The following is a 229,376-nucleotide window of genomic DNA, read 5'->3' as shown; positions in this document are numbered from 1 at the left end:
CGGCCGACGAAGCTCGCGACGCGCGACCACACGCCGTGCCCCTCGATGCTCACGCTGTTCTCGTTCTCGGGCGACGCCTGGGCGACGGCGACCTCGTGGGCCGCGTGGTCGGCGTCGTACCGCGGCATGCGCGGCCAGAACAGCGCGCGGGACCGCTGCCCCGCGACGAGCAGGAGCGCCGGCAGGAGCGTGAGCGCGGCGACGAACGCCGCGGCGATGCCGATCGCCGCGACGGGGCCGAGGCTGCGGTTGGACGACAGGTCGGACAGGAGCAGGCAGAGCAGACCCGCGATGACGGTGCCGGCGCTCGCCGCGATCGGCTCGACCGAGGCCCGCACGGCACGGCGCAGCGCCGTCGCCGTCGACCGGACGAGGCGCAGCTCCTCGCGGTAGCGGGCCACCACGAGCAACGAGTAGTCGACCGCGGCCCCGACGACGAGGATCGAGAGGATGCCCTGGGACTGCCCGTTGAGCGTCAAGACGTCCGCCGCCGCGAGCTCGTAGACGACGAGACCGGCGAGCGTCAGGGCGAGCACGGCCGTGAGGATGACGATGAACGGCAGGATCGGCGAGCGGTAGACGACCGCGAGGATGACGAGCACCGCACCGAGCGCGACGAGCAGCAGCACGGTGTCGATCCCGCCGAAGGCCGTGACGAGGTCGGCGACGAACCCGGCGGGGCCGGTGACCCACACGTCGAGCGACGTGCCGGCGAGGCCGCCGTCGGCCGCGTCCGCGGCGGCGAGGTCGCGCAGCGCGCCGACGGCGAGCTCGCTCACGCTGCTCTCGTCCGCCCCGATGCGGTCGGACGCGACGGACGCGTCGAGCGAGACGACGACGAGCGCGGCCTCCCCGTCCTCGGACGGCACGAGGACCGGGTCGGCGATCGAGACGTCCCCCACGGTCGCGGGCTCGTCGCCCGAGGTCCCCTCGAGCGGTGCGGCCGGGACGGCCTGCGCGTAGGCGTCGAGCGCCGCGAGGTCGTCGGGCGTGAGCGCGCTCCCATCGCCAGTCGTCGCGACGACGAGCGCGGGCAGCGTCTCGGAGTCGGTGAACTCCTGCGCGACCTCGGCGGCGCGCGTCGACTCGGCGCTCGCCGGCAGGAACGCCGCGGCGTCGTTGGTCTGCACGCTGCTCAGACGACCCTGCGCCTGACCACCCAGTGCGCCGATGGCCATCCAGAGACCGATGACTGCGACAATGATCAGTCCGCGGAGGAACCCGCCCGTCCGATTGCTCAGCATGCTGAGGAATGGTGCCATGGTGGAGGGAGGAATGCACGTTGGAGCTTGCACCGAGGGACCGCACCGGGCCGCACGTCGACCCGGACGTCGGCGACCCCACCCCCGGCGACCCCCAGGAGTGGGCCACCGGCCGGCTGCTCTTCGCCGTCGCGCGCCGGATCGAACGGGAGTGGAACGCCCACCTCGGGCAGTGGGACCTCAACCACGCCGGCTTCCCCGTGCTCATGCACCTGCTGTCCGGGCCTCGGTCCCAGCGCGTCCTCGCGGACGAGTCGGGCGTCACCGAGCAGACCATGAGCCGGATCGTGGCGCGGCTCGAGCGGGCCGGCTACGTGACGCGCACCGACGACCCGGCCGACCGCCGCCGTCGGGCCGTGGCCATCACCGACGCCGGCCGCGTGGCCGGGCTCGCCGCGGCGCGCCGCCGCCCCGCGGAGGACCTCGCGACCCGCGGCCTCGACGACGACCAGATCGCCGCCCTGCGCGCGGCGCTCCTCACGCTCCTCGAGACCCTCCCCCGCACACCGGGCGACGAGCGTTAGCCTGGCCCGATGGACCTGCTCGCGCTGCCGGGGATCACGGACTACCACGAGGCCTGGGACCTGCAGCGCGCGGTGCACGACGACGTCGTCGCGGGCACCCGGCCGGACACCCTCATCCTCGTCGAGCACCCCGACGTCTACACGGCCGGGCGGCGCACGAACCGCTCCGACCGGCCCGACGACGGCACCCCCGTCGTGGACGTCGACCGCGGCGGGAAGATCACCTGGCACGGCCCCGGCCAGCAGGTCGTCTACCCGATCGTCCGGCTCGCCGAGCCCGTGGACGTCGTCGCGTACGTCCGGGCGCTCGAGGAGGCCGTCATGGCGGTCTGCAGCCGCCTCGGGCTCGCGACGATGCGCGTCGAGGGCCGCAGCGGGGTCTGGGTCGCGGCCGACGAGACCCGCCGCGAGCGCAAGGTCTGCGCGATCGGCGTGCGGGTCGCGCGCGGCGTGACGATGCACGGCCTCGCGCTGAACTGCGTGCCCGACCTGTCGAGGTTCGAGCGGATCGTCCCGTGCGGCATCGAGGACGCCGACGTGACGTCGCTCACGGCCGAGCTCGGCCGCGAGGTCACGCTCGCCGAGGTCTCGCCGCTCCTCGTCGACGCGCTCGGGACGGCGCTCGGCCCGCTGCTCGCGGCCGACGCTCCGGACGCCCCGCCGGCCGCGCTCGCGGGATAGGCTGGAGGCTCCAGGGAATCCTCGCGCGCCGGAGTACGGGTGGGTCGGCGCGCGGCTGGACGACCCCGAGGACCCGGACCGCATGACCACCACCCCCGCGCGCGCGACGTCGCGCCCCCGCACCCCCGCACCTCCCCCGCCCGGCGGCGCTCCCGTCCGCACGGGCTACGCCCGGCTCCCCCAGCTCGCGGGCCGCGCGTTCCTCCCCGTCGCGTTCCTCGCGCGCCTGCCGTTCTCCATGCTGACGATCGGGACGCTCCTGCTCGTGTCGTCGACGACGTCGTCGGTCGCGCTCGGCGGCCTCGCCTCCGCGGCGACGGCGCTCGGGACGGCGCTCGGCGGCCCGACCCAGGGTGCGCTCGCCGACCGCGTCGGCCAGCGCCGGGTCCTGCTCGTGTGCGTGCCGGTCGCGACGGTCGCCGTGCTGGCGCTCGTCCTCTCGGCGTCCGCACCGGGCGCCACGGCCGCGGTGCTCCTCGCCGCGGCGGCGACCGGCGCGAGCGCTCCCCAGGTCGGTCCGCTGGCCCGCGTGCGCTGGCTGCGCCTCGCGGCCGACGAGCCGCGCACCGTCGAGGCCGCGATGAGCTACGAGAGCACGGCCGACGAGGTGAGCTTCGTCCTGGGGCCCGCCCTCGTGGGCGTCCTCGCGTCCGCGGGCTCGCCCCAGGTCGCGGTGCTCGCCGCGGCCGGCGGCATCGCCGTGTTCGGCGCCGCGTTCGCGCTCCACCCGACGGCGCGCGCGACCGCGCCGCACGGCCCCGGCCCGCACGCCACGACGGCCGGTGCGGCGGACGGCGGGACGGCCGCGCTCGTGCGTCGCGAGGCGGTCGTCCTCGTCGGGATGCTCGCCATGGGTCTGCTGTTCGGCGGGACCCAGGCCGCGCTCACGGCGCTCACGCGCGACGCGGGCGTACCCGGCAGCGCGGGGCTCGTGTACGCCGTCATGGGCGTCGGCTCCGCGATCACCGCGCTCTCCGTGGTCGCCCTCCCCCGCCGCTGGGGGCTGCGCAGCCGCTGGATCACGTTCGCGGCCGGGCTCCTGGTCGGCACCGCCGGTCTGGTGCTGGCGGCCGCGGGCGGCTCGCTGACCGCCGTCGTCGTCGCCGTGGCGGCGACCGGCCTGTTCGTCGGGCCCGTCATGGTCACCGTGTTCACCGTCGCGGGCGAGCGCGCGCCGGCCGGGCGGACGGCGTCGGCCATGACGCTCGTGGCCAGCGCGAACGTCGTCGGGGTCGCGATCGGCGCGTCCGGGGGCGGCGCGCTCGCCGACACCGTCTCGACGACGAGCGCGTTCGCGCTGCCGGTCGTCGCGGCGGTCCTGCTCGTGGTGACCGGGGTGTCGCTGACGTCACGTCCACAGGGTGAGCGACGCGCGGGAGACGACGAGCGCGAGCGCGTAGTCTGACCGGAGTCCGGCGTCGTACCAGGGCGCGCACCCGAACGGTGCGCCGCCCGCCCGTTTGCTCGGCGCGACGTCGGCGCTCACTCGCCACGACGACCGGGAGACACCCGTGACGATCGCACCTGAAGGACGGCGCATGCTGCGGGTCGAGGCCCGCAACGCCGCGACGCCGATCGAGAAGAAGCCCGAGTGGATCAAGACCCGCGCGACCATGGGCCCGGAGTACTCCGAGCTCAAGGGGCTCGTGAAGCGCGAGGGTCTGCACACGGTCTGCGAGGAGGCGGGCTGTCCCAACATCTTCGAGTGCTGGGAGGACCGCGAGGCGACCTTCCTCATCGGCGGCGACCAGTGCACGCGCCGGTGCGACTTCTGCCAGATCGACACGGGCAAGCCGGCCGACTTCGACGCGGACGAGCCGCGCCGCGTCGCGGAGTCCGTCCAGGCGATGGGTCTGCGCTACTCGACCATCACGGGCGTCGCGCGCGACGACCTGCCCGACGGCGGCGCCTGGCTCTACGCGGAGACCGTCCGCCAGATCCACGCGCTCAACCCCGGCACGGGCGTCGAGCTGCTCATCCCGGACTTCAACGCGATCCCCGAGCTGCTCGACGAGGTGAACGACTCGCGACCGGAGGTGCTCGCCCACAACCTCGAGACGGTCCCGCGCATCTTCAAGCAGATCCGTCCCGGCTTCCGGTACGAGCGCTCGCTGTCCGTGCTCACGCGCGCGCGCGAGGCGGGGCTCGTCACCAAGTCGAACATCATCCTCGGCATGGGCGAGACGATCGACGAGGCGAAGGAGGCGCTGCAGGACCTGCACGACGCCGGCTGCGACCTCGTGACGATCACGCAGTACCTGCGCCCGTCGCTGCGGCACCACCCGGTGGACCGCTGGGTCAAGCCCGAGGAGTTCGTCGAGCTGTCGGACGCCGCGGAGGAGATCGGCTTCCTCGGCGTCATGTCCGGCCCGCTCGTGCGGTCGTCGTACCGCGCCGGGCGGCTCTGGGGCCAGGCCATGACGCGCCGCGGCATGGAGATCCCCGCCGCGCTCGCGCACCTCGCAGAGCCGACGACGTCCCGCCAGGAGGCCGCGAGCCTGCTGGCCCGCTCGCCCCACTAGACTGACCGGCATGGCCCGCAAGAACTCGGACAGCACCGGCGCGCCCGCCGCCGGCGAGCAGGTCGCGAAGCAGAAGAAGCCCAAGAAGCAGCGCTGGTACCACCAGGTGTGGGCCGCCTACCAGATGACCCGCAAGCAGGACCCGGCGGTCACGTGGGTCATGCTCGGCGTGTTCGTCGGCATCCTCGCCGTCGCGCTGGGCATCGGCCTGTGGTGGGGCCAGTGGGTCTACACGCTGATCGTCGGCATCCCGTTCGCGGCGCTGGGCGCGATGTTCGTGCTCACGCGTCGCGCCGAGCGCGCCGCCTACCAGCAGATCGAGGGCCAGCCCGGCGCCGCGCGCGCCGCGCTCGGCACGATCCGCCGCGGGTGGACGTTCGACGAGGAGCCTGTCGCCATCGACCCCCGCACGCAGGACCTCGTGTTCCGCGGCGTCGGGCGCGCGGGCGTCGTGCTCGTGAGCGAGGGCCCGCCGCACCGCGCCAAGCGCCTGCTCGACGCCGAGCGCAAGCGCGTCGCGCGCGTGCTGCCGAACGTGCCGGTCACCACGATCCAGGTCGGCGACGGCGAGGACCAGGTGGCGCTGCCCAAGCTCCCCCGCGCGGTCCAGAAGCTCAAGCCGACCCTCACGAAGCCCGAGACGGCGGAGGTCTCCAAGCGCCTGCGCGCGCTCGGCGTCTCGCGCCTGCCGATCCCCAAGGGGATCGACCCGACCCGGGCCCGCCCCGACCGCAAGGGCCTCAAGGGGCGCTGACGCGACACCCGCACACCACGACGACGCCCGGTCGGCGAGGATCCGTCCTCTGCCGGCCGGGCGTCGTCGTGCGTGGGGTGGGGATCCGGCCACCCGTGGTCAGGAGCGGAGATCCGCCCGTGGTCAGGAGCGGACGAGCACCGTGCCCGCGGCGCGGTCGTGCAGGCCACGGCCGTCGGCGTCCCACACGACGGCCGGGATCACGAGGCAGAGCAGGACCGTGCGCAGCACGCCGCGGCCGAGACCGACCATGCGCGCCGGCTCGGCGAGACGTCGGACCCGGATCCCCATGACGCGGTGGCCGACGGTGAACCCGAGCGTGCTCACGAGCAGCACGTTCTCGATCGCGAAGACCAGCGGTTGCGACCAGACCGGCAGGGCCGAGATGCCCTCGAAGAAGCCCGGCGCGGCGGGGCGGAAGAAGAGGAACGCGACCAGGGTCGCGAGGACCCAGTCGATGGCCAGCGCGACGACGCGCCGTCCGAGCGTCGCGAGGGAGCCCGGGCCCTCCGGCGGGAGGCCGAGCCGCGCGCCGCGACCGCTGTGCTGGTCGCCCGGGGCGCCCTCGAGCCACGAACCCATGTCCTCGCGTGAAACCACGGGACCAGCGTACGTGCGACGCGGTGGACGGGACGGTCTCCCGGCCGCCGGACGGCGGTATCGTGCCGAACGGCACACCGACCCACGTCGGCTGCCGCGCGCCCTCGTGTCGCACGATCGTCACACGGGGACGCGGGACGTAACACGACCGAAACAATGGGTACACCGCGGGGAAACCGCCCCGGCCTAGGTTCGTGGGCGCCACGTCAGCGGCTCGTCCGCCGCGCAGCCCGACGGCACCACCCGATCAAGGAGCAACGGATGTTCAACAACGCGGAGGAGGCAATCGCCTTCACGCGGAACGAAGGCGTCGAGTTCGTCGACGTCCGGTTCTGCGACCTGCCCGGCATCATGCAGCACTTCAACATCCCCGTCTCGCAGTTCGACGAGTCGGCGTTCGAGGACGGCCTGATGTTCGACGGGTCGTCGATCCGCGGCTTCCAGGCGATCCACGAGTCGGACATGAAGCTCGTGCCGGACGTCAAGACCGCGTTCGTGGACCCGTACCGCAAGCGCAAGACGCTCGTCGTGAACTTCTCGATCGTCGACCCGTTCACGGGCGAGCCGTACTCGCGCGACCCCCGCAACATCGCGGCCAAGGCCGAGGCGTACCTGCGCTCCACCGGCATCGCCGACACGGCGTTCTTCGCGCCCGAGGCCGAGTTCTACCTCTTCGACGAGGCGCGCTTCGCGACGAACCAGCACTCGAGCTTCTACTACCTCGACTCCATCGAGGCCGCGTGGAACACGGGCCGCGAGGAGGAGGGTGGCAACCTCGCGTACAAGACGCGCTACAAGGGCGGCTACTTCCCCGTCTCCCCGTCCGACCGCTTCGCGGACCTGCGCGACGAGATGTGCGCGACGCTGGAGAAGGTCGGCCTCGAGGTCGAGCGCGCGCACCACGAGGTGGGCACCGCCGGCCAGCAGGAGATCAACTACCGCTTCAACACGCTGCTGCACGCGGCCGACGACCTGATGAAGTTCAAGTACGTCATCCGCAACGAGGCGTTCGAGGCCGGCAAGTCCGTCACGTTCATGCCGAAGCCGATCTTCGGCGACAACGGCTCGGGCATGCACTCGCACCAGTCCCTGTGGAAGGACGGCAAGCCGCTGTTCTTCGACGAGAAGGGCTACGGCGGTCTCTCCGACCTCGCGCGCTGGTACATCGGCGGCCTGCTCAAGCACGCGCCGTCGCTGCTCGCGTTCACCAACCCGTCGGTGAACTCCTACCACCGCCTGGTCCCGGGCTACGAAGCCCCGGTCAACCTGGTCTACTCGGCCCGCAACCGCTCCGCGTGCATCCGCATCCCGGTGACCGGCTCGTCCGCCGCCGCGAAGCGCGTCGAGTTCCGCGTGCCGGACCCGTCGGCCAACCCGTACCTCGCGTTCGCCGCGCAGCTCCTCGCCGGCATCGACGGCATCAAGAACCGCATCGAGCCGCCGGAGCCGATCGACAAGGACCTGTACGAGCTGCCGCCCGAGGAGCACGCGCAGATCCAGCAGGTCCCCGGCTCGCTCGCCGAGGCGCTGGACAACCTCGAGGCCGACCACGAGTTCCTCACGCAGGGCGACGTGTTCACGCCGGACCTCATCCAGACGTGGATCGACTACAAGCGCACCCACGAGATCGACCCGATCCGCCTGCGCCCGCACCCGCACGAGTTCGAGCTCTACTACGACATCTGATCGGAGGGCCTCACGGCCCTGCCCAGGATGACAGCGAACGGCGTCCGTCCTGCACCTCTCCGGTGCAGGCCGGGCGCCGTTCCGCGTGGTGCGACGAGCATGCCCTTGTCGCCGGAGCACCCCTCGCGCTAGGTTTGCGAGCGGCGGTAACGATGCTGCCCGCAACAGCAGGGAGATTCATGAGCACTCGCTTCCGGCGCGCCCTCACCACCGTCGTCTCCGTCCTCACCTCGGCGGTCCTGGCCGTGTCCGTCACCGCCCCGGCGGGCGCGGGGACGGGCCCCTCCCCCACGAGCACCGACCAGGCCGCGAGCGTCGCCGCGTGCGCCGCGACGTGGTCACCGACGACCGCGTACTCGGGCGGGAAGACGGCGTCGCACCACGGGCGGAACTGGACGGCCCGGTGGTGGACCCAGCGCGAGACGCCGGGGTCGACGAGCGTCTGGGTGGACGCGGGCCGGTGCACGGGGGGCGGGGACGACTTCGTGGTGAGCCGCGCGGAGTTCGACGCGATCTTCCCGAAGCGGCACCCGTTCTACACGTACGACGGGTTCGTCGACGCGCTGGGCGCGTACCCGGCGTTCGCCAGCACGGGGACGCCGGAGACCCGGACGCGCGAGGCCGCGGCGTTCCTCACGCACGCGGACTTCGAGTCGGTCGGGCTGCGGTACGTGAAGGAGATCAACGAGGCGAACTACTGGATCAAGTGCGACTACTCCCAGCCGTTCGGCTGCCCGGCGGGCCAGACGGCCTACTACGGGCGCGGGCCGATCATGTTCAGCTGGAACTTCAACTACAAGGCTGCCGGCGACGCCCTGGGCATCGACCTGCTCAACGACCCGTGGCTCGTCGAGGAGGACCCGTCCGTCGCCTGGCAGACCGCGCTCTGGTACTGGAACACCCAGAACGGGCCCGGCGTGATGACGTCGCACCAGGCGATGGTGTCCGGCGCCGGCTTCGGCCAGACGATCAACTCGCTCAACGGGGCGCTCGAGTGCGGCGGGGGCAACCCGGCGTCGGTGCAGTCGCGCGTGGACCGCTACGTGCGGATCACCGAGGTGCTGGGCGTGGCCCCGGGCTCGGGCCTGACCTGCTGAGCAGCCCGGACCGCGGCGTGGGCGGCCGGTCGGCCGCGGCACGTCCGGCGGCGTGAGCGGCGGGTGCGGTGCACGCAGGGGGCGCACCGCACCCGCCGGTCAGCCGCCGAGCCCGCCGGTCAGCCGCCGACCCCGGCGGCCACCGGCGCCTCCTCGGTCCCGGACACCGAACCGGCGTCGGGCACAGCCTCCGGGTCAGCCTCAGACCGCACGACGTGGGACGACGGCAGCCCCGCGCCGGGGCGGAACCCGGCGTAGTGCTCGGCCGCGGCGCGGGCGCACTCGTCCTGGTAGACGTGCCCGCCACCGAGGTACACGGCGATCTCCTCGCGCTTGCCCGGCACGTTGCCGCCGACGAACCAGGCGCCCGCCTTCCTGCCCTCCTCGTACATGACGGTCGCGCGGGCCGCGCGGTCCGTCTCGGCGCGCCACCACTCCTCCGCCTCGGGCGTGGCCTCGAGCCGGTCGACGCCGTGCTCTCGCGCGTACGCGAGCGCGCGCTGGAGCCACTGCGCGCCGCGCTGGACGGGCACCGTGAGGTTGGACAGCGGCGTCTGCGGCCCGAGGGACATGAAGAAATTCGGGAAGCCGTGGACGGAGATGCCGAGGTAGGTGCGCAGACCGTCGCGCTCCCAGCGCTCGCGCAGGGTGACGCCGTCCCGCCCGACGACGTCGAACGCCGTGAGCGCCCCGGTCATGGCGTCGAAGCCGGTGGCGAGCACGAGCACGTCGAGCTCGTGCTCGACCTCCCCCACGACGACTCCGCGCGGTGTCACGCGCGTGATCGGCGTGGTCAGCACGTCGACGAGCTCGACGTTCTCGCGGTTGTATGCCGCGTAGTAGCCGTGGCCCGTCGGGGGTCGCTTGCCCATGAAGCGGTACGTCGTCGGGGTGAGCAGGCGGGCCGTCCGTGGGTCCTCGACGACCTCGCGGATCTTGCCGCGCAGGAACTCGGACGCGAGCTCGCTCGCCTCGGGGCTGGACACGAGGTCCGTGAAGCACTCGTTGGCGAACCGGAAGCCGCCCGCCTCCCAGCGGGACTCGAAGACGCGGCGGCGCTCCTCGGCGTCGACCTCGAGCGCGGACCGCGTGGGGATCTCCATGGGGACACCGAAGGGGTGGCGCGTGGCGCGCTCGAAGACGTCGTCGTAGCGGGCGCGCAGGGCGGCGAGCTCGTCGGCCGTCACGGCGGGGCTCGTCGTCTCCAGCACGTAGTTGGGGGTGCGCTGGAAGACGGTGACGTGCTCCGCCACGGCCGCGAGCTCCGGCAGCATCTGGATCCCCGAGGCACCGACCCCGAGCAGGCCCACGCGCTTGCCCGCCAGGTCGACGCCCTCGTGCGGCCAGCGGGCCGAGTGGTGGACCGGCCCCGCGAACGTGTCGAGCCCCGGCAGGTCCGGGTACAGGGGCCGGGAGAGCAGGCCGGTCGCGGAGACGACGTACGTCGCCTGCAGCCGGGAGCCGTCCGCGAGGGTGAGGGTCCAGAGGTTCGTCGCGTCGGAGTGCTCGGCCCGCTCGACGGCGACGCCGAGCCGGATGTCGCGGCGCAGGTCGAGCCGGTCGGCGACGAACTCGAGGTAGGCGCGGATCTCCTCACCGCGCGGGTAGCGCTCGGACCAGTCCCACTCGTCGCGCACCTCGCGCGAGAACGAGTACGCGTACGCGAGGTACTCGGAGTCGGTCCGCACGCCCGGGTAGCGGTTGGCCCACCAGGTGCCGCCGATCCCGTCCGCGGCGTCGACGACAAGCACGGACAGGCCGATCTCGCGCAGGTGGTGCAGCATCGCCAGGCCCGAGTAGCCCGCCCCGATGACGACCGCGTCGTAGAGCGTGCCGTTCGTGGTCTCCGCCATGGACGACTCCCCCGTGTCAGGTACGTCGGCGCAGGCCCGGTGCCCGTGCGACGCGGTATACCGTGCCACGACCTGCGACGTCGTGCCACGGCGACCGCAGGACGGTCACGGGGTCACGGCTCAGAACGGCCAGACGAGCGGCACGTAGAGGACCGCGGCCGCGAGGAAGACGAGGGCGAGCGGCAGGCCGAGGCGCCAGTAGTCGCCGAACCGGTACCCGCCGGGCTGCAGGACCATGAGGTTGACGGGGGTGGCGATCGGGGTGAGGAACGCGGCCGCGCCCACGACCGTGAGCGCCATCATGAACGGCAGCACGCTCACGTCGAGCGTCTGCGCGAACGACACCGCGACGGGGGCCATGACGAGCACCGTCGCGACGTTCGAGATGAACTGCCCGAGCACGAGCGTGAGCACGCACACCACGAGCAGCGCGAGGCGCGGCGACCCGTCGCCCGTGAGCCGGAGCACGAGCCCGGCGATCGCCTCCGCCGCCCCGGACGAGACGAACGCCGCGGACAGCGGGATGAGCGCCGCGATGAGCACGACGGTGTCCCACGAGATCGCGCGGAACGCCTGCGGCACGGTGACCACCCCGCCGACCACCAGGGCGCCCGCGGCGAGCAGACCGGCGATGACGGGCGGCACGACGCCCGTCGCGAGCAGCACGACGGTCACGACGAGCACGGCGAGGCAGCGGCGCCACCCGCGGCTCAGCGGGACGCCGCGCTGCAGGCTGCGCGCCGAGTCGACCGCGAGCACGTCGGGCGACTGCGTGTACCGGTGCAGCGCGTCCCACGGGCCGCGCACGAGCACGGCGTCGCCCGGCTGGAGGGTCAGCGTCCCGGAGGCCCGCTCGGCATCGGAGGCCGACGCGTGCGCCTCGCCCCGCCGGAGGGCGACCACGACGAGCCCTTCGTCGCGCGTCGTCATGCCCGGGCTGACGGTGCGCCCGACGAGGGTCGATCGGGGCGCGATGACCACCTCCACGACCCCGGTGCCGCCGGTGAACAGGCGGCCCGTGTCGAGGTCGGGCGTGTAGCTCTCGCGCCACGAGCGCACGCGCTCGCGCGGGTCGGTCGCGGTGTCGGCGAGGTGCTCGGGGACGCGCTCGGGCAGCAGCCGGTCGCCGAGGGTCACGACGAGCACCGCGGTGGCGAGGACGAGCGGGGCGCCGACGAGCGCGAACTCGAAGTAGCCGAACTCGCGACCGCCGGCCTCCGCCGCCGCCTCGGAGACGATGATGTTCACCGGCGTGCCCGTGAGGGTGAGCAGCGACCCCGCGCCGGCGGCGAACGCGAGCGGGATGAGCATGCGCGACGGCACGATCCCGGCGCGCGCCGCCGCGACCACCGCGACGGGGAGCAGCGCCGCGACGGCGCCGTTGATGCTGATGACCGCGGCGAGCAGCGCGGCGACGCCCACCATGAGCGTGAGCAGGCCCGCGCGCCCGAGCGACGCGCGCCGCTCGAGCCACTGCCCGATCCACGCCGTGACACCGGTCGAGTCCAGCGCCTCGCTGAGCACGAAGAGCGACGCGATGAAGAGCACGATCGGGTCGCTGAAGCCGCCCAGCGCCTCGTCGAGCGGGAGCACGCCCGTCGCCCACAGCGCGACGGGCACGAAGAGCGCGACGACGACGAGCGGCAGGCGGTTCGTCATGAAGCCCACGACGGCGAGGGCCAGGATCGCGAACGTGGCGACCAGCGGATCGATCATGGGGCCCCCTCTCGGACGTCAGGATGCCACAGCGGCCCGGACGACGAGCCGTGCGGAATAGTGACGCCGCGGGTGCGTTGTCGAGACCATGACGACTCTCGGGATCATCGGCGCAGGCAACATCGGCTCCCAGGTGGCGCGGGCCGCCGTCGGGCAGGGGTACGACGTGGTCATCGCGAACTCGCGCGACCCGCGCACGCTCGACGACCTCGTGGCGGAGCTCGGGCCGCGGGCGCGCGCGGCGACGGCGGACGAGGCGGCACGGGCCGCGGACGTCGCCGTCGTGGCGGTGCCGTTCCACGCGTACCGCGACGTCCCGGTCGAGCCGCTCGCGGGGAAGATCGTGCTCGACACGAACAACTACTACTGGGAGCGCGACGGCCACGTCGAGGCGCTCGACCGCGGCGAGACGACGTCGTCGGGCCTGCTCCAGGAGCACCTGCCGGCGTCGAAGGTGGCGAAGGCGTTCAACCACATCCAGGCGCCGCACATCACGACCGACGGCACGCCCGCCGGGACGCCGGGCCGCCGCGCGCTGGCGACGTCGAGCGACTTCCCCGAGGCCGCCGCGTGGGTCGAGCGGTTCTACGACGAGCTCGGCTTCGACACCGTCGACACGAGCCCGCTCGCGGAGTCGTGGCGCGTCGAGCGCGACCGCCCGGCGTACGTGGCGCGCCAGGACGCCGACGAGCTGCGGGCCAACCTCGCACGCGCCCCGCGCACGATCTGACGTCTCCCGCGCGGCCCCCGTTCAGTCCTCGCCGTAGAAGACGCGCTCCATGACGGTGCGGGCCCGGCGGGCCGTGCGGAGGTAGTGCTCCTCCAGCTCGGCTCCCGTGTCCACGCCCGGCAGGTCGAGCACGCGCGCGAGGCCGTTGAGCGCGAAGCGGTCGTGCGGCAGCACGTCCACCGTCGTGCCCGTCGTGCGCCCGGACCACAGCACGAGCGCGCTGCGCAGGCGCGACGCGAGGTGCCACGCCTCGCCGAGGGTCGCGGCGTCGTCGGGGTCGACGAGCCCGACGTCGACCGCGGCGTCGAGCGCGTCCACCGTGGACGTGGTCCGCAGCGCGGGGACCTCGTGGGCGTGCAGGAGCTGGAGGAGCTGGACGGTCCACTCGACGTCGGACACTCCCCCGCGCCCGAGCTTGAGGTGCCGCGACGCCTCGACCCCGCGCGGGAGCCGCTCCGCCTCGACCCGGGCCTTGATGCGCCGGACCTCGCGCACGTGCGCGAGGTCGAGGCCCCCGGCCGGGTAGCGCCGGGCGTCCACGACGCGCGTGAACGCCTCGCCGAGCCCGGCGACGTCGCCCGCGACGGGCCGCGCGCGCAGGAGCGCCTGCGCCTCCCACACGCTGGACCAGCGCTCGTAGTACTCGGTGTACGACGCGAGCGAGCGCACGAGCGGGCCGTTGCGCCCCTCGGGCCGCAGGTCGGCGTCCACGGGCAGCGCAGGCTCCGGCCCGACGGCGGACAGCAGCTGCCGCAGCCGCGTCGCCGCGGCGAGCGCGTACGCCTGGGCGGCGTCGCCGGCCGCACCGCGCGCCGGGTCGTGGACGAACATGACGTCGGCGTCCGAGCCGTAGCCCATCTCGCGGCCGCCCAGGCGCCCCATCGCGACGACGAGCAGGCGCGCCGGCGCGGACGACGGGTCCGGCGCGTCGTACCCGAGCTCGTCGCGCGCCACGAACTCCGCGACCCGGAGCGCGCCCGCGAGCACCACGTCCGCCGCGTCGGAGATGCTGCGCGCGGCGTCGACCGGGTCGACGACCCCGAGCAGCTCGGCGGCGCCCGTGCGGGCCAGCTCGCGCCGCCGCACGGCGCGCAGGCTCACCGTGGCCGGCTCGACCTCGTCGGCGCGCGTGAGGATCGCGTCGGTCTCCGATGCGAGGCGCTCGATGCCGCGCGGGACGAGGTCCGCGTCGCCCGCGAGCCAGCGCACGGACTCGGGCGACCGGCCCAGCGCGTCGGCCATGTAGCGCGAGTTGGACAGGAGGTGCGCGAGCCGCTGGGCCGCGGACCCGGAGTCGCGCAGGAGCTGGAGGTACCAGTGCGTCGTGCCGAGCGTCTCGGAGAGCGTGCGGAACGCGAGCAGCCCGGCGTCCGGGTCGGCGCCCTCGGCGAACCAGCCGAGCATCACGGGCAGGAGCTGGCGCTGGATGGCGGCGCGGCGGCTCACGCCCTCGATGAGCGCGGTGACGTGCCGCATGGCACCCGCCGGGTCGCGGTAGCCGATGGCGGCGAAGCGCGCCTTCGCGGCCTCCGGCGCCAGGCTCACCTCGTCCGGCGAGAGCTGCGCGACGACCGGCAGGAGCGGCCGATAGAAGATCTCCTCGTGCAGGCCGCGCACCTCGCGCCGCGTCGCGCGCCACCGCTCGGTGAGGCCCGCCGCGCCCTCGGTCCGCATGCCGAGCGACCGGGCGAGACGGCGCAGCTCGTCGTCGGCCGTCGGGAGCAGGTGCGTGCGCCGGAGCCGGAAGAGCTGGATGCGGTGCTCGAGCGAGCGCAGGAACCGGTAGCAGACGCCGAGCCGCGCCGCGTGCTCGCGCCCCACGTACCCGGCGGCGGCGAGCTCGGCGAGCGCGGTGAGGGTGCTGCGGCTGCGGATCGAGTCGTCGGACCGCCCGTGCACGAGCTGGAGCAGCTGCACGGTGAACTCGACGTCGCGCAGGCCGCCCTTGCCGAGCTTGAGCTGGCGGTCGGCCTCCGCCGCGGGCACGTGCGCCTCGACGCGGCGGCGCATCGCCTGCGAGTCCTCGACGAAGTTCTCGCGACCCGCGGCCGACCACACGAACGGGGCGATCGCCTCCTCGTACGCGCGCCCGAGCTCGCGGTCGCCCGCGACGGTGCGCGCCTTGAGCAGCGCCTGGAACTCCCACGTCTTGGCCCAGCGCTCGTAGTACGCGACGTGGCTCGCGAGCGTGCGCACGAGCGGCCCCTGCTTGCCCTCGGGGCGCAGCGCGGCGTCGACCTGCCACAGGGCGGGCTCGCCGGACGTGCCGGAGCACACGCGCGCGAGGCTCGTCGCGAGGCGCGCCCCCACGGTCGTGGCGTGCTCCTCGTCGTAGCCGTCGGCGGGCTCGACGACGTAGATCACGTCGACGTCGGAGACGTAGTTGAGCTCGCGCGCCCCGCACTTGCCCATGCCGATGACCGCGAGTCGCACCCCCGCACCGTGGTCGTCGAGCTCCGCGCGCGCGACGGCGAGCGCGCCCTCGAGCGCGGCGGCGGCGAGGTCGGCCAGAGCCGCACCGACCGCGGGCATGCGCGTCAGGGGGTCGGTGACGGTGAGGTCGGTCGCGGCGATGCGCAGGATCCGCTCGCGGTAGGCGCGGCGCAGCGCGTCGACCCGCTCAGGCCCCGGCTCGGCCGCGACCGGGACGGCGGCGTCCGGGTCGGCGCCCACGGCGCGCAGCAGCTCGGCCCGCACGTCGCCCGCGGCCACCCCGGTGCCCGGCGCCGGGTCCGCGACGACCTCGAGCAGCGCGGGGCGCCGCACGACGTCGTCGCCGAGCGCGACCGACGCCCCGAGCACCGCGAGGAGGCGGTCGCGGGCCGGGCCGGGCCGCAGGGTGCCGCGCGCGAGGTCCGCGAGCGCACCGCGCGCCTCGACGTCGGGGCGCAGCGCGCCCGCGAGCCGCACGACCTGCAGGAGCGCGAGGTCCGGGTCGGCGGCCTGGCCGAACGCGGCGAGCAGCTCGTCGTCGACGACGCCCGCCGGGTCGGCGGCGCCGGCCTCGGGACCGTCGACGGACCGGGCACCCGGGTCGAGCAGCAGCGCCAGGTCCGGGTCCGCGAGCAGGCCGGCCGAGCGCGTGATGTCGGCGAAGCCGAACCGCGCGAGCCGACCCGTGAGCGTGGGCCGGCGGGACCCGCCGGACCGACCGGACGTCGTCGTGGACCCGCTCACAGGACCTGGAGGAACCGCTTCAGCTCGAACGGCGTGACCTGCGCGCGGTACGCGTCCCACTCCTGGCGCTTGTTGCGCAGCACGAAGTCGAACACGTGCTCGCCCAGGGTCTCGGCGACGAGCTCGGAGCCCTCCATGATGCGGATCGCCTCGTCGAGCGACTGCGGGAGCGGCTTGATGCCGAGCGCACGACGCTCCGCGTCGGTGAGCTCCCAGACGTCGTCCTCGGTCTCCTCGGGGAGCTCGTAGCCCTCCTCGATGCCCTTGAGCCCGGCGGCCAGCATGACGGCGAACGCCAGGTACGGGTTGGTGGCCGAGTCGAGCGCGCGGTACTCCACGCGGCTCGAGTTGCCCTTGCCCGGCTTGTACATGGGCACGCGCACGAGCGCGGAGCGGTTGTTGTGGCCCCAGCACACGTAGCTGGGGGCCTCGGCCCCGCCCCACAGGCGCTTGTACGAGTTCACGTACTGGTTCGTGATCGCGGTGATCTCCGCCGCGTGGACGAGCAGGCCCGCGATGAACTGGCGCGCCGTCTTGGACAGCTCGAACTGGGCGCCCGGCTCGTGGAACGCGTTGCGGTCGCCCTCGAAGAGCGACAGGTGCGTGTGCATGCCCGAGCCGGGGTGGTCGGCCATCGGCTTGGGCATGAACGACGCGAACACGCCCTGCTCGAGCGCGACCTCCTTGACGACCGTGCGGAACGTCATGAGGTTGTCGGCCGTCGTCAGCGCGTCGGCGTAGCGCAGGTCGATCTCGTTCTGCCCCGGCCCCGCCTCGTGGTGGGAGAACTCGACCGAGATGCCCATGGACTCGAGCATCGTGATCGCGGCGCGCCGGAAGTCGTGCGTGCTCCCGCGCGCGAGGTGGTCGAAGTACCCGCCCTGGTCGACGGGGACGAGCGGCGACCCGGCGTCGGCCGGCTGGTTGAACAGGTAGAACTCGACCTCGGGGTGCGTGTAGAACGTGAACCCCTTGTCGCTCGCCCGGGCGAGCGCACGCTTGAGGACGTTGCGGCTGTCCGCGAGGGACGGCTCGCCGTCTGGCGTGAGGATGTCGCAGAACATGCGGGCGGTACCGTGCCGCTCGCCGCGCCACGGCAGCACCTGGAACGTGGTCGGGTCCGGCTTGGCGATCATGTCGGCCTCGTACACGCGCGTGAGGCCCTCGATCGAGCTGCCGTCGAACCCGATCCCCTCGGCGAACGCCGACTCGAGCTCCGCCGGCGCGATCGCCACCGACTTGAGCATGCCGAGCACGTCGGTGAACCAGAGCCGGATGAAGCGGATGTCGCGCTCCTCGACCGTGCGGAGCACGAACTCCTGCTGCCTGTCCATGCGGTACATCCTGCCTGATCCGTGTGACGAACGGGTGACACGGTCGTGTCCTGGACGTCGTGCCGCGCGGCGGCCCCCCGGACGAGCCGTCCGCCCTGCTCGTCTAGGGTGGACGCATGGCTGATCTGCGCGTCGCGCTGGCACAGGTCGACACGTGCGTGGGGGACCTCGACGGCAACGCCGCCCTGGTCCTCGAGCGCACCCGGGAGGCCGCGGCCGCGGGCGCGCAGCTCGTCGCCTTCCCGGAGATGACCCTCACCGGCTACCCGATCGAGGACCTCGCGCTGCGGGCGTCGTTCCGGCGCGCGGCGTGGGACGCCGCCGCGGACATCGCGGCGCGGCTCGACGCCGAGGGGCTGGGCGCGGTCACCGTCGTGCTCGGCACCGTGGGCACCTCGGGCGCGCCCCGCGGTGCGGGCGCTGCGGAGCGCGAGGCCTCGGGCTCCCCCGCCGACCTCCCGACCAACCGCGCCGTCGTGCTGCGCGACGGCGCCGTGCAGGCCGCGTACGACAAGCACCACCTGCCCAACTACGGCGTGTTCGACGAGTTCCGCATCTTCGCGCCCGGCGAGACGACGACGGTCGTCGAGGTCGAGGGGCGCCGCGTCGGCATCGCGATCTGCGAGGACATCTGGCAGGACGGCGGCCCCGTCGCGGAGATGGCGACGCTCGACGAGGCGGGGAACGGGCTCGACCTGCTGCTCGTGCTCAACGGCTCGCCGTACGAGGAGGGCAAGGGGCACGTCCGCACGGACCTCGCCGCGCGCCGCGCGCGCGAGGTGAGCTCCCCGGTCGCGTACGTGAACCTCGTGGGCGGCCAGGACGACCTCGTGTTCGACGGCGGCTCGTTCGTCACCGACGCCGCGGGCACGGTGGTCGCCTCGTCGCCGCAGTTCGTGGAGGACCTGCTCGTCTGGGAGCTCCCCGCCGACGGCGCCCCGCGCGGGCCGCGCGCCCCCGAGCTGCACCCGGACGAGGAGGTGTACCGGGCGTGCGTGACGGGCCTCGCGGGCTACGTGCGCAAGAACGGCTTCCGCTCGGTCGTCCTCGGCGTCTCGGGCGGCATCGACTCGGCGCTCACCGCCGCCGTCGCCGCGGACGCGATCGGGGGCGAGAACGTCGTCGGCGTCTCGATGCCGTCGCGGTACTCGTCGGACCACAGCAAGGACGACGCGGCCGACCTCGCGAAGCGGCTCGGCGCGGACTACCGCGTCCAGCCCATCGCGCCCATGGTCGAGGCGTTCCAGGGCGAGCTCGAGCTCGAGGGCGTCGCGGAGGAGAACCTCCAGGCGCGCGTGCGCGGCGTGATCCTCATGGCGATCTCCAACCGCGAGGGCCACCTCGTCATCGCGCCGGGCAACAAGTCCGAGCTCGCGACCGGGTACGCCACGATCTACGACGCGGGCAGCATCGGCGGGTTCGCCCCGCTCAAGGACGTCGACAAGTCGCGCGTGTGGCAGCTCGCGCGCTGGCGCAACAACGCCGCGCTCGACCGCGGCGAGATCCCGCCCATCCCGGAGTCGTCGATCACCAAGCCGCCGTCGGCGGAGCTGCGCCCCGGCCAGACCGACCAGGACTCGCTGCCGCCCTACGACCTGCTCGACGAGGTCCTCGACGCCTACATCGAGCACGCCGAGGGACGCGCCGAGCTCCTCGCCCGCGGGTTCGACCCCGAGGTCGTCGACAAGGTCGTCACGCTCGTCGACCGCGCCGAGTGGAAGCGCCGCCAGTACCCGCCGGGCCCGAAGGTCACGGCGCTCGCGTTCGGCCGCGACCGCCGTCTGCCGATCACGAACCGCTGGCGCGAGCCGCTCGCCTGACGACGCCGGCACCCCGCGCGCCGTCCGCCCCCTCCCGCACCCAGGAAAGGCCGTCATGTCTGCTCACACCGCCCCCGAGCCCGCCGCGACCGGCGGCACGGGACCGCGCCGCGTCCGCGTGCACCACCTCGCCGAGGCCAAGACGCGCGGCGAGAAGATCACCATGCTCACCGCCTACGACGCGGTGACCGCGCGCATCTTCGACGACGCGGGGATCGACATGCTGCTCGTCGGCGACTCGATCGGCAACACGATGCACGGGCACGCGTCGACCCTGCCCGTCACGGTCGACGACCTCATCCCCCCGGCCCGCGCCGTCGCGCGCGCCGCGCGCCGCGCGTTCACCGTCGTGGACCTGCCGTTCGGCTCGTACGAGGCGGGCCCGGAGCAGGCGCTCGCCACCGGCGTCCGGTTCCTCAAGGAGACGGGCGTGAGCGCGGTCAAGCTCGAGGGCGGGCGCCGCGTCGCGGCGCAGATCCAGGCGCTCACGGACGCGGGCATCCCCGTCGTCGGGCACCTCGGCTTCACGCCGCAGTCCGAGAACCTGCTCGGCGGCCCGCGCGTCCAGGGGCGGGGCGACGACGCCGCGGAGCGCCTCAGCGAGGACGCGCTCGCCGTGGCCGAGGCGGGCGCCGTCGCGGTCGTGCTCGAGATGGTGCCGGTCGAGGTGGCCGCGCGCGTCACCGAGATCCTGCGCATCCCCACGATCGGCATCGGCGCGGGCGCCGCGTGCGACGGCCAGGTGCTCGTCTGGACGGACATGGCCGGGATGACGGACTGGTCGCCCCGGTTCGCCAAGCGCTACGCCGAGATCGGCGCCGCGCTCGGCCAGGCGGCGGCCGACTACGCCGCCGACGTGCGCGGCGGGACCTTCCCCGACGACGCGCACAGCTTCGCCCGCTGAGCACCCGGTGCGGGCGCCGGGTCACCCCGCGCCCGCACCGCCGTCGGCGACCCACGCGGCGACGCCGCTCGCGACGGCGTCCGCGTAGCGCTGGCGCCCCTCCTCCGACTCCATGACCGCGGCCTCGTCGGGGTTGCGCATCTCCCCCAGCTCGAGCATCACGGCCGGGCGCTCGGCGTGGTTGAGCGTCGCCAGGTCGGCGCGCCGCTGGACGGGGCCGTCGCCGGCCGCGACCGACGACGACGGCGCGAACCCGGCCGCCGTCAGCGCGGCCACGAGCTCGTGCGCGAGCGCGACGCTCGGCTCCCCCTGGGCCTCGTCCACGGGCGGGTCGGACACGATCGCGAAGAACCCGTGCGCGCGGCGGTCCTCCGTGCCGTTGGCGTGGAGCGAGACGAGCACGTCCGCGTCGTTCTCCTGCGGGAACCGGCCGCGCGCGTCGACGCACGGGCCCACGCCCGCGTCGTCCGGGCGCGTGAGCACGACGACGGCGCCCAGCTCGGTCAGGCGTGCCGCGAGCCGCCCCGCCACGTCCCACGTGAACGCGTGCTCCGGGTAGCCGGAGTCCGTGGACGTCCCCACCGTGTTGCAGGCCTTCGTGTCGCCCCGGCCGTCGGGGACGGGCGCGTTCACGACGAGCGGGTTCGCCCCGTTCCCGCCGTTGTGCCCCGGGTCGACGGCGACCGTCACGCCCGCGAGCGGGGGCGCCGGCCCGGTCTCCGTGGCGGTCGGGTCGGGCGACGCCGTCGACGGCGCGGGCTCGGGCGCGGCGGGCACGGCCCCGCCCGAGGGGGTGACCGTCGTCGGGCCGGCCCCCGACACGGCGCGGACCTGCAGCGCGACGAGGAACGTCAGCGCGCCCACCGCCAGGCCCGCGAGGAGGAGGCCGAGACGACCCGACCACACCCGGCGCGGGCCGGGCGGCGGGGCGTGGGTCACTCCTCGCGCTCGCGGCGGTCTTCCTCGTCCCAGGCGTCGGTGCGCTCGCGCGCCGTCTCCAGGGCCTTCTCGGCGGCCTCGCGCGTCGGGTACGGGCCCATGCGGTGCGACCACGACGCGCTCGGGCCGCGGTGCACCTCGCCGGTGCGCGTGTCGTAGTAGTACCCGTCCGCGGCCGCGGGCTCGCCGTCGTCGCTGAAGCGTGATCCGGTGCTCATGCCTCGATCCTCCCCCATCCCGGCCCGGCCGGCCGCCCACGGCGCCCGCGCGTTCGTAGACTGGCGGCCATGAGCACCGCCCCCGTCCCGCCCGACGCCGCCGCTCTTCCACGCCCCGGGCGCCGTGGCCCCCTGACGCCGGGTGTCGTGGGACCCCAGCGGCAGGTCCCGACGACGATCGAGCGCCCCGAGTACGTGGGCCGGCCGGGACCGCGGCCCTTCGAGGGGAGCGAGGTCAACGACCCCGCGACCGTCGAGCGCATCCGGACGGCCTCGCGTGTCGCGGCGCAGGCGCTCGTCGAGGTCGGGCGCCACGTCGCCCCCGGCGTCACGACGGACGAGCTCGACCGCGTGGGCCACGAGTTCCTCCTCGACCACGGCGCCTACCCGTCGACGCTCGGCTACCGCGGGTTCCCCAAGTCGCTGTGCACCTCGCTCAACGAGGTCGTGTGTCACGGCATCCCGGACTCCACCGAGCTCGTCGAGGGCGACATCGTCAACGTCGACATCACCGCCTACGTGGGCGGCGTGCACGGCGACACGAACGCCACCTTCACCGTCGGGGAGGTGGACCCGGAGTCGGCGCTGCTCGTCGAGCGCACGCGCGAGGCGCTCGCCCGCGGCATCAAGGCCGTCGCGCCCGGCCGCCAGATCAACGTCGTCGGTCGCGTCATCGAGCGCTACGCCGCCCGCTTCGGGTACGGGGTCGTGCGCGAGTACACGGGCCACGGCGTGGGGCGTGCGTTCCACTCGGGGCTCGTCGTGCCGCACTACGACGCGGCGCCCGACCACGCGACCGTGATCGAGCCCGGGATGGTCTTCACCATCGAGCCCATGCTCACGCTCGGCACGTCCGAGTGGCGGATGTGGGACGACGGGTGGACGGTAGTCACCGCGGACGCCTCGCGGACCGCGCAGTTCGAGCACACGCTGCTGGTGACCGACGACGGAGCGGAGATCCTCACACTGCCATGAACGCCCACCAGGACTCGCACGCCGCACCCCCCGCGGACCGCCCGCGCCCCCGCACCGCCTTCGGCATCGACGTCGGCGGCAGCGGCATCAAGGGCGCCCCGGTCGACCTCGCCACCGGCGAGTTCGCGCAGGAGCGGCACCGCATCCCCACCCCCCAGCCGTCGACGCCGCAGGCCGTCGCGGAGGTCATTGCCGAGCTCGTAGGCGCCTACGACCTCCCGCAGGACGTGCCGATCGGGGTCGCGTTCCCCGCCCCGCTCCAGCACGGCGTCGTGCGGTTCATCGCGAACCTCGACAAGTCGTGGACGGGCGTCGACCTCCCGGCGCTCGTCGCGCGCGAGACGGGACGGCACGTCGTCGCCGTCAACGACGCCGACGCCGCGGGCGTGGGCGAGGTGCGCTACGGCGCCGCGCGCGACGCGGACGGCGTCGTGCTCGTCGCGACGCTCGGCACCGGCATCGGCAGCGCGATCCTCGTCGAGGGCCACCTGCTCCCCAACACGGAGCTCGGCCACCTGGAGATCGACGGGTACGACGCCGAGACGCGGGCCTCCGACGCCGCGCGCGACCGCGAGGACCTCGACTGGGCGCAGTGGGCCGAGCGGCTCCAGCGCTACTTCGGGGTCGTCGAGGACCTGTTCTCGCCCGACCTCATCGTCGTGGGCGGCGGCGTGAGCAAGAAGCACGAGCACTTCCTGCCGCTGCTGCACCTGCGGGCGCCGATCGTGCCCGCCCAGCTGCGCAACGCGGCCGGGATCGTGGGCGCCGCGTCGCTCGCGGCCGACGCCGTCTGACGATCGTGCCACGGTCCGAGCCCGGTCCTGAGGGGCCGGGCTCGCCGGGGCCGTCAGGCCGGGCTGACCTCGTGGTGCTCGGTACCGAAGATCTCGATGACGCCGAGCATCTCGAGGACGTCCGTGACGACCGTCGGCGGGTTGCGCAGCGTCACGGACAGCCCCTCCTCGGAGCCGATCGTGTAGAACTGCACGAGGAACGCGATGCCCGTCGAGTCCATGAACGTCACCTTGGACGTGTGGATGACCACGGGTACGTCGCGTTCGAGAGCGTTGGCGAGCGCGGCGCTCGCCTCGCTGCGCAGGGCGACGTCGATCTCGCCCCACATGTCCACGACGCTCGCGTCGCGTTCCTCGAGCAGCCGGATGCCGCCCGTCCCTGCCCCGGTGTCGCTGCGTTCGAGCTCCTGTACCAACACTGCCCCGCCCTTCGTCCCGCCTTGCCTCGCCCACCCCGACGAGTGCCGCGCCTCCTGCCCGACGCCCCGACCTGTCGGCCCCCTGCTCTCGTACGTCGTCGGGCGACAGCAGGACTTCGGCGTGGTCGGTCGTCGCCAGAGTACCCCACGGATAGCGTCGGCTGGTAGGCCTCTGGCGAAGACTTTACCCAGACCCCCGCGGGCGGCCGTTCACCGGGGCGATGGTTGAGGATTCATTCAACAACTGGACGGCTGTCCAGACGACGACGGCCGCCACGGACCCGGTCGCGGGTCGACGTGACGGCCGTCGTGGCGGGCGCCGGACCTCAGCCGGTGTTCTGCAGGCCGGCCGCGACCCCGTTGACGGTGAGCAGCAGCAGGTGCTGGAGCTCGTCCTTGACAGGGCCCTCCGCGCCGGAGCGCAGGCCGCGCAGCGCGCGGACCTGGAGCAGCGAGAGCGCGTCGACGTACGGGCTGCGGAGTTGGACCGCGCGGCCCAGCACGCGCCGGCCGGCGAGCGGCCACGCGTTCTCCGTCACCGCGAGGACCTGCTCGCGCGTGAGGCGCAGCTCGTCGAGGATCGCCTGGGCGAGGTCGTCGCGGTCCCCGAGCGCCAGGTACCGCTCGGCGATGCGCTCGTCCGTCTTGGCGAGCGACATCTCGACGTTGTCCAGCAGCGTCGCGAAGAGCGGCCACTCGCGGTGCGCCTCGCGCAGCAGCTCGAGGTCGCCGAACTCGCGCAGCGCCGTGCCGAGCCCGTACCAGCCCGCGAGGTTGATGCGCGCCTGCGACCAGGAGAACACCCACGGGATCGCGCGCAGGTCGTCGAGCGACGAGACCGACAGGCCGCGACGTGCCGGGCGGGAGCCGATCGGCAGGAGGCCGACCTCCTCGAGCGGGGTCACCTGCGAGAACCACTGCGGGAACCCGTCCGCGCGCACCAGCTCGTGGAACCGGCGGCGCGACGACTCGTCGAGCGCGGCCGCGAGGTCGCGGTAGCGCTCGGTCGCCTCGGCGTTGCGCTTCTCCGTCGACGGCGCCGACGCGAGCAGCGTCGCCGCGGCGACCTGCTCGATGTGGCGCGACGCGATCGTCGGGTCGCCGTAACGCGCGAGGATGACCTCGCCCTGCTCGGTGAGCTTGAAGCGGCCGTCGACCGAGCCCGGGGGCTGGGCGAGCACGGCACGGTTCGCCGGGCCGCCGCCGCGGCCGAGGGCGCCGCCGCGGCCGTGGAACAGCGTGAGCGTGATGTCGTGGCGCTCGGCCCACTGCGCGATGCGGCTCTGCGCGTCGTGCAGGGCGAGGGTCGCGGACACCGGGCCGACGTCCTTCGACGAGTCCGAGTAGCCGAGCATGACCTCGACGCGGCGCCCGTTCTCGGCGAGCCGGCGCTGCACCTGCGGCAGCGTGAGCATGGACTCGAGGATGTCGACGCTCGCCCGGAGGTCGGCGAAGGTCTCGAACAGCGGGATCGCGTCGACCACGGGCGCCTCGTCGGAGCCCTCGAACGCGAGCTCCGCGAGCTCGTACACCGCGGCCAGGTGCTCCGGCTTCTGCGTGAACGACACGATGTAGCGGCGTGCGGCACGGATCCCGTAGCGCTGCTGGACCGCGCCGAGCGCGCGGAAGGTGTCGAGCACCTCGCGCGTACGGTCGGAGAGGTCGCCGTGCAGGCCCTTCTCCGCGATCTCGGCGAGCGCCCCCTCGTGGACCTGGGAGTGCTGGCGCACCTCGAGCTCCGCGAGGTGGAACCCGAACGTCTCGACCTGCCACACGAGCTGCTGCAGGTCCCCGTACGCCGCGCGGGGCGCGCCCGCCGCAACGAGCGACTCCTGGACGACGCGCAGGTCGGACTCGAGCTGCTCGGCGTTCGGGTAGGCGAGGTCGGCGTTGCGGGCCCGCGTCGCGGCGATGCGGTCCGCGACGACGAGCAGGACCGCGCGGTGCGGCTCGCGCGGCGACGCCTCCGACGCGGCGACGGTGACCGCCTCCGAGAGCCGGCGCTGGCGCTCCCACAGGGCGCGCAGGCCGTCCGACGGCGGCGTGCCGTCCTGGTCGAGCGTGAGCTTGCGCCCGACGGCGCGCGCCTGCTGCTCGAGCGCCGCGAGCGCGTGGTCGGCCGCGATTGCCGCGGCCTGGCGCGTCACGTCGGCCGTGACGTTCGGGTTGCCGTCGCGGTCGCCGCCGATCCACGTGCCCAGGCTGACGAACGGCCGCACGAGCGGCTCCTCGCGCCCCGCCTCGTCGCCCAGCAGCCAGTCGTCCAGGCGGCGGTAGACGGTGGGGAACGTGTCGAACATCGTCGCGTCGAACACGCCGAGCGCCGTCTTCACCTCGTCGAGGACCGACGGCTTGTGCTCGCGGATGGGGGCGGTGCGCCACATCGTGTCGATCTCGGCGAGGAGGCGACGCTCGTTCTCCGCGAGCGACGTGCCGCCGAGGCGCTGCGCGTCCCGCTCGTCGAGGAGCGTCGCGATGCGCCGCACCGCGCCGGAGACCGCACGACGGCGCGCCTCCGTGGGGTGCGCGGTGAGCACGGGGCGGAACTCGAGGCGACGAAGCCGGCGCAGCGCCTCCTCGCGCCCGACCTCGCCGACGAGCTGCTCGAACGCCTCGGGCAGCGAGTCGTCGGGCGTCGTGGCGCGGGTCGCGAACTCCGCCTCGCGCTCGCGCAGGACGCGCACGCGGTGGTACTCCTCCGCGAGGTTCGCGAGGTGGAAGTAGCACGTGAAGGCCCGGGCGACCTGCTCGGCGCGCGCCATGGACAGGCCCTCGACGAGCGCCTCGGCCTCGGCGAGCACCGCGCCCGACCGGTCGTCGTACGCACGGATCGAGAGCTCGCGGAGCCGCTCGACGTCGTCGAGCAGGTCCTGGCCGCCCGTCTCGCGCAGCACGGTGCCCAGCAGGCCGCCGAGGAGGCGGACGTCGTCGCGCAGCGGGCCCGGGACGTCGTGGCGCGCGAGGCCGCGCCCGGCGTGCCCGGTGTCGTCGGGGAGGTCGGAGACGTCGGCGGAGACCCGGTCGGGGCCGTCGGCAGCACCCGGGGACGGGGACAGTTCCGAAGGGGAGAGGTCGTTCACGGTGACGAGAGTATTCCTTGACCGTCAGGGGACGTCGAGACGTCCGAGGGGTGATCGCTGGTCGAGCACGGGTCGGCCCGGGGTCGCGAGGCCGCGGCCCGGGCACGCCGCAGGAGGTCAGCGGCGCGCGCCGACCCGTACCGCGTCGAACGGCGCGTTCGACGCCACGCGGTCCTCGATGGAGGCGGTGACGACGTCCTTGGCGACGCGCGCGGCGTCGAGCACCGAGGCGCCCTTCGCAAGCTCCGCGGTGATCGCGGCGGCGAACGTGCAGCCGGCCCCGCTCACGCGCTCCTCGCCGATCTTCGGGGTGCGCAGCACGTGCACCTCGTCGCCGTCGACCAGGACGTCGACCGCGTCGGGGCCGGGCAGCTCGACGCCCCCCTTCGCGACGACGGCGCGCGGGCCGAGCGCCTGGACCTTGCGCGCCGCCTCGACGAGCTCCTCGACGGTCTCGATCGACTCGACGCCCGCGAGCGTGCGCGTCTCGAAGAGGTTGGGCGTGACGACGGTCGCGAGCGGGAGGACCTGCGCGCGCAGCGCCGTGTCGGTGTCGAGGGCGGCACCGGGCTCCTGGCCCTTGCAGATGAGGACCGGGTCGAGCACGACGTGCTCCCACGTGCGCGAGCGCAGCGACTCGGCGACGACGTCGATCGTCGCGGGCGTGCCGAGCATGCCGATCTTCACGACCGAGGGCTCGTGCGTGACCGTCGCCGCCTCGAACTGGTCGGCGATCACCTGCGGGTCCACGGGGACGAAGCGGTGGCCCCAGTCGTTCTTCGGGTCGAACGAGACGATGCACGTGAGCGTGCCGACGCCGTAGGCGCCGAGCTCCTGGAACGTCTTCAGGTCGGCCTGGATGCCGGCGCCGCCGGTGGCCTCGGAACCGGCGATGACGTAGGCGAGCGGAGGCGTGTGCGAGTCGTGGTGCGACATGGTGCTCCTCGGCACGAGTAGGACGGGGCCCGTCCTCCCGGTGGTGCCGGGAGAGGCGGGCGGACGCGCCGGCGGACCGGCGTCTCCGCGGCGGGTGCGGCACGACAGCCTAACGCCGTACCGCGGCGCTCACGCCGTCCCGCCGCCTCGCGGCCGCCGCGGCCCGAGCCCGCCCGGGCCGCGCGCGGCCCTCCCGTGCCCGCGCACGAGCAGCGTCCCGAGGCCGAGCATGAGGGCGGCGAGCGCAGCCAGGCCGGCGGTCGTGGCGAGGGCGTACGAGGGCCCCGCGGACGGCCCCGGGGCGGCCGGGTGCGAGCCCGGCACCGCACCGGCGGGCGCCTCCCCCGGGCCCGACGGCGGGAGGCCGGGACCGGGGCCGGGGCCGGGGCCGGGAGGAGGCGTCGCTCCGAGCAGCAGACGGACCGTCGCGGCCGCGACGTCGTTCTCCGGGACGGTGTCCGGGGCGTCGTGCGCGACCCGCGCCGTGACGACGAGGTCCGTGCCCGGCGCCCCGGTGGCGGTGCCCGTGAGGCGGTACGTCACCGCGGCGCCGGGCGGCAGGTCGCCGACGACGCACGTGAGGACCGTCGCCGCCACGACGGCGAGCGCGGCGGTGGCCGCCGGCGTGCAGCGCACCTCGGCGGTCGTGCCCGCCGGGCCGCCGTTGCGCACGACGGCGTCGAGCTGCACGCGCTCGCCCGGTCTCGCCTGGCCCGACGGCGGGGAGAGCATCACGGACACGTCCGTCGACGGCGGCGCGGTCGCGGTCCCGCACGCCCGGTCGTCGTTGTCGTCCGCGACCGGCAACCAGGGCACCATCTACCCTGCGTTTTCATGACCACCCGAACCGTCGAGCAGTTCGCCCTCCAGTCGGCCTCCGACGGCAACGACGTGCGCGTCACCACCGACGGAGCGCAGATCCACCGCTGGGACGACAGGCAGTACGCCCCGCCGATCGTCCTGGACGTCGACGACGAGGACCTGAACCGCTTCCTCGACGCGGTCGCCGACGACGTCGAGGTGCTCTGGCCCGGACGAGAGCCTCGTTGGGCGGGCTTCGCTATCCTGATGACTCACATCGACGAACTGCTCCGCATGCGCGAGACACCACCCGCCCGGCTGGGGTTCGACGAAGCAGGGCAGCTCAGAGCGCACTAGCCGTCCAGAGGCGGCTGACGACCCTCGACACGACGCGGTCGGGGACGCGTGTAGGTGCCCGGCTCGCGCCGTCTCTGATGCGAGGCGGCCGTAACTCTGTCGCAGAGCCCGGCGTGGACGGAGTGGAGGCGTCCGCGCTGGGCTCACCCCAGTCCGGGGACGGTCAGCGCCAGGGGGGGGGGCAGGGCACAACCCGACGCCGTTGAAGTCGTCATCGCCGTCGTCGATGTCAGCGTCGATCGTCACGGCACCAGAGGAGGCGCCGCTGTCTCAGGTCGGGCGGTGCGATGCGGACGAGCCGGTCTGTACGCCGGGTTCTGTTCCCGCGCGAGGTCACCCTCGCGCGGGCGACGGTCATCCATCTAGGCCCTGCGTCGCCGCAGGGCTCGAGCGGTCTACCCGACTGTGCTTCTCCGTGGAGAATCGGGCGGGCAGCCCTCAGACACAGTCTGTCTGACCTTGCTCCAGGTGGGGTTTACCGAGCCGGACCGGTCACCCGGTCCGCTGGTGGTCTCTTACACCACCGTTTCACCCTTACCGCACCGGTCGGGGCCGGAGCCCTTCCCGACGCGGCGGTCTGTTCTCTGTGGCACTGTCCCGCGGGTCACCCCGGGTGGGCGTTACCCACCACCTTGCCCTTCGGAGCCCGGACGTTCCTCGGCGGGAGGCACGAGGCCTCCCGACGCGACCGTCCGACCGACTCGTCCGCGCCAGCAAGGCTACCGCTCCCGGGCGGCTCGGCGGACCAGCGACCGGTCCGCCGGCGGGTCGTGCCCCGTAGTATGGCCCGCCCCCCTCGAAGCCTGCTCCCGGAGGTCTGTCGTGCCCGCCACCGCCGAACCGTCCGCCCCCGACGCCCCGAGCGCGGCACCCGCCACCGACACGTCGGCCGAGCTCGCCCGGGAGCAGGAGTTCCTCGCCGACGCCCGCAGGCAGCTCGCCCGCATGCGCGAGCGGGCGGGGTCGCTCGACGCGCTCGCGGGAGACCGGGTCAGCGCCGAGTACCTCGAGGCGGCGCTCGCCCGTCGGCTCGCCCAGCTCGCCGACGACCCCGAGGTCCCGCTCTTCTTCGGACGCATCGACCTCGACGGCACCGGCCACGAGCCCGCCGAGGTCTTCCACATCGGCCGCCGCCACGTCTCGGACCCCGAGGGCGACCCGCTCGTCGTCGACTGGCGCGCCCCGGTGAGCACGCCCTTCTACCGCGCCACGCGCACCGAGCCGATGGGGGTCGCCGTCCGCCGCCGCTACGGCTTCCAGCGCGGCGCCCTCACGGGCTTCGAGGACGAGACGCTCACCGCCCCGGGTCCCGGCGCGGAGTCCTCCGCGATCCTCGAGGCCGAGATCGAGCGGCCCCGCACCGGGCCGATGCGCGACATCGTCGCCACAATCCAGCCCGAGCAGGACGTCATCGTGCGCAGCGGGATCGACCGGACCGTCGTCGTGCAGGGTGCGCCCGGCACCGGCAAGACCGCCGTCGGGCTGCACCGCGCCGCGTACCTGCTGTACTCCCACCGGGAGCGGGTGAGCCGCGCAGGGATGACCGTCGTCGGGCCCAACGCGAGCTTCCTGCGGTACATCCGCGACGTGCTGCCCGCCCTCGGCGAGGTCGACGCGACCCAGACCACCGTCGAGCAGATCGTCACGGCGCACGGCCGCCTGCGCGGCACGGAGCCCGCGGACGTCGCGCGGCTCAAGGGCGACGTGCGTATGGCCGAGGTGCTCCGCCGCGCGGTGTGGTCGCACCTCGTCGAGCCGTCCGAGGCGCTCGTGCTGCCCCGCGGTGCGCGCCGCTGGCGCGTCGCCGCGCACGAGGCCCGCGAGTGCGTGGCGCAGGTGGTCGGCCGGGAGCCGCGCTTCGACGCCGGTCGCGACCACCTGCGGCACGCGCTCGCGCACCGGATCCTCGTGCAGATCGAGGAGTCGGGCGAGGCGCTCGACGAGCGGGCGTGGGACGCGCTCGCGCGCACCCGCCCGGTCCGGGACTACACCGCCGCGGTGTGGCCGAAGGTCACGCCGACGGCGCTGCTGCACCGGCTCCTCGTCGACCCCGCGTTCCTCGCCGCGAGCGCCGACGGCGTCCTCACCCCGGCCGAGCAGGAGCTGCTGCGCCCGGCCCGACCGTCCCGGACACCGGGCACGGCCCGCTGGACGCTGGCCGACCTCGTCCTGCTCGACGAGGTCGCGGACCTGCTGGCCCGCGGCGCGTCGGTCGCGCACGTCGTGGTGGACGAGGCGCAGGACCTGTCGCCGATGATGCTGCGCGCTCTCGGGCGCCGGGCGCGTACCGGCTCGCTGACGGTGCTGGGCGACCTGGCCCAGGCGACGACGCCGTGGGGGGTCTCCTCGTGGACCGACGCGCTGACGCACCTCGGCAAGCCCGACGGCCACGTGGAGCAGCTCACCGCCGGCTTCCGCGTCCCCGGCGACGTCATCGAGTACGCGGCCCGCCTGCTCCCCTCGATCGCGCCGGACCTCGACCCGCCGGTCGCCGTCCGCCGGGCGCGGGGCGAGCTCGTCCTCACCACCGGGCCGCTCGTGGACCTGGTCCGCACGGCGCTCGCCCGGGAGGGGTCGGTCGGGCTGATCGTGCCCGACGCCGGCACGGACGCCGCGCGCGCGGCGCTCGCCGCGGCGGGCCTCGCCTTCGCGGTCGTCGGCGAGGCGTCGGACGACGACGGCGCGGTCGAGTTCGACGCGCGCCTCGACCTCGTGCCCGCGTCGCTCGCGAAGGGGCTGGAGTTCGACCACGTCGTGCTGGACGACCCGGAGGGCGTCGTCCGGGGCGAGCCCGACCGGGTCACGGGGCTGCGACGGCTGTACGTCTGCCTGACCCGCGCGGTGACGTCGCTCGCCGTCCGCCACCGGGACGACCTGCCCGCGGAGCTCCGCCGCCCGTGACGGGCGCCCCGGCGGTGGGGCGGACGCGCCGGGACCGTCGTGTCGGAACTCCTCGGTAGGGTGCCCGGGTGGCCACAGCGACTGCGACCGACCCCGCGCTCGACGTGCTCCGGCGAGTCTTCGGGTACGACGCGTTCCGGGGTGAGCAGGCGGCCGTCATCGACACCGTCGTCAACGGCGGCGACGCCCTGGTGCTCATGCCGACCGGCGGGGGCAAGTCGCTGTGCTACCAGATCCCCGCCCTGGTCCGTCCAGGGACCGGCGTCGTGGTCTCCCCGCTCATCGCCCTCATGCAGGACCAGGTGGACGCCCTCGCGGCGCTCGGCGTCCGCGCCGCGTTCCTCAACTCCACGCTGTCCTCGGAGGACCGCCGCGCCGTGGAGCGCGCGCTCGTGGCGGGTGAGCTCGACCTGCTCTACGTGGCGCCGGAGGGGCTCCGCAGCCGCGCCACCCTCGACCTGCTCGACAGGACGCCGATCGCGCTGTTCGCGATCGACGAGGCGCACTGCGTCTCCCAGTGGGGCCACGACTTCCGGCCGGACTACCTCGAGCTGTCGGTGCTGCACCAGCGCTGGCCGTCCGTCCCGCGCATCGCGCTGACCGCGACGGCGACGGCTGCGACGCGCGCCGAGATCGCCCTGCGCCTCGACCTGGAGGGCGCGCGGCACTTCGTCTCCAGCTTCGACCGCCCCAACATCACCTACCGGATCGTGCCCAAGGACCGGCCCGAGAAGCAGCTGCTCGACCTGCTGCGGACCGAGCACGCCGGGGAGGCCGGGATCGTCTACTGCCTCTCGCGCGCGTCGGTCGAGAGGACCGCCGCGACGCTCGTCGAGAACGGGATCCAGGCGCTGCCCTACCACGCGGGGCTCCCCGCGTCGGTGCGCGCCGCGAACCAGTCCCGGTTCCTGCGCGAGGACGGCGTGGTCATGGTCGCGACGATCGCCTTCGGCATGGGCATCGACAAGCCCGACGTCCGGTTCGTCGCGCACCTCGACCTGCCCAAGTCCGTCGAGGGGTACTACCAGGAGACAGGACGCGCGGGGCGCGACGGCCTGCCGTCCACCGCCTGGCTGGCCTACGGCCTCGCCGACGTCGTGCAGCAGCGCAAGCTCATCGAGACGTCCGACGGCGACGCCGCGCACCGGCGCAACCTGGGCCGGCACCTGGACGCGATGCTCGCCCTCTGCGAGACCGTGGAGTGCCGCCGCGCCCAGCTCCTCGCCTACTTCGGCCAGGAGCACCCGGGGGCCTGCGGGTCGTGCGACACGTGCCTCGCCCCGCCCGAGGCCTGGGACGGGACGGTCGCCGCGCAGAAGGTGCTCTCGACGGTGTTCCGCCTGGACCGCGAGCGCGGGCAGCGCTTCGGCGTCGGGCAGGTCGTCGACATCCTCCTCGGCCGGGACACGGAGAAGGTCCGGCGGTTCCGGCACCAGGAGCTGTCGGTGTTCGGGGTCGGGGACGACCTGTCCGAGAACGAGTGGCGGGCCGTGGTGCGCCAGCTCCTCGCCCAGGGACTGCTCACCGTCGAGGGCGCGCACGGGACGCTCGTGCTCACCGCGGCGAGCGGGGAGGTCCTGGCCCGGCGCCGCGAGGTCCGGATGCGGCACGAGCCGGCGCGTCCGGTGCGCGCGGCGAAGGGACGGAAGGCGTCGGCCGCCGCCGAGCTGGCCGAGGCCGACGTCCCGCTCTTCGAGGCGCTGCGCGCCTGGCGGGCGGGCGAGGCGAAGACCCAGGGCGTGCCCGCGTACATCGTGTTCGGGGATGCGACGCTCCGCGGGATCGCGACCGCCCGGCCCGGCTCGCTCGAGCGGCTCGCGCTGGTGAGCGGCGTCGGCGAGAACAAGCTCGCCCGGTACGGCGACGCGGTGCTGGCCGTCGTCGCCGAGGCAGGCTGAGCGGCCCCGCACGGGGCTCGGACCGCCCCCCGCCGCCCGAGGCAGGGGACGCGCGAGTCAGACGTCGACGCGGTACGACAGCGCGAGCTCGTCGCCGCTGACCCCGCGGATGCCCCAGTTCTCGCGCGGGCTCTCGAGGATCACGAGCTCCACGTCGTCCACCGTCAGGCCGAGGGCTGGCACGACGTCGTCGTACAGCGCCGCGACCAGCGCGCGCTTGGCCTCGCGCGTGCGGCCCGTGAAGCAGACGACCTCGACGACCAGGTACGCGTCCGAGCGCGGGGCGACCAGGTCGTCGTCGTCCAGGAGCAGGAAGCGGTGGAACCGCTTGTCCGGCGGGAGCTGCCACGCGCGCACGAGCGCGTCGTGCAGCGCGTCGGACACCTCCGTCCGCCGCGCGCCCCACACGCTGCGCCGTCCGTAGATCTTCACCTGGGCCATCGGGCGAGCGTAGCCGTGACGCACCCCACGCCGTCGGCCCCGGTCACCCGCGGCGGCGACGTCGCGCGCGCTCGTAGAGTGACCCGGTGCTCGTGCTGCTCCCCCCGTCCGAGGGCAAGACCCCCGCGCCCGACGGCGCCCCGCCCGTCGACCTCGACACCCTGACCTCCCCCGCGCTCACCGCGCACCGCGTGACGGTCCTCGACGCGCTCGCCGCCGCGAGCGCCCGGCCGGACGCCCACGAGGTCCTGGGCACGACGCCGGGGCTCGCCGAGGAGGTGCGACGCAACACCGTGCTGCGCTCGGCCCCGGCCGGTCCGGCAGCCGACGTGTACACGGGCGTGCTGTACGGCGCCGCGGACCTCGCGGGGGCGCTCGCCGCGGGCGGGGAGCCCGCGCGTCGGGCCCGCGAGGACGTGCGCGTCGTGTCGGGGTTGTGGGGCGCGCTCTCCCCTGCCGACCGGGTCCCGGCGTACCGGCTCTCCATGGCGGTGGACCTGCCGGGCGTCGGGAAGCTCGCCACGGCGTGGCGGCCCCACCTCGCCCCCGTGCTCGACGAGCGGGCCGCGGGCGACGTCGTCGTGGACTGCCGGTCCGCGACGTACGTGGGCGCGTGGAAGCCGCGGACATCGGGCCCGCGGGCGGCCGAGTGGGTCGCGGTGCGGGTCGTGCGCGAGCACGCCGGGAAGCGGACCGTCGTCTCGCACAACGCCAAGCACACGCGCGGCGTGCTCGCCGGGCACCTCGTGCGCCGGGAGGCGGCGTCGCCGTCGTCCGCGGCCGGGCTGCTGGACGCCGCGCGCGAGCTCGTCGGCACGGTGATCGGGACCGAGGTCGGCTCGGGCCTCACCTACCGGCTGATCGAGGCGACCCTGCACGACGCCACGACGCGCAGCGGGCCGCGCACGCTCGAGCTCGTCATCTCCTGAGCGGTCCGCCCGAGCGGTCCGGGCGAGCGGTCCGGCGCGGTGGTCGGCCCGGGCCGGCGCCGCGTGCCACTGCGCCGGGACGGGCAGGGGTCCACAGTGGACCCATGGCCGTCAGCCAGGACCTCGCCGACCGCGTCCGCGCGGTGCTGGCGCCCCGCGCCCCGTTCGAGGAGCGGACGATGTTCGGCGGCCTCGCGTTCCTCGTCGACGGGCGCATGGCGGTCGCGATCTCCGGGGACGCCCTCATGGTGCGGGTCGGCACGGGCGGACGCACCGCCGCCCTGGAGCGCGGCGCCCGGCCGATGACGATGGGCACCCGCACGATGGCGGGGTGGGTCGTCGTCGACGGTCCGCGCCTGGCGGACACGCGCGAGCTCGACGCCTGGGTGGAGACCGGTCTCCAGGCCGCCCGCACCGCGCGTCCGAGGCCGCCGAGGTAGAGCCGCGGTCACGACCATGCCTCTACCTCGCGCTACCAGGCCTCTACCTCGGCCGGGTCAGAGGTCGCTCGGGACGCCCTGGGCCGTGAGCTCGCTCGTGCCGTCGGCCCACAACCGCAGGATGCTCACCGACGCCGGAGGGACGCGGATCCGCGACCACTGCTCGGGCGGCGCGCCCACGGACGTCCCGATCGCGGCCCGCACCTGGACGGCGTGACCCACGACGACGACGGTGCGGCCCGCGGGCCCGGCACCCGGCAGCATGGTGTCGACGAGGTCGCGCAGCCCCTGCCGGACGCGCACGCCGACGTCGGCGGCGGACTCGCCGCCCGGGGCCGGCGTCGTCCCGGTCGTGTACCAGGCGGGCAGGAGGCCGGGCCACCCGGCGTCCACCTCCGCGGCCGTGAGCCCCTCCCACGCGCCGAAGTCCACCTCGGCGAACCGGTCGTCCGTCGTCACGGGCACCCCGAGGCGGCGGCCGACGGCGCGCGCGCTCTCCTGGGCCCGGACCATGGGCGAGGAGACGACGGCCGACGGGCGCGGCAGGTCGGGCCACGCCTGGCGACCGATCCGGAACACCAGGTCCGCGGCCTGCGCGGCCTGCGTCCGGCCGCGCGCGGTGAGGGACGGTCCCGGCACCGACGAGCCGCTGAACGCGCCCGCGACGGTGAGCGGCGTCTGCCCGTGGCGCACGAGCACGACCGTGAGCGCGGGCGCGTCGTCGAACCGGACGGTGGCGCCCGACGGCCGGGCGGGCGTGTCGACCGCCGCGCCCTCGGGGACGGCGGGGAGGGTCGTCCCGTCCACGGGGACGGGTGCGGTCTCGGTCGCGGGGTCGGCCGCGGCGTCGGACGGCACCTCCGACGTGTCCGCGGGCTCGTGGTCGCGCACGACGGTCCCGCGGGTGTCCATCGCCTCGTTGGCCAGGGCGTCGGCTGCCGCGTTCTGCGCGCGCGGCACCCACTCGTAGGTGACCTGCGCGGCGGGGAGCACCGCCGCGGCCTCGGCCGCCAGGCGGCGCATGTCGTCGTGCTTGATCTGCCACCGCCCCGACATCTGCTCGACGACGAGCCGCGAGTCCATCCGGACGGTCACGCGCGCGTCCGGGTCGATCTCCGCGGCGGCGCGCAGCCCGGCGACGAGACCCGAGTACTCGGCGACGTTGTTCGTCGTCGTGCCGAGGTACGCGGCCCGCTCGGCGAGCACCTGGCCGGTCGCGGCGTCGCGCACGAGCGCCCCGAAGCCCGCGGGCCCCGGGTTGCCGCGCGAGCCGCCGTCGGCCTCGACGACGAGCTGCCGACCGCTCGCCCCGCTCACGCGCCGGCGCCCTCCGGCCGCACCACGATGTGGCCGTAGTCCTCGAGCCGCACCACCTGGTCGGGCGCGGCCGACGTGATCGCCGCGAGCTCGGCCGGGCTCAGCGAGACGTTGAGCCCGTCGACGTGCTGGCCGCGCAGCGCGACGACGCCACGCCCGCCGTTCTGGTCGCGCACGCGCTCGTAGAGCGCGAGCAGGCCCGCGTCGAGACCGGCGACGGCGTCCGTGCGCCGCCCCGCGACCTGCGCGGCCTCGGCGTCGAGCTCGGCATACCGGGCGTCGCGCGCGGCCACGACCTCGGCCTTGGCGGACTCGAGCTCGGCGTGCGCCGACTCGAGCTTCGCGAGGGCCTCCTCGTGCGCCTCGAGCCGCTCCATGACGTCGAGCTCGACCTCCTCGAGGACGCCCTGCCGGCGGGCGAGCGACTCGAGCTCCGCGACGAGCGCCTGCGCGTCCTTCGCCCCGACCTGCCCGGAGTCCAGGCGCGACTGGTCGCGGGCGGCGCGCGTGCGCACCTGCTCGACGTCGCCCTCGGCCTTGGTCAGCTCGCGCCGGAGGTCGCTCACCGCGGTCCGCGACTCCACGAGCTTGCCGCGCAGGTCCTCGAGCTGGGCGTCGAGCTCGGCGATGCGCGCGTGCTCCGGCAGGTTCTTGCGCTGGTGCGCGAGCTGCTGGGCACGCGTGTCGAGCTCCTGGACGTCGAGCAGGCGGAGCTGGTCGGCGGGCGGTGCAGTGGCCACGGGTGGTTCCTTTCGTGGGCCCGATGAGGGCCGGCGTGCGGGTCGGTGGGGACGGGTGGGGGTCGACGCGCGCCGGGGGTCAGCCCTGCGCGGTGTCGCGGGGCGGTCCGGCGTCGGCTGCGGGGTCGGCGGGTGCGGACGGGAACCGCGCCGTCCACGGGTCGGTGACGAGCGTGCTGACCCGCGTCTCCACGGCCGCGCCGGAGCGCGCGAGGACGCGCACGAGGTCCTCGGCAGCGTAGCGGAGCCACGGCCACTCGGAGGCGTAGTGCGGCACGTCGACGAGGAACGGCGTCCCGGCCTCGCCGCCGTCGAGCCGCGCGCGCTCGCGCAGCTCGGACACGGGGTGGTGGCGCAGGTCGGACGTGAGGTAGACGTCGGCCCCGCTCGCGCGCACGGCGTCGAACAGCGAGTCGCCGGACCCGCCCACCACCGCGACCGACTCCACGCGCGCATCGAGGTCGCCCGCCACGCGGACGCCCTGCACCGTCGGAGGCAGCACCTGCGCGACGCGCTGCGCGAACGCGCGCAACGTCGTCGGCTCCGCGAGCCGGCCCACGCGGCCGGTGCCGGTGCGCGCCGCCTCGTGCGGCGACGGCGCGGGGTGCGGCACGAGGGGGACGCGGTGCAGCAGGTCGAGCGCGTCGGCGAGGGCGTTTGCGACCCCGCGCTGCGCGGCGTCGGCGTTGGTGTGCGCGACGTAGAGCGCGCAGCCGCCCCGGATGAGGCGGTGCACGAGCGAGCCCTTGAAGGTCGTCGCGGCGACGGAGTGCACGGGCCGCAGGAACAGCGGGTGGTGCGTCACGAGGAGGTCGGCGCCCCAGGCCAGCGCCTCGTCCGCGACCTCCTCCACGGGGTCGACGGCGAGCAGCACCTTGCCCACGGGCGCGTCCGGGTCCCCGGCGACCAGGCCGACGGCGTCCCAGTCCTCCGCCGTCGACGGCGGGTACAGCTCGTCCAGCGTCCGCACGACGCGGCCGAGCGTCGGGTGCCCCGCGCCCTCGGCCGCCGGGTCCGCAGGAGACGTGTCGGTGCTCGGGTCGGGCGCGGCGGTCATGGCGGCAGGCTATCCCGGGCGGGCCGCCGGACGCCGCTCGCCATGGTTTGATGGATTGCGCAAGCCATCATCCCGTAGCCCGGAGGACCCGTGCCCCGCCCACCCCGACCCGACGACGGCGCCCCGGCCACCGACGAGACCGCCCCCCTCTACCGCATCAAGGCCGAGCTCTTCCGGTGCCTCGCGCACCCCACGCGGATCCAGGTGCTCGAGGTCCTCGCTGCCGACGCCGACCACACCGCGCCCGTCTCCGTGCTGCTCGACGTCACCGGGTGCGAGGCGTCCCAGCTCTCCCAGCACCTCGCGGTGCTGCGCCGGGCGGGCGTCGTCACCTCGACGCGCAGCGGGAACGCCGTCGAGTACCGCCTCGCCGAGCCGCTCGTCGCCGAGCTGCTCGTCGTCGCGCGGGCGTTCCTCCTGTCGAACCTCGCCGGCGCGTCCGACCAGCTCGAGGCCGCGCGGCGGCTCCCGGCCCTGCCCGGCGCGTCCGCGCGCGCGGTGCTCGACGCGACCACGGCGTCGTCCCCCTCGGCATGAACCGCCTCGCCGCCGTCCGCGACCTGCTGCCCCGGCGCTCCGACTACGACCTGCGCCCCCGGACCCTGCGCGCCGACCTCCTCGCCGGCGTCACCGTGGGCGTCGTCGCGCTCCCGCTCGCGCTCGCGTTCGGCGTCAGCTCCGGGGTCGGGGCGGCCGCCGGGCTCGTCACCGCCGTCGTCGCCGGCGTGGTCGCGGCGGTCCTCGGCGGGTCGAACCACCAGGTGTCCGGACCGACCGGGGCGATGGCGGTCGTGCTCGCGCCGGTCGTCGTCACGCACGGCCCGGGCTCCGTGGCGCTCGTCACCGTCCTCGCCGGGCTCGTGGTCCTCGTCGCCGGGCTCGCCCGGCTCGGGCGCGTCGTCACGTACATCCCGTGGCCGGTCGTCGAGGGGTTCACGCTCGGGATCGCGTGCATCATCTTCCTCCAGCAGGTCCCGGCCGCGGTCGGCGTCGAGGTCGCGCCCGGCCACAACACCCTCGTGTCCGCGGTGGAGGCCGTGCGCGCCGCCGTCACCGACGTGCCCGCCGCCCCGGCACTGTGGACGCTCGGCTGCGTCGCGCTCGTCGCCGCGACCATGGTGCTGCTCCCCCGGCTCCACGCGGGGATCCCCGCGTCGCTCGGCGCGGTCGTGCTCGCCACCGTCCTCGTCGAGGTGCTCGGTGCGCCCGTCCCACGCATCGGCGCGCTGCCGTCGTCGCTGCCCGCGCCCGTTCTGCCGTCGGTCACGCCCGGCGCGCTGCGCGACCTCGGCGGCGCCGCGCTCGCCATCGCCGCGCTCGCCGCGATCGAGTCCCTGCTGTCCGCGCGCGTCGCGGCGACCATGGTCCAGTCCGGGCCGGGCGGCGGTTCCGTCTACCAGCCCGACCGGGAGCTCGTCGGCCAGGGCGCCGCCTCCGTCGCCAGCGGCCTCTTCGGCGGCATGCCCGCCACGGGGGCCATCGCCCGCACCGCGGTGAACGTGCGCTCCGGCGCCCGCACGCGGCTCGCCGCCGTCGTGCACGCGGTCGTGATCCTCGCGGTCATGTACCTCGCCACCGGCCCGGTCTCGCGGATCCCGCTCGCCGCGCTCGCCGGCGTCCTCATGGTGACGAGCTTCCGGATGATCGGCGGGCGCACGATCCGCTCCGTCGTCGGCGCCGGGCGCTCCAGCGCGGCGACCTTCGCCGTGACCGCCGTCGTCACCGTCGCGTTCGACCTCGTGCAGGCCATCGAGATCGGCATCCTCGTCGCCGCGTTCTTCGCGCTGCGGACCGTCGCCCGCGCCTCCGGGGTCCACCGCGAGCCGCTGCCCGGCCCCGCCGAGCCGGGCGACGAGCACGTCGCGCTCTTCCGCCTCGAGGGGTCCATGTTCTTCGGCGCCGCCGACCGCGTGCTCGCCGAGGTGACCGACGCCTCGGCGCACGAGGACGTCGCGGTCGTCGTCCTGCGGCTCTCCCAGCTCCGCATGGTCGACGCGACCGGGGCGAAGGCGCTCGGCGGGCTCATCGAGGGCCTCGAGGCGCGCGGCGTCACCGTCCTCGTCAAGGGCGTCCAGGACCGGCACCGCGCGCTGCTCACGAACGTCGGCGCGCTCGCCGAGCTCCGGCACGAGAACCATCTGTTCGACACGCTCGACGCCGCCGTCGAGCACGCGCGCTCCCACGTGCGCCGCGCGGCCACCGGCACCGACGTCCCGCAGGTGCGCGGTCTGCGACCCGCGACGTGAGTGCCTAGCCTGGAGGCGTGCACGAGTACGTGCGGGCCCTGCCGCGAACGCTGCCGCCCGGCGTCGTGTCGATGGTCGGCTACCGCCTGCGGACCGCGACGGCGGACGGCACGCCGTCCGTCCACCGCGGCCTGCCGTCGCCGTGGCTCACGCTCGTCGTGAGCACGGCGGGCGCCGTGCCGACGGCGGTCGGGCCGGACGACGCCCCGGTGGGCTACGCCTCGCTCGTCGGCGGGCTGCACACGCGGCCCGCGTACATCCACCAGCCGCCCGAGCAGGCAGGCGTGCAGCTCGCCCTCGACCCCCTCGCGTGCCGGGAGCTGCTCGGCGTCCGGGCCGGCGAGCTCGGGCTCGTCGAGGACGCGGACGCGGTGCTCGGGCCCGTCGCCGAACGGTTGCGCGAGCATGTGGCCGAGGCGGGCTCGTGGCGCGCGGCGTTCGACGTCGTGCGGGCGGTGCTCACGCAGCCCGGGGGCGTCGCGCCGGGTGGCTCCGTCGCCCGGCGCGACGGCGTGCGCCCCGACGTCGCGGAGGCATGGCGGGTGCTCGTGCGCACGCACGGGCGCGCCCGGGTCCGGGACGTGGCCCGCCACGTCGCGCTGGGCGAACGCCGTCTGGAGACATTGTTCCGGGCGGAGCTCGGGGTCTCGCCGCGCGCGGCCCGCGGGCTCGCGCGGTTCGACGCCGCCCGTCGCGCGGTGCAGCGCCTCGCCCTCGGCCGCGGGCCCCGCACGCTCGCGGACGTCGCCGCGAGCGCCGGGTACGCCGACCACTCCCACCTCGTGCGCGACTTCCGGCGGTTCGCCGGCACGACCCCGACCGGATGGGTTCAGGAGGAGGTCGGGAACATCCAAGCCGGGGGCCACACCGACGGCCCAGCCTGGGACCATGAGCATCCACGAGAGCACCCGGGACACCGCTGACCACACCCCCGCCGTCGACGCGGCCGGGACGCCGACCGGGACGCCGAGCCCCCAGGTCTGGCCCACCCTCCAGGCGCGCGACGCCCGCGCGCTCGTCGCGTTCCTCACCGACGTCGTCGGGTTCGTCGCGACGGCCGTCATGGCGGGCGACGACCGCGACGTCGCGCACGCCCAGCTCGACTGGCCGCACGGCGGCGGGATCATGCTCGGCAGCCACTCCCCCGAGCGGGAGTGGTCGCGCGAGCCGGGGACGTGCGGCACGTACGCCGTCGTGCCCGACGACGCCGCGATCGAGGCGCTCGACGCCCGGCTGCGCGAGCGCGTGCCGGGTACCGGCGGTCGCGTCGTCGTGCCGCTGCGGGACACCGACTACGGGAGCCGCGAGCTCGTGCTCCGGGACCCCGAGGGGAACCTCTGGTCCTTCGGCACGTACCGCGGCGAACCGCGACGGTGACTGCACCGGGCGTCCTGCCCGCCGCGCCTCACTTCGCCTCGGCGTAGTGGTCGACGACCGCGACCGTGAGCGGGAAGTCGACCGGGAAGTCGCCGAACAGGAGGCGACCCGCCTCGGCCGCTGCGGCGCGGACCTCGTGCGCGACCGTCTCGGCGAGCTCGGCCGGCGCGTGCACGACGACCTCGTCGTGCAGGAAGAAGACGAGGTGCGCCCGGTCGGCGAACGGGGCGGGCGCCGCCCCGGGGGTCGCGGCGAGGGGCAGGTCCCACAGCCGCCGCCGGATCGACGCGAGCCAGCACAGCGCCCACTCGGCCGCCGTGCCCTGCACGACGAAGTTGCGCGTGAACCGGCCCCAGGCCCGCGTGTACGACCGGGCCCGCGCCTGCGCGTCGGCCCCGGACCCGGCGTCCTCCGTGGCACCGACCTCCTCGACCGCGTACGCCCCGTCCTGCGCGGCGTGCCACGACTCGCCGGGGCGCGGGGAGCTGCGGCCGAGGAGCGTCGAGACGATCTCCCCGCGCTCACCCGCCTGGGCGGCGCGCTCCACGAGGCCGATGGCGTCGGGGAACGCCTTCGCGAGCCGCGGGAGCACGAGCGCGCTGTCGCCGGTCGTGCCGCCGTACATCGCGCCGAGCATCCCCACCTTCGCGTGGTCGCGGGTCGCGACGGCGCCCGACGCGACGATCCCCGCGTACATGTCGCCCCCACGGCCCGCGGCGGCCATGCGCTCGTCGTGCGCGAGCCCGGCGAGCACGCGCGGCTCGAGCTGCGCGGCGTCGGCCACGACGAGCCGCCAGCCCGGGTCCGCGACGACGGCGCGCCGCACCTGCTTCGGGAGCTGCAGCGCTCCCCCGCCGCTCGACGCCCACCGGCCCGTGACGACCCCGCCCACGACGTACTCGGTACGGAACCGGCCGTCGTGCACCCAGGTGTCGAGCCACGCCCAGCCGTTCGCCGTGAGGAGCCGTGCGAGCTTCTTGTACTCCAGCAGCGGCTCGACGACGGGGTGATCCGTGCGCTCGAGCTCGCCCTTGCGCAGGGACCGCACGCCGACGCCCGCGTACTGCAGCGCCTTGAGCAGGTCGGGGTGGGAGTCGGGGTTGAGCGTGGGCGGCGCGTCGAGCGCCGTACGGATGCGCGCGACGAGCTCCTCCATGCGCGCGGGCCGCTCGCCCGGCCGGGGCCGTGGTCCGAGCTCGCCGCTGAGGATCGCGTCGTGCACGTCGGCGCGCCACGGCACGCCCGCGTGGTGCATCTCGGCGGCGACGAGCGCGCCCGCGGACTCGGCGGCGAGCAGGAGCCGCAGCCGCCCGGCGGCGTCCGGCCCGTCCGCGGCGACGACGGTCGCGAGCTGGTCGCGGAGCTCGGCGACGGGGTCGAGCCGCACGCTCGGGCCGTCCTGCGCACCGAGCTCGAAGAGCCCGACGGGCTGCCGCGGCGCGGACGGGTCGCGCCCGGCCGGCACCGCGACGAGCGCGTCCCAGGGCCCGGGGTCACGTCGTGCGAACGGCGTGCCCGCGACGAGCCGCGAGCGTCGTAGCAGCACGTGGGACAGACGCAGGTCGTGCGACCGCTCCACGCGCCGCCCGGCCGTGAGCAGGGGCGGGTACCACCGGTTCGTGTCGTCCCAGGTCTCGCGGACCGGGTCCGGCGGACCGTCCGCGACGTGCTCGACCCGGGCCCGTCCCGGCGAGCCGACGTGGACGGCGTAGGTGCTCACGCGCTCGCCTCCCGTGCTCGGGGCCCGGGGTCGGGCGCGGCGGCCACGGCGCGCGCGAGCGCCCGGCCCCGGGACGCGATGAAGCCGGCGCGCAGGAGCCGGGCGGAGTCGGGCTCGTGCGCGACGAGGCCGACCGTGGCGGCGAGCGTCGTCGCCCCGAGGTCGTCGGCGGTGCGCGCGGCGCGCGCGAGCGCGCTCGCCTGGTGCGGCGTGAGGTGTCGGCGCCCCGTGGCGGCGAGCGCCACGACCGTGTCGAGCAGCGTGTCGCACACCTCCTCGACGGGCGTGGGCACGACCACCTCCCGCGCGTGCGCGCCGGCACGCCCGCGCAGCGACCGGACCCGGGCGCGGAGCCGGGTCCACGGGGTCGACCACGCCCGGTGGTCGTACGCCGGCGTCAGCGTCGGGACGACGACGTCGAGGCCCTCGCCCGGGCGGTCGACGAACAGCCCGACGGCCTCGTCGCGCCGCGACGCGAGGTCGCGCTCGACGGCGACGGCGACCACGCGCCGGCTCCCCGCCGCGACCCCGAGCAGGGTGTCGCACGCCGCCTCGTCCGCGGCGTCGACGCGCACGACCGTCTCCGCGCCGTCCGCCGCGACCAGCGTCCAGGTGAGCTCCTGGGCGACCTCGTCGAGACCGATCGCCCCTGCCTCGCGCACCATGACGACCCGCACGGCGGCGGGTGTCCGGCCGAACCCGGCCTCGACCCGCGGCGGGGTCGTCGCGGTGCGGGCCGCGACGTCACGGAGCTCGTCGGCGTCGAGCGCCCCGAGCGGCTCGACGGCGGGCCCCTCGCCCGCGCGCAGCCCCGTGTCCGCCCGCTCAGTCGCGCCGCGGAGCGCGAACGGGCCGCGGCACAGCGCCTCGACCGAGCGGCCCCAGACGAGCGGGAGGTCCCACGAGCGCCGGAAGGTCGGGTCGGCGCCCGGCGGGCGGCCGGTGGTGACCGACCGCACGCGCCCGGCGTCCGCGTCCCACAGGTGCACGGTCACCCCGCGCGCGCCCGACGCCGCGACCCACCACCGCGCACCGAGCGGCACGACCCGCGCCAGGTCGGTCGGGCGCTCGTCGGGCGTGCCGGCGTCGGGCGGCGGCTCCGCCTGCACGTACGCCCACAGCTCGGCCAGGGCCAGGAGGCAGTCCGTCTCGTCGACCGCGTCGCGGCGGTCCGCGAGCGCCTCGAGCCGCCCGACCGCGGACGTCACGAGACGCTGGACCGCGGGCCGTCGGCCGAGCCGCGCCACCACGCCCGCACCGCGCAGCTCCTCCAGGTCGTCGCGGCCGACGTGCGAGAGCCCGACGTCGAGCAGCCGCTCGACCGCGCGCACGACCTCGTCGGCCACCGCCCGGGCGTCGGGGACGCCCGTGACACGCGGCGTCGCGGCGGCCCGCTCGGGCCAGGGCCACGGCCGGCCGTGCGCACGCCACACGTGCACGAGCGCCTCCAGCCGCCACCGGCGCTCGTCGGCGTCGCTCCACGCCGCCCCCTCGCGGGCCACGAGCATCCCCGGGAACCCCGCCCCCGCGACGTACGTGACGCGCGGCGCGCCGGGCCACGAGACCTCCGCGCGCGGGCCGTCGACCGCCACCTCCACGGGCGGCCCCCCGACCGCCCCCTCCACGGGCAGACCGTCGGCCGACGCCTGCGCGGGACGAGCGGGCACCGTCTCGGCGACCGCCCGCACGACGGCGGCGCCCGCGGCACGGTGCACGACGCGCGGGTCGAGCGCGAGGATCTCCGCCACCGGGTCCGGGGCGGGAGGGGACGGCGTCGCGCCGTCACCTGCCACGGCGGGAGGCGGCGCGGGTGCGGCACCCGTCCCCCGCGCCCACAGGCTCGCGGCCACGACGTGCTGGCACGTGCCCGGCGTCGGGCACGCGCACCGCGCCCCCGCGGGACCGCGCGCGTCGAGCTCGACCCGCACCCCGGCCACGGACACGACGACGCCGTCGGGGCGCGCCTCGACCGGCTCGACCCGCCCGGCGGCGACGTCCTTGCGGGCGCGCCGCACGAGGCCCGGGCTCGCGAGCGTGGCGAGGGCGTCGTCGTCGTACCCCGCGTACACCGCAGCCCACGCACCGGGCCCGGCGCCGACCCCGTTCACGGGAGCACCTCGCCCAGCCACTCGGCGAACCGCTCCGGCGTGAGCGCCGCGATCTCCATGCCCTGCTCCGCGAGCCGGCGCGCGACGCCGCGGTCGTACGCGGGGTTCGCCTGCCCGTCGAGGGCCGCGAGCCCGAGCAGCCGGACGCCCGACGCGTGCAGGCGCCCCACCGCGGACACCAGTTGCGACACCGAGCCACCCTCCTCGAAGTCGCTGACGAGCGCGACGACCGTGCGCCGCGGGTCGCGCACGTGCTGCTCCGCGTACCGCACGGCGCGCGCGATGTCGGTCCCGCCGCCGAGCTGCGCGGTGAGCAGCACCGTCACCGGGTCGTGCGCGAGGTGCGACATGTCGACGACCGCCGTGTCGAACAGGACGAGGCGGACCGTGATCCCCGGCAGCCCCGCGAGGATGCCCGCGCTCACCGCGCTGTAGAGCACCGAGGCCGCCATGGACCCCGACTGGTCGACGAGCAGCACGACGTCGTACGACAGCGCCCGGCGCCGCCGCGCCGAGAAGCGCAGGTCCGTGACGAGCAGGCGCCCGCGCTCCGTGTCCCACCGGCCGAGGTTCGCGCGGACCGTCGCGGCGGCGTCGAACGTGCGGCTGGATCGCACGAACGAGCGGCGGGACCGGTCCCGGCGCCCGTCGACGGCCGTCACGAAGCGGGGGCGCAGGCGGCGCACCACGTCCTCGACGACGCGCGCGACGAGCCGTCGCAGCCCGTCCTGGACCTGCGGCCCGAGCCTGCCTCGCACGCGCAGGAGCGCCGACGCCAGCTCGGTGCTCGGCTCGACGGCCTCGACCGCCTGCGGGTCCGCGAGCAGCTCCGTCATGCCGTACCGGCCGACCGCCTCGACCTGCATGCGCTCGAACGTCTCGCGCGGGAACAGCGCGCGCGCCGACCCCAGCCAGTCGAGCCCCTCGACGATCGACCCGCCGCGGCCGCCTCCGCGGCCCCTGCCCCGGTCGCCGTCGGGGTCTCCCCCGGTGCCGTGCCGGTGGCCCCGCGCGGTGTACTCGCGGTCATAGAGGTGCCCGAGCGTGCGGTCCAGCGACTGGTCCGGCGGCGCCACGGGCAGCGTGTCGCCCGCGTACCGGCCCAGCACGAGGCGCCAGCGCCGCGCGGCCTCCTGGTCGTCCGCCCGCCCGGCCACGCCCAGACCGCCGCCCGCCGTCACGAGGCGCTCCCGCGAGCCCACGCGCCCAGCCCGTCCCGCTCGAGGACGGCGACGAGCTCGCGCTCCACCACCAGCGCGGCCCGCAGGTCGTCCTCCGAGACGTGCACGCGCCGGTCCAGCGCGTCCGCGCGCGTCCCGGTGCGGGCGGCGACGCGCTCGGCGAGCCGGTGCGTCTCGGTCGGCCGCAACCACGTGAACGCGCGCCGCAGGTCCGGCAGGACCGCGCGGAACGCGTCCTCGTCGAGACCACGCAGGCCCTCGTCGACGGCGTCAAACATCTCCGGCGTGTGGAGCAGGAGGTCCGGGGCCGCGCGCAGGACCCCGCCGAGGAACGCCGTCGCCGCCACGGGGTCCGCGCCGGGTGCGAGCTGGGCCCGCACCCGCTCGACGAGCCCGCGGTCGCCGGGCTCGCCGCCGAGCTCGTCGTCGAGCTCGTCGTCGACGGCGGCGAACGCGGTGAGCGCGCCGCGCACCGCCGGGGACGCGTCGGCGTCCTCGCGCACGAGCGCGAGCGCCTGCCCCACCGTCGCGGCCGCCGAGCCCGGTCCGTCCCGGCCCGCGCCGCGCACGTCGCGCACGAGGGACCGCAGCGCGACGAGGCTCGCCAGGGCGTCGTCCTGCGTCGTCGCGTCGGCCGCCGCGAGGTCCGGGACCAGGTACGCGGCCGTGGCCAGCCCCTGCTCCGCGAGGTCGAGCAGGGCCTCCGCGTGGTCGCCCAGCTCCAGCTCGACGCGCGCCCGCCACAGCGCGACGAGCCGTCGCATGCCCGCGACGACGGACGCGAGCGACGGGTCCACGTCGAGCGTGGAGCGCACGAGCGCGACGAGCGGGGGCAGCCGCTCCGGCAGGCCGACGACGACGCACTGCGCGACGAGGCGCGCGACGGCGTCGCTCGAGCGCTCCTCGCGCGCCCGGTCGCGCGCGTCGTCGAGCAGCGCGACCGCGACCGCCTCGAGCGTCGCCCCGCGGTGGGAGAGCTCGACGAGGCGCGCCTCGACGAGCGGCGTCCACGCGTACGTCCACTCCTCCAGCACGAGACCCAGCCCGCGGCCCGCGACGTGGTCGGGGCCCGAGACCCGGCGGGCGAAGCCCAGCTCGAGGAACGCGCACAGCGCGAGGAACCGGCGCCGGTCGCGGTGCGCGGCACGACGGCGGGCGTCGAGCCGCACGGTGCGCGGCACGGCGTCGGACACGTCGAGACGCAGCGCCCGGGCGCGGGCCCGGGCCTCCTCGACGAGCGGCGGGGCCGCACCGCCCGGGGCGACGTCACCGAGCGCGCGCCCGGCGAAGACCTCGGCGACCGCGAGACCGAGCGGGCGGTCGCCCGCGGCGTCCAGGTCGTCCGGGTCCTTCACGTAGCACGAGGTGATCGCGTCGAGCAGGTCGGTGCGGCACGGCCAGGGCCGTTCCCGCAGGGCCGCGAGCCGGTGCGCGTGCTCGACGGCGGCCTGGGACTGGGCCACGCTCACGAGGGCCCCGCGCTCCGACGCCCCGCGCCCGACGTCGACCAGCACCCCGGCCGCGGCGGCAGCAGGCCCGGCCGGGTCGTGGTGCGCGGCCCAGAGCCGGTCGTAGTAGCCCGGCGCGGGCATGCCCGCGCCGTACCCCCGCAGGGCGTCGAGCCGCTCGTCGTCGTAGCGGACGAGCCACGCGGGAGCGTCGGCGAGGTCGCCGTACCCGTCCGCGGGGCGCCGCGCCACGACCGTCGCGCCGTGCTCGCTCCCGACGAGCGCCTCGACGAGGGCGAGCGTGTGGAACGCGCCCGTCACGACGACGACCGGCCCGTCCGCACGCGCGGCGTGCTCCGCGACGCGCGCGGACATGCGCGCCTCGCGGTCGAGCGAGCCGTCGGCGGCGAGCGCCTCGTCCTCGTAGTCGAGCCGCGCGAGCGCGGCCCACGCGAACACGTCGTCGACGAGCTCGCGCCAGTCGCGCAGGCGCGCCGTCTCGCGCGCCTCGAAGAGGTGGTCCCACAGCTCGTCGTGGTCGCGGCACCCGAGCCGCTCCGCGAGCCGGGCGACCGTGCGCGAGTGCGCGAGGTGGCGCTCCGCGAGGACGGTCCGCGCGGCGGCTCCCCGCTCGTCGTCCTCCTCTCCTGCCCGCTCCCCCCACGGGGAGTCGACGAACGCGAGCTCCGCGCCCGCCGCGTGCCCCGCGCGCACGGCGACCCACTCGGGCGAGTACCGCGCGAGCGGGTAGAAGCCCGCGGCGCGCACGCCGCCTCCCGCGGCGTCCGCGAGGTCGCCGGCGAGGCTGAGGACCGCGACGGGCGGGACCGTCCGCTCGTCGAGCAGCGCGGGCAGGAGACGCGTGTACTCCTCGGGCCCCTCGACGAGCACGACGGACGGCCGGACCTCCGCGACCAGCGCGGCCACCGCGACCGCGCAGGCGGGACTGTGGTGGCGCACCCCGACGAGGTGCACGCCGTCGCGCTCGCGCAGCAGCGCGAGGTCGTGGGCTGCCTGTCGCAGCCGCGGCGGCGCGGCGTCCCACGCGGCGCGCCGGGCTACCGCCACAGGTCGCCCGCCGCCGTGAGGAAGTCCTTCCAGCGTGCGTCGGACCGCGCGCGCTCCCGCACGACGTTGTCCACGTAGTGGCGCAGCCGCCGCGCGTCCTCCTCGTCGCCCTTGAGCGCGACGCCGCCCACCTGGCGCGCGACCTGCCCCGCCGTGACCGTGCCGTCACCGAGGTAGCGCGCCTCGAGCGACGCCGCGATCGCGACGTTCACCGCCTCCGCCGTCGACATCACGGTCTCGGGGCGCTTGACCGGTGCGCCGCTCGCCGTCGTGCCGGTGCGCAGGTCCTGGAACACGGTGACGAGCACCTCGAGCACGTCACGGTCGAGCACCGGTCGGTCCTCGACGGGCCCGAGCTCGGCGGTGAGGCGCGTCTCGACGAGCTCGATCTCGAACGCGCGGTCGCGGATCGGCGCGACCGTCTCGAAGTTGAAGCGCCGCTTGAGCGCGGCCGACATCTCGTGGACCCCGCGGTCGCGCAGGTTCGCCGTGGCGAGCACGTTGAACCCGGGCCGCGCCGCGACGCGGGCGTCGGCGCCGAGCTCGGGGACCATGAGCTGCTTCTCGGACAGCACGGAGACGAGCGTGTCCTGGATCTCCGGGGCACAGCGCGTGATCTCCTCGAACCGCGCGACGCGCCCGCTCTCCATCGCACGGTAGACGGGCGACGGGACGAGCGAGCGCTCGCTGGGACCCTCCGCGATGAGCAGCGCGTAGTTCCACGAGTACCGCACGTGGTCCTCGCTCGTGCCCGCGGTGCCCTGCACCGTGAGGGTCGACGTGCCGCTCGCGGCCGCCACGAGCAGCTCGGACAGCAGGGACTTGGCCGTACCGGGCTCACCGACGAGCATGAGGCCCTGCCGGCCGAGCAGCGACACGACCGCGCGGTCGACGAGCGGGTCGTCACCGAAGAACTTGCGGCTCACGCCCAGCTCCCGGTCGCCCACGACGAACGCCCGAACGGCGCGCGGGCTCAGGCGCCAGCCCGGCGGGACGTCGGCCCCGCGCCGGGCGTCGGCCTCGGCGAGCGCCGCGAGCTCGTCGGCGTACCGGACCTCCGCCGGCGGTCGCAGCTCGGCGAGCGCCGGGGGCGCCTGCTCGTCACCGGTCGTCGTGCTCGTCACCCGGGCTCCTCCTCGGTCCGGTCGCGGGCACCGTGCCCGTGGTCCTGCGGGTCAGCGTAGGAGCCGCGTCCCACACGGCCGGCGCCGGTGCCGCGGGAGCGGTCGTCGACGGGTTCGGCGGCCGTGCGCGTCACGGGGCGCTCTCCCCACCGGTCCAGGCTGCGCCCGTGGCGCGTCCCGCCGGGACCACGCGGTGCGGGTCGGCCTCCGCGTTCACGACGCCGCCCACGAGCACGACGATGCTCGTGAGCCAGCCCCAGAGGACCCCGGCGAGGACGAGGCCGAGCATCTGCCCGGCCGCCTGGACGACCGCCGTCGTCCCCGCCTCGGAGCCCGGCGCCGCCGGTCCCGCGAGCCGGACGTAGAGCCCGAACCCCCAGGACACGAGGAGGACGCCGCCGGTCCCGACGGCCGCGCCCGGCAGGCACCGCCGCCACGTCGTGTCGACGTTCGGTGCGTAGCGGTAGAGCAGCGTGAGGTACGCGCCGCAGACGAGCACGACGGTCGGCCAGCGCAGCACGTCCCACGTCTGCCGGAAGGCCGCGTCGAGACCGAGCCGCTCGGCCAGGTCGGCGCCGTCGCCCAGGAGCGGGCCGACGACGACGAGCGCGACGACGGACACCGCCGTGACGATCGCGCCGAGGGCGAGCGCGACCCCCAGGACGTACTGCGCCACGACCCCGCGGCGTCGCTCGACGCCGTACGCGTCGTCCAAGGCTCGGACCGCGGCGCGGAAGACGCGGCTCGCGAGCCAGAGCGCCACGAGGAACGACCCGACGGCGAACCCGGTGCGCTGCTCGTCGAGCAGGCTGTCGACGAGCGGCGCGACGACCGAGGTCGACACGTGCTCGGCGAACACCGTGGTGAGCCCGCCGACGATCGACGAGCGGATCGAGTCGACGGTGTCGTCGCCGAGGAGCGGGCGCAGGAAGCCGAGGCTCGACCCGATCGCGGTCGTCAGCGGGATGAGCGAGATGAGGCCGTAGTACGACATCTCGGCGGCGAGGCCCGTGACGCGGACCCCGGCGACGCGGAACGCCGAACGGGCGGCGACGTCGGCGACGCGCACGCCTCGCACGCGCGGCCCGGTGCGCGCCGCGGCGGCGAGCACGCGGTCCTGCCACGCGACCCGGCCCGCCGCGCGCTCGCGCCGCCGCGCCGTCCACGGGCGGACCACCGCTCGCGCGCACCACGTCCCGGCGGCGACCGCGCCGGCCGCGGCGGGCACGCTCGCGAGGGCGCCGAGCGCCCGGGTCCCGCCGTCGTCCGCGGCGACGGCCACCACGACGACGACCGCCCCGACGCCCGCGAGGGCGAGCAGCGTCGACGTCGCCGTGCTCACGGCGGACCGGACCGCCGTCGACCGGCGCGCGAGCACGGCGACGAGCAGCCAGGCGAGCGTCGCGACGACGATCACGGGGCGGCGCCGCCGCTCACGGGAGCGTCCGGCGGGTCACCACTGGCTCTTCCGCTCCCAGTCGGGGTCGAACGAACCCGCCTCGGCCACCGCCACATAGTCCCGGTAGGCCTCCGCGACGAGGACGGGCGGCAGGTCCGCGATCCGCGCGGTCCCCCGTCCGGAGCCGCGGCCCGTCCGCTCGAACGTCAGCGCCGTCACCGCGGCCGGGATGTTCTCCTCCGGGACGAACGACCCCGTGAACTCGATCTGCACGACGATCCCCGCGCTCGTGAACGCCTTGGTGTACGCGCTGAACCACCCGGCGTCCTCGGCCTGCGAGCGGGAGTATCCCCGCTTCGTGGCGCGCCCGCGGATCGAGAAGCTGTCGGAGAACCAGCCCTTGTGGTCGTCGATCGCGGTCGCGCCCGCGGGGACGTCGGGCGTCGCGACGTCGAGCTGCGCGAAGAGCGGGGTGACCTCGTAGTCCGCCAGGTGCGCCGTCCAGGCCGCCGTCGCCTCCGGGCCGAGCAGGACGGCGTGCGCGAGCCCGACCGTGGACCCCTCCCCGAGCTCCACGTCCTCGTCGTCGGCGTCGACGAGCGCGCCGCCGTCGGGCCGGAACGGGCGGGCACCCTCCGTCCCGGGGTTCTCGACCCAGACGAGCCGCTCGACGAGGCGCGACATCACGGGGTGACCGAGGAGGTACTCCTGCCACTCCGACGCCGTCCACGTGCGGCCCACGCACATCGCCTCGTAGAGCCGCTGGTTCTGCAGGGCGACCACGGCCTTGAGCTCCTTGCGGCTCGCGGTGAGCTGCTTCTTGGCGGCCGCGACGAGCTCGGGGTCGTCCTGCGCCCGGGGCGCCGGGAGCGCCTTGACCACCTTGCCGGCGTCGCTCGTGAGCTCGAGCGTGAACGCGGGGGTGATGCGCCCGACGTACTCCCGGGAGCCGAGGTCGAGGTGGAGCAGGCCATCGTCCTCGAAGCCCGCGGTCTGGACGGTGCGGTCGGCGAGCTGGTCCGCCGTCCAGCCGCGCCGCTCCGCGAGCTCGCCCGCGAGCCGCTGCGCGGTCTCCTGGACCGTCGCCTGGCGGAACCGCCGCGAGACGGCGAGGAGCTCCTGGATCGCGGCCGGCTGCCCGTTCGCCGCGAGCGCGTGCACGAGCGCCTCGGTCTGCGCGCGACGCCCGACGTGCGCCTTCGCGTAGCGCTGGAACGTCGCGGCGAGCTCGGCGCCCGGCATCGCGACGGTCAGCGCGAGCAGACCCTTGTCCTTGACCGCCGAGCCGACGTACGTGGCCTGGTGCTCGCGGTACAGGTCGCGGTGGTGGTCCTCGAGCGTCTTGGACGCCTCGACCGAGTAGTGCTCGGGCGAACGCTTGGCCCATGCCTGGTACTGGTCGTACCGCAGCTGGGCACCGGCCGTCGCGTACGCGTCGCTCTCCTGCGGCGAGGGGTTGCGCGTGTCCTGCGCGACCCAGGCCGCGAGCACGTGGCTGCCGAGCCGGGCGCGGTCCTCCTCCTGGAGCAGCGACAGGTACCGCTCCAGCAGCCCGGCACCGCTCGGGTCCTTGAGCTTGACCGCGAGCACGACCCACCAGCGCAGGACCGTCGGGTCCACCGGCGAGCCGTCCGCCGCCCAGCGGGCCGCGGGCAGCGCGTCGAGGTCGAACCACGCCATGCTGACCGGCTTCTTCGCGCGCAGGCCCCTGGTCGCCTCCGCGAGCAGCGCCTCGGGCGCGAGGTCGGCCGAGATGTCCTCGCCCAGCGCCTCGAGCGCCGTGAGGAGCGCGGCGCGCACGACCTCGCTGCGCTCCTTGCCCAGCGCGGCGCGCAGCGCAGGCACCGCCTCGACGTCGCCGAGCCGGGCGAGCCACTCCGCCGCGCTGCGGCGCACCTCGGACCGGCCGTTGCCCAGGCCCTGCTCGGCCAGCCCGCGCACCCCGGGGTGCGTGCTCAGGGCCGCCTGCGCCGTCGCGCGATAGGTGCGGCCCTCGCCCAGCGCGAGCTCGGTGAGGCGCGGCAGGAACCGGCGCGGGACCTGCGGCAGCTGTGCGAGCACCGCGAGCGCCCGGGCCGGCTTGGCGCTGCCGTACGTGCGCTCGCGGTCGTCGAGCGCGGCGGCGAGCCGGTCGAGGTGCCCCGCGTAGTACGGCCACGCGTGCTCGGGCGTCACCGTGTCGGTCGCCCACCAGGTCGAGAAGTACAGCTCGTCGACCAGTTCCCCGGCGTCGTCGCGTCCGACGCGCCGCAGCGCCTCGTCGAGAACGCGCAGGTCGACGTCGAGCAGGTCGCCCTCGTGGAGCCGGTACCAGCCGAACCGCTCGCTGCGCCCGCGTCCCTCGTTCCCCTGCAGCCGCAGCCGGTGCAGGAGCGTGATGCCGGGGAGGCGCGAGAAGACGCCCGGCGCGGACAGCCGGCGCATGACGACGCCGCCGGGGCGCCGGGCGCTCGTCCCGGACAGGAACGCCGCGAAGACCCGGAGGTCGTCGTCGGTGATGCCGGGCAGCTCCTTGAGGTCCTGCTCGACGGTCAGACGGCGCCACCGCGGCCACCCGTCGTCGTCCTTCTTCCCTGCGTGCGCCGCCTGGTCGGCGCGGGCGCGCTCGAGGGCGGTGTCGATCGCGGCCCGCGCGGCGCGCACGAACTCGTCGCCGAGCACCGTCTCCGGCAGCGGCGCGAAGGGCGGCACGTCGATCTCGGGCTCGTCCTCCTGCGCGGCGTCGAGCACACGCGCTCGCTCGACGGTGTCGCGCAGCAGCGTCGCCCGGGCGCCCGTCGACCGCTCGGCCGCCTCCTCCAGGGCGGCCAGACCGCCGTCGACCTGGGCGAGCCGCGTCACCACGGCGCCGACGCGCGAGGCCGGGAGCAACGTGAGCAGAGGGGCGAGGAGCTCGCGCTGCCGCGCCGCGGGGAGCGGGACGAGCGCGGCGACCGCCGCCTCGCGCACCGCCTTGCTCGTGTCCGCGGCGAGCACGGCGAGCAGCGGGGCGAGCGTCTCGGTCGCCGCCGGGTCCGCCGCGACGAGCGCCACGAGCTCACCACGCCCCGCGGCGCTCACCCCCGGCAGCACCCGCGTCGCGACGTCCAGGTGCGCGACGACGAACTCCCGCGCCGGGTCGCCCAGCAGCGCCGGGCCCAGGTGCCGCGACGCCCAGCCTGCCGACGCCGGCCGCTCGAACAACTCGCGCAGCACCACCGCCGGCGCGTCCGCCTCCGGCACGCCGCCCTCGACCGCGAGGGCCACGAGCAGGTCCGGCGTCCAGCGGTCGGGCGCGCCCTTGCCCTTCTGGCCGTGCCGGCGTTCGTTCGCGCGCCGCGACATGTCGTTGACGAGCGTGGTGAGCCAGCGCGGGTCCGACGCCCGCTCGCGGTCCACCTCGGACGAGACCGCGCTGAGGACGCGGCCGAGGCGCACGAGCTCCGGGACGGTGACGGAGTCCGAGAGCGTGTAGAGGTTGGAGCGCGCGGTGACCGCCTTCGCCGACGTCCACCCCGGCACGGCGGCCTTCAGCCGGTCGTCCTGGGCGGGGGTCGTCCACGAGTAGACCCCGGACTGGCCGGGACGGCCGAGGAGGGCTTCGACGTCGCCGCCCCGCAGCGCCTCCAGCTCGAGCAGCACCTCCGGTCCCTCACCCCGGTGCACGTACGCGACCGCGCGGTCCGCGAGCTCCGGCGAGGCGACGGCGAGCACCTTCAGGGCGTCGACGAGCCGAGCGCTCGGGCGGTCGCCTCCCGTCTGCCCCTCGTCACGCCGGAACAGACCCTTGACCTTCTCGAGCACCCTCTACCTCACCGTCACGTCGTCGCTGCTGGTGGGCCCGATGCTAGGGGCGGCCGCCGACACGGCGCGCTGCGCTCGCACGGGCGACGGGTGCCATGTCGCAGCACGGCACGACCATGACCGGCGGGGAGGGAGGTGTGGGTGGGCCCGGAGGGACTCGAACCCCCGACATCCACGGTGTAAGCGTGGCGCTCTAACCAGCTGAGCTACAGGCCCTGGAACGGCGGAGCACAGCCTACCGGGTCGGCACCCCGCCACCGGCCACGACCGCCGGGCACTCGGGGCTCAGAGCTGTTCCAGCGCCCGTCGGTAACCGTCGAGGTCACGACGCTGCCCGCGCGGGTTGACGACCGACCACCGGACGATCCCGTCGGCGTCGAGCAGGAACGAGCCACGCAGCCCGAGGCCGTTGTCCTCGTCGAGGACGCCGTAGGCCCGTGCGACGTCCCCGTGCGGCCAGAAGTCGGAGAGCAGGTCGAACTCGAAGCCCTCCTGCGCCGTCCACGCCTTCTGCGCGAACACCGAGTCGCACGAGATGCCGAGCAGGGTGACGCCGGCCGCCTCGAACTCCTCGAGGTTGTCGCGCAGCTCGCACAGCTCGCCCGTGCAGATCCCCGAGAACGCGAAGGGGTAGAACACGAGGAGCACCGGCCCACCCCGCAGGTCCGCGAGGTGGACGGGCGTGCCGTGGGTGTCCGGCAGCGTGAAGTCGGGCGCCGGGTCGCCCGGACCGGGCGGCGTCGTGCGCCCGGTCGTCGCGGCGTCGTCAGCGACCGCGGCCACGGGTCCCGAGCTTCGTCGCGGACCAGTCGGGCGCGATGGCGAACGTGCTCGTCGCGTGCAGCCCGGCCGTGGTCGCGGCCTCCTGGATGTCGTTGTGGCCCACGTGGCCGGGCCGGCCGGGCTTCGGGGTGAGCACCCAGATGAGACCGCCGTCGTCGAGCACGGTCTGGACGTCCACGAGCAGGTCGGTGAGGTCGCCGTCGTCCTGGCGGAACCACACGACCACGCCGTCCGTGACGTCGTCGTAGTCCTCGTCGACGAGCTCGCCGCCGACGAGCTCCTCGAGCTCACCGCGCAGGTCGTCGTCGACGTCGTCCGCCCAGCCGAACTCCTGGACCACGTTGCCGGGCGCGAACCCCAGTCGGTCCGCCCCGCTGGGCCCTACGGTGTCGGTCACTGTCGTGTCGTTCCTTTCCTCGTCCTGTCCGTGCGGTGGGCCGTCGCGCGCGCCCGGGCGGGCGCCCGCGCGCACGACGACCTGCCGTGTCTGGCAAAGGTAGCCCACCGCAGGGTGCGGTGCTTGGCAAGGCACCGCCCACGGACGGCCGTCGCGCGGGTCGTCGGCCGTGGCCGGGCACGGCCGGGCGGCCGCACGACGGCGGCGCGCACGCCGTCCGCCCCGTGTCGCCGAAATCACGCCCTCTTGACCACCCGATGGTGTGACTTACGCGCGCGTTGTGAACACAATGGGTAGACCACCCTGGTCTCGTGAAGAGGCGCGGTCGCCACCAGCGGCCGCGGCCGCGTGCCCGGAGTGGGCCCGAGACGGGTGTCGGCCGTGTACCGCGCGGCCGAGCGCCCGGCATCCGACGAGATATGAGGTTGCTGGTGGCTTCGTACGACGAGACCGGACCGCTGATCAACGGTCTGCTCAGCCAGGTTCCGGACTTCGACCCCGCCGAGACCGGCGAGTGGGTCGAGGCCCTCGACGGCCTGATCGACGACCGCGGGGGCCCGCGCGCCCGCTACGTCCTGCTGAACCTGCTCAAGAGGGCCCGGGAGCGCAACGTCGCCGTCCCGACCTCCCTGACCACCCCCTACGTGAACACCATCGGTGTGCACGAGGAGCCCTACTTCCCCGGCGACGAGGCGCTGGAGCGCCGCTACCGCTCGTGGATCCGCTGGAACGCCGCCGTCATGGTGACGCGGGCGCAGCGGCCCGGCATCGGCGTCGGCGGCCACATCTCCTCCTACGCCTCGGTGGCGACGCTGTACGAGGTGGGCCTGAACCACTTCTTCCGCGGCAAGGACCACCCCGGCGGCGGCGACCAGGTCTACTTCCAGGGCCACGCTTCCCCCGGCGTGTACGCGCGCGCCTTCCTCGAGGGCCGCCTCTCCGCGGACCAGCTCGACGGGTTCCGCCAGGAGAAGTCGCACCCGGGCGGCGGCCTGCCGTCGTACCCGCACCCGCGGCTCATGCCCGACTTCTGGGAGTACCCGACCGTCTCCATGGGTCTCGGCCCGGCGAGCGCGATCTACCAGGCGTGGACGGACAAGTACCTGCACAACCGCGGGATCCGTGACACGGAGCAGCAGGACGTGTGGGCGTTCCTCGGCGACGGCGAGATGGACGAGCCCGAGTCGCGCGGCATGCTCCAGCTCGCGGCGCAGCAGCAGCTCGACAACCTGACCTTCGTCGTGAACTGCAACCTGCAGCGCCTCGACGGCCCGGTGCGCGGCAACGGCAAGATCATCCAGGAGCTCGAGGCGCAGTTCCGCGGCGCGGGCTGGAACGTCATCAAGGTCATCTGGGGCCGCGAGTGGGACGTCCTGCTCAACGCGGACAAGGACCGCGCCCTGGTCAACCTCATGAACGTCACGCCCGACGGCGACTACCAGACGTACCGTGCGGAGTCCGGCGCGTTCATCCGCGAGCACTTCTTCGGCCGCGACCCGCGGACGAAGGCGCTCGTCGAGAACATGACCGACGACGACATCTGGAACCTCAAGCGCGGCGGCCACGACTACCGCAAGATCTACGCGGCCTACGCGGCGGCGCGCGCCCACACGGGCCAGCCGACCGTGATCCTCGCGCACACGGTCAAGGGCTACGCGCTCGGGCCGTCGTTCGCGGGCCGCAACGCGACGCACCAGATGAAGAAGGTCGGCCTGGCCGACCTCAAGGCGCTGCGCGACTCCCTGCGGATCCCGATCACGGACGAGGAGCTCGACGCCAACCCGTACGAGCCCCCGTACTTCCACCCGGGCCCCGACGCGCCGGAGATCCAGTACCTGCTGAACCGGCGCCAGCAGCTGGGCGGGTTCGTGCCCGAGCGCCGCTCGTCGCCGAAGCCGATCACGCTGCCCGGCGACAAGTCCTACGAGATCCTCAAGAAGGGCTCGGGCCAGCAGGAGATCGCCACGACGATGGCGTTCGTCCGCCTGCTCAAGGACCTCATCAAGGACAAGGAGTTCGGCAAGCGCGTCGTGCCGATCATCCCCGACGAGGCCCGCACGTTCGGCCTGGACTCGATCTTCCCGTCGGCGAAGATCTTCAACACCCAGGGCCAGCACTACCTCGCCGTGGACCGTGAGCTCATGCTGAGCTACAAGGAGTCCGAGGCCGGGCAGATCATGCACACCGGCATCAACGAGGCGGGCTCCGCGGCCGCCTTCCAGTCGGTCGGCACGTCCTACGCCACGCAGGGCGAGATCATGGTGCCGTTCTACATCTTCTACTCGATGTTCGGCTTCCAGCGCACCGGCGACCAGTTCTGGGCGGCGGGCGACCAGCTCACGCGCGGCTTCATCATCGGCGCGACCGCGGGCCGCACCACGCTCACGGGCGAGGGCTTGCAGCACGCCGACGGCCACTCGCCGCTCCTCGCGGGCACGAACACCGCGATCGTCCAGTACGACCCGGCGTTCGGCTACGAGATCCGGCACATCGTGCGCGACGGCATCGAGCGCATGTTCGGCCCCGGCGAGCACGGCGTGGGCGCGGACGGCCGCGACCAGAACGTCATGTACTACCTCACGGTGTACAACGAGCCGATGGTCCAGCCGGCCGAGCCGGAGGACGTGGACGTCGAGGGCATCCTCAAGGGCATCCACCGCATCTCCGTGGGCGAGGGCGACGGGCCGCGCGCCCAGATCCTCGCGTCGGGCGTCGGCGTGCCGTGGGCGCTCGAGGCGCAGCAGCTCCTGCGGGAGGACTGGGGCGTCGCGGCGGACGTGTGGAGCGTGACGAGCTGGAACGAGCTGCGACGCGACGCGCTCGCCGCCGACCAGGCCGCGTTCCTCGACCCGGCCGCGCCCGCGCGCGTCCCGTTCGTCACGGAGAAGCTCTCCGGTGCCGAGGGGCCGTTCGTCGCGACGAGCGACTACGACCACCTGGTCCCCGACCAGATCCGCAAGTGGGTCCCGGGCGACTACGAGGTGCTCGGCGCCGACGGCTTCGGGTTCTCGGACACGCGCGCGGCGGCCCGCCGGCACTTCAAGATCGACGGCCCGTCCGTCGTCGTGCGCACGCTCCAGGCGCTCGCCAAGCAGGGCAAGGTCCCCGCGGACGCGTCGGCCCGGGCGATCGAGAAGTACCGCCTGATGGACGTCACCGCCGGCACGTCCGGCAACGCGGGCGGCGAGGCCTGACGGCCACCGCCTGAGACGACGACGGCCGGTCACCCCGCGGGGTGACCGGCCGTCGTCGTCTCCGGAAGGTGCCGGACGCCGTAGGTCAGGTCCCGGCGCGGTGCTGCTCGGCCTGGGCGACGGCGCGCTCGAGGTCCGCGCGCAGCGGCGCGACGCCCCGGGGGTCGCCGTACTCGACGAGCGACTCGAGGTGATGGCGGGCGTCGAGGGGCCGGTCGGCCTCGATGGCCGCGAGGACGAGCTGGCGCCCGACCTCGGCCTCGTGCTCGCGGGCGCGCCAGTGGCCGACGCCGAGGCCCAGCGCCTCGACCGGCAGGCCCGCCGTGCGCAGCACCTCCATGGACTGCGCGAGCGCGTGCCCCGAGGGGTCGCGCTCCGCGGCCGTCGCGAAGCGGCGCAGGGCCGCCTCCGGGTCGTCGTCGAGGGAGAGGCGGCCGAGCTCCACGAGCGGGTACCACCCACGGGGGTGCCCGGCGAGCTCTTCGGCGAGCGCCCAGACCGCGAGGTCGGCGGCGCGCTGCTTCTCCGTCTCGTCCGCCGGGGCGGCGAGCGGGTCGTCCGTGGTCGGTCCCTCCGCGGCGCGACGGCGGACCAGCTCCGCGAGCGCGCGGAAGGCCCGCTCGTCGTTGGGGTCGTCGACGAGCATCGCCCGCAGCGCGTCCTCGTGGACCGTGTCGCCACGCTTCTCCCCGGACCGTGGGCGGCGCGTGCCGACGGTCGACGCGGACGTCGGCCGACGCATGAGCTGTCGAAGTCGGGGCATGAGTGCCATTCCCCGACCCTAGCGGGTCGTCCGGGTGCTCACCCAGCGACCCGGTCCCCCGGCGACCCGGCGGCCGCCACGGCGCACGCTTTGTGGACTGTCCACAACCCCGGCCGTATGCTCGGCGCGTGACGGCCACCCCCAGGACCCCGGCGACCGCGCCGACCCCGACGAGCCCGGCCGGCAACGCGGACAACCTCCAGCGCCTGCGCGACGGCAGCGGCCTGCTCATGTCCGCCGCGCTGCGCCGGCTCGACGACGAGATCCGCTGGTACCGCGAGCTCCCGGCCGAGGACCGCTCCTACGTGGGTCTCGTCGCGCAGTCCGGCATCACGGCGTTCGTCACGTGGTACGCGGACCCGCAGGCCCCGCCGCACGGCGTGAGCGACATCTTCGCCGCGGCCCCGCCCGAGCTCACGCGCTCGATCTCGCTCCAGAACACGCTCCAGCTCGTCCGCATCGTCGTCGAGGTCGTCGAGGCGTACTCGGACCAGCTCGCGGCGCCGGGCGGCGAGCGCGACCTGCGCGAGGCCGTGCTGCGCTACTCCCGGGAGGTGGCGTTCTCCGCGGCCGAGGTCTACGCCCGCGCCGCGGAGGTCCGCGGCGCGTGGGACGCGCGCCTGGAGGCCCTCGTCGTGGACGCGCTCATCCGCGGCGACGGCGACGACTCGCTGCGGTCGCGCGTCTCGGCGCTCGGCTGGGGCGGCCACGGCTCGACGCTCGTCATGGCGGGCACGATCGCCGCGACGCTCGACGAGGTCCGGACGGCGGAGCTGCGCCGGGCGACGCGCCGCGCGGCGGGCGACGCGCTCGTGGGCATCCACGGCGACCGGCTCGTCCTCGTGCTCGGCGGCGAGGGCGACCTCCAGGCCGCCGCGGCGTCGCTCCTGCCCCGCTTCGGCCCCGGCCCGGTCGTCATCGGGCCGACGGTCCCCGGGCTGGAGGAGGCCGCGCGCTCGGCGCAGGCCGCGCTCGCGGGGCTGCGGGCCGCGCCCGCCTGGCCGCAGGCCCCGCGCCCGGTGCTCGCCGACGACCTGCTCCCGGAGCGCGTCCTCACCGGTGACACCACGGCGCGACGCACGCTCGTCGCCCAGGCGTACCGCCCGCTCGCCGAGGCGACGGGCTCGGTGCTCGAGACGCTGTCCGCCTACCTCGGCACGGGCCGGTCGCTCGAGGCGGCGGCCCGGTCCCTGTACGTGCACCCCAACACCGTGCGCTACCGCCTGCGCAAGGTCTCGGAGATCACCGGCTGGGACCCGCTGGACGCCCGCGAGTCGTTCGTGCTGCAGGTCGCGCTCGCGCTCGGGCAGCTCTCGACGGTCCGCTGAGGAGCCGGGCGCCCCCCCACGTCCCGCGAGCTCCCCGCCTGCGACGCCTTGTAGGTTCGGCACAACCACCCTCCGCAAGGTTGGTGCGCGTCGTGACGTGGCGCACGGCCCTCGCGTTGGCACAGTTGACGGGTGCTCGCCGTCTTGTGCCCTGGACAGGGCTCCCAGTCCCCCGGAATGCTCGCCCCCTGGCTCGAGCTGACCGGCGTCGCCGACCAGGTCTCCGCGTTCGGCGAGGCCGCGGGCCTCGACCTGCGCGCGCACGGGACGGAGTCGGACGCCGACACGATCCGTGACACGGCCGTCGCGCAGCCGCTCATCGTCGCGTCGTCGCTCGTCGCGCTCCGCGTGATCCTCGACGGGCGCGACACCGCCGACGTCGTCGACGTGACCGCCGGGCACTCGGTCGGCGAGCTCGCCGCCGCGGCCGTCGCGGGGGCGCTGACGGACACCGGCGCCGTCGGGCTCGTCGCGCACCGCGCGCGCGCCATGGCCGCGGCCGCCGCCGCGACGCCCACCGGCATGAGCGCCGTCGTCGGGGGCGACCCGGAGGAGGTCCTCGCCGCGATCGAGGCGGCCCACCTGTGGCCCGCGAACGTCAACGGCGGCGGGCAGGTCGTCGCCGCCGGCGCCCTCGACCACCTCGCCGCCCTCGCGGAGAACCCGCCCGCGAAGGCGCGCGTCATCCCGCTCCAGGTCGCGGGCGCCTTCCACACGCCCTTCATGCAGCCGGCGCTCGAGGAGTTCGAGCCGGTCGCCGCGTCGTGGGACGTCGCCGACCCGCGCCTGCCGCTCCTGTCCAACGCCGACGGCGAGTCCTACGGGACCATCGACATCGAGGGCAGCACGTACGGCAAGGCGCGCGACGTCGTCCGCCGCCTCACCGCGCAGATCGCGGCGCCCGTGCGCTGGGACCTGTGCCAGGAGACCCTCGCGGAACTCGGCGTCACCGCGCTGCTCGAGCTCGCGCCCGGAGGCGTCCTCACGGGTCTCGCCCGCCGCTCGCTCAAGGGTGTCGAGGCCGTGGCCGTGAAGTCGCCCGACGACGTCGAGGCCGCTCGCGACCTCGTCGCCCGGCACTCGGTGGCGGCCGGCGCGGCCACGGGCGTCGACGCGTGAGCGGCGCGACCCTGCGCCAGGCCACCGGGCCGGCGCACTCGCGCATCCTCGCGATCGGCGGGGTGCGCGGCGAGAACGTCGTCACGAACGACGACATCGCCGGCCCGATCGACTCCTCCGACGAGTGGATCCGCCAGCGCACCGGGATCGTCACGCGGCGTCGTGCGGGCGCCGACGTCGACGTCCTCGACCTGTCCGAGGCCGCGGCGCGCGACGCGCTCGCCCGGGCGGGCCTCCAGGGCGCCGACGTCGACGCGGTGATCGTCTCCACGGTCACGTACTTCCACCAGACCCCCGCAGCCGCGGCGGTGCTCGCGGAGCGCCTCGGCGCGACGCCCGCCGCCGCGTTCGACGTCTCCGCCGCGTGCGCGGGCTACGCCTACGCCATCGCGCAGGCCGACGCCCTCGTGCGTGCCGGCATCGCGACGCACGTGCTCGTGGTCGGCGCGGAGAAGATGAGCGACTTCATCGACCCGACCGACCGCTCGATCTCGTTCCTCCTGGGCGACGGCGCCGGCGCCGCCATCGTCGGGCCGTCCGACACCCCGGGCATCGGCCCGACGGTGTGGGGCTCCGACGGCGGCAAGGCGCAGGCGATCCGCCAGACGCACGCGTGGTCGGACCTGCGCGAGGACCCCTCGCTCGGGTGGCCCACGCTGCGCCAGGACGGTCAGAGCGTGTTCAAGTGGGCCGCGTTCCAGATGGCCCCCGTCGCCGCCAAGGCGATGGCCGAGGCCGGGGTCGCCCCGGCCGACATCGGCGCGTTCGTGCCGCACCAGGCGAACATGCGGATCATCGACCAGATGATCAAGCAGCTCGAGCTCCCCGCGTCCGTCGCGGTCGCCCGGGACATCGCGGAGACCGGCAACACGTCGGCCGCCTCGATCCCCCTCGCGACCCGGCGCCTGCTCGACGAGGGGCAGGTCCGCTCCGGCGACCTCGCCCTCCAGATCGGGTTCGGCGCCGGGCTCGTCTACGCGGCGCAGGTGGTCGTGCTGCCGTAGGGGAGAATCACCCTGGACGGACGGCCGCCCTCCCCGCGGGGAGGACCCACGCCGTCGGCGGACCCGTCCGTCGCGCGCACCGTCTGACGAAGTACCGCCCGGCACACCCACCGGGCACCGCCACCGGGACCGGTCGCCGCCGGCCCCACGACAAGGAGAAACCATGGCCTACACCGAGCAGGAAGTCCTCGCCGGCCTCGCGGAGATCGTCGCCGAGGAGACGGGTCTGCCGACCGACGCCGTCGCGCTCGAGAAGTCCTTCACCGACGACCTCGACATCGACTCGCTGTCGATGATGACGATCGTCACCCACGCCGAGGACAAGTTCGGGGTCCGCATCCCGGACGACGAGGTCAAGAACCTCACGACGGTCGGCGACGCCGTGTCCTTCATCACGGGCGCCCAGGCCTGAGCACGCCCCGCCTGCCTCGCAGGCCTGCGGGCGGGCCGGCGTCACCCACGCCGGCCCGCTCGTCCTCCCGCCCCCGCCGCAACCCCCGAGGAGCACCATGTCTGCCGCTACTGAAGTCGTCGTCACCGGCCTCGGCGCCACCACGCCGCTCGGCGGCGACGTGCCCTCCACCTGGGCCGCGGCACTGGCCGGCGAGTCCGGCGCGCGCACGCTCGAGAACGACTGGGCGGAGCGCTACGAGATCCCGGTGACGTTCGCCGCGACGATCAAGGTCGACCCGGCCGAGGTCCTCGCGCGCCCCGAGATCAAGCGCATGGACCCCTCCACGCAGTACGCGATCATCGCCGCGCGCGAGGCGTGGGCGGACGCGGGCAGCCCCGAGGTCGACGGCGACCGGCTCGGCACGGTCGTGTCGTCGGGCATCGGCGGCATCTGGACCACGCTCGACGGCTGGGACACGCTGCGGGAGCGCGGCGCGCGCCGCATGCTGCCCATGACCGTGCCCATGCTCATGCCGAACTCGCCCACCGCGTACGTCTCGCTCGAGCTCGGTGCCCGGGCGGGCGCCCACGCTCTCGTCTCCGCGTGCGCGTCCGGCGCCGAGGCGATCGGCTACGGCGTCGACATGATCCGCGCGGGCCGCGCGGACGTCGTCGTCGCCGGCGGCACCGAGGCCACGATCCACCCCATGCCGATGGCGGCCTTCGCCGCCTCGCGCACGCTCTCGCTGCGCAACGACGACCCCCAGGGCGCGTCGCGCCCGTACGACGTCGACCGCGACGGCTTCGTCATCGGCGAGGGCTCGGGCGTCGTCGTCCTCGAGAGCGCCGAGCACGCCGCGGCCCGCGGCGCCCGCGTCTACGCGCGCCTCGCGGGCGTCGGGCTGTCCTCCGACGCCTACCACATCACCTCTCCCGACCCGGAGGGCCGGGGCCAGGTCGCGGCGATGCGCCGTGCGCTCGAGGAGGCCGGTGTCACCGGGCGGGACGTCGTGCACGTCAACGCGCACGCGACCTCGACCAAGGTGGGCGACCTCACCGAGACCCGCTCCATCCGCTCGCTCCTGGGCGACGACGCCGACCACGTGCTGCTCTCGGCCACCAAGTCGATGACCGGGCACCTCCTCGGCGGCGCCGGCGCGCTCGAGTCGATCTTCACGATCAAGGCCGTCGCGGAGCGCCTCGCTCCCCCGACGATCAACGTGACGAACCCCGACCCGGAGCTCCAGGTGCCGCTCGTGCGCGACACGCCCGCGCCGCTGCCGAGCGGCAACGTCGTCGCGATCAACAACTCGTTCGGCTTCGGGGGCCACAACGTCGCCCTCGCCGTGGCCAGCGTCTGACCACGCACCACGACGACGCGAAGGGCGCCTCCCCGACCTCGGGGAGGCGCCCTTCGTCGTCCCTGCGGACGGGCGTTCGTGGGCAGTCGCTGCCGACAGGCGCGCGCGAGCGTCAGCCGACGCGGTGCAGCCAGCGCACCGGCGCGCCCGCGCCGGCGTAGCGGAACGGCTCGAGCTCGTCGTCCCAGGCCTTGCCGAGCGCGAGGTGGAGGGCGTCGCGCATGGCCCAGGGCTCGCTCACCTGCTCGAGCGCGGCCCGGATCCGGTCCTCGGGCACGACGATGTTCCCGTGCACGTCCGTCTGGGCGTAGAAGATGCCGAGGTCGGGCGTGTGGGACCAGCGGCCGCCGTCGACCCCGTGGCTGGGCTCCTCGGTCACCTCGTACCGCAGGTGGGACCACCCGCGCAGCGCGGAGGCCAGCCTGGCGCCCGTCCCCTGCGGCCCCTGCCACGAGTACTCGGCCCGGTAGAGGCCGCGCGCGGCGGGCTGCTCGGTCCAGTCGAGCGACACGCGCACGCCGAGGACGTTGCCCGCGGCCCACTCCATGTGCGGGCACAGAGCACGCGGTGCTGAGTGCACGTAAAGAACACCGCGGGTGATGGCACCGGCCATGTCTGCCTCCCTAGGTCGAGGTTTCGTCTTCCCCAACGTCCTCACCCAGGGCGGGTCCACAGCGCTCGCACAGGTGTCGCGGCGTGTCTCGTGCTCATCTTGCACGACATCGCGCGTGCGCGCGAGAGATCGGGCGGGCGTGCCCGGGACCGACCGGGCACAACCCCGTCAGAGGTGCTCGCGCAGCTCGCGCATCGCCTTCTTGCGCACGGAGCGGTCGAGCCGGTCCAGGTAGAGCATGCCGTCGAGGTGGTCGCACTCGTGCTGGAGGCACCGGGCCATGAGCTCGGTCCCCTCGACCACGACCTCGTTGCCGTCGAGGTCGGTGCCGACCACGCGCGCGTACCAGGCGCGACGCGTCGGGTACCAGAGGTCGGGGACCGAGAGGCAGCCCTCGTCGCCGTCCTGGTAGTCGTCGGACAGCTCGACGATGCGCGGGTTGAGCACGTACCCGATCTCGTCGTCGATGTTCCACGAGAACGCCCGGAGGTTGACGCCGATCTGGTTGGCGGCGAGCCCCGCGCGTCCCTCGTGGTCGACCGTCTCGACGAGGTCGGCGACGAGAGAGCGCACCCGGTCGTCGATGGTGGTGATCTCGTCGCAGGGGGTGCGGAGCACGGGGTCCGGGATGGTCCGGATCTCTCTCATCGCCATGGTCACCATTCTTCCATGCGCACGACGACGTCCGGCCGTCGTCCCCGGCCTCGCACCGGGGCGCGCGTCACATCCGCGCGTACCGCGCCCGCGCGAACGAGTAGAGCCCGTAGGCCGCGAAGCCCAGACCGACGGCGACGAGGAGCGCGACCCCGAACGGCTGCGCCGCGAGCGTGGCGAACGCGCTGTCGAGGCCGCCCGCCTGCTGCGGGTCGTGCTGGACCGCGGCCACGACGAACAGCACGCCCAGCACGCCGAGCGCGATGCCCTTGGCGATGTACCCGACGCGCCCGAGCGTCACCACGGCACGGCCCAGGTGCCCGCTGGTCCCGCCCTGGAGGTCCTCGAGGAACTTCTTCCGCCACCCCTTGACGACGTGGTAGACGCCACCGGCGATGATGCCCACCCCGACCGCGCCGACGAGCAGCACGCCGCCGGGCTTCTCCATGAGGGTCGCGGTCATGCTCTCCTCCTGGCCGGAGCCGCCGGCGGACCCGGTCACGACCTGGAGGGCGATCACCCCGAGCGCCAGGTAGAGGACGGCCTTGCCCGCGGCCTTGAGCCGGTCGGACGTCTCGGCCGCGCCGCTCAGCGCGACCGTGACCTGCCACAGGGCGAGCGCCGCGAACGCCACGACGGCGAACCAGAGCAGCGCGGTGCCGCCCGGCGTCTGCGCGATCGCGGTGAGCGCACCGGTCTGGTCGGCCTGCTCGCTCGAGGCCGAGCCCGTCGCCACCTGCACGGCGAGGACGCCGACGACGAGGTGGAGCAAGCCGCTCACCGCGTAGCCCCCGCGGGCCAGGAGCTCCAGGGTCTTGCTGCCGCGTGCGCCGCGTGCTGCCGCCTTGCCGGTCGAGCTCATGCTCGGTGCCACAGGACCTCCTCGGTCGTCGGGACGCCGCCCCCACCGCGCCGCCGGGTTCTCCGGCCCGCACACGGTGCCAGAACTGCGCACTCCGCGCACGCCGGACGCCGTTCCCAGGCGGCGTTGATCACGATTCGGTAACGTGCCGCGGATGCCCACGCAGAACCCCCGCCTCGCCGTGCTCGACGGACTCCGGTTCGCGGCAGCAGCTGCGGTGCTCGTCTACCACTTCGTCGCCGTCAACCACCACGCGTGGGGCGCGCGCACGAGCGCCTCCCTCCCCGACGCCCAGGCGGTCACGGCCTACGGGTCCCTCGGGGTTCAGCTCTTCTTCGTCGTCAGCGGCTTCGTCATCCTCATGACGGCGTGGGGCCGCGACGTGCGCGGCTTCGTCGCGTCGCGCGCCGGGCGGCTCTTCCCCGCATACTGGGCCTCCGTGCTGCTCACGGTGGTCCTGCTGGTGCTCGTGGTCCCCGGCCGGCGCGACGTCGACCTGCCGCAGGCGGCGGCCAACCTCACCATGGTCCAGCGCGCGTTCGGGATCCCCGACCTCGAGGCCGTCTACTGGACGCTCTGGTCCGAGCTGCGGTTCTACGTCCTCGTCGGCGTGCTCGTCGCCGTCGGCCTCACCCGGGCGCGGGTCCTCGCGTTCGTCGTGCTGTGGCCCGTCGCCGGCGCGGTCGCGACCCAGACCGGCTCCGAGCTGGCAGCGACGGTGCTCGTCGCCCCCGACGCCCCGCTCTTCGCGGGCGGCATGGTGCTCTACCTGCTGACCCGCGAGCGCCGCTCCCCCGTCCTCTGGCTCGCGCTCGCGCTGAACGTGCTCCTCGGTGCGGCGCTCTCCGGCCGGATCCAGTCCGGCCGCATCGAGAACAGCACCGACGTCGTCGTCTCCCCCACCGCGTGGTGGGTCGCGATCGTCGTGTGCTTCGCGCTCGTCGCCGTGGCGACGCTCACCCCGCTCGCCCGCGTCTCCTGGGGCTGGCTCACCGCCCTCGGCGCCCTCACGTACCCGCTCTACCTCGTGCACTCGTCCTGGGGGCGATGGGTCATCGAGTCCGTGCACCCGTACCTCTCGCGCGCCGCGACCCTCGCGGTGGCGGTCGCGGTGTGCCTCGCCCTCGCCTGGGTGATCCACCGCGCCGTCGAACGCCCGCTCGGGCCCCGGCTGCGCCACGCCCTCGACCGTGACCTGCGCCGCGACCTCGACCGCCCGGACCAGGTTCCCGCGTCCCGGGGCGCTCAGGACGAGGCGCTCGCCGCGAGGTAGTCGCGCAGCACCACGGCCTGGTTGTGCTGCTCGTCCCTCGCCCCGTACACCAGCGTCACCACGGGGTGCTGCCCGACGACGTCCCGCAGCTCCGCGACCGCGTCGCCGTGGGCGTCGAGCTCGGCGCGGTACCGCTCGGCGAACTCGTCGAACAACCGCTCCTCGTGGTGGAACCAGCGCCGCAGGTCCGTCGACGGCGCCACGTCCCGGAGCCACAGATCGACGTGCGCCGCCTCCTTGCTCACGCCGCGCGGCCACAGGCGGTCGACGAGCACACGGAACCCGTCCTGCTCCTCGGCCGGCTCGTACACGCGCTTGGTCCGCACCGTCATGAGGCCATGACACCGCGCGGACGCTCGCGCCGCACGCGCGACGCGGAAGGGTGCCCCGTGCAGGACTTGAACCCGCGACCGAGAGATTATGAGTCTCCTGCTCTGACCAGCTGAGCTAACGGGGCGCGCGGGCGAGCATACCGCCCGTGCGGCAGGCGGTCGGAGAGCCGCTACGGTGGGGACGTGTCCTGGTTCCGCCGTCCCGCGCTGCCCGACCCTGTCCGCCGTGCGCTCGACCTCCCGGCCACCGATCGTGTCCTCGCGTCGGCGGAGCTCGCCGACGGGTCGTGGGCCGTCGCGACGCGGGCCGGGCTCCTCACGAGCGACGCCGGCGGGACGACCGTCGTCCGGCGCCTCTGGTCGAACGTCGACCGGGCGGGGTACGACCCGGAGAGCGCGACGATCACGGTCTCGTGGGTCGACGGCGCCCCTCCCCTGGCCCTGCGCCTCGCCGACCCGCGCCGCACGTCGCTCGCGCAGACGCTGCGTGAGCGCGTGCAGTCGTCGGTCGTGCTCTCGGAGACCGTGACGTTCGCCGCAGGCCTCACCGCGCGCGTCGCCGTGCGGCGGGACGCGGACGGCGAGCTCTTCTCGCAGGTCGTCGCCGACCCCGGGCTGGACCTGACGGACCCGGAGGTCGAGGCACGGGTCGACGCGGCCGAGGGTCGGGTCCGGTCGGCGTCCGGACTACCCCTCTGAGCCTGCTAGAGTTTTCCCCGGTCGCTGCGGTGCAAACCCCGACGGCCATGGTCGATCCCGCGTAGCTCAGCTGGCAGAGCATCCGACTGTTAATCGGACGGTCGTAGGTTCAAGTCCTACCGCGGGAGCCATCGCCCCCATCCGGATCCCCGGGTGGGGGTTTTCTTTTCCTCGAGCGACCCAGACGCACTCATCGCACCCGTCCGCTTGCTCGTGTCCGTGTCTCCGGAGGTCGGGTCGCTGTCCGGTCGGCGGACCGGGGGCGGCGAACCTTCGCGGTGGTGGCCGGTTGAGGATCGTTACGCTCACGTCCATGCATCTGCCGTCAGCGCTCGACTCGCTCCGCGCCGGGCTCGAGTCCAAGGCCGTGGAAGCGCGTGGTGCCGCGAGGAGCCGCTGGCGGCGCCTGCAAGGGCGCCACGGTGCGTTCGCGCACGGAGAGGTCAGTGCGCGGGCGACGCGCCTCACCGAGCTCTGGGAGCGCAGGTGGCCCGGTGTCGAGCCGCTCGCGCACGTGCTGCGAGTCGAGCACCCCGACAGGTGGGTCCGGTTCCACAGTCTCCCCGAGTCGAAGCGATGCGCCGAGAACGCGACCGACGACGAGGAGATCGTGCGGCGGCACCGCACGATCCTGCACGAGCTGCTCGGCTCTTCCGACTCCCGCGCCTTCCACGGCGTGTACGTCGTCGGTGTCGACTGGGACTGGCGGGACCTGGCTGCGGGCTGGACGAAGCGCCGTCTGCCCGGAGCGTGGCCCTGGCGGAGCAGCACCCCGGACGGCGACGACGCCCCTCAGTACTTCTGGGCGGTGTCGGATCGGTCCCCGCAGGAGATCGACGCGCTCCTGCTCGGGGCAGCGGACGACCAGTGCCACCTCGTCATCGGCGCGCACGACCTCTCGTGGCTCTACTGCCCGTACGACGGGGGCGCCGACGTCCTGCTCCCGACCGAGGCCGAACGCGACACCCTGCGGGAGCGCCATACCGACTGGCTCTCGCCGCACCCGGGCGGGCTCTGAGCCGCACCCGGTATCGGCTGCGCCGCGGCCCTCGCCGGTCGAGCGGTGGGGGTCAGGCGATCTCGCCCTCGCGCAGCGTGCGGCGCTCGGCCTCGACGGCGAGGAGCGCGGCGAACGCCTCCTGGTACGCGGCGAGGTCGACCGACGGGTCGAGCCGCTGGAGCCGGCTCTTCGCGTCGGCGACGCGGCGCGTGAGGCCCAGGTCGACGAGGCCGCGCACGACGCCCGCGACGTAGCCGCCGACGACGTTCTCCCGGTCCTCGGGCAGGGGCGCGACGGCGAGCTCGGTCACGAGGCCGCGCACGGGCTCGGCGGCCTGCTCGACGACCGCCTCGACCCAGTGCCCGGCGCCGAGCGACCTGCCCTCGCGCACGCCGCCCGCGGCGCGGATCGCGGCGTGCACGGCACGCCAGGCCGGGACGGCGAACGCGTCCTCGCCGAGGTCGTCGAACATCGGCGGCACGTGCTGGGGGTACTGGAGGACGGCGGCGAGCGCGAGACGCTCCCGGCGCGCGACGGGGTCGCGCGGGTCGGGCGAGGGCAGCGCGGGGACCTCGGGCTCGGGCGGCCGGGCCTCGGCGCCGGGGCGGGCGTCGTCGGGCCGGGCGGTCCGCACGGGCCCGGGCGCGCTGCCGCGCTTGGCGGCCGCGGCGACCTCGCGCCGGACGCGCTCCGCGTCGGTGCCGATCCAGCCGGCGAGCATGCGCGCGTACTCGGGCCGCAGCGCGGTGTCGCGGATGCCGGCGACGACGGGAGCGGCCGCGCGCAGGGCGCCGACGCGCCCCTCGGCCGTGTCGAGGTCGAACGAGGCGAGCGTCGTGCGGATGACGAACTCGAAGAGCGGCTGGCGGCCGTCGACGAGCGCGCGCACCGCGTCCGGCCCGCGCGCCATGCGCAGCTCGCAGGGGTCCATGCCGCTCGGCTCGACCGCCACGAACGTCTGGGCGTAGAAGCGCTGGTCCTCGCCGAACGCCCGCACGGCGGCCTTCTGGCCCGCGGCGTCGCCGTCGAACGTGAAGACGACCTCTCCCCCGACGGACGCGCCCGACGCGAGCTGCATGCCGCCGCCCGCGGTCGTGTCGCCGAGGAGGCGCCGCACGATGCGCGCGTGGTCCGAGCCGAACGCGGTGCCGCACGTCGCGACGGCGGTCGTCACGCCGGACAGGTGCGCGGCCATGACGTCCGTGTACCCCTCGACGACGACGACGCGCTTCTGCTTCGCGATCTCGCGCTTGGCGAGGTCGATGCCGTAGAGCACGTGCGACTTCTTGTAGAGCGTGGTCTCGGGCGTGTTGAGGTACTTGGGGCCCTGGTCCTCGTCGTAGAGGCGGCGCGCGCCGAACCCGATGATCTCGCCCGTCACGTCGCGGATCGGCCACATGAGCCGGCCGCGGAACCGGTCGTAGATGCCGCGCTGCCCCTGGCTCATGAGGCCGGAGGCGACCAGCTCCGCCTGCGTGAAGCCCCGGCCCTGGAGGTGGCGCTGGAGGTTGTCCCAGCCGGTCGGCGCGTACCCGACGCCGAAGTGCTCGGCGTCGGCCCGCTCGAAGCTGCGCTCGGCGAGGAACGCGCGCGCGGCCTGGGCGCCCGGGGCGAAGAGCTGCTCGGAGAAGTACTGGGCCGCGACGCGGTGCGCCTCGAGCAGGCGCTGGCGGCGGCCGGGCTCCTCGCGCGGGCGCTGCGGGCCGCCGGAGTCCTCGTAGCGGAGCTGGATGCCGATGCGGTCCGCGAGGTACTCGACGGCCTCGACGAACGTCAGACCGTCGATCTTCTGCACGAACGAGATGACGTCGCCGCCCTCGCCGCAGCCGAAGCAGTGCCAGCGCCCGACGCCGGGACGCACGTGGAACGACGGCGAGCGCTCGTCGTGGAACGGGCACAGGCCCTTGAGCGAGCCGACGCCTGCGGTCTTGAGCGTGACGTGCGCGGAGACGATCTCGTCGATCCGCGCGCGGTCGCGGACGGCTTCCACGTCCTCGCGTCGAATCAGACCTGCCACGAGGCGAGTCTATGCGCCCCGGGCCGGCCCGGCGGGTGCCCCGGCGGCGGCGTCCGTCACCCCGGCGCCGGTCCCCGCCGCCGCCCCCACGAGGGCCGCGCGCGACGCCGCGCAGCGGCGCGCGTACGCGCCCGGGGTGACGCCCGTCGCGCGCGCGAAGTCCGCCCCGAGGTGGGCCTGGTCGTAGTAGCCGACGGCGGTCGCGAGCGCCGCGAGGTCCTGGCCCGGGTCCGCCGCCAGGAGGTCCGCGGCGAGGTGCACGCGGTGCCGCTGGAGCACCCACTTGGGGCTCACGCCGACGGACGCGGCGAACAGCCGCTGCAGCGAGCGCGCGGACGTGCCGACGACGTCCGCGAGGTCGCCCACGCCCGCCCCCGGCCCGAGCTCGCCGCCGACGAGCGCCGCGAACGCCCGCGCGACCCGGTCGAGGTCACGCGTCACGCGCGCGGTGCGGACCCGCTCGGCCCGGGCGCGCAGCAGGGGCTCGACCGTCCGCGCGGCCTCCTCGTCGCGGCCGGTGACCGCCAGGGCGAGCGCGGCGGCGCCGGTGCGCTCCGCCGTCGGGCCGAGCAGCGCCGCGGCCGGGACCTGCACGCCCGGACGCACGGCGTCCGGGTGGCCGAGCAGCACCCGGAAGGCGCCCGGCCGGAGCTTGGTGCCGACGACGGCGCCCGACCCGGTCAGGGTGCGCTCGAACAGCCCGGGCGGGATCCCGTGCGCGACGTACCCCGACTCCTCGGCCACGACGTTCGCGACGGGGTGCGGCACGAGGACCTGGGTGAACTCCGTGCCGGGCGGCAGGTCCCACCGCACGACCCAGTGCCGCTCCACGAGGTCGGCGAGGTCGGGGGCGGGCTCGACGCGCACGAGCTCGAAGCCGCGCCGCGCGGCCGCGGGGTCGACGAGGCCGCGGACGGACGTCGTCGGGCGCCGGGGACCCGCGGGGGCGCCGGCACCGGCGGGTTCGAACACCTGTCGCATTCCTCCAAGACTGGCACGGCCCGCCGACACGAGCATGGGGGGACGGCCCGCCCCGGGTCGGTGGGGAACCACGAGGAGGAGGACACCATGGAGATGTCGGCACTGCACCCCAACGTCACGGTGAGCGGCGCGCGCGAGGCCATCGCGTTCTACGAGGCCGCGCTCGGCGCCGAGGTGGTCGACACGATCACGGCGGGCGACGCCGTCATCCACTCCGACCTGCGGCTCGTCTCCCCGGCGGGGACCAGCACGTTCACCGTCGCGGAGGCGTTCCCGCCGGACTCGGTCGCGCCCGAGCCCGGCGCCCCGACGCACGCGTCGTTCACCGTCCCGGTCGAGGACGCCGACGCCGCGTACGCGCGGGCGCTCGCGGCCGGCGCGTCGAGCCTCGCGGAGCCGTCGGACTGGTTCGAGGGGTTCCGCCAGGCGGCGGTGCGCGACCCGTTCGGGCACCGCTGGTACTTCGCGACCGTCGCGGAGTCGGTGACGGCCGAGGACGTGCAGCGCGCGAGCGACGCGTGGGTCGCCGAGCGCGGCTGACCCGGCCCGTGCGCCCGCCGGTCAGGCGGGCGGGCGCACGAGGCGCGCGTGGAGCTGCATCGCGGAGACGTCGGTGAGCGACGCGACCTGGTCGATCACCACGCGCAGGCGGGCGGCGTCGTCGGGCGCCGCCTCCCAGTCCGCCGCGAACGACGGCTCGAGCGCGACGGGCGCGCGGTCGCCAAGCACGTGCACCAGGTCGGCGATCACCTCGCGCTGGCGCTGGTAGAGCGGCTCCTGCTCGCGCGGCGCCATGACGTACGCGACCGCGACGCCCTTGAGCACGAGGATCTCGGCGACCGTCTCGTCGGGCACGACGAGACGCGCCGCGTACCGCGTGAGCGGGCCGTCCCCGAACAGCGCCCGCGTCGCGTCCTGGGCCGCACCGGTGAACCGGCCGATGAGCTGGCTCGTGGCGTCCTTGAGCGCGGCGAGCGCGCGGCGCGACCCGTCGAAGCCGGTGACCAGGTGCCCGGTGCCCTGGAGCCGGGTGATCGCGGCGTCGAGCGCCGCCTCGTCGTACGCGGTGCCGTACCACGAGTGGACGGCGCGCACGACGCGCGCGCGCTCGTCGGGGTCGTCGAGCACGGCGAGCTCGATGCGCCCGCCGACGACGGCGTCCTCGACGTCGTGCACGGAGTACGACACGTCGTCCGCCAGGTCCATGACCTGCGCCTCGAGGCACTTCACCTGCGCGGGTGCCCCGGCGCGCAGCCAGTCGAACACCGGGCGGTCGTCCTCGTAGACGCCGAACTTGTGCGTGGGCCGACCGTCCGCGCGCAGCGGGGCCTCCCCCGCGCCCCACGGGTACTTGACGCTCGCGTCGAGGCTCGCGCGCGTGAGGTTGAGCCCGTACGACCGGCCGTCCTCCACGACCTTGGGCTCGAGCCGCGTGAGGAGGCGCAGCGTCTGCGCGTTGCCCTCGAACCCGCCGACGTCGACCGCGAGGTCCGCGAGCGCCCGCTCGCCGTTGTGCCCGAACGGCGGGTGCCCGAGGTCGTGCGCGAGGCACGCGGTGTCGACGATGTCCGGGTCGCAGCCGAGCGCCTTGCCGATCTCGCGGCCCACCTGCGCGACCTCGAGCGTGTGCGTGAGCCGGGTGCGGACGAAGTCGTCGCTGCCCGGCCCGAGCACCTGCGTCTTGGCGCCGAGACGGCGCAGCGCCGACGAGTGCACGATGCGCGCGCGGTCACGCTCGAACGGCGTGCGGGCCCGGGACTTCGCGGACTCGACGAACCACCGCTCGGTGTCGGCGTCGGAGTACGACGCCGTGCCCTCCTCGCCGCGCGCCGGGCGCGGGCCGGTCCCCACGACCGCGGGGTCGAACGCCTGCTGCTCGAACGTCTGCACGGGCCCCAGCGTAACGACGCCGGTCGGCACCCGGCGGACGGCGGGCGGGCCGCCGTGGGCGTACCCTCCGGCGTATGGGTGCAGCGCGTGCGCTCGAGCTACGGGCCGTCACCGTCGACGGCCTGGTCGAGGTCGTCCCGTACGTGGACGGCCGGTCGCTCGTGGACGTCGTCGGACGGTTCGAGTCGGCGCGCGGGTACTCCCCCGCGGGCGCGTACGGCGGGCTGGTCCCCGCGTTCTTCCGCTACGGCGACGCCGCGCACCAGTGGTACGGGCGGGGTCGCGTGCCCGCGGGCGGGCGGGCGTGGGTGCTCGCGTGCGACTGCCACGAGGCGGGGTGCTGGCCGTTCGAGGTGGCGGTCGACGCCGACGCGACGACCGTCACGTGGCGCGACCTCACGCAGCCGTTCCGTCCCGAGTGGGACTACTCCGCGCTCGGGGCGTTCACGTTCGACCGTGCGCAGTACGACGACGCGGTGCGCGCGGTCGCGCACCTGTTCGGCTAGGGCAGGCGCCACACCCCGACGGCCGGGCCGTCGCCCGCGAGCCGGGCGCCGCCGTCGTGCGGGGCGAGGGTCAGCGCGCCGTGCAGCCGCTCGGGCTCCCCGCGCCCCACGAGCGCGGGGTGCAACGTGACGCCGCCCCACGGCGCGCGCGCGAGCGCGACGAGGACACGCTCCTCGGGCGTCTCCCGGAGGTAGACGAGCGCGTCGTCGGCGACGTGCACCCAGCGCAGGCCGCCGTGGCGCAGCGCGTCCGAGCCGCGGCGCACCGCGATGAGCGCCCGGTACAGGTCGAACGTCGCGCCGTCCCAGCGCCCGTGGCCCGAGCCCGCGTCGTCCCACGGCATGGTCGCGCGCGCGTGCTCGCCGTTGAGGCCCGTGAGCCCGACCTCGTCGCCCGCGAAGACGACGGGCGTGCCCGGGTAGGTGAGCAGGAGCGTCGCCGCGACCTCGACCATCTCGCGCGAGCCGACGATCGAGCGCAGCCGCGGGGTGTCGTGCGAGCCGAGCATGTTCCACTGCGACGCGGTCACGCGCCACGGCAGCACGGCGTCGAACTCGCGCATCGTCTCGACGACCGCCGGCCCGGCCCGGCGCGGCGTGCGCACCGGCAGCCCGAGGTAGGGCACGGGCGAGTGCGCGGGAGACAGCCAGGTCCACGCCGGGCGCGTGAACGCCGAGTAGTTCATGTTCGCGTGCCAGCCGTCGCCCGCGAGGTCACCCGAGGCGTCGTGGAAGTGCTCGGCGACGAGGGCGGCCTCCGGGCTCACGCCCCGCATCGTCGTGCGCAGGCGCCGCGCGACGTCGAGCGTGCGGTCCTCGGCGCCGAAGCGGCCCGTCATGTTGGCGACGTCGATGCGCCACCCGTCGAGACCGAACGGTTCGCGCAGGTAGCGCCCGACGACGGACCCGGGCCCGTCGATCATGCGCGCCCCGAGCTCGGCCGAGCCGTACGACAGCTTCGGCAGCGACGCGTGCTCGAGCCAGCCCACGTACCCGGGCTCGCCGTCGGTCCAGTAGTAGAAGTCGCGCTCCGGCGCGCCGGGGTCCGCGAGCGCCCGCGCGAACCACTCGTGCCCGGCGCCCGTGTGGTTCGTCGTGAGGTCGCCCATGACGCGCAGCCCGCGCGCGTGCGCGGCGCGGATCAGCGACGCGTACGCCGCGTCGCCGCCGAGCAGCGGGTCGACGTGGTCGAACGTGCTCGCGTCGTAGCGGTGGTTCGAGCGCCCCGGGAAGACGGGCGTCGTGTAGAGCGTCGTGACGCCGAGCGCCACGAGGTGGTCGAGCCGCTCCTCGACCCCGGCGAGGTCGCCCCCGTAGTACTGCGTGCCGACGTCGGGCCCCGCGCCGTGCGGCTCGTCGTCCCAGGCGGCGGGGACGGCCCACTCCGGGAGCGGACGCCCGTCGGCCCCGGCCGAGCGCGCGAACCGGTCGGGGAAGACCTGGTACACGACGCCGTCGCGCATCCACGCGGGCGCGCCCTCGTGGACGGTGAGGCGGAAGTCCGCGGCGTCGGGCACGTCGCGGTCCCACACCCCCCGGCCGTTGAGCCAGCGGTAGCCGCGCTCGCCCTCGTCGAGGAAGAACCGGTAGCCGGTCACCGGGTTGTGCACGAGGACCTCGGCGACGTACCAGTCCTCGTGCTCGTCCGAGCGGTCGAGGCGCGCCGGGGCGAGGCGCGGCTCGCCGTCGCGCACGGTGCGCAGCCACACGTCGCGCACGCCGGCCGACCGGGGCACGCGCACGCGGACGGGGACCGTGTCCCCGAGGGCGGGGACGCCCTCGGGGACGTACAGCGCCGAGCCGTCGTGGTGCGGGACGGGGGTGGCGACGTCGTGCACGCGGTCAGCCCTTCACGGAGCCGGCCGTGAGGCCGCCCACGATGTACTTCTGCAGGTAGAGGAACAGGGCGAGCACGGGCAGCGCCGAGATGACGGCACCGGCCGTGAAGAGGCCCCAGTTGGCCTCCTTGAGCGACGACACCCACCCGTACAGCCCGACGGCGAGGGTCCAGTTGCTCTCGGACGACAGGACGATGCGCGCGATGATGAACTCGCCGAACGTGCTGATGAACGACAGCAGCGCGACCACGGCGAGGATCGGCGCGACGAGGCGCAGGATGATCGTCCAGTAGATCTGCGTGTGGGTCGCGCCGTCGATCTTCGCGGCCTCGTCGAGCTCGCGCGGCACGGTGTTGAAGAACCCGTACATGAGGAACGTGTTCACGCCCAGGGCTCCGCCGAGGTACACCGCGACGAGCGCGATCTTGCTGTTGAGGCCGAGGACCGGCACGACATTCCCGAGCCCGATGAGCAGCAGGAAGATCGCGACGAATGCGAGCATCTGCGGGAACATCTGGATGATCAGCAGGGACGTGAGGCCGGCGCGCCGGCCGCTGAAGCGGAACCGCGAGAACGCGTACGCCGCCGCCGCGCCCATGAGCACGGTGCCGACCGACGTCGCGACCGCGATGACGAGCGTGTTGCCCATCCACGTCCAGAACATCGTGGTGCCGAGCTGGGCGTAGTTCGCGGTGCTCACGTCGGAGAACAGCGAGTTGGAGCCGGTGAGCGTCCCGTTCTCCGACAGCGACGCCGACAGGACGTACACGAGCGGGAACGCGGCGTAGACGACGGCGATCACGCCGACGACGTGCCGCCAGCCCAGCTCGGAGAACCAGCGCCCCGGGCGCATGCGGTTCCGGGACGCCGGGACGGCGGTGCCGCCGACGACGGGGGGTGCCTGGGTGGTCGCCATGTCAGCTGATCTCCTCGAACTTGCGCGTGCTGCGGAAGGCGATGGCCGAGATCGTCCCCACGATGACGAAGATGACGATCGACAGGGCGCTCGCGAGCCCGAAGTCCTTCTGCGCCGAGCCGTCGACGCCGGAGATCGAGTACACCATCGAGATGAGGATGTCCGTGTGGCCGAGCGGCACGGACGCGTCGGCGAAGCGTGGCCCGCCCCCGGTGAGCATGTAGATCAGGGTGAAGTTGTTGAAGTTGAAGGCGAACGACGAGATGAGCAGCGGGGCGGTCGAGATGAGCAGCAGCGGCAGCGTGATCGCGCGCCACGTGGTCCAGCGGCCCGCGCCGTCGATCTTCGCGGCCTCCATGACGTCGGACGGCAGGGACTGCAGCGCGCCCGTGCAGATGAGGAACATGTAGGGGAAGCCCAGCCACAGGTTCACGCCCAGGACGGACAGCTTCGCCAGCCAGGGGTCGGTGAGCCACGGGATGTGCGCGCCGCCCAGGATCACCTCGTTGATGAACCCGAACCGCGTGTTGAGCAGCCCGGACCACAGCAGCGCCGCGAGGAAGCCCGGGATCGCGTACGGCAGGATCATGAGCGTCCGGTAGACCTTGCGCCCGCGCATCCGGGTGTCGTTGAAGACGATCGCGAGGAACAGGCCGAGCAGGAACGTCGTGGCGACCGAGCCGATCGCGAACACGAACGTCCACAGCAGGATCTTGACGAACGGCTGGGCGTAGCGGGCGTCCGAGAACGCGGTGACGAAGTTGTCGAACCCGACCGGGACGCGCCACCCGACCGCGAGGGTCGAGCCGTCGGGCGCCTGGAACTGGCCCTCGTCGTTCGGCGTGTAGACCGTGCCCGTCGTCGTGTCGGTCATCGTGTCGGCCGCCGCGTCCCACTCGAGGGCGGACGTGTACACGTAGCCGGTGCGGGCGTCGGTGGTGCGGATCGAGCCGTCCTCGGGGTCGTCCGAGACGGGGACGCGCAGCTCGGTCACCTCGGCCTGGCGCTGCAGCACCTGGTCGCGCGGCAGGACCGTGTACCCGGGGACCTCGGTCGCGCGGCCGTCCTCGACGGTCGCGCCGTCGACGACCGACAGCGGCCGCTCGGCCGTGCCGGCCTCGACCTCGCCGTCGTCGGTGACGACCGCGAACCCGAGCGCGTCGCCGTCCTCGACGACGGTCAGCGCGGAGGACGCCGAGCCCTCGACCCGGCGCTCGTTCTGGATGAGCAGCGCGGAGACCGCCTGCTCCTTCGTCGAGTTGTGGCCCGTGCCGTAGTTGGTGAACGCCACGTAGCCCGTGTACCCGACGACGAAGATCTGGTAGACGAGCAGGAAGATCAGGCCGGGCAGGATGTACTTCAGCGGCAGGGACCGCTTGGAGAAGTACACCCAGTTCGCCGCGACGAGCATCGCGAGCGTCGCGGCGAGGATGCCGTACGAGCCCGCCGTCCACGCGGACCAGACCACGTACACGCCGAGCGCGTCCACGACCGCCATGAGGGCGAGCTTGACGAAGAACCCGGGCCCGTAGTCGCGCGCGTGCGAGGCGTCGCGCGGCCGCAGGCGGCGCTCGCCGCGCGGCGGCGGGCCGTCGGCTCCGGAGGTGCCGACGCGCTCGTCGCCGGCCGTGGTCTGAGGGGCGGACATCGTGGTGCCTCCGAGGTCGTCGGACGCGCGGGGTGCTGCGTCTTCTGGAGTGTCGTCGTGCTGCGTCGCGGCCCGTTCCGGGCCGGAGGTCGGGACGCGCCGTCGCGGTGCGCAGGAGCCCTGCGCACCGCGACGGCGGGCTGCACCCGGATCAGGAGTCGATCGCGCCCTGGATGTCGGCGATCATCTTGTCCCAGCTCGAGACCGGGTCGGCACCGGCGACGATCGCCGCCTCGGTGACGCCCCAGAAGCTCCACACGGCAGCCATCTCGGGGATCGACGGCATCGGCACGGCCTCGGCACCCACGGCGCGGAAGCCCGCGACGATCGGGTCGTCCGCGGCGGCGGTGTCGGCGGCGGCGGTCAGCGCCGGCGGACGGTTGCCCGCCTCGTACAGCGCGAGCTGCGCCTCCTCGGTGGACAGGAAGTTCACGAGGAAGTCGTTCGCGACGATCGCGTTGTCGCTCTCCGCGCTCAGGTAGAAGCCCTGGACGCCGACGAACGGCTGCGCGGGCTGGCCGCCCGCGGTGGGGATCGGGTCGATCGACAGGTCGAGGCCCTCGAACGAGTCGATCATCCACGGACCGCCGACGATGAACGGCGACTGGCCGTTCTTGAACGCCTCGACGGCGATGTCGTAGGTCGTGTCCTGGCTGAGCACGCCGGCCGCACCCTGGGCGCCGAGCCACTGCGCGAACGCCTGGCCCTCGGGGCCGCCCATCGCGAGCTCGGACGAGTAGCTGCCGTCCTCGTTCTGCGCGAAGACAGGGGCGCCGAACGACGTCTGGAACGGGTAGTGGGTGTACGGGTCACCCTTGTCGCCGTCCGACTGGACCAGGATCGGGAACTGCGTCCCGGCGGCCTGGCCCGCGGCCACGGCCTCGTCCCACGTGGCGGGGGCGGTCGGCGCGAGCGCGGTGTTGCGGATGAGGGCGATGTTCTCGATCGCGTAGGGCAGGCCGTAGACCTGGCCGTCCTGCGTGAACGCCTCGATGGAGACGTCCTCGAACTCGGCTGCCTTGTCGCCCAGCTCGAGCGGCGCCACGACGCCGTTCGTGGTGAGCTCGCCCAGCCAGTCGTGGGCGCCGACGGTGATGTCGGGGCCCTCGCCCGTCGGGACCTGGGCGAGGAAGTCCGCCCGGATGTCCTCGAAGTTCTTGAGCACGACGTCGACCGTCGTGCCCGTCTCGGTCTCGAACGACTCGGCCGCCGCGGTCACGGCGTCCTGACGGGTCTCGTCGACCCAGACGGTCAGCGAGCCACCGGCGGACGAACCCTCGGCGCTCGGCTCGTCGGTGGTCTCGTCGCCCGAGCCGCCGGACGAGCAGGCGGTCAGCGCCAGCGTCGTGGTCAGCGCGGCGGCAAGAAGGATGCTCCGTCGCATCAGTGGTCACTCCAAGCGTGTCGTGATGGGCGGCCCGCTCCGGCGTTGGCACCGGCGCCGGACCCTGATGAGCACGACGGTAGAGCGGGAGGTGGCACAGGTGCAAGTCGTTGCGGTAACTTTCATGCAACGCTTTGCAGGGCGTCGACCGGCGCCCACCCGCCTCCTCCGGTCGACGGGTCCGCGCGCCTCCGCACAGGGGATCGCGGCTCGCCGACCGGACGACCAGGACGAGGAGGTCCGGTGTCCCCTACGCTGCCCCATGTGCGTACCCGTCTCAGTGATCTCGCCGCCCAGGCAGGCGTCTCCACGGCGACGGTCTCGCGCGTCCTCAACGGGAAGCCCGGCGTCGCGAGCGAGACCCGCCAGGCGGTGCTCGCCGCGCTCGACGTGCTGGGCTACGAGCGACCGTCGACGCTGCGCACCCGCTCCGCCGGCCTCGTCGGCCTCGTCGTCCCGGAGCTGACGAACCCCGTCTTCCCCGCGTTCGCCCAGACGATCGAGTCGCTCCTGTCCGAGCACGGGTACACGCCGCTGCTGTGCACGCAGTCGCCGGGCGGGACCACGGAGGACGACTACGTCGACATGCTCATGGACCACGCGGTCGACGGCATCGTCTTCGTCTCGGGCCTGCACGCGGACACCCAGGCGAGCCACGAGCGCTACGAGCGGCTGCGCAGCCGGGGCATCCCGATCGTCCTGGTCAACGGCTTCGCCGAGGGCATCGACGCCCCGTTCGTCTCGCCCGACGACGTCGCGAGCGTCGAGCTCTCGGTGCGCCACCTCGTCTCGCTCGGGCACCGCAGCGTCGGCCTCGCGATCGGCCCCGACCGCTTCGTCCCCGCGCAGCGCAAGCTCGCGAGCTTCGCCGAGTCGCTCGTGCGGCACGGCCTCGTCAGCGACGAGACGGAAGCGGCCCAGCACGTCGTCGTGACGCTCTACACCGTCGAGGGCGGCCAGGCCGCAGGCGGCGAGCTCATCGACTCGGGCCACACCGCGATCGTCTGCGGCTCCGACCTCATGGCGCTCGGCGCCATCCGTGCGGCGCGCTCGCGCGGGCTGCGCGTGCCGCAGGACGTCTCGGTGCTCGGCTACGACGACTCGCCCCTCATCGCCTTCACCGACCCGCCGCTCACCACCGTGCGCCAGCCCGTGAGCGCCATGGCGCACGCCGCCGTGAGCGCGCTGCTCACGGAGATCGCGGGCGAGCGGGCACCGCGGACCGAGCTCCTCTTCCAGCCGGAGCTCATCGTCCGCGACTCGACCGGGGCAGCCCCGGCCCGCGCGGCGTCCGCGACGGACGCGAGCACGGTCGCCGCGGCGGGCTCGCCGACCGCCTGAGACCGGCGCCCGGAAGTCCACGCACCTCGCTGCGGGCGTCCGCCGACCCCTCGTCGGCACCGCACCGCAAGCGCTTACACTCGACGGAGGGTCGGCGACACCCCGCTCCGCCAGCCGAGTGACCACCACCGGAAGATCCCCTGAAAACCCCAGCACCACGTACGTGAGGACCGACAGCTCGATGACTCGTATCGATTCGACGCCGACCGCCGCCGCGACCAGCACCGGGCTGGCCACCGCCCCGGCGCCCTTCAGCACGGGCGCGCTCGTGCACACCGGGCCGGGCGAGGCCCCCGAGTGGTGGCGCGACGCCGTCATCTACCAGGTGTACCCGCGCTCCTTCGCGGACGGCGACGGCGACGGTGTCGGCGACCTGCCCGGCATCACCTCGAAGCTCGACCACCTCGCCGAGCTCGGGGTCGACGCCGTCTGGCTGAGCCCGTTCTACCGCTCGCCCCAGAAGGACGCGGGCTACGACGTCGCGGACTACCGCGACGTGGACCCGCTGTTCGGCACGCTCGCGGACTTCGACGAGCTCCTCGCCCAGGCGCACGCGCGCGGCATCCGGATCATCGTCGACCTCGTCCCGAACCACACGTCGGACCAGCACGCCTGGTTCCAGGCGGCGCTCGCGTCGCCCGAGGGCTCGCCGGAGCGCGCGCGGTACATCTTCCGCGAGGGCGAGGGCGAGCACGGCGAGCTGCCCCCGAACAACTGGCAGTCCATCTTCGGCGGCCCCGCGTGGACCCGCGTCACGGCCGGTGCGAACGCCCGCCCCGTGACCGGCGCCGAGGGCGAGACGCCCGGGCAGTGGTACCTGCACCTCTTCGACTCGACCCAGCCCGACCTCGCGTGGGACAACCCGGAGGTCCGCGAGGAGTTCGAGCAGGTCCTGCGCTTCTGGCTCGACAAGGGCGTGGACGGGTTCCGCGTCGACGTCGCGCACGGCATGATCAAGGCCGACGGCCTGCCCGACTGGGACGGCACCGTCTCGATGGTCGAGGGCACCGAGGCCGCCGACGGCGAGGAGGGCACCGACCCGGGCGCCCCCGAGGACGGCTCGACGGGCGCCGGGAACTCCGGCCCGATGTTCGACCAGGACGGCGTCCACGAGATCTACCGCGCGTGGCACCGCGTCCTCGCCGAGTACGACGGCGACCGTGCGCTCGTCGCCGAGGCGTGGGTCGAGCCGCTCTCGCGCCTCGCGCGCTACGTGCGCCCGGACGAGATGCACCAGGCGTTCAACTTCTCGTTCCTCACCACCGGCTGGGACGCCGCGCCGCTGCGCACCGTGATCGCGGCGTCGCTGCACGCGAACGACGAGGTCGGCGCGCCCACGACGTGGGTCCTGTCGAACCACGACGTCGTGCGCCACGCGTCGCGCCTCGGCCTGGCCGACCCGGGCCTGCGCCCCAACGGCATCTTCGCCCACGACCCGCAGCCCGACGAGGAGCTCGGCCTGCGCCGTGCGCGCGCCGCGTCGCTGCTCATGCTCGGCCTGCCCGGGTCGTCGTACCTCTACCAGGGCGAGGAGCTCGGTCTCCCCGAGCACACCGCCCTGCCCGACGACGTCCGCGAGGACCCCGCGTTCTTCCGCACCCAGGGCGCCGAGGCGGGCCGCGACGGCTGCCGCATCCCCCTCCCTTGGCGCGCCGACGCCGAGGGCTTCGGGTTCGGGCCGTCCGGCAAGACCTGGCTCCCCCAGCCGCAGTCGTACGGCCGCTACGCCGCGGACGTCCAGCGCGGCGTCGAGGGCTCGACCTACGAGACGTACCGCACGGCCCTCGCCACGCGTCGCGCGGAGCGTCTGGGCGCGGGCACGCTCGCGTGGGTCGAGGAGTTCGCCGGCTCGGCGGACGTCGTCGCCTTCCGCAACCGCGACGTCGTCGTGCTCGCGAACCTGGGCGCCGAGCCCGTGGTCCTGCCGCACGGCGCGGAGGTCCTCGTGGCCTCCGGCCCGGTCCTGACCGACCGCTCCGCGGACCCGCAGGTCCGCGTCCCGTCCGACACGACCGTCTGGCTGCGCGCGCACTGACCGACGCCGCCGCGTCGTGCTTCTCGTCCCGTCGGCGCAGGGCAGCGCGGAGCGGTCGGCGAGGAGGCGGCGCTCAGCCGCCGGAGACGCTCAGCTCGGCCTCGCGCAGGCGCTCCTCGTGCTCGGCGTCGAGCTCGCGCGAGTCGAGCCAGCCGTACGGCAGGTGCGGCGTCTTGGGCGACCCGGCCCGGCCGCGCTGACCCTCCGCGGCCTCGCCGGGGTAGGGCGCGACCTGGTCGAGGTCGCCGAGCAGCGCGCGCAGCTCGGCGAGCGTCGAGACCATCGCGAGCGCGCGGCGCGCGTCGCCGCCCACCGCGTAGCCCTTGAGGTACCAGGCCATGTGCTTGCGCAGGTCGCGCATGCCCTTGCCCTCGTCGCCGTCGAAGTACTCGATCATGAGCTCGCCGTGGCGGTAGATCGTGCCCGCCACCTCGCGCAGCCCGGGGCGCACGCGCTCCGGGCGGCCCGCGAACGCCGCGGCGAGGTCGGCGAACAGCCACGGCCGGCCCTGGCAGCCGCGCCCGACGACGACGCCGTCGCACCCGGTCTCGCGCACCATGCGCACGGCGTCCTCGGCCGACCAGATGTCGCCGTTGCCGAGCACCGGCACGCTCGTCACGGCCTCCTTGAGCCGCGCGATCGCGGACCAGTCGGCCGTGCCGGAGTAGTGCTCGGCGGCGGTGCGCGCGTGCAGCGCGACGGCGGCGACGCCCAGGCCTTCCGCGATCCGACCCGCCTCGAGGTACGTGAGGTGGTCGTCGTCGATGCCCTTGCGCATCTTCACGGTCACGGGGACCCCGTACGGGCGGGCGGCCTCGACCGCGCCCTGCACGATCGCCGTGAACAGGTCGCGCTTCCAGGGCAGCGCCGCTCCCCCGCCCTTGCGCGTGACCTTGGGCACCGGGCAGCCGAAGTTCAGGTCGACGTGGTCGGCGCGGTCCTCGGCGACGATGATGCGCACGGCCTCGCGGACGGTCGCGGGGTCCACGCCGTACACCTGCGCGGACCGCGGCGTCTCGTCGGCGCCGAACGTCACGATGCGCAGCGCCTCGGGGTTGCGCTCGACGAGCGCGCGGCTCGTGACCATCTCGGCGACGTAGAGGCCGGGGTCGTCGCCGCCGGACGCGCCGGCCTCGCGGCACAGCGTGCGGAACGCGCGGTTCGTGACGCCGGCCATCGGGGCGAGGACCACCGGCGTCCGGACGACGATCGGGCCGATCCGCAGCGGCGCCACGAGCGGACCGGTCCCCGGGTCGGGGCGGTCGGTCGTCGTGCTGAGGGCAGGAGCGGGTGCAGTCACGCGCTCCATTGTCCCACCCGGCTCCCGCTGCACGACGAGCCCCGTTTCGACGAGCGAGCAGCGCACGGTCGTGGCAGTGTTGAGGAGGTCCGGCAATCCAGGCCGGACACGGACGAAAGGGACGACATGCCTCTCTGGCTCATCCTGGTCATCGTCGGCGCCGTGCTCCTCATCCTCGGCGTCGCCATCGAGGCCGCGAAGATCCTCATCTGGATCGGCATCATCGTGCTCGTCGTGAGCCTGGTGATCGGCCTGCTCAACAGGGCTAAGGGGGCGGCCCGCTAGCGCGAGGCCGCTGGGGGCGACGCGTCCCGACGAGACGCGACAGGAGGGGCGGGACCGTACGGTCCCGCCCCTCCTGCGTGCCCGGCGCCGGTGCGCCGGGCCGCTGACGCGTCAGGCGCCGAGCAGGTGCCCGGCGAGGTACTCGGTGACCTTGTCGAGCGCGACGCGCTCCTGGCTCATCGAGTCGCGGTGGCGGATCGTCACGGCCTGGTCGTCGAGCGTGTCGAAGTCGACCGTGATGCAGAACGGCGTGCCGATCTCGTCCTGGCGGCGGTACCGGCGGCCGATGGCGCCGGCGTCGTCGAAGTCGACGTTCCAGTACTTGCGGAGCTCCGTCGCGAGGTCCTTCGCCTTGGGCGAGAGCTGCTCGTTGCGGCTCAGCGGGAGCACGGCGGCCTTGACCGGCGCGAGGCGGTGGTCGAGGCGCAGGACCGTGCGCGTGTCCACGCCGCCCTTCGCGTTCGGCGCCTCGTCCTCGGTGTACGCCTCGACGAGGAACGCCATGAGCGAGCGCGTGAGACCCGCGGCCGGCTCGATGACGTAGGGCACCCAGCGCTCGTTCTTCGTCTGGTCGAAGTACGACAGGTCCTTGCCGGAGTGCTCGGCGTGCGTCTTGAGGTCGAAGTCGGTGCGGTTCGCGATGCCCTCGAGCTCGCCCCACTCCGAGCCGGAGAAGCCGAAGCGGTACTCGATGTCGACCGTGCGGGTCGAGTAGTGCGAGAGCTTCTCCTGCGGGTGCTCGTACAGGCGCAGGTTGTCGCGCTGGATGCCGAGGTCCACGTACCAGTCGGTGCGCGTGTCGATCCAGTACTGGTGCCACTCGGCGTCCGTGCCGGGCTCGACGAAGAACTCCATCTCCATCTGCTCGAACTCGCGCGTGCGGAAGATGAAGTTGCCGGGCGTGATCTCGTTGCGGAACGACTTGCCGATCTGGCCGATGCCGAACGGCGGCTTCTTGCGGCTCGCGCCCATGACGTTGGCGAAGTTCACGAAGATGCCCTGCGCCGTCTCGGGGCGCAGGTAGTGCAGGCCCGACTCGTCCTCGACGGGGCCGAGGTGCGTCTTGAGCATCATGTTGAAGTCGCGCGGCTCGGTCCACTGCCCGCGCGTGCCGCAGTTCGGGCAGACGATCTCGGCGAGGCCGCCCTCGGGCGCACGGCCCTTCTTCTCCTCGAACTCCTCGATCATCTGGTCCTCGCGGAACCGCTTGTGGCAGTGCAGGCACTCCGTCAGCGGGTCGGTGAAGACGCCCACGTGGCCCGACGCGACCCACACCTGGCGCGGCAGGATCACGGACGAGTCGAGGCCCACGACGTCGTCGCGGCTCGTGACCATCGCGCGCCACCACTGCTTCTTGATGTTCTCCTTGAGCTCGGTGCCCAGGGGCCCGTAGTCCCACGCGGAGCGGGTGCCGCCGTAGATCTCGCCCGAGGGGAAGACGAACCCGCGCCGCTTGGCGAGGGAGACGACGGCGTCGAGACGGGCGGTGGGTGAGGGCGCTGCGGCCACGGACATCACTCCTGGTGCTCACGGCCCCGCACGTGGCTCGTGGGGGCTGGACGGGTGGGCGACGCCCGCACGGGCGCCGACCGACCAGCGTACCCGGCCGTGACCCGGCTCACCGGGAACGGTTTTGACATTCATTCTCAAGAAGGCGGAGACTGGTGGTCATGCACCGCTCCCCCGCCCGGCGCCGTCGCGCCCTCGCCACCACCGCCGCCCTCGCCACGGCCGCGCTCGTCGCGGCGTGCTCCCTCGGCGACTCCCCCGGAGACGGCGGCTCGGGAGGAGGAGGCGGCGACGACGGCCGGCTCCAGGTGCTCGCGTCGTTCTACCCGCTCCAGTACGTCGTCGAGCAGGTCGGCGGGGAGCACGTCGACGTCGCGAACCTCACGCCGCCCGCGGCCGAGCCGCACGACCTCGAGCTCGCACCCGCGCAGGTCCGCTCGATCGGCGACGCCGACCTCGTCGTCTACCTCTCGGGGTTCCAGCCCGCGGTCGACGAGGGCATCGAGCAGCGCGCCCCCGAGCACGTGGTCGACGCCGCGGCGTCGGCCGGGCTCGAGGAGCACCCCGGCGGCGAGGGCGACCACGCGGACGAGACCGCGGAGGAGCACGCCGAGCACGCGGACGAGTCCGGCGACGGTCACGACCACGGCCCCACGGACCCGCACTTCTGGCTCGACCCGACCCGTCTGGCCTCGGTGGGCGACGCCGTCGCCGACGAGCTCTCCGCGCTCGACCCCGACCACGCCGACGACTACGCGGCCGGTGCCGCCGCCCTCACCGCGGACCTCGACGACCTGGACGCCGAGTTCGCCGAGGCGCTCGCCCCGTGCGCGGGTGCGACGCTCGTCACCTCCCACGAGGCCTTCGGCTACCTCGCCGAACGTTACGACCTGCACCAGGTCGGGATCTCCGGGATCGACCCCGAGGCGGAGCCCTCCCCCGCGCGCCTGCGCGAGGTGGGCGAGGTCGTCCGGGAGAACGGCGTGACCACGCTCTTCTTCGAGACGCTCGTCAGCCCCAAGGTGACCCAGACGCTCGCCGACGACCTCGGCGTCCGGACCGCGCTGCTCGACCCGCTCGAGAGCCTCGCGGAGGGCGCGACGGACTACCGTGAGGTCATGGAGTCCAACCTCGAGGCGCTCACGTCCGGCCTCGCGTGCGCATGACGGACGCACCGGAGCTGATCGCCGCGCGCGACGTCCACGTGACCCTCGGCGGGAGCGAGATCCTGCGCGGCATCGACCTCTCGGTCCGCGCGGGCGAGGTCGTCTCGCTCCTCGGCGCGAACGGCTCGGGCAAGTCGACGCTGGTCCGCGCGCTCGTCGGGATCGTGCCGCTCTCCCGCGGCTCCGTCGACCTGTTCGGCGCGCCGCTCGGCCCGCGGCTGCCGTGGCGGCGGCTCGGGTACGTGCCGCAACGCGTGAGCGCACCCTCGGGCATGCCGTCCACCGCGTCGGAGGTCGTCGCGTCCGGGCTCCTCGGCGGGGGCCGCCTCCGGCTCCCGCGCGGGTGGCGCGACCGCACGGTCGAGGCGCTCGAGCTCGTGGGCCTCGCGGACCGCGCCGACGACTCGACGGCCGAGCTCTCGGGCGGGCAGCAGCAGCGCGTGCTCATCGCGCGCGCCCTCGTGCGCCGGCCCGACCTGCTCGTGCTCGACGAGCCCGTCGCGGGCGTCGACAAGCCGAGCCAGGAGGCGTTCGCCGCGACGATGACGCGGCTCGTGGGCGACGGCCTCACGGTCCTCGTGGTGCTGCACGAGCTCGGGGCGCTCGCCCCGCTCGTCGAGCGCGCGGTCGTCCTGCGCCACGGGCGCGTCGTGCACGACGGTGCCCCGCCCCGCGCGTCGTCCACGCACGCGGGCGCGACGCACCAGCACCTGCACCCGCACGAGCCCGTGGACGGCGACACCCGTCCCGCGGGCCCGGAGACGGGCCTCACCGACACCCTGAACCCCGACCTCTCCGCAGGCCACGCACCCAGGACGGCCTCATGACCACCCTGTTCTCCGAGATCTCCCTGCTGCTCACCGACCCGCTCATGCAGCGCGCCCTCCTCGCGGCGCTGCTCGTCGGCGTCAGCGCCCCCGTCGTCGGCACGTACCTCGTGCAGCGCAAGCTCTCGCTGCTCGGCGACGGCATCGGGCACGTCGCGCTCACCGGCGTCGCGCTCGGGTGGCTCGTCGGCGCGGCGATGGGCGTCGTGCCGAACGACGCGCTCGCGATCCCCGGCGCGGTCGTCGCGGCGGTGCTCGGCGCGGTCGCGATCGAGGTCGTGCGCGAGCGGGGCCGCACGAGCGGTGACCTCGCGCTCGCGCTCCTCTTCTACGGCGGCATCGCGGGCGGCGTCCTGCTCATCGGCCTCGCGGGCGGCTCCTCCGGCAGCCTCATGCAGTACCTGTTCGGCTCGATCTCGACGGTGACGTCGTCGGACCTCGTCCTCACGGTCGTCCTCAGCGCGGTGATCCTGCTCGTCGGCGTCGGCCTGCGGGCCGCGCTGTTCTCGGTGAGCCACGACGAGGAGTTCGCGCGCGCGTCCGGCCTGCCCGTGCGCACGCTGAACATCGCCGTCGCCGTCGTCGCCGCGCTCACCGTGACCGTGTCGATGCGGGTCGTCGGGCTGCTGCTCGTCAGCGCCCTCATGATCGTGCCCGTCGCGGTCGCCCAGCTCGTCACGCGCTCGTTCCGCCGCACGATGCTCGTCGCGTCGGTCGTCGGGGTGGTCGTGTGCGTCGTCGGGCTGTCCTTCACGTACTGGAACAACGTCTCGCCGGGTGCGACGATCGTGGTCCTCGCGATCGCGACGTACCTCGTCGTCGCCGCCCTGCGGCCCCTGTGGGTCCGTCGGCGGCCGCGCGTCGCGCGGGACCCGCACCCGGACATCCCCGACGACGTCGAGCTCGACCTCGTACCCTCGGGGTCGACCCACCGCACCACCGGAGGTGACCCGTGCAGCGCATGACCCGCCAGCGCGCCGCCGTCTCGGACGCGCTGGAGGACCTGGAGGACTTCCGCAGCGCCCAGCAGCTCCACGAGATCCTGCGCACGCGCGGCGACAACGTGGGGCTCGCGACCGTCTACCGTACGCTGCAGAGCCTCGCGGACGGCGGCGACGTGGACGTGCTGCGCACCGAGGAGGGCGAGAACCTCTACCGCCGGTGCGAGCGCCGCGAGCACCACCACCACCTCGTGTGCCGGGCGTGCGGCCGGACCGTCGAGATCGACGGCCCGACGGTCGAGGCCTGGGCCAACCAGGTCGGCACCTCGCACGGGTTCGTCGACATCCAGCACACCATCGAGCTGTTCGGCACGTGCGCGGGCTGCGCGCGGGCCACCGCCGTCCAGGACTGAGCGGTGCCCGACGCGCTGGACGGCGCCCCGTTCGCCGCGCTCTTCGCCTTCTTCTTCGCGATCGCGTTCGTGCGGACGCAGGCCACCTACTGGATCGCGCGCCTCGTCACGACGTGGACGCTCGACCGCACGCGCCCCGTCAAGCCGTGGGTCGCGCGCGTCCACGCCTGGCTGTCCGGGCGGTCGGCCGCACGCGGGATCGAGACCGTGCGGCGGTGGGGCGTGCTCGCGGTGCCCGCGTCGTTCCTCGCGACCGGGACGAAGACCGTGATCAACGCCGCCGCGGGCGTCGTGCGCATGCCGTTCGGGCGCTACCTCGCGGCCATGATCCTCGGGTGCGCGGTGCACGCGACGATCTACGCGACCGTCGGGTGGGCGGTGTGGACCGCCGCGTTCGCCGCCGCGACGGGCTCGCCGACGGGCGTCGCGGTGCTCGTCGCGATCGTCGTCGGGGTCGTCGTGGCGGTGGTCCTCATGGCCCGCCGTCGGGCCGCCCGGGCGGGCGCCGACACCGCGGTCGCGCCGACCGGCGAGCCCGCCGAGGACGTCCCCGCTCTGGACGGGCAGGCGACGCTCCCCCGTGACCAGGACGCGCCGCGCACCGACCGATGAGATGAGCGGTCCCGGACCGTCCGAACCCCCATGACGACGTTCCTCCTGCTGCCCGGCGCCGGCGGCGACCCCGCGTACTGGGACCTGCTCGTCCCGGAGCTCGACCGGCTCGGCCACCGGCCGGTCGCCGTCGACCTCCCCCAGCACGACGAGGGCCACGGCTGGGCGGACCTCACCGACGTCGCGGTCACGACGCTGCACCGGGCGACGGCGCCCGCCGAGACGGACGACCTCGTCGTCGTCGCCCAGTCCATGGGCGCGTACGTCGGGCCGCTCGTGTGCGAGCGCGAGGCGGTCCGCCTGCTCGTGCTGCTCAACCCGATGATCCCGCGACCGGGCGAGAGCGGGGGCGACTGGTGGCGGGCGACGGACCACGCCGCGCGTCGTGCCGCCACGGGCCTGGGCCCGTTCGACCCCGTGGACGACTTCTTCCACGACGTGCCGGAGCCGGTCGCGGCCGTCGTGCAGCGCAGCGACCGGCAGCCGTCCGAGCGGTCCTTCGCCGAGCCGTGGCCGGCCCGCGCGTGGCCCGCCGTGCCCACGGTCGTGCTGCAGGGCGACGACGACCGGCTCTTCCCGCCGCCCTTCCAGCGCGCCGTCGCGCGCGAGCGGCTCGGCGCGGAGGTCGAGACGATGCCGGGCGGCCACCTCGTGGCGCTCAGCCGCCCGGCCGAGCTCGCCGCCCGGCTCGACGCGCTGGCCCGCTGACGGGCTGCCCTGACGGGACGACCCCGCCTCAGCCGACGCTCGTCGGCTCCTCGGGCGCGCCCACGCAGAACTGGTTGCCCTGCGGGTCGGCCAGCACCGCCCAGCGGTACCCGGGGATGGTGTGCTCGCTGACGAGCGTCGCGCCGTCCGCCACGAGCGCCGCGACGTCCGCCTCGCGGTCGGACGTGCCGAGGTCCAGGTGCAGCCGGTTCTTGCCGGGCGTCGGGTCCTCGACGCGCTGGAACCCGAGGACCGGAGCCGTCACCCCCTCGGCAGGCACGACCTCGAGGAACCACCCGTCCGCCTCGTCGACGAGCCGCCCGCCGAGGCGGCGCGCCCACCACTGGGCGAGCGGCCGCGGGTCGGTGGAGTCGACGGTCACCATGCCGATGCTCAGAGTCATGCCGCGCACGCTACCGGCCGCCTCCCACGGCGTCCCGGCGACAGGGCGCGCGCCGCCCCGCGCACGACGTCAGGCCGTGCCGTCCGCCGTCCCGCCCACCGCGTCGACCGCGCCGCCGTAGCGGCGGTCGCGGCGCGCGTACTCCTCGACGGCGCGCCACAGCGAGCGGCGGTCCACGTCGGGCCAGGGCTCCGGGAGGAACACGAGCTCCGCGTACGCGGCCTGCCACAGCATGAAGTTCGACGTGCGCTGCTCGCCCGAGCTGCGCAGGAACAGGTCGACGTCCGGCAGGTCGGGCTCGTCGAGGTGCTGCTGGACGGTCCGCTCCGTGACCTTGCGCGGGTCGAGCCGCCCGGCGGCGACCTCGCGCGCGATGGCGGCCGCGGCGTCGGCGATCTCGGCGCGACCCCCGTAGTTGACGCACATCGTCAGCGTGCAGACGTCGTTCTGCTTCGTCTGCTCCTCCGCGACCTCGAGCTCCTTGATCACGGACGCCCAGAGCCGCGGACGACGCCCCGCCCACCGCACGCGCACGCCCCACGAGTCCATCTCGTCGCGGCGACGCCGGATCACGTCGCGGTTGAAGCCCATGAGGAAGCGGACCTCGTCGGGCGAGCGCTTCCAGTTCTCGGTCGAGAACGCGTACGCCGACACGTGCTTGACGCCGATCTCGATGGCGCCCGCGACGACGTCGAGCAGCGCCGCCTCGCCGGCCTCGTGGCCCGCGGTGCGCGGCAGCCCGCGCGCGTTGGCCCAGCGGCCGTTGCCGTCCATGACGACGGCCACGTGGTTCGGCACGAACTGCGCCGGGATCGCCGGGGGCCGCGCACCGCTGGGGTGCGGGAACGGCGGCTGGTACGTGCGCCGCGCCATCAGGCGTCCGCCCCGGCGCCGGCGCGCGGGTCCGCGGAGGCGGCGGCCTCGTCGGCGTGCGGGACGGCGGGGACGTGCGGGGCGGGGGCGTCCCGCTCCACCATGCGCAGTGATCGCAACGTTCTCTCCAGGTGGTATTGGCTGTACGCGGCCACGAGGCCGCTCGCTTCCTTGCGGTGCCGGGCGTCCGACGCGTCGGCCGCGTCCCACTCCCCCGCGAGCAGCGCGGCGAGCAGGGCGAAGGTCTGGGGGGCGGGCGCCGTCGAGCCCGGCGGGCGGCAGCGCGAGCACACGGCCCCGCCCTGCGCGACGGCGAACGCGTGGTGCGGGCCCGGCTCGCCGCACCGCGCGCAGTCGACGAACGACGGCGCCCAGCCCGCGACGGCGAGCGCGCGCAGGAGGTAGGAGTCGAGCACGAGCCCCGGCGCGTGCGCGTGCTCCGAGAGCGCCCGCAGCGCGCCCGCGAGCAGCCAGTACTGCTGCACGGCGGGCTCGCGCTCGTCGGCGACGAGGCGCTCCGCGGTCTCGAGCATCGCGGCGCCCGCCGTGTACAGGCCGTAGTCCTCGCAGATCCGGCGCGCGTACGGGCCGATCGTCTCCGCCTGCGTCACCGTGTCCAGCGACCGGCCCGCGTAGAGCTGGACGTCCACGAGCATGAACGGCTCGAGCCGCGCGCCGAACCGGGACGACGTGCGGCGCACGCCCTTGCCGACGGCGCGCACCTTCCCGTGCTCGCGCGTCAGGAGGGTGACGATGCGGTCCGCCTCGCCCAGCTTCTGGGCGCGCAGCACGATCGCGTCGTCTCGGTACAGCACCACGCCCCTATTGTCCGTCACGCCGCCGACACGGCGCGCACCACCCGCCGACGGCGGTCACGCGGGCGCGAGGCAGCCGAGGACCGCGCGGACCCGGGCCAGCGTCGTGCGCGCGTCCTCGCCGGCCTCGACCTGGCGGGCCGCGGCGAGGACCACGGCGTTGACGAGCTCCGCGGAGCGCGCGGCGTCCGGGACGCCGAGCTGCTCCAGGGCCTCGACGAGCGGCACGAGGATCGTCGCGTGCATCGCGGCGCTCTGCTGGGCGAGCACCTCGCGGCCCGCCTCGGCGCGCAGCGCGGCGACGACGGCGTGCTCGCCCTCGGCCACGAGGAGCAGGTTCTCGCGCGCGTAGGCGACGATCGCGTCCTCCGGCGACGCCGCGGTGGCCACCGCGGCGGTGATGCGCGCGGACCACCGCGGCACGACGTCGGCGACGACCGCGTCGAGCAGCTCCTCCCGCGACCGGAAGTACTGGTAGACGCTCGACCGGGCGAGCCCGGCCCGCGCCGCGACCGCCGCGAGCGTGAGCCCGCTGCCGTCCTCGCGGATGAGGTCGCGGGCGGCGTCGAGCAGGGTCCGGAGCTGTGCCGCGCGGTGCTCGGCCACCGTCGGGGCGGCGATCTTGGGCACGAGGGTCCTCCTTCCCGGAGCGCTCTGCGGAGCGCTCCCCCGGGAGCGCGACGGCCCCCGGCCGGACCATCATGCCCGACCGGGGGCGGTGGAGCGGCCCTCCGGGGCCGCCCGCCGGCGTCAGCCGGCCACCGCGGGCAGCCCGAGCCGCCCGTCGACCATCTCGACGACCCGGTGGCAGTGCTCGAGCACGTCGTGGTCGTGCGTGACCATGAGCGCCGCAGCGCCGTAGGCCTCGACCTCGCGGGCCAGCAGGCTCACGACCTCGTGGCTGCGCGCCCGGTCGAGCGCCGCCGTCGGCTCGTCGACGAGGAGCAGCGCGGGGCTCGCGACGAGCGCGCGGGCGATCCCCACGCGCTGCCGCTCGCCGCCCGAGAGCTGGTCCGGACGGCGGTCGGCGCGGTGGCTCATGGACACCGAGCCCAGCAGCTCGCGGGGGTCGCGGGCGCGGGGGTCGCGCTCGTCGATCCCGGCGATCCGCAGCGCGAGCCGGAGCTGGTCGACGCTCGTGAGCGCCGGGAGGAGGTTGCCGGACTGGAAGACGAAGCCGATGCGCTCGCGCCGCAGCCGGGCCCGCTCGCGGTCGTTCGTCGCGCCGAGGTCGACCCCTTCGAGGCGGACGGTCCCGGACTCCGGCGCCGTGAGCGCGCCGGCGACGGCGAGCAGGCTCGACTTGCCGGAGCCCGAGGGCCCGACGACACCGACGAGCTCGCCCGCGGCGACGCTCAGGCTCACCGCGTCGAGCGCGACGACCGTGGTGTCGCCGTCGCCGTGGCGGACGGTGACCCGGTCGATCTCGAGCACGGGCGTGGCGGGGGTGGTGGTGCTCATCGCTGCCCTCCCAGGGCGGTCAGGGGGTCGACGGAGGTGATGCGCGCGACGGCGACGGCCGCTCCGGCCATGCCGAGGACGAAGAGCAGGACGCCGGCCAGCACGAGGTCGGGCGCCTGGAGCGCGAACGGCATCGGCGACGCGCCGAGGCCCGCGCCCGCCGCGACGCCGAGGGCGAAGCCCACGCCGATCGAGGCGAGCAGGAGCACGGCGGCCTGGCCGAGGGAGTCGGCGAGCAGGAAGCGGCGTCGCGCCCCCATGGCGCGCAGGACGGCGATCTCGTGCCGGCGCTGGATGACCCACACGGTGAAGAACGCCCCGACGACGAGCGCCGAGATGGCGTAGAGGAACACCTGGATGAGCAGGAGGGTCGCGGTCTCGGCCGTGTACCCGGGCGAGGCGTCGAAGGACTCGGTGAGCGTGCGCGTCACCGTGCCCGACGCCGCGTCGGCGGCCTCGCGGTCGAACGACCCGGGGTCGGTGCGCAGCGCGACGGCGGTCGCGACGTCCGGCACGTCGGCTCCCGGCTGCTCGGCCCCGGCGAGGAGCTCCTGCCACGTGCCGAGCGGGAGGTAGGCGATGTCGACGTGGCCGAACGTGTGCTGGTCCTCGAGGACGCCCACGACGGTGAGCGTGCGCTCCGGGCGGGCGAGGGCCACGGTGTCGCCGACGGCGAGGCCGTCCTCGGCGGCGGTCGCCGAGACGACGATGCCGTCCGCCGCCCCGACGGCGTCGCCCTCCGCGATCGCGGCCGGGGCCACGAACGAGCCGGGCTCGACGCCCACGAGGGTGAGGTCGACGGGCGAGCCGTCCTCCTGGTGCGCGTTCGCCAGCAGCAGGCCGTACGGGGCGGCCTCGAGCACGCCGGGCTGCTCGGCCATGGTGCCGACCTGGTCCGTCTCGATGACGGAGCGCGTGAACGCGGCGTCCGTCCCGGTGCCCTCGGCGAAGGCGAAGTCGGTGACGGGCGTGCGCTCGAGGCCGGAGACGCCGTCGTTGACGAGGCCGGCGGACAGCCCGGAGAGGAGGACGACGAGGACCGCGACCAGCGCGACGACACCGCCCATGAGCAGGAAGCGGGTGCGCGCGAAGACGAGCTCGCGCAACGCGAGGAACATGAGGAGCCTTCCAATGTTGTCGACAGTGCGTCGGTATCTTACCAACATGGTGTCGACAAAACGCCGACGGCCCGGACGACGAGGTCGTCCGGGCCGTCGGTGAGATCGGCGGGAGGGCGGTCAGCCCTGGGCACGCTCCGCGCGGTTCACGGCGGACACGATGGCCTTGAGCGAGGCGGTCGTGATCGACGGGTCGATCCCCACGCCCCACAGGACGTCGTCGCCCACCTGGCACTCCACGTACGCGGCGGCCGTGGCGTCCCCGCCCTCCGAGAGCGCGTGCTCCGCGTAGTCCAGGACGCGGACGTCGACCCCCACCTGCGCGATCGCGTCGACGAACGCCGCGACCGGGCCGTTGCCCGTGCCCTCGAGCGTCAGCTCCTCGCCACGGTCGAGGACGTCGACGCTCAGGGTGTCGGGCCCGTCCTCGCTCGACGACGCGCGCGTGGAGCGCAGCTTGAGCCGGCCCCAGGGCTCCAGGCCGGAGCCGGGCTCGACGGGCAGGTACTCGTCCGAGAAGAGGCGCCAGATGTCCTCGCCCGTGACCTCCGTGCCGTGCGCGTCGGTGTGCTGCTGCACGGACTGCGAGAACTCGATCTGCAGACGGCGCGGCAGGTCGAGGTGGCGCTCCGACTTCAGCAGGTAGGAGATGCCGCCCTTGCCGGACTGCGAGTTGACGCGGATCACGGCCTCGTACGAGCGGCCGACGTCCTTGGGGTCGATCGGCAGGTACGGGACCGCCCACGTGATGTCGTCCACCGTGGCGCCCTCCGCCTCCGCACGGACGGCCATCGCGTCGAAGCCCTTCTTGATGGCGTCCTGGTGCGAGCCGGAGAACGCCGTGAAGACCAGGTCGCCGGCGTAGGGGTGCCGCTCGGGGACGCCGAGCTGGTTGCAGTACTCCACCGTGCGGCGCACGTGGTCGATGTCGGAGAAGTCGATCTGCGGGTCCACGCCCTGGCTGAACAGGTTCATGCCCAGGGTGACGAGGCAGACGTTGCCGGTGCGCTCGCCGTTGCCGAACAGGCAGCCCTCGATGCGGTCCGCGCCCGCCTGGTAGCCGAGCTCGGCGGCCGCGACCGCCGTGCCGCGGTCGTTGTGCGGGTGCAGCGACAGCACGACGTTCTCGCGGTGGTGCAGGTGCCGGTTCATCCACTCGATCGAGTCGGCGTAGACGTTCGGCGTGGCCATCTCGACCGTGGCGGGCAGGTTGATGATGACCTTGCGGTCGGGGCGGGGCTCGAAGACCTCCAGCACCTCGTTGCAGATGCGGGCTGCGAACTCGAGCTCCGTGCCGGTGTACGACTCGGGCGAGTACTCGTAGTAGACCGTCGTCTCCGGGACGGTCTCCTCGAACTTCTTGCACAGCCGCGCGCCGTCGACGGCGATCGCGATGATGCCGTCCTCGTCCGAGCGGAACACGACCTCGCGCTGCAGGACGGACGTCGAGTTGTAGAGGTGCACGATCGCCTGCTTCGCGCCCTTGATCGCCTCGTACGTGCGGGCGATGAGGTGCTCGCGGGACTGCGTGAGGACCTGGATGACGACGTCGTCCGGGATGCGGTCCTCCTCGATGAGCATCCGCACGAAGTCGAAGTCGGTCTGCGAGGCCGAGGGGAAGCCGACCTCGATCTCCTTGTAGCCCATCGCGACGAGCAGCTCGAACATGCGCAGCTTGCGCTCCGCGTTCATGGGCTCGATGAGGGCCTGGTTCCCGTCGCGCAGGTCGACGGCGCACCAGCGGGGCGCGGTCTCGATGCGCTTGTCCGGCCACGTGCGGTCGGGCAGGGAGACGTCGATCTGCCGGTGGAACGGCAGGTACTTGTGGATCGGCATGCCCGACGGCTGCTGCGGGTTCGGGTCCGCGGCGGTGGGCGTCGAGGTGGGGGCGGAGGCGTTCATCGTCGGTCCTTCGGGGTCGTCCTGATCGGTGTCAGCCGGCACACCAACCACCGCGACGAGGAACCGGCTACAGGGCCTCGCCGCGGCAACGAAGGAGGAGATGCCGCATCAGGTGCACGACGCCACTGTACTCCTCCGCCGTCCGCGCGCCCGGGACGTCCGCTCCTCGGGCACGGCGTGGGTGCGCCCGGCCGGCCCTCGCGCGGAGGGCCGGCCGGGCGCCGGGGTGCGTCAGCCGCGCCGCGAGCGCAGCGCCGCGTCGACCGCGGGGTCGCCGAGGTTGCCGAGCCACTCGAGCAGCGCGGGGTACGTCGACGGGTTCGCCGCGACCTGGGGCCGCAGGTGCGGGGCGTCCTGGACGATCTGCGCCAGGACCTCGAGCGGCGTGCCCGGGTCGAGCGCCTGGGCCGCGGTGAAGCCCGCCGGCTGGGCCGGCGGGGCGTACGACGGCTGCTGCGCCGCGGGCTGCTGGGCGTACCCCTGCTGGCCGTAGCCCTGCTGGTCGTACCCCTGCGGCGCGTAGCCCTGCTGCCCCGGCCCGGAGGACGCGTAGCCCTGCTGCTGGCCGTAGCCCTGCTGGGGGTACCCCTGGCCGGGCTGCTGGGCGGTCGGCTGCGGGCCGGTGCCCGGCTGCTCCTCCTGGTAGGCGGGCAGGACCGCCGTCGACGGGCCCTCGTCGGGCGTGAGGCCGGGACGCGCGGCGTACCCGCTGCGCTCCGGCTCCGCCGGCTGGACCGGGAGCACCTCGGTCGCGTCGGACCCGGCGGCGAACCGCCGGTCCGGCGCCTGCTGCGTCGGGACGGGCCCCGTGTGCCCGGCCGGCGGGTAGGTGCCCGTCGGTCCGGTGGCCGGGTAGGCACCCGAGCCCGGGTAGGCACCCGTGTGCCCGGCCGTCGGGTGCGCGCCGGCCGGCGGGCCCGCCGGGGCGGGCGCGGGCCGGGCCGGCTTGGGCTGCTTCGGCGCGGGCGGCTGCCACACGTACGCGCGTGCCGCCTCCGCCCCGGTGGCCGCGGGCACGGGGCGGTGCTCGGCGAAGTAGGCGCGCACCTCGCGCGGCACGGTGAGCGCCCCGACGACGAGCAGCGGGAGGCCGAAGGCGAGCAGCACGTGCTCCACGCCGCCGCCGAGCACGACGCGGTTCGAGGTCACGACGAGCAGCACGATGCCGAGCAGCGCCACGACGCCGGCGCCGCCGAGCGCGAGCGGGCGCCCGGTCGCGGCGTCGCGAGCGAGCGAGCGGCGCGCGACGAACGCGACGGCGGCCGCGAGGACGCCGACGACCACCGCGAGGACGACCGGGACGCCGCGTGCGCCGTCGGCCAGGGTGAGCACGGCGCTCACGGCGACGTAGCCCGCGACGACGAGCACGAGGTCGAGGGCGTTGACGGCCACGCGCACCCAGGTGGTCACCGGGTCCGCGGCGGCCATCGCGCGGTGCACCGCGGGCGCCGCGGCGACGGCCGCGAGCGCCGGGACGAGCACGAGCCCGAACCGGCCGCCGTGCGTGCTCTCGATCGTCACGAGCCCGTTGTTGCCCGAGCCGAGGACGAACCCGACGGCGAGCATGACGCCCAGCCCGACGAGCGTGAGGCGCGCGGCCTCGGACCGGCGCCACGTGCCGTACGTCGGCAGCCCGGCGAGCGCGAGGACGAACACCGCGGCCACGATCACCAGCAGCACGAACAGGGCGCCGCCGAGGCGCGTGCCGGTGGCGGTGAGGATCACCGTGAGCAGGACGGTGAGGGCGAGGAGCGCCGCGAGCGCGAGGAGCGCCTGGAGCCACCGGTCGGTGACCGCGCGGTCCTGGTCCTGCGGCCCGAGCTCGCTCTCGCGCGGCTGCGCCGCGAGGAGCGCGCCCGCGAGGCCGAGCGCGGCGGCGGAGCCGACCCCGCCCCACCCGTCGGCGAGGTCGCCGCCGCCCACGACGTCGACCACGAGGTAGACGAGCACGAGCAGCACGTACGGCGCGTTGGCCAGCAGACGGACCTTGCGCGTGGTGTGCACGGTCCAGGTCGTCGGGAGCACGCCCGTGCGCGCGAGGTACGGCAGCGCGAGCGTCAGCAGCGAGAGGATCGTCAGCAGGACGACCTCGATCTTGTCCGACGCGCGGCTCGACACGTCCCACGGCAGCGCGAGGGAGACGAGGAGCAGCAGCGCGGCGACGCCGTCGCGCACGTAGTCGCTCACCGGGATCCCGGCGAAGGGCGACGCGGTGGCGGTCGTCGTCGCGGTCCCGCCGGCCTCGCGGGCGGAGCCCGTGTCCTTCTCCGTGCCCGTGTCCGCGGCTCCCGCCGCGTCCGGGTCCGACCCTGCCGAGCCCGTCGCACCGTCCGGTGCGCGCTCGGCCGTGGAGTCCCCGTCACCCGCCGTGACGCCCTGGGGCGCCGGGGTCGGCCCGGTGCCCGCAGCACCGGGCTGCGGGTCCTCGGCCGGCTCTGTCTGGTTGGTCATCGTGCACTCCCTACGCTGTCGCGCGGTGCCGGTCGCACGCACGCCGGGCCGAGGGGCCCCGACCGTTTCTACCGGTTCATCACGTGCGGCTCAAGCGCCCACGCGGCCCGGGGCCACCATCCGGACGGTGCCGGCGGCGACACCGGAGGGCGTCGCGCGCGCCCCGGCACCTCACGAGACCGCCGTCAGCCCGCCGGTCCCGAGGAGGAAGAGCCGGCCCTCGACCGCGAGCACGTCGTAGGTGCCCTCCGGCAGCGTCCAGTGCCACTCGACCGCCCCGTCGTCGAGCGCGATCGACACGAGCCCCGGCTGGCGGCGCTGCCGCTCGGTGACGAACAGCGACCGGCCGTCGGTGAGCACCGGCCCGGGGCCGCCGTCCTCGAGCGTGACGGCCCACGCCTCCTCGCCCGTGCGGGCGTCGACGCTGCGATAGGCGGAGTCCGTCTGGACGACGACGCGGCCGTCGACCCGCGCGACGGCGCGCATGCCCGTGCCCGGCAACGACCACAGCTCAGAGCCGGTCGCGGCGTCCACGCCCACGATGCTGCCGAAGGTGTTCGTGACGATGACGCCCGGCGCGGACCCGTCCGACAGGGGCGCCTCGAGCACGCGGCCGGAGATCCGGAACGCGGGCTCGCCCGCGGCGGTGAACACCGTGGCGGTGCCGCGGCCGTACTCGTTGCCGACGTAGCGCCCGTCCTGGAGCCGGACGATGGTCCACACGTCGTCCTCGACGAGCGACAGGCCGTCCTCCGTGAGCGCCGCCGCGACGCCCGGCGCGAGGACGTCGACGACGCCGCGGCGCACGTCGAGCACGACGTCGCCACCGCTCCCGAGGCCGTCGTGCGCGAGCGTGCGCTCCCACCGCACCTCGCCGGTCGCAGCGTCCTCGCGCACCACCGCGACCTCGTCGCCGCGCCACCACGCCCGCACGACGTCCGTCGCGCCGACCGGCACGACGGACAGCCGCCCCGCCGTCGCGGCCGTGCGCTCCCCCACGACCTCGCCGGTCGTCGCGCGCACGGTGGTGAGCCGGGCCGCCTGCTCGCGCCACCCCGTCGGCACCGCGCACACCACCACCTCGCGCGCGGGCTCGCCCGAGGCCGGCAGGCACGTGGCGCGGTCGCCGAGACGCTCGGACCGCCAGAGGACCGAGCCGTCCGCGACGGCGTACGCCGTGAGCGACCCGTCGACGGTCACGACGGCGCCGACCGCGGGGACGACCTCGGTGCCGGGCTCGACGGGGACCGACCAGCGCGGCTCGGGCGGGTCCTCGAGCGGCCGCAGCCCGCCGGCGAGCGCGGTGACGTCGACGGGCCGCGCGTCCTCCATCGACGCGGTGAAGGCGACGGAGCCGGCGAACGCGACGGCGACCGCGAGCGCCACCCACGGGACGGGGTGCAGGAACCAGCGGCGCCCGGGCGCACGCACCTGCGGGGACTCGCCGCCCCCGGCGGACCGGGACGGCCGGGGCGCGCCGGACCGCGCGGGGCCGGGCATGTCGGGGGCCGTGGGCGGGCGCTCGTCCTGCGGGCGCGACAGGGGCAGCACGTCGCGGGCCGCCCGGTCGTGGTGCCCGCTCCGCGTGGCGGGCGGACCGTCCCCGTCCCGGGGTCGCGGCCCGTCGGGCGGACGGCGGACGGGCGCCTCGGCAGGACCCGCGAGCGCGGCGTCGAGGGCGGCGTCGAACCGGTCGTCGGACCGCAGCTCGGGCGGCAGGAGCTCGAGGCCGCCGGCCGCCGTCCCGGCACCGTCCGTCGTCGGCTCGTGGGTGACGTGCCCGGCACGAGCCGCCCGGTCCTGCGCGAGCCGACGGCGCCTCACCCGTCCACGATACGCACGCCCGTCGGGCCGCGCCGGGCGAGCGGCGGGACCGCCACGCCCGGACGACGGCGCACGAGCAGGGTCAGATGCCGAGCTGGTAGACGCCCCAGTACGCGAGGATGACGAGCAGGACCGTCGACCCCGCGATCACGCACCACAGCATGACGCGGGGGGTCACGCCCCGCGCGACCTGCAGCACGCTCCCGCCCTCGTCCGCGGCGACCGCCTCGTCGGTGCCCCGGCGCTCGTCGTGCGCACGGCGCGCGGAGCGGACCTCGGCGGCCCGGTTGACCAGCAGGGCGCCCGCGACGAGCGTCGCGAGCCCGACGAGCCGCACCCCGATCCAGCCGCCCTGCACGACCCACGCGTCCTTCTCGTAGTCGAGCGCGAGCCGCGCGGTGGCCACGAGGTAGACGACGAGCGCGACCGTCGTCGCGAACGCGCCGACCCCGAGCCCCACCAGCGGCACGCGGAAGCCGGGCGCGAGACCGGCGGGCGCTCCGGGCCGGCCCGCGACCCGTCGCAGCCGACGCACGAGGCCCCCGACGAGGCCGACGAGCGGGCCGAGCACGAGCAGCCCGACGGCGGCGAGGACGAGGGCGACGAACAGGTCGCCGTTGCCCAGCCAGCGCGGCGACGGGACCGGCCCGGCGAGGTACTGCTGAGTGGGCTCGGCGCCCGCGACCTGCGGCAGCGCGGTCGCGCTCGCGGGCAGGGACGTCACCCACGCGCTCACGTCGCGCGGGAAGTCGGGCACGAGCACGTCGTCGATCTTGATCCCGTGGTTCGCGTCCGCGTAGTACCGCACGGTGACGTCGGCCCCGCCCGGCACCTGCGACGACGGCCCCGTGGCGTCGAGGATCTGCCGCGCGCCCTGCTCGACGGGCATCGACGGGTCCGCGGTGCCGTACACGACCAGCACCGGCTGGGTGAGCCGCTCGAGGAACGGCTCCACGTCGAAGTCGGCGTACTCGAAGCCGCCGCCGGGGATCGCCATCCCGACGGCGCGCGGGATGGCCCGGAACACCCCGTGGGGCACATCGGTGTTGCGCAGGTAGCTGTCGACCGCGAACGCGGCCTGCTGGCGCGGCGGCACGACGGGCGCGGACACGAGGACGGTGAATGCGATGGCCGGGTCGTCCGCCGCCATCACGGGCACGATCCACGTGCCCTCGGACTCCCCGTACAGCCCCACGCGCTCCGGGTCGACGCCGGGACGCGCCCGCAGGAGGTCCACGGAGTGCGCGTAGTCGCGCGCCATCGCCTCGTAGTCACGGTGGCGCGTGGTGTAGGTGTCGAGGCGCTTGTCCGGGACGAGGGTCACGACGCCCGCGCTCGCGAGGTCGGTCGCGACGTCCACGAACGCCTCGGACGCCAGGCCGGTCCCCGCACCGTGCACGAACACCGTGCCCGGGAGGTCGTCGCCCGCGTCGACGGGCTCGCGCAGCACGCCTCCGACGGTCGCGCCGTCGAGCCGGACGGTCACGTCGGTCTCGCGCACGTCGTAGGTGCCGACCGGGGCGGCCCCGCCGGGCGGCTGCCCGCCGACGGTCGTGTCGGGCGTCTCGGGGACGAGGTGCTCGGTCACGGGCACCGGGTCCCACTGCGGCCCGGTGACCGCACCGACGATCGCGAGGACGATCGCGAGGGCTGCCGTCGTCGCGGCGGTCCGGAAGATCACCGAGGAATCGTACGCCGCGGGCCGCCGGCCGGTCCCTGGTGCCCTCCCGACGGCGGCACGGGGGACGTCCCCCCGGGTCAGAACCCGAGCCGGTGGAGCTGCTTGGGGTCGCGCTGCCAGTCCTTGGCGACCTTCACGTGGAGGTCGAGGTAGACGCGCGCGCCGAGCAGCGCCTCGATGCCGTGCCGCGCGCGCGTCCCGACCTCGCGCAGGCGCGAGCCGCCGCGGCCGATGACGATCGCCTTCTGCGAGTCGCGCTCGACGAAGAGGTTGACGCGCACGTCGAGCAGCGGCGGCCGGCCCGTGGCCTCGTCGCCGCTGCCCTCGCGGGGCACGATCTCCTCGACCTGGACCGCGAGCGAGTGCGGGAGCTCGTCGCGCACGCCCTCGAGCGCCGCCTCGCGCACGAGCTCGGCGACCATGACGGCCTCCGGCTCGTCCGTGAGCTCGCCGCCCGGGTACAGCTCGGGGCCCTCGGGCAGGTGGGAGACGAGGACGTCGGTGAGCACGTCGACCTGGTAGCCGTCCTGGGCCGAGACGGGCACGATGTCGGCCCAGCCGCCCGCCGTCTCCCCCAGCCGGTCGACCGCCAGCAGGTGCGCGGCGAGGGTGCCGCGGTCCACGAGGTCGGCCTTCGTGACGACCGCGACCACGGGCGTGCCGCGGCGCCCGCGCATGAGCTCCGCGAGCTCGTTCGCGATGAAGCGGTCTCCCGGGCCGATCTTCTGGTCGGCGGGCAGGCAGAACGCGATAACGTCGACCTCGGTGAGGGTCTCGCGCACGAGGTCGTTGAGGCGCTCGCCGAGCAGCGTGCGGGGGCGGTGCAGCCCCGGGGTGTCGACGAGGACGAGCTGCGCGTCGGGGCGGTGCACGATCCCGCGGATCGTGTGGCGCGTCGTCTGGGGGCGCCCGGAGGTGATCGCCACCTTCTGGCCGACCAGCGCGTTCGTCAGGGTCGACTTGCCCGCGTTGGGCCGCCCGACGAGGCAGGCGAAGCCGGAGCGGTGCTCGGGGGTGGTCGTGCTCACGGGGTGTCCTTCACGGTGGGGAGGGGCTGACGGGTGTCGGCCGCGGGGTCGGGCTCGTCCGGCGCGGGGACCGGAGCGTCGGGCGAGGTCGCCGTCGAGACGAGGACGGTCGCGAGCTGCTTGCGGCGGCCCTGGACGCGGTCGGCCTCGAGGCGCAGCCCGTGGACCTCGGCCACGGAGCCGGGCAGCGGGACCTTGCCGAGCGCCTTGGCGAGCAGGCCGCCCACGGTGTCCACGTCGTCGTCGTCCAGGCCGAGGCCGAAGAGCTCGCCGAGCTCGTCGACGCCGAGGCGGGCGGGCACGCGCAGGACGCCGTCGCCCAGGTCCTCGACCTCGGGCTCCGGCCGGTCGTGCTCGTCCGTGAGCTCGCCCACGATCTCCTCGAGCGCGTCCTCGATCGTCACCAGTCCCGCGACGCCGCCGTACTCGTCGACGACCATGGCGATGTGCGAGGACGACGCCTGCATCTCGCGCAGCAGGTCGTCCACGGGCTTGGACTCGGGTACGAAGATCGCGGGGCGCGCGACCTCGCCCACGGGCCGCGCGTCGGTCCCGGGACCGCCCTGCAGGACGCGCACGACGTCCTTGAAGTAGGCGACGCCCACGAGGTCGTCCGCGGACGTGCCCGTGACCGGGATGCGGGAGAAGCCGGAGCGCAGGAAGAGCGAGAGGGTCTTGCGCAGGGGCGTGTCGCGCGCCGTCGTCACCATGTCGGTGCGGGGCACCATGACCTCGCGCGTGAGGGTGCTGCCGAGCTCGAAGACGGAGCGGATGAGCTCGCGCTCCTCCTCCTCGATGACCTCGGACTCGTTGACGCGGTCCACCATGTCCTGGAGCTCGCGCTGGTGGGCTCCCTCGTCGGGCGCCGGGGCGAGCCGCGTGAGCCAGCGTGTGGCCCCGACGACAACCGTGAGCAGGCGCGACAGGCTCAGCAGGACGCGCACCGCGTGGCGGCGGCCGAGGGACCGCGGGCTCACGCGCACGACGAGGAGCCCGACGACGACACTCACCGCGAGCGCGACGAGCAGGACCTGCCACCACGGTTCCAGCCACGCCGCGACGAGCAGCGTGAGGCACGTGACCGCCGCGACCTCGGCGACGACGCGCACGAAGCCGACGGAGCGCACGGTCGCCGCCGGGTCCGCGAGCAGCGCCAGCGCCCGGCGCCCCTCCGGGCGGGCGGGCACGGCCGGGTCGTCGCCCAGGGCGGCCTCCGTGACGGCCGCCCGCGTCACGCGCAGCACCGCCGCCTCGCCCGCGCTCAGCGCGGCCGCGAGCACGACCGTCAGGACGGTCAGGGCCGCCAGGAGCGCGACGGGTTCGCCGCTCACCGGCCCGCGAGGAAGGTCAGGAGCAGCTTGCGCTGCAGCGCGAACATCTCCTTCTCCTCCTCCGGCTCGGCGTGGTCGTAGCCGAGCAGGTGCAGGATGCCGTGCGTCGTGAGCAGCAGCATCTCCTCCGCCGTCGAGTGGCCCGCCGTCACCGCCTGCTGGGCGGCGACCTCCGGGCACAGCACGACGTCGCCGAGCTGGCCGGGGCCGGCGACCTCGCCGTCGCGCCCGGGCCGCAGCTCGTCCATGGGGAACGACAGCACGTCCGTCGGGCCGGGCTCGTCCATCCAGCGCACGTGCAGCTCGCTCATCACGTCCGTGTCGACGAAGAGGATCGACAGCTCGCTCTGCGGGTGCACGCGCATCGCGTCGAGCACGTACCGTGCCAGCGCCGCGAACTCGGCCTCGTCGACCTCGGCCTCGGTCTCGTTGTTGACCTCGATGCTCACGCGTCGTCCCTCGTCCGTCGTTCTCGTGCCGCGGGGCGTCCGCGGCGGTCGTCGTCGCGGCGGCGCGACCCGGAGCTCCCCGAGCCCCCGCCGCTCGCCAGGTCCCACCGCGCGTACGCGTCGATGATGTCGCTCACCAGCCGGTGCCGCACCACGTCGGACGACGTGAGCCGGCAGAACTCGACGTCGTCCACGCCGGTGAGGACGTCCTCGATGACGCGCAGGCCGGACTGGGTGCCGCCCGGCAGGTCGACCTGCGTCGCGTCGCCCGTGATGACCATGCGCGACCCGAAGCCGAGGCGCGTGAGGAACATCTTCATCTGCTCGGTGGTCGTGTTCTGCGCCTCGTCGAGGATGATGAACGAGTCGTTGAGGCTGCGCCCGCGCATGAACGCGAGCGGCGCGACCTCGATCGTGCCGGCCTCGATGAGCTTGGGGATCGAGTCCGGGTCGATCATGTCGTGCAGCGCGTCGTACAGCGGGCGCAGGTACGGGTCGATCTTCTCCGTCAGCGAGCCGGGCAGGAACCCGAGCCGCTCCCCCGCCTCGACGGCCGGGCGCGTGAGGATGATGCGGTTGACCTGCTTCGACTGCAGCGCCTGCACGGCCTTCGCCATCGCGAGGTACGTCTTGCCGGTGCCGGCGGGACCGATCCCGAACGTGATGGTGTTCGCGTCGATCGCCTCGACGTAGCGCTTCTGGCCCACGGTCTTGGGCCGGATCGTGCGGCCGCGGCTCGACAGGATGTTGAGCGTCAGCACCTCGGCCGGGCGCGACGCCGTCGCGGCGGTGAGCATCGCGATGGACCGCGTCACGACGTCGGCCGTGAGCTGGGTGCCGGCCTCGACGACCTCGACGAGCTCGTCGAGCAGGCGCGCGGCGAGCGCGACCTCCCCCGGAGGGCCGGCGACCGCGATCTCGTTGCCCCGCACGTGCACGTCGACGGCGGGGAACCCCTCCTCGACGGCCCGGAGCACGGAGTCGCGGCTACCGAGGAGCGCCACCATCGGCACGTGGTTCGGGATGACGATGCGGTGCTCGACCCGGTGCGACGAGGGGTCGGGTTCTCGGGACAGAGAGGTCATGAGCCGGCTTGCGCCGCTGCGCTCCTTCGGTCGGGCAGTGGGTCCGGGACGGCCACCGCCCCGCAGATCGCTTCCATCGTACCGAGCGCGGCCGGGCGTCACACGCGCTTTCGCGCAGGGCTCAGGCGGGCGACCAGCCGAGCTCGGCGCCCGCGATGACGTGGCCGTGCACGTGGAACACGCTCTGGCCGGCGCGCGGCCCCGAGTTGAAGATGAGCCGGAACTGGCCGTCGGCCAGGTCGCCCGCCACCTCGTCCGCCAGCGCGACGACGTCGCCGAGCAGCTCCGGGTCCGCCGCCGCGAGCTGGGCGATGTCGCCGTGGTGGTCACGCGGGACCACGAGCACGTGCACGGGCGCCTGCGGGTCGATGTCGCGGAACGCGATCGAGCGCTCGCTGGTCGCCACGACGTCGGCCGGCACCTCCCCCGCGACGATGCGGCAGAAGAGGCAGTCCGGGTCGGTGCGCAGGTCGGTGCTCGTCATGCCCCCGAGGCTAGACCACGCGTCCCGGCCACGCCCCAGCGGCCGAGCCGCTCCGCGAGCAGCGCCACGGCCACCGGGCCGGCGGTCGACGTGCGCAGCACGTGGGGCCCGAGCCGCGCCGCGACCGCGCCGGCCGCCGTGAGGTCGGCGAGCTCGCGGTCGGAGATCCCGCCCTCCGGGCCGACGACGACGAGCACCTCGGGCGCGGGCGCGCCGTCCGTGGCCGGACCGGCGGGCAGCCCGACGTCGGCGAGCGGCGTCGTCGCCTCCTCGTGCAGGACGATCGCCCGACCGCCCGCCGCGACGACGTCGACGACCCGCGCCGCGAGGCCGCGCGAGTCGAGCGCGACCTCGACGCGGGGCAGGCGCGCGCGCCGGGCCTGCTTGGTCGCCGTGCGGACGGTCGCGAGCCACCGCGCGCGGGACTTCGCCGCGCGCTCGCCGCGCCACACGACGACGGACCGCTCCGCCTGCCACGGCACGACCGCGTCGACGCCGATCTCCGTCGCCGCCTCGATCGCCATCTCGTCGCGGTCGCCCTTGGCGAGCGCCTGGACGAGCGTCACGACGACGTCCGGCGCCGGCTCGCGGTCCACCTCCTGCACGAGGAGCGTCACGCGGCCCGACTCGGCGTGCTCGACGACGCAGCGCAGCCGGAGCCCGTCGCCGTCGACGACGTCGACGCGCTCCCCCGCGCCGCGCCGCTGCACGACGCCCGCGTGCCGGCCCTCCGCGCCGTCGAGCACGTACCGGTCGCCGGGCGCGACGCCGTCGATCCCCGTCTCGGCGAGGAACACCGGAGCACTCATGCGCGCGCCCCGCTCAGCGGCCGGAGAGCTTGTCGCGCAGGCGCGAGAACACGCCCGGGTGCGCGGCGGCGAGCCGGGGCTCGGGCCGCTCCTCGCCGCGCAGCGCGGCGAGCGAGCGCAGGAGCTGCTCCTGCTCGGGGTCGAGGGCCGTCGGCACCTGGACCTCGATGTGCACGTTGAGGTCGCCGCGCCCGCTGCCGTGCAGGTGCCCGACGCCGAGGTTCTTCAGCGTGACGATCTGGTTCGGCTGCGTGCCGGGGCGCAGGTCGATCTCCTGGAGCCCGTCGAGCGTCTCCAGCTCGAGCACGGTGCCGAGGGCGGCCGCCGTCATGGGCACCTGGAGGGTGCAGTGCAGGTCGTCGCCGCGGCGCACGAACGTGTCGTGGTTGCGCTCGCGGATCTCGACGTACAGGTCGCCCGCGGGGCCGCCGGCCGGGCCGACCTCGCCCTGCGCGGTGAGCTTGATGCGCGTGCCCGTGTCGACGCCCGCCGGGACGTTGACCGTGATGCTGCGGCGGCTGCGCACGCGGCCCTCGCCCGAGCACTCCGCGCACGGCTCGGGGATGACCGTGCCGAAGCCCTGGCACGCGGCGCACGGCGCGCTCGTCATGACCTGGCCGAGGAACGAGCGCGCGACGCGCTGGACCGTGCCGCGGCCGTGGCACACCTCGCACGTGCGGGGCGAGGTGCCCGGACGGCAGCAGGTGCCGCCGCACGTGCCGCACACGACCGCCGTGTCGACCTGGAGCTCGCGCTGCGCGCCGAACGTCGCCTCGGAGAGGTCGATGTCGAGCCGCACGAGCGCGTCCTGGCCGCGGCGGGCGCGCGGGATCGGGCCCTGCTGCGCCTGGGCGCCGCCGAAGAACGTCTCGAAGATGTCCTGGAAGCCGAAGCCGCCGCCCATGGGGCCGCCGCCCCCGCCGCCGGGGGCGCTGGGGTCGACGCCGAGGTCGTACTGCTGGCGCTTCTCCGGGTTGGACAGCACCTCGTAGGCGCGCGCGACGTCCTTGAAGCGGTCGCCCGCCTCCTCGCCCGCGACGTCCGGGTGCAGCTCGCGCGCGAGCTTGCGGTACGCCTTCTTGATCTGGTCCTGGCTGGCGTCACGGGCCACGCCGAGGATCTCGTAGTAGTCGCTCACACGTCACTCTCTGCTGGTGCGGGTCGTGAGGCCGGCGCGGGGCCGGTCGGGAGGGGTCGGGGGTGGTCGTCGAGCGGGCCCGCCGCGGGCGGGGAGACCGCGGGGCTCACGTGCCGAGCACCCGTGACAGGTAGCGCGCGACCGCGCGCACCGCCGCGATGGTGCCGGGGTAGTCCATGCGGGTCGGCCCGATCGAGCCGACGAGCGCGACCGTGTCACCGTCGTTACCGTAACCGGTCGTCACGACGGAGGTCTCCGCGAGGCCCTCGAGCTGGGTCTCGCGACCGATCCGGACGCTCACGCCCGACTCGGCGGCCATCTCGGTGAGCAGCCCGAGCAGGACGACCTGCTCCTCGAGCGCCTCGAGGACGGGGCGCAGCGCGTGCTCGAACCGCATGCCCGCGCGCGCGAGGTTCGCCGTGCCCGCGAGGACGAGGCGCTCCTCGCTCTCCTCCGCGAGCGTCTGGGCGACGAGGTCGCCCACCGCGCGGACGAGCGGGGCGTCGTCGGGGTGGAAGCTCTCGGTCACGGCGGCGAGGCCGGGCGCGAGGTCCGTGAGGCGCTTGCCCGCGGCCGCGGCGTTGAGCCGCGCGCGCACCTCGACGAGCGTGCCCTCGTCCGGCAGGCTCGCGACCTCGAGCGTGCGCTGCTCGACGCGACCCGTGTCCGTGATGATGACGACGAGGAGCCGCGACTCGCCGACGGGCACGAGCTCGAGGTGGCGCAGGCCCGACCGGCTCAGCGACGGGTACTGCACGACGGCGACCTGGCCGGTGAGCTGGGCGAGCAGGCGCCCGGCGCGCGCGATGACGTCGTCGAGGTCCACGCCCTCGGACAGGAAGGTCTCGATGGCGCGCTTCTCCGGCGCGGACAGCGGCTTGACGCCCGAGAGGCGGTCCACGAAGAGCCGGTATCCCTTGTCCGTCGGGATCCGGCCCGCGGACGTGTGCGGCTGGGCGATGTACCCCGCGTCCTCGAGAGCCGCCATGTCGTTGCGGATCGTGGCGGGCGAGACGCCGAGGCTGTGGCGCTCGGTGAGCACGCGCGAACCCACGGGCTCGCGCGTGAGGACGTAGTCCTCGACGATGGCCCGCAGCACCTCGAGCCGGCGCTCCTCGCTCACGTCCACCTCCCGCGTGCCGCACCGTCGCCGCCCGGGCGGGCGTGCGGGAGTCGGCACTCTCGACCTCCGAGTGCCAATCCTACGCGTCCGCGCGGCCCGTCCGGCGGTCCTCCGCTCGTCGCGAACGCAGGTCGAGGAGGCCGACGACGAGCGCGACCGCGACGAGGCCGATCGTCACCAGGAGCGCGCGCCCGGTCGCGTCCGCCGCCGAGTCGCCGCTCGCGAGCCCGCCGTAGTAGACGGACAGGACCACGGAGATCCCGACGGCCGACCCGATGCGCTGGCCGAGCTGCAGCATGCTGCCCGCCACCCCGGCCCGGCTCACCGGCACCTCGGACAGCGTGAGCGTCTGGTTCGGCGCGATGACCGTCCCGCTGCCCGCGCCCGCGACGAGCAGCGCGACCGCGAGCGCCGGGCCGACGGCGCCCGGGTCGTCCCCGAGCGTGCGCACGACGACCTCCGCCGCGACCACCCCCACGAGCACGAGCACGACGCCGCCGACGACGAGCTCGCGGCCCCAGCGCGCGACCCAGCGGCCCGAGAACCACGCCGACACGCCCGACGCGACCGCGAACGGCGTGCCGACGAGCCCCGCCTGGAGCGGCGTGTACCCCAGCTCGTCCTGGAGGTAGAGCGTGACGACGAGGAAGATGCCCGTGAACCCGGCGAAGTACGCGAGGCCGAGCAGCGCGCCGTTGCGGAAGGACCCGAGCCCCACGACCTGCGGGTCGAGCACGGCCTCGCCCGTGCGCCGCTGGTAGCGCCGCTCCCACCCGACGGCGGCCACCACGGCGGCCGCGGCCGGCACGAGCCACCACCAGCGCGACGCGTCGTCGCCGCGGCCCGTCGTCGTGACGAACGGCATCATCACGCCGAGGGTCGCGGCGCCGAGCAGGCCCAGCCCGACGAGGTCCAGCCGGCGCGGCCCGCGCGCCGCGCCCGACCCGGTGCGCGGCGGCCCGGGCACGAGGCGCCACGCGAAGGGCAGGAGCACGGCGACGACGGGGATGTTCACGAGGAACACCCACCGCCACCCCGTCTCCGGGCCCGCCGCGGCGATGATGAGCCCGCCCAGCAGGGGCCCGAGCGCCGTCGAGACGCCGATGGTCGCGCCGAACATGCCGAACGCGCGCCCGCGCTCGTACCCGCGGAACTGCTGCTGGATGAGACCGACGACCTGCGGGTTGAGGACGCCCGCGCTCACGCCCTGGAGCAGGCGCGCGACGCCGAGCCACGTGTCGGTCGGCGCGAGCCCGGACGCGAGGCTCATGAGCGCGAAGCCCAGGAGGCCCGCGATGAAGAGCGGTCGTCGTGCGCCCGCGTCGCCCAGGCGCCCGGCGGGCACCAGCGCGAGCCCGAACGCGAGCGTGTAGCCGGCGACGACGAGCTGGAGCTGGGTCGGGCCCGCGTCGAGCGACGACTCGATCGACGGCAGGGCCACGTTGACGATCGACACGTCGAGCGTCGTGATGAAGCCCACCGCGAGGCAGACCGGCAGCACGCGCCAGCGGTTCGGGTCCGGCTCCGCGCGCTGCTGGCTCATCGGTCCGTGGTACCACCCCGCGCCGGGGGCGCGCGCGCCGGGAGCCGCCGTGCGCGGCCGGGCCGGGCGCCCGGGACCTCCCCGCGGGAGGCCGATCCCGCGACGCACGGGGCGATCTCGGTGGTGAGCGGCAGACGCTGGCCTAGGGTGACGCCGTGTCCTTCGACCGCTACGGCTCCGACGTCCTCGGCGGCACGCCCGCCCCCACCCACCACCGCGCGCGGCCCGTGTCGCGCCCGCAGCCCGCGGAGCGCGGCCTCGTCGTCGAGGAGGTGCAGACCGGGTGGGTCGGGGCCGTGGTCCGGGTCGAGAAGTCGGGCGGGATGCACGTCGTCGTGCTCGAGGACCGCGCGGGCCGGACCCGCACGTTCCCGCTCGGGCCGGGCTTCTGGGTCGACGGCGCACCCGTCGAGCTCACCCCGCCCGTCACCTCCCGCGCCCCCGCCGCGCCGACGCGCACGGCCTCGGGCTCGCGGGCCGTCGTCGGGCAGCGGGCGCGCGTCGCGCGCGGGAGCCGCATCTGGGTCGAGGGCAAGCACGACGCCGAGCTCGTCGAGAAGGTGTGGGGCGACGACCTGCGCGTGGAGGGGGTCGTCGTCGAGCCGCTGCACGGCGTCGACGACCTCGCGGCGGCGCTCGCGGACTTCGGCCCGACGCCGCAGCGTCGCGTGGGCGTGCTCGTGGACCACCTCGTGCCCGGCAGCAAGGAGCGGCGGATCGCCGACGAGGCGCTGCGGCGGTCGCCCGCGGGCACGGTGCTCGTGCTCGGGCACCCGTACGTCGACGTCTGGCAGGCGGTGAAGCCGGCCCGGATCGGCCTCGAGCGGTGGCCCGTGATCGAGCGCGGCACGGAGTGGAAGCGCGGGATCCTGCGCGAGCTCGGCTGGCCGGCGCAGACCGCGGAGGACGTCGGCCGCGCGTGGCAGCGCATCCTCGGCACGGTGCGCACCTACGCCGACCTGGAGCCGTCGCTGCTCGGGCGGGTCGAGGAGCTCATCGACTTCGTCACCGCGCCCTGACCGGTCGCGGGCGCCCGGGACCCACCGCGCTCGAGACGCACCGCGCCCCGGTACCGACAGGCGGCACCGGGGCGCGGCGAGGGTTGCAGCCGGATGTCAGGCGGCGGGCACGCCGCCCGTGAGACGGCGGTAGGCGTAGCCGACGGCGACGTAGCTCAGCGGGAGCGTCACGAAGAGCCCGAGACCGCACGGGATCGCGCCGAGGATGTTGATCCCGACGAGGGCGAGCAGGAGCAGGAACACCTGCCCGAAGTTCTTCGCGACGAGCGAGAAGCTCGTGCGGATCGCCGTGATCGCGTCGACGCCCTGGTCGAGCGCGACGTGGTACACGAACGCCGAGAACAGCAGCATCGCGAGCCCGGGCAGGACGCACAGGAAGAACCCGATGCCGGACAGGATGCCGACGATGAGCGCCGCGAGCAGCACGTTGAGCACGTTGCCGATGCGGAAGAACGCGGCGACGTCGGGTCGACGCCCGTCCACCTCGTCGAGCGCGCCGCGCGTGAAGAACGCGGTGATGAGGTAGCCGATGGCGGTGCCGACGATCGCGAGCAGCGCCCTCGTGAAGGTGAGGCCGCCGAGGGCCGCGAAGTTCGTGTCGGAGTAGTCGAACTGGTCCTGGAGCTGGTCGAACCCGCCCGTGATCCAGCTCCACGCGATGTTGACGGCGAGGAAGATCAGCGCGACGAGGATCCACGGCCCCAGGTTCGACGTGACGCGGCGCCACCCGTAGGAGATCGCGTCGCCGACGCCGAACGCCGGGCCCGCGTAGCCGGGCTGGCCCCCGTACCCTCCGGCGGCGCCCGGGTACGACCCGGGCGGCGGCGGGTACCCCCCGGCGGGAGGCGGGTATCCGCCGGCGGGCGGCGGGTACGCACCGGACGGGGGCGGGTACGCGCCCGACGGGGGCGTCGCCGGTCCCCCGGCCGCGCCGTCCGGCGCACCGGCCGGGGCGCCGTAGGCACCCGGCGCCCCGTACGCGGGCGTGCCCGACGGCGGTGCGGCCGGGTCGTGCGGCGCTCCCCCGCCCGGGCCGTACGGCGAGGCGGGCGGGACGTCGCCCCCGGACGGGGCGGCGTCGGGCCGGTCGGGTCCGGGACCGGACGGTGGCGTGGCGTCCGGTCGCGGACCGCCCGCGCCGTCGGCGGGGGTGTGCTCGTCGTCGCGGGGCGGCTCGCCGCCCGGGTTCGTGGGGTCCGTCATCGTGCACCTCGTTCCTCGTCGTCACGTGCTGCGGGCTGCACGCTCCGTCGACGTGCTGGGTCCACCTTGGCGGTTCCCGGCGCGGACCGCGCGGCGAGCACCGCGGCCGTCGCACGGCGGCGAGCAGGGTGGTGCCGCCAAGGGGCCTCGTCACCGCGGGGCGCGCCCGGGTCGCGGTGGACCCGGGCCGACGTCACTCGTCCGTGATCGTCCGGACGACCGTGTCCGCGAGCAGCCGCCCCCGCAGGGTGAGCACCGCACGACCGGCGACCGCTGCGCGGCCGTCGAGCAGCCCGTTCGCGACGAGCCCGGCGACGGCGTGGCGTCCCGCCGGGGAGAGGACCGCGAGGTCGAGTCCCTCGCGCAGCCGCACGCCGAGCATCGCCTGCTCGAGCCGGCCCTCCGTGCGCGTGAGGAGCTCGCGCCCCGCCGCGGGGCTCGTGCCCGCCTCGAGCAGCGCCGCGTACCGACGGGGGTGCTTGACGTTCCACCACCGCACGCCGACGCGGGCGTCCTCGGGCGACGCCCCCGCGGGCTCGGTACCGGCCGCCGCGACGTAGGAGTGCGCGCCGGGCCCGATCCCCCACCAGTCGTCGCCGCGCCAGTACGCGAGGTTGTGGCGGCAGCGGTCCGCGTCGGTACGGGCCCAGTTGCTCACCTCGTACCAGGTGAGGCCCGCCGCCGTGAGCAGCTCGTCGGCGAGCTCGTACTTCGTGGCCTGGTCGTCCTCGCTCGGCAGCGCGACCTCCCCGCGCCGCACCTGGGCGGCCATCTTCGTCCCCGCCTCCACGACGAGCGCGTACGCGGACACGTGGTCGACGCCGGTCGCGAGCGCGGCCTCGAGGCTCGCCCGCCAGTCGCCGAGGCTCTCCCCCGGCGTGCCGTAGATGAGGTCGAGCGAGACCTGGAGGCCGGCGTCGCGCGCCCAGCGCACGACGTCCGGGATGCGGCGCGGGTCGTGCGTGCGCTCGAGCGTCGCGAGCACGTGCGGCACGGCGGACTGCATGCCGAACGACACGCGCGTGAACCCGGCGGCCGCGAGCTCGGCGAGCGACGCGGGCGTCACGGAGTCCGGGTTCGCCTCCGTCGTCACCTCGGCGTCCGGGGCGAGCCCCCACGCGTCGCGCACGCCGCCGAGCAGGCGGACGAGGTCCCCGGCCGGCAGGAGCGTGGGCGTGCCGCCGCCGACGAAGACGGTCGAGACGGGCCGCTCGGGCAGCCCGGCGTCGTGCAGCACGCGCGCGGCGAGGTCGATCTCGCGCAGCGCCGTGCTCGCGTACGACGCCTGGCTCGCGCCCCCGCCCAGCTCGGACGCCGTGTAGGTGTTGAAGTCGCAGTACCCGCACCGCACCGAGCAGAACGGGACGTGCAGGTAGACGCCGAACCCGCGGGTCGCGGGCACGGTGCCGCCCGCGCCTCCCGCGACCCAGGAGGGCAGCGAGCCGTCGGGCGGGACCGGCTCGCCCTCGGGCAGCGCCGGGCTCACTTCTTCGACTTGTCCTTGGCGTCCTTGCCGCCCGCGGCGTCGGAGGAGAGCGCGGCGATGAAGGCGTCCTTCGGGACCTCGACGGACCCGATGTTCTTCATGCGCTTCTTGCCCTCCTTCTGCTTCTCGAGCAGCTTGCGCTTGCGGCTGATGTCACCGCCGTAGCACTTCGCGAGGACGTCCTTGCGCATGGCGCGCACCGTCTCGCGGGCGATGACGCGCGCGCCGACGGCCGCCTGGATCGGCACCTCGAACTGCTGGCGCGGGATGATCTCCTTGAGCTTCGCCGTCATCATGACGCCGTAGTCGTACGCCTTGTCCTTGTGCACGATCGCGCTGAACGCGTCCACCTGCTCGCCCTGGAGCAGGATGTCGACCTTGACGAGGTCGGCGACCTGGTCGCCCGACGGCTCGTAGTCGAGCGAGGCGTAGCCGCGCGTGCGGGACTTGAGCTGGTCGAAGAAGTCGAACACGATCTCGGCGAGCGGGAGCGTGAAGCGCAGCTCGACCCGGTCCTCGGACAGGTAGTCCATGCCGAGCATCTGGCCGCGACGGTCGTTGCACAGCCCCATCACGGTGCCCACGAACTCGCTCGGCGCGAGGATCGTCGCGCGCACGACCGGCTCGCTGACCTGCTTGATCTTGCCGCCGGGGAACTCCGACGGGTTCGTCACGTTGACGAGCGTCCCGTCCTCGAGCGTCACGTCGTAGACGACGTTCGGCGCGGTCGAGATGAGGTCGAGGTCGAACTCGCGCTCGAGGCGCTCGCGCACGATCTCCAGGTGCAGCAGGCCGAGGAACCCGACGCGGAAGCCGAAGCCGAGCGCGACCGACGTCTCCGGCTCGTAGTTGAGCGCGGCGTCGTTGAGCTTGAGCTTGTCGAGCGCGTCGCGCAGGACCGGGTAGTCGGTCCCGTCGATCGGGTACAGGCCCGAGAAGACCATGGGCTTCGGGTCGGAGTAGCCGCCGAGCGCGTCGGCGGCGGGCTTCGCCGCGTTCGTCACGGTGTCGCCGACCTTCGACTGGCGCACGTCCTTGACGCCCGTGATGAGGTAGCCGACCTCCCCGACGCCGAGGCCCTTCGTGACGATCGGCTCCGGCGAGATGACGCCGATCTCGAGCAGCTCGTGCGTCGCTCGGGTCGACATCATGACGATGCGCTCGCGCGGGTTGAGGTTGCCGTCGACGACGCGCACGTACGTCACGACGCCGCGGTAGGTGTCGTAGACCGAGTCGAAGATCATGGCGCGCGCCGGGGCGTCGGCGTCGCCGACCGGCGCGGGCACGCGCTCGACGATGCGGTCGAGCAGCGCCTCGACGCCGGCGCCCGTCTTGCCGGAGACCTTGAGCACGTCGTCCGGGTCGCCGCCCACGAGGTTCGCGAGCTCCTCCGCGTACTTCTCGGGCTGGGCCGCCGGGAGGTCGATCTTGTTGAGCACGGGGATGATCTCGAGCTCGTTCTCCATCGCGAGGTACAGGTTCGCGAGGGTCTGCGCCTCGATGCCCTGCGCCGCGTCGACGAGCAGCACCGCGCCCTCGCACGCCGCGAGCGACCGCGAGACCTCGTACGTGAAGTCGACGTGCCCCGGGGTGTCGATCATGTTGAGCGCGTGCGGCGTCTCCACGCCGTCCGCCACGACGGCCCACGGCATGCGGACCGCCTGCGACTTGATCGTGATGCCGCGCTCGCGCTCGATGTCCATGCGGTCGAGATACTGCGCGCGCATGGCGCGCGGCTCGACGACACCGGTGAGCTGCAGCATGCGGTCGGCCAGGGTCGACTTGCCGTGGTCGATGTGCGCGATGATGCAGAAGTTCCGGATCAGCTCGGGCGGCGTGGCCGCGGGCTGGATGCGGGTGCTCAGCTGGGCGCTGGGGATCGGGGACAACGCGGGTGCGCTCCTGGGAGTGGCGTGCGGGTCGGGGCCGCGCGCTCGGGGGCGGCGCGCCGACGGTCGCTCTCGGGCGGGCGGGAACGACCATTGTCCCACGTCCGGCGTCGGGCACCCGCCCGCCCTGCGGGGCACCGCGAGCCGACCTAGCGTGGAGGACCGGCCGGCCGCACCGGGCCGACCGGCGACGAGAGGAGCGCTCATGGCCCAGGACACCGAGCACCGCACCTCCGGCGGCCCCGAGGGGCGCCGCGTGCTGGCGATCGTGACCAACTACGGCGTCGAGCAGGACGAGCTCGTGGTCCCGCTCGAGCACCTGCGCGGCGAGGGGGTGCAGGTCGACGTCGCGGCCACGTCCGCCGACGACGTGCAGACCCTCGTGGGCGACAAGGACCCCGGCCGCACCGTCACCCCGAACCTCACGCACTCCGACGCCGACCCTGCCGAGTACGACCTGCTGCTCGTGCCGGGCGGGACGATCAACGCCGACGCGCTGCGCCTCCAGGACGACGCCGTAAGCCTCGTGCGCGCGTTCACGGCCGCCGGCAAGCCGGTCGCGGCGATCTGCCACGGCCCGTGGGCGCTCGTCGAGGCGGCCGCCGTCGAGGGCAAGACCCTCACGAGCTACGCCTCGCTCGAGACGGACGTGCTCAACGCGGGCGGCGCCTGGGTCGACCGGTCCGTCGTGCGCGACGACGAGGGGTACACGCTCGTCACGTCGCGCGACCCCGGCGACCTCGACGACTTCCTGCGCGAGGTGGACGCCGTCCTGGCCGGGTGACGTGCACCGTCCGGGCGGACACACGTCCGCCCGGTAGGGTGCGCGCGTGGCACGCAACCGATGGCTGGGACTTCTGACCGACGCGGCGCGCGCCGTGGTCTCCGGGCTTACGCGCTCGCAGGGCGCGGGGCAGGGCGGCGCGCGCCAGGGCACCGCGGCGACGCGGGCCCCGGGGCGGGAGCGGACGCCGTCGGGCCGCGGCCCCGCCGACCGCACGCCGTCGCCGCGGCCCGGCCCACGCCCCGGTGCTGCAGGTCCTCGACCCCGCCCCGCGGCGGGCGGGCGACCGGGCCCGGCCGGGACGACCGGCGGTCGAGGTGCTGCCACGGGCGCGTACCCGGGCGACTTCGAGGGCGCGGTGCGTGCGCGGTACGCGCCGCGGCCGGACGGCGACCCGGACCCCGGCGAGATCGTGTGGACGTGGGTCCCGTTCGAGGAGGACCACTCGCAGGGCAAGGACCGGCCCGTGCTGCTCGTCGGGTCGGACGGCGCGTGGCTCCTCGGCGTGATGCTCACGAGCAAGGACCACTCGCGCGACGTCCGGGACGAGGCGCGCTGGGGCCGGTACTGGCTCGACATCGGGTCGGGCCCGTGGGACGCGAAGGGGCGCGACAGCGAGGTCCGGCTGGACCGCGTGGTGCGCGTCGACCCGGCCGCTGTGCGCCGCGAGGGTGCCGTCGTCGGGCGCGACGTCTTCGACCGCGTGGTCGAGGGGATCTCGCGGCACCGCTGAGGCGGTGGTCCCGGCTCTCGCGCGAGCCTCGGGGCCGCGCGAGGCGCCGCTCCGGCGTCCGCACGAGCGATTAGGGTCACGGCCGGACCGCTGGTAGTCTTGATGGCTGCGTGTCCGCCCAGGTCGGCGGGCACAGCTCCAGCACCTCTCCACGGGTTCCCCACCCCAGTCCCGGAGCTGGAGTCGCCCTCTACGACCTATCCGCTCGCTCCGGCGAACAGAACCAGAAAGTCCACACGTGGCCAACATCAAGTCCCAGATCAAGCGCATCCGCACGAACGAGAAGGCTCGTCTGCGCAACAAGGCAGTCAAGTCCGAGCTCAAGACGTACGTGCGCCGCGTGCGCGAGGCCGTCGCCGCGGGCGACAAGGACGCGGCGACCACCGCGCTCCAGGCGGCGTCCCGCAAGCTCGACAAGGCCGTCTCGAAGGGCGTCATCCACGCGAACCAGGCCGCGAACCGCAAGTCGGCCATCGCGAAGTCCGTCAACGCTCTCTGAGCGCACGGTTCGCCCGCGGTGTCGTGACACGCTGATCGTCGCGACGCTCGCACAGGTTTCCCACGAGGGGCGCCGACCCGCACGGGTCGGCGCCCCTCGTGCGTCCGGTGTCGCGCGCCTCGTCCTGGCCGTCGACACCGCGCGGGACCGGGTCCCGGTCGGAGCCCGCCACCGACGCCGCCGTGCCGAGCCGGGACCCCGAGCCCGGGACCTGAGCGGGCGGCTGCCTGGTCAGCGGCCGTGGGCCCGCGCGATCGTCAGCACGGCCCGCTCGACGGCGAACACCGGGTCACGCCCCGCGCCCTTGACCTCGGCGTCGGCCTGCGCGACGGCGCTGATCGCGGTCGCGAGCCCTTCCGGGGTCCAGCCCGCGAGCTCGCGGCGCGCGCGGTCGACCTGCCAGGGCGCGAGCCCCAGGTCCTTGGCCGCCACCCCGCCACGGCCACGCATCGCGCCGACCTTCGCGAGGGCGCGGAGCTTCATCGCCAGGGCCGCGACGAGCGGCACCGGGTCCGCGCCCGTCGCGAGCGCGTGCCGCAGGAGCGCCACGGCCTCCCCCGCGTTCCCCGCGATCGCGGCGTCCGCGACCCGGAACCCGGTCGCCTCGACCCGGCCGCCGTAGTACCGGTCCACCACGGCCTCGCTCACGGTGCCGTCGGTGTCCGTGACGAGCTGGCTGCAGGCGGCCGCCAGCTCCCGCAGGTCGTTGCCGAGGGCCTCGACGAGAGCCCGCACGCCCGACGCGTCGATGCGTCGACGGGCCCTGCGGAACTCGGCGTTGACGAACGCCACCTTGTCGGAGTCCTTCTTGATCGCCTCCACCGCGACGACGGGCGCGCCGCTCCCCTTGATCGCGTCGAGCATGCGCTTGCCCCGCACGCCGCCCCCGTGCACGACGACGACCGTCGTCGCCGGGTCGGCGACCGGCACGTAGTCCACGACGTCCGCGACGAGCGCGTCCGTCGCCGACTCGGCGCCCTCGACGACGACCACCTTCGCCTCGCCGAACAGCGACGGGCTCGCCGCCACCGCGAGCATCCCGGCCTGGTACGTCGCGGCCTCGATCGTCACCTTCTCGACCTCGGGGTCGCGCTCTCGCGCCAGGTCGACGATCGCGTCGACGGCACGCTCCGCGAGGAGCGACTCGGGCCCCTGGACGAGCACCACGGGCGCGAGCCGGACGTCGTCCCACGCGAGGGACGGGCCGGCGGACGGACGGGCGGTGCGGGTCGGCGCGGGCATGGCCCAAGCCTGCCACGAGCCGCCCACCGGCAGTGCCGGTCGACGCACCCCGAGGCTGCGGTCCGCGACCCTCGCAGGAGTTCCGGCGACGCCGCACCGATGACGCCCTGGCGTCAGGGGCGCCCTGCCACCGGGCACCGGGGCACCGGGGCACCGGATGCTCGGCCGCTCGGGTGCCCGTGCGGGGGCGCGCTCGGGCGCGGTCATCCGCATCCCGCGGCGGAGAGGACGTCGTCGCGCACGACGAGCGCCACGGTGCCGCACGCGTCGGTCCGCAGCACGGTAGCCCCGACCCCGCGGTAGAGGTCGAGCGCCCGGTCGGTGGGGTGGCCGTAGGTGTTCTCGCCCGAGCTGACGAGCGCGACGGTCGGTGCCAGGACACGCGCGAGCCGGTCGGACTGGGTGGCCGAGCCGTGGTGCGCGACCTTGACGACGTCGACCGGGCCCGTGCCCCGCTCGCCCAGGGTCCGCGCGAGCGCCGCCTGCCCCGCGTCCTCCAGGTCGCCCAGCGCGACGACGTCCAGTCCCGCCACCCGGACGAGGAGCGCCACGCTCGCGTCGTTCGCGTCGCCCGGTCCGGCCTGCAGCACCTCCCACGAGGCGCCGTCGTCGACGCGCTCGCCGGATCCGCCGGCACCCGCAGCGCCGACTGAGTCCGCCGTGCCCGTCGCGCCCGTCTCCCCGGGCCGCGCGACCTGTGCCGGGACGCCCGCGTCCGCGAGGTCCCCGAGCACGCGCTCGGCCTGCCCCGCGGGCTCCGCCGTGGGGCTCACGAGCGCGCGCTCGACCTCCCGGCCGCGGAGCACCGCCTCCAGGCCGCCGACGTGGTCCGCGTGGAAGTGGCTGAGGACGAGCAGGTCGACCCGCTCGACCCCGAGGTCGTCCAGGCACGACCCCGCTGCGGCGCCCGCGGGCCCGACGTCCACGACCACCGCGGCGCGCGGGCCCGAGCGCACGACGAGCGCGTCGCCCTGCCCGACGTCGCACGCCACGACCGCCCAGTCCGCGGGGACCGGCCCCGCGGTCACACCGAGCGGCCGGAGCACCACGACGAGCAGGACGGGCACCGCCAGGACCACGACGACCACGGCCGCGAGGCGCGCACGGGGCCGGGCTCTCGCCCGCGGAGCGAGGGCGGGGTGCGCGCCGTCGGCCCGTCCGAACGGCCCGGCGTCGGGGCGTGACGACCGGGTGACGCGACGCCACTCCCCGGCGAGGCGCGCCCGCAGGGACGGCGACGTCGCGCGACGCAGCGTGCGGCGCTCCCCCGCGTCCTGCAGGGCGCGCGAGCGGAGGACCACGGCGAGCCCGACGGCAGTCAGCGCGGCGAGCAGCGCGGCTCCTCCGAGACCTCCCGGCCAGGGCGCCCGTGCGCCGGGCGTGGCAGCGAAGACCTGGGCGACGCCCGCGATCCAGCCCGTGAAGAGCCCCGCCGTCCAGGCGAGCGCGGTCGCGGCACCAGGCCACCACGGCGCGACGAGCGTCGCGAGGACGCCGAGCACCGTCGCCGGACCCAGCGCCGGTGCGGCCAGGAGGTTCGCCGGGACGGACCACGTGCTCACGCTCGGGTCGAGCAGGACGACGATCGGGGCGCACGCCGCCTGCGCTGCCACCGGGACGGCGAGGACGTGCGCGGCGGTCCGTCCGCACCATGGTGCCAGCCGGCGGGCGATCGGCGCCGTGAGCAGGGCCAGCCCGGCGGTCGCGGCGACGGAGAGGACGAAGCCGTACGACCGCGCCAGCCACGGGTCGACGACCAGGAGCACGACCACGGCGGCCCCGAGCGCCGCCACCGCGCGCGACGGGCGCCCGAGCGCGATGCCGAGGACGCCGACCACCCCCATCGCCGCCGCTCTCAGCACGCTCGGTTCCGGGTGGACCAGCGCGACGAACCCGACCATCGCCGCACCCGTGACGACGACGCGGACGGCTCGCGTCGCCCGCAGCAGGACGCACAGTGCCGCGACGCACGCGACGACGATGACGAAGTGGCCGCCGGACACGGCCGTGACGTGCGTGAGCGACGTGGTGCGCATCGCCTCGTCGAGCTCCGGGTCCAGCCGCGAGGTGTCCCCCACGGCCACCCCCGGCACGAGCCCGCGCGCCTGCGGGCTGAGCCCGTCCGTCGCGTCGAGCAGGCTCTGCCGCATGGCGTGCACACCCTGCAGGAACCGCCCGGGGTCGTCGACGACGCGTGGCGCGCCGTCCGTGCGCAGGAACGTCCGGTCCCCCTGCACGTCGAGCCGGCCGGTGACCACGACGGCCGCCCCGTACGCAAGGTCGGTCCACCCGTCCCCTGTCCCGGACACGACGACGGGCCCCGCCGCCGGGACGGTCGCGCCGCGTGCGGTGACCTGGTCGACCGCCACCCGCACCTCGTGCCGGTCGGCCGACCCCGACCACGGGTCGGTCCGCGGCTCGACGGCGGAGCGCACCGTCCCGGCGAGGGTCGCCGTCGCGCGCTCGTCGGCCAGCGAGGCGAGCGGAGCCCGCGCGGCGAGCTGGGCCCCGCCCGAGAGGAGGACGGCGGCCACGCACGCGAGGACGAGCGCCACCTGCCCGAGCACGCGCACGCCGACCGATGACCCGGTCCTCGGCCCGACCGGCCGACCGTCCTGCGGCTGGGCGGGTACACCGAGCCGCGGGCCGTCCGACCGGCGGGGGCCCGCACCGGTCGCCGGGCCAGAGGGCACGGTGACGACGCCCCCGCCGAGACCCGCGTCGGACACCCCGGGGAAGGTCGCCCCGCGACGCAGCGCGACGAGGCCGGCGACGAGCACGCAGCACAGCACGACGGCCGTGGCACGCGCCGCGTGCAGCGCGTCCGCCGCCGACGCACCTACGGCGACGAACGCGGTGGCCCACGCCGCGAGCGCCGCCGGGACGAGCCGGAGGTCGGTCACACGCGCACGAGGTCGCGCACGTCCTCGAGCACGGCGGGGCCGATACCGCTGACCTCCCCCAGCTCGTCGACGGCGGTGAACGGCCCGTTCTCGTCGCGCCACGCGACGATGCGCTCGGCGAGCACAGGACCGATGCCTGGCAGCGTGTCGAGGGCGGCGGCGTCGGCGGCGTTGAGGTCGACGATCGCGCCACCCGCACCCCCGCCACCGGTGGCGGCCGCCCCCGGGGAGGCGGGTGGCGGTGCGGCGACCGCCTCGCCGGGGCGGGGGACGTGGATCTGCTCGCCGTCGGTCACGGCGCGCGCGAGGTTGAGAGCGGCGAGGTCGGCGTCGGGGGTCGCTCCCCCGGCCGCGTCGAGCGCGTCGGCGACTCGGGCGTCCGTCGCGACGGTGACGAGGCCCGGCGCTGCCACCTGCCCGACGACGTGCACGACGACCCCGCCCGACGTCCCCGCCGCTGCTGCGTCCGGATCGGGAGCGGACTCCCCCGCGCCGTCGACGGCGGCACCACCCGCCGCGGCGGGCGACGCGTCCGAACCGGCCGGGGCGCCGTCACCGGCCGCAGCGGCCGCGGCGGGGGCGTCCACGCGCGCCACAGGCTCGACGCCTCCGGCCGGCGCCCGCAGCACGGCGACGCCGACCGCGACGAGCAGCACCACGACGAGCGCGGTGACCGCGGTCCGCGGCCGCAGCGCCCACCGCCTGCCGCCCTCCTCGGCGAGGTCGCCGAACCCGGAGTGCGCCGTCGGGTGCCCGTGCGCGGCCGTGTACGCGCTCGCGGCCGTCTGCGCCGCGCGCCGCCGCAGGCGAGCCACCTCTCCGTCCGCCTCGACGTCCTCGTCTCCGTCCACGGTGGCGGCGGGCACCTCGTCGTCGGACCGCGCCGTCCCCCCGAGGGTGGCGGGACCGACGGCCTCGTCAGCCTCCGGCACCTCGGACGGCGGGGACGGCAGAGACGGCACGGACGGCGCACGCTCCTCCGGCTCCGGCCGCGACGGCAGCCACCCGTCGGCGCCGGACGACCCGGGGTCGCCCGGCGCTCCAGGACGCCGGTGCCAGGACGGGACGGCGTCCGACGCAGGGACGTCCGACGCAGGGACGTCCACCGCCTCGCGCGGCTCCCACGACCACCGCTCGCCTCGCACCGGGCTCGTCTCCGGCGGGTCGACCCGGGGCAGCGCGGCGGTCGCCGGGTGCCACGCGAGGGCAGGCCGCCCGGACCCGGCGACCGCCCGCAGGCGTTGCCGGACGACGGCGCCGTCCCTCCCGGGGTCGCGGCCGGGGCGGGCGTGCTGGCGGGGCTCGTGCCGAGGTGTGCTCACGCCGTGGACGCTAGGGCGGGGGTGCCACGCCCTGCCGGCGCCTCGAGCCGGGCTGTGGAGGGGACGACGAGGCGCCCGGCTTGTGCACGGCCACGCGCTTAGGGGCCGCGCGGTCGGCACCTCAGGTCGTCGTCGAGAGGTCCCCTGCCCCGGAGCCGCGGTCGGCGAGGTCCGCGACCACGACGGCGAGCACGCCCGGGCCGACGTGCGCCCCGAGCACCGCGCTCACCGGCGTCACGACGACGTCCAGGCCGGTGCGCTCGGTGAGCGTCACCGCGAGCCGGTCGGCGCCGTCGTCGTCCCCGACGTGGTGGACCGCGAGCGCGGGCCGCACGCGTCGGTCCGCCGACTCCACGGCGACCGTCGTGAGCCGCTCGACGGCGGCCGACCGGGTCCGGACCTTCTGCACGACGTCGATCCTGCCGTCACGCACCGCCAGCAGCGGGCGGACACCGAGCACCGTCCCGAGCGCGGCCGAGGCCGCGCTGAGACGGCCACCGCGGCGCAGGTGGTCGAGCGAGTCGACGAGGAAGACGGCACGGCTCGCGTCGGCGACCTCGATCGCCCGCCGCGCGACGACGTCCGACCCCGCCCCGGCTGCCGCGGCCGCCGCCGCCTCGCGCGCGGCGAAGCCGAGCCCCATCGCGACGGTCCGCGAGTCCACCACCCGCACGGGGACCGGGGCGTCGGCGGCCGCGAGCGCCGCCGCGTGCACCGTCCCCGACAGCTGCCCCGAGAGGTGCACGGAGACGATCTCGCGCGCGCCGACCGCGGCCGCCGCGGCGTACGCCTCGCCGAACGCACGCGGCGTCGGCTGCGAGGTGGTCACCCGGTGGCCGGCCTGGAGGTGCGCCGCGACGTCCTCGGCGGTGAGGCCGACGCCCTCCAGGTGCGACTCGTCGTCGACGATCACGTGCAGGGGGACGGCGCGCAGCCGCTCGTCGGGCCCGTCGGGCAGGGAGGCTGTGGAGTCGGTGACGACGTGGACGCGGTGGTCGGTCATGGCCGCGCCACCTTACGGCGACCACGCGTCGTCGCGCACCCCGGCCGCGCAGGGACGCGACCGGCCCGCGACACCGGAGCGGCGCCGGGGGCCGGTGGCCGGTGCGTCAGGCCGAGGTGGCCGCGACTCCCGCGGGCACGGCCTGCTCCGCAGGGCGCGCCGCGGGCCGCTCCGCGGCGAGCCGGCGGTAGGACGCGTGGTCGGCGTACAGCTCGTCGCGCAGCGGGTTGCGACGCCGCGAGACGATCACGTACGCCTGGTAGACCGCGACGGCGACGTTCGCGAGGAGCGAGACGAGGCTCACCACGAAGAGCGCCGTCGGGTCGTGGGAGGACTGCACCGCGAACGGCGAGTCGGAGACAAACGCCGGGACGGCCATGGTGAACATCATCCAGAACGCGAGGGTGTGGGCACGGTGCTGGAGCCAAGCCCCCTTGCGCAGGAAGAAGGCGGGGATGGTGCACGAGATCAGCAGGGCGGCACCGGCATAGAACGCGTGGTCACCGACGCAGTTGTAGACGTAGGCGAAGTTCCAGAGGTCGTAGGCGATGATCCAGAACCACATCATGTCGGGCCAGATCATGTCCTGGAACCGGTCACGGGTCACGAAGATCCCGACCCACCCGCAGATGGTGACGAGGTTGAGGATGCCGGCGACCCCGTTCATGACGTTCCACGGGCCGCCCACCATGACGACGCCGTCGACCACGCCGTCCATCCCCGTGACCTGGAAGTCCCGGATGACGGCCTCGAGGATGTTGAGCCCGAGGATCGCGGGCGGGAACAGCAGGGCGTACCGCATGGCGCGCAGCCGAGGGCTGTAGCGCAGGAGCATGAAGCCGATGCAGCCCGCGAGGGCCGAGTAGACCTTGACCCAGTGGAACCACGTCCCGGTCGAGGAGCCGGCGCCCGCCGTCTGCGGCCAGACGAAGATCGTCAGCGCCACGGGCAGGACCACGAAGATGCCGACGGCGGCGGTCTTCGACCAGCGCACGAGCTCGTTGAGCGCGATGAGCGCGGCCAGCACGACGAACCACATGACTGCTGCCTGCCACGGGATCGAGTCGAACAAGAACATGTCGTCTTCTCCTGGGGGACGACCGGGCGGCCCACGCCGCCCGGGACGGTGCGCGCTCGGAGGGCTTCCGGGTCCCGGCGCGCCGGAGGACCCGGGATCACCCGTCCGAGGAGCTCTCCTCGTCCAGGTGCAGCGTCTGGCGCACGATCGTCGCGAGGGCCGCGTCGTCCACGTCCGGGGAGTTCCGGACGAGTCCGACCAGCCCGTAGACGAGCACGTAGAACGTCTCCGCGACGTGCGCGATCCGGACGCGGTGCCGTGCCGCGTAGGCCTCGACCGTGGTTGCCTCGAGGCACGCGACGACCGCGCGGACGGCGCGGTCGAGGAACCGGTCGTAGAGCCCGCCGTTCTCGGGGCGCCGGAGGTCGTCGCGCAGCGGGTCGATCGCGCGCAGGTAGGTGCGGAACATCGCCACGCAGTCGACGAGCGCGGTGTCGATGTCGCCCGTCTCGCGAGCGGCGTCCCAGGCGCGGACGGCCGCGGTGAACTCCTCCACGTACTCGTCGAGCACGGCGTCGACGAGCGCGTCCTTGTCCGCGAAGTAGTAGTAGACGAGCCCGCGCGCCACGCCGGCGCGCTCCGCCACGTCCGTGGTGGACGTCTTCGCGATGCCTCGCTCGACGAAGAGCTCACGGGCGGCGCGGACGATCTCCTCGGCCCGCACCTCGGGTGCGGACCGGCGTCGCCGCGTCGGTGTCGTCGCGCTCATGGACGCTCCTTCATCAGGGGGACGTCTTCACGCTAGGGTCGCTATTGACAGACCGTCAATAAAGCCGAGCGCCGCGGGGACGAAAGTCCCCGAAGGTCGTGACGACCGTCCGGGCGCGGCCGGGCGGCCGCCCGCGCCGCGCCCTAGGATCCGAGGCATGGGCGACGACGCACCGACCGACCCGGAGATCCTGGCGCTGCGCGCGGCGACGCCCCCGAGCCGGACGCCCCCGCTCCCCCGGCCTCCGCTCCCTCGACCGACGCGACCCCTGCCGACGCGCCGCCCGGGGACGCTCCCGCGGCCGAGCCGTCCCCGACGGACGCACCACCGGAGCCGGCGCCGACCGGCCCCGCCCGGGACGCACCGTCGCCCCCCGGCGACGGGTACGCCGCGCAGGTGGCGGCGGGCTACGCGTACGCCGGCGGCACGCTCCCGCTCGGTGCGCTGCTGGAGGGTACGGAGGGCGGCGACCCGTCCCCCCGCGCCGACGTCCAGGTCGGGTTCGCGCTCTCGATGCTCAACCGGCACGGGCTCGTGGCGGGCGCGACGGGCACCGGCAAGACGAAGACGCTCCAGGGCATGGCGGAGGGCCTGTCGGCGGCGGGCGTCCCCGTGTTCCTCGCCGACGTCAAGGGCGACCTGTCGGGGCTCGCCGTGCCGGGCACGTCGTCCGCGAAGATCGTCGAGCGCGCGGCGTCGATCGGCCAGGACTGGAGCCCGACGGCGTACCCCGTCGAGGTGTACTCGCTCGGCGGCCTCGGCACCGGGGTGCCGATCCGGACGACGGTCGCGGACTTCGGCCCGCTCCTGCTCGCCAAGGTGCTCGGCCTCAACGAGACGCAGGAGTCGAGCCTCGGGCTCATCTTCCACTGGGCCGACGCGCAGGGCCTCGCGCTGCTGGACCTCAAGGACCTCCAGGCCACCATCGCGTACCTGACGTCCGACGAGGGCAAGGCCGAGCTCCGGGGCATCGGCGGCGTGTCGGGCGCGACGGCCGGCGTGATCCTGCGCGAGATCGTAGCGCTCCAGGCGCAGGGTGCGGACGTGTTCTTCGGCGAGCCGGCGTTCGCGACGTCGGAGCTGCTGCACACGACGCCCGACGGGCGGGGCGTCGTCTCCGCGCTCGAGCTCCCCGCGGTGCAGGACCGTCCGGCACTGTTCTCCACCTTCCTCATGTGGCTGCTCGCCGACCTGTTCCAGGAGCTGCCCGAGGTGGGCGACGTCGAGAAGCCGCGGCTCGTGTTCTTCTTCGACGAGGCGCACCTGCTGTTCACGGGCGCGTCGAAGGAGTTCCTCCAGCAGGTGGTGCAGACGGTGCGCCTCGTGCGGTCCAAGGGCGTCGGCGTGTTCTTCGTGACGCAGAGCCCGAAGGACGTCCCCGCCGACGTGCTCGCGCAGCTCGGGAACCGCGTCCAGCACGCGCTGCGCGCCTTCACGCCCGACGACGCCGCGGCCCTGCGGGCCGCGGTGCGCACCTACCCCACGTCGCCGTACGACCTCGAGCGGCTGCTCCAGTCGCTGGGGACGGGCGAGGCCGTCGTCACGGTGCTCACCGAGAAGGGCGCGCCCGCCCCGGTGGCGTGGACACGGGTCCGTGCGCCGCAGTCGTCGATGGATCCCGCGCCGGCGTCCGTGCTCGACGGCATCGTGGCGGCGTCGCCCGCGACGGCCCGGTACGGCACCGCCGTCGACGCCGAGTCCGCGTTCGAGCTCCTCCAGGTGCGCGTCCAGGAGCAGGCGGCGGCGCGCGCCGCCGCCGACGCGGCCGAGGCCGAGGCGGCCGCGCAGGAGAAGGCGGCGAAAAAAGCCGCCCAGGAGGCCGAGCGCGAGGCGAAGAAGGAGCAGGCCGAGCTGGAGAAGATGCGGGCGAAGCTCGAGCGCGAGGCCGCGACGGGGCGCTCGCCCTCGTCCGGGTCCTCCCGGTCGCGGTCGTCGAGCCCGCTCGACTCGTTCCTCCGCTCGGCGGGCACCCAGCTCGGCCGCGAGCTCACCCGCACCATCTTCGGCACTCGCCGCCGCTGATCCGCCACCCGGTGGGTGCGGGAGACCGTCGCGCCGGGACCGGTCCAGCGCGGCTGTCTCGACCCGTGAGTGCCGGAGATCGTCGCGTCCGGCTGCCTGGGACGCGACGATCTCCTGCACTCAGCGAACGAGGTCAGACGACGATGTTGACCAGCTTCGGGGCGCGGACGATCACCTTGCGGACCTCGGCGCCGTCGATCGCGCGCACGACGTTCGGCTCGGCGAGCGCGGCCGCCGTGAGGTCCTCCTCCGAGATCGACGGCGGCACCTCGATCCGCCCGCGGACCTTGCCCTTGACCTGCACGATGCACGTCACGGTGTCCTCGACGAGGTAGCGCTCGTCCGCCGTCGGGAAGGGCTCGTGCGCGAGCGAGCGCTCGTGTCCCAGGCGCTCCCACAGCTCCTCCGCGATGTGCGGCGCGACGGGCGCGGTCATGAGCACGAGCGGCTCGACGGCCTCGCGCGGCACGCGGTCGAGCGACGTGAGGTGGTTGTTCAGCGTGATGAGCTTCGCGATGGCCGTGTTGGGGCGCATGTGCTCCATCTCGACGCGGACGTCCGCGATCGCCCGGTGCACGGCGCGCAGCGTCTCGGGCGACGCCGGCTCGTCGACGACCGTCACCTCGCCCGTCTCCTCGGAGACGACGTTGCGCCACAGACGCTGCAGGAACCGCTGCGACCCGACGACGGCGCGCGTCTCCCACGGGCGCGACAGGTCCAGCGGGCCCATCGACATCTCGTACACGCGGAACGTGTCGGCGCCGTACTCGGCGTACATCTCGTCGGGCGTGACGACGTTCTTGAGCGACTTGCCCATCTTCCCGTACTCGCGCTGCACGACCTCGCCGTTCCAGCGGTACACGACCTCGCCCGAGCCGTCGGGCGCGGGCTCCTCCGTGACCTCGGTGGCGGGCACGTACTGGCCGCGCGCGTCGGTGAAGGCGTACGCCTGGACGTAGCCCTGGTTGAAGAGCTTGTGGAACGGCTCGACGCTCGACACGTGGCCCAGGTCGTAGAGGACCTTGTGCCAGAACCGCGCGTAGAGCAGGTGCAGCACGGCGTGCTCGACACCGCCGACATACAGGTCCACGCCCCCGGCGCGGCCCGCGCTCGGGTTGTGCTCCGGGCCCATCCAGTAGCGCTCGAGCTCGGGGTCGACGACCGTGTCCTGGTCGCCGCCGTCCCACTGCGGGTCGAGGTAGCGCAGGTAGTACCAGCACGACCCGGCCCAGTTGGGCATCGTGTTCGTGTCGCGGCGGTACTGCTTCGGCCCGTCGCCGAGGTCGAGCGTGACGTTGACCCACTCGTCGTTGCGGCCCAGCGGCGCCTCGGGCGACGAGTCGGCGTCGTCCGCGTCGAACGTGCGGGGCGCGTAGTCGGGGACGTCCGGCAGGTCGACGGGCAGCAGCGCGTCCGGGATCGCGACGGGCTGGTCGTTCTCGTCCCACACGATGGGGAACGGCTCGCCCCAGTAGCGCTGGCGGCTGAACAGCCAGTCGCGCAGGCGGTACGTCGTCGTGCCCTCGCCGATGCCCTTGCCCACGAGCCACTCGGTGATGCGGCGCTTCGCCTCCGGCACGTCGAGCCCGTCGAGCGAGATCTCGTCGTTGGCCGAGCCGACGACCACGCCGTCGCCCGTGTACGGGCCCGTGAAGTCCTCCGGCAGCCCGTCCGCGGGCTCGACCGTGCGCACGACCGGCAGCCCGAACGCCTCGGCGAACGCGAAGTCGCGCTCGTCGCCGCCGGGGACGGCCATGATCGCGCCCGTGCCGTAGCCCATGAGCACGTAGTCGGCGGTGAAGACCGGGATCGCCTGGCCATTCACGGGGTTCACGGCGAGGTGCCCCGTGAACACGCCGGTCTTCTTGCCGGCGTCGGCCTGGCGCTCGACGGCGGTCTTCGCGGCGGCCTCGCGGCGGTACGCCGCGACGGCCTCGACCGGCGAGCGGTGCCCGCCCGTCCACGCGCTCGACGTGCCGTCCGGCCAGTGCGCCGGGACCTCGTCGAGCAGCGTGTGCTCGGGCGAGACGACCATGAACGTCGCGCCGAACAGCGTGTCGGGGCGCGTCGTGAAGACCTCGACCTCCGCGCCGGACTCCGCCGCGGCGTCGTTCGCCCCGTCAGGCGTGCCGAGCACGGCGAACCGCACGAGCGCGCCCTCGCTGCGACCGATCCAGTTGCGCTGCATCGCCGTGACCTTCTCGGGCCAGTCGATGAGGTCCAGGTCGTCCGCGAGGCGGTCGGCGTACGCGGTGATGCGCATCTTCCACTGGCGCAGGCTGCGCTGGAACACGGGGAAGTTCCCGCGCTCCGAGCGGCCGTCGGCGGTGACCTCCTCGTTCGCCAGGACCGTGCCCAGGCCGGGGGCCCAGTTCACGGGAGACTCGTCCACGTACGCGAGGCGCTGCGAGTCGACGACGGCGCGGCGCTGCTGGGGCGTGAGGCTCGCCCAGCCGGCCCCCGCCTCGACGCCCTCGACGCCGCCCGGCACCGGGCGCGCGCCCGACGCGAGCTCGGCCTCGAGCTCGGCGATGCGGCGCGCGCGGCCACGACCGCCGTCGGGACGCAGCGCCTCGGGGTCGTACCAGGAGTCGAAGATCTGCAGGAAGATCCACTGCGTCCAGCGCACGTACTCGGGGTCGATCGTCGCGAACGTGCGGCGCGAGTCGTGCGCGAGCCCGAGGCGGCGCAGCTGCCGGCGCATGTTGGCGATGTTCGCCTCGGTGGTCACGCGCGGGTGCTGCCCCGTCTGCACCGCGTACTGTTCGGCGGGCAGGCCGAACGCGTCGTAGCCGAGGGCGTGCAGCACGTTCTCGCCGCGCATGCGCCGGAACCGGCCCACGACGTCCGTCGCGATGTACCCGAGGGGGTGCCCCACGTGCAGGCCCGCGCCCGACGGGTACGGGAACATGTCCATGATGAAGTACGGGCTCGCGCCCTCGGGGCCGTCGCCCTCGCCGTCCGTCAGGTCGCCCGTGGGGTTCGCGGCCCAGAACGTGCCGCGCTGCTCCCAGAGCTCCTGCCACTTGAGCTCGATCTGCTCCGCGAGCGCCGGCGTGTAGCGGTGGGCGGGGCCGCCCGCGGCGGGGGCGTCCGGGGCGTGCGGGATCGAGGTCGTGTCAGGCGTGGTCACCCGGCCGAGTTTACCGGCCGTCGCACGGCCCGACGGCGGCCGTCCGCCCCGTGCGAGGATGTGCGGCGTGATCATCGTGACGACCAACGACGTGCCCGGCTACCGCATCGACGCGGTGCTCGGCGAGGTCATGGGCATGACCGTGCGCAGCGCCAACCTCGGGGCGAACTTCGTCGCGTCCTTCCGCTCGATCGGGGGCGGGGAGGTCAAGGAGTACACGCAGCTCGTCTACGAGTCGCGCCAGGAGGTCATGCACCGCATGGTGCAGGAGGCGCAGCGCCGCGGGGCCAACGCCGTCGTCGGGATGCGCTTCGACACCGGCGAGATCGCGGCGTCGTTCTCGGAGGTGTGCGCGTACGGCACGGCCGTCGTCGTCAGCCCGCTCGCCGCGGGCCAGCCCGGCGCGACGGCGCAGTCCGCCCACCAGGCCCAGGGCGGGCCGTCCGCTCCCCCGCAGCCGGGCGGCCACGGCTACCCGCAGGACGCCGCGCCGGACCAGCCGGCCTGGCGCTGACGCGACACGGCACCACCGGCGCGGCGGCGCCGGTCAGAACAGCGAGACGATGATCGGGCCCTTGACCAGCACGATCCACGCGACGAGCGCGACGTAGGCGATCGCCAGGAACAGGTTCCGGTTGCGGACGAGGGTGCGGCGCACGCCCTCGCCCGCGGGCAGGTAGCCCTCCTGCACGGCGTGGACCACCTGGTACCAGAACAGCGGGATCATGGCGAACCACACGACCATGCAGTAGGGGCACATCGCGGAGATCGCGTACATCGTCGTCCACATGAGGAAGACGATCAGGCCCATGCCGAGCGTCGTCCCGCCGAGGAGTGCGAGCCAGTACCAGCGCGGCAGGCGGGCGCCCGCCAGCAGGACCACGCCCGTGGTGATCACCACGGGGAACGCCGCGATCCCGAGCAATGGGTTGGGGAAGCCCAGGAGCGCGCCCTGCCACGAGTCCATCGCGTCGCCGCAGTCGAGCAGGGCGTTGACGCTGCACGAGGCGACGTGACCCGGGTCGGCGAGCTTGAGGTACTTCTCGATCGCGAGCGCCGCCGAGCCGGCGAGGCCGATCGCGCCCAGCACGACGAGCAGCCAGCCCATCGTGCGCGGCCTGATCGGGCGGGGGCCGGACGCGGGCAGCAGCTCGTCGTCGGGCCCGGCGGACACGTTCGCACCGGCGGTGGCGCTCTTGCTCACGGGGACGCTCCTCGTGGGTCACCGGCTCCCGCCGGACGTGACGGCGCGCACGGCGGTGCGCGCACGGCACAACCTACCGCGCCCCGCTGGGACCTGGCTGGGAGACACCGGACCACCGCACGGGCGCCACCTCGGTCGGTCGGCGGGCTACCGCGGCGGCGCGACGGCCGCCGACGGCGCGTGCGCGTCGTCGGGCAGCGGGGCGACCACGACGCCCGCGGGGCGGCGACCGGCGACGAGGATGATGGTGAGGCCGGCCACGGTGAGCACGACGCCCGTCCAGGCGGGCGCGAGGTAGCCCCAGCCGGCGGCGATGACGAGCCCGCCGAGGAACGCCCCGTTGGCGTTGCCGACGTTGAGCGCGGAGTGGCACAGCGCCGCACCGAGCGACGGCGCCGACGGCGACAGGTCCATGAGCCGCGTCTGGAGCGACAGGCCGAGGATCTGCGACGTGACGCCGAGGAGGAACAGCGACAGCACGGCCGGGACGGGGTGCTGCCCGGTGAGCGCGAAGAGGGCGAGCATCGCCCCGGTCGACACGAACCCGAGGTACACGGTGCGCATCACCGAGCGGTCGGCGAGCCGGCCGCCGAGCACCGTCCCGACGGTCATGCCGACGCCGAAGATCGCGAGCACGAGCGGCACCGCGCCGGACGCGAGCCCGGTGACGCGCGTGACGGTCGGCTCGACGTAGGAGTACACGGCGAACATGCCGCCGAACCCGATCGCGGCGCCGACGAAACCCGTCCACAGCGGGCCGTTGCGCAGGGCGCCGAGCTCGCGCCGCACGCTCGTGTCCTCGTTGCCCGCCCCGGCGGGGATCAGCCGCCACAGCGCCAGGAGCGTCACGAGCCCGAGCGCCCCGACCACGACGAACGCGGCCCGCCAGCCGAGCTGCTGCCCGGCGAACGTGGAGAGGGGGACGCCCACGACGTTGGCGATCGTCAGGCCCGCCATCATCGTCGCGACGGCGCGGCCCCGGCGGCCAGGACCCGCGACGGCCGCGCCCACCGCCGCCCCGACGCCGAAGAACGCGCCGTGCGGCAGCCCGGCGAGGAAGCGCCCGGCGACGAGGGTCTCGATGCTCCCTGCCGTGGCGGAGAAGAGGTTCCCGAGCGTGTAGAACGCCATGAGCGCGAGGAGGAGCGTCTTGCGCGGCACGCGTGCCGCGGCGACGGTGAGCAGCGGCGCACCGACGACGACCCCGACGGCGTAGGCCGTGATCGCGTGGCCGGCGGTCGGGATGGACGTGCCGAGGTCGGTCGCGATGTCGGACAGGAGCCCCATGGTCGCGAACTCGGTCGTCCCGATGGTGAAGCCGCCCATCGCGAGCGCGAGCAGCGCGGGCCCGGCGCCGCGCAGGCGACCGGCGTCGCGCAAGCGGCCGGCGTCGCGCGGCTCAGGGGCGTCCGACGGCGGTGCGGACGGGGTGGCGTCGGTCATGGGTGTCCTCGTGCGTCGGTCGGGATGGTCGGGCGAGCGGCTCGGAGCGGAGTTGTCGAATCGATTCGAGCCCGGTCGGCGACATCGGCGACGAGAAGAAGGGCAGGCGACCAGTCTAGGCGGAGACGGGCTCGGCGCGCACGACCCACACGTGGTCCGCCGCGCGCAGACCGAGCTGGGCGGGCGCCGCCGGGCGGCCTTCCGGCACCGGCTCGACGCCCTCCGCCGGCGGCGACCAGACGACCGAGAGGATGCCCGCGTACTCGCGGCGCTCGCGGACCTCGACGCCCGTGTCGAGGCCGACGCCGATCTCGGCGAGGTAGCGCAGCACGTCGGGGTCGGCGTCGGAGATCCGCACCACCGTGCCGCGGTCGCCGACGACGAGCTCCGCGAGCGGGACCGCGGGCGGGCGGACGACGGTCCCGTCGGCGCCGGGGATCGGGTCGCCGTGCGGGTCGCGCGTGGGGTGCCCGAGGCGCGCGTCGATGCGCTCGATGAGCAGGTCGGAGACCGCGTGCTCGAGCACCTCCGCCTCGTCGTGGACCTCGTCCCACCCGTAGCCGAGCTCGGACACGAGGTACGTCTCGAGGAGCCGGTGGCGGCGCACCATCGCGAGCGCGAGGCTGCGGCCGCGCTCGGTGAGCGTGATCGCGCCGTACGGCGCGTGCTCGAGCAGACCCTGGGCGCTGAGCCGCCGGACCGTCTCGGAGACGGTCGAGGCCCCGACGCCGATGCGCTCGGCGAGGAGCTTCGTCGTCACGCGCTCGTCCGCCCACTCCTGGGCGGCCCAGACGACCTTGAGGTAGTCCTGGGCGACGGGCGTCAGGTCGGTCGGGTGGTCCACCCGACCACCCTAGGTCACGGCGTCCGGCGGGGGCTCAGGGGGTCGCGGACCGGACGAGCTCGAGCCGCACCTCGACCGTCCCCTCGTCGCGCACCTGCACGGGCGCGTCGGGCGGCACCGCGATGCCGAAGTCGGAGAAGCGCACGCCGATCGCCCCGGTCGCGAGCACCCCCTGGCCCGACCGCTGCACGTCGAGCGCGACCGTCACGGCCTGGGTCTCGTCGCGGATCGTCAGCGCCCCCGCGGCCTGGAGCCGGACCGTCTCCTCGGTGGCCGCGAGCTCGCTCACGTCGATCGGCGAGGTGAGCGAGAAGAGCGTGGTCGGGTACAGGTCCGTCTCGAGCGCCTGCTGGAGCTGGCGGTCCGCCACGGACGACCCGGTCCGGAGCGCGGTCGTCGCGACGGTCACCGTCGCGGTCTGCAGCTCCCCGTCCGCGACGCGCAGCGTGCCGGTGACGTCCGGCGTGGTGCCGAGGAGCACCGCCTCGTCCGCCGGGACGTCGAGGACGTCCGCGCGGAAGCCCGCCTCGGAGCCCGGCGCGACGACCCACTCGCCGTCCACGTCGAAGGGCCCGGGCGCGGCCGGGGCCGCGGACGCCGTCTCCTCCCCCGGCGACTGCAGACCCAGCGGGGGCGGGGTGCGGCCCTCCTGCACCTCCGAGTACACGAACGGGGCGAGGAGCACCACGACGAGCGCGAGGACCACCGACACGACGATCCAGCGCGTCGACCTGCTCATACGCCCCATCCTGCCGTGCCGCGCAGCGCGCGGCGAGCACCGACGCGCAGCGGCTCAGCCCTCGCCCGCGGGTTCACCCCCGGCCGGGGCGTCGACGGGCGCGTCGCCGTCGGGCACGTCGCTCTCGGTGCCGACCTCGGTGCCGTCCTCGTCGGGCTCCCCGACGACCGGCTCGCCCGACGGCGTGGGCCACGCGATCCGCGGCCAGACCTTCGCGGACTCGTCCGTCCCGATCTGCACGAGCTGCCAGTCGACGATGCGCCGCCGCTCGGGGTCGAAGCGCAGCACCGTCATCTCCGCGGTGCCCTTGAGCGGGCCGATGCGGAGCTGGTCCTTGACCGCGCCCGCGGTGCTCCCGCTCACGTACCGGACGCCCCCGCCCGTCCGCTCCGGACCGGACCGGGTGTGCATGTGCCCGGAGACCTGGTTCGGGACGCAGCCGGAGTCGAGCGCCTCGTTCCCCATGCGGGGTGTGTGGATGAGGAGGAGGTCGATCGGGTCGCCGTCCTCCTGCTCGGCGCACGCGACCTCGGTCAGCCGGGCCGCGTACTCCTCCGGCGTCTCCTCGCGGGGCGGCTGGCTGCCGAGCCCGAGCCGCGTCTCGAGCGGGTCGCGGTCGCCGAGGATGCGGATCCCCTCGACCTCGACGACCTTGCCGTCCAGGACGGTCTGGCCGTTCGCGCGCTCCTGCGCCGAGGTCTCGACGCTGTCGTGGTTGCCGTCGGCGACGACCATCGTCACGCCCTTCGGCACCGCGGAGGCGAACGAGTCGACGCAGAACGACTCGACGGCCGTGCCGTTCATCGTGGTGTCGCCGGCGTTGAGGACGACCGACGCCCCCGACCGCTCCACCGCGGTCCGGATGAGCGGGGCCATGCCGGTGTTGCAGTGCAGGTCGCTCACCACGAGGAGCGTGACGAGGTCCTCCTCCGCCGCCGGGGCGGGCCGCGGCGTCGGCTCGTCGCCCGCCTCGGTGTCGGTCTCGCCGTCGGTCTCGGTGTCGGAGCCGTCGTCGGGCGCGCCGGGCTCGTCGGCTCCCGCGTCGGCCCCGTCGTCCGTGCCCGACGTCGTCCCCTCCGTCGCGTCCGGGGCGTCGCCCGTCGCGTCGGGGGCGTCGGAGGACGCGCCGTCGGACGGCTCGTCGGAGGCCCGGTCGTCGGACGGGCCCGCCGCGGCGGGCGCGGTGAGGCGCTGGATCCGGTCGCGCCGGTCCCAGGCCGCGACGAGGTGGGCGTCCGCGCGCGCGTAGAAGTCCTCGTTCTCGCGGTAGAGGTCGATGAGCATCGCGCCGTAGGTGTCGACGACGCCCGCGAGCCGGCCCGTGATGCGCGCGCCCTCGAGCGGGGTCCCGTCGAACACCGCCGACGCGCGCTGGGACGGCCCGGCCGTCGTGCCCGGGTCGCTCGCGACGAGCGACGCCCCGACGAGCGAGACGAGCACGACGCCCGCGGTGATCTCGTACGTGCGCGGCGCGACCCGCTCGCTGAGCTCGCGCCGGCGCGGCGGGCCGAGCAGGAGGGAGAGACCCGCACCGACGGCCGCGACGACGAGGATCGCGAACCCCGTGCGGCGCAGCGCGTCGACGACGAGGGCGCGCGCGACGGAGCCGATCGTCTCCTGCGGGCCGCCGAAGAAGCGGAGGTAGTCCTCGAGGTCCTGGGACAGACCCTCCAGCGTGTCCGCCTGCCCGACGGCCGTGAGGTCGGCGGGGATCTCCTCGACCGTGACGTCGGCGCCGAGGCCGAGCGGCAGCGGCGAGTCGATCTGGATCGTCCCGAGCGGGCCGAGGTCGACGGTGACGAGGCCGTTCGTCGTGACCTCGTACAGCGCCTCGTGCGGGCCGAGGCTGCGCTCGGCCGTCGCCGTCGTGACCCCCCACACGACGCACGGCACGAGGGCGAGCAGGATGCCGAGGGTCCAGCGGACCCAGCGGGGCGGGGTGCGATGCGGACGGCTCATCACCGCCCAGCCTCCCGGATCGCGGCTCTCGTCGCCAACCGCGAGCGCCGCGCGCCCCGCCGCGAGGGTGCGGCGGGGCGCGCGCGGCGGCGCGTCGTCAGGGCTTCGCGCCCCGCAGCGTGACGAGCGCCACGCCGGCGGCGACGAGCATGAGCACCACGCCGATCAGCGACGTCGTGCCGACGCCGCTGCCGAACGCGGCGTGCGCGGAGTCGAGCAGCGCCTGCGCCTGCCCGGCGGGCAGGGTCGAGGCGACCTGGGTCGCGCCGCCGAGCGTCTCGGCCGCGGCGACGGCGTCGGCCGCGGGGACGCCCTGCGGGACGACGACGTTCGCGTGGTACGACGCCGTGAGGATGCTCCCCAGGACCGCCGTGCCGAGCACGGCGCCCACCTCGTACGCGGTCTCGGAGATCGCGGACGCGGCACCCGCCTTCGCGGCGGGGACGGACGACACGATGAGGTCGTTCGACACGGTCTCGGCTGCGCCCACGCCGAGCGAGAGCACGACGAACGCGACCATGAGCAGCGCGAGCGTGCTCTGCCCGGCGCCCGCGGCGACGATCGCGTAGCCCGTCGCGGAGAACAGCAGCGCGACGGCGACGACCTGCGCCGGGCGCACGCGCCGCACCACCCGGACGACGCCGAGCCCGGCGACGATCATGACGACCAGCCCCGGCAGGAGCGCGACGCCCGCCTGCATCGGGCCGAGCCCGAGCACGAGCTGGACGTCCTGCGACACGAAGAACAGGAAGCCGACGAGCGAGAACACGGACAGCAGGTTGACGAGCACCGCGCCGCTGAAGGCGCCGCGCGTGAAGAGGCGCACGTCGATCATGGGGTTGGACCGGTGGAGCTGACGGCGCACGAACAGCACGCCCGCGGCGAGCCCGACGGCGACGCTCGCGAGCGCGATCACGCTCGGGCCGGACTTCGCGAAGGTCTTGATGCCGTAGACAACCGGGGTCATGGTCGCCATGACGAGCACGATCGACAGGACGTCGATCCGGCCCGGCGCGGGGTCGCGCGACTCGGGCACGAAGAACGGCGCGAGCGCGAGCAGCAGCACGAGCACCGGGACGGCGAGGAGGAAGACCGAGCCCCACCAGAAGTGCTCGAGGAGGAAGCCGCCGACGATCGGCCCGAGCGCGGACCCGGCCGCGAACCCGGCGGCCCAGACGGCGATGGCGAGCCGGCGCTCCTCGCGGTCGGTGAAGACGTTGCGCAGGATCGAGAGCGTCGACGGCATGAGCATGGCGCCGAAGAAGCCGAGCGCGGCGCGCGACGCGACGAGCGCTCCGGCGCTGGGCGCGTAGGCCGCAACCACGGAGACGGCGGCGAAGCCCACCGCGCCGGTGAGGAGCAGCCGACGGCGGCCGACACGGTCGGCGAACGAGCCCATCGGCACGAGCAGGCCGGCGAGCACGAGCGGGTAGATGTCGATGATCCACAGCAGCTGCGTCCCGGTGGGGCGCAGCGACTCGGAGATCTGGGGCAGCGCGAAGCTGAGCACGGTGTTGTCGACCGACACGAGCAGCACCGGGAGCATGAGCACGGCGAGCGCGAACCAGCGGCCGGCGGCGCCGCGCGCGGGTCCGCGCGTCGCGGGCTCGTGCTGGGCGGCGGTCCCGGTCGGGGTCGTCGTCACGGGGGTCGTCACGGCGAGGGGTCCTTCCACGTCTTCCGGGCGGCCGGGGCGACGCGGTGGCGCCGAACTTCCAGACCGTCCAGACGGTATAGTAACGACGAGACAGCCCACTGTCATCCCGCCCGCGACTGTGACGCTCCGCACCGCACCGTCTCCCCCGACCGGCGCCCCCGCGCCGGCCGCGGGCTCACCGCCCACCGGCCTGCGGGTCCGCACGGGCCGACTACCCTCGGTGCCATGCCGCCGCCCCCCGCTGCTCGCGCCAAGGTCCTGCGGGCGTTCGCGTCCCTGCTCGTCGAGCAGGGCGAGCGCGCCGCCACGCTCGAGGCGGTCGCCGAGCGCGCCGGGGTGTCCAAGGGCGGGCTGCTCTACCACTTCGGCTCCAAGGACGCGCTCGCCGACGGCCTCACCGAGCACCTCCGGGAGCTCACCGCCGCCGACGTGGAGGCCATGCGCGCCGCCCCCGCGGGGGCCGTCGACTACCTCATCCGCACCTCGACGCTCGTCGACACGGAGTTCGAGCTCGTCTACCTCGCCGTGTCCCGGCTCGCGCAGGGGTCGTACCCGCGCGCCCGTGCCGCGCTCGACGGCGCGCACGACGCGTGGACCCGCGCCGTGCTCGACGAGGTCGGCGACCCCGTCGTCGCCCACGCGATCGTCCTGCTCAGCGACGGCCTCTACGCGCACGCCGCGCTGAGCAGCGACGTGCTCAGCCGCGTCACGGGCGGCGACGAGGGGGACGACGGCGACGGCACGCCGGGCGAGGACCTCGCCTTCCGCGGCCCCCGCCCCGGCGACGACGTGGACGACCTCCTCGGCCTCATCGGCGAGCTCGTCGCGCTCCGCCGGACGGCCACCGCCTGAGGCGCCGCCCGGAGGCACGAGAGAGGCCCGGCGGGGCGCCGCAGGGCGCCCCGCCGGGCCTCTCCTCGTAGACCGTCGCGAGTCGGGACTGCTAGCCCCCGAACGAGAACGGCACGGACCGCTCGCGCGTCACCGGCCCGCCGTCGACGTCGGCCGTGAACGAGACGTCCACCTGGCCGTCGACCGGTTCCGACGTCCGCACCGCGAACGCCTGGTACGCGCTCGCCCCGGCCGCGACGCGCGGGAAGTGCTTGCGCCCGAACGGCGTCACGACGCTCACGTCCGCGGCACCGTCGCCCTCGTTCAGGACGCGCACGCCGAGGTAGAGCTTGCCGGCGAGCCAGCGCGGGGTCACGTCGACCGAGAAGTGCGGCCCGGGGTCGTCGGCGCACGGGTCGGCCGTCGGCGCGTCCTCCACCGTGGCGCTGTGGAACACGGTGTACGCGCCGCCGTCCGCCGCGACGGTCGCGGAGAGCCGGAGGTCGACGTCGTCCAGCCGCCACGTGGGGTCGTACGTCGGCGACACGGTCCCGTCGTCGTGGGTGACGAACCCCGGCCACGGCTGGCGCGTCGTCCACGGGTGCCCGAACCCGGCGTCGCCGTAGACGACCTCGTACGGCCCTCCCGGGCCCTCCCACTCGATGAAGAAGGTCGAGTTGTCGTCGGTCGCACCGGCCGGCGGGGTCACGGAGATGTCGACGAGAGGCACGCCGGCGTCGCACGTCGGCACGACCGACAGGACCTCGAGCTCGCAGCGCGGTCGGACGGCCGATCCCCAGTGCAGGATGACCTGGCTCTCGCCGTAGAAGCTCCACTGGTCGCTGGCCAGGCTGTCGAACCGGTAGCCGGGCGCCGCCGTCGCGACGATCCCCTCCGCGGTCCGCTCGTACGTGATCTCGGCCGTGTCGTCCGGCAGGACGACGTCGTCCGGCGTCGCGTCGCAGTCCGTCGGCACCACGGGCATGACCGGTTCGACGACCGTCGGCTCGACCCAGCAGGGCTCGGTGCTCCCGGTCTCGGTCCGGTCCAGCGCGTCGTCCGCGGCGTCGAGGGCGACCTCCCACTCCTGGGTGCGCGAGCCGTCGATGGTCCACTCGCCCGAGAAGAACCCGCTCTCGTCGACGACCCCGTCGCCGAGGACCTCCCCGTCGAGCCGGACGGCGACGGCCGTGCCCGCCGGGTAGCCCGCGACGTCCACCCACAGCACCTCGCAGTAGGCGCTGACGTCGACGCGCAGGCTCGGGTCGAAGCGGCACGGCTCCGTCGTCCCGGACCAGCTCCGATCGAGCGCGTCCCCGGGCGCGTCGAGCGTGACCGACCAGTCGTGCGGGGTCCGCCAGTCCAGCGGCCAGCCGGTCCAGAAGGAACCGGTGAAGGTCTCGTCGCCGACCACGGCACCGTCGACGCTCACGACGACGCGCGAGCCCTCCGGGTACCCGCCCACGTTGGTCGACAGCTCACCGCACGAGGCCCAGGCGTCGGCCCAGACGTTCGGGTCGGAGTCGCACGGGACGGTGCTGCCGCTGTCGGAGAAGTCCCCGTCCGCGCCGTCCGGTGCGTCCACGACGACGCTCCAGTCGTGCGGGACGGAGAAGTCGAGATCGCGCCAGAAGGAGTAGGACGTGTCGAACGTCGTGCTCTCGACGGTCTCGCCGTCGAGGGTCACGACGACGGACGTGCCCTGCGGGTAGTCGTCGAGGCTGACGTAGAGGGAGTTGCAGGAGGGCTGGACGGAGGGGGTGGCGGCGGCTGCGGGGGTCGCGGTGGCGACGCCCAGCCCGCCGAGGGCCAGCACCGTCCCCACGGTGCCGGCAAGGAGCTTCTTCACTCGGTTCGTGATCCTTCACGAGAGGACGGCGCGCGCCGTCGCGGATGTCGAGCGCATTCAACCAGACCTGGGGACTGCCTGGACATCCCCGACGAGCCGCGCGTCCTCCGGGCTCACGTGCGGCGGCGTCCGCCTCAGCCCTCGTAGGCGGCGCGCAACGGCACCAGGTCGAGCTTGGACTGCGTCATCATCACGTCCACGACGCGCTGCACGCGGGCCGGGTCGGGATCCTGCAGCATGGCGAGGAACTCGAGCGGCACGACCTGCCACGACAGCCCGAACCGGTCCTTGAGCCAGCCGCACTGCGACTCCTGGCCACCGTCGGTGAGCGCCGCCCAGTACTCGTCGACCTCGTCCTGGGACTCGCACTCGACGACGAACGACACCGCCTCGGTGAAGGGGAACTGCGGACCGCCGTTGATGGCGTCGAACCGCTGGCCGGCGAGCTCGAAGTCCGCCGACACGGCGGTGCCGTCGGGCTGGCGGAACACGTCGCCGACCTTCGCGTCGGGGAAGACGCTCGAGTAGAACGTGATGGCCTCCTCGAGGTTGCCGTCGAACCACAGGCTCGGCACGATCGCACGCATCGTCGTCTCCTTCGCAGGGCCTCGCGGGCGGCCGGTCGACCGCCCACCCGTTCCGACGGGCGCCGGGCGCGGAACTCATCGCACCCGCCCCGAGGTCGCGCGGTGCGCGCCCGCCCGCCACCCGGTGCTAGGCGGACGCCTTCTTCCGGGTCGTCTTCGAGGTGGTCGACTTCTCCTTCGTGGAGGCGGCGCGGCTCGTGCTCTTCTTCGCGGCCGGCTTCGTCGCCGCCTTCTCCTTCGTGCCCGAGCTCTTGCTCGCGCTCGTCGACCGGGAACCGCTCGACCCCTTGCCCGACGACGAGCTCGCGCGGCCGGAGCCCGACTTCGCGGTCGATCCGGAGCCGGACTTTGAACCTGAGCCTGAACCTGAGGCCTTCCCCCCGCTCGCGCGCGAGCTCTTCGACGACGCGACCGACTTGCGCAGCGCCTCCATGAGGTCGATGACCTCCGCGCCCTCGCCCTCCTCCGCCTGCTCGCCGAAGGTCTCGGCGGTGTCCAGCGCGTCGCCCTGCTCGAGCTTGGCCTCGATGAGCTGACGGAGCTGCGCCTGGTAGTCGTCCTCGTACTCCTCGGGCGTGAAGTCCGCCTCGAAGCTCGCGACGAGCTGCGCCGACATGGCGAGCTCCTTGTCGGTCACCTTCGCCTCGTCGTCGAGCGAGGGGAACGCGGCCTCGCGCACCTCGTCGGCCCACAGCAGCGTCTGGAGCACGAGCACGTCGTCCCGCACGCGCAGCGCCGCGAGCCGCGTGCGCTGCCGGAGCGCGAACTTGACGATCGCCGTCCGGTCGGTCTCCTCGAGCGTGCGCCGCATGAGCACGTACGCCTTGTTGGACTTCGAGTCGGGCTCCAGGTAGTAGCTGCGGTCGAGCAGGAGCGGGTCGATCTGCTCGCTCGGCACGAACTCCACGACCTCGATCTCGCGGCTGCGCTCGGCGGGGAGCGCGGCGAAGTCCTCGCTCGTCAGCACGACCGTGCGCTCGCCGTCGTCGTACGCCTTGTCGATGTGCTCGTACGGCACGACCTCGCCGTCGATCTCGCACACGCGCCGGTAGCGGATGCGGCCGCCGTCCTTGTCGTGGACCTGGTGCAGCGGCACGTCGTGGTCCTCCGTCGCGGAGTACACCTTGACCGGCACGTTGACGAGGCCGAACGTGATGGCGCCCTTCCAGATGGCCCTCATCCGTCCATGGTGGCGTCACCGGCGCCCGCCCGCGAGGGATACGGCGCGACGTCGGCACCCGCGTGTGGGTAGCCCGCGGCACCATGGACGGGTGGCGGGGACGAGGTTCGAGTTCGAGGCCGAGCTGTGGCGGTGGGAGGCGCGCACCGACAGCTGGGTGTTCGCCGCGCTCCCGGAGGACGTGAGCGACGAGATCGCGGAGCTGCCGCTGCCGCCCGCGGGGTTCGGCTCGGTCAAGGTCGAGGTGACGCTCGGGGCGCAGCGCTGGTCCACGTCGGTGTTCCCCGACGCGCAGCGCAAGACGTTCGTCGTGCCGATCAAGGCCGCGGTCCGCCGCGCCGAGGGCGTCGACGTCGGCGACCGGGTGCGGATCGGCGTCGAGACGCTGGTCTGAGCGGTCCGACGTCGTCGCGCGGCCCGCGCGGGAGCGTCGCCTCAGCCGTCGTGGCGGCGTTCGTGGAACGCCTCGTCGGCGACCTGCGCCGTCCGCATGAAGCTCTCCATCACCTCGCGCGGCGTGGCGAGCTCGTCGGTGTTCTCGACCGGCTCCGGCACGCCGTCGAGGCTGCGGACCTCGTCGTGGATGCGCTCCATCGTCGTGTCGAGGGTCGCGGCGACGTCCGCCGCGAGCTTGAGCGCGTCCGTCAGGTGCTGAGGCACGTCCCGCTGGTACTTGTAGTAGATCTTGTGCTCCAGGCTCGCCCAGAAGTCCATGGCGATCGTGCGGAGCTGGATCTCGACGACGACGTCCTCGACCCGGTCGGAGAGGAACACCGGCACCTGGACGATGAGGTGCAGGCTCTTGTAGCCGTTGCCCTTCGGGTGCGCGATGTAGTCGCGCTCCTCCAGGACCGTGAGGTCGCGCTGGCCCACGAGCAGGTCGCGCACGCGGTAGATGTCGGAGACGAACGCGCACGTGACGCGGACGCCCGCGACGTCGAACATGTTCTCCCGCACGCCCTCCGGGGTGAGCGGGATCCCCTTGCGGCGCGCCTTCGCGACGATCGACTCGAGCGACTTCAGGCGCGAGCCCAGGTGCTCGATCGGGTTGTCGTCGTGCACGTGCCGGAACTCGTCGCGGAGCACGGTGATCTTCGTCATCACCTCGTCGATGCCGAACTTGTAGTTCATCATCAGGCGACGGAACTCGCGGACGCGGGGACCGATCTCCGCGGGGAGCGGTACGTCGTCGGTCGTCAGGTGCGTCACGGTGATCCTCTCGGTCCGGCATCGACCCCGGGCGGGCTCCCCGGCCGGTCGGACAGCCCCACCCAGTGTCCACGGTCGAGGACGCCGAGAAGTTCCCGCCACCGCGGGCGACGCCGTCGGGCCCGCGCCACGATGGGCCCATGGCCACCACATCCAGCCGGGCGGGCGAGACGGTGAACGTCGGTGGTCACCGCCTGCGGCTCACCAACCTGGACAAGGTCCTCTACCCCGCCACCGGCACGACGAAGGCCGACGTCCTCGCGTACCTCGCGGCCGTCGCCGACGTCATGCTCCCTCACTGCGCCAACCGGCCCGCGACGCGCAAGCGATGGCCCGACGGCGTCGACGGCCAGGTGTTCTTCCAGAAGAACGCGGGCCAGGGCGTCCCGTCCTGGGTGCGCACGCGGCGCATCCAGCACAAGAGCAGCGCCAACGACTACGTGCTGGTCAACGACCTCGCGACCCTCACGTGGCTCGGCCAGACGGCGTCTCTCGAGCTCCACGTGCCGCAGTGGCAGTTCGGTCGCACCGGGGCGCACCTCGACCCCGACCGCCTCGTCCTCGACCTCGACCCCGGCCCGGGGGCCGGGCTGGCCGAGTGCGCCGAGGTCGCACGCCAGGCGCGGCAGATCCTCCAGGGCATGGGCCTCGAACCCCTGCCCGTGACGAGCGGGTCCAAGGGCATCCACCTGTACGCCGCGCTCGACGGCAAGCAGGACGCGGCGGCCGTCTCCGCCGTCGCGCACGAGCTCGCCCGCTACCTCGAGGCCGAGCACCCCGACCTCGTCGTGAGCGACATGAAGAAGTCGCTGCGCGGCGGCAAGGTCCTCGTGGACTGGAGCCAGAACAACGGCAACAAGACGACGATCGCGCCCTACTCGCTGCGCGGGCGCGAGCACCCCACCGTCGCCGCGCCCCGCACCTGGGAGGAGCTCGACGACCCGGACCTGCGCCACCTCGACCTCGACGAGGTCGTCGAGCGCGTGCGCACCCTGGGCGACCCGCTCGCCGCGCTCACGCAGGGGCACCTCTCCGCGCTCGAGCCCACGCCTGCGCGCATGGCGACGTTCGAGCGCAAGGGGGGTGCGGCGTCGGGCAGCGGGACCACGGACGGCGGGACGGACGACGAGCGGCCCGACCGCCTGCACCGGTACCGCTCCATGCGCGACGCCGGGCGCACGCCCGAGCCCGTCCCGGACGAGGCGCCGCCGCCGAGCGCGGGCAACAGCTTCGTCATCCAGGAGCACCACGCCCGCCGCCTGCACTGGGACTTCCGGCTGGAGCACGACGGCGTGCTCGTGAGCTGGGCGCTCCCGCGCGGCGAGCCGACCGACCCGAAGAAGAACCACCTCGCCGTCCAGACCGAGGACCACCCGCTCGCCTACGGCTCGTTCGAGGGCACGATCCCGAAGGGCGAGTACGGCGCCGGCGAGGTGACCATCTGGGACGCCGGCACGTACGAGCTCGAGAAGTGGCGCGACGGCGAGGAGGTCATCGTCACGCTCCACGGCGAGCAGCACGGCACCCGCCGCCTCGCGCTCATCCACACGGGCGGCCGCGACGGCCGCGACGAGGACAACTGGCTGATCCACCTCATGGCGCCGAGGCCGAGCCGTCCGGGCGAGAGCGCGCGGGGTCGGGGCGCCGGGGGTGGGGAGGAGGCGCCGGGTCTACCATCCGCGGCTCGTCCCTCGCCGCTCCCGCCAGACCCGCCACGACCCGGCACCTCCTCCCCACCCCCGGCTTCGCCGTCGGCTCGCGGCGCGTCGTCGCCCGACGACCACGGTGCTCCAGAGCCACGGCCCGCGCGGACGGACTGGCGGCCGATGCTCGCGTCGCCCGCGTCGGCGGGCGACCTGCACGACGGCGACGCGTGGGCGTTCGAGATGAAGTGGGACGGGTTCCGGACGCTCGCGCACGTGGCCGAGGGGCGCGTGCGGCTCGTGAGCCGCTCGGGCAAGGACATGTCGGTGACGTACCCGGAGCTGCAGGCGCTCGCGGAGCAGGTCCCGGCCGAGGCGCTGCCGGTGGTGCTGGACGGGGAGATCGTCGCGCTCGACGCGCGGGGGCGGCCGAGCTTCCGGCGCCTCCAGCAGCGCGCGAACATCGCCAAACCGGGGGACGTCGCCGCGGCGCGACGGCGGGTCACGGTCGACCTCATGGTGTTCGACGTCCTGGAGACCGGCGGGCGGTCGCTCGCGAAGCGCCCGTACGACGAGCGGCGCGAGGTGCTGGAGGACGTGCTGCGCGACGCCGTCGCCCCGGTGCACGTGCCGCCGGTCTTCGACGGGGACCTGGAGGCAGCGATGGAGACGTCGAGGCGGCTGGGGCTCGAGGGCGTGGTCGCGAAGCGGCGCGACGGGACGTACTCGTCGGGCCGCCGCTCGGCGCTGTGGCTGAAGCTCAAGCACGCGCAGTCGCAGGAGGTCGTCGTGGTCGGGTGGCGGCCGGGCCACGGCGAGCGGACGCACCTCGTCGGGTCCCTGCTGCTCGCCGTGCCCGACGACGGCCGCCTCGTCTACGTGGGCCGGGTCGGGTCGGGCTTCACGGACGCCGAGCGACGCGACCTGGTCGCCGAGCTCGACCGGATCGGGCGCACGACGCCGCCCGCGGTGGGCGTGCCGCGCGAGGACGCGCGCGACGCGCACTGGGTGTCGCCGCGGCGGGTCGCGGAGGTCGTCTACGCCGAGTGGACGGGCGCCGGGGAGGGCGACGGCGACGACGTCCCGTTCGGCAAGCTGCGCCATCCCGTCTGGAAGGGGTGGCGCCGGGACAAGTCGCCGGACGATGTCGTGCTGGAGGCGCCCGCGACGCTCGACGGCTGACCGGCTCCCTCGCGCGCTGGGGAGAGCAGCGCCCGGGACACGGCGAGCGATTGGTATACCATTTGGACATGGTCGCCCTTCCCTTCCTCCGCGGTGCCGGCCGGCCCCGTATCCGTCGGCCGCGACGTGCGGCGGCATGGGTCACCGCGCTCGGCGTCGCCGTCCTCGCCGCGTGCACGCCCAGCGGAACGGGCGCGGACGCCACGCTCTCCGCACCCCGGAGCCCGGCCGCCTCCGCGCGGGCACCGGAGACGACGCCCGGGGACGAGCCGACGACACCCGTGCCCGACGCCCCTGCCGGCACCACCCCCGCCGCCGAGACCTCGCGGTTCCTGCTCGCGACCGAGGCGGAGTCCGACGGGCTCGCGGTCGTCGACCCGACGATCCGGGAGGGCAGCGCCGTCGTCGACCGCATCGAGGTGGGCGCCGCGCCGTGGGGCGTCGCCGTGCACGCCCCGACGATGCGCGCCTACGTCTCGACGGCCCAGGGCGTCGCCGTCGTGGACCTCGCGACGCGCGAGCGGGTCGACCTCCTCCCCTACCGGGACGCGCCCGCGCGCGTCGCGTTCGGCGAGTACCGCCGCGGCGGCATGGGCATCGCCGTCTCGCCCGACGGCGCCCGCGTCCACGTCGCCGTCCACCGCGGCGACTCGTCGACGCTCGAGACGATCGACGTCGCGTCGCGCGAGGTCGTCGCGAGCACGCCCGTGGGGCTGCGACCGTTCGACGTGCTCGTCGCCGCCGACGGCAGCAAGGTCTACACCGTCGACCACGACGCGTTCTCCGTGCACGTCGTCGACACCACGACGTTCGAGGCCCGGCGGATCGAGGTCGCGCCGTTCGGCACGGACGGCGGGCTCGCGTCGTTCGAGAAGCCGCACTACGCGGTGCTCGACGACGACGGCTCGCTCCTGCTGCCCTACCAGGGCCGCGTGCTGGTCCGCCTCGACCCGGCCACCGGCACGACGACGACCGTCGCCTCGGTGGCGGACAGCCACCAGCACGGCGTCGCCCGCGCGCCCGACGGCCGCGTCGTCGTCGTGGGCAACGGCCCGTTCGGCAACGCCACGGGCGGGCCGAACGTGACGGTGCTCGACCCGGCGACCGGCGCAGAGCAGGTCGCCCCGCTCACGCGCCGCCACGAGACCGTGACGACGTGGACCGACCCCGCGACGGGCCGCCCGAGCGCCGTGCTCGCCGGCGGGTACACGCAGGCCGAGGCGTGGGACGGCGCGACCGTCGTCGACCTCGGCACGCTCGACACGTACGAGATCCAGATCCCCGGACGGCCCCAGGTCGTCGTCCCGCTGCCGGAAGGACCCGCCGCATGACCACCGCCCGCACCCCCGAGACCGTCACCGTCCTGCGCGACGTCCGCCCCTGGGGCGGCGAGCCGGTCGACCTGCACGTCGCGGACGGCCGCATCGCCGCGGTGACGCCGCACGACCCGGCGGCCGGCACGGTGCCGGAGGCCGGCGTGGTGGACGGCCGCGGCCTGCTCGCGCTCCCGGGCCTCGTCAACGCCCACGCGCACGTCGACAAGAGCTGGTGGGGCCGGCCCTGGGTGAGCTACGGCGGCGAGGCGACGACGCAGGGCCGCATCGCGCACGAGCGCGCGCACCGCGACGAGCTCGGCATCCCGGGCGTCGACGTGACGCTCACGGTGCTGCGCGAGTTCGTGCGGCACGGCACGACGGCGATCCGCACCCACGTCGACGTCGACCTCGGCCTGGGGCTGCGCGGCATCGAGGTCGTGCGCGAGGCGCTCGCCGCGCTGGACGGCGCCGTGCACGCCGAGATCGTCGCGTTCCCGCAGGACGGCGTGCTGCGCCGGCCCGGGGTGCTCGACCTGCTCGACGCGGCCGCCGCCGCGGGCGCCGAGCACGTCGGCGGCCTCGACCCGGCGTCGATCGACCGCGACCCCGTCGGCCAGCTCGACGGGCTGTTCGCGATCGCCGAGCGGCGTGGCGTCGGGGTCGACGTGCACCTCCACGACGGCGGGGACCTCGGCGCGTTCCAGGTCGAGCTCATGATCGACCGCACCCTGCGCGCCGGCCTCCAGGGGAAGGTCAACGTGGCGCACGGCTTCGCGGTCGGCGACGTCCCGGCGTCGCGCCAGGCGGACCTCGTCGCCGCGATGGGCGAGGCCGGCATCACCATGACCACGGTCGCGCCGATCGGTGCCGCTCCCCTGCCCGTGCACGCGCTGCGCGCGGCGGGCGTCGCCGTCGGGCTCGGCACGGACGGCATCCGCGACCTGTGGTCCCCCTACGGGACCGGCGACCTCCTCGCGCTGACGACCCAGCTCGCCCGCCTCTCGCGCTTCCGGTACGACGAGGAGCTCATCACCGCCGCGCGCGTCGCGACGTCCGACGCCGCGCGCTTCGTCGGCCGCGACGTCCACGACCTCGTCGTCGGCGCACCCGCGGACGTGGTGCTCGTCGACGCGGAGAACGTGCCCGACGCCGTCGTGCGCGCCCCGCGCCGCGCGCTCGTCGTCGCCGGCGGCCGGGTCGTGGCCCGCGACGGCGACGTGCTCGTCTGACGTCGCGCCGAGGCAGGGCGGCGCCCGGTCGCGCCACCGCGCGGCCGGGCGATGAGTTCCCGGGCGGGCCGTCGTCTACCCCGACGACACCCGCACCGGGCGACCCGCCCGCCACACCGGAGGACCGCATGAGCACCCAGATCTTCGTCAACCTGCCCGTCCAGGACCTCGACGCCGCCAAGGCGTTCTACACCGCGCTGGGGTACACCGTGAACGAGCAGTTCACGGACGAGAACGCGTCCTCGATCGTCCTCAGCGACACGATCTACGTGATGCTCCTCACCGCGGAGTTCGCGCAGCGGTTCACGAACAAGGCGATCGCCGACGCGACCGCCACGACCGAGGTGATCAACGCCCTGAGCGTCGGCTCCCGCGCCGAGGTCGACCGGCTCGTCGACGCCGCGTTCGCCGCCGGCGCGACCGCGGTCAAGGACCCCCAGGAGGAGGGCGGTTTCATGTACTCGCGGAGCTTCGCCGACCTCGACGGGCACCAGTGGGAGGTCCTCCACATGGACCCCACCGCGTTCGAGGGCTGACCGCGCCGCGGGAATCCGTCGGGCGTCCGCGGGGTTGCCGCCCGTATGCGAGCCATCACCTACTCCCGCTACGGCGGCCCCGACGTCCTCGAGACGACCGACCTCCCGACCCCCAAGGTCGGCCCCGACTCCGTCCTCGTGCGCGTGCGCGCCGCGAGCGTGAACCCGGTGGACTGGAAGGTCCGGGAGGGGTACCTCGACCAGGTCATGGACGCCATCTTCCCCGTCGTGCCCGGCTGGGACGTGGCGGGCGTCGTCGAGCGCGTGGGCCTGGACACCCCCGAGCTCCAGGTCGGCGACGAGGTGTACGGGTACGTGCGCAAGGACGTCGTGGGCGGCGAGGTCTCGGGCGGCACGTTCGCCGAGCTCGTCGCGGCGCCCGTCCGGACGCTCGCGCGCAAGCCGGCGGCGTGGTCGTTCGAGGAGGCGGCGGCCGTGCCCCTCGCCGGGCTGACGGCGTACCAGACCATCCGGCGCACCGGCCTCGCCGCGGGCCAGACGGTGCTCGTGCACGCCGCCGCCGGCGGCGTCGGGTCGTTCGCCGTCCAGATCGCGAAGGCGCTCGGGGCGCGCGTCCTCGGGACGGCGTCGGAGCGCAACCACGACTTCCTGCGGTCGCTCGGCGCGGAGCCGGTGACGTACGGCGACGGGCTCGCGGAGCGGGTCCGGGCGCTCGCGCCCGAGGGCGTGGACGTGGTCCTCGACTACGTGGGCGGCGACGCGCTCGACTCGGTCCCGCAGGTGCTGCGCGACGGCGGTACGGTCGCCTCGATCACGGACGCACGGGCCCGCGACGAGCTGGGCGGGCACTACGTGTGGGTGCGCCCCGACGCAGCCGACCTCACCGAGCTCGCGCGGCTCGGCGACGAGGGCCTGCTGCGCCCGGAGGTCGACGAGGTCTTCGACCTCGCCGACGCCGCCGACGCGCACCGCGCGAGCCAGTCCGGGCACGTGCGCGGCAAGGTCGTCGTGCGGGTCTGACCCTCCGAGACCGGCCCGGGCGGCGCCCGATCGACCCGCGGCCGGCCGGTCCGGCACGTCCGGGCCGGTCGGGCTCCGACCGTCAGGCGGTCGGCGGCTCGCCCGGCAGCTCCCGCAGCGGCGACGTCAGGTCGCCGCCCGCGTCGCCCGTGTTGACCGTCCCCTGCCGCTCGACGAGCACCGCGGAGGTCTCGACGGCGGCACGCGGCCGGTGCTCGACGCCCCGCGGCACCACGAACAGGTCGTGCGGGCCCAGCACGACCGCGCGCTCGGCGCCGCCGTCGCGCAGGTCGATCGTCAGCTCGCCGTCGAGCACGAGGAACAGCTCGTCGGTCTCGGGGTGGGTGTGCCAGACGAACTCGCCCCGCACCTTCACCACCTTGACGTCGGCGTCGTTGAGGCTCGCCACGCGGTGCGGCTGCCAGTGCCCGTCGAACGTGTCGAGGGCGGCGAGGAGGTTGCGCACGTCGGTCATGCGAGCAGCCTGCCACTCCAGGACCCGAGCCGGACCGCCCAAGCCGCGACGACCGGGACGGACCCGGCCGCCCGAGCGGACCTGCGGAGGGCCGTCGCCGGGCCGCTCGGGTCGATCTCGGCGGCGAGCGGTGCCACGCTGGGCTCATGTCGAGCACCGATGCCGCACGTCCGGGGGCCGCGTTCGGTCCCGAGGTCTACGCCGCGCGTCGCGAGCGCGCCGCCGCGCACGCGCGCGAGGCCGGTCTCACGGGGCTGCTCGTCTCGCCCGGCCCCGACCTCGCGTACTTCACCGGGTACGCGCCGCCGGAGACGGAGCGGCTGACGCTGCTCACGATCCCCGCCGAGGGGACCGGGACGACCAGTGGGGCGTCCGTCGTCGTGCCGCTGCTGGAGCGGGGCGACCTGGCCTCCGCCCCCGGCGCGGAGGGCCTCGACGCCGTGACGTGGCGCGACGGCGACGACGAGCACGACGCCGCGGCGCGACTCCTCGCCGCGGACGGCACCTACGCCGTCTCGGACGCCACGTGGGCGCTGCACGTGCTCGGGCTCCAGCGCGCGCTGCCCGGCGCCCGCCTGACCGCGTTCTCCGACGCCGTCCCGACGCTGCGGGCCGTCAAGGACGCTGCGGAGGTGGAGCGCCTCGCCGCGGCGGGCGCGGCCGCCGACGCCGCGTTCGCGGACGTCCTGGGCGTCGCGTTCGCGGGCCGGCACGAGCGGGACGTCGCGGCCGACCTCGACCGGTTCCTGCGCGAGCACGGGCACGAGCAGGTCGACTTCACGCTCGTGTGCTCCGGCCCGAACGGCGCCGACCCCCACCACGACGCGGGCGACCGCGTCATCGAGCCCGGCGACCTCGTCGTGCTCGACTTCGGCGGGCTGCGCGACGGGTACGGGTCGGACACCTCGCGGACGGTGCTCGTCGCGGGCGGCACGGACGACGCCCTCGCCGACCAGCAGCGCGAGGTCTACGACGTCGTCCGGCGCGCGCAGCAGGCCGGGGTCGACGCGGTGCGCCCAGGCGCGACGTGCCAGGACGTCGACCGCGCCGCGCGCGCCGTCATCGTCGACGCGGGCTACGGCGAGCAGTTCGTGCACCGCACCGGCCACGGCATCGGCACGACGACGCACGAGCCGCCGTACATGGTGGAGGGCGAGGACCGCCCGATCGAGCCCGGCATGTGCTTCTCCGTCGAGCCGGGGGTCTACCTGCCCGGCCGCTTCGGCGTCCGGATCGAGGACATCGTCGTCGCGTTCCCGCCGGACGTGCCCGACGGCGCACGCCGCCTCAACACCTCGACCCACGACCTGCAGACGGTGCGCTAGCCGTCGGCACGGCGGGCGCGGGACCTCGAGCCGGCACTCCGCCTCAGCCGCTCTGGGCCTCTCCGGCGTCGGCGGCGCGCACACGGTCGTTGCGGATGCCGACCCAGCTGAGCACGCCGCCGAGGACGAGCAGGGCCGCCGTGACGAGGAGCGAGCGGTGGAAGCCGTCGAGGTCGAGCACGCCGCCGACGATCACCCCCGCGAACGCGATGACGACCAGCCCCGCGACGCGCGACACCGCGTTGTTCACCGCGGAGCCGATGCCGGCGTCGGCCGCGGGGATCGAGCCGAGGATCGCCGACGTCAGCGGCGCGACCGTCATCGCGAGGCCCAGGCCGAAGAGCACGAGACCCGGCAGGACCTGGGTGACGTAGACGGCGTCGTCGGTCGTCGTGAGCAGGAGCAGGTAGCCGGCCCCGCCGACGATCGGGCCGAGCGTCATGAACAGGCGCGGGCCGTAGCGGCCCGCGAGCGCCCCGAACCGCGTCGACAGGGCGAGGAGCACGAGCGTGACGGGGAGCTGGGCGAGACCGGCGGCGGTCGCGCTGTACCCGCCGACCTGCTGGAGGAAGAGCGTGACGACGAACCCGCCGAAGTACAGCGCGCCGTAGATCGCCGCGGTCGCGAGGTTGCCCCACGCGAAGTTGCGCACCCGGAACAGGCGCGGCGGCAGCATCGGGTCCGGGGCGCGGCGCTCCCACCCCACGAACGCGGCGAGGCACACGACCCCCACGGCGAACGGCCCCCACACCACGGGGCTCGCCCACCCGAAGCGGCCCTGCTCGATGAGCGCGAACACCGTGCCCGCGAGCCCGACGGCGGCGAGCGTCGCCCCGAGCGTGTCGATGCGCCGTCGTCCGCCCGGGCCCGCCGCGGCGTCCGGCTCCTCCGCCGCGGACCGGGGGACGCCGCGCAGCAGCCACAGCGTGACGGCGACGGGGAGCACGTTGATCCAGAAGACCCAGCGCCACGAGATCGCGTCGATGAGGACGCCGCCGAGCAGCGGCCCGACGAGCGACGCGGTGCTGGTCCACGCGGTCCAGGAGCCGATCGCGCGGGCCTGCCGCTCGCCGTCGAACGTGGAGATGATCATGGCGAGCGAGCTGGGCACGAGCAGGGCGCCCGCGACGCCCTGGAGGCCGCGCGCGACGACGAGGACGAGGCCGTCGGGCGCGAGCGCGCACGCGACCGACGTCACGGCGAACCCGACGAGCCCGATCGCCATGATGCGGCGGCGCCCGTGGACGTCCGACAGCGACCCCGCCAGGAGGATGAGCGCGCCGAGCGTGATCATGTAGGCGTCGACGACCCACTGCTGCAGCGCGAGACCCGTGACGGGCCCGGTGGTGAGCTCGGCGGAGATCGCGGGCAGCGCGACGTTGACCACCGAGCCGTCCAGGAACGACACGAACGACGCGAGGACCGCGACCACCAGCACCCGCTGCTGCACCCTCACGCCCTCACGCTACGACGGTCGCGGCGATCAGGCGTTGGGAGCGACGTCCGTCCCCGCCCCGCGGCGGCGCGGAACGACGCGCGACGACGCCGTCCGCCCGGCGGGTCCGGGCACCTCCTCGACCTCGAGGCCGGCATCGGCGATCATCGCGAGGTCCGCGGCGGCGTCCTGCCCCTCCGCCGTGAGGTAGTCGCCGAGGAAGAGCGAGCTGGCCACGTGCAGGGCGAGCGGCTGAAGTGCTCGCAGATGGAGCTCCCGCCCGGCGCCCAGGCGCAGCTCGGCCCGGGGCAGCGCGAACCGCGCGGCGGCGAGGATCCGCAGGCACCGTTGCGGCGTGAGCTCGTGCCGGCCCGCGAGCGGGGTCCCCTCGAAGGGCACGAGGAAGTTGACCGGGACGGAGTCCGGGTCGAGCGCCCGCAGCTCCAGGAGCACGTCGACGAGCTGCTCGGGGGTCTCCCCCGCCCCCGCGATGAGCCCCGAGCAGGCCGACAGCCCGGCGCCCTGGACGCGCCGGACGGTCGCGACGCGGTCCGCGTGGTCGTGGGTCGTGCAGATCTCGGGGTAGGCGTCCTGCGACGCGTTGAGGTTGTGGTTGTAGGCGTGGGCGCCCGCGTCGCGCAGGCGCTCGGCCTGGCCGTCGGACAGCAGCCCGAGGCACGCGCAGACCTCGACGCCAGGGTGCTCCTCGACGATCCGGGAGACGACCCCGCAGACGCGGGTCACGTCGCGCTCCGTGGGGCCGCGCCCGCTCGCCACGAGGCACACGCGCGACGCCCCGGCGTCGATGCCCGCGCGCGCCGCACCGAGCGCCTCGGGCGCCCGGAGCCACGTGTACCGCAGGATCTCCGCCGCGGACCCGAGCCGCTGGGAGCAGTAGGTGCAGTCCTCGGGGCACAGCCCGGACTTGAGGTTGACGAGGTAGGCGAGCTTCACGCGCCGGCCGAACCACCGGCGTCGGACCCGGGCCGCCGCGGCGACGACGTCCAGGAGGTCGTCGTCGTCGGTCGCGAGGACGGCGAGGAGGCTGTCCGCGGAGGGCGCCTCCTCGCGCGTCGTGGCGGAGACGAGGTCGTCGAGCAACGCGGCGAGGTCGTGGTCCATGGGTCGATCGTGGCGACGCGCGCCGCGCGCGCGCGTGCACGGTCTCTCCAGCGTCGCGTTCCGCCGACCGGGGAGCCCGACGACGCGTTGGTGACGGTCCACAAGACCGGTGGGGCGAGACCGTCGCTCTCCCCCAGGCGCAGGTCGCACCCCGTCGGCCCGGAGACTCGTCCGCGACATACCTAGCGGTAGGTATGGTCGCCCGCTAGGCTCGGACCATGCCGTCCGACACGCCACGCGCGGAGGCGCCCGGCTCGAACCGGGACCGCCTCGTCGCCGCCGCGCAGGAGCTCTTCTGGGCCCAGGGCGTCGGCGCGACGAGCCCGCGCCAGGTCCTCGCCGCGAGCGGCGTCGGGCAGGGCAGCCTCTACCACCACTTCCCCACGAAGCACGACCTCGCCGCCGCGGCCGTGCACGCCACGACGACCGCGGGCCTCGACGCCGCGCGCCGCGACCTCGGCGCGCAGGGCTCCGCCGTCGAGCGCCTCGTCCGCTATCTCGAACGCCCGCGGCCCGCGCTCGCCGGCTGCAAGGTCGGGCGCCTCGTGAGCGACCAGGCCGTCATGGACGACGCCGCGCTCGCCGCTGAGGTGCGCGCCTACTTCCGCGGGCTCGTCGACCTGGCCGCCGCCGTCCTCGTCGAGGGCGGGCTGCCCGACGACGCGGCGCGCGACCGCGCGCACGCCGCCGTCGCCGTCGTGCAGGGCGGGTACGTCCTCGCGCGCGCCCTCGACGACCCGGACGCGATGTCCGCCGCCGCGCGGGGCTTCGTCGCCCTGCTCGACCCGCTCCCGACCACCTCGGAGGACGCATGACCGACGCCGACCGCCCGTCCCTGCGCGAGCGCCTGCGCGCCCTGCCCGTCTTCGGCCCCGACCTCCCCGGTCTCGACGTCGACGCCGCACCCGACGACCCGGGCACGCTCTTCGTCCGCTGGCTCGACGACGCGATCGACGCCGGGCTGCCCGCACCGCACGCCGCCACCCTCTCGACCGCCGACGCGAGCGGCCGCGTGGACGCGCGGACGCTCATCCTCAAGGACGTCGACGGCGACGGGTGGGTCTTCGCGACGCGCGCCGACTCCCCCAAGGGCGTCGCGCTCGCGCAGAACCCGAACGCCGCCCTGACGTTCTTCTGGCGCGAGCACGGTCGGCAGGTCCGCGTGCGGGGGCCCGTCGTGCCGCTGGACGCCGAGACGTCCGCCGCCGACTTCCTGGACCGGTCCGACTTCTCCCGCGCGACCGCCCTCGCCGGGTCGCAGAGCGCCCCGCTCGCGTCCCGCGCCGCCTACCGCGAGGCGTGGGACGCCGCCCTCGACCGCGTGCGGGCGGAGTCCGGGCTCGTCCTCGACGCCTGGACCGCGTACGCGCTCGAGCCGACGAGCGTGGAGTTCTGGGCGTCGTCGGGCGCGGGCCAGACCCGCCTGCGCTACACCGCGGCGTCCGGCGCGCCGACCACCTGGACGAAGGAGCTGCTGTGGCCCTGACCGACGCCCCTGCCCTCACCCCGCCCGACGTCGAGGAGGTCCGGCGCGACGCGCGCGCCGCCCTCGACGCGGTGACCGACGCGGCGCGCGGGCTCGACGCCGCCGGGCTCGACGCGCCGTCGGCACTGCCCGGGTGGTCGCGCAGCCACGTGCTCGCGCACGTCACCGCCATCGGCGAGGCCATGGCACGGCAGGCCGAGCGCGCCGCGCGCGGCGAGCTCGTCGAGGTGTACGACGGCGGCGCGGCCGGGCGCGAGGACGGCATCCGGACGGGCGCGCTGCGCTCGGTCGCGCAGCACGTCGCGGCGCTCGACGCGCTGGCCGACCGCCTCGACGCCGCGTGGCCCGCCGCCGGGTCCGCCGGGTGGTCCGCGCCGGTGACGTACCGCGACGGCACGGTCACGGACGCGCTCGTGGCCTGGTGGCGCGAGGTGCGGATCCACGCGGTCGACCTCGACGCCGGCGTCGGCCTCGACTCCTGGCCTCCCGCGCTCGGGCTGCACCTCCTCGACTTCCTCGGGGTCCGGCTCGCGGACGACGTCGTGGTCGAGCTCGACGGGGCACCAGGAGGCCTCGTCGTGGGCGCCGGCGGCGTCCACGTGGGACCGGGCGCTCTTCGCGTCGGACCGGGCGGCCTCCGCATGGCTGCCGGACCTGAGCCCGCGTCCGAAGCAGAGCCCACGCCCGTGGCCGCAGCCGCGCCCACGTCCGCGCGCGGCCGCTGCGCCGTCGTCGTCCACGGCGGCCTCACCGACGTCGCCGCCTGGCTCGCGGGCCGCGCCCCCGGCACCGAGCCCACCGCCCGCCTCGCGGGCGAGCCCGTGAGCCTCCCCGAGATCGGCCCCTGGCCGTCCCCGTACTCCCCGCCGCCGGAGAACCCCACCCCCGCGAGGTAGAGCCCCGGTCGGCCGAGGTAGAGCCCTGGGCCGCCCAGGTAGAGGCGTGGTCGGCTCGTGCACGCGGACCACGGCTCCACCTCGCGAGACCACGGCTCTACCTCGCGGGAGGACGGCTCGGGACCCGTGCTCTCCCTCGCGAGATCGCGGTGCGACCCGGGCGAACGCGGACGGATCGCGCGGTACGCGACGTCCGACCTGCCCGGCTCAGGACCGAGGTCCCGCGAAAGTGTGACGCACGCCCGTGACGCACCGCACAGTTAGTGCACTCTTTCACAAGCGTAGGATCGACATGTGTCGAGTCGAGCGAGCAACCCCGCAAGCAGCGCAGACCAGATCGACGTAGCCCTCATCGGCGGTGGCATCATGAGCGCCACGCTCGGGGCACTCCTGAAGGTCTTGGAGCCCACCTGGACGGTGCGCATCTACGAGCGCCTGGACGCCGTGGCGCAGGAGTCGTCGAACCCGTGGAACAACGCCGGGACGGGTCACGCCGCCCTGTGCGAGCTGAACTACACGCCGGAGAAGCCGGACGGCTCGATCGACATCACCAAGGCGGTGAAGATCAACGAGCAGTTCGAGGTGTCGCGCGAGTTCTGGCACCACCTGCTCACGACGGGCGCGCTGCCGCAGCCCGCGAGCTTCATCTCCCGCACCCCCCACATGACGTTCGTGCGCGGCGCGGAGAACGTCGACTACCTGCGTCGCCGCTTCGAGACGCTGCGCCGCCACCCGCTGTTCAGCGAGCTCGAGTTCACGGACGACCCGGCGGTCATCGCCGAGTGGGCTCCGCTCCTGGTCGCCGAGCGCGACGGCGACGAGCCGGTCGCGGCGACGCGCGCGACGAGCGGGACGGACGTCGACTTCGGCGCCCTCACCGAGCAGCTCGTCGACTACCTCGTCTCGGAGGGCACGCAGCTCTACCTCGAGCACGAGGTGAAGAACCTCAGGAAGACGAAGGACGGCCGCTGGCGCCTGACGGTCAAGGACCGCTCGTGGAACGCCCCGAAGCGCCGCTCGACCGTCGAGGCCCGGTTCGTGTTCGTCGGCGCCGGCGGCGGCGCGCTGCCGCTGCTCCAGGCGGCCGGCATCCCGGAGGCGAAGGGCTACGGCGGCTTCCCGATCAGCGGCGAGTTCCTCCGCACGGACGACCCGGAGCTCGTCGCCCAGCACCAGGCGAAGGTCTACGGCAAGGCCGACGTCGGCTCGCCGCCCATGTCGGTCCCGCACCTGGACACGCGCGTCGTCGACGGCAAGACGTACCTGATGTTCGGCCCCTACGCCGGGTTCAGCCCCAAGTACCTCAAGAAGGGCAAGTACCTCGGGCTGTTCACCTCGCTGCGCCTGCACAACCTCGGCTCGATGGTGGGCGCGGGCCTGAAGAACCTCGACCTCACCCAGTACCTGGTGGGCCAGCTCCTCGCGAGCCCGGAGACCAAGTTCACCGCGCTCCAGGGCTTCATGCCCACCGCGCACCCCAAGCACTGGGAGACCATCACCGCGGGCCAGCGCGTCCAGGTGATCAAGAAGGACAAGGACGGCAAGGGCGTCCTCGAGTTCGGCACCGAGGTCATCGCGGCGGCCGACGGCTCGATCGCCGGCCTGCTCGGCGCCTCGCCGGGCGCCTCGACGGCCGTCCCGGCGATGATCGACCTGCTCGAGCGCTGCTTCCCCGCCCGCTTCACCAAGTGGCGCCCGGAGCTCGCGACGATGATCCCGAGCCTCGGCCACGCGCCGTGGGAGGCGCACGAGCTCGAGGGCCTCGACCAGCTCACGGGCGACGCGGACGTCGACGCGGTCGGCTCGCGCGCCTGACCCGAGCGCGACACCGCTCCCCCGCGAACGGCCCGGACCTCCACGAGGTCCGGGCCGTTCGTGCGTCCGAGGACGCTGCGCGCGTCGAGCAGCACGCGACGGCTCGGCACGAGGGAGGCTCAGGACGCGGCAGCTCGGCGTGCGGGGGCTCAGCGTGCGGGGGCTCAGCGCGCGAGCGGCGTGCCCCGGGTCCCCGGCCGCCGCGGCGCGACGGGCACGTTCGCCCCGGGGCGCCCGCCCGGCACGGCAGGAGCGGCGCGCACGCCGTCGCGCACGGCCGGGTTCGGCACGACGCGCCGCAGCACGAGCTCGGCCGCGACCTCGTGCGGGTCGACGACGGCGGCCGGCTCAGCCGGTCGCGACGCCGCGGCGCGCAGGTCGGCGTCCAGCCGCTGCGCGTCGCGGTCCCAGCGCTCGCCGTGCACCGACCGGTCCCCGCGCGCGTCCCACGCGGCGCCGTCGGGCCACGCGCCGTCGGACCCGGCGGGGAACCACGGACGGGCCGGGTCCTCGCGGCGGACCGCGAGGGCCGCGACCGTCGGGCCGACGACGAGGAGAAGAGCCACCACACCCCAGAAGATGTCCATCGCTCCACCCTCGCGGCGCACGACCCGCGCCACGAGTGGCAGCACTGACACCTCTCGACAAGATCCTGCCAGCGGCGTAGCGTGCCGAGCATGGTGCGATCCGTCGCGGCCGTCGTGTGCGACGGCCTGGCCCCGTTCGAGTTCGGCGTCGTGTGCGAGGTCTTCGGCCTCGACCGCAGCGACGACGGCGTCCCGTCGTTCGACTTCCGCGTGTGCGGCCCGGTCGCGGGCCGTGCCGTCCGGACGTCGGTGGGCGCGCACGTCGTGCCCGACCACGACCTCTCCGCGACGGACGACGCGGACCTGGTCGTCGTGCCGGCGATCCGCATCGGGACCGACTACCCGCCCGAGGTGCTCGACGCCGTCCGCCGCGCGTCCGACCGCGGCGCCCTGCTGCTCAGCGTGTGCTCGGGCGTGTTCGTGCTCGCGGCCGCGGGCGTCATCGAGGGACGGCGGGTGACGACGCACTGGATGCACGCCGACGAGCTGCGCCGTCGCTACCCGAGCCTCGACATCGACCCCGACGTGCTCTTCGTCGACGACGGCAACCTCATCACGAGCGCCGGCACGGCCGCGGGCATCGACGCGTGCCTGCACCTCGTGCGCCGCGAGCTCGGGGCGCGGGTGGCGAACACGATCGCCCGGCGCATGGTCGTGCCGCCCCAGCGCGACGGCGGGCAGCGCCAGTTCATCGAGCGCCCGGTGCCCGAGTGCGAGGAGGACTCGTTCGGGGAGCTGCTGGAGTGGATGACCGACCACCTCGACGAGCCGCTCACCGTGCGCGACCTCGCCCGCCGGGCCCACACCTCCGAGCGCACGTTCGCGCGCGCTTTCGTCGCGCAGACCGGCACGACCCCGCTCGCGTGGCTGACGTCGCAACGCGTCGCGCACGCGCAGGCGCTGCTCGAGGAGTCCTCGCTGGACCTGGAGGAGGTCGCGCGCCGCAGCGGTTTCGGGTCGGCCGCGCTCCTGCGCCACCACTTCCGGCGGGCGGTCGGGATCACGCCGACGGAGTACCGCCAGACCTTCCGGTTCGCCGCCTGACCCCTCCGGGTGAGGTGTCGCTCCTTCGCGACTCCTTCACCCGGCCCCCTCGCGCGCGCAACCTACGGTCCCGTAGGGTGGGGCCATCTGCACGACGAGCACCTGCTCACCTCCGCGGCTGGGAAGTCGACACCGACACCCCTGCGAGGACACATGACCTCTGCCGCAGTGCGCCCGGGCTTCCGGGCCACCCGCCCTCGGACCGACGAGCCCGGCGCCGTCACCAGCACCTACAGCGCACTGTCGCGCACGGTGCGCGACGCGGGCCTGCTCCACCGCACGCACGCCTACTACCTGTGGACCCTCGGGGTCCTCACGCTCGCGCTCGGCGGCGCGGTCGCCGGGTTCGTGCTCCTGGGCGACTCGTGGTTCCAGCTCCTCATCGCCGGGGCGCTCGGCCTGATCCTCACCCAGTTCGCGTTCGTCGCGCACGAGGCCTCGCACCGGCAGGTGTTCGCGTCCGGCCCGGCGAACGACCGCCTCGGGAAGGTGCTGGCCAACGGCGTCGTCGGCATCAGCCACTCGTGGTGGATGAACAAGCACACGCGCCACCACGCGAACCCGAACCGCCGCGGCAAGGACCCGGACATCGCTCCCGACGTCGTCGTGTTCCTCGAGGAGGACGCGGAGGTCGCGAAGGGCTTCCGGGCGGTCATCAACCGCTACCAGGGCTGGCTGTTCTTCCCGCTCCTCACGCTCGAGGGCGTGAACCTGCACGTGCAGGCGTTCCGCTCGCTCCTCGCCGGCGGCCGCGCGCGCGGCGACGTCCGCACGCGCGTCATCGAGATCGTCACCATCACGCTGCGCCTGTCGCTCTACGTCGGCGCGGTCGTCTGGTTCCTGCCGCTCGGCCTCGCGGCCGCCTTCCTGGGCGTCCAGCTCGCCGTCTTCGGCGTCTACATGGGGGCGTCGTTCGCCCCCAACCACAAGGGCATGGCGATCATCCCCGCCGACAGCAAGATCGACTTCCTGTCCAAGCAGGTCCTCACCTCGCGGAACATCCGCGGCGGCTGGTGGATGAACATCCTCATGGGCGGGCTCAACTTCCAGATCGAGCACCACCTGTTCCCGAGCATGCCGCGCCCGCACCTCGCGCGGGCCCGCGAGATCGTGCGCGAGCACTGCGCGCACCTCGGCCTGCCGTACACGGAGACGAGCCTCGTGCAGTCCTACGCGATCGTCGTCCGGTACCTCAACCGCGTGGGGCTCTCGGCGCGCGACCCGTTCGACTGCCCGATGTTCCGCCAGCTCCGCCGGGTCTGACCGACCCGCCCCTGCTGCACGACGCTCCGCTGCACGACGCCCCGCGCCCGACGGCGCGCGCGGGGCAGTTCAGGCGGACGCCGCGTGCCCGTGGCGCCAGTACCCGACGAAGTCGACGTGCGCCTTCGGCACGCCCCGGTCGTTGACGAGGTGGCGGCGCACGCCCGTCGCGAGCGCCGACTCCCCGACCGCGTACGCGTAGACGGGGCCGGCGGGCAGGTCGGCCGACCGTACGGCGTCGAGCGCGAGGTGGCCCGGCAGCAGGTCGTGGTCGCCGCCCGTGGGCCGCGCCTCGTCGCGCGCCAGCCAGCGCAGCTCGACACCCGCGGGCACGCGGAACTCCTGGGCGTCCGCCGCCTCGGGGACCTCGACCACCGCGAGGCCGCGCGCGTCGTCGGGCAGGGACGCGCAGATCCCCGCGACGGCGGGCAGCCCGGTCTCGTCGGCGACGAGGAGCGTCCAGTCGTGCGGGACGCGCGGGTGGTAGCCGATCCCCTGGTCGAGCAGGCCCACGCGGTCCCCCGGCTCGGCGGACAGCGCGAACGAGGACGCGGGCCCCGCGTCGCCGTGCACGACGAAGTCCACGTCGAGCTCGCGCAGGCCCGGGCGCACGGCCCGCACGGTGTAGTTCCGCACCCACGGCCGGCGCGCCTTGGGCGTGGCGAGGTACTGGACGTACCAGAGGCCCGACGCGCGGGTCGGCAGCCGCAGCGCGTCCTGGTCCTCGCGCGGGAGGAAGAGCCGGAACCACTGGTCGAACCCCAGCGGGGTGAAGAGGTCCAGCTCGTCTCCCCCGAGCGTGACCCGCACGACGTTGGGACTGACCCGCTCGCGCCCGACGACGCTCAGCGTGACGACGTGCGCGTCCTGGGGCTTGACGGTCTTGACGGACACCGGCGGCTCCTCGTGCGGCGCCCGGCTCCCCGGGCGGAACGGCGGCCCCGCGAGCGCGTCGACCACGAGAGAGGTTAGCCTCACCTCACGCCCGCGTCGATGTGCTGGATCCCACACCCTGCCCGCGGTCGTCCCGCCCGAGGCGCCCGACGCCTCCTGGCATGCTCGGGACGTGGAGATCCCCGTCGTCTGGTCCGTGGTCCTGCTCGTCACGGCCGCCTGGAACCTGCTCATCTGGCCGCGCTTCCTCCAGCGCATCGCCAAGGACCCCCGCTCGCGCGACGCCGACGGCCGCGCGACGCGCTTCCTCACCGTGCACGTCGTGCTCATCGCCGTCTCGCTCGTGCTCGCCCTCGCCGTCGGGGTGCTGGGCGTCCTCACGCTCGTCTGAGCCGGGCCGTCACGCGTCCGTCCCGACGCCCCACCTGGCGGCCAAGGGACGGCTGGGTCTAGCGCCGCCGCACGAGGTTCGCGAGTGGCGAGTGCCGCGGCACCCACCGCGCGAGCGCGGCCGCCGAGCCGGCGCCGAGCGCCGCCGTCGCCCAGACGCCCGCGGCGAGCGACCCCAGCGCCGCACCGGCCGACAGCACGAGCGGGCCGAGCGCGTCGCCGGTGTCCTGGAACAGGCGCCACACGCTGAGGAAGGTCGGGCGCACGTCCGCGGGCGCGACGTCGGCGCCGAGCGTCATGACGATGCCCGAGCCCATGCCGTTCCCGATCCCGAGCACCGCCGCGACGACCGCGAGCGCGGGGGCGGTGTGCGCGAGCGGCAGCACCGCGAGGCCGACGGCCATCGTGAGCATGGACGGCACGGCGACCCACAGGCGCCCGAACCGGTCCATGACCTTGCCCGCCGGGTAGAAGAGCAGCATGTCGAGCGCGCCGGAGACGCCGAAGATCAGCGACGTCACCTCGGCGTCCAGCCCCAGGTGCTCGCCCCACAGGGGGATGACGGTCTGCCGGGCCCCGCGGACCGCGCTCACCAGGAGGATCGCCACGCCGAGCGTCGCGAACAGGTGGCGGTGGTCGCGCGCCACGCGGGCGATGCCGACCCGCGGCACGGACCGGGCGCCGCGCAGCCGCGCACGTCCGGCCTCCGCGGGGTCCGGCCGCACGACGGCGAGCACCACCACCGCGGTGAGGGCGGCGCCCGTCCCGAGCCAGTAGGCGCCGCGCACGTCGGTCGCGGCGATGACCGCCGCGCCCGCGAACGGGCCGAGGAACAGCCCGATCCGGTGCACGCCCGCGAGCGTCGACAGGACGCGCGCCCGGCGCAGCGGGGGCGTGATCTCGGTGAGGTACGCCTGGCGGGCGAGGTTGAAGACGGCGGTCGACGCACCGAGCGCGAGGACCCCCGCCGCGAGGCCCCACAGGGTGGGGGTGAGCGCGATCGTCGCGAAGGCGACCGCCGCGACGCCTCCGGCGAGCAGCATGGCCGCACGGTCGCCGAGGCGCTGGGCGAGCGCTCCGGCGGGCAGGTCGAAGAGGATCTTGCCGATCGGCACGAGCGCGGCCACGAGCCCCGCGACCGTGAGGCTCGCGCCCCGGCCCGTGGCCGTGACCGCGACGACCGGCAGCATGGCCCCCACGCCGATCTCGAGGACGAGCGTGGGGAGGAACGCGCCGAGGACGACGCTGCGCAGCGGGAAGAGCGGTGCGTCGGTGCCCGCGCGGGCGGTCACCGGGCCTCCGCCACGGCCTCGACGGCAGGGCTCGGCACCTCGACGGCAGGGCTCGGCGCCTCGACGCCCGCGCGCAGCGCGGCCGCGTCGGGCCGGGAGACGTCGACGCCGCGGCACGCGGGGGCGTCCGCGAGGAGCTCCAGGAGCTGCGGCGCGGCCGAGGCGCCGCGGTCCCAGCGCCCCGTGACGACGGAGACGACCCAGCTCGGCGCACCGCCCTCCGGCAGCGCGAGCGTCACGAGGCGCTCGGCCTCCGGCTTGCCTGCGACGTGGCGCGGCACGAGCGCGATGCCGAGCCCGCGGTCGACGAGCTCGAGGAGCGTGTGCACGTCGTTGACGGAGCACCGCACGCGCCGGTGGACGCCGTGCGCGGCGCACGTCGCGTCGTTGACCGGCCGCGCGCCCCACGAGGGGTCGAAGTCGACGAACTCCTGGCCCGAGAGGTCGGACCACTCGACCCGACCCCTCCCGGCGAGCGGGTGCTCCGGCGCGCACACGAGCACGAGCGGCTCGCTGCCCAGGACCGTCTGGGACAGCGGCCCCAGATGCTCGGTGGTCGCGACGAACGCGACGTCGAGGTCGCCCTCACGGACGCGCGCGAGGAGGTCGTGCGAGCCCGCCTGTGCGAAGTGGATCTCCACCTGCGGGTAGCGCCGGTGGAAGCGCTCGAGCAGGGCGGTCACGTCGAGGACGCCCAGGCACTGCTCCGAGCCGACGCGCAGCGAGCCGGACAGCGCGTGCGTCGCCCGCACGACCGCGTCGCGAGCGGCCGCCGCCTGCGCGAGCATGGAGCGTGCGTGCGGGAGCAGCGCGAGACCGGCCTCGGTGGGCTCGACGCGCCGCGTCGTCCGCGTGAACAGGCTCGCGCCGAGCTCCTCCTCCAGGCTGCGGACCGCGGCGGAGAGCCCCGACTGCGAGACGCCGACGAGCTGGGCGGCCCGGGTGAACTGGCGTTCGTCCGCGAGCGCGACGAGGTACTCCATCTGACGAAGGTCCATTGACCACTCACAGTTCTCTATCTGACAAATACTAGTTGTTGGACTTCTAGGTTATCGCTTCCTAGGCTCGACCCGTCGCGGCCGACCGGGCTCGACTCGGGTCGTCCGGCACCCCGCCCCCGGCGGACGACGTCCCTTCCTACCCCCGACCCGGGACCCCCCTGGGGCAGTGCACTCTCGGATCCCGGACACCGACGTCGCGCACCCGACCCGCCCACCCCACGAAGGAGCTCCACCGATGAAGACCTTCACCCTGACCGGCACCGACATCGTCGTCCCGGACGTCGTGCTCGGCCTCATGCGCATCCAGGACAAGACCGACGACGAGGTCCGCACCCTCGTGCGCACCGCACGGGACGCCGGCATCACGTTCCTCGACCACGCCGACGTGTACGGCTCCGAGCTCCACGGCTGCGAGCGCCGCTTCGCCGAGGCGCTCGACCTCTCCCCCGCCGAGCGCACGGAGTGGGTCATCCAGTCCAAGGCCGGCATCGTCCCCGAGGGCCCGTACTTCGACTTCTCGTACGAGCACCTCGTCGCGTCCGTCGAGGGCTCGCTCGAGGCCCTGCGCACCGACTACCTCGACATCCTGCTGCTGCACCGCCCCGACGCCCTCGTCGAACCCGAGGAGGTCGCGCGCGCGTTCTCCGACCTGCACGCCGCGGGCAAGGTGCGGGCGTTCGGGGTCTCGAACCACACGCCGGGCCAGATCGAGCTGCTGCGCCGGTACGTCGAGCAGCCGATCGTCGCGAACCAGCTCCAGCTCTCCGTCACGCACGCCCCGCTCGTCGCGCAGGGCGTCGCCGCGAACATGCAGGCCCTCGACCAGTCGATCAGTCGCGACGAGGGCATCCTCGACTACTGCCGTCTCCACGACATCACGATCCAGGCCTGGTCCCCGTTCCAGGCAGGGTTCTTCACGGGCGTGTTCCTGGGGTCCGAGAAGTACCCCGAGCTCAACGCCGTGATCGACCGCCTCGCCGCCCGGTACGACGTGCCGCCCATCGCGATCGCGACCGCGTGGATCACGCGCCACCCGGCGCGGACGCAGGTCGTGCTCGGCACGACGAGCCCCGACCGGGTCGCCGGCGCCGCGCTCGGTTCGGAGGTCCCGCTCACCCGTGCCGAGTGGTACGAGATGTTCCGCGCCGCGGGGTACACCGTCCCCTGATCCACGGGCGTCCAGGGCCCGGCACGAGCGCGTGCGGAAGGTCACGCGCTCGTCGTCCGAGGGGTCCCGCGGGGCGGTCTAGGCTCGTGCCGTGGCAACCTTCTCGGCAGTGACCCGGCAGCACATCCTCCAGGCCCTCGCGGACTGGGACGACCGGGGCCGGGACGCGTTCCTCGGGGTCTACGGGTTCACCGCGTCCCCCGGCACCCCGCTCGTCCACGAGGACCGCGTCTACGACGCGCAGGCGATCCTCGGCGTCGCGCACCGGTACGCGACCGGCCGCGTCGCGACCGCCGAGGAGTTCCGCAGCAGCCCCGTCGGCGTCGCGGACCTGCTGCGCAAGCGCGGGTTCGACGTGCCCGGTGCCGCCCCCGCGGCGCCCGCACCCGCACGTCGGGCCACGGCGAAGGCCGCGCCCGCGACGCGCACACCGCGCCGCACGACGGCCCGCTCCGCGGAGCCGGAGAAGCCGCCGGCCGTGTGCCCCACGTGCTTCACGGTCCTGCCCGCCACGGGCATCTGCGACGAGTGCGGCTGAGCCGACCTCCCACCTGCGCACGACGAGGGGCGCCGTCCGACCGGACGGCGCCCCTCGTCGTGCGTGCTGCCTCGCGGGAGGCCGCGGGCGACCGGGTCAGTTGACCTCGGACGGGTGGGCGCTCACGCGACCCGAGCCGTCACCCGTGTCGAGGGCGTCGATCGCGGCGACCTCGTCGGCGGTGAGCTCGAACCCGAAGAGGTCGAAGTTCTCCACCATGCGCTCCTTGCGGGACGACTTCGGGAAGACGATGAAGCCGCGCTGCAGGTGCCAGCGCAGCACCGCCTGGGCGGGCGTCACGCCGTGGGCGGCCGCGGCGTCGACGACGGCCTGCTTCTCGAAGAGCGGGTACTTGCCCTGGCCGAGCGGACCCCAGGCCTCGATCTTCGTGCCGTTCGCGTCGGCCCAGGCGAGCACGTCGCGCTGCTGGTAGGCCGGGTGCAGCTCGATCTGGTCGACGGCGGGCACGACGCCCGTGTCGGCGACGATCCGGTCGAGGTGCTCGGGCAGGTGGTTGGAGACGCCGATCGAGCGCGCGAGGCCCGCGTCGCGGATCTCGATGAGCTTCGCCCACGCGTTCGTGTACTGGTCCTGCTCGGGCGCGGGCCAGTGCGTGAGGTACAGGTCGACGTGGCCGAGGCCGAGCTTGTCGAGGCTCTCACGAATCGCGTCGTGCGGCTGCTCGCCCGACTGGCGGTCGTTCCAGAGCTTCGTCGTGACGAAGAGCTCGTCGCGGGGGATGCCGCTCTTCGCGATGGCGGCGCCGACACCCTCCTCGTTGCGGTAGATCGCCGCGGTGTCGATGTGGCGGTAGCCGACCTCGAGGGCCTCGCTGACGGCCTTCTCGGCCTCGTCCGGCGGCACGAGGAAGACGCCGAAGCCGAGCTGCGGGATGGTGTGACCGGAGTTGAGCGTCACGGTCGGTACAGGGGGAACGGTCATGCTTCCAGCGTAGGAACCCGCCTCCCGCCCGTCCAACGACTGCGGCGCATACGACTCAGCGCTGCCGCTCATGAGTCGAACGGGAGCGCTGCACGGAATGTCCGACTGGACTTCTCAGATCACGGTTTGGTTACATTGGCGCGTCCTACCCACGAAGAACCGGAGCGCACCATGTCCCGAGGCCGCCACAGCGCAGCCCCCGCCACCGCGCGCTCCTTCCGGCTCCCGGCCCTGCCGACGCTGCCGGTCCGGTCGCTCAAGCTCCCCGCGCTGGCGCTCGTCACGCTGCTCGGCGCGGGTGCCGTGGGCGCGGGCCCCCAGCCTGCGGAGGGCAACCCCGACCTCGCTCCGCTGAGCGTCGAGCCCACCGCCGGCGCGAGCGTGGAGCGCGGCACGGGAGCCGCCAGCCGCTCGTCCGAGCGCGTCGCGCCGCCCACGGCGCCGCAGGAGCCCCCGGTCGTCGAGACCGCGGCGGAGATCGCCGTCGTGCCGGCCGCCCAGGCCGCCCCGACGCCCCCGCCCCTGCCGCCCGTGACCGGCCAGCTCTGGACCACCGAGGCCGTCAACGTGCGCTCCGCGCCGTCCCCGGACGCCGAGCGCGTCGCGACCACCGAGTTCGGCGCCGCCGTCGACGTCACGGGCGTCACCGAGGGCGACTGGAGCCAGATCGTCTGGGACGGCGCGGCCGCGTGGATCAAGTCGAGCTTCCTCGCGCAGTCGCAGCCCGAGGCGCCCCAGGTCGCCGCCGCCGCGGCCGGGGGGTCGAGCGCCGGCGGCGTCTCGGACGCCGCGTGCTCCGTGAGCACCGGGATCGAGTCGTCGCTGCGCGCCAACGCGCGCGCCGTCTACCGCTCCGTGTGCGCGAACTTCCCCCAGGTCACCACGTTCGGCGGCATCCGCCCCGGCGACGACGGCGACCACGGCACGGGCCGCGCCGTCGACATCATGATCAGCGGCGAGACCGGCTGGGACATCGCGCGCTACCTGCAGGCCAACGCGGGCTCGCTCGGCATCACCTACCTCATCTACCAGCAGAAGATCTGGATGGCCGGCGACCCGGCGAGCGCGTGGTCCGGCATGGAGGACCGCGGCGGCGCGACCGCCAACCACTTCGACCACGTGCACGTCAGCACGTCGTAGTCCCGCTCCCCCTCGCACGCACGCCCGGCCGGCACCTGTCGCGCCGGGCGTCGTCCCGGCTCACGGCACGGCCGTCACGGGCCGGTACCGCACCGCGACGGCGCCCGAGCGCAGCTCCTGCCGGTCCACCAGCTCGAGCGTGATGCGCTCGCGCAACCCCGACAGCAGCGTCGGCCCGTGCCCCGCCAGGACCGGCTGCACGAGGAACGCGTACTCGTCGATCAGCCCGAGGTCCGCGAGCGCGAGCGGCAGCGTCACGCCACCGACGAACAGGGGCCCGCCCGGCTCCTCCTTGAGCCGCCGCACCGCGCCCCCCAGGTCGCTCTCGACGAGCTCCGCGTTCCAGTCGACCTCGCGCAGCGTGCTCGACACCACGTGCTTCCTCGCCCCGTCGATGGCCTCGGCGAACGGGACGTCCCGCTCCCCCATCCAGTCCGGCCACGCACCCGACGCCGGACGGCGCCACGCCGCCTCCATCATCTGGTAGGTGACCCGCCCGAACAGCAGCGCGTCCGCGCGCTCCGTCTCCTCGGTCCAGAACCGCATCGACTCCTCGTCGGGCGGCAGTCCCGCCTCGTGGTGGCAGCAGCCGTCGAGCGTGACGTTGATCGCGTAGCGCAGTGGCCTCATCGCGTGCCCTCCCCCGGGTACCCGCGCGACGGGCGGAGCGCCGTCGCACCGCACCAGCGTGGCAGGCCGCGCCAAGACCCGCGGCCTCCACCGGCGAGCACCGGGCGGCGCGCAGGACGCAGAAAAGCCGGACGGGAGCCCGCCCATCGCTCGATGATGCGTGCTCCCGTCCGGCTCTACGGGTGGAGCTGAGGGGACTCGAACCCCTGACCCCCTGCATGCCATGCAGGTGCGCTACCAGCTGCGCCACAGCCCCGTGGATCCGTGAAGATCCAGGTCATGCACTCCTCCGGCCGGTTTCCCGTCCTGCGGAGCGTCGCTAGTCTACGCAGAAACTGGCTCCAGATTCCAATCCGGTCCCGCGTTCCACTCGTCGAGCGGGAACCCGGCCCCGACGTTGTGCGCCACGAGGCGCCACGCGGGCGTCGCGGCGGGCGCCGAGCGGTGCAGGTGGGACCAGTGGACGTTGTGCAGCCCGGAGATCCCGCGCCAGCCCTCCGGGTCCAGGCCGAGCAGCGCGGTGACCGCGAGCGTGATCGCGGCGCCGTGCGAGACGACGACGAGCGTGTCGTCCCGCTCCAGGGACTCCACGTGCTCGGTCAAGGACGCGACGAGGCGCGCCGCGACGTCGGCCTTGGACTCCGCGCCCGCGCGCACGGGCTCCTCGCCCTGGCGCCACGCCGCGTACTCCTCGGGCCAGCGCTCGGCGATCTCCGGGCCCGTGAGGCCCTCCCACTCCCCGAAGCCGCGCTCGCGCAGCCGGGGGTCGTACGCGACGTCCGCGCCGATCGCCGCCGCGTACGCGCGCGCGGTGTCGGCGGCGCGCACGAGGTCGGACGCGACGACGCGCGTCGCGCGGTGCGCGCTCGCGAGGGCCTTCGCGCCCTGCTCCGCCTGCCACCGCCCGACGGCGTCGAGCGGGATGTCGACCTGCCCCTGCAGGCGCATCGACGCGTTGTACGCGGTGCGACCGTGGCGCAGGAGGACGAGCGTGCCGGCGGTCACGCCAGGGGCTCCCCCGAGAGGCGGATGGCGCCGTCGCCGCGCGTGGTGTCGTCGGTGTCGTCGGCCGTGCCGTCGCCGCCGCGCGCGTCCTCCGGCAGCTCGACGACCGGGCAGTCCTTCCACAGCCGCTCGAGCGCGTAGTACACGCGGTCCTCGGCGTGCTGCACGTGCACGACGACGTCCCCGAAGTCGAGCAGGACCCAGCGGGCCTCCTGCTTGCCCTCGCGGCGGATCGGCTTGGACCCGGCCTTGTGCATGGCCTCCTCGACGGCGTCGACGATCGCCGAGACCTGGCGCTCGCTCGACCCCGAGGCGATGAGGAACACGTCGGTCAGAACGAGCTGCTCGCTCACGTCGAGCGCGATGATCTCCTCGGCCTTGCGGTCGGACGCCGCCCGGGCGGCGATGACGGCGAGCTCGAGGGCTCGGTCGGTGGCGGTCACGTGTCTCCGTTCGTGGTGCGGCCGCTCAGCGGCCGGTGTCGAGGGTGCCGGGGTCGTCCCACGTCCGCACGGCGGCGGCCGAGGCGCTCGCGTCCTCCACAGCCAGGCCCGGGTCGTCGCGGGACACGAGCGTCCAGACGAGCAGGCCGAGGACGAAGGCGACGGCGACGAGGATCAGGTAGTGCAGCCACGTGTACGACGGGCCGCGCCGCTCGTCCTCGAGGTCGTCGTCGTCCGACTCCTCGGGCTTGGCGGCACGACCGCGCACGCGGGGGAAGAGCGCGTCCGAACCGCCGGCGGGAGCAGGTGCGGACTCCCGCACGCCGCCGAAGGGCGAGGACTGCTCGCGGTCCGCGCTCGCGGGCTCGGGCGCGGAGCCTGCCGTGATCGCGGACCACGGCAGGGCCGCGCCGCCTGCCTCGGCGGGCGGTGCCGGGGCGGGCGCGCGCTCGGGAGCGGGCGCGCGCGTCCCCGCCCAGGGGGAGGTCGCCGGTGCCGGCGCGGGCGTGCCGGGCGGGGCAGTGCTGGTGGGCGGGGCCGCGAACGCCGAGAGGCGCGGCGGCTGCGTCGTCTCGGGACGCGCGGGGCCCGAGCCCGCGGCGAGACCGCCGACCGGAGCCGACGGCGTCGCGGGGCGCACGGGGCCGGACGCACCCGGCACCGGGGGCCGCGGAGTCGCGGCGGGCGGACGCGAGGACGTGCGCGTGGGCACGACGGGCGTCGGGGCCGGGGGGCGGATCGCGACGCGCTCGGCCGTCTCCTGGACCGGCGTGAGGCGGCCGGTCTCGTCCAGGCCGCGCATGCCGCCCGATGCGGCCGGGGGTCGAACGACCGAGGGCTGTGCCGGGTGCTCGGCCGGGCCGGTCGTCTCGCGCAGGGTGCGGCGCGACGGCGGCGGGCCGGACGGCGCGGCCGGGCGCGCCGGCTGCTGCCAGCCGCCCGCACCCGGTGCCGGGGCAGGCGGGGGCGCGGCGCTCTGCGCGGACCGCTCGGCGGCGGCCGCCTGCTCGCGCTCGCGCATCTCGCGCCGGGTGAGCGGGCGGACGGGCTGCATGTTGCTGCCGTTGTCACTCATCGTGCTGACCTCGATACAAACCGTGCTTGGCGATGTACTGGACCACGCCGTCCGGAACCAGGTACCACACCGGCTGCCCGGCCTCCGCGCGCCGACGGCAGTCCGTCGACGAGATCGCGAGGGCGGGGACCTCGAGCGTCGTGACCACGCCCGGAGGCAGGCCCTCGACGCTCAGCTGGTGACCCGGGCGGGAGACAGCCACGAAGTGTGCCATCTTCCAGAGCTCGTCGGCATCCTTCCAGGTGAGGATCTGCTCGACGGCGTCCGCACCCGTGATGAAGAACAGCTCGGCGTCCGGTCGCGCGGCCCGCAGGTCGCGCAGCGTGTCGACCGTGTAGGTCAGCCCGGGCCGGTCCACGTCCACACGGCTCACCGTGAACCGCGGGTTCGACGCGGTCGCGATGACGGTCATGAGGTAGCGGTGCTCGGCCGGGCTGACGGTCTGGTGCTGCTTGAACGACGGCTTGCCCGTGGGGACGAAGACGACCTCGTCGAGGTCGAACCGCGCCGCAGCCTCGCTCGCGGCGACCAGGTGGCCGTGGTGGATGGGGTCGAACGTGCCACCCATCACCCCCAGGCGGGGCCGGCGCGGGCTCATCGACGCGTCATCGGTCGCGGGCGCTTCCGTCGTCCGGGGCGGGTCAGTGCCGCGTGCCGACGCTGCGGAACGCGTAGGTCACGAGCAGCAGGGCCACGAGCCCGCCGAACCCGAGCAGCCCGTACGCGAGCGGCGGGATGGGCAGGTGCGACGCGGCCTCGGCGCCTTCCTCGGCGGCCAGCACGACGGCAGAGATCACGACGTCCTCCTCGAAGGTCGTCCCCGGGCCGGACGGGCACGTGCCGCGGGCCGGGGTGGTGCGATGGAACGGTACGCCCGCCGGGACCGGCCCGACGGCGGACCGGACGGGCGCCGGTCGCCGACCAGTCTCTCACGACCGTCCGGGGACCTCGTCCGGCGGGTATCAGGTACCCGCCGGGGGCCGTGCGTCAGGGGCGGACGTGGCCGTCCCCGTGCACGACCCACTTCGTCGTCGTGAGCTCCGCGAGGCCCATGGGGCCGCGCGCGTGGAGCTTCTGGGTCGAGATGCCGATCTCCGCCCCGAGGCCGAACTGGCCGCCGTCGGTGAAGCGGGTCGAGGCGTTGACCATGATGGCGGCGGAGTCGAGCTCGGCGACGAAGCGCTCGGACGCCGCGAGGTCGCGCGTGACGATGGCCTCGGTGTGGCCCGACGTCCAGGTCCGCACGTGCTCGATGGCGGCGTCGAGGTCGTCGACGACGCGCACGGCGATCTCGGGCGCGAGGTACTCGGTCGCCCAGTCCTCGTCGGTCGCGGGGAGCACCTCGGTGCCCGCGGGCGCGAGGCGGGCCGTGCGGTCGTCGCCGTGCACGACGACGTCCGCCTCGGTGAGCGCGGCGAGCGCGGCCGGGAGGAACTCGGGTGCGGCGTCCGCGTGGACGAGGAGCGTCTCCGCGGCGTTGCAGACGCCCACGCGCTGCGTCTTGGCGTTGAGGAGGATCTCGAGCGCCATGGCCCGGTCCGCGCTCGCGTCGACGTACACGTGGACGTTGCCGACCCCGGTCTCGATGACGGGGACGGTCGACTCGCGCACGACGGTGCGGATGAGGTCCGCCCCGCCGCGCGGGACGAGGACGTCGACGAGACCCCGCGCGTGCATGAGCGCGACGGCGCCCGGGCGCCCGTACCGGTCGATCGACTGCACGAGGTCGCCGGGCAGCCCCTGCGCCTCGAGCGCACGGGCCAGCACGCCGACGATCACCTCGTTGGAGCTCGCCGCCGCGGACCCGCCGCGCAGGATCACCGCGTTGCCGCTCTTGAGCGCGAGGCCTGCGGCGTCGACCGTCACGTTGGGGCGCGCCTCGTAGATCATGCCGACGACGCCCATGGGCACGCGCAGCTGGCGCAGGCGCAGGCCGTTCGGCAGGGTCGAGCCGCGCACGACCTCCCCCACCGGGTCCGGCAGGCCCGCGAGCGCGCGCAGCGCGTCGGCGATCGCGGCGACGCGCGGCGCGTCGAGCGCGAGCCGGTCGAGCAGCCCCTCGCTCATGCCGTTCGCGCGCTCACGCTCCAGGTCGACGGCGTTCGCGGCCACGATCTCGTCGGTCGCCGCGACGAGCGCGTCGGCGAGCGCGAGGAGCGCGGCGTCCTTCGTCGCGCGGGTCGCCGTCGCGAGCGTGCGCGACGCGACCTTGGCGCGGCGCGCGACGTCCTCGACGGCCGCCGCGACGTCGGTCGGAGTGTCGGTCGCGGCTGCGGCAGGACCGGCGGTCCCGGGCTCGGCGGCGCCCGCGACGACGGGCGCGTCCTCGGTGGTGGTCATGGTCCGAGCCTACGTCGGCGGCCGTCGCGCCGGGAGCGTCGTCCGGCCCGCGGTCAGCGCGCGCGCCGCCGCACGAGGACGAGGTCGTCGCGGTGCACGACCTCGCGGTCGTAGCCCTGGCCGAGCTCGGCCCGCAGCTCCGTGGTCGACCGGCCGAGGAGGTCCGGGATGTCGCGCGACTCGAACGCGACCAGGCCGCGGGCGACCACGCGCCCGTCGGACGTGACGAGCTCGACCGGGTCGCCGGCGTCGAACTCGCCCTCGACCGCGGTGATCCCCGCGGGCAGCAGCGAGGCGCGCCCGCCCTGCACGGCCCGCACCGCGCCGTCGTCGAGCACGAGGCGGCCGCGCGTGCGCGCCGCGTGCGCGAGCCAGAGCCGACGGCGCGTCGTCCGCCTGCCCGTCGCGGCGAACCAGGTCCCGACCGGCTCGCCGGCGAGCGCCGCGGCGGCGTGCTGCGCCTTGGTGAGCACCACGGGGATGCCCGTGCCGGTCGCGATGGAGACCGACTCGAGCTTGGTGAGCATGCCGCCCGTGCCGACCGCGCTCCCCCGTCCCGTCACCTCGACGCCCTCGATGTCGGCCGGCGAGCGCACCTCGGCGATCCTGCGCGCGCCCGGGCGCGACGGCGGGCCGTCGTACAGGCCGTCGACGTCCGTGAGCAGGACCATGGCGTCGGCCCGCACGAGGTGGGAGACGAGCGCGGCGAGCCGGTCGTTGTCGCCGAAGCGGATCTCGTCGGTCGCGACGGCGTCGTTCTCGTTGACGACGGGCACGACGCCGAGGTCGAGCAGGCGCTCGAGCGAGCGCTGGGCGTTGCGGTAGTGCCCGCGACGCACCGTGTCCTCCGCGGTGAGCAGCACCTGCCCGACGCGCAGCCCGTGCGCCGCGAACGCCTCGGCGTACCGGGCGACGAGCATGCCCTGCCCGACCGACGCCGCGGCCTGCGCCGTCGCGAGGTCGCGCGGTCGGGTCGCGAGACCGAGAGGGCCGATCCCGGCGGCGATGGCGCCCGACGTGACCAGCACGACCTGGCCGCCGTCCGCGCGTCGGGCCGCGAGGACGTCGACGAGCGCCCGCAGGGCCGCGAGGTCGAGGTGGCCGTCGGCGCCCGTGAGCGACGACGAGCCGATCTTCACGACCACGCGGCGGGCGGAGGCGATCTCGGAGCGGGAGGACAGCGCGTTCACGCGCCCATCATCGCCGCCGGAGGGCCGCCGCCGCGCACGATTTCACGGACCAGGACGCCTGCGCCCGCTCCCGGGCCGCGCCGAGGACGACCCGGGCACGGCCGAGGGCCCGGTCCCCCACGGGGAACCGGGCCCTCGGCGGCGCGGACGACTCCGGGTCGGTCGGCCTCCAGGTCAGTCGGACTCGGGGTCCGTCCAGGTGCCGGCCTGGCGCTCGGTCCACAGCTCGCGCCGCGCCTCCGCCTTGGCGTCCATGCGCTCGTGGTGCTCGCGCCGCTTCTCCGAGCGGGTCGGGCGCAGGCTCTCGTCGAGGCGGTTGTCGGAGCCGCGCGGGCCGCCGAGCAGCTCGGAGCCCGACATGAGCGTCGGCTCCCAGTCGAAGACGACCGCGTTGACGTCGCTGCCGATGCGCACCTCGTCGCCCGCGACGGCGCCCGCCTCGAACAGCTTGTCCTCGACGCCCAGACGCGCGAGGCGGTCCGCGAGGTAGCCCACGGCCTCGTCGTTGGAGAAGTCCGTCTGGCGGACCCAGCGCTCCGGCTTGGCGCCGCGCACCTCGAACCAGTAGTCGGTCGCCCCGCCCTTGCGCTTGACCGTGAACCCGGCCTCGTCGACCGCGCGCGGCCGCAGCACGACGCGCGTCGGCTCGGGCGCGGGCGCCTCGGCGCGCGCCTTCTCCACGAGCTCGGCGAGCGCGTACGTCAGCGGGCGCAGGCCCTCGTGGCTCGCGGTCGAGATCTCGAACACCCGCAGGCCGCGCGCCTCGAGGTCAGGCTTGACGAGCTCGGCCAGGTCGCGCGCCTCGGGGACGTCGATCTTGTTGAGGACGACGAGGCGCGGACGCTCGGTGAGCGGCACCCGCCCGCCCTCGATCTCGAGGTCCTGCGCGTAGGCGGCGAGCTCGGCCTCGATGACGTCGAGGTCGCTGATCGGGTCCCGGCCGGGCTCGAGCGTCGCGCAGTCGAGCACGTGCACGATCACCGCGGTGCGCTCGATGTGGCGCAGGAACTCCAGACCGAGGCCCTTGCCCTCGCTCGCGCCCGGGATGAGGCCCGGGACGTCCGCGACGGTGAAGCGCGCCGAGCCGGCCTGCACGACGCCCAGGTTGGGCACGAGCGTCGTGAACGGGTAGTCGGCGATCTTGGGCCGCGCCGCGGAGATGGCGGCGACGAGCGACGACTTGCCCGCGCTCGGGTACCCGACGAGCGCGACGTCCGCGATGGTCTTCAGCTCGAGGACGACGTCCCGCTCCTCGCCCGGCTCGCCGAGCAGGGCGAAGCCCGGCGCCTTGCGGCGCGGGGACGAGAGCGCCGCGTTGCCGAGACCGCCCCGGCCGCCCTCGGCCACGACGTACTCGGCGCCCTCGCCGACGAGGTCGGCGAGCACCGTGCCGTCGGGCGACTTGACGACCGTGCCGTCCGGGACGCGCAGGACGAGGTCCTCGCCGTTGGCGCCGTCGCGGTCGTCGCCCATGCCCTGGGTGCCCGACGTCGCGTGGCGGTGCGGCGAGTGGTGGTACTCGAGGAGCGTCGTGGTCTGGGAGTCGACGACGAGGCGGACGGTGCCGCCGTCACCGCCGTTGCCGCCGTCGGGGCCGGCGAGCGGCTTGAACTTCTCGCGCCGGACCGAGGCGCACCCGTTCCCCCCGTCGCCGCCGGAGACGTGCAGGACGACACGGTCGACGAAGCTGGCCATGGAGGGATCCTCTCAGAGGTGGGTCGTGCGGTGCCGCGGTCGCGGCGGGTGGTGCGGCCCGCGGGGACGGGCGCCGGAAACGGCAGGAGGGGCGCACCGCGTCGGTGCGCCCCTCCTGCTCGAAGCCTCTGTGGCTGTCGCTCAGCCCTCGGCGGAGACGATGTCGACGACCTTGCGGCCGCGACGGGTGCCGAACTGGACCGCGCCGGCGGCCAGGGCGAACAGCGTGTCGTCCTTGCCGCGGCCGACGTTCTCACCGGGGTGGAAGTGGGTGCCGCGTTGACGGACGATGATCTCGCCCGACTTGACGACCTGCCCACCGAAGCGCTTCACGCCGAGGCGCTGGGCGTTCGAGTCGCGACCGTTGCGCGAGGAGCTCGCGCCCTTCTTGTGTGCCATGACGAACCTGCTTTCGTGCTGGTCTGCTGAGGGAGGGTGCCGTCGGCGCGGCGCGGCGCGGGGCCGCTAGCTCGCGCCGGGCGAGATCACTTGATGCCGGTGACCTTGAGGCGGGTCAGCTGCTGACGGTGACCCTGGCGACGGCGGTAACCGGTCTTGTTCTTGTACCGCAGGATCGTGATCTTCGGACCCTTCTCGTCCCGCACGACCTCGGCGGTGACCTTGACCTTCGCGAGCTTCGCCGCGTCGGTGGTCACCTTCTCCCCGTCCACCAGCAGGAGAGCGGGCAGCTCGAGGGACTCACCGGCCTTGGCGGACACCCGGTCCACCACGAGGATGTCGCCGACGGAAACCTTCTCCTGACGGCCACCGGCCTTGACGATCGCGTACACCACGTTGCTGCTCATCTCTCCTAGTCTTGGCGTGCTCGTCACGGCGAGTTCGTCTTGGAGACTCCGACCACGCCGCGGCGTGCGAGTGCGAGTCGTCCGTGGGCACACGGGACCGGCGCGCCTGGGCGCGCCGACGTCCAAGATTACGGACCGCAGGGCGTCCTGGTCAAATGGCGCGCACCGACCCCGGCGCGGGCGACCGCTCCGGGGCTCCTACCAGGCGTCGCACCCAGGACCGCGGACGGCGGCGCCTCCGCACGACGAGGCCGCCGGCCGACCCTACTCGAGGACGAACGTGACCTCCAGCACGACCTGCCAGGCCGTGATGCGGCCGTCGGCCACGTCGACCTTCTGCTCCTTGACCCACGCGCCCGAGACGTTGCGCAGCGTGCTCGCGGCGCGCTCGACGCCGATCCGCACGGCGTCCTCGAAGCTCGTGTCCGACCGCGCGCTGATGTGCGTGATCCGTGCCACCGTTCCGCTCATGCCGGCTCCCCGGTCCAGGGCGGGCGCACCGATGCGCCCGCGCACCCGTCGAGCATCCCGCCGTCCCCGCGGCCGCGCCACCGGGCGCCTCCCGCTCGGGGCTCCCGGCTCGGCTCACCCGGGCGCGCGGGTAGGCCGTCGTGCCTACGCTGGCCGTGGAGGTGGTCGCATGCGCCCCGCGGTCCCGCCCGACGCCGAGCGCCGGGACGACGCCGTCGCCGCGGCGATGCGCACGGTCGACCGCCGCGGCTTCCTCCCCCGCGCGCAGCGGCGCTGGGCCGCGCAGGACCGACCGCTCGCCATCGGCCACGGCCAGACCAGCTCGCAGCCGTCGACGGTCGCCGCGATGCTGCGCCTGCTCGACGTCGTCCCGGGCGCCCGGGTGCTCGACGTCGGCGCCGGGTCGGGCTGGACGACGGCGCTGCTCGCACGGCTCGTCGGCCCGACGGGACGCGTGCTGGGCGTCGAGCGCCACGCCGACCTCGCCGCGTGGGGCGCGGCGAACCTCGCCGCGGTGCGCGCGCCGTGGGCGCGCCTCGTCCTCGCGACGCCCGGCGTCCTCGGCACGCCGGGCGAGCAGTACGACCGGGTGCTCGTGTCCGCCGCCGCCGAGGCCCTCCCCCGCGCCCTCGTCGACCAGCTCGTGCCCGGCGGGCGCCTGGTCGTCCCCGTGCGGCACACGATGCTCGTCGTCGTGCGCGACCCCGACGCCCCGGACGGGGTGCGGGTGAGCGAGCACGGCTCCTACTCGTTCGTCCCGCTCGTCGAGGACCCGGCGGGACCGGCCTCGCCACAGTCCTGACGGCGCCACGGGGCTCCTGGCAGGTGCGCCCGGCAGCGCGCCTCGTAGCTCTCGGCGCCGCCCACGTGCGCGGCGACCGGCGCGAGCGGGTCGCCGGCCCCGCGGCCGTCGGGCTCCGGCTCCCGGACGACGCGCACGTGGAACGCGGCGTCCTCGCCGCACACGGCGCACACCGCCGTGAGCTTGTCGACCCGCTCGGCGAGCGCGGCGAGCGCGGGCAGGGGTTCGAAGGGCCGCGCGTCGAACGTGACGTCGAGCCCGGCGACGACCACGACGAGCCCGTCGTCGGCGAGCCGCTGGACGACGTCGACGAGCTCCGGCCCGAAGAAGTGCGCCTCGTCGACGGCGACCAGGTCGAGCGGCCCGGCGCCGCGGACGATCCGCTCGAGGTCGTGCGCGTCGCGGGCGGTGCGCGAGGGGATCGCGAGACCCGAGTGCGAGCTCACCGTGCCAGTGCCGCGCCGGGTGTCGAGGACGTGCCCGACCACCTCGACGCGGCGCCCCGCGACCTCCGCGCGCCGGACCCGGCGCAGGAGCTCCTCCGTCTTGCCGGCGAACATCGGGCCGCACACGACCTCGACGCGCCCGCCGGGGCGGGGCGTCCGGAGCGCTGCGTCAGCGCCCCCGGGAACGGTCCCGGGGACGCCCGGGCGTGCCGCGTCGCTCATGCGAGCAGTGAACCACCGGCTCAGTGGTGGCGCGCGCCGCCGTTCGACGACGGCCGGACGGGCAGCGGCTTCGGCTCCCCGGCGGGGCCGAGGACGGAGACGCGGTCGGGGGCGCCGGGCCGCGCGTCCCGGCGGCTGAGGAGCGTCGTGCCGGACGGGGCGGGGGTACCCGCGTCGGTCGGTGCGTCGACCTGCTCGTCGCCGGGCGCCGCCGGGGACGCGGCGTCGGCCCGGGGGTCGGGAGCGGGTGCCGTCTTCTCCCCCTCGGGCGCGGGCGTCGGCTCGGCCGTCGGCACCCCCGCCGCGATCCCGGCGAGCCCGGGCCCGCCGATCCCCGGGACGGACCGGACGAGCGGGAGCTCGCGCGTCCCGGTGCCTGACGCACGGCCGCCCTCCGCGGTGCGTTCGCCCGCCGGGTCGAGCGTCGGCCGCTCCCCCGCCGGGTCGTGGGCCGGCCGCTCGTCGTCCGCGTCGCGCTCCGCCGACGCGCCGGGCGCGGGCGGGGTGGCCGCCTCGCGGCGACCGGGCGCGGGCGGCGCGACGTCGGCCGCGCGCGTCGGCCGCGGGTCGAGGGCCGGGTCGGCCGGCAGGACGCCGCGGTTCAGCTCGCCGTACGGCACGTGGACCGACGGCGCGACCCGGCGCGCCGCCTCGACCACGGCGCGCTGGTCGTCGAAGAAGATGTGCGGCCGCAGCACCTCGAGCACGCCACCCTTGTCCACGCCCCCGAGGAAGAACGCGTCGTCGACCGTCACGCCCCACGAGGAGAGCGTCGCGACCGCGCGCTCGTGCGCCGGGGCCGAGCGGGCCGTGACGAGCGAGACGTGCACGCGCGGCCGGTAGGACGGGTCGGTCGCGTGCCGCTCGCGCTCGACGACCTGCACGCGGTGGATGCCGACGAGGAGCTCGCGCAGCGGCCCCCGGCCGAGCGGCACGTCGGCGTTGAGCACCTCGTGCTCGCGGAACGACGCGAGCCCGCCGTCCTGGTAGCGGCGCTCCGAGGAGTCGTCGGCGAGGACGCCGTCGAAGTCGAACGCGATGCGCAGCTCGTCGCCCTCCTCGTCGGCGAACGTCGGGTCGAGCACGTACCCCGCGGGCAGGCCCAGGTCGACGGCGTCGCGCACGGAGCGCTCGTCGGCCGAGAGGAAGAGGTCCACGTGCAGGGGACGGATGAACTCGTGCGGGCTGCGCCCCTGGCGGAAGACGGCGCGCGTGATGTCGAGGTCGTGGTGCCGCACGGAGCGCATGACGCGCAGGCCGGTCTCCGGGGAGTTGCGGGACATGACGATGACCTCGACGAGCGGGTCGTCGGCGGAGGGAGCGAGGTCGTTGAGCGCGAGCAGGCGGCGCACGAACCCGAAGGCGACGCCGGGGGCCAGCGCGTCGTCGCGGTGGCGCTCCTGGAAGTCGCGGTACGCCGCCTCCCCCTGCGTGCGGAACACGCGGTCGGACTCGGTGAGGTCGAACAGTGCGGACGAGGCGACGCCGACGACGAGGCGGCCCGAGAGGTCGTAACCCATGCGCGCATGATGCCAGGTGCGGGTGACGTGCACGAAGACGGCCCGGGGACGCGGCAGGGGCGAGGGTCCGCAGACCCCCGCCCCTGCCGCACCGCTCAGCTCTCGGTGGGCTCCGACCCGCTGTCGTCGCCCGCCGTGGGCGCCGAGCCGTCCGCCGGTGCTTCGGCGCCGTCGTGCTCGTGGGCGTGCGCCGCGGCCGCCGCGATCGTCGCGAGCGTGGCCTTGACCGCGGCCCGCGCCTCCGACGTGACCTCCGGCAGGACCGGGACGGCGGGCTGCGGGAGGGTGATCCCGGTGTCCTTCGGCGCCGAGGCGCCCGAGCCGGAACCGCGCTTGCGGCGCGACCGCGAGCGGCCGCCCTCGGCGGGCTCGTCGGCGGCGGCGCCGCCCCCGTTGCCCCCGGCGTTCCCGTTGCCGTTGCCGTGGTTGCCGTGGTCGTGGCCGCCGCGGTTGCCGCCCGACTTCTCGATCGGGTCGGTGTGCACGATGAACCCGCGCCCGTGGCAGTGCTCGCACGTCTCGCTGAACGCCTCGACGAGGCCCTGGCCCACACGCTTGCGCGTCATCTGGACGAGGCCCAGCGACGTGACCTCCGCGACCTGGTGCTTGGTCCGGTCCCGGCCCAGGCACTCGACGAGGCGGCGCAGCACGAGGTCGCGGTTCGACTCGAGCACCATGTCGATGAAGTCGATGACGATGATGCCGCCGATGTCGCGCAGCCGGAGCTGGCGGACGATCTCCTCGGCCGCCTCCAGGTTGTTGCGTGTCACCGTCTCCTCGAGCGTGCCGCCCGAGCCGGTGAACTTGCCGGTGTTGACGTCGACGACGGTCATCGCCTCGGTGCGGTCGATGACCAGCGACCCGCCCGAGGGCAGCCAGACCTTGCGGTCCATGCCCTTGGCGAGCTGCTCGTCGACGCGGTGCACCGTGAAGACGTCCTGCGTGCCCGTCCACTTCGAGACGCGCTCGCGCAGGTCGGGCGCGAGCTCCTCGACGTACGTCGAGATCTCCGACCACGCCCCGTCGCCCTCGACGACGAGCGAGCTGAAGTCGTCGTTGAAGATGTCGCGGACGACGCGGATCGCGAGGTCCGGCTCGCCCTGGAGCAGGGCGGGTGCCGACGCGCTCTTCGACTTCTTCTCGATGGCCTCCCACTGGCCGCGCAGGCGCTCGACGTCGGCGCGCAGCTCCTCCTCGCTCGCACCCTCGGCGGCGGTGCGCACGATGACGCCCGCGCCGTCGGGCACGACCTCCTTGAGGATCTTCTTCAGGCGGTTGCGCTCGGTGTCGGGGAGCTTGCGGCTGATGCCGGTCATGCCGCCGCCGGGGACGAACACGAGGTAGCGGCCCGCGAGCGTGATCTGCGACGTGAGGCGTGCGCCCTTGTGCCCGATCGGGTCCTTGGTGACCTGCACGAGGACGGAGTCGCCCGACTTGAGCGCCTGCTCGATGCGGCGCGGCTGGCCCTCGAGCCCGGCCGCGTCCCAGTTCACCTCGCCCGCGTACAGGACGGCGTTGCGTCCCTTGCCGACGTCGATGAACGCGGCCTCCATGCTGGGCAGCACGTTCTGGACACGGCCCAGGTACACGTTGCCCGCCATCGACGCCTGCGACTGCTGCGAGACGTAGTGCTCGACGAGCACGCCGTCCTCGAGCACGGCGATCTGCGTGCGGCCGCCGCGCTCGCGCACGACCATCGACCGCTCGACCGACTCGCGGCGCGCGAGGAACTCTGCCTCGGTGATGATCTGGCGACGACGACCCGCGTCGCGGCCCTCGCGGCGGCGCTGGCGCTTCGCCTCGAGCCGCGTGGAGCCCTTGAGGGCGGTGACCTCGTCGGCCAGGCTGCGCTCGCGCGGGCGGGAGCGCGTCGTGGTCGTCTCGCCCTCGCCCCGGCTCCCGCGGCGGCGGCGGCGACGGCGGCGGCTGCCGCCCGCCTCGTCCTCGCCCTGCTCGTCCCCGGCCTCGTGGTCGGTCTGCTCGGCGTCGGCCGGCGCGGCCGCGTCGGCCGGCTCGTCGTCCTGCGCCGACGGCGTGGCGTCGTCCTCGTCCTCGTCGCGGTCCTGCTCGCGGTCCTGGTCACGTCCCCCGTCCGGGCGACCACGACGCCCGCGGCCACCACGACGGCGGCGGCGGCGCGGGCCGGCGTCGGAGTCGGAGTCGGCGTCGTCGGCCGCAGGCTGCTCGTCGGGCTCCTCCGCCTCGTCGAGCTCGACGAAGTCCTCCGGCCCGAACGCGTCCTCGGGCACCTCGACGCCCTCGGCGACGAGCTCGGACTCGATGGCCTCGATCTCCTCGACCGCGGCCGCGTCCTCGCCCGTGAGGACGAGCTCGGCGGCGGCGGGCTCCTCGACGGGGGTCGACGGCTCAGCCGTCTGCGACTCGGGCGTGCGCGGCTCGGCCGTGCGGGACGCGGGCCCCGACGCCCTCCGGCCGCGACGGCCGCGGGTCCCGGTGGTGGGCTCGGGCGTCGCCGTCGGCTCCGTCGTGGCGACCGGCTCCGTCGTGGCGACCGGCTCCGTCGTGGCGGCTGCCGGGGCTGCGGGCTCGACGTGGCGCGGCGGCCCGGCCGGGCTCTGCGCGCGACGCGGACGGCGCGGCGCCGCGGCCGGGTCGGGCGCCTGGAAGAGCAGGGCGGTCGTCGCCAGGCGCGGGGTGCTGGTCCCCGCTCCCGTCGCGGCGGGCGACGCCGGGCCGCCGGCCGGGGCCGACGACGCGGCAGCGGCCGGGGCCTCGGGCGCGGCCGTGCTGTCGGCCGCGGCGGTCGCCTCCGGTGCCGCCTCGGCGGGCTTCGAGGTGGCGCGGCGCGAGCGGCGCGCCGGCTTCTTCGCGGGCTCCGCGGACGCCGGCGTCTCTGCCTCGGCGGGCGTCGGCTCGGCGGCGGACGGCGCGTCGGCCACCGCCGGGGCAGCAACCTCGGCGGCCGGGGCCGCGGTCTCGGCGGTCGGGGCCGCGGTCTCGGCGGCCGGGGCCGCTGCCGCGGAGGTCGCGCGGCGCGACCGGCGCGCGGGCTTCTTCGCGGCGGGTGCCTCGACGGGCTCGGCCGTCGTCGGCGCGCCGGACGGCGCGGTGTCTGCGGCCGGGGCGTCCGGCTCGGCGACCGGCGCGGCCTCGACGGCCGGAGCCTGCGCGGTCGTGCGCGTCGCCCGGGTGCGCTTCGCGCGGCGCGGGGCGTCGGCGGCTCCCAGCAGGGCGTCGGCGTCGGGCGCCACCGTGGCGGCCGGGGCCTGCTCGGCGGCGGGCGGTGCGCTGAGGCCGAACTCGGAGAGGACGTCGAGCGGCGCGTCGCCGGCCGGGGCCTTCGCCTTCTTGCCGCCACCCTGGGCGCGGCGCGGCGCGCGGGCGCGCGGGGCGGGCTCTGCCGCCGGCGGCTCCGCCGCGGCGTCGGCGGCCGCGGGGCTCGCGTCCGCCGGGACGTCGGCCGGGGCGGACGCAGCGGGAGCCGCGTCTGCCGCCGGAGCGGCGACGGACGGCGTGGTGCGCGTCGCGCGACGCGAGCGGCGCGCGGGCGGGGTCGTGGCCTCGGCCACGGGTGCGGTCACGGGCGCCTCGGGCGCCGGGGTCGCGTCCGCGATGGCCGCCGCGGACGCGGCGACGTCGGAAGCAGCGGTCACCGCGGGGGGCGTCTGCGGCGGTGCCGCGCTGCGCGTCGCGCGGCGGCGGGCGGGCTTGCGCGCCGGGGTCGTCGGGCTCTCGGCCCGGTCCGCGGCGGCGTCCGCCGTCGACTCTGAGGGGATGCTGTCGGAGGTGCTGTCGAGCGTCACGCGTCGTGCTCCTGCTGCCACAGGGACCGCCCCGCACCGTGCGGCCCGTCGGGCGGTCGGTCGTCGCTCGGGACGAGCGCACCGGAGCGCGTCGTCCGGCGACGGAAGTCGTCGGTCACGGCCGCGGTCCGCGTGCGCGGCGCGGGCGCCTGCCACCGGGCCCTTCGCCCCGGTCGGCGCGCCGACTGCCGCGGTCCGCTGGTGCCGCGATCTCGTGCTCGCCGGGTGAGCGATGCGGAGCCCGCCCGGCTCCGCCCAGTATCGCACAGGGGTGCGGACGAACCCGGGCGACACGCACCGCGCCCCGGGCCGCCCGTCCCGCCCGTCCGGGACCAACGTCCCGGGACCTTGTGAACATAGTCACAAGCGGCGTGTTTTCAGTACTCCTCGTCATTTCCGGCCCTGCTGATACGGCAGATTGGAACTACCGTCGGAGGAGGCGACCGGTCGCCCGGCCGTCTGCTCCGGCAACACTCCCCTACGCCGTTGTCCCTTCCCCGACCCGGTCGGGCCCCCCGAGGAGCGCACGTGGATGCCCTAGCCCTGGCGCGGTGGCAGTTCGCCATCACGACCGTCTACCACTTCATCTTCGTCCCGCTGACGATCGGCCTGTCGCCCCTCGTCGCGATCATGCAGACGGCGTGGGTCCGCACCGGCAACGAGCGCTGGCTGCGCCTGACGAAGTTCTTCGGCAAGCTGCTGCTCATCAACTTCGCGCTCGGCGTCGTGACCGGCATCGTGCAGGAGTTCCAGTTCGGCATGAACTGGAGCGAGTACTCGCGCTTCGTCGGCGACGTGTTCGGCGCGCCGCTCGCCATGGAGGCGCTCGCCGCGTTCTTCATCGAGTCGACGTTCCTCGGCCTGTGGATCTTCGGGTGGGACCGCCTCAACAAGAAGGTGCACCTCGCGTGCATCTGGGCCGTCGCGATCGCGACCAACCTCTCCGCGTTCTTCATCCTCGCCGCGAACTCGTGGATGCAGCACCCGGTCGGCGCGATCTTCAACCCGGAGACCGGGCGCGCCGAGATGAACGACATCGGCGCCGTCCTCACGAACAACACCCTCTGGGCCGCGTTCCCGCACCAGATCACGGCGACCTTCCTCACCGCGGGCACGTTCGTCACGGGCATCGCGGCCTGGTGGATGGTCCGTCTCGTGCGCACCCGCAAGGCGGAGAACGTCGAGCTCGCGCGCGACGTCTACCGCCCGGCCGTCACGCTCGGCGTCATCGCCATGCTCGTCGGCGGGCTCGGCGTCGCCGTCTCCGGCGACATCCAGGGCAAGATCATGTACGAGCAGCAGCCCGGCAAGATGTCGTCGGCCGAGGCGCTCTGCCAGGGCTCGGAGGGCGCCGCGTTCTCCATCCTCACGATCGGCGACCTGTCGAACTCGTGCGAGAACGTCAGGCACCTCATCGAGATCCCCGGTCTCGCGTCCTACCTCGGCACGGGCCACTTCTCCGGGCCGGAGAGCTACCTGCCCGGCGTCGAGGACGTCCAGGAGCAGATGACCGAGCGCTACGGGGACGTCACCGCCTCCGGCGACCCCGTCACGTACACGCCGAACCTCGCGATGACCTACTGGTCCTTCCGGCTCATGATCGGCATGGCCGCCGGCTCCGTGCTCCTCGCGCTCATGGCGCTGTGGCTCACCCGCAAGGGCCGGGTCACGGACAACAAGTGGTTCGCGCGCGTCGGCCTCATCGCCATCCCCATGCCGTTCCTCGCGAACTCGTTCGGCTGGATCTTCACGGAGATGGGCCGCCAGCCCTGGGTCGTCGCGCCGAACCCGACGGGCATCGACCAGATCCGGCTGCTCACCGAGCGCGGCGTGTCCACCGTGGTGAGCCCCGGCGTGGTGCTGACCTCGATGATCGTCTTCACGCTCGTCTACGGGGCGCTGGCCGCGGTCTGGTTCACGCTCATGCGGCGCTACGCGATCGAGGGCGTCCCGCTCACGGTCCGCGACGAGTCCCCGGAGGCCCAGGAGCCGCCGGACGAGGACTCCGAGTCCGCCGACCGTCCGTTGTCCTTCGCGTACTGACACGACGCGCCTGAACCCGCCCAGAAAACTCAGGAGACACCGTGGATCTCGCCGTCGTCTGGTTCGTGCTCATCGCGGTCCTGTGGACCGGCTACCTCGTGCTCGAGGGCTTCGACTTCGGGGTCGGCATGCTGCTGTCGATCCTCCCGCGCGGTGACAAGGAGCACCGCGAGAAGGAGCGCCGCGTCCTCATCAACACCATCGGCCCCGTCTGGGACGGGAACGAGGTGTGGCTGCTCACCGCGGGCGGCGCGACGTTCGCCGCCTTCCCCGAGTGGTACGCGACGCTCTTCTCCGGCTTCTACCTGCCGCTCCTGCTCATCCTCGTCGCGCTCATCGTGCGCGGCGTCGCGTTCGAGTACCGCGGCAAGATCCGCGACGAGGGCTGGGCGCGCCGCTGCGACGTCGCGATCCAGGTCGGGTCGTGGGTCCCCGCCGTGCTGTGGGGCGTCGCGTTCGCCAACCTCGTGCGCGGCGTGCAGCTCGACGCCGACCACCAGTTCGTCGGCGGCTTCTTCTCGCTCCTGTCGCCGTTCGCGCTCCTCGGCGGTCTCGTCACGCTGAGCCTGTTCCTGCTGCACGGCTCGGTCTTCGTCGCGCTCAAGACCGACGGCGAGATCCGCGCCCGCGCCCGTCAGCACGCCTCGGTCTTCGGCGTGGCCGCGCTCGTGCTCGCCGGCGGCTGGGCCGTCTGGGCCCAGGTCGCGTACTCGGTGCCCTGGACGTGGGCCGCCGTCGTGCTCGCCGCGGCCGGGCTCGTGACGACGCTCCTCGCGAACCGCAAGGGCTCCGAGGGGCGCGCGTTCACGGCGTCGGCCCTGACGATCGTCGCCGCCGTCGTGCTGATCTTCGGCTCGATGTACCCCGACGTGATGCCCGCCGTCGACCCGGCGAACTCGCTGACGGTGCACAACGCGTCGTCGACCGACTACACGCTCACCGTGATGACGTGGGTCGCCGTGATCCTCACGCCGCTCGTCATCGCCTACCAGTCGTGGACGTACTGGGTGTTCCGCCGCCGCCTGTCGACGAAGGACATCCCCGCGCCCGCCGGCCTGTCGCTCAAGAAGGTCCGCGAGGCGGCGTTCGGCGGGGCGTCCTCGGGCGGCTCGACCGGCCGCGGCCTGACCGACGGCGGGGGCTCCGGCTCGTGAAGCCGCTCGACCCGCGGCTCCTGCGCCACGCGCGGGCCGCGCGAGGGTACGTCGTCCTGACGGCGGTGCTCGGGTTCGCCACGGCGGCCCTGGTCGTCGCCCAGGCCCTCGTCCTCGCGTCGGTCCTCGCGCCGGCCGTCCAGGGGACGGCCGACCTGGCCGACCTGGGACCGCGGGTCGGGCTGCTCGCCGCCGTCGTCGCCGCGCGCGCCGGCACGTCGTGGGCGCAGGAGCGCTTCGCGCTGCGTGCCGCGACGCGGACCGTCGCCGAGCTGCGCGAGCAGGTCGTCACGCACGCCGTGGCGCTCGGCCCGCGGTGGCTGGCCTCGGGGCGCGGCCCCGAGGTCGCGACGCTCGCGACGCGCGGGCTCGACCAGCTCGAGCCCTACATGGTGCGGTACCTGCCCCAGCTCCTGCTCGCCGCCACCGTCACGCCCGCGACGCTCGCCGTCGTGCTGGGCCTGGACTGGGTCTCGGCCGTGATCATCGCCGTGACCATCCCCCTCGTCCCGATCTTCATGACGCTCGTCGGGCGCCTCACCGCGGGGACGTCGGAGCGGCGCCTCGTCGTCATGCAGCGGCTCGGCGCGCAGGTGCTCGACCTGCTCGCCGGTCTGCCGACGCTCCTCGCGTTCGGTCGCGCGCGCGGCCCCGAGCGGCGCGTGCGCGCGCTGGGCGAGGCCAACCGCCGCGCGACCATGGGCACGCTGCGCGTCGCGTTCCTCTCCGGCATGGTGCTCGAGCTCCTCACGACCCTGTCCGTGGCCGTCGTGGCCGTGGGCGTGGGCCTGCGCCTCGTGCACGGCGGCATGGAGCTCGAGCCGGCGCTCGCCGTCCTCGTGCTCGCCCCCGAGGTCTACCTCCCGCTGCGCCAGGTCGGCCTGCACTTCCACGCCTCGACCGACGGCATCGCCGCGGCCGAGCAGGCGTTCGCCGTCCTCGACGAGGACGCGCCCGCGCCGGGCACCGCGCCCGCACCCGCGCTCGCCGGGACGACGCTCGCCCTGCGCGGCGTGAGCGTGCGGGCCGGGGAGCGCGACGTGCTCGCGCCCGCCGACCTCGACCTCGAGCTCCGGCTCGGGACGTCGAGCGGCCGCGTCGTGGCCCTCACCGGGCCGAGCGGCGCGGGCAAGACGACGACGGCGATGGTCCTGCTCGGCCTCGTACGGCCCGACCGCGGCACCGCGACACTCACCGGGCCCGACGGCGACCGTCTCGACCTGGCCGACGTCGACCCCCAGACGTACTGGCCCCAGGTCGCGTGGCTCCCCCAGCGCCCCGTGCTCGCGCCGGGGCGGCTGCGCGACGTCGTCGCCGGCGGCCTGGACGTCACCGACGCCGACCTCGACCGCGCGGCGCGCACCGCCGGCCTCGACACGGTGCTCGCCTTGCTGCCCGCGGGCTGGGACACCGAGGTCGGGCGCGGCGGCGTCGGGCTGAGCGTCGGCCAGCGCCAGCGCGTCGCGCTCGCCGCGGCGCTGCTCGGCGACCCGGCGCGCGTCCCGCTCGTCGTGCTCGACGAGCCGACTGCGCACCTGGACGCGCGCGGCGAGCAGGTGGTGCTCGACGCCGTGCGCGCGTTCCGCGACCAGGGGCGCACCGTCGTCGTGGTCGCGCACCGCGCCTCGCTCGTGCGCGCGGCGGACGACGTGGTCGAGGTCCGCTCCGCACGGCTCGAGCCATCCCCGGCGAGCCCGGGCGCCGACCCGGCCGACCCCCAGGGCACCGCCCTGGCGGTCGGCGCCGCCACCTCCACGACCCCCGAGGGGAGCGTCCCGTGACCGGACCTCGCGCCCGCCTCGCCGCCGACCCGCTGTGGCGGGCGGTCGGGCTGCTCGACGTGCGCTGGCGCCGCGTCGTGTGGGCGGTCGTGCTCGGCACGCTCTCGCTCGGGAGCGCCGTCGGCCTCGCGGCCGCCGCGGCGTGGCTCATCGCGCGCGCCTCGCAGATGCCGCCGGTCCTCACGCTGTCCGTCGCGGTCGTCGGCGTGCGCGCGTTCGGCATCTCGCGCGGCGTCTTCCGGTACCTGGAGCGGCTCGCGTCGCACGACGTCGCGCTGCGCGGCATGGCGTCCCTGCGCGCCAACCTCTACACCGCGCTCGCGCAGGGCTCGCCCGCCGCGCTCGTCGGGCTGCGGCGCGGCGACCTGCTCGCGCGCGTCGGCGCGGACGTCGACGCGGTCGGCGACGTGGTCGTGCGCGCGTTCGTTCCCGCCGGGGTCGCGCTCGCCGTGTCGGTGGGGTCCGTCGTGCTCGTGGGCGCCTTCCTGCCCGCGGCCGGGGTCGCGCTCGGGCTGTGCCTGCTGCTCGCCGCCGTCGTCGCGCCGTGGCTCTCCGCCCGGTCGGCGCGCGAGGTCGAGGCACGCGGCGCCACGACGCGCGCGGCGATGACCGCCACGACGCTGGAGATCCTCGAGGAGTCCGGGCCGCTCGCCGTGTCCGGACGCCTCGGCACGCGCCTCGACGACCTGCGCGCGACCGACCGGGCGCTGGCCCGCGTGACCGACGACGGCGCCCGCCCCGCCGGGGTCGCCGCCGGGATCGCCGCGCTCGCCGTCGGCCTCGCCGTGCTCGCGTCGCTCCTGCTCGGCATCCCGGCCGTCACCGCCGGCACGCTCGCGCCCGTCGAGCTGTCCGTCATCGTCCTCACGCCCCTCGCGGTGTTCGAGGCGGCGAACACGCTGCCCGCCGCCGCCGTCCAGCTCCACCGCTCGCGGCAGGCCGCCGCGCGCGTGGTCGGGCTCCTCGACGGGCCGGCGCCCGCGGCCGGCCGCGCGCCGGCCCCCGCGCCCGGCGAGGCGGGCCGCGCCCCGGACCCGCGCACGTCCCTCGTGCTCGACGACGTCGCGGCCGGCTGGCCGGGCACCGGACGCACCGTCGTCGAGGGCGTGGATCTCGCGCTCGCTCCGGGCCGTGCGGTCGCCGTCGTCGGGCCGTCGGGCGTCGGCAAGACGACGCTGCTCGCGACCGCCGCCGGGCTCGTCCCGGAGGTCGCGGGGCGGGTGCTCCTCGATGGCGTCCCGACGGCCGACCTCGCGCGCGAGGACGTGGCGCACCACGTCGTGCTCGTCGCGGAGGACGGGCACGTGTTCGACACGACCGTGCTGGAGAACCTGCGCGTCGCGCGCGGCGACGTCACGACCGAGGAGGCCGAGGCCGCTCTGCGTGCCGTCGGCCTCGACCCGTGGCTCGCCGCGCTGCCCGACGGCCTGGAGACGTTGCTCGGCCCCGACGCCACCACGGTCTCGGGCGGCGAGCGCCGCCGTCTGCTCGTGGCGCGCGCGCTCCTGTCCCCCGCGCAGCTGCTGCTGCTCGACGAGCCCGCGGAGCACCTCGACGCCGCGGGTGCCGACGCGCTCGTGCGGCACCTCGTCGCGACGACGCGCGCCGCGCAGGACCGGCGCGGCGTCGTCCTCGCGACGCACCGGCTGAGCGCGCTCGAGGCGGTCGACGAGGTGCTGCTGCTCGGCGTCCCCGACGACGCGCCGGACGGCGCCCCCGCACGCGTCGTCGCGCGCGGGACGCACGCCGAGCTGCTCGCGCTCCCCGCCTACCGCTGGGCGCTCGACCAGGAGGCCCCCGCGGTGCGGTGAGCCCGCAGGGTCAGCCCTCGCCGAGGCGCGCGAGGAACAGCGCCTCGCCGACCGCGAGGTTCTCGATCTCGCTGGGCGCGACCGACTCGTTCGGCGCGTGGATGAGGCACGCGGGCTCCTCGACCCCGAGGAGCACGATCTCCGCGTCCGGGTACTGGCCCGCGAGCACGTTGCACAGCGGGATCGAGCCGCCCTGGCCCGCGGTGACCGTCTCGCGCCCGTAGGCGTCCGCGAGCGCCCCCGTGAGCGTGTCGAACACGTGCCCGCTCGTGCGGGCCGCGAACGGCTGCCCGACGGCGTCGCGCTCGACCCGTACGCGCACCCCCCAGGGCGCGTGGGCCTCGAGGTGCGCGACGAGCTTGTCCTGCAGGTCCTGGGCGTCCGCACCGGGCGGCACCCGCAGGTTGAGCCGGGCGGCCGCACGCGGCTGGATCGCGGCCGCGGAGCCGACGACGCTCGGCGCGTCGATCCCGAGGATCGTCACGACGGGCCGCGCCCACAGCCGGTCGGCGACGCTGCCGGTCCCGACGAGCCCGACGCCGTCGAGCACGCCCGCGTCGCGGCGGAACTGGTCCTCGTCGTACGCGACCCCGTCCCACGTGCCGTGCGCGACGGCGGGCGGCACGCCGTCGATGGTCGTGTCGCCGTGCTCGTCGCGCAGGCTCGCGAGGATCGCGACGAGAGCCGCGAGCGCGTCGGGCGCGGCGCCGCCGAACATGCCGGAGTGGATCTCGCCCTCGAGCGCCTCGACGTGCACGACGACGTTCGCCGCGCCGCGCAGGGTGACGGTGAGCGTCGGGAGGCCGAGCTCGGCATTGCCGGTGTCCTGGACGAGCATCGCGTCGGCCGCGAGCGCCCCGGGGTTCTCCTCGACCCACCGGTCGAGACCGCCCGTCCCCTGCTCCTCGGAGCCCTCGACGACGAGCCGGACCCCGACGGGGAGGTCGTCGCCGCCGAGCGCGCGCAGGGCCCGCAGCGCGGTGAGGTGCGTGACGACGTTCCCCTTGCAGTCCGCGGCGCCGCGCCCGTAGAGGCGACCGTCGCGCTCGGTGAGCTCGAAGGGCGGGCTGGTCCACGCGGCGTCGTCGAGGGGCGGCTGAACGTCGTAGTGCGCGTAGAGCAGGACGGTGGGCGCGCCGTCGGGCCCGGGACGGTGGCCCAGGACGACCTGCGACCCGTCGGGCGTGACCTCCAGGCGCGTGTCGATCCCCTCCGCGCGGAACGCGTCGGCCACCCAGCGGGCGGCGCGCTCGCACTCGGCGCGGGGGTAGAGGCGCTCGTCGGCGACGGACGGGATGGCGACGAGCGTGCGCAGGTCGTCGAGCGCGCGCGGCAGGAGGCCCTGCACGGCGGCCCGCACCTCCTCGACGTGCCCGGTGGCGTCGGGTCGTGCTCCGGTGCTCGGCTGGCTCACGCGTCCTCCTCGGTCGTGGTTCCGGTGGTGGCGTCGGTGCCCTCGCCGCCCTGCTCGGTGGTGCGGCCGGGGTCGAGGTCGAGCGAGTCCACGTACGCGTCGAACGCGGCGAGCTGGTCGGGGCAGTAGACCTCGATGACGAGCCGGTCGCCGGCGAGGCGGCGCTCGTCGAGCACGGACGGCCGCAGGCCCGGGCCGGCGGCCCCGTTCGCCGCGCCGAGGTCGGCGGTCGCCTCGACGAGGGCGGCCGGGTCGGCACAGAAGCCGCCGCCGTCGTCGCCGAGGACGTCGGCGATCGTCTCCTCGCTGAAGGCGGTGATCCCGATCGCGGCGAACTGCTCGTGCAGCTCGGCCGCCTTCTGCTCGGCCTCGCGCGCGTCGCGGTTCGACCGCACGTCGTCGAAGACGATCAGCATGACGGCGCCGAGGGCGACGAGGAGCAGCGCGGCGGCGGTGTACGTGACCCACCGCTTCGACGAGACCGGCTCGGGCTCGTGCTCGGGGACGTGGGAGGGACGGGTCGTGGTCATGCCGCGTCGCCCTCCCCCGCCTCGTCCGCCGCCGCGAGCGCCGCGGCCTCGGGGTCCCTCCAGGACGGCTTGCGCAGCAGGTAGAAGAGCGCCGGGACGAGGATGCCGATGATCCCGAGGCCGCCACCGACGATCAGCACGTAGACGCCCACGTTCCCGCTGGAGAACTGCGCGGGCGGCACGAACCCGATGATCATCGCGGCCACCGAGGCGCAGAACCCGACGACGCACAGGAGCGTCAGCGCGGGCGCGCGGTAGCCGCGCGGGTGGTCGGGTGCCCGACGGCGCAGCCGCACCGCCGCGACGAACAGCAGCAGGTACATGACGAGGTACACCTGCGTCGTGATGACGGACAGGATCCAGTAGGCGCTCGAGACGTCGGGGATGAAGGCGTACAGGAGCGCGATGCCGGTCGTGATGACGCCCTGCGTGACGAGGATGTTCTGCTGCACGCCGTGCTTGTTGAGCCGCTGCAGGAACGGCGGGAGGTAGCCCTCCTCGCGCGCGACGGTGAGCAGGCCCTTGGACGGCCCGGCGAGCCACGTGAGCATGCCGCCGAGCGACGCCGCGATGAGCATGAGGCCGAGGATCGGCGTCAGCCAGCTCACGCCGAAGTTGGCGAAGAACGCGTCGAACGCCTGCATCACCCCGGCGGTCAGGCTGAGCTGGTCGGCCGGGATCACCCAGCTGATCGCGACGGCCGGGAGGATGAAGATCACGAGGACGAGCCCGATCGCGAGGAACATCGACCGCGGGAACTCCGTCGCCGGCCTGCGCAGGCTCGTCACGTGCACCGCGTTCATCTCCATGCCCGCGTACGACAGGAAGTTGTTGACGATGAGCACCAGCGACGCGAGCCCGGTCCAGGCCGGCAGCAGGTGCTGCGCGTCCATCGGCGCGGCCGACGGGTTGCCCTGGGCCAGGAAGACGACGCCGAGCACGACGAGGATCGCGGCCGGGACGAGCGTCCCGATGACGAGGCCCCAGCTCGACAGCCCCGCGACCGTCTTGGTGCCCTGGGAGGAGAGCCACACGCCCGTCCAGAAGAGCACGACGATGACGATCGCGACGTAGAGCCCGTTGCTCGCGAGGCTCGGGTTGATGACGTAGGCGAACGTGCTCGCGACGTACCCGAGCAGGCTCGGGTAGTAGAAGATCGTCATCGCGAACTGGCACCAGATCGCGAGGAACCCGAGCGGCTTCGACACGCCGTCCGCGACCCAGCGGTACACGCCGCCCGACCATCCCGACGCGAGCTCGGCCGACACCAACGACGTCGGGAGCAGGAACACGAGCGCCGGAACCACGTAGAGGAACACGGCCGCGAGGCCGTAGACCGCCATGGTCGGCGCGGCGCGCAGGCTCGCGACCGACGACGTGATCATGAACGCGAGCGTGAGCCACGTGATGTAGTTCTTCGGTGTCCGTGCCGTGATCGCCGCGCGCACCTCAGCGTGCGTCGGCGCGCCCGTGGACGTGCCCATCCCCCACCCCCGAAGCCGTGACCCCGCCAGGGCCGACCGGGACGGCGCGCGGACGGCGCGTCGTCGGAACACCGCGAACATATCGCCGCAACGCAGGTCGCGCCTGGGGAGTCGTCCGGGGCTCTGCCGGGGGCGCGGACCGGGCGCCGCACCCGCGCGGGTCGGCGCCGGGCCTGCTCAGAGGTGGCGCGAGGGCGGCTCGGTGGCGGCTCGGTGGCGGCTCGGTGGCGGCTCGGTGGCGGCTCGGTGGCGGCTCGGTGGCGGCTCGGACGCGGTGATACGTTCGCGAGGCGGCCCGTCCCGCGCAGCGCGAGGGCCGTGACGACACCACGGACGACCCTCAGGAGCAGCGGTGAAGATCCTCGTGCCCGGCACCATCGCCCTCGACGTGCACGCGGGCCCGGACGACGAGGTCGTCGTGTACGACGGCGCGGCCCCGATCCGCCCCGAGGACGCCGACGCCGAGGTGCTCGTGGTGTGGGGCAGCTCCGCGGAGAACCTCGCCGACGCCGCGGCGCGGCTCCCGCGCCTGCGCTGGGTCCAGACGCTCGCCGCGGGCCCCGACGCCGTGCTCGCGGCCGGGTTCGGGCCGGACGTGACGATCACCTCGGGCCGGTCCCTGCACGACGGCCCCGTCGCCGAGCACGCGCTCGCGCTGGTCCTCGCCGTCGTGCGCCGGCTCGACGTGCTCGGGGCGGCGCAGCGCGAGCACCGGTGGGACACCGCGGTGAACCAGGCGCAGGCGGACCCGGCGACGGCCGCGCGCTACACGCTCGACGGCGCACGCGTGACCGTGTGGGGCTTCGGCTCGATCGCCGCCCGGCTCGCGCCGCTGCTCGCGGCGCTCGGCGCCGACGTGACGGGCGTCGCGAGCCGCCGCGGCGAGCGGGACGGCTTTCCCGTCGTGACCGACGACGACCTCCCCGACGTGCTCGCCTCGACCGACGTGCTCGTCTCGCTCCTGCCCGCCCTCGACACGACGCGGCACGCGTTCGACGCCGCGCGGATCGACCAGCTCCCCGACCACGCGGTCTTCGTCAACGTCGGCCGCGGCGCCACGGTCGACGAGGACGCGCTCGTCGCCGCGCTGCACGACGGGCGCCTCGGCGGCGCCGCGCTCGACGTCACCGGGTCCGAGCCCCTGCCCGCGGAGTCACCCCTGTGGGACGCGCCGCGCCTGGTCCTCACGCCGCACGTCGCGGGCAACCGGCCCGAGCGCGCGTCCGAGCTCGTCAACGCCAACCTCGACGCGCTCCGCGCGGGCCGCGAGCTCCGCAACGTCGTCCCCCGCTGAGGGGGCGCTTCCGGGGTCTACCAGCGGCCGTTGCGGGGGCGCGGCTGGCACCGCGGGCACGTGTACGACGAGCGGTTCATGAACTCGTCGCGCCGGACGGGCGTGCCGCACCGGGGGCACGGCTCGCCCTCCTGCCCGTACACGGCGAGCGACCGCGAGAAGTAGCCGGACTGCCCGTTCACGTTGACGTACAGCGCGTCGAAGCTCGTGCCGCCCTGCGCGAGGGCCTCGGTCATGACCTCGGCCGCCGCGTCGAGCAGGCGGTGCGCCTCGGGACGGCGCAGCGTGTCCGTCGCGCGGGCGTAGTGCAGCCGGGCGCGCCACAGCGCCTCGTCCGCGTAGATGTTGCCGACCCCGGACACGACGGTCTGGTCGAGCAGCGCGCGCTTGACGCCCGTCCGACGACGCCGGATCGCGTCCACCACGTCGTCGCGCCGCAGCGACGGGTCGAGCAGGTCCCGGCCGATGTGCGCGACCGGCGCCGGGACCGCGGCGAGGTCGGAGCCGAGGCCGCCGGGGGCGCCGTCGGGCGTCGGGACGAGGTCCTGGACGGACAGGTGCCCGAACGTGCGCTGGTCGACGAAGTCGAGCGCCTGCGCACCGTACGCGGTGCGGTCGTCGTGCTCGAGCACCACGCGCACCCGCAGGTGCGGCGAGCGGTCGGCGAGCGCGACGCCGGAGCGGACGAGGAGCTGGCCCGACATCCCGAGGTGGGCCAGCAGGGCGGCGGCGGGACCGTCGTCGGACCCGGCGGCGGGCTCGAGCGGGAGCCAGAGGAACTTGCCGCGGCGCACCGCGGCGCCGAGCCGCTGGCCGAGCAGCTCGTCGCGGAAGCCCGCCGGCCCGCCCTCGTGGCGCCGCACGCTGTAGTCGCGCAGCACCTCCACGTCGACGACGCGGGCGCCCACGACGTGGCGGGCGAGACCGTCGCGGACGGTCTCGACCTCGGGCAGCTCAGGCACCGGCGTCCTCGGCGGCGACCGGCGAGGCCGCGGACGCCGCCTCGCGCTCGGCCTGCTCCGCCGCGAGCGCGCGGTACGCGCGCTCCGCGGCCTCCTGCTCGGCGTACTTCTTCGCCGTCCCGCTGCCCGTGCCGTAGAGGCGTCCGTCGAGGTGCACGTACGACGTGAAGACCCGCGCGTGGTCCGGCCCTACGGCATCGCTCGAGTACGACGGCGCGCTCAGCCCGGCCGCGGCCGCGGCCTCCTGGAGCGACGTCTTCCAGTCGAGCCCGGCACCCAGACCGGCCGCCGCCGACAGCGTCGGCTCGACGAGCCCGAGCACGAGCCCGCGGGCCGGCTCCAGGCCGTGGCTCAGGTAGACCGCGCCGATGATCGCCTCGACCGTGTCGGAGAGGATCGAGTCCTTGTCGTTGCCGCGCGTACGGATCTCGCCCTTGCCGAGCAGCACGTACTGCCCCAGGCCGAGCCGGCGCGCGATCGCGGCGAGCGACTTCTGCGAGACGGTCGCGGCCCGCATCTTGGCGAGCTCGCCCTCGGACAGGTCGGGGTGGCGGCGGTAGAGGGTCTCCGTGACGACGAGGCCCAGGACGGTGTCACCGAGGAACTCGAGACGCTCGTTCGTGGGGATGCCGCCGTTCTCGTGCGCGAACGACCGGTGCGTGAGCGCAAGCACGAGAAGCTCGGGGTCCAGATGGACCCCGAGCTTCTCGAGAAGACCGGATGCCGGTGCAGCCGGTGCCACGCGCCTCAGCCTGCGTGCTCGGTGCGCAGCGCCTCGGCGTACTGGCGGCCCTTGTAGGTACCGCACGTCGGGCACGCCGCGTGCGACAGCTTGTCGCCCTTGCACTGCGGGCAGGTGGTGAGGTTCGCGGCGGTCGTCTTCCACTGCGAACGACGCGCACGGGTGTTGCTGCGCGACATCTTGCGCTTCGGAACAGCCACGGCTAGCTCTCTTTCGTCTCGTCGGACACGTTCGAGGTGTCGAACATGCTCTCCAGCGCCGACCACCGAGGGTCGACAAGTTCGTGGGTGTGGCCCGGGTCGTCCGCCAGGCGCGCACCGCACTCGGAGCACAGCCCCGGGCAGTCCGCTCGGCACACCGGACTGAATGGTAGTGCAGTGACGACCGAATCCCGTAGCGCGGGCTCGATGTCCGCGAGGTCGCCGTCCAGCTCGTAGACGTCCTCGGCGTCCTCCAGGTCGTCGCCCGACTCCTCGGCGGCCTTCGCGCGCTCCGGGTAGGCGAACAGCTCGCCGAGCTCGACCGAGACGTCCTCGTGCACCGTGTCGAGGCAGCGCACGCACTCCCCGACCGCACGCCCCGTCACCGTCCCGGAGACGAGCACACCCTCCATGACGGCCTCGAGACGCAGGTCGAGCTCGAGCTCGCTGCCCTCGGGGATGCCGATGACTGCGGTCCCGAGGTCGGCCGGCGCGGGGACGGTCCGGCGGACCGTCAGCATGCTCCCGGGTCGCCGACCGAGCTCGTGCGTGTCGAGCACGAGCGGCGACGTCTTCTCGGCGGTGATGGTGCGCTCCAGGATCGGAGCCCGCAGGCGTGGGCGCCCGCGGACGGTGGTCAACGATGGTCGGGGGCCGGCGACCGCTCGACGGCGGCTGCCAGGCACGGGTCGACGCGTGACGCGACGAGCCAAACATCGATCTTACGTCACCGGACGCCGTGGTCGCCACCTTCACGGCGCCGACCACGACGGTGGTCGGGCCCGGCGACCGGCACGCCCGTCAGCGGGCCGCGCGCTCCCCGCCGCGCTCGCGCATCGTCGCCGGGAACGGCGACTCGTCGGCGTCGCCGAAGCGGTCGCCGAGCCGGTCCGCGAGCTTCGCCCGGCCGGCCTGGACCTGCGCGAGGAGCTTGCCGAGGTCCACCTCGAAGTCCGCGAGCCGCCGGTCGCAGTAGTCGTCGGCGTCGCGCTGCAGCACGGCCGCCGCCTCCTGCGCCTCGTCGACGATGTCGCGGGCGCGCGCCTCCGCCTGGACCACCACCTGCTCCGTCTGCACGAGCTCGATCGCCCGGGCGCGCGCCGTCGTGAGGATCTCCTCCGCCTGCCGGTGCGCGTCCTCGAGCACGGCGTCCGCCTGCGCGAGCACCTCGTCCGCGTGCGCGAGCTGCTCCGGCAGCGCTCCCCGCAGCTCGTCCAGGAGCGCGAGGGCGTCGCCCTTGTGCACCAGCACCGACGCGGACATCGGCATCGTGCGCGCCGACTCGACGAGGTGCGTGAGGTCGTCGAGGATCGCGTTCAACCCGACCTGCGCCTCCTCGCCCGCGCGGTCCTCGTGCGTCGGCCGTCGGCCCTGCTGCTCGCTCACGTACCCGGTCCTTCCCGTCGTGCTCACCTGCTGGTCCCCTGCGTTCGTGCCAGCGCCGCCCGGACGGCGTCGCCCACCCCCGGCGGGACGAGGTCGTCCACCGGTCCCCCGTACCGCGCGATGTCCTTCACGAGCGACGACGCGACGTGCAGGAGCGCCGCGTCGCCCGCGACGAACACCGTCTCGACCCCCGCGAGGTGCCGGTTCATGAGCGCCATCGGCAGCTCCGCGTCGAAGTCGGCACCGCCGCGCAGGCCCTTGACCACCGCCGTCGCACCGACGTCGCGGCAGAAGTCGACGAGCAGCCCCGGCACGACCTCGACCCGGACGCCGTCCAGCCCCGCGTCCCGCACCGCGGACCGCGCGAGGTCCACGCGCTCGTCGACGCTCAGGAGCGCCGACTTCGACGCGTTCCGCGCGACGCCGACGACGACCTCGTCGAAGAGGGCGCGTGCACGGCGGACGATGTCGAGGTGGCCCAGGGTGATCGGGTCGAACGACCCGGGACAGACGGCTGTGGTCACCTCGTCACGGTAGTACACGGGGGCCGCTGGACCCGGGCGGCGCGGCCGGGCGCGCGCCGACCGTCGTCGGGCGCGACGATGGTCGACGTGACCACCCCCGCCGTCGTCCCGCTCACCGAACCCGCGCTGCTGCGCTCGCTGCACCGCGACGTCCTCGTGCCGTCGTTCCCGCCGGCCGAGCTCGTCGACGAGCAGGAGCTGCTCGACGCCCACGCGAGCGGGCGGCTGCGCAGCCTCGGCGTGGTCGAGGACGGCCGCGTCGTCGCCGGCGTCGTCGGCGAGTGGTTCGCCGACGCGCGCGTCCTCCTCGTGCTCTACCTCGCGATCGCCCCCGGACGCCGCGGCGGCGGCGTGGGCCGTCGTCTCGTCACCACCGCGCTCGACGACTGGCGCGCGCTCGACCCGCTCGTCGTCGTGGGCGAGGTCGAGCACCCCGCGCACCACACGGGCAGCGAGGCCCACGGCGACCCGGTCGCGCGACTCCGGTTCTACGCGCGCCTCGGGGCGCGCGTCTTGGCGCTCCCCTACTTCCAGCCCGGCGACGGCCCGGGCGGCGAGCGCGTGCCCGCGCTCCTCCTCGTGTCGTTCCCCCTCGGCCCGCACGCCGCCGAGGACGACGTCCCGGCCGCGCCGCTGCGCGCCTTCCTCGCGGAGAACCTCCACGAGAGCGAGGGCACGCTCGCCGACGACGCCGCGACCCGCCGCCTGCTCGACGCCGCGGGCGGGGACCGCGTCCGCCTCGTCGACCCGGACGACCCCGCCGCCCTCGCGACCGTGCCCGTCGGCACCCTCGCCCCGGCCGAGACCCGAGCCCCGACGGCCTGACCCGCCGGTCCCGCCGGAGACTGCCGCCGCGAGCCGCAGGGCTCGCTACGACGCGCCCACCGACCAGGCAGTCCCGTCAGGCCGAGCAGGCGATCCTGGCGCGTCAGCCGACCCGGACGAGCCAGAACCACCTGGTCGACGGGGACGTGGGGCCGGACACGGGTGGCGGCGGGCTATGCGTCGTCGGGGAGCTCCGGGCCGACGAAGAACACCGCGGTCTCGCCGTAGTCCTTGTGCGCGACGAGCTCCCAGCCGGCGGGCCACGTCGGCTCGGGCGTGCGCGTCGAGCGCTCGACGACGACGACGGCGGCCGGGTCCAGCACGCCGGGCACGGCGAGGTGCGCGAGGACGCGCTCGAGCGCCTCGGCCGTCACGTCGTAGGGCGGGTCCACGAGCACGAGGTGGAAGGGGCCGTGGCCGGCACGCCCCGGGACCGGCGCCCCGGCCGCGTCCCCGGCCGCCGACCGCTGCGCCGTGGCCGCCGCCACGCCGGCGACGAACGCCTCGGCCGGCTGCGCGACGACGTGCACGTTCGACAGGCCGAGGGCGGCGACGTTGCGTCGGGCGACGTCGGCCGCGACCCGCGCGGAGTCGACGAGCGTGACGTCGGCCGCGCCGCGGCTCGCCGCCTCGAGGCCGAGCGCGCCGGAGCCCGCGTAGAGGTCGAGGACGCGCGCGTCGTCGACGACGCCGAGGTGCTCGAGCCGGGAGAAGATCGCCTCCCGCACGCGCTCGCTCGTCGGTCGCGTGCCGCGGGGCGGGACCTGCAGCGTGCGCCCACCGACTGTTCCCGCCACGATCCTCGTCACGCGCCCACCCTACGCAGACGCCGCGGCGCCCCGCCGTCACGCACGCTCGAGGAACTCCTCGCGCTCGGGGTCGAGCTGCTCGCGGATCGCGGCGGCGAGCGCCGGGTGGTCCGCGAGCTCCGGGTCCTGCGCGACGACCTCCGCCGCGTCCGCCCGCGCGGTCTCGATGACGTCCGCGTCCTTGACGACGCGCAGGAGCCGCAGGGAGCTCGCGCGCCCGGACTGGGCGGCGCCCAGGACGTCGCCCTCGCTGCGCAGCTCGAGGTCGACGGTGGCGAGCTCGAACCCGTCCGTCGTGCGCGCGAGCGTCTCGACGCGCGTCGCGGCGGGCGTGCCCGGCTGCGCGGTGGACACGAGCAGGCACAGCCCGGCGGCCGACCCGCGCCCGACGCGCCCGCGGAGCTGGTGGAGCTGGGAGATGCCGAACCGGTCCGCGTCGAGCACGACCATCGCCGTGGCCTCCGGGACGTCGACGCCGACCTCGACGACCGTCGTGGAGACGAGCACCTGGACCGCCCCCGACGCGAAGTCGGCCATCACCGCGTCCTTCTCGGCCGGCGGCATCTGGCCGTGCAGCACGCCGACCGTCAGCCCGGCGAGCCGCGGGTGGGCGCGCAGCTCCTCCGCGACCTCCAGCACGGCGCGCAACGGCGCCCGCTCGACGGCGTCGGGCGCCTCGGGGTCGAGCAGGAAGTCCGGGACGTCGTCGAAGTCGTCGTCCCCCGTCGCGCCCGCGTCGGCGTCCGGCTCGTCCGGGTGGATGCGGGCGCACACCACGTACGCACGGTGCCCGGCGTCGACCTCCTCGCGCACGCGCGCCCACGTCCGCTCCATCCAGGTCGGGTTCCCGGCGGGCACGACGTGCGTCGTGATGCCCGACCGCCCGGCGGGGATCTCCGTGAGCGACGACGTCTCGAGGTCGCCGAACACGGTCATCGCGACGGTGCGCGGGATCGGCGTCGCCGTCATGACCAGCAGGTGCGGGGAGGTGCGCGCCTTCGCCCGCAGCGCGTCGCGCTGCTCGACGCCGAACCGGTGCTGCTCGTCGACGACCACGAGCCCGAGGTCGGCGAACTGCACGTTCTCGGAGAGCAGCGCGTGCGTGCCCACGACGATCCCCGCCGCGCCGCTCGCGGCGTCGAGCAGGGCCTCCTTGCGCGCCGCGGCGCCGAGCGAGCCGGTGAGGAGCGCGACGCGCGTCCCGTGCTCGGCGCCCCCGAGGAACCCGCCCTCGGCGAGCGGCCCGAGGAGCGCCCGCAGGGTCCGGGCGTGCTGCGCGGCGAGCACCTCGGTGGGCGCGAGGAGCGCCGCCTGGCCGCCGGCGTCGATCACCTGGAGCATCGCGCGCAGCGCGACGACGGTCTTGCCGGAGCCGACCTCGCCCTGGAGGAGCCGCTGCATGGGGCGCGCGAGCGCGAGGTCGTCGGCGATCTCCCGGCCCACCTCGCGCTGTCCCTGCGTGAGCGTGAACGGCAGCGCCGCGTCGAAGTCCGCGAGGATGCCCGGCTCGCCCTCCGGCCGGGGCGGGCGTGCGGTCGCGGGCTCGGCGGCGGCCCGGGCACGCCGCTGCGCGAGCGCGGCCTGGAGGACGAACGCCTCCTCGTACCGCAGCCGGTCGCGACCGCGGCGCCACTGCTTCTCGTCGTACGGCTCGTGGACGTCGCGCAGCGCCTCGAGCCGGGTCCCGAGCCCGCGCCGCTCGCGGACGGCGTCGGGCAGCGGGTCGGGGACGTCCTCCTCGCGCAGCGGGTCGAGGACGGTCCGCACGGCGGGCTGGATCTTCCAGCTCGGGATGCTCCCGCTCGCGGGGTAGATGGGGATCGGCCTGCTCGCCTCGAGGACGGCGCTCTCGGCGTCCTCGGCGTCGTCGTCCATGCCGATGATCTTGTAGTCGGGGTGCGTGAGCTGGCGCGTGCCCCGGTAGAGGCCGACGACGCCCGTGAACAGGCCGTGCCGACCCGGCGCGAGCCGCTGCTCGTGGTAGCGCAGCACGTTGGGGCTCTTGGCGAAGAACGTGAGGGAGAGCTGCTGCGGGCCGTCCGTCACGATCGCCTCGAGGATGGCGCCCGCGCGGTTGCGCATGCGTCGGACGGTCGCGCTGCGGACCTGGGCGACGATCGTCACGTGCTCGCCGAGGGCGAGCCCGCCGAGGTCCGTGAGACGGCCGGGGTCGCCGTAGCGGCGCGGGTAGTGGCGCAGCAGGTCGCCCACGGTCTCGAGGCCGAGCTTCGCGAGCGGCCCCGCGCTGCGCGTCCCGACGGCGCGGGTCAGCGGCTCGGCCAGCCGGTCCGTCATGCGCCCACCGCCTCGTCCGTGCCGTGGTGGACGACGGCGCCCTCCGCGGCGAGCGCGATCGTGCCGCCGTCCCGGCCCGAGCGCAGGAGCACGAGCTCGGCCCCGGCGCGGGCGGCCGCGGGGGCGAGCGCGTCGAGCGCCGGGAGGGGGACGTCGTCGTCCGCGAGGACCGTGACGACCTCGGCGGGACGCTCGAGCAGGCCCTCCAGCAGCCCGACGAGCCGGCGCGCGGCCTCGGGGTCGTCCGTCCCGGCCGCCGACGCCCGGGACGTCCGCACCGTGGCGAGCGCGGACCGCACGGCGTCCACCCGCCCGGGGCCGTCGACCAGCTGGGCGGCGGCGAGCGCGACCGTCACGTGCAGGTCCGTCGGCGCCGCGAGCACCTCGAGCGACTCGACGCCGTCCTCGCGCAGGGCCGCGCGGAGCGTCGCGACGTCCCGCTCGGGAAGGTGGCCGCCGGGCAGCACGACGACGTGCGCCGCGCGCGCGTCGACGGCGACGCGGTGCAGCGCCGCGAGGTCGGGCGCACCGGGCTCGTCGCGCAGGAGCACGACGGCGCCCGCGCGCGCGAGGTCCGCGACGAGCCCCGGTGCGCTGGTCACGGCGACGAGCCCCGGCTCGTCCGACGGGCCGCCGTCCGCCGTGATGCCCGCCGCTTCCGGAAGGTGGCCGTGCCCGTGCGCCCCCGGCAGGTGGCGCACGCGGACCTGCCGCAGCGCGACGAGCGCCCCCGCTCCCTCCCGCGACGCGCGGCCCTGGGCGTCGGCGAGCACCGCCCGTCCGGCCACGACCGCCGCCATCGGGTCGTCGGTGTGGACGTGCGCCTGCCACAGCCCCGACCCGTCCTCGCCCGCGCCGCCGACGACCACCACGGAGTCCCCGATCCGGGACAGGTCGGACCGCAGCCGCTCCCCCGGTCCCGTCGACGCGCCCACGGCGTCGCCGAGGGCACCGCCCGGCAGGTCGACCACGTACATCACCTCGAACTCGCCCCCCTCGTGCGCGGCCTCGGTCCCCGACGCCGCCCCCGCGGACGACCCGGTGACCGGCGCCATGCCGGACATCATGCCCAGCACCTCCGACACGACCGGCGCGGGGGTCTCCGGCGCCGCGCCGGGCTCGTCGAGGCGCGCGTCGACGGTCCCGCGGCCCGGCTCGTCGATCTGCGTGCGGTCCGGTCCGCCGGTCCGCTCGTCGAGCGCCGCGACGAGCGCGCCGAGCACGAGCACGAGGCCGAGGGCCCCGGCGTCGAGCACCTGCGCCCGTGCCAGCGCGTCGAGCTCGTCGGTGCTGCGCAGCGCCGCGGCACGGGCGCCGTCCCGCGCCGCCGCGGCGACGGCACCGGGCGAGGGGTCGCCGTCCGTGACCACGTCCGCGGCCGCGCGGGCCGCCGCGTCCGCCGCGGTGAGGATCGTGCCCGGCGCCGGGCGCGCGACGGCACCCCGCGCCGTGCGCGCGGCGCGGTCCAGGCCGACGGCGAGCGCCGCCCCCGAGACCGTCCGGTGCTCGGCGAGCTCGAGCGCGAGCCCGCGCAGGTACTCGCTGAGGATGACGCCGGAGTTGCCTCGCGCCCCGACGAGCGCCCCGCGCGCGAGACGCACGAGCACGTCGCCCGCCCCGCCCGCTGGGCCCGCGGCGTCCGCCGTGCCCGCGGGCAGCGCCCGCACGGCGTCGAGCAGCGTGAGGTACATGTTCGTGCCGGTGTCCGCGTCGGCCACGGGGAATACGTTCACGCGGTCGAGCGACGCACGCGCCTGGGCGAGGGCGTGGACACCGCCACGACCCCACGCGACGACGACGGCGGCGTCGACCACGTCGGCTCCGGGGCTCACGTCGGGACGGCTCCTCGTACGCTGGGGGACGGCCCGGCCGCGCGCGACGGGTCGGACGACCCGGCGGTCGTCGGGACCACGGTAGTCAACGCGGCCCCCGGTCGTGGGGCGAGCCGCCCCGGGTCCGGCGTGATCCGCGCGACGCGGACCCGGTTTGAGCTGAGGGCATCGGATCGGCTACCCTGACGAGGTTGCCCGGGTGCTTCGCGCGCCCTCGACGTCGTCGAGGAGCCGCCGAGGGACACCGGGCCGGACACCCTACAGACCATTCAGGACGTCGCCGCTGCGTGCGCGACGTGCACGACGATCAGGAGAAACCGTGGCTGCCAACTGCGACGTCTGCGGCAAGGGCCCGGGCTTCGGGCACAGCATCTCGCACTCCCACATCCGCACGAAGCGCCGCTGGAACCCGAACATCCAGCGCGTGCGCGCCGTGGTCGCGGGGACGCCCAAGCGCCTCAACGTGTGCACCTCGTGCCTCAAGGCCGGCAAGGTCACCCGCCCCGCCTGAGTCGCGCGACTCCTCCACGAGAGCGCCCGCCGGTCCCCGGCGGGCGCTCTCGTCGTCTGTGCCTCCGGACGCCCGAGCTCCGAAGTTCTCCTGAGGATCCGGACAAACGGGCTTGGTGTATCCCCGCCCGGGTGGCAGTCTTTGTCCATGGTGACGGAACTGAGCGAGGTAACGATCCGCCCGGCCGGCCCCGCGGACGCGCGCGCCATCGCGGCCGTGCACATCGCGTCGTGGCGCGGCGCGTACGCCGGCATCGTGCCGGACGAGTACCTCGCCTCGCTCGACCACGACCAGCGTGAGAAGCACTGGGTCCAGAGCCTCGGCACCGCCGGGGCGCGCACCTGGCTCGCCGACGCCGACGGCCGCACCATCGGCTTCGCCACCCTCGGCCCCGGTCGCGACGAGGACGCCGAGCCCGGGGACCTCGAGATCTACGCCATCTACCTCGACCCCGAGTCCTGGGGCCGCGGCGTCGCGCGCGACCTCATGCGCACCATGCTCGGCGAGGTGGGCCCCGGCACCACCGTCACGCTCTGGGTCCTCGAGGACGCCGAGCGCGCGCGCCGGTTCTACCGTCGGCACGGGTTCAGCCCCGACGGGGTCGAGCGCCGCGACGACATCGGCGGCAAGGACCTCACCGCCGTCCGCTACCGCCGCCGGAGCTGACGCCCGCGCTCAGGCGCGGAAGTGGTCCCACCCCGACGACGGGCGCGGCACCGCGCCGTCCAGGCGCACGCCCGCGCCGTCGTCGCCCGCGGGACGCACCGTGCCGAGCCGCCGGAACCCGGCCGGGAGCGGTGCCGCCGCGGGGAACGTGGCGAGCAGACCGTGGTCCTCTCCCCCGGACAGGACCCACCCGTCGACGAGCTCCGCCCCGTCGCCCTCGCCCGCGAGCGCGGCGCCCGCGTCCCGCAGCCGGGCACGGTCGGCGTCGAGCGCGCCCGGGTCCAGGTCCACGACGACGCCGCTGGCCCGCGCGACCCGCCCCGCGTCCCGCAGCAGGCCGTCCGAGACGTCCATCATCGCCGTGGCCCCGGCGTCGGCCGCGACCGGGCCCGCGGCGAGCGGCGGGTCGGGACGCAGGTAGGCGGCGACGAGCGCGTCGTCGACGTCCGCGCGACCGGCGTCGAGCAGCGCGAGACCCGCGGCGGACCGCCCGAGCGTCCCCGCGAGCGCGACGACGTCACCCGCCCGGGCCCCGCCCCGCAGCACAGGCTCGCGACCCTCCAGGTCCCCGTGGACGGTCACGGCGACCACGACCTGGTCCCCTCCGGACAGGTCGCCGCCCACGACCGCGGCACCGAGCGGGGTGCACGCGTCGGCCAGCCCGCGCGCGAACCCGGTGACCCAGTCGACCGGCAGGTCGCCCGGCATGACGAGCGAGACGACGAGCGCCGCGGGGCGCGCGCCCATGGACACGACGTCGGCGAGGTTCTGCACGGCGGCGCGGCGGCCGACGTCGTAGCCCGTCGACCAGCGCCGGCGGAAGTGCCGGTCCTCGACGAGGACGTCGGTGGACACGACGTAGCGGCCGTCGGGCGCGGCGACGACCGCGCAGTCGTCCCCCGGCCCGACGAGCGTCGAGGGGGCCGTGGGCAGCAGGGGAAAGATCCGGGCGAGGAGCGCCTCCTCGGGCACGTCGCGGACCAGCAGGGGCGTCTCGCTCACGCGGCCACCCTAGTCGCCGCCCGGGCGGTCACGGGCACCCGTCGCGGGCCGCTACGGTGGTCGCGTGCTCGACGTCGTCCCTCCCCGCTCCCCCTCCGCCCGCCCCGGGTCGTCCCGGCCGTCCCGGCGCCGGCTCGTCCGCGCCCTGGCCGTCCCCGCGCTCCTGGGCGTCGTGGCCGCGACCGCCGCGTGCGCGCCGCGCATCGGCGTCCCCGTGGCGGACGACGCCCAGAACCCGCTGTGCGCGGACGTCGTGCTCGCGCTGCCTGACTCGCTGGGCGAGGACCTGCCGAAGGTCGGCACGACGAGCCAGGCCACGGCCGCCTGGGGCGAGCCGGGCGCCGCGGTGACGCTGCGGTGCGGCGTCGAGGTGCCCGGGCCCACGACCACGGCGTGCCAGAGCGTCGTGTCCGAGGGGGGCAGCGTCGACTGGCTCGTCGTCGAGGACGAGGGCACGTGGACGTTCACCACCTACGGGCGCGACCCCGCTGTACAGGTCGTCGTCCCGCCCGCCGTGACGGAGGGACACTCGACGTCGTTCATCGCGGACCTGGGCCGCGCGGTCATGGAGGTCCCGCAGACGCGCGCGTGCGTCGGGGTGGGCGACGTCGGCTGAGCCGGTGCCCGTCCCGGGGCCGCCCCCGGCCCGTCGCCCGCGCGGTCAGCGCAGGCCGGTGGGCCGCTCGAGCGCGAGCGCGACGAGCTCGTCGATGAGGTCGGGGTAGCTGAGCCCCGACTTCTCCCACATGCGGGGGTACATCGAGAACGGCGTGAAGCCCGGCATGGTGTTGATCTCGTTGACGACGACCCGCTCGTCGGGCGTGACGAACACGTCGACGCGCGAGAGGCCCTCCGCGCCGACCGCCTCGAACGTGCGCACGGCGATCTCGCGCACGCGCTCGACGAGGTGCTCCGGGAGGTCCGCCGGGCACGACAGCTCCACCCCGGCCTCGTCGAGGTACTTGGCCTCGAAGTCGTAGAAGTCGTGCTGCTCGCCCGTGACGACGATCTCCCCCGGCAGGGACGCGCGCGGCCGCGCTCCACCGCGCCCGCCGAGGACGGCGCACTCGATCTCGCGACCGACGACGCCCGCCTCGACGACGACCTTCGGGTCGTGCTCCTGCGCCGCCGCGATCGCCGCGGGCAGGTCGGCGAGGTCGTCGACCTTGGAGATGCCGAGGCTCGACCCGGCGCGCGCGGGCTTGACGAAGACGGGCAGGCCGAGCGCGGCCACCGCCTGCGTCACCGTCTCCGGGTCGCGCTCGAACGCTCCCGGCTTGACGACGGTGTACGGCGCGATCGGCAGGCCCTCGCCCGCGAGCACGAGCTTCATGAAGTGCTTGTCCATGCCGACCGCCGAGGCGAGGACGCCCGCGCCCACGTAGCGCACGTCGGAGAGCTCGAGCATGCCCTGGAGGGTGCCGTCCTCGCCGTAGGGGCCGTGCAGGAGCGGGAAGACGACGTCCACCTCGCCGAGCACGCGCGGCACCTCGCCGGGTGTGAGCACGCGCAGGTCCCGGCGCCCGGTCGACAGCGGGAGGATGACCTCCTCGCCCGTCGGCTCGACCTGCGGCAGCCGGCCTGCCGTGATCTCCCAGCGCGACGGCTCGTCGGCCGCGAGGACCCACTCGCCCGACGGCGTGATCCCGACCGGGACGACGTCGTAGCGCGTCCGGTCGATGGCGCGCAGGACGCCCGCGGCGGTCGCGGCGGAGATGGCGTGCTCGCCCGAGCGCCCGCCGAACAGCACGAGGACGCGGGGCTTGCGGGGGGCGCCGGTGGGGTGCTCGTCGGTGGACGGCACGGACCGGTCGGGGCTCTGGCTGGACATCGCGGACGACCCTACCGGACGCCTGCTCGCGCGCGGACGCGCGCCGGTGCGAGATCCCGGCGAGCATCCCCGCGAGATCCCGGGAACGATCCGGGAGGCTCCGGCGTTGGGAGTGCCGTGGAAGACACGACTCTCGAGGCCCCCGCGGCCGACGACCCCGACCATAGTCCCGGCCGCACCGGCCCCGGCAGCGAGCGGACGCACCCACGCGTCCCCGTCGACCGCAGGGCGGTGCGGGCACGATGACGACCTTCCTCTCCCTCCTCCTCGGGCTCCTCGTGGTCCTCGCGATCACGGCGGCGACGGCCTACTTCGTCGCGCAGGAGTTCGCCTACATGACCGTCGACCGCTCCCGGCTGGGGGCCAAGGCGGAGGCCGGCGACGAGTCGGCCCGGCGCGCGCTCGCCGTGACCCGGCGCACCTCCTTCGTCCTGTCCGGCGCGCAGCTCGGCATCACGGTGACGGGCCTGCTCGTCGGCTACGTGGCCGAGCCCCTCATCGGGCAGTCGCTCGGCACCATGCTCGGCGGCGTCGGCGTCCCGACGGGTGTCGGCGTCGCGGTGGGCACCGTCCTGGCGCTCGTGCTGTCGACGATCATCCAGATGCTCTTCGGCGAGCTGTTCCCCAAGAACCTCGCCATCGCGCGGCCCGAGCCGCTCGCGAAGGGTCTGGCACGCTCGACGTCGGCGTACCTCACGGTGTTCGGCTGGCTCATCGCGGTGTTCGACAAGGCGTCCAACGCGCTGCTGCGGATGCTCAGGATCGAGCCCGTCCACGACGTCGACAACACCGCGACCGCGCGCGACCTCGAGCACATCGTGGCCGACTCGCGCGAGAGCGGGAACCTGACCGACGAGTTGTCCGTGCTCCTCGACCGCGTGCTGGACTTCCCGCAGCGCGACGTCGAGCACGCGATGATCCCGCGCTCGCGCGTGGGAACCGTGCGGCCCGAGGCGACCGTCGCCGAGGTGCGAGAGCTCATGGCCCGCGCCCACACGCGCTACCCGGTGGTCGACGACACGGACCAGCCGCTCGGCGTCGTCCAGCTCGCCGACGTCCTCGCGACCGACCTGCCCGCGGACGCCCCCGTCACGGCGCTCATGCGCCAGGCCGTGGTGCTGCCGACGGCCATGACGCTCCCGGACGCCCTCGCGCAGCTCAACTCCACGCGCAACCAGCTCGCGTGCGTCATCGACGAGTACGGCGGCTTCACCGGCGTGCTGACCGTCGAGGACCTCGCCGAGGAGCTCGTCGGCGAGATCACCGACGAGCACGACCCCGAGCAGCCCGCCACGGTCACGGCCGAGGAGGACGGCGTGTGGGTCATGGGCGGCGACGTCCACGTCGACGAGGCGGAGCGCGCCCTCGGGCACGACCTGCCCCGCGGCGACCACGAGACGGTCTCCGGGCTCCTCATCGCCCAGCACGGCGCCCTGCCGCGCGCGGGCGACCAGATCGAGGTGCCGCTGCCGGACGACCCGGCCGACCTCGTGCACGACGAGCCGGTGCACCGCGCCCTCCTCGTCGACGTCCTGTCGGTCGAGCGGCACGTGCCGCGTCTCGTGCGCGTCCGGCTCGTCGAGCGGCGGGGCGACGTCCCCGTCGACGTCGTCGTGCACCCGACCGCGCGCGAGGTTGCGCACCCGACCGACGCCGCGGAGGAGACCCGATGAGCAACCCCTGGGTCGTCGTCACGGCGACCGTCGCGATCATCGCGCTCAGCGCGTTCTTCGTCGCCGTGGAGTTCGCGCTCCTCGGCGCCAAGAGGCACCGCCTCGAGGACGCCGCCCCCACGAGCCGCGCCGCGCGCGCCGCGCTGCGCAGCTCGAACGAGCTCACGCTCCTCATGGCCGGCGCCCAGCTCGGCATCACCGCGTGCACGCTCGCGCTCGGTGCCATCACCAAGCCCGCCGTCCACCACTGGCTCACGCCCGTCTTCGAGACGTGGGGCGCGCCCCTGTGGGCCGCCGACGTCGCGGGCTTCGTGCTCGCGCTGATCGTCGTGACGTTCCTGCACCTCGTCGTCGGCGAGATGGCACCGAAGTCGTGGGCCATCGCCCACCCCGAGCGGTCTGCCACGCTCCTCGCGCTGCCGATGCGCGGGTTCATGTGGGCGTTCCGCCCGCTCCTGCGCTGGCTCAACGAGCTCGCGAACCGCTGCGTGCGGGCCGTGGGCGTCGAGCCGGTGGAGAACGTCGAGGGTGGCGGGCAGGACGCCGCGACCCTGCGGCACCTGGTCGAGCACTCGGCGAACGTCGGCGCGCTCGAGGCGTCATACCGGGCGCAGATCTCGGGCGTGATCGAGCTCGAGACCCTCACGGTCGACGCGCTCGTGCCGGCCGGGAGCCGGCCCACGTCGGTCCCCGCCGACGCGACCGCGGCCGACGTGCGACGCGCGTCGGCCCGCTCGGGCCACCTGCGCATCCTCGTCCAGAACGGGAGCGTGGTCCCGAAGGTCGTGCACGTGCGCGACACGCTCCTCGAGCCGGACGACCGGCTCGCCAAGGAGCTCGCGCGCCCCGGGTTCGTCCTGGAGTCCGGCACCACGGTGCACGCCGCGCTCGCGCGCATGCGCGAGTCGAGCGAGCAGCTCGCGGTCGTCATGGACGGCGAGCGGTTCGTCGGCGTCGTGACGCTCGCGGACGTCCTGCGCCGCATCCTCCCCCACCCGGAGGACCCGGTGCCCGTCCTCGTGGGCTGACGGCCGGCCACCGGCCGCCGTACGGTGGAGGGGCCCCGGCGACGCACGTCGCCGGGGCCCCTCCCCGTCCACCCCTCCACCGTCCGTCCCGAGACCGAAGGCAGGCCATGCCCACGCCCGTCCCGTCACCCGCCCCGTTCCCCACGCCGCGCACGCTGCTCTCCGACGAGCTGCTGGAGCAGATCCGCGGCCGGGCCGCGGGCTACGACCGCGACAACGCGTTCTTCACCGAGGACCTCGCGGCGCTCACCGAGGCCGGGTACCTGCGCGCGCTCGTGCCGGAGTCGTTCGGCGGCGCGGGCCTCACCCTGCGCGAGGTCGCGCACGAGCAGGCGCGGCTCGCGGGTGCCGCCCCCGCGACGGCGCTCGCCGTGAACATGCACCACGTGTGGACGGGCGTCGCGCGCTACCTCCACCTGCGCGGCGACGCGTCGCTCGACTGGCTGCTCGAGGACGCCGTCCGCGGGGGCGTCTTCGGGTTCGGGTACTCCGAGGGCGGCAACGACCTCGTGCTGCTCGGCTCGCGCACCGAGGCCCGCCCGGACGAGCGGGGCGGGTACACGTTCCACGGCCGCAAGATCTTCACGTCGAACTCGCCCGCGTGGACGCGGCTCGGCGTGCTGGGGCTCGACACCCAGTCGCGCGACGCCCCGCGCCTCGTGCACGCGTTCGTGTCGCGCGACGCCGGGGTCCAGGTGCTCGACGACTGGGACACGATGGGCATGCGCGCGTCGCAGTCGCGCTCCACGGTGCTCGACGGCGCGTTCGCCCCCGTCGAGCACGTCGTCCGGCGGCTGCCGCCAGGCCCGACGCTGGACCCCCTCGTCGTCGGGATCTTCACGACGTTCGAGACGCTGCTCGCGTCGGTGTACACGGGCATCGCGGACCGTGCGCTCGAGCTCGGCGTCGCCGCGGCCCGCCGTCGGACGTCGATGAAGAACGACGGCGCGCCGCTCTCCGAGGACCCGGACGTCCGCTGGCGCCTCGCCGACGCCGCGCTCGCGCTCGACGCCGTCTGGCCGCAGATCGACACCGTCGCGGCCGAGCTCGACGCCCTCGTCGACCGCGGCGCGGGCTGGTTCCGCGCGACCGCAGGGCTCAAGGTGCGCGCGACGGAGACGGCCAAGACCGTCGTCGACCAGATGGTGCGGGTCGCGGGCGGCTCGAGCTACTTCGCCGGCAACGAGCTCGGCCGTCTCTACCGCGACGTCCTCGCCGGGATCTTCCACCCGTCCGACGACGAGTCCGCCCACTCGACCGTCGCGCAGTCGCTCCTGGGCCCCCTCCCCTGACGGACCACCGGCCGCCGAGCAGGTGGTCCTGGCTCGTCCCGGCCGCAGGACGAGCCAGGACGGCCTGCTCGGCCGACCGTGATCGCCTGGTCGCCCGGCCAGGGGGTGGTCGGCCGGGGCACTCGTCGGGCGGCCGGGCGTACGCTGCCGCCATGAGCGACCCGCACGTCCCCGACGCCCTGTCCCCCGCGACCGTCGCCGTCGCCGCGGGACGCCCCGAGCGGTCGCAGGGCGCGCCCGTGAACCCCCCGATCGTGCTGTCCTCGACGTACGTGTCGCAGGGCGTCCAGCAGCCGGGCGAGCTCCTGTACACGCGGATGGACACCGAGACGTGGCACCCCTTCGAGGAGGCGCTCGCCGCGCTCGAGGGCGCGGAGCACCCCGGCGTGGTGTTCGGCTCCGGGATGGCGGCGATCGCCGCGGTGTTCTCGGCCGTGCCCGCGGGCGGGAAGGTCGTGCTGCCGCGCCACGCCTACCAGGTATCGCTCGGCTTCGCGGACGACCTCGCGGCACGGGCCGGCGTCGAGGTCGTGCGCGTCGACGTCGCCGACACCGACCAGGTCGTCGCGGCCCTCGACGGCGCGTCGCTCCTCCTCGTCGAGTCCCCGACGAACCCCATGCTCGAGGTCGCCGACCTTCCCGCCCTCCTCGCGGCGGCGCGCGAGCGCGGGGTCCTGTCCGCGGTCGACAACACGTTCGCGACCCCGCTCGGCCAGCAGCCCCTCGCGCACGGCGCGGACGTCGTCGTGCACTCGGTGACGAAGTACCTCGCCGGGCACTCCGACGTCGTGCTGGGGGCGGCCGTCGCGCGCACGCCGGAGCTCACGACGGCGCTGCGTGCCTACCGCACGCTCCACGGCTCGATCCCCGGGCCGTTCGAGGTGTGGCTCGCGCTGCGCGGCCTGCGCACGCTCGCCCTGCGCGTCGAGCGGTCCCAGCAGAACGCGGCGGAGCTCGCGCGCCGGCTCGCCGAGCACCCCGACGTCGTCGAGGTGCGGCACCCGAGCCTGCCCGACGACCCGGGTCACGAGCGCGCGACGCGCCTCATGACCGGGTACGGCTCGATCCTCGGCGTGCGCCCGCGGGGTGGTGCGGCGGGCGCGGACGCCGTCGTCGCGGCGGTCCGGCTGTGGGTACCCGCGACGAGCCTCGGGGGCGTCGAGTCGAGCCTCGAGCGCCGACGCCGGTTCGCGACCGAGTCGCGCACGGTCCCGGAGGACCTGCTGCGGCTCTCGGTGGGCGTCGAGGACGTCGAGGACCTCTGGCGCGACCTGGACCGGGCGCTGCGCAGCGCGGTCGGCTGACGCGCGCCACCGCCCGGCCGCGCGGTGCCGCGGCGGCGGGTGCGTCGGTCCGGCTCCGCACCGCACGCTGCGACCCCTCAGAGCAGGTCGTTCTCCGCCTCCTCGAGGGGACCGCTCCACCAGGAGCCCGGCCCGGTCGCGGCGCGGTCGATGGCCCGCAGCCTCGTGCGGAGCGTCCGCAGCCGTGCCCGGTGCGAGGGAGCCCTGCGCCCGGACGGACGGGAGGGCGGGCGGATCTCCCCCGCACGGAAGGCACGCAGACGCTCCGCGGCCTGCTCGGCCGTCATCGTCGTCGGTCCGGGGGCGGGCCGTCCGGAGCTCAGGTACTCCGCGAACGCCTCCAGGAACCCCTCGGTCGCCGCGCGGTCGCGGTTGAGGGGGGACGAGTCGCCCGTCGCGACGTCCCGCACCCAGGTCGACCCGTCCTCGTGCTCCACGACCAGAAGCTCTCCGTCGTGGACGACGCCGATCTCGCGGGCCCCGGGGTCGAGGTCGGTCCTCGCTGCCACCGGGTGCAGGCGGATACCGAACAGATGCTCGTCACGCACGCCCTGGATCCTCTCCGCGCAGGCCGCCACGGCCCGCGCACCACCACCTGTGGGTCACCGCACCCTAGCCCGCGTCGGGTCAGGTGCCGGGGAGTCGCGGCGGGACTGCTCCCGGGGGACGTAGAAGACCCCGCCGTCCAGGTCGACGTCGAACGGTCGGCCCTCCGCCGGACGCTGCACGATGTCGAGCCGCTGACGTTCCTTCTCCTCGGTGAGGTGCGTCCGGCTCGGCTGGAAGATCTCGACGATCTCGCCGAACATGCCGGACGACGCGCTCTCGCCCGCGCCCTCGGAGCGCCGGGCACGCGCCTCCGCACCGGAGGTGAAGCGGACGATCCCCACGACGACCAGTCCCGTGAGCGCGACCGCGAAGGACGCACCACCGATCCCCTGCAGCATCCCCCGAGGGTAGCGGCAGCCACCTCGTCAGGACAGGGTGCACGGTCCCCGAGACCGGGCCGTGACACGACCGTCGCCGGACCGTGGCCCGCCCGCCGCGCGCGCGTGACCTGGGCTTTCTAGGATCGACGGCATGACGACACGACGAGCGGTGCGGACGCGGCAGGCACGACCGACGGGCCGCGCGGTGCCCGGAGGACCGGCCGCCGTCGCCGGCGCGGTCCTCGTCCTCGCCCTCGCGGCGTGCAGCCCGGGCGAGTCGGACGAGTCGCCCTCGCCGTCGAGCACCGCGACGAGCGCGTCGCCCAGCCCCACCGACTCCCCGAGCACCACCCCGGAGCCCGGCGCCGAGCCGTCCGACGGCGCGTCCACGCCGTCGGACGACGCGACGGAGGCACCGCTGCCGTTCCCCGCGAACACCGAGCCGGACACGCAGGACCCGTCCGCGGACGCCGCGCTCACGGTGACGGACGTCCGGGTCGGGCACCACGACGGGTTCGACCGGGTCGTCTTCGAGCTCGGCGGCACGGGGACGCCCGGGTGGCGGGTCGAGTACGTGGACCAGCCGACGGACGACGGCAAGGGTGACGTCGTCGCCGTCGACGGCGACGCCTACCTGCAGGTCATGATCTCCGGCTCGGGGTACCCCATGGACACCGGGGTCGAGGAGTACGCGGGCCCCAACCCCGTCCGGGCCGGGGACGACGGCGAGGTCGAGGAGGTCCTGCTGCGCGGCGTGTTCGAGGGGTACACGCAGGCGTTCGTCGGGGTCGACGACGAGCAGCGCCCGTTCCGGGTGTTCTCGCTCGAGGACCCGACCCGCGTCGTCGTCGACGTCCGCGACGACGGCTGACGGCCCGCCCGGAGGCCGAGGGCCTCAGCGCTCCGCCGAGACGCCCTCGGCCTTCTGCGGCCGGGAGAGCAGGCCGCGCGCCATCTCGTCGACGGGCATGCCCTCGTGGAGCACCGCGACGACCCCGGCCGTGATGGGCATGTCGACACCGACCTTGCGCGCGAGCTCGAGCACCGAGCGGCACGACTTCACGCCCTCCGCCGTGCCGCCGGTCGCGGCGATCGCGTCGTCGAGGCTCAGGCCCTGGCCGATGTGCTTGCCGAGCGTGTGGTTGCGCGAGAGCGGCGACGAGCACGTCGCGACGAGGTCGCCCATGCCCGCGAGCCCGGGGAACGTCTCGGCGTCCGCCCCGAGCGCGAGCCCGAGGCGCGTGATCTCGACCAGGCCGCGCGTGATGACGGTGGCGGTCGTGTTGTAGCCGAACCCGCGGCCCTGGGCGATCCCCACGGCGAGCGCGATGACGTTCTTCACCGCGCCGCACAGCTCGACGCCGACCACGTCCCGGTTGGTGTACGGGCGGAAGTACGACGACGAGCACGCGCGCGCCACGTAGCGGGCCACGTCGTCGTCGGCGCACGACACGACGGTCGCCGTCGGCTGCCGGTGCGCGATCTCCCGCGCGAGGTTCGGCCCCGAGACCACGGCGACGCGCTCGGGCGCCATGCCGAGCGACTCCGCGACGACCTCGCTCATGCGCCGGTCGGTGCTCAGCTCGACGCCCTTCATGAGGGACACCGCGACGGCGTCGGGCGCCACGTGCGGGCGGAGCTCGGTGAGCGTCTCGCGCGCGACCTGGGAGGGCACCGCGACGACGACGAGCCCGGCGCCTGCGAGCGCCTCGGCCGCGTCGGTCGTGGCGCGGATCCCCGCGGGGAGGTCGATGCCCGGCAGCCGCTTCTCGTTGCGGCGCGAGGTGTTCACCTGCTCGGCGACCTCGGCGTCACGGCCCCAGAGACGCACCTCGCACCCGGCGTCGGCCAGGACGGCGGCGAACGTGGTGCCCCAGCTGCCGGACCCGAGGACGGCGGCGACGATGCGCTCGGCGCTCACGCGCGGTCCTCCGTCCCGGGCCGACGGCGCAGGTCGAACCGTTCGGCGGGAGCCTGCTCGCCGCGGATCTCCTCGAGCTGGCTCGTGATCGCGGCCATGATGCGCTCGGTCGCCTCGCGCAGCGTCGCGGTGTCCTGCGGGCGGTCGTAGAGGTCGGAGAGGTCGACGGGCGGCCCGGCGTGGACCGCGACCTGCTTGGGCGGGATCGGCTTGAACACCTTGCCGTACGGCGCGAGGAGCCGGTGCGCGCCCCACTGGGCGATGGGGACGACGGGCGCCCGGCTCGTGAGCGCGAGGCGCGCGACGCCCGTCTTGCCCACCATGGGCCAGCCGTCCGGGTCACGCGTGAGCGTGCCCTCGGGGAAGAACACGACGCACTCGCCCTCGTCGAGCCGCGCGGTGGAGTCGACGAGCGACTGCGCGGCGCCCGCGGTGCCGCGGTGCACGGGGATCATCCCGGTGCGGGTGAGGAGGCCGCCGAGCACGGGCACCTTCCAGAGCGACGCCTTCGCCGTGATCTTGGGGGCGCGGCCCTGGTCGTAGAGGAAGTGTGCGAGCGTCACCGGGTCGACCTCGGTGACGTGGTTGGCAGCGGCGATGAACCCGCCGTCGGGCAGGTTCTCCGCACCCTGCCAGTCACGTCGGGTGATCGCGAACAGGATCGGGCGCAGCAGGAACGCCAGGGTCTTGTACGCGCGCGGGGTCTGGGGCTGGCTCGGCACGGTCACCGAGCCTACCGGGCGGAGCCCGCCCTCAGATCCAGCCGTGCCGCCGCGCGGCGTGCGCGGCCTCGTGCCGGTTCGCGGCGCCCAGCTTGGCCGCCGCGGACGAGAGGTAGTTGCGCACCGTGCCGGGCGCGAGGTGGGCGCGCGTCGCGATCTCCTCGACGGGGGCGCCGTCGGCCGCGAGCTCGAGCACGTCGGCCTCCCGCGGCGTGAGCGGGCTCGCGCCCGCGGCGATCGCCTCCGCGGCGAGCTCCGGGTCCACGTAGCGGCCGCCGTCGCGCACCTGGCGCACGACGTCCGCGAGGACGCGCGCCGAGACGGTCTTCGGCAGGAAGCCCCGCGCGCCCGCCTCGAGCGCGCGCTTGAGGTAGCCCGGGCGCCCGTGGCTCGTGACGATGACGACGCCGCACGACGGCAGCTCGCCGGCGAGCCGCTGCGCGACCTCGACGCCGTCGAGGCCCGGCATCTGGAGGTCGAGCACGGCGACGTCGGGCCGGAGCTTGAGCGCGGCCGCGACGGCCTCGGGGCCGGACGCCGCCTGCGCCACGACCTCGAGGTCGTCCTCGAGCGCGAGGAGCGACGCGACGGCGTCGCGGATGAGGTTCTCGTCGTCGGCGAGGAGGATGCGGATCACGCCGGGGTGGTCCTCTCGGGGAGCGGGGACGGGGACGTGCGGTGGGGACGGGCGGCGTCGGGCACGCGGGCCACGAGCCCGAACCGCCCGTCGTCGACCCACGTCTCGAGGCGACCGCCGGCGCCCTCCAGGCGTTCACGGAGCCCGACGAGGCCCGACCCGCCGCCGGTGCGCGGCGTCGTCGGGACGCCGTCGTTGACGACCTCCACGACGCTCGACGCCCCGTCGCGGTGGACCGTGATGGTGCAGGTGCGCGCGGTCGAGTGCCGCACGACGTTCGTCACGGCCTCCCGGACCGCCCACGCGAGCGCCTCCTGCGCGTCCTCGCCCACGGGGGTCTCGTCGCCGTGCACGGTCGTCTCGATCCCGGCGGACCGCAGGACGGACCGCGCCCCGGCCAGCTCGGCGCCGAGGTCGGCCGTGCGGTAGCCCGCGACGACGGCGCGCACCTCGCGCAGCGCGTCCTGCGCGATGCGGCGGACCTCGAGCATCTGCTCCTCGGCTCCGGGGCGTCCGCGGGCCGCGAGCTCCGCCGCGAGCTCGCTCTTCACGGCGACGACGGACAGGGTGCGCCCGAAGACGTCGTGCAGGTCGCGCGAGAACCGCAGCCGCTCCTCCGCGACGGCGAGGCGGGCGTGGAGCACGCGCGTGCGCTCCTGCTCCCACACGACGCTGAGCATCCAGACCGAGGCGCGGTACGAGCCGAAGACGCCGAGCAGCATGACCAGGACCGAGAGGCCGAGGCCTACCGCCATGCCCGCCGTCCGCGCCGTCACGGGCCCGGTGCCCATCCACACGGAGCACCCGGTGACGACGGCGAGGACCAGCGCGACGAGCGCGACCCGCCGGAAGGTGAGCAGGGGGACGAGCGCCAGCACCCCGTACCCGAGGCCCAGGAGCATCGCGTAGTAGCGGCCGCTCGCGGCGACGTCGTCGGCGCCGTCCACGGGGAACGTGCCGACGGCGAGCGCGGCGACCGCGAGCGAGAGGACCCCGAGGAGGACGAGCAGCACCGGGTGGACGCGGCGTCCGCCGAGGAAGTGCCCGATCCCGGCGCGCAGCGTGAGGATGCAGACGACCGTGTGCACGAGGACGAGCGCCAGCCAGAACCGCGCCACCGACGGGTCGAACGTCCGGTCGCTCCCGATGAGGGCGAGCGCGATGAACGGCTCGGTCCCCGAGAGGAAGTAGAGCGACCATCGGGTGTAGGAGTCGAACCGTTCGGGGCCGGTCCGACGGCTCCACACGTCGAGGAACGTGCGCGGTCGGGTGATCACGACGACCAGCCTCGCACGCGGACCACGTGCGAGGCCGTGACAGTCGTCATGAGGTGGGTGCCCCGGGCACCCGTGGACGGCTCAGTCCCGACGGACGTCCGCGCCGAGCGCGACCAGCTTGTCCTGGAAGTTCTCGTAGCCGCGGTCGATGAGGCTGATGCCGCGCACGGTCGACGTGCCCTTCGCGGCGAGCGCGGCGATGAGGTGGGAGAAGCCGCCGCGCAGGTCGGGCACCTCGATGTCGGCCGCGGTGAGCGGCGTCGGGCCCGAGATGACCGCGGAGTGGTGGAAGTTGCGCTGCCCGAACCGGCAGTCGCGCCCGCCCAGGCACTCCTTGTAGACCTGGATGGTCGCGCCCATGCCGCGCAGCGCGTCCGTGAAGCCGAAGCGGTTCTCGTAGACCGTCTCGTGCACGATCGACAGGCCCTTGGCCTGGGTGAGGGCCACGACGAGCGGCTGCTGCCAGTCCGTCATGAAGCCCGGGTGCACGTCCGTCTCGAGCACGATCGGCGACAGGTCGCCGCCCGGGTGCCAGAACCGGATGCCGTCGTCCTGGACGTCGAACCGGCCGCCGACCTTGCGGAAGGTGTTGAGGAACATCATCATCTCGGGCTGCGTCGCGCCCTTGACCGTGATGTCGCCGCCCGTCGCGAGCGCGGCCGACGCCCACGAGGCCGCCTCGATGCGGTCGCCGAGCGCGGTGTGCGTGTAGCCGTCGAGGCGGTCGACGCCCTCGATGCGGATCACGCGGTCGGTGTCGACCGAGATGATCGCGCCCATCTTCTGGAGCACCGCGATGAGGTCCATGATCTCGGGCTCGATCGCGGCGTTCGCCAGCTCCGTGATGCCCTCGGCGCGCACGGCCGTCAGCAGGAGCTGCTCGGTCGCGCCCACC

General features: G+C 75.0%; 203 protein-coding genes, 4 tRNA genes and 1 other RNA gene (2 of these 208 cut by a window edge). 81 read left to right on the top strand and 127 right to left on the bottom strand.

All coding sequences use genetic code 11. The features are described from left to right. Positions 1-1,178 carry the 5' portion of an MMPL family transporter gene (locus ACI769_RS08970; protein WP_409141481.1) on the bottom strand. It extends 1,117 nt beyond the left edge of the window, so 1,178 of the gene's 2,295 nt are visible here — the first part of the coding sequence; it begins with the start codon at positions 1,176-1,178; its stop codon lies off the left edge, out of view. Positions 1,179-1,282: 104 nt separating this feature from the next. Between ACI769_RS08970 and ACI769_RS08965 the strand changes: the two genes are divergently transcribed. The 5 genes from ACI769_RS08965 to ACI769_RS08945 all read left to right on the top strand — a co-directional run bounded on the left by ACI769_RS08965 (position 1,283) and on the right by ACI769_RS08945 (position 5,743). Further along, entirely contained in the window at positions 1,283-1,786 is a 504-nt protein-coding gene (locus ACI769_RS08965) for a MarR family winged helix-turn-helix transcriptional regulator (protein WP_061269194.1), read from the top strand. Positions 1,787-1,795: 9 nt separating this feature from the next. Beyond that, positions 1,796-2,467, top strand: a complete 672-nt coding sequence (lipB, locus tag ACI769_RS08960) for a lipoyl(octanoyl) transferase LipB (protein ID WP_137281109.1) — start codon at positions 1,796-1,798, stop codon at positions 2,465-2,467. 82 nt (positions 2,468-2,549) lie between these two features. Continuing rightward, on the top strand, positions 2,550-3,872 hold the full coding sequence (locus tag ACI769_RS08955; protein ID WP_409141480.1) for an MFS transporter: 1,323 nt from the start codon (positions 2,550-2,552) through the stop codon (positions 3,870-3,872). Positions 3,873-3,978: 106 nt separating this feature from the next. Then, entirely contained in the window at positions 3,979-4,989 is a 1,011-nt protein-coding gene (gene lipA, locus ACI769_RS08950) for a lipoyl synthase (RefSeq protein ID WP_163186892.1), read from the top strand. A 10-nt stretch (positions 4,990-4,999) separates the two neighbouring features. After that, positions 5,000-5,743, top strand: a complete 744-nt coding sequence (locus ACI769_RS08945) for a DUF4191 domain-containing protein (RefSeq protein WP_021480396.1) — start codon at positions 5,000-5,002, stop codon at positions 5,741-5,743. A gap of 123 nt (positions 5,744-5,866) precedes the next feature. On the opposite strand, the gene ACI769_RS08940 is transcribed toward ACI769_RS08945, so the two are convergent. Further along, positions 5,867-6,343: an RDD family protein gene (locus tag ACI769_RS08940; protein WP_074809558.1), complete on the bottom strand. Its 477-nt coding sequence runs from the start codon at positions 6,341-6,343 to the stop codon at positions 5,867-5,869. A gap of 261 nt (positions 6,344-6,604) precedes the next feature. Here ACI769_RS08940 and glnA (ACI769_RS08935) point away from each other — a divergent pair, with 261 nt between their 5' ends. Then, complete coding sequence (glnA, locus tag ACI769_RS08935; RefSeq protein WP_409141479.1) at positions 6,605-8,029, top strand: type I glutamate--ammonia ligase; 1,425 nt, start codon at positions 6,605-6,607, stop codon at positions 8,027-8,029. 179 nt (positions 8,030-8,208) lie between these two features. After that, entirely contained in the window at positions 8,209-9,126 is a 918-nt protein-coding gene (locus tag ACI769_RS08930) for a glycoside hydrolase family 19 protein (protein WP_085387744.1), read from the top strand. Between the two features lie 119 nt (positions 9,127-9,245). Here the strand turns inward: ACI769_RS08930 and ACI769_RS08925 are convergent, their stop codons facing one another. Beyond that, on the bottom strand, positions 9,246-10,979 hold the full coding sequence (locus ACI769_RS08925; RefSeq protein WP_085387743.1) for an NAD(P)/FAD-dependent oxidoreductase: 1,734 nt from the start codon (positions 10,977-10,979) through the stop codon (positions 9,246-9,248). 120 nt (positions 10,980-11,099) lie between these two features. Next, complete coding sequence (locus ACI769_RS08920) at positions 11,100-12,695, bottom strand: SLC13 family permease (protein WP_232322545.1); 1,596 nt, start codon at positions 12,693-12,695, stop codon at positions 11,100-11,102. An 88-nt stretch (positions 12,696-12,783) separates the two neighbouring features. On the opposite strand from ACI769_RS08920, the gene ACI769_RS08915 reads away from it, so the two are divergent. Next, the gene (locus ACI769_RS08915) at positions 12,784-13,425 is read left to right on the top strand and encodes an NADPH-dependent F420 reductase (RefSeq protein WP_085387742.1); all 642 of its coding nucleotides are present in this window, start codon (positions 12,784-12,786) and stop codon (positions 13,423-13,425) included. Between the two features lie 21 nt (positions 13,426-13,446). On the opposite strand, the gene ACI769_RS08910 is transcribed toward ACI769_RS08915, so the two are convergent. Both ACI769_RS08910 and glnA (ACI769_RS08905) read right to left on the bottom strand, forming a co-directional pair. Beyond that, positions 13,447-16,602 (bottom strand): bifunctional [glutamine synthetase] adenylyltransferase/[glutamine synthetase]-adenylyl-L-tyrosine phosphorylase, encoded by a 3,156-nt coding sequence (locus ACI769_RS08910; RefSeq protein WP_085387741.1) that lies wholly within the window; start codon positions 16,600-16,602, stop codon positions 13,447-13,449. Next, positions 16,599-17,936: a type I glutamate--ammonia ligase gene (gene glnA / locus ACI769_RS08905; protein ID WP_021483141.1), complete on the bottom strand. Its 1,338-nt coding sequence runs from the start codon at positions 17,934-17,936 to the stop codon at positions 16,599-16,601. Before glnA (ACI769_RS08905) ends, ACI769_RS08910 begins: the two co-directional genes overlap by 4 nt. A 116-nt stretch (positions 17,937-18,052) precedes the next feature. On the opposite strand from glnA (ACI769_RS08905), the gene ACI769_RS08900 reads away from it, so the two are divergent. Together ACI769_RS08900 and panB are read left to right on the top strand one after the other, a co-directional pair. Further along, the gene (locus ACI769_RS08900) at positions 18,053-19,756 is read left to right on the top strand and encodes an NAD+ synthase (protein ID WP_085387740.1); all 1,704 of its coding nucleotides are present in this window, start codon (positions 18,053-18,055) and stop codon (positions 19,754-19,756) included. A 55-nt stretch (positions 19,757-19,811) separates the two neighbouring features. Next, a complete protein-coding gene (gene panB, locus ACI769_RS08895; RefSeq protein WP_034653916.1) occupies positions 19,812-20,660 on the top strand; it encodes a 3-methyl-2-oxobutanoate hydroxymethyltransferase in 849 nt (282 codons plus the stop codon). Positions 20,661-20,681: 21 nt separating this feature from the next. Here panB and ACI769_RS08890 read toward each other — a convergent pair whose 3' ends face one another. Beyond that, positions 20,682-21,599 carry an N-acetylmuramoyl-L-alanine amidase gene (locus ACI769_RS08890; RefSeq protein ID WP_391515302.1) on the bottom strand — a complete coding sequence of 306 codons (918 nt, stop codon included), beginning with the start codon at positions 21,597-21,599 and terminating at the stop codon, positions 20,682-20,684. Then, positions 21,596-21,817: a hypothetical protein gene (locus ACI769_RS08885; RefSeq protein ID WP_043653514.1), complete on the bottom strand. Its 222-nt coding sequence runs from the start codon at positions 21,815-21,817 to the stop codon at positions 21,596-21,598. The genes ACI769_RS08890 and ACI769_RS08885 overlap by 4 nt, the downstream gene beginning before the upstream one ends. A gap of 69 nt (positions 21,818-21,886) precedes the next feature. Here ACI769_RS08885 and map point away from each other — a divergent pair, with 69 nt between their 5' ends. Then, a complete protein-coding gene (map, locus tag ACI769_RS08880; protein WP_081599903.1) occupies positions 21,887-22,792 on the top strand; it encodes a type I methionyl aminopeptidase in 906 nt (301 codons plus the stop codon). Then, positions 22,789-23,586 carry a polyphosphate--glucose phosphotransferase gene (gene ppgK, locus ACI769_RS08875; protein ID WP_021482429.1) on the top strand — a complete coding sequence of 266 codons (798 nt, stop codon included), beginning with the start codon at positions 22,789-22,791 and terminating at the stop codon, positions 23,584-23,586. The genes map and ppgK overlap by 4 nt, the downstream gene beginning before the upstream one ends. 53 nt (positions 23,587-23,639) lie before the next feature. On the opposite strand, the gene ACI769_RS08870 is transcribed toward ppgK, so the two are convergent. The 4 genes from ACI769_RS08870 to ACI769_RS08855 all read right to left on the bottom strand — a co-directional run bounded on the left by ACI769_RS08870 (position 23,640) and on the right by ACI769_RS08855 (position 28,840). After that, entirely contained in the window at positions 23,640-24,005 is a 366-nt protein-coding gene (locus tag ACI769_RS08870; RefSeq protein WP_409141478.1) for an STAS domain-containing protein, read from the bottom strand. A gap of 326 nt (positions 24,006-24,331) precedes the next feature. After that, a complete protein-coding gene (locus ACI769_RS08865; RefSeq protein ID WP_034653917.1) occupies positions 24,332-26,941 on the bottom strand; it encodes a phosphoenolpyruvate carboxylase in 2,610 nt (869 codons plus the stop codon). 261 nt (positions 26,942-27,202) lie between these two features. After that, positions 27,203-28,021: a bifunctional hydroxymethylpyrimidine kinase/phosphomethylpyrimidine kinase gene (gene thiD / locus ACI769_RS08860; protein WP_021483778.1), complete on the bottom strand. Its 819-nt coding sequence runs from the start codon at positions 28,019-28,021 to the stop codon at positions 27,203-27,205. Positions 28,022-28,150: 129 nt separating this feature from the next. Then, a complete protein-coding gene (locus ACI769_RS08855) occupies positions 28,151-28,840 on the bottom strand; it encodes a DUF11 domain-containing protein (RefSeq protein ID WP_085387737.1) in 690 nt (229 codons plus the stop codon). Between the two features lie 15 nt (positions 28,841-28,855). Here ACI769_RS08855 and ACI769_RS08850 point away from each other — a divergent pair, with 15 nt between their 5' ends. Beyond that, positions 28,856-29,179, top strand: coding sequence for a hypothetical protein (locus ACI769_RS08850; RefSeq protein WP_409141477.1), 324 nt, complete (start codon positions 28,856-28,858; stop codon positions 29,177-29,179). Between the two features lie 290 nt (positions 29,180-29,469). Here the strand turns inward: ACI769_RS08850 and rnpB are convergent. Beyond that, positions 29,470-29,883, bottom strand: an RNA gene (rnpB, locus tag ACI769_RS08845) — RNase P RNA component class A. A gap of 118 nt (positions 29,884-30,001) precedes the next feature. Here rnpB and ACI769_RS08840 point away from each other — a divergent pair. Both ACI769_RS08840 and recQ read left to right on the top strand, forming a co-directional pair. After that, positions 30,002-32,080, top strand: coding sequence for an AAA family ATPase (locus ACI769_RS08840; protein WP_085387736.1), 2,079 nt, complete (start codon positions 30,002-30,004; stop codon positions 32,078-32,080). A gap of 68 nt (positions 32,081-32,148) precedes the next feature. After that, positions 32,149-33,978: a DNA helicase RecQ gene (recQ, locus tag ACI769_RS08835; protein WP_034653124.1), complete on the top strand. Its 1,830-nt coding sequence runs from the start codon at positions 32,149-32,151 to the stop codon at positions 33,976-33,978. Between the two features lie 57 nt (positions 33,979-34,035). Here recQ and ACI769_RS08830 read toward each other — a convergent pair whose 3' ends face one another. Next, positions 34,036-34,419, bottom strand: a complete 384-nt coding sequence (locus tag ACI769_RS08830; RefSeq protein WP_085387735.1) for a tautomerase family protein — start codon at positions 34,417-34,419, stop codon at positions 34,036-34,038. An 86-nt stretch (positions 34,420-34,505) separates the two neighbouring features. Between ACI769_RS08830 and ACI769_RS08825 the strand changes: the two genes are divergently transcribed. After that, positions 34,506-35,348, top strand: coding sequence for a YaaA family protein (locus tag ACI769_RS08825; protein ID WP_043653506.1), 843 nt, complete (start codon positions 34,506-34,508; stop codon positions 35,346-35,348). A gap of 104 nt (positions 35,349-35,452) precedes the next feature. After that, entirely contained in the window at positions 35,453-35,788 is a 336-nt protein-coding gene (locus ACI769_RS08820) for a TfoX/Sxy family protein (protein ID WP_085387734.1), read from the top strand. A gap of 57 nt (positions 35,789-35,845) precedes the next feature. On the opposite strand, the gene ACI769_RS08815 is transcribed toward ACI769_RS08820, so the two are convergent. The 3 genes from ACI769_RS08815 to ACI769_RS08805 form a co-directional block, all read right to left on the bottom strand. After that, a complete protein-coding gene (locus ACI769_RS08815) occupies positions 35,846-37,105 on the bottom strand; it encodes a bifunctional RNase H/acid phosphatase (protein ID WP_085387733.1) in 1,260 nt (419 codons plus the stop codon). Continuing rightward, positions 37,102-37,845: a zinc ribbon domain-containing protein gene (locus ACI769_RS08810; protein ID WP_034653131.1), complete on the bottom strand. Its 744-nt coding sequence runs from the start codon at positions 37,843-37,845 to the stop codon at positions 37,102-37,104. The genes ACI769_RS08815 and ACI769_RS08810 overlap by 4 nt, the downstream gene beginning before the upstream one ends. Positions 37,846-37,924: 79 nt before the next feature. Further along, entirely contained in the window at positions 37,925-38,902 is a 978-nt protein-coding gene (locus ACI769_RS08805) for a Nif3-like dinuclear metal center hexameric protein (protein ID WP_085387732.1), read from the bottom strand. A gap of 90 nt (positions 38,903-38,992) precedes the next feature. On the opposite strand from ACI769_RS08805, the gene ACI769_RS08800 reads away from it, so the two are divergent. The 4 genes from ACI769_RS08800 to ACI769_RS08785 are packed head-to-tail and all read left to right on the top strand — an operon-like array spanning position 38,993 to position 42,525. Continuing rightward, positions 38,993-39,439 (top strand): metalloregulator ArsR/SmtB family transcription factor, encoded by a 447-nt coding sequence (locus ACI769_RS08800; RefSeq protein ID WP_085387731.1) that lies wholly within the window; start codon positions 38,993-38,995, stop codon positions 39,437-39,439. Beyond that, entirely contained in the window at positions 39,436-41,148 is a 1,713-nt protein-coding gene (locus tag ACI769_RS08795) for a SulP family inorganic anion transporter (RefSeq protein WP_085387730.1), read from the top strand. Before ACI769_RS08800 ends, ACI769_RS08795 begins: the two co-directional genes overlap by 4 nt. A gap of 17 nt (positions 41,149-41,165) precedes the next feature. Next, a complete protein-coding gene (locus tag ACI769_RS08790; RefSeq protein WP_198163056.1) occupies positions 41,166-42,071 on the top strand; it encodes a helix-turn-helix domain-containing protein in 906 nt (301 codons plus the stop codon). Further along, positions 42,037-42,525, top strand: a complete 489-nt coding sequence (locus ACI769_RS08785; RefSeq protein ID WP_085387729.1) for a VOC family protein — start codon at positions 42,037-42,039, stop codon at positions 42,523-42,525. The genes ACI769_RS08790 and ACI769_RS08785 overlap by 35 nt, the downstream gene beginning before the upstream one ends. Positions 42,526-42,553: 28 nt before the next feature. Here ACI769_RS08785 and ACI769_RS08780 read toward each other — a convergent pair whose 3' ends face one another. From ACI769_RS08780 to ACI769_RS08735, 10 genes are all read right to left on the bottom strand, one after another. Beyond that, the gene (locus tag ACI769_RS08780) at positions 42,554-44,245 is read right to left on the bottom strand and encodes a bifunctional 3'-5' exonuclease/DNA polymerase (RefSeq protein ID WP_085387728.1); all 1,692 of its coding nucleotides are present in this window, start codon (positions 44,243-44,245) and stop codon (positions 42,554-42,556) included. Next, on the bottom strand, positions 44,242-46,353 hold the full coding sequence (locus ACI769_RS08775; RefSeq protein ID WP_409141476.1) for a hypothetical protein: 2,112 nt from the start codon (positions 46,351-46,353) through the stop codon (positions 44,242-44,244). The genes ACI769_RS08780 and ACI769_RS08775 overlap by 4 nt, the downstream gene beginning before the upstream one ends. Further along, the gene (locus ACI769_RS08770; protein WP_198163055.1) at positions 46,350-47,555 is read right to left on the bottom strand and encodes a VWA domain-containing protein; all 1,206 of its coding nucleotides are present in this window, start codon (positions 47,553-47,555) and stop codon (positions 46,350-46,352) included. The genes ACI769_RS08775 and ACI769_RS08770 overlap by 4 nt, the downstream gene beginning before the upstream one ends. Next, the gene (locus ACI769_RS08765) at positions 47,531-50,050 is read right to left on the bottom strand and encodes a DUF5682 family protein (protein WP_409141475.1); all 2,520 of its coding nucleotides are present in this window, start codon (positions 50,048-50,050) and stop codon (positions 47,531-47,533) included. The genes ACI769_RS08770 and ACI769_RS08765 overlap by 25 nt, the downstream gene beginning before the upstream one ends. Continuing rightward, positions 50,041-51,174, bottom strand: a complete 1,134-nt coding sequence (locus ACI769_RS08760; RefSeq protein WP_144722543.1) for an AAA family ATPase — start codon at positions 51,172-51,174, stop codon at positions 50,041-50,043. Before ACI769_RS08760 ends, ACI769_RS08765 begins: the two co-directional genes overlap by 10 nt. Positions 51,175-51,304: 130 nt before the next feature. Continuing rightward, on the bottom strand, positions 51,305-52,591 hold the full coding sequence (locus ACI769_RS08755; RefSeq protein WP_171468056.1) for a YihY/virulence factor BrkB family protein: 1,287 nt from the start codon (positions 52,589-52,591) through the stop codon (positions 51,305-51,307). A 36-nt stretch (positions 52,592-52,627) separates the two neighbouring features. Further along, complete coding sequence (locus ACI769_RS08750) at positions 52,628-56,356, bottom strand: DUF4132 domain-containing protein (RefSeq protein ID WP_409141474.1); 3,729 nt, start codon at positions 56,354-56,356, stop codon at positions 52,628-52,630. Positions 56,357-56,498: 142 nt separating this feature from the next. Then, a tRNA-Val gene (locus tag ACI769_RS08745) sits at positions 56,499-56,572 on the bottom strand. Between the two features lie 69 nt (positions 56,573-56,641). Then, positions 56,642-57,139: a peroxiredoxin gene (locus tag ACI769_RS08740; protein ID WP_085387722.1), complete on the bottom strand. Its 498-nt coding sequence runs from the start codon at positions 57,137-57,139 to the stop codon at positions 56,642-56,644. Further along, complete coding sequence (locus ACI769_RS08735; protein WP_031316633.1) at positions 57,123-57,536, bottom strand: DUF3052 domain-containing protein; 414 nt, start codon at positions 57,534-57,536, stop codon at positions 57,123-57,125. The genes ACI769_RS08740 and ACI769_RS08735 overlap by 17 nt, the downstream gene beginning before the upstream one ends. A gap of 431 nt (positions 57,537-57,967) precedes the next feature. On the opposite strand from ACI769_RS08735, the gene aceE reads away from it, so the two are divergent. After that, positions 57,968-60,730, top strand: coding sequence for a pyruvate dehydrogenase (acetyl-transferring), homodimeric type (gene aceE, locus ACI769_RS08730; RefSeq protein ID WP_034655442.1), 2,763 nt, complete (start codon positions 57,968-57,970; stop codon positions 60,728-60,730). An 85-nt stretch (positions 60,731-60,815) separates the two neighbouring features. Here the strand turns inward: aceE and ACI769_RS08725 are convergent, their stop codons facing one another. After that, positions 60,816-61,502, bottom strand: a complete 687-nt coding sequence (locus tag ACI769_RS08725) for a hypothetical protein (RefSeq protein WP_034651756.1) — start codon at positions 61,500-61,502, stop codon at positions 60,816-60,818. Between the two features lie 119 nt (positions 61,503-61,621). On the opposite strand from ACI769_RS08725, the gene ACI769_RS08720 reads away from it, so the two are divergent. The 5 genes from ACI769_RS08720 (at position 61,622) to ACI769_RS08700 (ending at position 66,698) form a co-directional block, all read left to right on the top strand. Next, positions 61,622-62,821 (top strand): CdaR family transcriptional regulator, encoded by a 1,200-nt coding sequence (locus ACI769_RS08720; RefSeq protein ID WP_034651758.1) that lies wholly within the window; start codon positions 61,622-61,624, stop codon positions 62,819-62,821. A 132-nt stretch (positions 62,822-62,953) separates the two neighbouring features. Continuing rightward, positions 62,954-63,940 (top strand): ACP S-malonyltransferase, encoded by a 987-nt coding sequence (locus tag ACI769_RS08715; protein WP_043654919.1) that lies wholly within the window; start codon positions 62,954-62,956, stop codon positions 63,938-63,940. Beyond that, positions 63,937-64,944, top strand: coding sequence for a beta-ketoacyl-ACP synthase III (locus tag ACI769_RS08710; protein ID WP_034651764.1), 1,008 nt, complete (start codon positions 63,937-63,939; stop codon positions 64,942-64,944). Before ACI769_RS08715 ends, ACI769_RS08710 begins: the two co-directional genes overlap by 4 nt. Before the next feature lie 163 nt (positions 64,945-65,107). After that, positions 65,108-65,356, top strand: a complete 249-nt coding sequence (locus ACI769_RS08705) for an acyl carrier protein (protein WP_021482065.1) — start codon at positions 65,108-65,110, stop codon at positions 65,354-65,356. Between the two features lie 97 nt (positions 65,357-65,453). Continuing rightward, on the top strand, positions 65,454-66,698 hold the full coding sequence (locus tag ACI769_RS08700) for a beta-ketoacyl synthase (RefSeq protein WP_085387721.1): 1,245 nt from the start codon (positions 65,454-65,456) through the stop codon (positions 66,696-66,698). Between the two features lie 112 nt (positions 66,699-66,810). On the opposite strand, the gene ACI769_RS08695 is transcribed toward ACI769_RS08700, so the two are convergent. The 3 genes from ACI769_RS08695 to ACI769_RS08685 all read right to left on the bottom strand — a co-directional run bounded on the left by ACI769_RS08695 (position 66,811) and on the right by ACI769_RS08685 (position 68,839). Beyond that, positions 66,811-67,311: a DUF3145 domain-containing protein gene (locus tag ACI769_RS08695; RefSeq protein WP_021481145.1), complete on the bottom strand. Its 501-nt coding sequence runs from the start codon at positions 67,309-67,311 to the stop codon at positions 66,811-66,813. Between the two features lie 168 nt (positions 67,312-67,479). Continuing rightward, a complete protein-coding gene (def, locus tag ACI769_RS08690; RefSeq protein ID WP_021481144.1) occupies positions 67,480-67,965 on the bottom strand; it encodes a peptide deformylase in 486 nt (161 codons plus the stop codon). A 67-nt stretch (positions 67,966-68,032) separates the two neighbouring features. Then, complete coding sequence (locus ACI769_RS08685; protein WP_232322544.1) at positions 68,033-68,839, bottom strand: DUF1206 domain-containing protein; 807 nt, start codon at positions 68,837-68,839, stop codon at positions 68,033-68,035. 142 nt (positions 68,840-68,981) lie between these two features. Between ACI769_RS08685 and ACI769_RS08680 the strand changes: the two genes are divergently transcribed. Then, on the top strand, positions 68,982-70,100 hold the full coding sequence (locus tag ACI769_RS08680; RefSeq protein ID WP_085387720.1) for an acyltransferase: 1,119 nt from the start codon (positions 68,982-68,984) through the stop codon (positions 70,098-70,100). Here the strand turns inward: ACI769_RS08680 and ACI769_RS08675 are convergent. Together ACI769_RS08675 and ACI769_RS08670 are read right to left on the bottom strand one after the other, a co-directional pair. Beyond that, the gene (locus tag ACI769_RS08675) at positions 70,073-70,432 is read right to left on the bottom strand and encodes a DUF488 domain-containing protein (protein WP_198163054.1); all 360 of its coding nucleotides are present in this window, start codon (positions 70,430-70,432) and stop codon (positions 70,073-70,075) included. The two genes, ACI769_RS08680 and ACI769_RS08675, sit on opposite strands and share 28 nt — an antisense overlap. Positions 70,433-70,483: 51 nt before the next feature. Beyond that, a tRNA-Ile gene (locus tag ACI769_RS08670) sits at positions 70,484-70,557 on the bottom strand. Between the two features lie 58 nt (positions 70,558-70,615). Here ACI769_RS08670 and ACI769_RS08665 point away from each other — a divergent pair. The 3 genes from ACI769_RS08665 to ACI769_RS08655 all read left to right on the top strand — a co-directional run bounded on the left by ACI769_RS08665 (position 70,616) and on the right by ACI769_RS08655 (position 72,149). Then, on the top strand, positions 70,616-71,131 hold the full coding sequence (locus tag ACI769_RS08665; protein WP_085387719.1) for a hypothetical protein: 516 nt from the start codon (positions 70,616-70,618) through the stop codon (positions 71,129-71,131). 55 nt (positions 71,132-71,186) lie between these two features. Then, positions 71,187-71,262 (top strand) — tRNA-Asn (locus ACI769_RS08660). 182 nt (positions 71,263-71,444) lie between these two features. Next, on the top strand, positions 71,445-72,149 hold the full coding sequence (locus ACI769_RS08655) for a hypothetical protein (protein WP_085387718.1): 705 nt from the start codon (positions 71,445-71,447) through the stop codon (positions 72,147-72,149). A 52-nt stretch (positions 72,150-72,201) separates the two neighbouring features. Here ACI769_RS08655 and dnaG read toward each other — a convergent pair whose 3' ends face one another. Continuing rightward, positions 72,202-74,148, bottom strand: a complete 1,947-nt coding sequence (gene dnaG, locus ACI769_RS08650; protein ID WP_085387717.1) for a DNA primase — start codon at positions 74,146-74,148, stop codon at positions 72,202-72,204. 9 nt (positions 74,149-74,157) lie between these two features. Further along, the gene (locus ACI769_RS08645; RefSeq protein ID WP_198163053.1) at positions 74,158-75,120 is read right to left on the bottom strand and encodes a helix-turn-helix domain-containing protein; all 963 of its coding nucleotides are present in this window, start codon (positions 75,118-75,120) and stop codon (positions 74,158-74,160) included. A gap of 96 nt (positions 75,121-75,216) precedes the next feature. Between ACI769_RS08645 and ACI769_RS08640 the strand changes: the two genes are divergently transcribed. Continuing rightward, complete coding sequence (locus ACI769_RS08640) at positions 75,217-75,669, top strand: VOC family protein (protein ID WP_043651788.1); 453 nt, start codon at positions 75,217-75,219, stop codon at positions 75,667-75,669. A gap of 21 nt (positions 75,670-75,690) precedes the next feature. On the opposite strand, the gene ACI769_RS08635 is transcribed toward ACI769_RS08640, so the two are convergent. Further along, entirely contained in the window at positions 75,691-76,980 is a 1,290-nt protein-coding gene (locus ACI769_RS08635; protein ID WP_051027575.1) for a deoxyguanosinetriphosphate triphosphohydrolase, read from the bottom strand. 113 nt (positions 76,981-77,093) lie between these two features. Between ACI769_RS08635 and ACI769_RS08630 the strand changes: the two genes are divergently transcribed. Further along, on the top strand, positions 77,094-77,525 hold the full coding sequence (locus tag ACI769_RS08630; protein ID WP_051027564.1) for a hypothetical protein: 432 nt from the start codon (positions 77,094-77,096) through the stop codon (positions 77,523-77,525). Here ACI769_RS08630 and ACI769_RS08625 read toward each other — a convergent pair. The 4 genes from ACI769_RS08625 to ACI769_RS08610 all read right to left on the bottom strand — a co-directional run bounded on the left by ACI769_RS08625 (position 77,522) and on the right by ACI769_RS08610 (position 83,311). Next, entirely contained in the window at positions 77,522-79,363 is a 1,842-nt protein-coding gene (locus ACI769_RS08625; protein WP_043651725.1) for a glycoside hydrolase family 13 protein, read from the bottom strand. The genes ACI769_RS08630 and ACI769_RS08625 overlap by 4 nt on opposite strands. Positions 79,364-79,367: 4 nt before the next feature. Beyond that, entirely contained in the window at positions 79,368-80,279 is a 912-nt protein-coding gene (locus ACI769_RS08620; RefSeq protein ID WP_043651727.1) for a sugar ABC transporter permease, read from the bottom strand. Between the two features lies 1 nt (position 80,280). Beyond that, positions 80,281-81,927 (bottom strand): ABC transporter permease subunit, encoded by a 1,647-nt coding sequence (locus tag ACI769_RS08615; RefSeq protein ID WP_051027565.1) that lies wholly within the window; start codon positions 81,925-81,927, stop codon positions 80,281-80,283. A gap of 151 nt (positions 81,928-82,078) precedes the next feature. Continuing rightward, complete coding sequence (locus ACI769_RS08610; RefSeq protein WP_043651729.1) at positions 82,079-83,311, bottom strand: extracellular solute-binding protein; 1,233 nt, start codon at positions 83,309-83,311, stop codon at positions 82,079-82,081. Between the two features lie 264 nt (positions 83,312-83,575). Between ACI769_RS08610 and ACI769_RS08605 the strand changes: the two genes are divergently transcribed. Continuing rightward, positions 83,576-84,652 (top strand): LacI family DNA-binding transcriptional regulator, encoded by a 1,077-nt coding sequence (locus tag ACI769_RS08605; RefSeq protein ID WP_232322543.1) that lies wholly within the window; start codon positions 83,576-83,578, stop codon positions 84,650-84,652. Positions 84,653-84,833: 181 nt separating this feature from the next. Next, positions 84,834-86,687, top strand: a complete 1,854-nt coding sequence (locus ACI769_RS08600; RefSeq protein WP_051027567.1) for a glycoside hydrolase family 13 protein — start codon at positions 84,834-84,836, stop codon at positions 86,685-86,687. 73 nt (positions 86,688-86,760) lie between these two features. Here the strand turns inward: ACI769_RS08600 and dusB are convergent, their stop codons facing one another. Further along, the gene (gene dusB, locus ACI769_RS08595) at positions 86,761-87,996 is read right to left on the bottom strand and encodes a tRNA dihydrouridine synthase DusB (RefSeq protein ID WP_409141473.1); all 1,236 of its coding nucleotides are present in this window, start codon (positions 87,994-87,996) and stop codon (positions 86,761-86,763) included. 117 nt (positions 87,997-88,113) lie between these two features. Here dusB and ACI769_RS08590 point away from each other — a divergent pair, with 117 nt between their 5' ends. After that, positions 88,114-88,272, top strand: a complete 159-nt coding sequence (locus ACI769_RS08590) for a hypothetical protein (protein ID WP_021483859.1) — start codon at positions 88,114-88,116, stop codon at positions 88,270-88,272. Positions 88,273-88,383: 111 nt separating this feature from the next. On the opposite strand, the gene ACI769_RS08585 is transcribed toward ACI769_RS08590, so the two are convergent. Next, complete coding sequence (locus ACI769_RS08585; RefSeq protein ID WP_085387713.1) at positions 88,384-89,787, bottom strand: glycine--tRNA ligase; 1,404 nt, start codon at positions 89,785-89,787, stop codon at positions 88,384-88,386. Between the two features lie 155 nt (positions 89,788-89,942). On the opposite strand from ACI769_RS08585, the gene ACI769_RS08580 reads away from it, so the two are divergent. From ACI769_RS08580 to ACI769_RS08555, 6 genes are read left to right on the top strand one after another with little or no spacing between them, the layout of a single operon-like run. Beyond that, positions 89,943-90,947, top strand: a complete 1,005-nt coding sequence (locus ACI769_RS08580; RefSeq protein ID WP_085388722.1) for a metal ABC transporter substrate-binding protein — start codon at positions 89,943-89,945, stop codon at positions 90,945-90,947. Beyond that, positions 90,944-91,774: a metal ABC transporter ATP-binding protein gene (locus ACI769_RS08575; RefSeq protein ID WP_085388721.1), complete on the top strand. Its 831-nt coding sequence runs from the start codon at positions 90,944-90,946 to the stop codon at positions 91,772-91,774. The genes ACI769_RS08580 and ACI769_RS08575 overlap by 4 nt, the downstream gene beginning before the upstream one ends. Beyond that, positions 91,771-92,739 carry a metal ABC transporter permease gene (locus ACI769_RS08570; protein WP_108048469.1) on the top strand — a complete coding sequence of 323 codons (969 nt, stop codon included), beginning with the start codon at positions 91,771-91,773 and terminating at the stop codon, positions 92,737-92,739. The genes ACI769_RS08575 and ACI769_RS08570 overlap by 4 nt, the downstream gene beginning before the upstream one ends. Then, positions 92,736-93,128: a Fur family transcriptional regulator gene (locus ACI769_RS08565; RefSeq protein WP_009864106.1), complete on the top strand. Its 393-nt coding sequence runs from the start codon at positions 92,736-92,738 to the stop codon at positions 93,126-93,128. The genes ACI769_RS08570 and ACI769_RS08565 overlap by 4 nt, the downstream gene beginning before the upstream one ends. A gap of 3 nt (positions 93,129-93,131) precedes the next feature. After that, positions 93,132-93,740, top strand: a complete 609-nt coding sequence (locus tag ACI769_RS08560) for a DedA family protein (RefSeq protein ID WP_198163052.1) — start codon at positions 93,132-93,134, stop codon at positions 93,738-93,740. Between the two features lie 30 nt (positions 93,741-93,770). Next, the gene (locus tag ACI769_RS08555) at positions 93,771-94,448 is read left to right on the top strand and encodes an alpha/beta fold hydrolase (RefSeq protein WP_085387712.1); all 678 of its coding nucleotides are present in this window, start codon (positions 93,771-93,773) and stop codon (positions 94,446-94,448) included. Positions 94,449-94,476: 28 nt separating this feature from the next. Here ACI769_RS08555 and ACI769_RS08550 read toward each other — a convergent pair whose 3' ends face one another. The 19 genes from ACI769_RS08550 to ACI769_RS08460 all read right to left on the bottom strand — a co-directional run bounded on the left by ACI769_RS08550 (position 94,477) and on the right by ACI769_RS08460 (position 115,966). Then, positions 94,477-94,851: a VOC family protein gene (locus ACI769_RS08550; RefSeq protein WP_085387711.1), complete on the bottom strand. Its 375-nt coding sequence runs from the start codon at positions 94,849-94,851 to the stop codon at positions 94,477-94,479. 69 nt (positions 94,852-94,920) lie between these two features. Beyond that, positions 94,921-95,724: an isoprenyl transferase gene (locus ACI769_RS08545; protein WP_085387710.1), complete on the bottom strand. Its 804-nt coding sequence runs from the start codon at positions 95,722-95,724 to the stop codon at positions 94,921-94,923. Beyond that, the gene (gene recO, locus ACI769_RS08540) at positions 95,724-96,542 is read right to left on the bottom strand and encodes a DNA repair protein RecO (protein ID WP_061266734.1); all 819 of its coding nucleotides are present in this window, start codon (positions 96,540-96,542) and stop codon (positions 95,724-95,726) included. Before recO ends, ACI769_RS08545 begins: the two co-directional genes overlap by 1 nt. A gap of 54 nt (positions 96,543-96,596) precedes the next feature. Beyond that, a complete protein-coding gene (locus ACI769_RS08535; protein WP_085387709.1) occupies positions 96,597-97,169 on the bottom strand; it encodes a TetR/AcrR family transcriptional regulator in 573 nt (190 codons plus the stop codon). A 120-nt stretch (positions 97,170-97,289) separates the two neighbouring features. Beyond that, positions 97,290-98,000: an ABC transporter ATP-binding protein gene (locus tag ACI769_RS08530; RefSeq protein WP_085387708.1), complete on the bottom strand. Its 711-nt coding sequence runs from the start codon at positions 97,998-98,000 to the stop codon at positions 97,290-97,292. Then, on the bottom strand, positions 97,997-99,118 hold the full coding sequence (locus ACI769_RS08525) for an ABC transporter permease (RefSeq protein WP_085387707.1): 1,122 nt from the start codon (positions 99,116-99,118) through the stop codon (positions 97,997-97,999). Before ACI769_RS08525 ends, ACI769_RS08530 begins: the two co-directional genes overlap by 4 nt. 120 nt (positions 99,119-99,238) lie before the next feature. Then, entirely contained in the window at positions 99,239-101,020 is a 1,782-nt protein-coding gene (gene leuA / locus ACI769_RS08520; protein WP_043651760.1) for a 2-isopropylmalate synthase, read from the bottom strand. Between the two features lie 231 nt (positions 101,021-101,251). After that, positions 101,252-103,471, bottom strand: coding sequence for a hypothetical protein (locus tag ACI769_RS08515; protein ID WP_085387706.1), 2,220 nt, complete (start codon positions 103,469-103,471; stop codon positions 101,252-101,254). Positions 103,472-103,642: 171 nt separating this feature from the next. Beyond that, on the bottom strand, positions 103,643-105,295 hold the full coding sequence (locus ACI769_RS08510) for a PQQ-binding-like beta-propeller repeat protein (RefSeq protein WP_085387705.1): 1,653 nt from the start codon (positions 105,293-105,295) through the stop codon (positions 103,643-103,645). A gap of 82 nt (positions 105,296-105,377) precedes the next feature. Further along, the gene (locus ACI769_RS08505) at positions 105,378-106,976 is read right to left on the bottom strand and encodes a prolyl oligopeptidase family serine peptidase (protein ID WP_085387704.1); all 1,599 of its coding nucleotides are present in this window, start codon (positions 106,974-106,976) and stop codon (positions 105,378-105,380) included. A 77-nt stretch (positions 106,977-107,053) separates the two neighbouring features. Next, entirely contained in the window at positions 107,054-108,004 is a 951-nt protein-coding gene (gene era / locus ACI769_RS08500) for a GTPase Era (protein ID WP_043651768.1), read from the bottom strand. Continuing rightward, positions 108,001-109,335, bottom strand: coding sequence for a hemolysin family protein (locus tag ACI769_RS08495; protein WP_061266746.1), 1,335 nt, complete (start codon positions 109,333-109,335; stop codon positions 108,001-108,003). Before ACI769_RS08495 ends, era begins: the two co-directional genes overlap by 4 nt. Then, positions 109,332-109,784: an rRNA maturation RNase YbeY gene (gene ybeY / locus ACI769_RS08490; RefSeq protein WP_021482948.1), complete on the bottom strand. Its 453-nt coding sequence runs from the start codon at positions 109,782-109,784 to the stop codon at positions 109,332-109,334. The genes ACI769_RS08495 and ybeY overlap by 4 nt, the downstream gene beginning before the upstream one ends. Continuing rightward, positions 109,781-110,869 (bottom strand): PhoH family protein, encoded by a 1,089-nt coding sequence (locus ACI769_RS08485; protein WP_021482947.1) that lies wholly within the window; start codon positions 110,867-110,869, stop codon positions 109,781-109,783. Before ACI769_RS08485 ends, ybeY begins: the two co-directional genes overlap by 4 nt. A gap of 121 nt (positions 110,870-110,990) precedes the next feature. After that, on the bottom strand, positions 110,991-111,353 hold the full coding sequence (locus tag ACI769_RS08480) for an HIT domain-containing protein (protein ID WP_021482946.1): 363 nt from the start codon (positions 111,351-111,353) through the stop codon (positions 110,991-110,993). Beyond that, positions 111,350-112,162, bottom strand: a complete 813-nt coding sequence (locus ACI769_RS08475; protein WP_085387703.1) for a 16S rRNA (uracil(1498)-N(3))-methyltransferase — start codon at positions 112,160-112,162, stop codon at positions 111,350-111,352. The genes ACI769_RS08480 and ACI769_RS08475 overlap by 4 nt, the downstream gene beginning before the upstream one ends. A gap of 13 nt (positions 112,163-112,175) precedes the next feature. Next, positions 112,176-113,300 (bottom strand): molecular chaperone DnaJ, encoded by a 1,125-nt coding sequence (gene dnaJ, locus ACI769_RS08470; RefSeq protein ID WP_043651775.1) that lies wholly within the window; start codon positions 113,298-113,300, stop codon positions 112,176-112,178. Positions 113,301-113,406: 106 nt separating this feature from the next. Continuing rightward, positions 113,407-114,423, bottom strand: a complete 1,017-nt coding sequence (hrcA, locus tag ACI769_RS08465) for a heat-inducible transcriptional repressor HrcA (RefSeq protein ID WP_021482687.1) — start codon at positions 114,421-114,423, stop codon at positions 113,407-113,409. A gap of 79 nt (positions 114,424-114,502) precedes the next feature. Further along, positions 114,503-115,966: an MFS transporter gene (locus tag ACI769_RS08460; RefSeq protein ID WP_076405561.1), complete on the bottom strand. Its 1,464-nt coding sequence runs from the start codon at positions 115,964-115,966 to the stop codon at positions 114,503-114,505. A 155-nt stretch (positions 115,967-116,121) separates the two neighbouring features. Between ACI769_RS08460 and ACI769_RS08455 the strand changes: the two genes are divergently transcribed. Then, entirely contained in the window at positions 116,122-116,985 is an 864-nt protein-coding gene (locus tag ACI769_RS08455) for a DUF3097 domain-containing protein (RefSeq protein ID WP_085387701.1), read from the top strand. A 96-nt stretch (positions 116,986-117,081) separates the two neighbouring features. On the opposite strand, the gene ACI769_RS08450 is transcribed toward ACI769_RS08455, so the two are convergent. From ACI769_RS08450 to lepA, 3 genes are all read right to left on the bottom strand, one after another. Next, positions 117,082-118,188 carry a hypothetical protein gene (locus ACI769_RS08450; protein WP_409141472.1) on the bottom strand — a complete coding sequence of 369 codons (1,107 nt, stop codon included), beginning with the start codon at positions 118,186-118,188 and terminating at the stop codon, positions 117,082-117,084. A gap of 193 nt (positions 118,189-118,381) precedes the next feature. Continuing rightward, positions 118,382-119,674: a radical SAM family heme chaperone HemW gene (hemW, locus tag ACI769_RS08445; RefSeq protein ID WP_085387699.1), complete on the bottom strand. Its 1,293-nt coding sequence runs from the start codon at positions 119,672-119,674 to the stop codon at positions 118,382-118,384. Continuing rightward, positions 119,671-121,563: a translation elongation factor 4 gene (gene lepA / locus ACI769_RS08440; RefSeq protein ID WP_021479819.1), complete on the bottom strand. Its 1,893-nt coding sequence runs from the start codon at positions 121,561-121,563 to the stop codon at positions 119,671-119,673. The genes hemW and lepA overlap by 4 nt, the downstream gene beginning before the upstream one ends. Positions 121,564-121,768: 205 nt before the next feature. Between lepA and ACI769_RS08435 the strand changes: the two genes are divergently transcribed. The 3 genes from ACI769_RS08435 to rpsT all read left to right on the top strand — a co-directional run bounded on the left by ACI769_RS08435 (position 121,769) and on the right by rpsT (position 123,579). Beyond that, the gene (locus ACI769_RS08435; RefSeq protein WP_085387698.1) at positions 121,769-122,347 is read left to right on the top strand and encodes a type 1 glutamine amidotransferase domain-containing protein; all 579 of its coding nucleotides are present in this window, start codon (positions 121,769-121,771) and stop codon (positions 122,345-122,347) included. 46 nt (positions 122,348-122,393) lie between these two features. Beyond that, a complete protein-coding gene (locus ACI769_RS08430) occupies positions 122,394-123,080 on the top strand; it encodes a type II toxin-antitoxin system PemK/MazF family toxin (protein WP_085387697.1) in 687 nt (228 codons plus the stop codon). A 238-nt stretch (positions 123,081-123,318) separates the two neighbouring features. Next, on the top strand, positions 123,319-123,579 hold the full coding sequence (gene rpsT, locus ACI769_RS08425) for a 30S ribosomal protein S20 (protein ID WP_043659362.1): 261 nt from the start codon (positions 123,319-123,321) through the stop codon (positions 123,577-123,579). Positions 123,580-123,810: 231 nt separating this feature from the next. Here rpsT and holA read toward each other — a convergent pair whose 3' ends face one another. From holA to ACI769_RS08395, 6 genes are all read right to left on the bottom strand, one after another. Then, the gene (gene holA, locus ACI769_RS08420) at positions 123,811-124,821 is read right to left on the bottom strand and encodes a DNA polymerase III subunit delta (protein WP_085387696.1); all 1,011 of its coding nucleotides are present in this window, start codon (positions 124,819-124,821) and stop codon (positions 123,811-123,813) included. A gap of 203 nt (positions 124,822-125,024) precedes the next feature. Then, positions 125,025-127,724, bottom strand: coding sequence for a ComEC/Rec2 family competence protein (locus tag ACI769_RS08415; RefSeq protein WP_409141471.1), 2,700 nt, complete (start codon positions 127,722-127,724; stop codon positions 125,025-125,027). Further along, entirely contained in the window at positions 127,721-129,046 is a 1,326-nt protein-coding gene (locus ACI769_RS08410; protein ID WP_232322542.1) for a helix-hairpin-helix domain-containing protein, read from the bottom strand. Before ACI769_RS08410 ends, ACI769_RS08415 begins: the two co-directional genes overlap by 4 nt. A 121-nt stretch (positions 129,047-129,167) precedes the next feature. Continuing rightward, complete coding sequence (locus ACI769_RS08405) at positions 129,168-130,049, bottom strand: DegV family protein (protein WP_085387694.1); 882 nt, start codon at positions 130,047-130,049, stop codon at positions 129,168-129,170. 106 nt (positions 130,050-130,155) lie between these two features. Beyond that, entirely contained in the window at positions 130,156-131,127 is a 972-nt protein-coding gene (locus tag ACI769_RS08400; RefSeq protein ID WP_085387693.1) for a DUF5692 family protein, read from the bottom strand. A 97-nt stretch (positions 131,128-131,224) separates the two neighbouring features. Then, complete coding sequence (locus ACI769_RS08395) at positions 131,225-131,836, bottom strand: TetR/AcrR family transcriptional regulator (protein ID WP_043659968.1); 612 nt, start codon at positions 131,834-131,836, stop codon at positions 131,225-131,227. A gap of 396 nt (positions 131,837-132,232) precedes the next feature. On the opposite strand from ACI769_RS08395, the gene ACI769_RS08390 reads away from it, so the two are divergent. Next, positions 132,233-133,858, top strand: coding sequence for a helicase HerA-like domain-containing protein (locus ACI769_RS08390; protein WP_409141470.1), 1,626 nt, complete (start codon positions 132,233-132,235; stop codon positions 133,856-133,858). Positions 133,859-133,991: 133 nt separating this feature from the next. Here the strand turns inward: ACI769_RS08390 and leuS are convergent, their stop codons facing one another. Continuing rightward, positions 133,992-136,991 carry a leucine--tRNA ligase gene (leuS, locus tag ACI769_RS08385; RefSeq protein ID WP_409141469.1) on the bottom strand — a complete coding sequence of 1,000 codons (3,000 nt, stop codon included), beginning with the start codon at positions 136,989-136,991 and terminating at the stop codon, positions 133,992-133,994. Positions 136,992-137,058: 67 nt separating this feature from the next. Between leuS and ACI769_RS08380 the strand changes: the two genes are divergently transcribed. Next, complete coding sequence (locus tag ACI769_RS08380) at positions 137,059-137,505, top strand: YbjQ family protein (protein ID WP_051876945.1); 447 nt, start codon at positions 137,059-137,061, stop codon at positions 137,503-137,505. 33 nt (positions 137,506-137,538) lie between these two features. On the opposite strand, the gene ACI769_RS08375 is transcribed toward ACI769_RS08380, so the two are convergent. From ACI769_RS08375 to ACI769_RS08350, 6 genes are all read right to left on the bottom strand, one after another. Then, positions 137,539-138,195, bottom strand: coding sequence for a vitamin K epoxide reductase family protein (locus ACI769_RS08375; RefSeq protein ID WP_240696681.1), 657 nt, complete (start codon positions 138,193-138,195; stop codon positions 137,539-137,541). 147 nt (positions 138,196-138,342) lie between these two features. Continuing rightward, a complete protein-coding gene (locus ACI769_RS08370; protein ID WP_409141468.1) occupies positions 138,343-139,638 on the bottom strand; it encodes an MFS transporter in 1,296 nt (431 codons plus the stop codon). Between the two features lie 115 nt (positions 139,639-139,753). Next, positions 139,754-140,482, bottom strand: a complete 729-nt coding sequence (locus ACI769_RS08365) for a metal-dependent transcriptional regulator (RefSeq protein ID WP_061266759.1) — start codon at positions 140,480-140,482, stop codon at positions 139,754-139,756. A gap of 34 nt (positions 140,483-140,516) precedes the next feature. Next, positions 140,517-141,221, bottom strand: coding sequence for a YceI family protein (locus ACI769_RS08360; protein ID WP_409141467.1), 705 nt, complete (start codon positions 141,219-141,221; stop codon positions 140,517-140,519). 54 nt (positions 141,222-141,275) lie between these two features. Then, positions 141,276-143,180: a metallophosphoesterase gene (locus ACI769_RS08355; protein WP_409141466.1), complete on the bottom strand. Its 1,905-nt coding sequence runs from the start codon at positions 143,178-143,180 to the stop codon at positions 141,276-141,278. 97 nt (positions 143,181-143,277) lie between these two features. Continuing rightward, positions 143,278-144,837: an MFS transporter gene (locus ACI769_RS08350; RefSeq protein ID WP_409141465.1), complete on the bottom strand. Its 1,560-nt coding sequence runs from the start codon at positions 144,835-144,837 to the stop codon at positions 143,278-143,280. A gap of 225 nt (positions 144,838-145,062) precedes the next feature. Between ACI769_RS08350 and ACI769_RS08345 the strand changes: the two genes are divergently transcribed. Continuing rightward, a complete protein-coding gene (locus tag ACI769_RS08345; protein WP_232322539.1) occupies positions 145,063-145,689 on the top strand; it encodes a TetR/AcrR family transcriptional regulator in 627 nt (208 codons plus the stop codon). A 91-nt stretch (positions 145,690-145,780) separates the two neighbouring features. Here the strand turns inward: ACI769_RS08345 and ACI769_RS08340 are convergent, their stop codons facing one another. From ACI769_RS08340 to ACI769_RS08330, 3 genes are all read right to left on the bottom strand, one after another. Then, complete coding sequence (locus tag ACI769_RS08340) at positions 145,781-147,517, bottom strand: hypothetical protein (RefSeq protein WP_085387688.1); 1,737 nt, start codon at positions 147,515-147,517, stop codon at positions 145,781-145,783. A 134-nt stretch (positions 147,518-147,651) separates the two neighbouring features. Further along, complete coding sequence (locus ACI769_RS08335; RefSeq protein WP_043654330.1) at positions 147,652-148,104, bottom strand: VOC family protein; 453 nt, start codon at positions 148,102-148,104, stop codon at positions 147,652-147,654. A 127-nt stretch (positions 148,105-148,231) separates the two neighbouring features. After that, positions 148,232-149,284 carry a Ku protein gene (locus ACI769_RS08330; RefSeq protein ID WP_043654328.1) on the bottom strand — a complete coding sequence of 351 codons (1,053 nt, stop codon included), beginning with the start codon at positions 149,282-149,284 and terminating at the stop codon, positions 148,232-148,234. A gap of 91 nt (positions 149,285-149,375) precedes the next feature. On the opposite strand from ACI769_RS08330, the gene ACI769_RS08325 reads away from it, so the two are divergent. After that, on the top strand, positions 149,376-149,678 hold the full coding sequence (locus ACI769_RS08325) for a DUF1905 domain-containing protein (RefSeq protein WP_031315545.1): 303 nt from the start codon (positions 149,376-149,378) through the stop codon (positions 149,676-149,678). A 41-nt stretch (positions 149,679-149,719) separates the two neighbouring features. Here ACI769_RS08325 and ACI769_RS08320 read toward each other — a convergent pair whose 3' ends face one another. Beyond that, the gene (locus ACI769_RS08320; protein WP_074809919.1) at positions 149,720-150,418 is read right to left on the bottom strand and encodes a GTP pyrophosphokinase family protein; all 699 of its coding nucleotides are present in this window, start codon (positions 150,416-150,418) and stop codon (positions 149,720-149,722) included. Between the two features lie 215 nt (positions 150,419-150,633). Here ACI769_RS08320 and ACI769_RS08315 point away from each other — a divergent pair, with 215 nt between their 5' ends. The 5 genes from ACI769_RS08315 (at position 150,634) to ACI769_RS08295 (ending at position 157,380) form a co-directional block, all read left to right on the top strand. Further along, a complete protein-coding gene (locus ACI769_RS08315; protein ID WP_409141464.1) occupies positions 150,634-153,318 on the top strand; it encodes an ATP-dependent DNA ligase in 2,685 nt (894 codons plus the stop codon). Between the two features lie 68 nt (positions 153,319-153,386). Beyond that, positions 153,387-154,649 carry a hypothetical protein gene (locus ACI769_RS08310; protein ID WP_409141463.1) on the top strand — a complete coding sequence of 421 codons (1,263 nt, stop codon included), beginning with the start codon at positions 153,387-153,389 and terminating at the stop codon, positions 154,647-154,649. Continuing rightward, positions 154,646-155,863 carry an amidohydrolase gene (locus ACI769_RS08305; protein WP_409141462.1) on the top strand — a complete coding sequence of 406 codons (1,218 nt, stop codon included), beginning with the start codon at positions 154,646-154,648 and terminating at the stop codon, positions 155,861-155,863. The genes ACI769_RS08310 and ACI769_RS08305 overlap by 4 nt, the downstream gene beginning before the upstream one ends. A gap of 128 nt (positions 155,864-155,991) precedes the next feature. Continuing rightward, complete coding sequence (locus ACI769_RS08300) at positions 155,992-156,399, top strand: VOC family protein (protein ID WP_021482782.1); 408 nt, start codon at positions 155,992-155,994, stop codon at positions 156,397-156,399. Positions 156,400-156,444: 45 nt separating this feature from the next. Beyond that, positions 156,445-157,380, top strand: coding sequence for an NADP-dependent oxidoreductase (locus ACI769_RS08295; protein ID WP_409141461.1), 936 nt, complete (start codon positions 156,445-156,447; stop codon positions 157,378-157,380). An 82-nt stretch (positions 157,381-157,462) separates the two neighbouring features. Here ACI769_RS08295 and ACI769_RS08290 read toward each other — a convergent pair whose 3' ends face one another. After that, a complete protein-coding gene (locus ACI769_RS08290) occupies positions 157,463-157,855 on the bottom strand; it encodes a cupin domain-containing protein (RefSeq protein ID WP_409141460.1) in 393 nt (130 codons plus the stop codon). A gap of 146 nt (positions 157,856-158,001) precedes the next feature. Here ACI769_RS08290 and ACI769_RS08285 point away from each other — a divergent pair, with 146 nt between their 5' ends. After that, a complete protein-coding gene (locus tag ACI769_RS08285; RefSeq protein ID WP_409141459.1) occupies positions 158,002-159,180 on the top strand; it encodes a M24 family metallopeptidase in 1,179 nt (392 codons plus the stop codon). A gap of 43 nt (positions 159,181-159,223) precedes the next feature. Here the strand turns inward: ACI769_RS08285 and ACI769_RS08280 are convergent, their stop codons facing one another. Continuing rightward, entirely contained in the window at positions 159,224-160,636 is a 1,413-nt protein-coding gene (locus tag ACI769_RS08280; RefSeq protein ID WP_409141458.1) for an MFS transporter, read from the bottom strand. 27 nt (positions 160,637-160,663) lie between these two features. Continuing rightward, complete coding sequence (gene bioB / locus ACI769_RS08275) at positions 160,664-161,737, bottom strand: biotin synthase BioB (protein WP_308821017.1); 1,074 nt, start codon at positions 161,735-161,737, stop codon at positions 160,664-160,666. A 218-nt stretch (positions 161,738-161,955) separates the two neighbouring features. Between bioB and ACI769_RS08270 the strand changes: the two genes are divergently transcribed. The 4 genes from ACI769_RS08270 to mqo all read left to right on the top strand — a co-directional run bounded on the left by ACI769_RS08270 (position 161,956) and on the right by mqo (position 165,934). After that, on the top strand, positions 161,956-162,552 hold the full coding sequence (locus tag ACI769_RS08270) for a TetR/AcrR family transcriptional regulator (protein WP_308821016.1): 597 nt from the start codon (positions 161,956-161,958) through the stop codon (positions 162,550-162,552). Further along, entirely contained in the window at positions 162,549-163,223 is a 675-nt protein-coding gene (locus ACI769_RS08265; protein ID WP_409141457.1) for a pyridoxal 5'-phosphate synthase, read from the top strand. The genes ACI769_RS08270 and ACI769_RS08265 overlap by 4 nt, the downstream gene beginning before the upstream one ends. Further along, positions 163,214-164,119 (top strand): maleylpyruvate isomerase family mycothiol-dependent enzyme, encoded by a 906-nt coding sequence (locus ACI769_RS08260; protein ID WP_409141456.1) that lies wholly within the window; start codon positions 163,214-163,216, stop codon positions 164,117-164,119. Before ACI769_RS08265 ends, ACI769_RS08260 begins: the two co-directional genes overlap by 10 nt. A gap of 294 nt (positions 164,120-164,413) precedes the next feature. Next, entirely contained in the window at positions 164,414-165,934 is a 1,521-nt protein-coding gene (gene mqo / locus ACI769_RS08255) for a malate dehydrogenase (quinone) (RefSeq protein ID WP_144722588.1), read from the top strand. Positions 165,935-166,098: 164 nt separating this feature from the next. On the opposite strand, the gene ACI769_RS08250 is transcribed toward mqo, so the two are convergent. Further along, positions 166,099-166,521, bottom strand: a complete 423-nt coding sequence (locus tag ACI769_RS08250; protein ID WP_171468104.1) for a hypothetical protein — start codon at positions 166,519-166,521, stop codon at positions 166,099-166,101. A gap of 90 nt (positions 166,522-166,611) precedes the next feature. On the opposite strand from ACI769_RS08250, the gene ACI769_RS08245 reads away from it, so the two are divergent. Next, positions 166,612-167,565 (top strand): helix-turn-helix domain-containing protein, encoded by a 954-nt coding sequence (locus ACI769_RS08245; RefSeq protein ID WP_086151134.1) that lies wholly within the window; start codon positions 166,612-166,614, stop codon positions 167,563-167,565. A 153-nt stretch (positions 167,566-167,718) separates the two neighbouring features. Next, positions 167,719-168,828: an acyl-CoA desaturase gene (locus ACI769_RS08240; RefSeq protein ID WP_086151135.1), complete on the top strand. Its 1,110-nt coding sequence runs from the start codon at positions 167,719-167,721 to the stop codon at positions 168,826-168,828. A gap of 69 nt (positions 168,829-168,897) precedes the next feature. Here the strand turns inward: ACI769_RS08240 and ACI769_RS08235 are convergent, their stop codons facing one another. Continuing rightward, complete coding sequence (locus tag ACI769_RS08235; protein ID WP_409141455.1) at positions 168,898-169,722, bottom strand: siderophore-interacting protein; 825 nt, start codon at positions 169,720-169,722, stop codon at positions 168,898-168,900. 172 nt (positions 169,723-169,894) lie between these two features. Between ACI769_RS08235 and ACI769_RS08230 the strand changes: the two genes are divergently transcribed. After that, positions 169,895-170,113 carry an SCO4848 family membrane protein gene (locus tag ACI769_RS08230; protein ID WP_086151137.1) on the top strand — a complete coding sequence of 73 codons (219 nt, stop codon included), beginning with the start codon at positions 169,895-169,897 and terminating at the stop codon, positions 170,111-170,113. A 58-nt stretch (positions 170,114-170,171) separates the two neighbouring features. Here the strand turns inward: ACI769_RS08230 and ACI769_RS08225 are convergent, their stop codons facing one another. Then, on the bottom strand, positions 170,172-171,404 hold the full coding sequence (locus tag ACI769_RS08225; protein ID WP_409141454.1) for an MFS transporter: 1,233 nt from the start codon (positions 171,402-171,404) through the stop codon (positions 170,172-170,174). Beyond that, positions 171,401-172,387, bottom strand: a complete 987-nt coding sequence (locus tag ACI769_RS08220) for a LysR family transcriptional regulator (RefSeq protein WP_409141453.1) — start codon at positions 172,385-172,387, stop codon at positions 171,401-171,403. The genes ACI769_RS08225 and ACI769_RS08220 overlap by 4 nt, the downstream gene beginning before the upstream one ends. Positions 172,388-172,640: 253 nt before the next feature. Between ACI769_RS08220 and ACI769_RS08215 the strand changes: the two genes are divergently transcribed. Together ACI769_RS08215 and ACI769_RS08210 are read left to right on the top strand one after the other, a co-directional pair. After that, on the top strand, positions 172,641-173,573 hold the full coding sequence (locus ACI769_RS08215) for an aldo/keto reductase (protein WP_114553073.1): 933 nt from the start codon (positions 172,641-172,643) through the stop codon (positions 173,571-173,573). Positions 173,574-173,664: 91 nt separating this feature from the next. Continuing rightward, positions 173,665-174,111 carry a hypothetical protein gene (locus ACI769_RS08210; protein WP_085387669.1) on the top strand — a complete coding sequence of 149 codons (447 nt, stop codon included), beginning with the start codon at positions 173,665-173,667 and terminating at the stop codon, positions 174,109-174,111. 96 nt (positions 174,112-174,207) lie between these two features. On the opposite strand, the gene ACI769_RS08205 is transcribed toward ACI769_RS08210, so the two are convergent. After that, the gene (locus ACI769_RS08205) at positions 174,208-175,053 is read right to left on the bottom strand and encodes an aldo/keto reductase (RefSeq protein ID WP_114553074.1); all 846 of its coding nucleotides are present in this window, start codon (positions 175,051-175,053) and stop codon (positions 174,208-174,210) included. 171 nt (positions 175,054-175,224) lie between these two features. On the opposite strand from ACI769_RS08205, the gene ACI769_RS08200 reads away from it, so the two are divergent. Next, positions 175,225-176,193 (top strand): SH3 domain-containing protein, encoded by a 969-nt coding sequence (locus ACI769_RS08200; RefSeq protein WP_051028408.1) that lies wholly within the window; start codon positions 175,225-175,227, stop codon positions 176,191-176,193. 60 nt (positions 176,194-176,253) lie between these two features. On the opposite strand, the gene ACI769_RS08195 is transcribed toward ACI769_RS08200, so the two are convergent. The 13 genes from ACI769_RS08195 to ACI769_RS08135 form a co-directional block, all read right to left on the bottom strand. Continuing rightward, positions 176,254-176,823 carry a dihydrofolate reductase family protein gene (locus tag ACI769_RS08195; protein ID WP_409141452.1) on the bottom strand — a complete coding sequence of 190 codons (570 nt, stop codon included), beginning with the start codon at positions 176,821-176,823 and terminating at the stop codon, positions 176,254-176,256. A 183-nt stretch (positions 176,824-177,006) separates the two neighbouring features. Further along, positions 177,007-177,079 (bottom strand) — tRNA-Ala (locus ACI769_RS08190). Positions 177,080-177,147: 68 nt separating this feature from the next. Further along, positions 177,148-177,828 carry a histidine phosphatase family protein gene (locus tag ACI769_RS08185; RefSeq protein WP_085387666.1) on the bottom strand — a complete coding sequence of 227 codons (681 nt, stop codon included), beginning with the start codon at positions 177,826-177,828 and terminating at the stop codon, positions 177,148-177,150. Beyond that, complete coding sequence (gene rsfS / locus ACI769_RS08180) at positions 177,825-178,271, bottom strand: ribosome silencing factor (protein ID WP_021482244.1); 447 nt, start codon at positions 178,269-178,271, stop codon at positions 177,825-177,827. Before rsfS ends, ACI769_RS08185 begins: the two co-directional genes overlap by 4 nt. A gap of 25 nt (positions 178,272-178,296) precedes the next feature. Further along, positions 178,297-179,346 (bottom strand): hypothetical protein, encoded by a 1,050-nt coding sequence (locus ACI769_RS08175; protein ID WP_157446613.1) that lies wholly within the window; start codon positions 179,344-179,346, stop codon positions 178,297-178,299. Further along, the gene (gene nadD / locus ACI769_RS08170; RefSeq protein ID WP_031316993.1) at positions 179,339-179,944 is read right to left on the bottom strand and encodes a nicotinate-nucleotide adenylyltransferase; all 606 of its coding nucleotides are present in this window, start codon (positions 179,942-179,944) and stop codon (positions 179,339-179,341) included. The genes ACI769_RS08175 and nadD overlap by 8 nt, the downstream gene beginning before the upstream one ends. Positions 179,945-179,987: 43 nt before the next feature. Beyond that, positions 179,988-180,143, bottom strand: coding sequence for a hypothetical protein (locus ACI769_RS08165; RefSeq protein WP_021483496.1), 156 nt, complete (start codon positions 180,141-180,143; stop codon positions 179,988-179,990). Positions 180,144-180,333: 190 nt separating this feature from the next. Then, entirely contained in the window at positions 180,334-181,686 is a 1,353-nt protein-coding gene (locus ACI769_RS08160) for a glutamate-5-semialdehyde dehydrogenase (protein ID WP_085387664.1), read from the bottom strand. Between the two features lie 53 nt (positions 181,687-181,739). Further along, positions 181,740-182,867 (bottom strand): glutamate 5-kinase, encoded by a 1,128-nt coding sequence (gene proB, locus ACI769_RS08155; protein WP_034651801.1) that lies wholly within the window; start codon positions 182,865-182,867, stop codon positions 181,740-181,742. Positions 182,868-183,050: 183 nt separating this feature from the next. After that, complete coding sequence (gene obgE, locus ACI769_RS08150; RefSeq protein ID WP_043658397.1) at positions 183,051-184,571, bottom strand: GTPase ObgE; 1,521 nt, start codon at positions 184,569-184,571, stop codon at positions 183,051-183,053. Positions 184,572-184,712: 141 nt separating this feature from the next. Then, on the bottom strand, positions 184,713-184,970 hold the full coding sequence (rpmA, locus tag ACI769_RS08145; RefSeq protein ID WP_021482383.1) for a 50S ribosomal protein L27: 258 nt from the start codon (positions 184,968-184,970) through the stop codon (positions 184,713-184,715). A gap of 86 nt (positions 184,971-185,056) precedes the next feature. Continuing rightward, positions 185,057-185,365, bottom strand: coding sequence for a 50S ribosomal protein L21 (rplU, locus tag ACI769_RS08140; RefSeq protein WP_198163222.1), 309 nt, complete (start codon positions 185,363-185,365; stop codon positions 185,057-185,059). 276 nt (positions 185,366-185,641) lie between these two features. Further along, positions 185,642-185,848, bottom strand: coding sequence for a dodecin family protein (locus ACI769_RS08135; protein ID WP_021482381.1), 207 nt, complete (start codon positions 185,846-185,848; stop codon positions 185,642-185,644). A 169-nt stretch (positions 185,849-186,017) separates the two neighbouring features. Between ACI769_RS08135 and ACI769_RS08130 the strand changes: the two genes are divergently transcribed. Beyond that, entirely contained in the window at positions 186,018-186,650 is a 633-nt protein-coding gene (locus ACI769_RS08130) for a protein-L-isoaspartate O-methyltransferase (RefSeq protein WP_085387663.1), read from the top strand. Here the strand turns inward: ACI769_RS08130 and ACI769_RS08125 are convergent. The 4 genes from ACI769_RS08125 to ACI769_RS08110 form a co-directional block, all read right to left on the bottom strand. After that, positions 186,593-187,318, bottom strand: a complete 726-nt coding sequence (locus ACI769_RS08125; RefSeq protein WP_085387662.1) for a thymidine kinase — start codon at positions 187,316-187,318, stop codon at positions 186,593-186,595. The two genes, ACI769_RS08130 and ACI769_RS08125, sit on opposite strands and share 58 nt — an antisense overlap. Before the next feature lie 20 nt (positions 187,319-187,338). Next, positions 187,339-188,838, bottom strand: a complete 1,500-nt coding sequence (locus tag ACI769_RS08120; RefSeq protein WP_085387661.1) for a 5'-nucleotidase — start codon at positions 188,836-188,838, stop codon at positions 187,339-187,341. Between the two features lie 95 nt (positions 188,839-188,933). Next, positions 188,934-192,602, bottom strand: coding sequence for an Rne/Rng family ribonuclease (locus ACI769_RS08115; RefSeq protein WP_085387660.1), 3,669 nt, complete (start codon positions 192,600-192,602; stop codon positions 188,934-188,936). After that, on the bottom strand, positions 192,599-192,721 hold the full coding sequence (locus tag ACI769_RS08110; RefSeq protein ID WP_255181389.1) for a hypothetical protein: 123 nt from the start codon (positions 192,719-192,721) through the stop codon (positions 192,599-192,601). Before ACI769_RS08110 ends, ACI769_RS08115 begins: the two co-directional genes overlap by 4 nt. Positions 192,722-193,130: 409 nt before the next feature. On the opposite strand from ACI769_RS08110, the gene ACI769_RS08105 reads away from it, so the two are divergent. From ACI769_RS08105 to cydC, 4 genes are read left to right on the top strand one after another with little or no spacing between them, the layout of a single operon-like run. After that, a complete protein-coding gene (locus ACI769_RS08105; RefSeq protein WP_061266797.1) occupies positions 193,131-194,645 on the top strand; it encodes a cytochrome ubiquinol oxidase subunit I in 1,515 nt (504 codons plus the stop codon). A gap of 41 nt (positions 194,646-194,686) precedes the next feature. Continuing rightward, positions 194,687-195,799 carry a cytochrome d ubiquinol oxidase subunit II gene (cydB, locus tag ACI769_RS08100; protein WP_085387659.1) on the top strand — a complete coding sequence of 371 codons (1,113 nt, stop codon included), beginning with the start codon at positions 194,687-194,689 and terminating at the stop codon, positions 195,797-195,799. Further along, positions 195,796-197,580, top strand: coding sequence for a thiol reductant ABC exporter subunit CydD (cydD, locus tag ACI769_RS08095; RefSeq protein WP_085387658.1), 1,785 nt, complete (start codon positions 195,796-195,798; stop codon positions 197,578-197,580). Before cydB ends, cydD begins: the two co-directional genes overlap by 4 nt. Further along, entirely contained in the window at positions 197,577-199,391 is a 1,815-nt protein-coding gene (cydC, locus tag ACI769_RS08090; protein WP_085387657.1) for a thiol reductant ABC exporter subunit CydC, read from the top strand. The genes cydD and cydC overlap by 4 nt, the downstream gene beginning before the upstream one ends. 10 nt (positions 199,392-199,401) lie before the next feature. On the opposite strand, the gene ACI769_RS08085 is transcribed toward cydC, so the two are convergent. Genes ACI769_RS08085 through ACI769_RS08075 form a run of 3 tightly spaced genes read right to left on the bottom strand, consistent with a single transcriptional unit; the run spans position 199,402 to position 202,819 of the window. After that, on the bottom strand, positions 199,402-200,805 hold the full coding sequence (locus tag ACI769_RS08085; RefSeq protein WP_085387656.1) for a dipeptidase: 1,404 nt from the start codon (positions 200,803-200,805) through the stop codon (positions 199,402-199,404). Further along, positions 200,802-201,335, bottom strand: a complete 534-nt coding sequence (locus tag ACI769_RS08080) for a hypothetical protein (protein ID WP_051028284.1) — start codon at positions 201,333-201,335, stop codon at positions 200,802-200,804. The genes ACI769_RS08085 and ACI769_RS08080 overlap by 4 nt, the downstream gene beginning before the upstream one ends. Beyond that, positions 201,332-202,819 (bottom strand): APC family permease, encoded by a 1,488-nt coding sequence (locus ACI769_RS08075; RefSeq protein WP_085387655.1) that lies wholly within the window; start codon positions 202,817-202,819, stop codon positions 201,332-201,334. The genes ACI769_RS08080 and ACI769_RS08075 overlap by 4 nt, the downstream gene beginning before the upstream one ends. Before the next feature lie 352 nt (positions 202,820-203,171). Between ACI769_RS08075 and ACI769_RS08070 the strand changes: the two genes are divergently transcribed. Continuing rightward, entirely contained in the window at positions 203,172-204,113 is a 942-nt protein-coding gene (locus ACI769_RS08070) for an NAD(P)-dependent oxidoreductase (protein ID WP_409141451.1), read from the top strand. A 17-nt stretch (positions 204,114-204,130) separates the two neighbouring features. Here ACI769_RS08070 and mutM read toward each other — a convergent pair whose 3' ends face one another. The 6 genes from mutM to coaD form a co-directional block, all read right to left on the bottom strand. Further along, complete coding sequence (gene mutM, locus ACI769_RS08065; protein ID WP_168944353.1) at positions 204,131-205,075, bottom strand: bifunctional DNA-formamidopyrimidine glycosylase/DNA-(apurinic or apyrimidinic site) lyase; 945 nt, start codon at positions 205,073-205,075, stop codon at positions 204,131-204,133. After that, positions 205,068-205,817, bottom strand: coding sequence for a ribonuclease III (gene rnc / locus ACI769_RS08060; protein ID WP_051028283.1), 750 nt, complete (start codon positions 205,815-205,817; stop codon positions 205,068-205,070). The genes mutM and rnc overlap by 8 nt, the downstream gene beginning before the upstream one ends. A 5-nt stretch (positions 205,818-205,822) precedes the next feature. After that, positions 205,823-206,017 (bottom strand): 50S ribosomal protein L32, encoded by a 195-nt coding sequence (gene rpmF, locus ACI769_RS08055; protein WP_021482203.1) that lies wholly within the window; start codon positions 206,015-206,017, stop codon positions 205,823-205,825. A 2-nt stretch (positions 206,018-206,019) separates the two neighbouring features. After that, a complete protein-coding gene (locus ACI769_RS08050; RefSeq protein WP_163187270.1) occupies positions 206,020-206,538 on the bottom strand; it encodes a DUF177 domain-containing protein in 519 nt (172 codons plus the stop codon). Positions 206,539-206,818: 280 nt separating this feature from the next. Beyond that, complete coding sequence (locus tag ACI769_RS08045) at positions 206,819-207,403, bottom strand: hypothetical protein (protein WP_081600119.1); 585 nt, start codon at positions 207,401-207,403, stop codon at positions 206,819-206,821. A 23-nt stretch (positions 207,404-207,426) separates the two neighbouring features. Next, the gene (gene coaD, locus ACI769_RS08040; protein ID WP_031315746.1) at positions 207,427-207,927 is read right to left on the bottom strand and encodes a pantetheine-phosphate adenylyltransferase; all 501 of its coding nucleotides are present in this window, start codon (positions 207,925-207,927) and stop codon (positions 207,427-207,429) included. An 87-nt stretch (positions 207,928-208,014) separates the two neighbouring features. On the opposite strand from coaD, the gene ACI769_RS08035 reads away from it, so the two are divergent. Then, a complete protein-coding gene (locus tag ACI769_RS08035) occupies positions 208,015-208,752 on the top strand; it encodes a GNAT family N-acetyltransferase (RefSeq protein WP_409141450.1) in 738 nt (245 codons plus the stop codon). 173 nt (positions 208,753-208,925) lie between these two features. Here ACI769_RS08035 and rsmD read toward each other — a convergent pair whose 3' ends face one another. Genes rsmD through ACI769_RS08020 form a run of 3 tightly spaced genes read right to left on the bottom strand, consistent with a single transcriptional unit; the run spans position 208,926 to position 213,688 of the window. After that, positions 208,926-209,561 (bottom strand): 16S rRNA (guanine(966)-N(2))-methyltransferase RsmD, encoded by a 636-nt coding sequence (gene rsmD / locus ACI769_RS08030; RefSeq protein WP_085387651.1) that lies wholly within the window; start codon positions 209,559-209,561, stop codon positions 208,926-208,928. A gap of 36 nt (positions 209,562-209,597) precedes the next feature. Continuing rightward, the gene (gene recG, locus ACI769_RS08025; RefSeq protein ID WP_085387650.1) at positions 209,598-211,856 is read right to left on the bottom strand and encodes an ATP-dependent DNA helicase RecG; all 2,259 of its coding nucleotides are present in this window, start codon (positions 211,854-211,856) and stop codon (positions 209,598-209,600) included. Continuing rightward, positions 211,853-213,688, bottom strand: a complete 1,836-nt coding sequence (locus ACI769_RS08020) for a DAK2 domain-containing protein (RefSeq protein ID WP_157446612.1) — start codon at positions 213,686-213,688, stop codon at positions 211,853-211,855. The genes recG and ACI769_RS08020 overlap by 4 nt, the downstream gene beginning before the upstream one ends. A 319-nt stretch (positions 213,689-214,007) precedes the next feature. Here ACI769_RS08020 and rpmB point away from each other — a divergent pair, with 319 nt between their 5' ends. Together rpmB and ACI769_RS08010 are read left to right on the top strand one after the other, a co-directional pair. Further along, on the top strand, positions 214,008-214,199 hold the full coding sequence (rpmB, locus tag ACI769_RS08015; RefSeq protein ID WP_024840757.1) for a 50S ribosomal protein L28: 192 nt from the start codon (positions 214,008-214,010) through the stop codon (positions 214,197-214,199). A gap of 147 nt (positions 214,200-214,346) precedes the next feature. Further along, positions 214,347-214,865, top strand: coding sequence for a GNAT family N-acetyltransferase (locus ACI769_RS08010; RefSeq protein WP_043654863.1), 519 nt, complete (start codon positions 214,347-214,349; stop codon positions 214,863-214,865). Between the two features lie 9 nt (positions 214,866-214,874). On the opposite strand, the gene ACI769_RS08005 is transcribed toward ACI769_RS08010, so the two are convergent. After that, positions 214,875-215,867, bottom strand: a complete 993-nt coding sequence (locus ACI769_RS08005) for a thiamine-phosphate kinase (RefSeq protein ID WP_085387648.1) — start codon at positions 215,865-215,867, stop codon at positions 214,875-214,877. A gap of 64 nt (positions 215,868-215,931) precedes the next feature. On the opposite strand from ACI769_RS08005, the gene ACI769_RS08000 reads away from it, so the two are divergent. Next, on the top strand, positions 215,932-216,483 hold the full coding sequence (locus ACI769_RS08000; protein WP_232322537.1) for a DUF3515 family protein: 552 nt from the start codon (positions 215,932-215,934) through the stop codon (positions 216,481-216,483). Between the two features lie 45 nt (positions 216,484-216,528). On the opposite strand, the gene ACI769_RS07995 is transcribed toward ACI769_RS08000, so the two are convergent. After that, entirely contained in the window at positions 216,529-217,698 is a 1,170-nt protein-coding gene (locus tag ACI769_RS07995) for a D-alanine--D-alanine ligase family protein (protein ID WP_085387647.1), read from the bottom strand. A 242-nt stretch (positions 217,699-217,940) separates the two neighbouring features. On the opposite strand from ACI769_RS07995, the gene ACI769_RS07990 reads away from it, so the two are divergent. The 4 genes from ACI769_RS07990 to ACI769_RS07975 all read left to right on the top strand — a co-directional run bounded on the left by ACI769_RS07990 (position 217,941) and on the right by ACI769_RS07975 (position 222,995). Next, complete coding sequence (locus ACI769_RS07990; RefSeq protein ID WP_081600013.1) at positions 217,941-219,371, top strand: hemolysin family protein; 1,431 nt, start codon at positions 217,941-217,943, stop codon at positions 219,369-219,371. Then, entirely contained in the window at positions 219,368-220,399 is a 1,032-nt protein-coding gene (locus tag ACI769_RS07985) for a hemolysin family protein (RefSeq protein ID WP_043654869.1), read from the top strand. Before ACI769_RS07990 ends, ACI769_RS07985 begins: the two co-directional genes overlap by 4 nt. 107 nt (positions 220,400-220,506) lie before the next feature. Continuing rightward, positions 220,507-221,691, top strand: a complete 1,185-nt coding sequence (locus ACI769_RS07980; protein ID WP_051028164.1) for an acyl-CoA dehydrogenase family protein — start codon at positions 220,507-220,509, stop codon at positions 221,689-221,691. Positions 221,692-221,843: 152 nt separating this feature from the next. Then, a complete protein-coding gene (locus tag ACI769_RS07975; protein ID WP_409141449.1) occupies positions 221,844-222,995 on the top strand; it encodes a trans-sulfuration enzyme family protein in 1,152 nt (383 codons plus the stop codon). A gap of 77 nt (positions 222,996-223,072) precedes the next feature. On the opposite strand, the gene ACI769_RS07970 is transcribed toward ACI769_RS07975, so the two are convergent. Together ACI769_RS07970 and ACI769_RS07965 are read right to left on the bottom strand one after the other, a co-directional pair. Beyond that, a complete protein-coding gene (locus ACI769_RS07970) occupies positions 223,073-223,543 on the bottom strand; it encodes a hypothetical protein (protein WP_409141448.1) in 471 nt (156 codons plus the stop codon). Positions 223,544-223,597: 54 nt separating this feature from the next. Then, positions 223,598-223,942: a DUF6191 domain-containing protein gene (locus tag ACI769_RS07965; RefSeq protein WP_009863042.1), complete on the bottom strand. Its 345-nt coding sequence runs from the start codon at positions 223,940-223,942 to the stop codon at positions 223,598-223,600. Positions 223,943-224,075: 133 nt separating this feature from the next. On the opposite strand from ACI769_RS07965, the gene ACI769_RS07960 reads away from it, so the two are divergent. Continuing rightward, positions 224,076-224,795 (top strand): hypothetical protein, encoded by a 720-nt coding sequence (locus ACI769_RS07960; protein ID WP_232322536.1) that lies wholly within the window; start codon positions 224,076-224,078, stop codon positions 224,793-224,795. Positions 224,796-224,819: 24 nt separating this feature from the next. Here ACI769_RS07960 and ACI769_RS07955 read toward each other — a convergent pair whose 3' ends face one another. The 5 genes from ACI769_RS07955 to murA form a co-directional block, all read right to left on the bottom strand. After that, entirely contained in the window at positions 224,820-225,845 is a 1,026-nt protein-coding gene (locus tag ACI769_RS07955) for an NAD(P)H-dependent glycerol-3-phosphate dehydrogenase (RefSeq protein WP_232322535.1), read from the bottom strand. Continuing rightward, the gene (locus ACI769_RS07950) at positions 225,842-226,567 is read right to left on the bottom strand and encodes a 1-acyl-sn-glycerol-3-phosphate acyltransferase (protein WP_031316293.1); all 726 of its coding nucleotides are present in this window, start codon (positions 226,565-226,567) and stop codon (positions 225,842-225,844) included. Before ACI769_RS07950 ends, ACI769_RS07955 begins: the two co-directional genes overlap by 4 nt. Positions 226,568-226,598: 31 nt before the next feature. Continuing rightward, positions 226,599-227,204: a response regulator transcription factor gene (locus ACI769_RS07945; protein WP_061266816.1), complete on the bottom strand. Its 606-nt coding sequence runs from the start codon at positions 227,202-227,204 to the stop codon at positions 226,599-226,601. Next, positions 227,201-228,481, bottom strand: a complete 1,281-nt coding sequence (locus ACI769_RS07940) for a sensor histidine kinase (protein WP_085387643.1) — start codon at positions 228,479-228,481, stop codon at positions 227,201-227,203. Before ACI769_RS07940 ends, ACI769_RS07945 begins: the two co-directional genes overlap by 4 nt. Positions 228,482-228,562: 81 nt before the next feature. Beyond that, positions 228,563-229,376, bottom strand: partial view of a UDP-N-acetylglucosamine 1-carboxyvinyltransferase gene (gene murA / locus ACI769_RS07935; protein ID WP_021481138.1) — the 3' portion only. It continues 503 nt past the right edge of the window; the window shows 814 of its 1,317 coding nt (coding positions 504-1,317); its start codon lies off the right edge, out of view; it ends in the stop codon at positions 228,563-228,565.

Origin of the sequence: Cellulosimicrobium sp. RS, from assembly GCF_046159675.1 — a bacterium.
Lineage (GTDB): Bacteria > Actinomycetota > Actinomycetes > Actinomycetales > Cellulomonadaceae > Cellulosimicrobium > Cellulosimicrobium funkei.
Note: the sequence above shows the minus strand (reverse complement) of the source record. Positions and strands in the feature narration are given on the sequence as shown.

What these genes read in the sequence shown, in the direction of transcription:
- ACI769_RS08525 (WP_085387707.1), bottom strand. Translation starts at nt 99,118, where the DNA reads ATGTTCCTCGCGTTGCGCGAGCTCGTCTTCGCGCGCACCCGCTTCCTG.
- ACI769_RS08785 (WP_085387729.1), top strand. Translation starts at nt 42,037, where the DNA reads ATGAGCATCCACGAGAGCACCCGGGACACCGCTGACCACACCCCCGCC.
- ACI769_RS08600 (WP_051027567.1), top strand. Translation starts at nt 84,834, where the DNA reads ATGACTCGTATCGATTCGACGCCGACCGCCGCCGCGACCAGCACCGGG.
- ACI769_RS07960 (WP_232322536.1), top strand. Translation starts at nt 224,076, where the DNA reads ATGACGACACGACGAGCGGTGCGGACGCGGCAGGCACGACCGACGGGC.
- ACI769_RS08615 (WP_051027565.1), bottom strand. Translation starts at nt 81,927, where the DNA reads ATGTCCGCCCCTCAGACCACGGCCGGCGACGAGCGCGTCGGCACCTCC.
- bioB (WP_308821017.1), bottom strand. Translation starts at nt 161,737, where the DNA reads ATGGACCACGACCTCGCCGCGTTGCTCGACGACCTCGTCTCCGCCACG.
- ACI769_RS08820 (WP_085387734.1), top strand. Translation starts at nt 35,453, where the DNA reads ATGGCCGTCAGCCAGGACCTCGCCGACCGCGTCCGCGCGGTGCTGGCG.
- ACI769_RS08285 (WP_409141459.1), top strand. Translation starts at nt 158,002, where the DNA reads ATGTCGAGCACCGATGCCGCACGTCCGGGGGCCGCGTTCGGTCCCGAG.
- ACI769_RS08580 (WP_085388722.1), top strand. Translation starts at nt 89,943, where the DNA reads ATGCACCGCTCCCCCGCCCGGCGCCGTCGCGCCCTCGCCACCACCGCC.
- ACI769_RS08930 (WP_085387744.1), top strand. Translation starts at nt 8,209, where the DNA reads ATGAGCACTCGCTTCCGGCGCGCCCTCACCACCGTCGTCTCCGTCCTC.
- ACI769_RS08485 (WP_021482947.1), bottom strand. Translation starts at nt 110,869, where the DNA reads ATGACCTCTCTGTCCCGAGAACCCGACCCCTCGTCGCACCGGGTCGAG.
- ACI769_RS08205 (WP_114553074.1), bottom strand. Translation starts at nt 175,053, where the DNA reads ATGACCGTTCCCCCTGTACCGACCGTGACGCTCAACTCCGGTCACACC.
- ACI769_RS08215 (WP_114553073.1), top strand. Translation starts at nt 172,641, where the DNA reads ATGAAGACCTTCACCCTGACCGGCACCGACATCGTCGTCCCGGACGTC.
- ACI769_RS08405 (WP_085387694.1), bottom strand. Translation starts at nt 130,049, where the DNA reads ATGACCGACCACCGCGTCCACGTCGTCACCGACTCCACAGCCTCCCTG.
- ACI769_RS08795 (WP_085387730.1), top strand. Translation starts at nt 39,436, where the DNA reads ATGAACCGCCTCGCCGCCGTCCGCGACCTGCTGCCCCGGCGCTCCGAC.
- ACI769_RS08395 (WP_043659968.1), bottom strand. Translation starts at nt 131,836, where the DNA reads ATGAGCGCGACGACACCGACGCGGCGACGCCGGTCCGCACCCGAGGTG.
- ACI769_RS08335 (WP_043654330.1), bottom strand. Translation starts at nt 148,104, where the DNA reads ATGCGTGCGATCGTGCCGAGCCTGTGGTTCGACGGCAACCTCGAGGAG.
- ACI769_RS08855 (WP_085387737.1), bottom strand. Translation starts at nt 28,840, where the DNA reads ATGGTGCCCTGGTTGCCGGTCGCGGACGACAACGACGACCGGGCGTGC.
- ACI769_RS08575 (WP_085388721.1), top strand. Translation starts at nt 90,944, where the DNA reads ATGACGGACGCACCGGAGCTGATCGCCGCGCGCGACGTCCACGTGACC.
- nadD (WP_031316993.1), bottom strand. Translation starts at nt 179,944, where the DNA reads ATGAGCCCGCGCCGGCCCCGCCTGGGGGTGATGGGTGGCACGTTCGAC.
- ACI769_RS08345 (WP_232322539.1), top strand. Translation starts at nt 145,063, where the DNA reads ATGCCGCCGCCCCCCGCTGCTCGCGCCAAGGTCCTGCGGGCGTTCGCG.
- ACI769_RS08120 (WP_085387661.1), bottom strand. Translation starts at nt 188,838, where the DNA reads ATGGGTTACGACCTCTCGGGCCGCCTCGTCGTCGGCGTCGCCTCGTCC.
- ACI769_RS08175 (WP_157446613.1), bottom strand. Translation starts at nt 179,346, where the DNA reads ATGAGTGACAACGGCAGCAACATGCAGCCCGTCCGCCCGCTCACCCGG.
- dusB (WP_409141473.1), bottom strand. Translation starts at nt 87,996, where the DNA reads ATGGAGCGCGTGACTGCACCCGCTCCTGCCCTCAGCACGACGACCGAC.
- rpmA (WP_021482383.1), bottom strand. Translation starts at nt 184,970, where the DNA reads ATGGCACACAAGAAGGGCGCGAGCTCCTCGCGCAACGGTCGCGACTCG.
- panB (WP_034653916.1), top strand. Translation starts at nt 19,812, where the DNA reads ATGTCTGCTCACACCGCCCCCGAGCCCGCCGCGACCGGCGGCACGGGA.
- ACI769_RS08320 (WP_074809919.1), bottom strand. Translation starts at nt 150,418, where the DNA reads ATGATGAACTACAAGTTCGGCATCGACGAGGTGATGACGAAGATCACC.
- ACI769_RS08460 (WP_076405561.1), bottom strand. Translation starts at nt 115,966, where the DNA reads ATGAGCCAGCAGCGCGCGGAGCCGGACCCGAACCGCTGGCGCGTGCTG.
- ACI769_RS08830 (WP_085387735.1), bottom strand. Translation starts at nt 34,419, where the DNA reads ATGGCCCAGGTGAAGATCTACGGACGGCGCAGCGTGTGGGGCGCGCGG.
- holA (WP_085387696.1), bottom strand. Translation starts at nt 124,821, where the DNA reads ATGCCCGCGCCGACCCGCACCGCCCGTCCGTCCGCCGGCCCGTCCCTC.
- thiD (WP_021483778.1), bottom strand. Translation starts at nt 28,021, where the DNA reads ATGTCGCACCACGACTCGCACACGCCTCCGCTCGCCTACGTCATCGCC.
- ACI769_RS08655 (WP_085387718.1), top strand. Translation starts at nt 71,445, where the DNA reads ATGCATCTGCCGTCAGCGCTCGACTCGCTCCGCGCCGGGCTCGAGTCC.
- ACI769_RS08450 (WP_409141472.1), bottom strand. Translation starts at nt 118,188, where the DNA reads ATGACGGACCCCACGAACCCGGGCGGCGAGCCGCCCCGCGACGACGAG.
- ACI769_RS07975 (WP_409141449.1), top strand. Translation starts at nt 221,844, where the DNA reads ATGAGCGACCCGCACGTCCCCGACGCCCTGTCCCCCGCGACCGTCGCC.
- ACI769_RS08675 (WP_198163054.1), bottom strand. Translation starts at nt 70,432, where the DNA reads ATGACGGTGCGGACCAAGCGCGTGTACGAGCCGGCCGAGGAGCAGGAC.
- ACI769_RS08515 (WP_085387706.1), bottom strand. Translation starts at nt 103,471, where the DNA reads ATGACCAACCAGACAGAGCCGGCCGAGGACCCGCAGCCCGGTGCTGCG.
- ACI769_RS08695 (WP_021481145.1), bottom strand. Translation starts at nt 67,311, where the DNA reads ATGGCCGGTGCCATCACCCGCGGTGTTCTTTACGTGCACTCAGCACCG.
- ACI769_RS08080 (WP_051028284.1), bottom strand. Translation starts at nt 201,335, where the DNA reads ATGACCACGACCCGTCCCTCCCACGTCCCCGAGCACGAGCCCGAGCCG.
- ACI769_RS08135 (WP_021482381.1), bottom strand. Translation starts at nt 185,848, where the DNA reads ATGAGCGGAACGGTGGCACGGATCACGCACATCAGCGCGCGGTCGGAC.
- ACI769_RS08530 (WP_085387708.1), bottom strand. Translation starts at nt 98,000, where the DNA reads ATGAGCACCACCACCCCCGCCACGCCCGTGCTCGAGATCGACCGGGTC.
- ACI769_RS08585 (WP_085387713.1), bottom strand. Translation starts at nt 89,787, where the DNA reads ATGTCCGTGGCCGCAGCGCCCTCACCCACCGCCCGTCTCGACGCCGTC.
- glnA (WP_409141479.1), top strand. Translation starts at nt 6,605, where the DNA reads ATGTTCAACAACGCGGAGGAGGCAATCGCCTTCACGCGGAACGAAGGC.
- ACI769_RS08945 (WP_021480396.1), top strand. Translation starts at nt 5,000, where the DNA reads ATGGCCCGCAAGAACTCGGACAGCACCGGCGCGCCCGCCGCCGGCGAG.
- ACI769_RS08955 (WP_409141480.1), top strand. Translation starts at nt 2,550, where the DNA reads ATGACCACCACCCCCGCGCGCGCGACGTCGCGCCCCCGCACCCCCGCA.
- ACI769_RS08245 (WP_086151134.1), top strand. Translation starts at nt 166,612, where the DNA reads ATGGTGCGATCCGTCGCGGCCGTCGTGTGCGACGGCCTGGCCCCGTTC.
- ACI769_RS08620 (WP_043651727.1), bottom strand. Translation starts at nt 80,279, where the DNA reads ATGGCGACCACCCAGGCACCCCCCGTCGTCGGCGGCACCGCCGTCCCG.
- ACI769_RS08220 (WP_409141453.1), bottom strand. Translation starts at nt 172,387, where the DNA reads ATGGAGTACCTCGTCGCGCTCGCGGACGAACGCCAGTTCACCCGGGCC.
- ACI769_RS08900 (WP_085387740.1), top strand. Translation starts at nt 18,053, where the DNA reads ATGGCTGATCTGCGCGTCGCGCTGGCACAGGTCGACACGTGCGTGGGG.
- ACI769_RS08270 (WP_308821016.1), top strand. Translation starts at nt 161,956, where the DNA reads ATGCCGTCCGACACGCCACGCGCGGAGGCGCCCGGCTCGAACCGGGAC.
- leuA (WP_043651760.1), bottom strand. Translation starts at nt 101,020, where the DNA reads ATGAACGCCTCCGCCCCCACCTCGACGCCCACCGCCGCGGACCCGAAC.
- ACI769_RS08545 (WP_085387710.1), bottom strand. Translation starts at nt 95,724, where the DNA reads ATGGCGCGGCGCACGTACCAGCCGCCGTTCCCGCACCCCAGCGGTGCG.
- ACI769_RS07990 (WP_081600013.1), top strand. Translation starts at nt 217,941, where the DNA reads ATGACGACCTTCCTCTCCCTCCTCCTCGGGCTCCTCGTGGTCCTCGCG.
- ACI769_RS08265 (WP_409141457.1), top strand. Translation starts at nt 162,549, where the DNA reads ATGACCGACGCCGACCGCCCGTCCCTGCGCGAGCGCCTGCGCGCCCTG.
- ACI769_RS08700 (WP_085387721.1), top strand. Translation starts at nt 65,454, where the DNA reads ATGTCTGCCGCTACTGAAGTCGTCGTCACCGGCCTCGGCGCCACCACG.
- ACI769_RS08240 (WP_086151135.1), top strand. Translation starts at nt 167,719, where the DNA reads ATGACCTCTGCCGCAGTGCGCCCGGGCTTCCGGGCCACCCGCCCTCGG.
- def (WP_021481144.1), bottom strand. Translation starts at nt 67,965, where the DNA reads ATGGCGATGAGAGAGATCCGGACCATCCCGGACCCCGTGCTCCGCACC.
- ACI769_RS08330 (WP_043654328.1), bottom strand. Translation starts at nt 149,284, where the DNA reads ATGAGGGCCATCTGGAAGGGCGCCATCACGTTCGGCCTCGTCAACGTG.
- ACI769_RS08195 (WP_409141452.1), bottom strand. Translation starts at nt 176,823, where the DNA reads ATGAGGCCACTGCGCTACGCGATCAACGTCACGCTCGACGGCTGCTGC.
- ACI769_RS08435 (WP_085387698.1), top strand. Translation starts at nt 121,769, where the DNA reads ATGGCCCAGGACACCGAGCACCGCACCTCCGGCGGCCCCGAGGGGCGC.
- ACI769_RS08610 (WP_043651729.1), bottom strand. Translation starts at nt 83,311, where the DNA reads ATGCGACGGAGCATCCTTCTTGCCGCCGCGCTGACCACGACGCTGGCG.
- ACI769_RS08925 (WP_085387743.1), bottom strand. Translation starts at nt 10,979, where the DNA reads ATGGCGGAGACCACGAACGGCACGCTCTACGACGCGGTCGTCATCGGG.
- ACI769_RS08565 (WP_009864106.1), top strand. Translation starts at nt 92,736, where the DNA reads ATGACCCGCCAGCGCGCCGCCGTCTCGGACGCGCTGGAGGACCTGGAG.
- ACI769_RS08630 (WP_051027564.1), top strand. Translation starts at nt 77,094, where the DNA reads ATGGGTGCAGCGCGTGCGCTCGAGCTACGGGCCGTCACCGTCGACGGC.
- ACI769_RS08885 (WP_043653514.1), bottom strand. Translation starts at nt 21,817, where the DNA reads ATGAGCACCGGATCACGCTTCAGCGACGACGGCGAGCCCGCGGCCGCG.
- ACI769_RS08075 (WP_085387655.1), bottom strand. Translation starts at nt 202,819, where the DNA reads ATGGGCACGTCCACGGGCGCGCCGACGCACGCTGAGGTGCGCGCGGCG.
- ACI769_RS07985 (WP_043654869.1), top strand. Translation starts at nt 219,368, where the DNA reads ATGAGCAACCCCTGGGTCGTCGTCACGGCGACCGTCGCGATCATCGCG.
- ACI769_RS07980 (WP_051028164.1), top strand. Translation starts at nt 220,507, where the DNA reads ATGCCCACGCCCGTCCCGTCACCCGCCCCGTTCCCCACGCCGCGCACG.
- glnA (WP_021483141.1), bottom strand. Translation starts at nt 17,936, where the DNA reads ATGGACAGGCAGCAGGAGTTCGTGCTCCGCACGGTCGAGGAGCGCGAC.
- ACI769_RS08355 (WP_409141466.1), bottom strand. Translation starts at nt 143,180, where the DNA reads ATGAGCCGTCCGCATCGCACCCCGCCCCGCTGGGTCCGCTGGACCCTC.
- ACI769_RS08555 (WP_085387712.1), top strand. Translation starts at nt 93,771, where the DNA reads ATGACGACGTTCCTCCTGCTGCCCGGCGCCGGCGGCGACCCCGCGTAC.
- ACI769_RS08010 (WP_043654863.1), top strand. Translation starts at nt 214,347, where the DNA reads ATGGTGACGGAACTGAGCGAGGTAACGATCCGCCCGGCCGGCCCCGCG.
- ACI769_RS07965 (WP_009863042.1), bottom strand. Translation starts at nt 223,942, where the DNA reads ATGCTGCAGGGGATCGGTGGTGCGTCCTTCGCGGTCGCGCTCACGGGA.
- ACI769_RS08705 (WP_021482065.1), top strand. Translation starts at nt 65,108, where the DNA reads ATGGCCTACACCGAGCAGGAAGTCCTCGCCGGCCTCGCGGAGATCGTC.
- ppgK (WP_021482429.1), top strand. Translation starts at nt 22,789, where the DNA reads ATGAACGCCCACCAGGACTCGCACGCCGCACCCCCCGCGGACCGCCCG.
- ACI769_RS08300 (WP_021482782.1), top strand. Translation starts at nt 155,992, where the DNA reads ATGAGCACCCAGATCTTCGTCAACCTGCCCGTCCAGGACCTCGACGCC.
- ACI769_RS07995 (WP_085387647.1), bottom strand. Translation starts at nt 217,698, where the DNA reads ATGTCCAGCCAGAGCCCCGACCGGTCCGTGCCGTCCACCGACGAGCAC.
- ACI769_RS08160 (WP_085387664.1), bottom strand. Translation starts at nt 181,686, where the DNA reads ATGACCACCACCGAGGACGCGCCCGTCGTCGCGGGCGCCGCCGAGCCC.
- ACI769_RS08200 (WP_051028408.1), top strand. Translation starts at nt 175,225, where the DNA reads ATGTCCCGAGGCCGCCACAGCGCAGCCCCCGCCACCGCGCGCTCCTTC.
- ACI769_RS08360 (WP_409141467.1), bottom strand. Translation starts at nt 141,221, where the DNA reads ATGAGCAGGTCGACGCGCTGGATCGTCGTGTCGGTGGTCCTCGCGCTC.
- ACI769_RS08130 (WP_085387663.1), top strand. Translation starts at nt 186,018, where the DNA reads ATGCGCCCCGCGGTCCCGCCCGACGCCGAGCGCCGGGACGACGCCGTC.
- ACI769_RS08305 (WP_409141462.1), top strand. Translation starts at nt 154,646, where the DNA reads ATGACCACCGCCCGCACCCCCGAGACCGTCACCGTCCTGCGCGACGTC.
- ACI769_RS08725 (WP_034651756.1), bottom strand. Translation starts at nt 61,502, where the DNA reads ATGGCACTCATGCCCCGACTTCGACAGCTCATGCGTCGGCCGACGTCC.
- map (WP_081599903.1), top strand. Translation starts at nt 21,887, where the DNA reads ATGAGCACCGCCCCCGTCCCGCCCGACGCCGCCGCTCTTCCACGCCCC.
- ACI769_RS08315 (WP_409141464.1), top strand. Translation starts at nt 150,634, where the DNA reads ATGGCCACCACATCCAGCCGGGCGGGCGAGACGGTGAACGTCGGTGGT.
- ACI769_RS08475 (WP_085387703.1), bottom strand. Translation starts at nt 112,162, where the DNA reads ATGAGTGCTCCGGTGTTCCTCGCCGAGACGGGGATCGACGGCGTCGCG.
- lipB (WP_137281109.1), top strand. Translation starts at nt 1,796, where the DNA reads ATGGACCTGCTCGCGCTGCCGGGGATCACGGACTACCACGAGGCCTGG.
- ACI769_RS08805 (WP_085387732.1), bottom strand. Translation starts at nt 38,902, where the DNA reads ATGACCGCCGCGCCCGACCCGAGCACCGACACGTCTCCTGCGGACCCG.
- obgE (WP_043658397.1), bottom strand. Translation starts at nt 184,571, where the DNA reads ATGGCCAGCTTCGTCGACCGTGTCGTCCTGCACGTCTCCGGCGGCGAC.
- ACI769_RS08920 (WP_232322545.1), bottom strand. Translation starts at nt 12,695, where the DNA reads ATGATCGATCCGCTGGTCGCCACGTTCGCGATCCTGGCCCTCGCCGTC.
- ACI769_RS08640 (WP_043651788.1), top strand. Translation starts at nt 75,217, where the DNA reads ATGGAGATGTCGGCACTGCACCCCAACGTCACGGTGAGCGGCGCGCGC.
- ACI769_RS08915 (WP_085387742.1), top strand. Translation starts at nt 12,784, where the DNA reads ATGACGACTCTCGGGATCATCGGCGCAGGCAACATCGGCTCCCAGGTG.
- ACI769_RS08850 (WP_409141477.1), top strand. Translation starts at nt 28,856, where the DNA reads ATGACCACCCGAACCGTCGAGCAGTTCGCCCTCCAGTCGGCCTCCGAC.
- ACI769_RS08290 (WP_409141460.1), bottom strand. Translation starts at nt 157,855, where the DNA reads ATGACCGACGTGCGCAACCTCCTCGCCGCCCTCGACACGTTCGACGGG.
- ACI769_RS08250 (WP_171468104.1), bottom strand. Translation starts at nt 166,521, where the DNA reads ATGGACATCTTCTGGGGTGTGGTGGCTCTTCTCCTCGTCGTCGGCCCG.
- ACI769_RS08680 (WP_085387720.1), top strand. Translation starts at nt 68,982, where the DNA reads ATGCCCACGCAGAACCCCCGCCTCGCCGTGCTCGACGGACTCCGGTTC.
- ACI769_RS08310 (WP_409141463.1), top strand. Translation starts at nt 153,387, where the DNA reads ATGGTCGCCCTTCCCTTCCTCCGCGGTGCCGGCCGGCCCCGTATCCGT.
- ACI769_RS08295 (WP_409141461.1), top strand. Translation starts at nt 156,445, where the DNA reads ATGCGAGCCATCACCTACTCCCGCTACGGCGGCCCCGACGTCCTCGAG.
- ACI769_RS08590 (WP_021483859.1), top strand. Translation starts at nt 88,114, where the DNA reads ATGCCTCTCTGGCTCATCCTGGTCATCGTCGGCGCCGTGCTCCTCATC.
- ACI769_RS08050 (WP_163187270.1), bottom strand. Translation starts at nt 206,538, where the DNA reads ATGCTGACGGTCCGCCGGACCGTCCCCGCGCCGGCCGACCTCGGGACC.
- ACI769_RS08370 (WP_409141468.1), bottom strand. Translation starts at nt 139,638, where the DNA reads ATGACCGACGCCACCCCGTCCGCACCGCCGTCGGACGCCCCTGAGCCG.
- recG (WP_085387650.1), bottom strand. Translation starts at nt 211,856, where the DNA reads ATGACGGACCGGCTGGCCGAGCCGCTGACCCGCGCCGTCGGGACGCGC.
- ACI769_RS08550 (WP_085387711.1), bottom strand. Translation starts at nt 94,851, where the DNA reads ATGACTCTGAGCATCGGCATGGTGACCGTCGACTCCACCGACCCGCGG.
- ACI769_RS08400 (WP_085387693.1), bottom strand. Translation starts at nt 131,127, where the DNA reads ATGTTCTTGTTCGACTCGATCCCGTGGCAGGCAGCAGTCATGTGGTTC.
- ACI769_RS08480 (WP_021482946.1), bottom strand. Translation starts at nt 111,353, where the DNA reads ATGACGAGCACCGACCTGCGCACCGACCCGGACTGCCTCTTCTGCCGC.
- ACI769_RS08125 (WP_085387662.1), bottom strand. Translation starts at nt 187,318, where the DNA reads ATGAGCGACGCGGCACGCCCGGGCGTCCCCGGGACCGTTCCCGGGGGC.
- ACI769_RS08570 (WP_108048469.1), top strand. Translation starts at nt 91,771, where the DNA reads ATGACCACCCTGTTCTCCGAGATCTCCCTGCTGCTCACCGACCCGCTC.